156 protein-coding genes, 4 tRNA genes, 1 other RNA gene, 2 pseudogenes and 1 CRISPR repeat array are annotated in these 230,686 nt (G+C 61.7%); of the genes and pseudogenes, 67 read left to right on the forward strand and 96 right to left on the reverse strand.

Going from position 1 to position 230,686, the window contains the following annotated elements:
* Positions 1-192: 192 nt before the first annotated feature.
* A complete protein-coding gene (locus tag FFA61_RS07485; RefSeq protein WP_005963378.1) occupies positions 193-1,401 on the reverse strand; it encodes a hypothetical protein in 1,209 nt (402 codons plus the stop codon).
* 120 nt (positions 1,402-1,521) lie between these two features.
* On the opposite strand from FFA61_RS07485, the gene FFA61_RS07490 reads away from it, so the two are divergent.
* The 4 genes from FFA61_RS07490 to FFA61_RS07505 all read left to right on the forward strand — a co-directional run bounded on the left by FFA61_RS07490 (position 1,522) and on the right by FFA61_RS07505 (position 7,606).
* The gene (locus tag FFA61_RS07490; protein ID WP_005963377.1) at positions 1,522-4,719 is read left to right on the forward strand and encodes an FAD-binding and (Fe-S)-binding domain-containing protein; all 3,198 of its coding nucleotides are present in this window, start codon (positions 1,522-1,524) and stop codon (positions 4,717-4,719) included.
* 330 nt (positions 4,720-5,049) lie between these two features.
* Positions 5,050-6,000, forward strand: a complete 951-nt coding sequence (locus FFA61_RS07495) for an ABC transporter ATP-binding protein (protein ID WP_005963375.1) — start codon at positions 5,050-5,052, stop codon at positions 5,998-6,000.
* Positions 5,997-6,845, forward strand: a complete 849-nt coding sequence (locus FFA61_RS07500; RefSeq protein WP_083879465.1) for an ABC transporter permease — start codon at positions 5,997-5,999, stop codon at positions 6,843-6,845. Before FFA61_RS07495 ends, FFA61_RS07500 begins: the two co-directional genes overlap by 4 nt.
* A gap of 5 nt (positions 6,846-6,850) precedes the next feature.
* Positions 6,851-7,606 carry an ABC transporter permease gene (locus tag FFA61_RS07505; RefSeq protein ID WP_005963371.1) on the forward strand — a complete coding sequence of 252 codons (756 nt, stop codon included), beginning with the start codon at positions 6,851-6,853 and terminating at the stop codon, positions 7,604-7,606.
* Between the two features lie 402 nt (positions 7,607-8,008).
* Here FFA61_RS07505 and FFA61_RS07510 read toward each other — a convergent pair whose 3' ends face one another.
* The 14 genes from FFA61_RS07510 to FFA61_RS07575 all read right to left on the reverse strand — a co-directional run bounded on the left by FFA61_RS07510 (position 8,009) and on the right by FFA61_RS07575 (position 23,587).
* A complete protein-coding gene (locus FFA61_RS07510) occupies positions 8,009-9,613 on the reverse strand; it encodes an SLC13 family permease (protein WP_005963368.1) in 1,605 nt (534 codons plus the stop codon).
* Positions 9,614-9,720: 107 nt separating this feature from the next.
* A complete protein-coding gene (locus tag FFA61_RS07515) occupies positions 9,721-10,920 on the reverse strand; it encodes an FAD:protein FMN transferase (protein ID WP_051057822.1) in 1,200 nt (399 codons plus the stop codon).
* Complete coding sequence (locus FFA61_RS07520; RefSeq protein WP_005963364.1) at positions 10,920-11,462, reverse strand: FMN-binding protein; 543 nt, start codon at positions 11,460-11,462, stop codon at positions 10,920-10,922. The genes FFA61_RS07515 and FFA61_RS07520 overlap by 1 nt, the downstream gene beginning before the upstream one ends.
* Positions 11,459-12,202, reverse strand: a complete 744-nt coding sequence (locus FFA61_RS07525) for an ABC transporter ATP-binding protein (RefSeq protein ID WP_005963362.1) — start codon at positions 12,200-12,202, stop codon at positions 11,459-11,461. The genes FFA61_RS07520 and FFA61_RS07525 overlap by 4 nt, the downstream gene beginning before the upstream one ends.
* 10 nt (positions 12,203-12,212) lie before the next feature.
* Complete coding sequence (locus FFA61_RS07530) at positions 12,213-13,451, reverse strand: ABC transporter permease (protein ID WP_040313621.1); 1,239 nt, start codon at positions 13,449-13,451, stop codon at positions 12,213-12,215.
* A gap of 2 nt (positions 13,452-13,453) precedes the next feature.
* Positions 13,454-14,713 (reverse strand): ABC transporter permease, encoded by a 1,260-nt coding sequence (locus FFA61_RS07535; protein WP_005963358.1) that lies wholly within the window; start codon positions 14,711-14,713, stop codon positions 13,454-13,456.
* Between the two features lie 58 nt (positions 14,714-14,771).
* A complete protein-coding gene (locus tag FFA61_RS07540; RefSeq protein ID WP_341271100.1) occupies positions 14,772-16,022 on the reverse strand; it encodes a Fe-S-containing protein in 1,251 nt (416 codons plus the stop codon).
* A gap of 261 nt (positions 16,023-16,283) precedes the next feature.
* Entirely contained in the window at positions 16,284-16,910 is a 627-nt protein-coding gene (locus tag FFA61_RS07545) for an iron transporter (RefSeq protein WP_005963354.1), read from the reverse strand.
* Positions 16,911-16,951: 41 nt separating this feature from the next.
* The gene (locus tag FFA61_RS07550) at positions 16,952-18,562 is read right to left on the reverse strand and encodes an FTR1 family iron permease (protein ID WP_005963352.1); all 1,611 of its coding nucleotides are present in this window, start codon (positions 18,560-18,562) and stop codon (positions 16,952-16,954) included.
* Between the two features lie 489 nt (positions 18,563-19,051).
* On the reverse strand, positions 19,052-19,744 hold the full coding sequence (locus FFA61_RS07555; protein ID WP_005963350.1) for an ABC transporter ATP-binding protein: 693 nt from the start codon (positions 19,742-19,744) through the stop codon (positions 19,052-19,054).
* A 1-nt stretch (position 19,745) separates the two neighbouring features.
* Complete coding sequence (locus FFA61_RS07560; protein ID WP_242600879.1) at positions 19,746-20,942, reverse strand: ABC transporter permease; 1,197 nt, start codon at positions 20,940-20,942, stop codon at positions 19,746-19,748.
* 49 nt (positions 20,943-20,991) lie between these two features.
* Positions 20,992-22,185 carry an ABC transporter permease gene (locus FFA61_RS07565; protein ID WP_005963346.1) on the reverse strand — a complete coding sequence of 398 codons (1,194 nt, stop codon included), beginning with the start codon at positions 22,183-22,185 and terminating at the stop codon, positions 20,992-20,994.
* The gene (locus FFA61_RS07570; RefSeq protein WP_005963345.1) at positions 22,182-23,039 is read right to left on the reverse strand and encodes a DUF6273 domain-containing protein; all 858 of its coding nucleotides are present in this window, start codon (positions 23,037-23,039) and stop codon (positions 22,182-22,184) included. The genes FFA61_RS07565 and FFA61_RS07570 overlap by 4 nt, the downstream gene beginning before the upstream one ends.
* Before the next feature lie 41 nt (positions 23,040-23,080).
* Entirely contained in the window at positions 23,081-23,587 is a 507-nt protein-coding gene (locus tag FFA61_RS07575; protein WP_005963344.1) for a DUF4418 family protein, read from the reverse strand.
* A 276-nt stretch (positions 23,588-23,863) separates the two neighbouring features.
* Between FFA61_RS07575 and FFA61_RS07580 the strand changes: the two genes are divergently transcribed.
* Positions 23,864-25,522 (forward strand): L-lactate permease, encoded by a 1,659-nt coding sequence (locus FFA61_RS07580; RefSeq protein ID WP_005963342.1) that lies wholly within the window; start codon positions 23,864-23,866, stop codon positions 25,520-25,522.
* A 587-nt stretch (positions 25,523-26,109) separates the two neighbouring features.
* Here the strand turns inward: FFA61_RS07580 and ppdK are convergent.
* Together ppdK and FFA61_RS09320 are read right to left on the reverse strand one after the other, a co-directional pair.
* Positions 26,110-28,818, reverse strand: a complete 2,709-nt coding sequence (ppdK, locus tag FFA61_RS07585) for a pyruvate, phosphate dikinase (RefSeq protein WP_005963340.1) — start codon at positions 28,816-28,818, stop codon at positions 26,110-26,112.
* Between the two features lie 587 nt (positions 28,819-29,405).
* Positions 29,406-31,175: an SPFH domain-containing protein gene (locus tag FFA61_RS09320; protein ID WP_005963338.1), complete on the reverse strand. Its 1,770-nt coding sequence runs from the start codon at positions 31,173-31,175 to the stop codon at positions 29,406-29,408.
* 199 nt (positions 31,176-31,374) lie between these two features.
* On the opposite strand from FFA61_RS09320, the gene FFA61_RS07595 reads away from it, so the two are divergent.
* The 3 genes from FFA61_RS07595 to FFA61_RS07605 all read left to right on the forward strand — a co-directional run bounded on the left by FFA61_RS07595 (position 31,375) and on the right by FFA61_RS07605 (position 34,726).
* Entirely contained in the window at positions 31,375-32,568 is a 1,194-nt protein-coding gene (locus FFA61_RS07595) for a TFIIB-type zinc ribbon-containing protein (RefSeq protein ID WP_138588776.1), read from the forward strand.
* 13 nt (positions 32,569-32,581) lie between these two features.
* Positions 32,582-33,436: a TPM domain-containing protein gene (locus FFA61_RS07600; protein ID WP_005963330.1), complete on the forward strand. Its 855-nt coding sequence runs from the start codon at positions 32,582-32,584 to the stop codon at positions 33,434-33,436.
* A gap of 90 nt (positions 33,437-33,526) precedes the next feature.
* A complete protein-coding gene (locus FFA61_RS07605; protein ID WP_005963328.1) occupies positions 33,527-34,726 on the forward strand; it encodes a DUF4428 domain-containing protein in 1,200 nt (399 codons plus the stop codon).
* 298 nt (positions 34,727-35,024) lie between these two features.
* Here the strand turns inward: FFA61_RS07605 and FFA61_RS07610 are convergent, their stop codons facing one another.
* The 4 genes from FFA61_RS07610 to FFA61_RS07625 form a co-directional block, all read right to left on the reverse strand.
* A complete protein-coding gene (locus FFA61_RS07610; RefSeq protein WP_005963326.1) occupies positions 35,025-36,734 on the reverse strand; it encodes a sensor histidine kinase in 1,710 nt (569 codons plus the stop codon).
* A complete protein-coding gene (locus FFA61_RS07615) occupies positions 36,728-38,332 on the reverse strand; it encodes a hypothetical protein (protein WP_040313618.1) in 1,605 nt (534 codons plus the stop codon). Before FFA61_RS07615 ends, FFA61_RS07610 begins: the two co-directional genes overlap by 7 nt.
* A complete protein-coding gene (locus FFA61_RS07620; RefSeq protein WP_005963322.1) occupies positions 38,329-39,138 on the reverse strand; it encodes a response regulator transcription factor in 810 nt (269 codons plus the stop codon). Before FFA61_RS07620 ends, FFA61_RS07615 begins: the two co-directional genes overlap by 4 nt.
* Positions 39,139-39,244: 106 nt before the next feature.
* A complete protein-coding gene (locus tag FFA61_RS07625) occupies positions 39,245-41,716 on the reverse strand; it encodes an ATP-dependent Clp protease ATP-binding subunit (RefSeq protein ID WP_005963320.1) in 2,472 nt (823 codons plus the stop codon).
* A 276-nt stretch (positions 41,717-41,992) separates the two neighbouring features.
* Here FFA61_RS07625 and FFA61_RS07630 point away from each other — a divergent pair, with 276 nt between their 5' ends.
* From FFA61_RS07630 to FFA61_RS07685, 12 genes are all read left to right on the forward strand, one after another.
* Positions 41,993-42,781, forward strand: a complete 789-nt coding sequence (locus FFA61_RS07630) for a DUF4037 domain-containing protein (RefSeq protein WP_051057821.1) — start codon at positions 41,993-41,995, stop codon at positions 42,779-42,781.
* A 768-nt stretch (positions 42,782-43,549) separates the two neighbouring features.
* Entirely contained in the window at positions 43,550-44,377 is an 828-nt protein-coding gene (locus tag FFA61_RS09210) for a PASTA domain-containing protein (protein ID WP_040313617.1), read from the forward strand.
* Positions 44,374-46,812, forward strand: a complete 2,439-nt coding sequence (locus FFA61_RS07640; RefSeq protein WP_005963314.1) for a GDSL-type esterase/lipase family protein — start codon at positions 44,374-44,376, stop codon at positions 46,810-46,812. Before FFA61_RS09210 ends, FFA61_RS07640 begins: the two co-directional genes overlap by 4 nt.
* A gap of 113 nt (positions 46,813-46,925) precedes the next feature.
* Complete coding sequence (locus FFA61_RS07645) at positions 46,926-47,273, forward strand: hypothetical protein (protein WP_005963312.1); 348 nt, start codon at positions 46,926-46,928, stop codon at positions 47,271-47,273.
* Positions 47,270-48,265, forward strand: coding sequence for a hypothetical protein (locus tag FFA61_RS07650; RefSeq protein WP_005963310.1), 996 nt, complete (start codon positions 47,270-47,272; stop codon positions 48,263-48,265). The genes FFA61_RS07645 and FFA61_RS07650 overlap by 4 nt, the downstream gene beginning before the upstream one ends.
* On the forward strand, positions 48,262-50,073 hold the full coding sequence (locus FFA61_RS07655) for a hypothetical protein (RefSeq protein WP_005963309.1): 1,812 nt from the start codon (positions 48,262-48,264) through the stop codon (positions 50,071-50,073). Before FFA61_RS07650 ends, FFA61_RS07655 begins: the two co-directional genes overlap by 4 nt.
* Complete coding sequence (locus FFA61_RS07660; RefSeq protein WP_005963308.1) at positions 50,066-50,683, forward strand: hypothetical protein; 618 nt, start codon at positions 50,066-50,068, stop codon at positions 50,681-50,683. Before FFA61_RS07655 ends, FFA61_RS07660 begins: the two co-directional genes overlap by 8 nt.
* A 322-nt stretch (positions 50,684-51,005) precedes the next feature.
* The gene (locus tag FFA61_RS07665; RefSeq protein ID WP_040314018.1) at positions 51,006-52,112 is read left to right on the forward strand and encodes a S8 family peptidase; all 1,107 of its coding nucleotides are present in this window, start codon (positions 51,006-51,008) and stop codon (positions 52,110-52,112) included.
* A gap of 209 nt (positions 52,113-52,321) precedes the next feature.
* Positions 52,322-53,488 carry a S8 family peptidase gene (locus FFA61_RS07670; RefSeq protein WP_175406561.1) on the forward strand — a complete coding sequence of 389 codons (1,167 nt, stop codon included), beginning with the start codon at positions 52,322-52,324 and terminating at the stop codon, positions 53,486-53,488.
* 346 nt (positions 53,489-53,834) lie between these two features.
* Positions 53,835-55,010, forward strand: a complete 1,176-nt coding sequence (locus FFA61_RS07675) for a S8 family peptidase (protein ID WP_175406562.1) — start codon at positions 53,835-53,837, stop codon at positions 55,008-55,010.
* Between the two features lie 102 nt (positions 55,011-55,112).
* Entirely contained in the window at positions 55,113-55,613 is a 501-nt protein-coding gene (locus FFA61_RS07680; RefSeq protein WP_005963306.1) for a hypothetical protein, read from the forward strand.
* A gap of 43 nt (positions 55,614-55,656) precedes the next feature.
* A complete protein-coding gene (locus FFA61_RS07685; protein WP_005963305.1) occupies positions 55,657-57,081 on the forward strand; it encodes a hypothetical protein in 1,425 nt (474 codons plus the stop codon).
* 117 nt (positions 57,082-57,198) lie between these two features.
* Here FFA61_RS07685 and FFA61_RS07690 read toward each other — a convergent pair whose 3' ends face one another.
* The 4 genes from FFA61_RS07690 to eccCa form a co-directional block, all read right to left on the reverse strand.
* Positions 57,199-58,512 (reverse strand): FHA domain-containing protein, encoded by a 1,314-nt coding sequence (locus tag FFA61_RS07690; protein ID WP_005963304.1) that lies wholly within the window; start codon positions 58,510-58,512, stop codon positions 57,199-57,201.
* Positions 58,513-58,527: 15 nt separating this feature from the next.
* Entirely contained in the window at positions 58,528-59,385 is an 858-nt protein-coding gene (locus tag FFA61_RS07695) for a PP2C family protein-serine/threonine phosphatase (RefSeq protein ID WP_005963303.1), read from the reverse strand.
* A 78-nt stretch (positions 59,386-59,463) separates the two neighbouring features.
* Positions 59,464-60,012, reverse strand: a complete 549-nt coding sequence (locus tag FFA61_RS07700; protein WP_051057820.1) for a GA module-containing protein — start codon at positions 60,010-60,012, stop codon at positions 59,464-59,466.
* A gap of 115 nt (positions 60,013-60,127) precedes the next feature.
* Positions 60,128-64,162, reverse strand: a complete 4,035-nt coding sequence (eccCa, locus tag FFA61_RS07705; RefSeq protein WP_005963301.1) for a type VII secretion protein EccCa — start codon at positions 64,160-64,162, stop codon at positions 60,128-60,130.
* 263 nt (positions 64,163-64,425) lie between these two features.
* Between eccCa and FFA61_RS07710 the strand changes: the two genes are divergently transcribed.
* Complete coding sequence (locus FFA61_RS07710) at positions 64,426-65,766, forward strand: hypothetical protein (protein WP_040313616.1); 1,341 nt, start codon at positions 64,426-64,428, stop codon at positions 65,764-65,766.
* Positions 65,763-67,154 (forward strand): RDD family protein, encoded by a 1,392-nt coding sequence (locus FFA61_RS07715; protein WP_005963299.1) that lies wholly within the window; start codon positions 65,763-65,765, stop codon positions 67,152-67,154. The genes FFA61_RS07710 and FFA61_RS07715 overlap by 4 nt, the downstream gene beginning before the upstream one ends.
* A 304-nt stretch (positions 67,155-67,458) precedes the next feature.
* On the opposite strand, the gene FFA61_RS07720 is transcribed toward FFA61_RS07715, so the two are convergent.
* From FFA61_RS07720 to FFA61_RS07755, 8 genes are all read right to left on the reverse strand, one after another.
* Positions 67,459-67,743, reverse strand: a complete 285-nt coding sequence (locus FFA61_RS07720) for a WXG100 family type VII secretion target (protein WP_005963298.1) — start codon at positions 67,741-67,743, stop codon at positions 67,459-67,461.
* A gap of 31 nt (positions 67,744-67,774) precedes the next feature.
* Positions 67,775-68,086, reverse strand: a complete 312-nt coding sequence (locus FFA61_RS07725) for a WXG100 family type VII secretion target (protein WP_040313614.1) — start codon at positions 68,084-68,086, stop codon at positions 67,775-67,777.
* A 63-nt stretch (positions 68,087-68,149) separates the two neighbouring features.
* The gene (locus FFA61_RS07730) at positions 68,150-68,341 is read right to left on the reverse strand and encodes a hypothetical protein (RefSeq protein WP_131247240.1); all 192 of its coding nucleotides are present in this window, start codon (positions 68,339-68,341) and stop codon (positions 68,150-68,152) included.
* A 9-nt stretch (positions 68,342-68,350) separates the two neighbouring features.
* Positions 68,351-68,680, reverse strand: coding sequence for a hypothetical protein (locus FFA61_RS07735; protein WP_005963296.1), 330 nt, complete (start codon positions 68,678-68,680; stop codon positions 68,351-68,353).
* Complete coding sequence (locus FFA61_RS07740; protein WP_005963295.1) at positions 68,677-68,994, reverse strand: hypothetical protein; 318 nt, start codon at positions 68,992-68,994, stop codon at positions 68,677-68,679. Before FFA61_RS07740 ends, FFA61_RS07735 begins: the two co-directional genes overlap by 4 nt.
* The gene (locus tag FFA61_RS07745; RefSeq protein ID WP_005963294.1) at positions 68,991-69,722 is read right to left on the reverse strand and encodes a hypothetical protein; all 732 of its coding nucleotides are present in this window, start codon (positions 69,720-69,722) and stop codon (positions 68,991-68,993) included. Before FFA61_RS07745 ends, FFA61_RS07740 begins: the two co-directional genes overlap by 4 nt.
* A gap of 21 nt (positions 69,723-69,743) precedes the next feature.
* A complete protein-coding gene (locus FFA61_RS07750; RefSeq protein WP_005963293.1) occupies positions 69,744-70,046 on the reverse strand; it encodes a hypothetical protein in 303 nt (100 codons plus the stop codon).
* Positions 70,047-70,048: 2 nt separating this feature from the next.
* Positions 70,049-70,783: a hypothetical protein gene (locus FFA61_RS07755; RefSeq protein ID WP_005963292.1), complete on the reverse strand. Its 735-nt coding sequence runs from the start codon at positions 70,781-70,783 to the stop codon at positions 70,049-70,051.
* Positions 70,784-71,009: 226 nt separating this feature from the next.
* Here FFA61_RS07755 and eccD point away from each other — a divergent pair, with 226 nt between their 5' ends.
* The 3 genes from eccD to FFA61_RS07770 are packed head-to-tail and all read left to right on the forward strand — an operon-like array spanning position 71,010 to position 75,201.
* A complete protein-coding gene (gene eccD, locus FFA61_RS07760) occupies positions 71,010-72,311 on the forward strand; it encodes a type VII secretion integral membrane protein EccD (RefSeq protein ID WP_175406563.1) in 1,302 nt (433 codons plus the stop codon).
* The gene (eccB, locus tag FFA61_RS07765; protein WP_005963290.1) at positions 72,311-73,771 is read left to right on the forward strand and encodes a type VII secretion protein EccB; all 1,461 of its coding nucleotides are present in this window, start codon (positions 72,311-72,313) and stop codon (positions 73,769-73,771) included. The genes eccD and eccB overlap by 1 nt, the downstream gene beginning before the upstream one ends.
* Entirely contained in the window at positions 73,768-75,201 is a 1,434-nt protein-coding gene (locus tag FFA61_RS07770) for a S8 family serine peptidase (RefSeq protein WP_005963289.1), read from the forward strand. Before eccB ends, FFA61_RS07770 begins: the two co-directional genes overlap by 4 nt.
* A gap of 208 nt (positions 75,202-75,409) precedes the next feature.
* On the opposite strand, the gene FFA61_RS07775 is transcribed toward FFA61_RS07770, so the two are convergent.
* The 9 genes from FFA61_RS07775 to FFA61_RS09435 all read right to left on the reverse strand — a co-directional run bounded on the left by FFA61_RS07775 (position 75,410) and on the right by FFA61_RS09435 (position 91,791).
* On the reverse strand, positions 75,410-77,011 hold the full coding sequence (locus tag FFA61_RS07775) for a serine/threonine-protein kinase (protein ID WP_005963287.1): 1,602 nt from the start codon (positions 77,009-77,011) through the stop codon (positions 75,410-75,412).
* The gene (locus FFA61_RS07780; RefSeq protein WP_244920176.1) at positions 77,008-79,680 is read right to left on the reverse strand and encodes a transglutaminase-like domain-containing protein; all 2,673 of its coding nucleotides are present in this window, start codon (positions 79,678-79,680) and stop codon (positions 77,008-77,010) included. Before FFA61_RS07780 ends, FFA61_RS07775 begins: the two co-directional genes overlap by 4 nt.
* Positions 79,677-80,888, reverse strand: a complete 1,212-nt coding sequence (locus FFA61_RS07785; protein ID WP_005963283.1) for a DUF58 domain-containing protein — start codon at positions 80,886-80,888, stop codon at positions 79,677-79,679. The genes FFA61_RS07780 and FFA61_RS07785 overlap by 4 nt, the downstream gene beginning before the upstream one ends.
* Positions 80,889-80,929: 41 nt before the next feature.
* Positions 80,930-81,895: an AAA family ATPase gene (locus tag FFA61_RS07790; protein ID WP_005963281.1), complete on the reverse strand. Its 966-nt coding sequence runs from the start codon at positions 81,893-81,895 to the stop codon at positions 80,930-80,932.
* An 84-nt stretch (positions 81,896-81,979) separates the two neighbouring features.
* Positions 81,980-87,703 (reverse strand): Ig-like domain-containing protein, encoded by a 5,724-nt coding sequence (locus tag FFA61_RS07795; RefSeq protein WP_005963279.1) that lies wholly within the window; start codon positions 87,701-87,703, stop codon positions 81,980-81,982.
* A gap of 379 nt (positions 87,704-88,082) precedes the next feature.
* Positions 88,083-88,508: a D-aminoacyl-tRNA deacylase gene (gene dtd / locus FFA61_RS07800; protein ID WP_005963277.1), complete on the reverse strand. Its 426-nt coding sequence runs from the start codon at positions 88,506-88,508 to the stop codon at positions 88,083-88,085.
* Positions 88,508-89,671 (reverse strand): CAF17-like 4Fe-4S cluster assembly/insertion protein YgfZ, encoded by a 1,164-nt coding sequence (ygfZ, locus tag FFA61_RS07805; protein ID WP_040313999.1) that lies wholly within the window; start codon positions 89,669-89,671, stop codon positions 88,508-88,510. Before ygfZ ends, dtd begins: the two co-directional genes overlap by 1 nt.
* Positions 89,672-89,958: 287 nt before the next feature.
* On the reverse strand, positions 89,959-90,609 hold the full coding sequence (locus FFA61_RS07810; protein ID WP_005963273.1) for a heme-binding beta-barrel domain-containing protein: 651 nt from the start codon (positions 90,607-90,609) through the stop codon (positions 89,959-89,961).
* Positions 90,610-90,819: 210 nt separating this feature from the next.
* Positions 90,820-91,791, reverse strand: coding sequence for a hypothetical protein (locus FFA61_RS09435; protein WP_242600876.1), 972 nt, complete (start codon positions 91,789-91,791; stop codon positions 90,820-90,822).
* A 1,392-nt stretch (positions 91,792-93,183) separates the two neighbouring features.
* Between FFA61_RS09435 and FFA61_RS07820 the strand changes: the two genes are divergently transcribed.
* Positions 93,184-93,477, forward strand: coding sequence for a hypothetical protein (locus FFA61_RS07820; protein WP_131247235.1), 294 nt, complete (start codon positions 93,184-93,186; stop codon positions 93,475-93,477).
* Positions 93,478-93,772: 295 nt separating this feature from the next.
* On the opposite strand, the gene FFA61_RS07825 is transcribed toward FFA61_RS07820, so the two are convergent.
* The 14 genes from FFA61_RS07825 to rlmB form a co-directional block, all read right to left on the reverse strand.
* Positions 93,773-95,053: an adenylosuccinate synthase gene (locus FFA61_RS07825; RefSeq protein ID WP_005963267.1), complete on the reverse strand. Its 1,281-nt coding sequence runs from the start codon at positions 95,051-95,053 to the stop codon at positions 93,773-93,775.
* A 477-nt stretch (positions 95,054-95,530) separates the two neighbouring features.
* A complete protein-coding gene (locus tag FFA61_RS07830; protein ID WP_005963265.1) occupies positions 95,531-96,793 on the reverse strand; it encodes an ATP-binding protein in 1,263 nt (420 codons plus the stop codon).
* A gap of 261 nt (positions 96,794-97,054) precedes the next feature.
* Positions 97,055-97,279, reverse strand: a complete 225-nt coding sequence (locus tag FFA61_RS07835; RefSeq protein WP_005963263.1) for a type II toxin-antitoxin system antitoxin — start codon at positions 97,277-97,279, stop codon at positions 97,055-97,057.
* A gap of 69 nt (positions 97,280-97,348) precedes the next feature.
* The gene (locus tag FFA61_RS07840; RefSeq protein WP_051057818.1) at positions 97,349-98,311 is read right to left on the reverse strand and encodes an SPFH domain-containing protein; all 963 of its coding nucleotides are present in this window, start codon (positions 98,309-98,311) and stop codon (positions 97,349-97,351) included.
* A 387-nt stretch (positions 98,312-98,698) separates the two neighbouring features.
* Positions 98,699-99,163: a hypothetical protein gene (locus tag FFA61_RS07845; protein ID WP_131247234.1), complete on the reverse strand. Its 465-nt coding sequence runs from the start codon at positions 99,161-99,163 to the stop codon at positions 98,699-98,701.
* A gap of 582 nt (positions 99,164-99,745) precedes the next feature.
* Positions 99,746-103,617: a CRISPR direct-repeat array (repeat unit 28 nt; unit sequence GGCTCATCCCCGCTCACGCGGGGAGCAC).
* An 18-nt stretch (positions 103,618-103,635) separates the two neighbouring features.
* A complete protein-coding gene (gene cas2e / locus FFA61_RS07850) occupies positions 103,636-104,040 on the reverse strand; it encodes a type I-E CRISPR-associated endoribonuclease Cas2e (protein WP_040313612.1) in 405 nt (134 codons plus the stop codon).
* 6 nt (positions 104,041-104,046) lie between these two features.
* Positions 104,047-105,000: a type I-E CRISPR-associated endonuclease Cas1e gene (cas1e, locus tag FFA61_RS07855; protein ID WP_005963245.1), complete on the reverse strand. Its 954-nt coding sequence runs from the start codon at positions 104,998-105,000 to the stop codon at positions 104,047-104,049.
* Complete coding sequence (gene cas6e / locus FFA61_RS07860; protein ID WP_083879462.1) at positions 104,997-105,755, reverse strand: type I-E CRISPR-associated protein Cas6/Cse3/CasE; 759 nt, start codon at positions 105,753-105,755, stop codon at positions 104,997-104,999. The genes cas1e and cas6e overlap by 4 nt, the downstream gene beginning before the upstream one ends.
* The gene (gene cas5e / locus FFA61_RS07865) at positions 105,755-106,480 is read right to left on the reverse strand and encodes a type I-E CRISPR-associated protein Cas5/CasD (protein WP_005963243.1); all 726 of its coding nucleotides are present in this window, start codon (positions 106,478-106,480) and stop codon (positions 105,755-105,757) included. The genes cas6e and cas5e overlap by 1 nt, the downstream gene beginning before the upstream one ends.
* On the reverse strand, positions 106,477-107,601 hold the full coding sequence (cas7e, locus tag FFA61_RS07870) for a type I-E CRISPR-associated protein Cas7/Cse4/CasC (protein ID WP_005963242.1): 1,125 nt from the start codon (positions 107,599-107,601) through the stop codon (positions 106,477-106,479). The genes cas5e and cas7e overlap by 4 nt, the downstream gene beginning before the upstream one ends.
* Positions 107,602-107,615: 14 nt before the next feature.
* Positions 107,616-108,305: a type I-E CRISPR-associated protein Cse2/CasB gene (gene casB, locus FFA61_RS07875; protein WP_005963240.1), complete on the reverse strand. Its 690-nt coding sequence runs from the start codon at positions 108,303-108,305 to the stop codon at positions 107,616-107,618.
* On the reverse strand, positions 108,302-109,966 hold the full coding sequence (gene casA / locus FFA61_RS07880; RefSeq protein ID WP_005963238.1) for a type I-E CRISPR-associated protein Cse1/CasA: 1,665 nt from the start codon (positions 109,964-109,966) through the stop codon (positions 108,302-108,304). The genes casB and casA overlap by 4 nt, the downstream gene beginning before the upstream one ends.
* Entirely contained in the window at positions 109,966-112,797 is a 2,832-nt protein-coding gene (locus FFA61_RS07885) for a CRISPR-associated helicase/endonuclease Cas3 (protein ID WP_005963237.1), read from the reverse strand. The genes casA and FFA61_RS07885 overlap by 1 nt, the downstream gene beginning before the upstream one ends.
* A 639-nt stretch (positions 112,798-113,436) precedes the next feature.
* Positions 113,437-114,414, reverse strand: coding sequence for a 23S rRNA (guanosine(2251)-2'-O)-methyltransferase RlmB (rlmB, locus tag FFA61_RS07890; RefSeq protein WP_005963235.1), 978 nt, complete (start codon positions 114,412-114,414; stop codon positions 113,437-113,439).
* A gap of 498 nt (positions 114,415-114,912) precedes the next feature.
* Here rlmB and FFA61_RS07895 point away from each other — a divergent pair, with 498 nt between their 5' ends.
* A complete protein-coding gene (locus FFA61_RS07895) occupies positions 114,913-116,079 on the forward strand; it encodes an IS1249 family transposase (protein ID WP_131247423.1) in 1,167 nt (388 codons plus the stop codon).
* Between the two features lie 247 nt (positions 116,080-116,326).
* Here FFA61_RS07895 and cysS read toward each other — a convergent pair whose 3' ends face one another.
* Positions 116,327-117,778 (reverse strand): cysteine--tRNA ligase, encoded by a 1,452-nt coding sequence (cysS, locus tag FFA61_RS07900; RefSeq protein ID WP_040313991.1) that lies wholly within the window; start codon positions 117,776-117,778, stop codon positions 116,327-116,329.
* 636 nt (positions 117,779-118,414) lie between these two features.
* On the opposite strand from cysS, the gene FFA61_RS07905 reads away from it, so the two are divergent.
* The 5 genes from FFA61_RS07905 to FFA61_RS07925 all read left to right on the forward strand — a co-directional run bounded on the left by FFA61_RS07905 (position 118,415) and on the right by FFA61_RS07925 (position 130,815).
* On the forward strand, positions 118,415-119,260 hold the full coding sequence (locus tag FFA61_RS07905) for a DUF4132 domain-containing protein (RefSeq protein ID WP_005963224.1): 846 nt from the start codon (positions 118,415-118,417) through the stop codon (positions 119,258-119,260).
* 80 nt (positions 119,261-119,340) lie between these two features.
* A complete protein-coding gene (locus FFA61_RS07910; RefSeq protein WP_005963221.1) occupies positions 119,341-123,867 on the forward strand; it encodes a hypothetical protein in 4,527 nt (1,508 codons plus the stop codon).
* Between the two features lie 232 nt (positions 123,868-124,099).
* Entirely contained in the window at positions 124,100-125,233 is a 1,134-nt protein-coding gene (locus tag FFA61_RS07915) for an ATP-binding protein (protein WP_005963219.1), read from the forward strand.
* Positions 125,234-125,281: 48 nt separating this feature from the next.
* Complete coding sequence (locus FFA61_RS07920; protein ID WP_217495738.1) at positions 125,282-128,803, forward strand: DUF5682 family protein; 3,522 nt, start codon at positions 125,282-125,284, stop codon at positions 128,801-128,803.
* Positions 128,800-130,815: a hypothetical protein gene (locus FFA61_RS07925; RefSeq protein ID WP_005963215.1), complete on the forward strand. Its 2,016-nt coding sequence runs from the start codon at positions 128,800-128,802 to the stop codon at positions 130,813-130,815. The genes FFA61_RS07920 and FFA61_RS07925 overlap by 4 nt, the downstream gene beginning before the upstream one ends.
* A gap of 487 nt (positions 130,816-131,302) precedes the next feature.
* On the opposite strand, the gene FFA61_RS07930 is transcribed toward FFA61_RS07925, so the two are convergent.
* Positions 131,303-132,886 carry a threonine synthase gene (locus FFA61_RS07930; RefSeq protein WP_005963213.1) on the reverse strand — a complete coding sequence of 528 codons (1,584 nt, stop codon included), beginning with the start codon at positions 132,884-132,886 and terminating at the stop codon, positions 131,303-131,305.
* A 607-nt stretch (positions 132,887-133,493) separates the two neighbouring features.
* Between FFA61_RS07930 and ispF the strand changes: the two genes are divergently transcribed.
* The gene (gene ispF, locus FFA61_RS07935; RefSeq protein ID WP_040313990.1) at positions 133,494-134,078 is read left to right on the forward strand and encodes a 2-C-methyl-D-erythritol 2,4-cyclodiphosphate synthase; all 585 of its coding nucleotides are present in this window, start codon (positions 133,494-133,496) and stop codon (positions 134,076-134,078) included.
* 154 nt (positions 134,079-134,232) lie between these two features.
* Complete coding sequence (locus tag FFA61_RS07940; RefSeq protein ID WP_005963209.1) at positions 134,233-135,045, forward strand: class I SAM-dependent methyltransferase; 813 nt, start codon at positions 134,233-134,235, stop codon at positions 135,043-135,045.
* Between the two features lie 252 nt (positions 135,046-135,297).
* Here the strand turns inward: FFA61_RS07940 and FFA61_RS07945 are convergent, their stop codons facing one another.
* The 5 genes from FFA61_RS07945 to FFA61_RS07965 all read right to left on the reverse strand — a co-directional run bounded on the left by FFA61_RS07945 (position 135,298) and on the right by FFA61_RS07965 (position 139,805).
* The gene (locus FFA61_RS07945; protein WP_005963207.1) at positions 135,298-136,662 is read right to left on the reverse strand and encodes an MFS transporter; all 1,365 of its coding nucleotides are present in this window, start codon (positions 136,660-136,662) and stop codon (positions 135,298-135,300) included.
* A 342-nt stretch (positions 136,663-137,004) separates the two neighbouring features.
* Entirely contained in the window at positions 137,005-137,967 is a 963-nt protein-coding gene (locus FFA61_RS09440) for an IspD/TarI family cytidylyltransferase (RefSeq protein WP_005963205.1), read from the reverse strand.
* Positions 137,964-138,476: a CarD family transcriptional regulator gene (locus FFA61_RS07955; RefSeq protein ID WP_005963204.1), complete on the reverse strand. Its 513-nt coding sequence runs from the start codon at positions 138,474-138,476 to the stop codon at positions 137,964-137,966. Before FFA61_RS07955 ends, FFA61_RS09440 begins: the two co-directional genes overlap by 4 nt.
* Before the next feature lie 194 nt (positions 138,477-138,670).
* Positions 138,671-139,405, reverse strand: a complete 735-nt coding sequence (locus FFA61_RS07960; protein WP_040313604.1) for a phosphoglyceromutase — start codon at positions 139,403-139,405, stop codon at positions 138,671-138,673.
* A gap of 67 nt (positions 139,406-139,472) precedes the next feature.
* On the reverse strand, positions 139,473-139,805 hold the full coding sequence (locus FFA61_RS07965; RefSeq protein ID WP_005963199.1) for a histone-like nucleoid-structuring protein Lsr2: 333 nt from the start codon (positions 139,803-139,805) through the stop codon (positions 139,473-139,475).
* Between the two features lie 1,459 nt (positions 139,806-141,264).
* Between FFA61_RS07965 and FFA61_RS07970 the strand changes: the two are divergent.
* Positions 141,265-142,224, forward strand: a pseudogene (locus tag FFA61_RS07970) (chloride channel protein).
* A 252-nt stretch (positions 142,225-142,476) separates the two neighbouring features.
* On the opposite strand, the gene hemH reads toward FFA61_RS07970, so the two are convergent.
* Positions 142,477-143,556 (reverse strand): ferrochelatase, encoded by a 1,080-nt coding sequence (hemH, locus tag FFA61_RS07975; protein ID WP_005963189.1) that lies wholly within the window; start codon positions 143,554-143,556, stop codon positions 142,477-142,479.
* A gap of 200 nt (positions 143,557-143,756) precedes the next feature.
* Positions 143,757-143,832 (reverse strand) — tRNA-Thr (locus FFA61_RS07980).
* Between the two features lie 91 nt (positions 143,833-143,923).
* On the opposite strand from FFA61_RS07980, the gene FFA61_RS07985 reads away from it, so the two are divergent.
* Positions 143,924-144,220 carry a hypothetical protein gene (locus FFA61_RS07985; protein ID WP_005963187.1) on the forward strand — a complete coding sequence of 99 codons (297 nt, stop codon included), beginning with the start codon at positions 143,924-143,926 and terminating at the stop codon, positions 144,218-144,220.
* Between the two features lie 69 nt (positions 144,221-144,289).
* On the opposite strand, the gene FFA61_RS07990 is transcribed toward FFA61_RS07985, so the two are convergent.
* From FFA61_RS07990 to FFA61_RS08015, 5 genes and pseudogenes are all read right to left on the reverse strand, one after another.
* A complete protein-coding gene (locus tag FFA61_RS07990; RefSeq protein ID WP_005963185.1) occupies positions 144,290-145,951 on the reverse strand; it encodes an alpha/beta hydrolase in 1,662 nt (553 codons plus the stop codon).
* Between the two features lie 161 nt (positions 145,952-146,112).
* Positions 146,113-147,321, reverse strand: a complete 1,209-nt coding sequence (locus FFA61_RS07995) for a DNA polymerase III subunit delta' (protein ID WP_005963184.1) — start codon at positions 147,319-147,321, stop codon at positions 146,113-146,115.
* A complete protein-coding gene (gene tmk / locus FFA61_RS08000; RefSeq protein WP_005963183.1) occupies positions 147,318-148,319 on the reverse strand; it encodes a dTMP kinase in 1,002 nt (333 codons plus the stop codon). The genes FFA61_RS07995 and tmk overlap by 4 nt, the downstream gene beginning before the upstream one ends.
* A gap of 412 nt (positions 148,320-148,731) precedes the next feature.
* Complete coding sequence (gene topA / locus FFA61_RS08005; RefSeq protein ID WP_005963182.1) at positions 148,732-151,452, reverse strand: type I DNA topoisomerase; 2,721 nt, start codon at positions 151,450-151,452, stop codon at positions 148,732-148,734.
* A gap of 862 nt (positions 151,453-152,314) precedes the next feature.
* Positions 152,315-154,104: pseudogene (locus FFA61_RS08015) on the reverse strand (DUF7059 domain-containing protein).
* 263 nt (positions 154,105-154,367) lie between these two features.
* On the opposite strand from FFA61_RS08015, the gene FFA61_RS08020 reads away from it, so the two are divergent.
* Together FFA61_RS08020 and FFA61_RS08025 are read left to right on the forward strand one after the other, a co-directional pair.
* Positions 154,368-155,339, forward strand: a complete 972-nt coding sequence (locus FFA61_RS08020) for a DUF808 domain-containing protein (protein ID WP_005963176.1) — start codon at positions 154,368-154,370, stop codon at positions 155,337-155,339.
* 490 nt (positions 155,340-155,829) lie between these two features.
* Positions 155,830-156,453 carry a superoxide dismutase gene (locus tag FFA61_RS08025; protein ID WP_005963174.1) on the forward strand — a complete coding sequence of 208 codons (624 nt, stop codon included), beginning with the start codon at positions 155,830-155,832 and terminating at the stop codon, positions 156,451-156,453.
* Positions 156,454-157,122: 669 nt separating this feature from the next.
* Here the strand turns inward: FFA61_RS08025 and ptsP are convergent.
* Positions 157,123-158,808 (reverse strand): phosphoenolpyruvate--protein phosphotransferase, encoded by a 1,686-nt coding sequence (ptsP, locus tag FFA61_RS08030; RefSeq protein ID WP_005963172.1) that lies wholly within the window; start codon positions 158,806-158,808, stop codon positions 157,123-157,125.
* Between the two features lie 2 nt (positions 158,809-158,810).
* Entirely contained in the window at positions 158,811-159,077 is a 267-nt protein-coding gene (locus FFA61_RS08035; protein ID WP_005963170.1) for an HPr family phosphocarrier protein, read from the reverse strand.
* A gap of 310 nt (positions 159,078-159,387) precedes the next feature.
* Between FFA61_RS08035 and FFA61_RS08040 the strand changes: the two genes are divergently transcribed.
* On the forward strand, positions 159,388-160,407 hold the full coding sequence (locus FFA61_RS08040) for a LacI family DNA-binding transcriptional regulator (RefSeq protein WP_005963169.1): 1,020 nt from the start codon (positions 159,388-159,390) through the stop codon (positions 160,405-160,407).
* A 211-nt stretch (positions 160,408-160,618) separates the two neighbouring features.
* Here FFA61_RS08040 and FFA61_RS08045 read toward each other — a convergent pair whose 3' ends face one another.
* The 5 genes from FFA61_RS08045 to FFA61_RS08065 all read right to left on the reverse strand — a co-directional run bounded on the left by FFA61_RS08045 (position 160,619) and on the right by FFA61_RS08065 (position 171,164).
* Positions 160,619-162,676, reverse strand: a complete 2,058-nt coding sequence (locus FFA61_RS08045; RefSeq protein WP_005963167.1) for a sucrose-specific PTS transporter subunit IIBC — start codon at positions 162,674-162,676, stop codon at positions 160,619-160,621.
* Positions 162,677-162,909: 233 nt separating this feature from the next.
* Complete coding sequence (locus FFA61_RS08050; protein WP_005963165.1) at positions 162,910-164,481, reverse strand: glycoside hydrolase family 32 protein; 1,572 nt, start codon at positions 164,479-164,481, stop codon at positions 162,910-162,912.
* Positions 164,482-164,692: 211 nt separating this feature from the next.
* Entirely contained in the window at positions 164,693-165,808 is a 1,116-nt protein-coding gene (locus FFA61_RS08055) for an IS1249 family transposase (RefSeq protein ID WP_040314467.1), read from the reverse strand.
* 391 nt (positions 165,809-166,199) lie between these two features.
* Positions 166,200-166,289, reverse strand: a tRNA-Ser gene (locus FFA61_RS08060).
* A gap of 195 nt (positions 166,290-166,484) precedes the next feature.
* Positions 166,485-171,164 carry an acyl-CoA dehydratase activase-related protein gene (locus FFA61_RS08065; RefSeq protein ID WP_131247232.1) on the reverse strand — a complete coding sequence of 1,560 codons (4,680 nt, stop codon included), beginning with the start codon at positions 171,162-171,164 and terminating at the stop codon, positions 166,485-166,487.
* 205 nt (positions 171,165-171,369) lie between these two features.
* On the opposite strand from FFA61_RS08065, the gene FFA61_RS08070 reads away from it, so the two are divergent.
* Complete coding sequence (locus FFA61_RS08070; protein ID WP_005963159.1) at positions 171,370-172,206, forward strand: TetR/AcrR family transcriptional regulator; 837 nt, start codon at positions 171,370-171,372, stop codon at positions 172,204-172,206.
* Between the two features lie 216 nt (positions 172,207-172,422).
* On the opposite strand, the gene modB is transcribed toward FFA61_RS08070, so the two are convergent.
* Both modB and modA read right to left on the reverse strand, forming a co-directional pair.
* Complete coding sequence (gene modB, locus FFA61_RS08075) at positions 172,423-174,495, reverse strand: molybdate ABC transporter permease subunit (protein ID WP_005963157.1); 2,073 nt, start codon at positions 174,493-174,495, stop codon at positions 172,423-172,425.
* On the reverse strand, positions 174,492-175,298 hold the full coding sequence (gene modA / locus FFA61_RS08080) for a molybdate ABC transporter substrate-binding protein (RefSeq protein WP_040313602.1): 807 nt from the start codon (positions 175,296-175,298) through the stop codon (positions 174,492-174,494). Before modA ends, modB begins: the two co-directional genes overlap by 4 nt.
* 281 nt (positions 175,299-175,579) lie before the next feature.
* On the opposite strand from modA, the gene FFA61_RS08085 reads away from it, so the two are divergent.
* The 11 genes from FFA61_RS08085 to FFA61_RS08135 all read left to right on the forward strand — a co-directional run bounded on the left by FFA61_RS08085 (position 175,580) and on the right by FFA61_RS08135 (position 195,981).
* Positions 175,580-176,092, forward strand: coding sequence for a molybdopterin-binding protein (locus tag FFA61_RS08085; RefSeq protein ID WP_005963151.1), 513 nt, complete (start codon positions 175,580-175,582; stop codon positions 176,090-176,092).
* A gap of 6 nt (positions 176,093-176,098) precedes the next feature.
* Positions 176,099-176,890, forward strand: coding sequence for a TetR/AcrR family transcriptional regulator (locus FFA61_RS08090; protein ID WP_005963149.1), 792 nt, complete (start codon positions 176,099-176,101; stop codon positions 176,888-176,890).
* A gap of 111 nt (positions 176,891-177,001) precedes the next feature.
* A complete protein-coding gene (locus FFA61_RS08095) occupies positions 177,002-178,063 on the forward strand; it encodes a DNA adenine methylase (RefSeq protein WP_005963147.1) in 1,062 nt (353 codons plus the stop codon).
* Positions 178,064-178,077: 14 nt separating this feature from the next.
* A complete protein-coding gene (locus tag FFA61_RS08100) occupies positions 178,078-178,950 on the forward strand; it encodes a hypothetical protein (RefSeq protein ID WP_005963146.1) in 873 nt (290 codons plus the stop codon).
* Between the two features lie 308 nt (positions 178,951-179,258).
* Positions 179,259-180,014: a biotin--[acetyl-CoA-carboxylase] ligase gene (locus FFA61_RS08105; protein ID WP_005963145.1), complete on the forward strand. Its 756-nt coding sequence runs from the start codon at positions 179,259-179,261 to the stop codon at positions 180,012-180,014.
* The gene (locus tag FFA61_RS08110; RefSeq protein WP_005963144.1) at positions 180,011-181,942 is read left to right on the forward strand and encodes an ATP-binding protein; all 1,932 of its coding nucleotides are present in this window, start codon (positions 180,011-180,013) and stop codon (positions 181,940-181,942) included. Before FFA61_RS08105 ends, FFA61_RS08110 begins: the two co-directional genes overlap by 4 nt.
* A 143-nt stretch (positions 181,943-182,085) precedes the next feature.
* Positions 182,086-183,681: an acyl-CoA carboxylase subunit beta gene (locus tag FFA61_RS08115; RefSeq protein ID WP_040313966.1), complete on the forward strand. Its 1,596-nt coding sequence runs from the start codon at positions 182,086-182,088 to the stop codon at positions 183,679-183,681.
* Between the two features lie 52 nt (positions 183,682-183,733).
* On the forward strand, positions 183,734-192,919 hold the full coding sequence (locus FFA61_RS08120) for a type I polyketide synthase (RefSeq protein ID WP_005963142.1): 9,186 nt from the start codon (positions 183,734-183,736) through the stop codon (positions 192,917-192,919).
* Complete coding sequence (locus tag FFA61_RS08125) at positions 192,916-193,569, forward strand: holo-ACP synthase (protein ID WP_005963140.1); 654 nt, start codon at positions 192,916-192,918, stop codon at positions 193,567-193,569. The genes FFA61_RS08120 and FFA61_RS08125 overlap by 4 nt, the downstream gene beginning before the upstream one ends.
* A gap of 187 nt (positions 193,570-193,756) precedes the next feature.
* Positions 193,757-194,386, forward strand: coding sequence for a biotin transporter BioY (locus FFA61_RS08130; protein ID WP_005963136.1), 630 nt, complete (start codon positions 193,757-193,759; stop codon positions 194,384-194,386).
* 350 nt (positions 194,387-194,736) lie between these two features.
* The gene (locus FFA61_RS08135; RefSeq protein ID WP_051057851.1) at positions 194,737-195,981 is read left to right on the forward strand and encodes an MFS transporter; all 1,245 of its coding nucleotides are present in this window, start codon (positions 194,737-194,739) and stop codon (positions 195,979-195,981) included.
* A 150-nt stretch (positions 195,982-196,131) separates the two neighbouring features.
* On the opposite strand, the gene mobA is transcribed toward FFA61_RS08135, so the two are convergent.
* A complete protein-coding gene (gene mobA / locus FFA61_RS08140) occupies positions 196,132-196,851 on the reverse strand; it encodes a molybdenum cofactor guanylyltransferase (RefSeq protein ID WP_005963132.1) in 720 nt (239 codons plus the stop codon).
* A 58-nt stretch (positions 196,852-196,909) separates the two neighbouring features.
* On the opposite strand from mobA, the gene moaA reads away from it, so the two are divergent.
* From moaA to moaC, 11 genes are all read left to right on the forward strand, one after another.
* A complete protein-coding gene (gene moaA / locus FFA61_RS08145; RefSeq protein ID WP_005963130.1) occupies positions 196,910-197,971 on the forward strand; it encodes a GTP 3',8-cyclase MoaA in 1,062 nt (353 codons plus the stop codon).
* A 207-nt stretch (positions 197,972-198,178) separates the two neighbouring features.
* Positions 198,179-199,522, forward strand: coding sequence for an MFS transporter (locus FFA61_RS08150; protein WP_005963128.1), 1,344 nt, complete (start codon positions 198,179-198,181; stop codon positions 199,520-199,522).
* A 66-nt stretch (positions 199,523-199,588) separates the two neighbouring features.
* Positions 199,589-203,350 carry a nitrate reductase subunit alpha gene (locus FFA61_RS08155; protein ID WP_005963125.1) on the forward strand — a complete coding sequence of 1,254 codons (3,762 nt, stop codon included), beginning with the start codon at positions 199,589-199,591 and terminating at the stop codon, positions 203,348-203,350.
* A complete protein-coding gene (gene narH / locus FFA61_RS08160; protein WP_005963123.1) occupies positions 203,350-204,885 on the forward strand; it encodes a nitrate reductase subunit beta in 1,536 nt (511 codons plus the stop codon). The genes FFA61_RS08155 and narH overlap by 1 nt, the downstream gene beginning before the upstream one ends.
* Entirely contained in the window at positions 204,882-205,562 is a 681-nt protein-coding gene (gene narJ / locus FFA61_RS08165; RefSeq protein ID WP_005963121.1) for a nitrate reductase molybdenum cofactor assembly chaperone, read from the forward strand. The genes narH and narJ overlap by 4 nt, the downstream gene beginning before the upstream one ends.
* Positions 205,563-205,576: 14 nt before the next feature.
* Entirely contained in the window at positions 205,577-206,350 is a 774-nt protein-coding gene (gene narI, locus FFA61_RS08170; RefSeq protein ID WP_131247308.1) for a respiratory nitrate reductase subunit gamma, read from the forward strand.
* Positions 206,351-206,549: 199 nt separating this feature from the next.
* Entirely contained in the window at positions 206,550-207,533 is a 984-nt protein-coding gene (locus FFA61_RS08175; RefSeq protein WP_005963118.1) for a MarR family transcriptional regulator, read from the forward strand.
* A gap of 9 nt (positions 207,534-207,542) precedes the next feature.
* Positions 207,543-207,965, forward strand: a complete 423-nt coding sequence (locus FFA61_RS08180; protein ID WP_005963116.1) for a molybdenum cofactor biosynthesis protein MoaE — start codon at positions 207,543-207,545, stop codon at positions 207,963-207,965.
* 44 nt (positions 207,966-208,009) lie between these two features.
* Positions 208,010-208,750 carry a HesA/MoeB/ThiF family protein gene (locus FFA61_RS08185; protein WP_005963114.1) on the forward strand — a complete coding sequence of 247 codons (741 nt, stop codon included), beginning with the start codon at positions 208,010-208,012 and terminating at the stop codon, positions 208,748-208,750.
* A gap of 50 nt (positions 208,751-208,800) precedes the next feature.
* The gene (locus FFA61_RS08190) at positions 208,801-210,195 is read left to right on the forward strand and encodes a molybdopterin molybdotransferase MoeA (RefSeq protein WP_005963112.1); all 1,395 of its coding nucleotides are present in this window, start codon (positions 208,801-208,803) and stop codon (positions 210,193-210,195) included.
* Between the two features lie 216 nt (positions 210,196-210,411).
* Positions 210,412-210,894, forward strand: a complete 483-nt coding sequence (gene moaC / locus FFA61_RS08195; RefSeq protein ID WP_005963110.1) for a cyclic pyranopterin monophosphate synthase MoaC — start codon at positions 210,412-210,414, stop codon at positions 210,892-210,894.
* A gap of 227 nt (positions 210,895-211,121) precedes the next feature.
* Here moaC and FFA61_RS08200 read toward each other — a convergent pair whose 3' ends face one another.
* Together FFA61_RS08200 and tadA are read right to left on the reverse strand one after the other, a co-directional pair.
* On the reverse strand, positions 211,122-211,634 hold the full coding sequence (locus tag FFA61_RS08200; RefSeq protein WP_005963108.1) for a MogA/MoaB family molybdenum cofactor biosynthesis protein: 513 nt from the start codon (positions 211,632-211,634) through the stop codon (positions 211,122-211,124).
* Between the two features lie 102 nt (positions 211,635-211,736).
* Positions 211,737-212,795 carry a tRNA adenosine(34) deaminase TadA gene (gene tadA / locus FFA61_RS09445; RefSeq protein WP_242600897.1) on the reverse strand — a complete coding sequence of 353 codons (1,059 nt, stop codon included), beginning with the start codon at positions 212,793-212,795 and terminating at the stop codon, positions 211,737-211,739.
* A 174-nt stretch (positions 212,796-212,969) separates the two neighbouring features.
* On the opposite strand from tadA, the gene upp reads away from it, so the two are divergent.
* Positions 212,970-213,608 carry a uracil phosphoribosyltransferase gene (gene upp, locus FFA61_RS08210; protein ID WP_005963104.1) on the forward strand — a complete coding sequence of 213 codons (639 nt, stop codon included), beginning with the start codon at positions 212,970-212,972 and terminating at the stop codon, positions 213,606-213,608.
* 285 nt (positions 213,609-213,893) lie between these two features.
* Here the strand turns inward: upp and FFA61_RS08215 are convergent, their stop codons facing one another.
* From FFA61_RS08215 to FFA61_RS08245, 7 genes are all read right to left on the reverse strand, one after another.
* Positions 213,894-214,343, reverse strand: a complete 450-nt coding sequence (locus tag FFA61_RS08215) for a GNAT family acetyltransferase (RefSeq protein ID WP_040313597.1) — start codon at positions 214,341-214,343, stop codon at positions 213,894-213,896.
* Between the two features lie 443 nt (positions 214,344-214,786).
* A complete protein-coding gene (locus FFA61_RS08220; RefSeq protein WP_005963101.1) occupies positions 214,787-215,857 on the reverse strand; it encodes a sulfurtransferase in 1,071 nt (356 codons plus the stop codon).
* Positions 215,858-216,257: 400 nt separating this feature from the next.
* Complete coding sequence (locus tag FFA61_RS08225) at positions 216,258-217,097, reverse strand: MetQ/NlpA family ABC transporter substrate-binding protein (RefSeq protein ID WP_005963100.1); 840 nt, start codon at positions 217,095-217,097, stop codon at positions 216,258-216,260.
* Between the two features lie 192 nt (positions 217,098-217,289).
* Positions 217,290-218,030 (reverse strand): methionine ABC transporter permease, encoded by a 741-nt coding sequence (locus FFA61_RS08230; RefSeq protein WP_005963099.1) that lies wholly within the window; start codon positions 218,028-218,030, stop codon positions 217,290-217,292.
* Positions 218,027-219,019, reverse strand: coding sequence for a methionine ABC transporter ATP-binding protein (locus FFA61_RS08235; RefSeq protein ID WP_005963098.1), 993 nt, complete (start codon positions 219,017-219,019; stop codon positions 218,027-218,029). The genes FFA61_RS08230 and FFA61_RS08235 overlap by 4 nt, the downstream gene beginning before the upstream one ends.
* A gap of 214 nt (positions 219,020-219,233) precedes the next feature.
* Positions 219,234-219,812: a fluoride efflux transporter FluC gene (locus FFA61_RS09450; RefSeq protein WP_005963097.1), complete on the reverse strand. Its 579-nt coding sequence runs from the start codon at positions 219,810-219,812 to the stop codon at positions 219,234-219,236.
* Positions 219,809-220,375 carry a FluC/FEX family fluoride channel gene (locus FFA61_RS08245; RefSeq protein ID WP_051057815.1) on the reverse strand — a complete coding sequence of 189 codons (567 nt, stop codon included), beginning with the start codon at positions 220,373-220,375 and terminating at the stop codon, positions 219,809-219,811. The genes FFA61_RS09450 and FFA61_RS08245 overlap by 4 nt, the downstream gene beginning before the upstream one ends.
* A gap of 648 nt (positions 220,376-221,023) precedes the next feature.
* Here FFA61_RS08245 and FFA61_RS08250 point away from each other — a divergent pair.
* From FFA61_RS08250 to FFA61_RS08260, 3 genes are all read left to right on the forward strand, one after another.
* Positions 221,024-221,332, forward strand: a complete 309-nt coding sequence (locus FFA61_RS08250; protein ID WP_005963093.1) for an MTH1187 family thiamine-binding protein — start codon at positions 221,024-221,026, stop codon at positions 221,330-221,332.
* Positions 221,333-221,685: 353 nt separating this feature from the next.
* On the forward strand, positions 221,686-222,612 hold the full coding sequence (gluQRS, locus tag FFA61_RS08255; RefSeq protein WP_005963091.1) for a tRNA glutamyl-Q(34) synthetase GluQRS: 927 nt from the start codon (positions 221,686-221,688) through the stop codon (positions 222,610-222,612).
* Positions 222,613-223,199: 587 nt separating this feature from the next.
* A complete protein-coding gene (locus FFA61_RS08260) occupies positions 223,200-223,571 on the forward strand; it encodes a hypothetical protein (protein WP_005963089.1) in 372 nt (123 codons plus the stop codon).
* Between the two features lie 135 nt (positions 223,572-223,706).
* Here FFA61_RS08260 and FFA61_RS08265 read toward each other — a convergent pair whose 3' ends face one another.
* From FFA61_RS08265 to FFA61_RS08275, 3 genes are all read right to left on the reverse strand, one after another.
* Positions 223,707-224,522, reverse strand: coding sequence for a hypothetical protein (locus FFA61_RS08265; protein WP_131247229.1), 816 nt, complete (start codon positions 224,520-224,522; stop codon positions 223,707-223,709).
* Positions 224,515-224,727 carry a hypothetical protein gene (locus FFA61_RS08270; RefSeq protein ID WP_131247227.1) on the reverse strand — a complete coding sequence of 71 codons (213 nt, stop codon included), beginning with the start codon at positions 224,725-224,727 and terminating at the stop codon, positions 224,515-224,517. Before FFA61_RS08270 ends, FFA61_RS08265 begins: the two co-directional genes overlap by 8 nt.
* Before the next feature lie 274 nt (positions 224,728-225,001).
* Positions 225,002-225,074: transfer RNA gene (locus tag FFA61_RS08275), tRNA-Arg, on the reverse strand.
* A gap of 586 nt (positions 225,075-225,660) precedes the next feature.
* On the opposite strand from FFA61_RS08275, the gene FFA61_RS08280 reads away from it, so the two are divergent.
* Complete coding sequence (locus tag FFA61_RS08280) at positions 225,661-226,827, forward strand: IS1249 family transposase (RefSeq protein WP_131247423.1); 1,167 nt, start codon at positions 225,661-225,663, stop codon at positions 226,825-226,827.
* 111 nt (positions 226,828-226,938) lie between these two features.
* On the opposite strand, the gene ffs is transcribed toward FFA61_RS08280, so the two are convergent.
* The 4 genes from ffs to FFA61_RS08300 form a co-directional block, all read right to left on the reverse strand.
* An RNA gene (ffs, locus tag FFA61_RS08285) (signal recognition particle sRNA small type) lies at positions 226,939-227,034 on the reverse strand.
* Between the two features lie 92 nt (positions 227,035-227,126).
* Positions 227,127-228,242, reverse strand: a complete 1,116-nt coding sequence (locus FFA61_RS08290; protein WP_040314467.1) for an IS1249 family transposase — start codon at positions 228,240-228,242, stop codon at positions 227,127-227,129.
* A gap of 312 nt (positions 228,243-228,554) precedes the next feature.
* A tRNA-Ser gene (locus FFA61_RS08295) sits at positions 228,555-228,639 on the reverse strand.
* A 717-nt stretch (positions 228,640-229,356) separates the two neighbouring features.
* Positions 229,357-230,133, reverse strand: a complete 777-nt coding sequence (locus FFA61_RS08300; protein ID WP_005963083.1) for a glutamine amidotransferase-related protein — start codon at positions 230,131-230,133, stop codon at positions 229,357-229,359.
* Positions 230,134-230,686: the final 553 nt, after the last annotated feature.

A 230,686-nucleotide genomic window follows, 5' to 3' on the forward strand; every position in this document is an offset into this window, starting at 1 on the left:
AGGTCGAGAGCAGGGCTCTGAACAGTGGGGCAAAAGCTCACAGCGAAGCCGACGGAACAGAGGGACGGAGGCTCAGCTCTAAACAGAGTGACAGAGGCTCACGCTGAAGCTGAGGGAACAGACCGAAGCTCACGGAACAAAGGAGCGAAGGCTCAGCTCTGAACAGAGAGGTCAAAGCTCACGCAGAGAGGCTCAGGCCTTCGAAGCGTGGCGCCCGCGCGAACGTCCCGAAGTGCGCGAATACTCGCGGATCATTTCACGGTTGACCTCGTCAATGCTCTCACCAAGGGTCGGGCCCGAAGAACCCGCGACCCGCAGGTGGTCCCACGCATCCGCGAGCCTGGGGAAACGGGCTTCGAGCTCTTCAGGGGAAGCCCATGTCCCGAGCTGGGAACAGATCCGCCCCTCGGAGTCGAGGATCAAATCATCAGGGGCAGCGCAATCCTCATGCGCAGCCAAGGGCACCGACTCGCCGATAAGGGTGGCGAGAACCTTAAGGCCATCGGAATCCCGATTCAGCAAGGGCACACCGTTTTGGCGCGCAGCAAGGAACTCGGCGGCTTCCTGCGCTGGAGCGTTACGGGTCGCCCCATGTGAAGCATGTTCAACGCCAGGGACTGCGCTCGCTTCCTGCCAGGGGGTCTCCCCACTCATATTCGCCCCAGACTCTTCGATGGGCACCTCAGTGAACTCCTCTTCTGGGAGGACGCCCTCAAGGCGCAGCCTCCCCGTGTAAGTGCCATCCTCAGATTCGAGATGAGCCTCGTCCTCGTCATATGGAGGAGGGGGCAGGACGGCGGCGATAGTGGACTGGCCTGCGGGCAGTTGCGGAGCGTGCCCGTACATACGTGGGCCGACCGCGTTCACCTCAAGGAAAACGCGGCCGTTCGACATGCGACGCAAACTGATTTCGTGAACTTCAACGCCAGAACTCGCGAGCACATCAAGGGCCGGGCGCACCTGCGGATCAATCGCTCCGACGACCATGACGAGGCGAGGGCCCGCACCGGAGGCGGGAGGCATCGAGTCGCGGAACTCAAGCCAGCCATTCTTAAAAGCCTCAACGCCTCCCTCGTATTCATGGGCCAAATCCGCCCAGGACAGGGCCGCAGCATCGGCGAGACGAGACAAGGAACTGATGAGCGTGTCGGAGTCGAGTTTCGCAACAACCTCCACGGAGACGACCTGACCACTGACATCCAGAGCCGTCAGACGCGGGGAGTCACCCTCGACGGGCAGTCGCGACAATTCCCTCCACGTGATCGGGAAAAGCGGGCGTGCAACGATTTCGAAGACTTGCGAGCAGATCGCGTCAACGAGGTCTGGTGTGAGCCCGGAGGTGACGGTGTGCCCGAACTGTGCAGGGACCAGTCGTCCGCCGTCGAACTCGAACAGAGGCACCTCGTCTTCCCCTCTCCTTCGTCTTTGTGAACACCTATTATCTCATGGACGAGGGCGGGGTCCACCCCATAATTCGAGCGTCCCGGTCTTCTTCTTGCCCGGAAGTGTCAGAATCGGTCCATGAGCGTTGAATTCGACGGCGGCGATCTTCGAGCCAGGAGCCTCACCCCCGAAGACCCCTCTCCCCTCAATGGGACGGCAACCCTGCAGGCCGACGCTCCCGCAGACCCCTTCTCGGAACCCAAGATCGCAGCCTTCCTCAACGCCCTCGTCGAGGCGATCGAAGGGGAGGTCGACGCCACCACGGGCACGCGCGCCCGCTTTTCGACCGACGCCGGCCTGTACCGCATCCCCCCACTCGCCCTCGTCTTCCCCGCAAGCGTCGACGATGTTCTCGCAGCCCTCGATCTTGCGCGCGAATACGAGATCCCCGTGACCAGCCGAGGCGGAGGCACCTCCTGCGCGGGCAATGCGATCGGACCGGGAATCGTCCTCGACTTCACGCGCCACCTCAACAAGGTTGTGTCCATCGATCCGCAGGCGCGCACCGCTGTCGTTGAGCCCGGCTGCATTGAGGCGAGCCTGCAGGAGGCAGCCGCCCCATTCGGCCTGAGATTCGGCCCTGACCCTTCGAGCCAAAACCGCGCGAGCATTGGCGGCATGGTCGGCAACAACGCCTGCGGCCCGCATGCGACCGCCTGGGGGCGCACTGCCGATAACATCGTGGCTCTCGACTGCGTTGACGGCCTGGGGCGGCGCTTCACTGCGAGACTCGAACACGACTCCTCCTTGCCCGAGGTGCCCGGCCTCGCTGAACTCATTGACTCGAATCTGGGGATCATCCGCACTGAGCTGGGCACTTTCGGGCGCCAAGTGTCGGGCTACTCCCTCGAACACCTCACCCCGGAGAAACACCGGAATCTCGCGGCGATGCTCGTCGGCACTGAGGGCACACTCGTCACGATCCTTCAGATCACCGTCCGCCTCGTCGACTTGCCGAAAGCCCCCGTCCTCGTCGCCCTTGGATACCCGGACATGATCGCCGCAGCCGATGATGTCCCCACGGTGCTCGAACATCATCCGCTCGCGGTTGAAGGATTGGATTCGAGGCTCGTGGATGTCGTCCGTCGTCATAATGGCCCCGGTGCGGTCCCTGAGCTGCCCTCCGGTCAGGGCTGGATGTTGTGCGAGGTGGGCGGCACAGATCTGGAGGACTCATTGACGAGGGCGAGGGCCCTGGTCGCTTCGGCGCACACGGATGCGGCTGCGATCTACCCACCCGGAGCCGACGCCCTCAGGTTGTGGCGGATCCGCGCGGACGGTGCGGGCCTTGGGGGTCGAACTCCTTTCAATCCTGACACTGGAAAAGGCAATGAGCAGGCCTGGCCGGGTTTCGAGGACGCAGCGGTCCCTCCGGCGCAGCTCGGCGCCTATCTGCGCGACTTCACGGCGCTGATGAAGGAGTTCGACATTGACGGGCTCTTATACGGGCATTTCGGGGATGGGTGCGTGCACGTGCGCCTCGATATGCCCCTCGAAACAGATGAGGGGGTCGCACATTCGCGTCGTTTCTTGGAGCGGGCCGCCCAGTGCTGCGCTTCCCACGCCGGTTCCGTGTCGGGTGAGCACGGGGATGGGCGGGCTCGCAGCGAACTCTTGCGTTTCATGTACTCGCCCGCCATGCTCGACCTTTTCGCCCAGGTGAAGGGCCTTTTCGATCCGGAGAATCTTTTGAATCCGGGGGTCCTCACTGCTCCAATGAGTGCCCCTCAAGCGGCGGCGCGAGCTGGGACGATCCGCCCGGGCACAAAGCTGGGCGCGGATGTGGAGGATGTGGATCCTCAACCGGGGGTTGACCTCCTTGATCATTTCTTGCGCCGCCCCGCCTCTCGGCGTCTTCGCGCCGATGGGGGTTTTGCTTTCCGTGAGGATCACGGGGACTTCGCGACCGCGGTTCATCGCTGCACCGGTGTCGGCAAGTGTCGCGCCGGAGTACTCGGGGCTTTCATGTGTCCAAGTTGGGAGGCCACCAAGGATGAGAAGGATGTGACTCGAGGGCGCGCCCGCACCCTCCAAGACGCAGCGAATGGGCAGCTCATCGCCTCAATCGACTCTCCTGAGGTCCTGGAGGCTCTCGATTTGTGCCTCGCCTGCAAGGCCTGTTCTTCAGATTGCCCGGCGGGCGTTGACATGGCGAAGTACCGTTCTGAGGTTTTCTTCCGCAGATATCGGGGGCGCCTTCGTCCTCTCTCGCATTACACGCTCGGCTGGCTTCCTCGGTGGACTCGTTTGAGCGCCTCAATCCCCGGTGCTGCCGCCCTCGCGAATGCGCTCTTGGGTGTCGATGCGCTGCGTCGCCTCGTCTTTTCCTTCATCGGCTTGGATTCTCGCCGCCCAATGCCCGCCCTGCAGTCGGGGACTTTCTCGAAGTGGGCGAGGGCGCGCGGCCTGTCCTCCTCTTCTCCCTCCACTCAGGAGGCTTCGACTGCGCCGACCCAGACCTCTGTTGCTTCCGCTTCTCAGGGTGGGCAGGCTTCGACCTCGTCACCTGAAAAGTCGATGCGCGGCGCTGGTGGGCCTCGCGATCCAAGGGGGCGGCGTTATGTCCTCGTGTGGGCGGATTCCTTCTCGCAGACTCTTGACGACACGGGTGCCCGCTCGATCGTTGAACTCTTGGAGGCGAATGGTTTTGCCGTCATCGTCGCCCCGGACGTGTGCTGTGGTCTGACGTGGATCACGACCGGGCAGTTGAGTGGCGCGAAGAAGAAGCTCTCGGCCTTGCTTGATGCTCTGGCGCCTTTCGCGGCGAATGGGATTCCGATCCTCGGTGTCGAACCCTCGTGCACTGCGGTCCTCAGAGATGATGTGCTCGATCTTCTGCCTGAGGATCCGCGTTCCTCGCTACTGGCCAGGGGCACTTTCACGCTCTCGGAATTGCTGGCGACGGTGCCCGATGAGGATCTGAATCTTCCCGATCTTTCCGGTGTTGAAATCGTGGCACAGCCGCACTGCCACCATTATTCGGTCATGGGATGGTCGGCGGATCGTGCTCTCCTCGACCGTCTGGGGGCGACAGTCACGCAACTCTCGGGTTGTTGCGGCTTGGCCGGAAACTTCGGCATGGAGAAGGGCCATTACGAGGTGTCCGTGAAGGTTGCGGAGAAGTCTTTGTTGCCCACCCTCGCTGAGCATCCTGGGGCTGTGTATTTGGCTGATGGATTCTCCTGCCGCACTCAGGCCGCGCAGCTTGCCGAGCGGGGCGGCATGCACCTGGCGACGCTGCTCCTGCACGGCGGGAAAACTCAGCCGGGGAGGTGAACAGGATTGAGACTTGGCTGTTCGATGCCGGGCTTCGAGAGGAAGGGGTCCTTGGGCTTTGAGGGGAAGGGGCTTCCCTGAGCTTTGCCCTGCGGACGCCGAGCTTCGACTTCGGCTTCGGCTTTAGCTTTAGCTTTAGCTTTAGCTTTGAGGGGAAGGTACTCCTTTGAACTTCGCTCCTCGAGGCTCAGCATTCTTCCTCGCGCTGCCATCAAGGACCGCTGTTCCTCCGAATCCACCGCTCCTCATACCTCGGTATGAGTCTGTGATGAAGCAGAATCATTCCTCGGCACGATGTGGATGCGCCCAGCACAACGGCATCATCGTGCCATGACGTACTCCACCGTGATTCCACACAAGGGCACCTCGACTTCGTCCTGCGCTGATGCCGTCATCACCCACAATCTCAGCAAATGCTTTGATGACCACACGGTCGTCGATTCCCTCGATCTTCGCATCCCCACCGGATGCGTCTACGGATTCCTGGGCCCCAACGGTTCAGGTAAATCGACGACAATGAAGATGATCCTCGGTTTGCTCCTGCCCACTTCCGGTGAGGTTCACCTTTTCGGACAGCGCGCCGATGAAAGGACTCGAGCCCGGCTCATGCCCCGCATTGGCTCGATGATCGAAACTCCTCCAGGTTATGGCCACCTCACCGGAATGGAGAATATGCGGATCGTCCAAAAGATGCTCCGCCTAAGCGATCAGCAAATCAATGACGCCCTCACCCTTGTTGGTCTCAGCGCATACAAGGATCGACTCCAACGCCAGTATTCCCTTGGCATGAAACAACGCCTCGGCATTGCAATAGCGCTCGCCCGCCAGCCCCAACTCCTCGTCCTCGACGAGCCGACAAACGGCCTGGACCCAGCCGGAATCGAAGAGATCCGCGAGCTCCTCATCCACCTGGCAGACGAGGGCGTCACCGTCATGGTGTCCAGTCACCTCCTCGACGAGGTCGACAAGATGGCTTCAGTCATTGGGATCTTGTCCGAAGGAAAACTCGTCTTCCAGGGAAGCCGGGAAAAGCTCTTCTCCCGATCCGTTCCCGATGTCATCATTTCGACGCCCCAAGCTGCCCGGGCGCACGCCCTCGGCTTCCCTGGGAGCGCAACTCCACGAAGCCTCATAGTTCCCGGATGCCGCGAAGAGGATGTTGCTCGTCTCATCGTGGAGCTCGTCCGGGCTGATATTCCGATTTATGAAGTCAGCCGGGCACCCCAACGTCTCGAGGACGTTTTCATGGATCTCACTGCTCTCAATGGCGGTCAACAATGAGCCCCATTCCCCTGTCCTCATCACGGATGGAAGAAAACGGAATGCCAGGGGCGCAGGCGGACGAATGGAAACCCCTCAGCCTCGCTGCGCTCGTGAGAATTGAATTGTCAAAGATGCGACGCTTGCATACCCCGGTGATTCTCCTCGTTCTCGTCATCGTCATCGTCCTTTTTGAAGGGGGCACCTTGTATAGCGCAAGCTCCCAGGCAATCGCCTCCGACCCCTCAAAATTGCCGTGGGCACACGAACTTATCAGCGTCGCATTGACTAATGCCCTCCTTCATCCGATTCTTGTCGCCGTCATCTCCTCCCGGCAGGTGGATATGGAGAACACCGGAGAAGGGTGGATGCTCAATGCCACAGCGGGAACGAGGCCAGGACGACTCATGCGCGTCAAACTCATCGTTCTCGCCCTGATCCTCTTATTCGCCTGCACCCTCCAGCTCGGAGCGATCCTTGTGCTCGGACTGCATTCGGGGATCACTGTCCCCTTCGATGCGCTTCCCTGGATTGGCTATTTCCTCATGCTCTGGGCTGTGGACTTAGTCCTCACAGCCGGTCATGTTCTTCTTTCTGCTCGTTTCGAGAACCAACTCATCAGCATGGGAACCGGCTTATTGGGGGCTTTCGCAGGAATCTATCTATTTCTCGCCCCTATGAAGCTCGCTCGCTGGCTGCCGTGGGGATACTTCGCCGTCATCAATCCGACATGTCTGGTTGGTGAGGCAGGAGACGTGCGAGTCGAATACTGCGAGCCGGGCACTGCTTGGCTCATGGGGCTCCTCGTCCTCGTCGCAGTCATTTTCGCGGTGCTCACGCGCCGTGCGGATACGATCAAGGGGTAAATGTCATGGTCCGCGCAGAGCTTCTCAAACTCCGTCGCTCAATGGTGTGGGTATTCGTCCCACTCTTGTCATTGCTCGCCGTCATTTCCGGGGGCGTCAATTATTGGATGAATAGGGACGTGCTCACCAAGGGGTGGGCGTCCTTGATCGGTCAGACGACCCTCTTCTACGGCATGCTCTTTTACGCGGTGGGAATTGGTCTCATTGCCTCCGCCGTATGGCGTCCAGAGCACCGCTCTTCCTCATGGAATGTGGCATTGACCTGTGGGATTTCACCTCTGAAACTGGTTCTCACCAAGGCCTTCGTCATCATGATTCCGACATCGGCCCTCCATATGTGCTTCATCATCTACACCTGGATATTTGGGATCACTGTCGGCCTGGGAGTGGGCGTTCCCTCATTCTTCATCGCTTCGTTCGTTCTCATCATCGTCCTTTCCATACCGCTCGTACTTTTCCAATCGCTGCTCTCGATGCTGATGAAGTCCTTCGCGGGTCCAGCTGCGCTCGCCATGGGAGCGTCGATCCTCGGTTTTCTTTTCACCCTCTTGCCGGGAAGGATCACCCAAGGACTTTCCTTCGCACTCCCGCACGCCTTGTGTACGCGGGGGATTCTTCTCGGCTCATCTGCGGTGAGTAGTTCTGGGGCGATCGAGGGGCAAACTGTTGCGACTCTCATCCTTGCCGGGCTGATCGACATTCTGGTCATGCTCGCTGTGACAGTTTTCGTCGTGCGCCGTCGGACAATCGAGAGACGATAAAGGCGCAACACGACTCCGGTAGTAGTGAAGTCGAGCCAGCAGCTACTCAACTTGGGACTGGTCATCAATGTGCATTTCGCGCGCACGAAGCACGTCGACCTGCTCTGCGTAGGTCTTGAACTGTTTCGCTCGCGTCACTCCCGCGGGCGCCTTTTCGAGTACAAAGGGCCCTGGACTCCCACCGAAGATGGGGAGCGGAACCGATCGTGTTGACTTCATGCTAGCTCAGCGTCGAGAGGGAACAGCCCCGACCTCGTCGATAGGGAAAAGACGAGGACGGGGCTGTCGTTGAAACGCTCGGCTGCGCCGAATGAGCCTGCTCCGAATGGCCCTGCACCAAGAGCCGAATGGGCCTTCGCTAAGAGAGCCTTCGGCGAGAAGCTCGGCCGAGCGTGTCGCGTTTTAGAGGGTGAGGCCGAAGACGGGGACTCCGATGAGCAGGACGACGACCGTGATGAGAACGACGCCGGCAATGTTGAGCCACAGGCCCGTCTTCGCCATGTCTCCGATCTTGATGTAGCCCGAACCGTAGGCGACCGCGTTGGGCGGGGTCGCGACGGGGAGCATGAAGGCGAATGTCGCCGCCAGCGCCACGGGCACGACGAGCAGGAGGACGTTCATCGGATTCTCGGCGGTCACGCCAATTCCCATTGCAACGCCACCCATGATCGGCAGGAAGGCCGCAGCGGTTGCCGTATTGGAGGTGAGTTCCGTCAAGAAGATGATGAGCGTCGCGACTGCAGCAACGATGACGAGGATCGGCAAGGTTCCCAGTCCCTTCGCTTGCTCGCCGATCCACAAGGACAGGCCGAGCTTGGAGAACATCGCGGAAAGGGAGAGGCCGCCGCCGAAGAGGAGAAGCACATCCCAGGGCAGATCATTCGCCGTCTTCCAGTCGAGGAGTCGCTTGCCGCTCTTGACATCCGTGGGGATGAGGAAGAGGAGGGCGGCGGCGATCATTGCGATCAGAGAGTCGGAGATATTGAGTGCCGAGCCGGTGACATCGAGGAGGATCGGCACGAAGACCCAGGAGAAGGCGGCGAGGACGAAGATGACCGCGACCATGATTTCTCCTCGGCTCATTCTTCCGAGTTCTTTCCACTGCTGGAGGATCAATTCGCGTCCGCCGGGAATGTCGTCGACTTCGGGCTTGAACATGACGAAGACCATGAGCCACCAGGCGAAGAAGAGGAAGACGAGGGCGAGGGGCGCGCCGACGAGCATCCACTGGCCGAAACCAATGTTGATGTCGTGGTTTTCAGCGAGGTAGGCGACGAGGAGCGCATTGGGCGGGGTGCCGATGATCGTTGCGACCGAACCGATGGATGCCGAGTAGGCGATACCGAGCATGAGGGCGGTGGCGAAGCGCTTCACCTTGTCCATGCCTCCGACGAGGCCCGCAACGAGGGTGAGGACGGACATGCCGATCGGGAGCATGACGACTGCGGTCGCGGTGTTCGAGACCCACATCGACAAGAAGCCGGTGGCGATCATGAATCCGAGGATGAGTTGGCGCGGCTTCGTGCCGACGAGGAGGACCACGCCGAGGGCGATCCTGCGATGCAGATTCCATTTCTGCATTGCCAGGGCGAGCATGAAGCCACCCATGAACAGGAAGATCGTGTCGGAAGCGTAGGGGGCTGCGACATCTTTGAATTTCGCGACCTGGAAGGCCGGGAAGATGACGAGCGGCAGGAGGGCGGTGGCGGCCAGGGGGATCGCTTCGGTCATCCACCAGATCCCGAGGAGGACTGCGGCGAAGACGACGACTCGCAGGCCGAGGTCGGTGTAGGGGGTGAAGTCCTTTCCGGCTTTCTCTGCGGCGGCTTGGGCGACGGCGTTGACTTGCTCGACTCCGCTCTTGGGGAAGATGTAGAAGGCAAGGATCGCGAGGGCGAGGCCGAGGAAGATACCGATGAATGAGCGCATCCATGCGCTCTTGTCGGGTGCCTCTTCTTTTTCAGCGCGGGCAACCGAGGTCGATTCATGTGTGATAGGAACACTCATATAGTCTCTGTACTCCTGTGAACAGCTGTGAAGTGTCGATGCGACACCTCACAATAAAGGGACCTTGGTCCCAGTTCTAGAGTTTTTCGAGAGTGTTGTCCTAATCGTTATCTTTCAAGCGAAGAAACTCCTGCGGATTCTTCTTTGGGGATCCACCCCGCTGCGGGGGACGAGATCGTCTCCTCCCCCACGACAACCCACTCCCATTCGCTGCTCACTCCCCGTCGATGTGCCCACTCGCGCAGTTTCTCCTCATCAATGCACTCCACGCCGCCGACGATCAGAGCCGTTGACAGGGCTTCTGCCATCACCCCCGATTCACACATCACCGTCGCCTGGCGAAGGCGAGGGGCTGCGGGGGAGCCCGTCCTCGGATCGAGAATATGGTGGCCCCAGATGCGCGGGTCACGAAGCAGCGCCCCGCTGCGCTCCTCGCTCACGTGATCCTCTCTGCGCGCCTCGGCTCCCTGGCCCGTCTCACGCCCCTGGCGCACCTCGGCTCCCTGGCCCGCCTCGCTCGCTTGGCCCGCCCGAGGCGCCAGAAGACGCGGCCCGCAGGCCCCTGAAGTGGACAGAGCCCCGCCCTTGAGCATCACTCTTCCGATCCACTCGTTCTCTGCCCCATCGGGGTCTCGCAGGCCCACCCGCCACTCGCCACCATCCGCTCGATGCCCGTGCACCGCAATTGAGGAAGTGCCCATCGACACGAGGACCCCCTCGGCCCCCAAACGCACCGCAGCATCGCGCAGCTCGTCCGCGCCAGCTCCCTTCGCGATCCCCCCAAGGTCAATCGGGCCTCGTCGAAAGGCAGGTAGGCTCTTCGCCCGCCCTCGTCTCAGCCTCCAGCGTCCGGCGTCATCCCTTTCGATTCCGGGTTCTGCCGCCCAGGCGCGCACGCTCGCGAGCACCTCCTCGGAAGGTGGCGAAGGCAAAGGCCTTCCTTCGACAAGGGCGCGCCTCCAGCCCTTGACATCCCAGAGTTCACCCAACTGGCCGATCAGGGGGTTGAAAGCGCCACCGCACGCCTCTGACAGGGCGAGCGCGTCTTGAAGGAGAGCATCGCTTCTTTCATCGACCTCGCACCAGGAGTCACCCTCGTTGATCCGTGAAACATCGGAGTCGGGACGGAAAACCGACCAGAGGGACTCAAGTTCGGCGAGCAGGGCGCAGCACTGAGAGGTGATCTCCCTCAGGTCTCCCCCGTGTCCGATGATGTCGACGCGCGTGCCCATTGCGGGCAGGGAAAGACGCCAGGGCGCCGTCCTCCCCGGCTCGGGCACACCGACTTCAACGATGGGCCCACCCACTACTGTCCGGTCCCGCCCAAATCCTTGTCGAGCTCAGAACCTCCGACTTTCGTGGAGTCCTCCAAGCCGGGAATCTCAATGCCATCGACTCCCGAAGCTTCCACTCCTTGGGCGGCACTAATCGCGCGAATCGCGGCCTGCATGAATTGACTGTGGGCGACTGTCGCACCGGAGATAACATCAACCTTGGTGGGGTCGTCCTTATCGGTGAGTTCTTGAGAGTAGCGGGCAAAGGAGTCAACGGCCCTTTGGGCGCGTGCGTAATACTCCTCGTTGAAGACTTGACCGGAGGAGTCCTTCCCGTAGTCTCTTCCCTTGTCCGAACCGTCGGCCTGTTTCGTCTCGTAGATCGTGTTCGTGATGTCACCGTTTTCAACGACGATCGTGATAACGCCAATCGCCCCCTGGTCATCCGGGTTCGACTGGCCTTTCCACACCCCGTCCTTCATCGGCAGGCTCATGTCGATGTCATAGGTGGGCTGGCATGCGGCGAGCAGCATCGCACCAAGACCAAGGGCTGCGGCTCCAATCTGTCTTTTCATGCGAGGCTCACCTTGTCCTTCCCGGCGCCAATCGGGCGGCTTCCCTTTTCGAGGTCGTGATCGTGCCAGGTTTCTTTGAGGACCCGCCCGTGGTCGAGGGCGATCTCTCGCTGGCCCTGGCTGGCGACGAGGGCGTCGTGGGTGACGACCATAAGGGTCGTGCCTTCCTTGTGGAGCTGTCCGAAGAGGTCAAGGACGATCCCCTCATTCGTTTCATCGAGGTTACCGGTCGGCTCGTCGGCGAGGATGAGCTTCGGGTAGTTGATGAGGGCGCGAGCCACGCACACTCTCTGTTGTTCTCCGCCGGAGAGCTGTCGGGGCAGGTGGGTCGCACGGTCGGCGAGTCCAACACGGTCAAGGGCCTCCATGGCCTCTTTCTCATCGGGCATCGAGTGGTAGTACTGGGCGACCATGATGTTCTCCAGGGCCGTGAGGTGCCCGATGAGGTGGAACTGCTGGAAAACCAGGCCGATCGTGGAGCGGCGGATCTCGGTGAGCTCATCGCCGGTGAGGTCGGAGATGTCGTGCCCGTCGAGGAGGACCTTTCCCTTTGAGGGGGTGTCCATGCAGCCGACAATGTTCATGAGGGTCGTCTTGCCTGAACCTGAGGGGCCGACGATTGAGACCCATTGCCCACTCGGGACCTGCAAGGACACGTTGTCGAGGGCGTGCAGTTCACCGTAGATCTTGGAGACCCCTTCGAGGTCGAGCAGGGGCGGGGCGGTCTTCTCTTCAGTCATGCTGGTTCCTTCATTCTCCGCGCAGGACGAGGGCGGGGTCGACGGCGGCGGCGCGACGCACCGGGGGCAGACAGGCGAGGACGGCGATCGCGAGGGACGCGAGGACCGTGATGAGGGCGATGAGTGGGGACAAGGAGAAGCTCCTGTGGAAGACGTTGAGGCTGATGGCCACAGCGAGACCATATCCGAGGGCGACTCCGAGGACTCCTCCGATGAGCCCGAGGAGCAGGCTTTCACCGATGAACTCCATGGTGATGGAGCGCGAGGAGGCGCCGAGTGCTTTACGAAGCCCGATCTCGGTGCGCCTCTCGGCGACGATGGCGACCATTGTCGTCGATACGCCGATCATGGTGAGGGCGAGGACGATGCCGGTGATGATGGCGAGCAGGGAGCGCAGCATGCCGAGAACGCCGGAGTCTGATGTGGTGAGGCGTTTGACGGCCTGGGCGTTGACTGCAGGGACGCGCGTTTCAATGGTGTCGGCGAGGGCGTGGAGGGCTCCCGCTTCGATGGCGATGGAGTATTCGGCAATTGAGGGCGTGAAGCTGGCACCTGTGAAGGCGGACATGTCGGGCGCCGCCATGTACATGTAGGAGTCTTCGTTGCCTCCGGTTTTCAAGATCCCGGCGACGGTGAGTTCCAGGTTTGCCGTGGAAGAAGCTCCGGTGGAGGATGTCGCTCCCCCCGCCTGCTGTGTTTCGCTCAGAGCCGGTGTTGACTGTGCCCCTTGGGATTCGCCCTCCGTCGAGTGTGCGCCCGTATTATCGCGCAGCGCAGCCACCTGGATCCGGTCTCCCGGGTGTGCTCCGATCGTGTCGGCGATTTCTTCTCCGATGAGGACTTCATTGGGCTGGGCGGGCCATCCTCCCTCGACGTACCAGGAGGGATTCATCGCACGAACCGCTTGCAGGTCTGTCCCTGCGGAAACGAAAGGTTGATCGTTGACGAGCAGGGTCCGGTATTCGAAGACCGCTGAGCCGACGAGGGTCCCCGGGGTGATCAATTCCGAGATGCTTTCGAGGGATTCCTCGCTCAAGGATGTAGCGTCCTCAGCGGGAGAAACGACGAGATTCGCCCCGTAGGAGCGCACTTCCCTTGCCATCTGCGCGGGAACGTCGATTGCGATTGTTGCCAGGCCCGACAGGGTGGTCGCGCCAATAGCGACGGCGAGGACGGCGATGAGGACGCGGGAGCGCCTGCGCAGGATCGAGGAGGCGACCATCCTCCAAAACATTGTGCGACGACTCATGTTCACCTTCCGTGGAGGACTTCAGCAGCGTTGAGCCGCAGCAGGTAGCGGATCGCCGGGATCGAGGCTCCGAGGACGACGAGGAGGACCAGCAGGATGACTAGGGCGAGGGCGACCGGCGCGAAGGCGATCGGGGAGGCGAAGACCATGTGGCCGATGATCTGGGCCAGGCCAAGCCCTGCAGCGTATCCGAGTCCGCCGCCGAGCAGGCCGACGATCGTGATCTCGGTGAGGAAGAGGGCGATGATCGAGCGGTTCTTCGCGCCGACGGCTTTCATCAAACCGATCTCCGCTGATCGTTCCATGACGTTCGCGGTGACGAGGTTCGCGATGGCGAGGGCGGAGGCGATGAGGGAGAGGATCGTGACGAGAACCATGAGGAGCTGCGTCTTCGCGAGGATCGTTCCTTCAGATTCGGCGACTTGCCGGACTGGCCTGGCAACCGAATCGGTCATGACTTCTTCGATCTGGTAGGCGATGGAGGAGACGTAGGCCGTGCAGTACCAGGTTTCACGCTCCGAAACGGACAGGGATTGTGGGTTCTTCGCGGCTTTACGCGCGAGGTCATTATCGGGAGTGGTCAAGGCCGAGACCTCAACTGAGCCGACGACTCCTGATTGTCCGAGGAGAGTCTGGGCGGTTTCCAGGGGAGCGTAGATACCCGAGTCGGCCTCGTCGCCCGATTCGTAGATCCCCTTCACCCTGAGCTCGACGCTGCTTCCACCTCGACTCAGGGTGAGGGTGTCGCCGGGCTTGAGGGAGTTGCGGGCCGCGTAGTCGGCTCCGAGCATGACTCCTGTGGGCTCAGCGTCTGTCGCCCACTCGCCCTCGATCGTCCACCATCCGCGCAGTTTGTCGAGCCCTGTGTCCAGGCTCTCCCCCGTCGCGAGGTCGAGGTGGTGGGCGAACCATGTGCCTGTGAGCGTGAGTTGCGTTCCTGTCGAGTCTGTGACTTCCACGGGCAGCAGGGGCGCGAAGTCGAGGATGTTATAGGTCCAGAAGATCGTTTTGATATTGCCGAGTTCGTCTTCGCGCAGGTGTGCTTGTTCGGGGCTCTCAGCCCCGTAGAGGTCGTTAAGGACCGCGGCACCTCGAGGGCGGACGACGATATTCGCGCCATAAGACTTGAGTTCTTGGTTGACTTTATCGCCGACGTCGAACATGACGGAGAGCATGGATGTGGCGACTGCGGTTCCAAGGGCGATGGTCACGGCGATAAGCAGATGCCGATTGCCCCGGCGCAACAGCGCCCCTTTGAGCATTCTTATGAACACGTCGTCTCGCCCTTCGTTCCTGCGCTCACAGTGTGGTTTTCTCTGTTCATGCGAAGATGTCCGCGTTCGCTTCCAACACTGACAGTGGCACGCTCAGCGTCCCGTTGGATACCTCGTATTCGATGGGAATGGGGTTGCATCCGCCTTTGAAGCCGATGGTGGCGATGTTCATGGCGACCTCGCAGAGTTTGCAGATAATCTTCCCGTCCTTCTCGTAGTAGCCGCTCGCCCCGCAGATCTCGCAGGCGTCGAGGCCAACGCCGAAGGAGGAGCCCGCCTTTTGGATCACGATGAAACGGACTTCCACCCCGGAGGAGGTGGTGTAGGCGAAGCGGTGGAGGTGCCCGTCGGAAATGTCGGCGACGTTGATGACCGCGCTCTCGTTGTGGACGGAGTAGGACTCGGGTTCGGAGAGCTCAACCTCCGCAGAGCCGATAAGTACTCCGAGGGTGATGAGCAGGGCTCCGGCCAGGTATCCACCGGCCGCTGCGCCCGCGATGAGCTTCCACAGGCGCGCCCGGGCCTTCTTGAGGCGCTCTTGAGCGGGGTTGGCTCCTTCGAGGGGCATGAGGCGCCCCTCGTTCCACACGAGGAAAGCGAGGACGAGGAGGGCGCTCATTGCTACGATCGAGAAGACCGCCTCGTGGTTGATGAGCCACGATAAGACTTCGAATGCCTCATTCGACATGGAGATGACCCTTTGGGCCTGGAGGATGCGCACGATGAGCATGAGGTGCGTGAGCGCAAGCACCACGAGGATCCAGTTCATCACCCAGCGGCGTCGCGAAAGGCTGAGAAGTTTGAAGGCGAGGGCACCGAGCAGAGCCGCGACCACCCATCCGAGGACGTAGCCGACGAAGATGAGGACCATCTGGGTTGAGAAGAGTTCACTGCCCGCGGGGAAAATCATGACGGCCTGAGCCATTGCCTGCGGTGCGCTGCGGAAGACCGCGAGGGCGAGGTATGCACCGATGATGAGGCGGAGTGCGGATTCGAGGCTGGCGGAGGGGTGTTCTTTTCGGCTCATGAGGCCGCGGAGGACCATGACTCCGATGGCGAGGCCGATCGCGAGGGGCAGGGTCCACAGGGCGATGCTTTGCCGGTTGACGGCTTTAGGGAAGAGGGTGTTGACGAGGGTGAGGATGAATGAGCTGATGATGCCCGTTCCCAGGCCGATGAGAATCACCCGTGTGCTGGCATTGCGCCCGCTGCGTCCTCGTCCTCGGCTCGGTATGAAGGGGAGGACTGCTCCTATGGCGAGTGCCGTGAGCAGCAAGATGAGGGTGACAGTCCCCATTTGCACGATCACCGTTCAGTTTCCCCTTCATGGTCGTGTGTTGAACGCGCACGTGAGCTGTGGCGTGTGTCGTGGTTGAAGCGCCTTTTCTCAGAGATCATATTTCCCGCAGTGCATTGAGCGTCGGAGGCGTCAGTGTGCGTTGAACGCGTGAGTGCGAGAGTACTGAGTGGGCGGCCTCAAGCGCTCGAGTCGAATCCGTTGGTCTTTTCCGGGCAAGCCAGTGGGCCGGAGAGACCTCCGGCCCACTGATCCGGTTGATCACCATTCGACGGCGCTGGGATCCCACTTCCAGTCCTTGAACTCCGCCGTGATCGGCTCGGTCCAGAAGCGTCCCTTCACACCGGTGGTCTCGTCGGTGTGGAGGAGCCAGCCGTTCTCCTCGGGCGAGTGCACGATGAACTGCACCGTGTAGGTGCCCGCGTCGAGCTTGGGGAGGTTGAGACCGTAGTGCGGGCCGTCGGAGGCGTTCATCGGCATGAAGGTGCCTTCAAGGACGGCCTTGCCGTCGGCGCCGAGGATCTTGTACTCGACGGTCAGGCCGGGGATGAAGTCGCCGACGCCGTAGCCGAGGTCGTTGCCCTCGAGCGCGGAGATATCGGCTTCGATGTGCATTGACGCATCTTTGGCGGGAGTCTGAATCTGCGGCTCCATGTCGACGGGCTGGAAGTAGACGCCCGAGATCTTCAGGGGGCCGGAGAACACGTCATCGCCGAGGGGGAACTCGTCGAAGCCTGCGTCTTCACCGGGGGCGGTGCCTTCTTCGGAAGTGGACTCCGTGACAGAGGGGGCGGGCTTCGAGGAGTCGGAGGAGGAGCAGGCGGCAAGGCCAGTCATCAGGGCGAGGGCTGCAACAGCCGCGCCGATACGGGTGAGTGAGCGCTTCATGAATCTATCTCCATGTCGATGTCGGATGGGATGTCGGTTCGTCATTTTGCGGCGAGGGCGCCGCTGCGGCGCTTCCTGCCCCACAGATAGAGACCGACGATTACAACGAGAACCAGTGCCTGGCCGGAGAGGTTCTCCACTCGGGGGTAGATCCCCAAGAGGTCAATGGTCGGGAAGCCTTGAAGGTACGTCAGCGGCAAGACGTCGGCTTCCTGGAGTTCTTTGATCCCAGATCCCGTGAAGGTCACGGCCATGAGGGCCAAGAGGATTGAGGTCACGGTGAAGAAGGGGCGCAAAGGGATGCGCAGGGCTGCGAATTGGATGAGCAGGTAGACGACGAGGAGGATGAGGACTCCCACGCCCAGTCCGATCCACACGTGCGTGAGGGAGTCTTGGGCATTCGAGATGATCGGCACGTAGAAGAGGATCGTCTCTGCTCCTTCACGCAAGACCGCGAGGAAGGCGATGAAGGTCAGGCCCAGGAGTGATCCCCTCGTCAAAGAAGCATCCGTCTGGTCCTTGATGTAGCGGTCCCAAGCTTCATTGCTGGATTTGGAAACCATCCAGTTCGACACCCAGATGAGCATGGCGACCGCGAAGAGTGCTGCGAGGCCTTCGAGGAGTTCCTGGTTCGCGCCTGCGAGGTTCGCGAAAGCGGAGAAGAGGAAGGCAAGGAGCACGGAGGCGACGAGGGCGAGGACGACGCCGATCCACACGACCTTCGCCTTGTCCTTGTGTCCGGCTTTGGTGAGGTAGGCGAGGATAGCGGCAACGACGAGGATCGCTTCCATGCCTTCACGCAAGATGACGAGTAGGGAGGGAAGGAAGCCGGAGAGCCAGGGGCTGGTCGCTGAGCTCGCACTGGTGTATCCGTCGAGACTGTTGGCGTCTTCGCGCAGGTAGTTCTTCAATGCGCTCGTGTGTTGGGCGACTCCCGCATCGTCATGTTCGTTCATGGTCCTCTTCACGAGGGAGAACTCCATCTCCACCGTGGAGACCCTTTCACCGGAGATACGGGCCATGACCTGCTTTTCAAAGCCGAGGGTCTCATAGCGCCGGTAGTAGGCGGTGTTCACCAGATCCTTACCGGCCTCGATATCACCGGCAAGGTAGGCGGCCTGCGCATCATCGAGGATCTGAGCCATTTCCTTGGCGACCTGTCCCCAAGGGCCGGGACTGTAGTCATCGGATGCGCCATCCGAGGAGCCTTTGCCGTCGAGGGTGGCGGCGTCTTCGCGCAGGTAGTTCTTCAATGCGCTCGTGTGTTGGGCGACTCCCGCATCGTCATGTTCGTTCATGGCCCTCTTCACCAGGGAGAACTCCATCTCCACCGTAGAGACCCTCTCACCGGAGATACGGGCCATGACCTGCTTTTCAAAGCCGAGAGTCTCATAGCGCCGGTAGTAGGCCGTGTTCACCAGATCCTTACCGGCCTCAATATCACCGGCGAGGTAGGCGGTCTGAGCATCATCGAGGATTTGGCTCATTTCTTCGGCAACTTGCTCCCAGGAGTCGGCGTCAGCGGCGCGGGCGGGAGCAGGCAGGAGGATGAGGGCAAGGAGTGCGAGGACGACACAGGCTTGTATCCAGGTGGTGATTCGCCAGGTGGTGTTCCGCTGTGAGTGCTCCTTCGAGGCTGTCTTCGCTGCCACCCGTTGTTCCCCTTCGTGTCTTGAGCCGCATGGGGCGGCTCTTTGCGTGTACGACGCATGGGATGCGCCGAGCAACGCTTAGTCTAACCAGAATTGCATAAGGTGCCAATTACCTATTTAAGGCTTGCCTCATTAAGGCTGGTGAAAGAGGATGTGAATGCTCGAGCAAGGTTTCTTCCGAGCCTTGAACACCGCGCCTTGGCTGGAGCATTCTCAGGGGTTCACTCAGATTGACACCCCAACTCAAGTCAGCACGGTGTGAGAGCTCAGGCAGCCACCGGCCCTGACTCAGGGTGCACCACACTTTGCCCAGTCCAGACACTGACAGACACGCCCCTTTCCTCGCCGACGCCCCCTTACACGGGCTCCAGCACGCGCTCTCAATGCACCCTTCCCCTGGTCAGCCCTCCCGGCCCTTGCCCGGGCAGACAAGGTCCCCCTGATCTAGAGGCCAACACGCGCCCTCGATGCGCCTCCCTCTGCCCGAGTTCAGTCCTTCTCCTGCCGCCCCCCGTCCTCGCGCAAACATCCCTTGACCATATGAAGCACCCGATCGGCAAAGCGCGTCGCCTCCTCCTCGTGGGTCGCAACCACGACCGCCCTACCTTCGTCCGCCGCACGGCGCAGCATCTCAAGCACCATCACAGCGTTCTCTTCATCAAGGCCCGCAGTCGGCTCATCGGCAAGGACCACTTTCGGGTCCATCATCAGTGCCCGCGCCACCCCCATGCGCCGCAATTCCCCGCCCGATAACTCGCTCGGGGACGCATCCGCAAGCGCCGACATGCCCACCGCTTCAAGGAGCTCCAAGCCCCGCTCAGGTCCCACCGCCCCTTTCGTGGAAAGGACAGCAGGCAAAATGACGTTCTCCACGACGCTCAAGGAGCGAAGGGCCGCATGTCCTTGAGGAACCAGGCCGATCTTCTCATTGCGCAGACTCGACAGCTCCACCTCGGACAGGGAATACAGGTCCTCGCCATCGAGGAGGACCCGGCCCGCCGTAGGCGCGAGAACTCCGGCAAGCATTGACACCAAGGTGCTCTTACCGCTTCCCGAACGCCCCTTGAGGAGCACCAGCTCACCGCATTCGACCTGCAGGTCCACCGGCTCAACCGCAGTGAAGACCGCGCCCGCCGCACGGCGAGTGAATTCCTTCGTCAATCCTTGGGCACTGATCGTCATCTCATTCCCCTTCCTTGAGTACAAGGGCCGCGTCCATCCTGTTCACACGCATCATCGACACCCACGAAGCCAACACCGCCGCAAGGAGGACCGCCGCGAGCGATTCCACGGCCAGCAGACCCATCTGGGGAGGCGAGGGCAGGATGAAGCCAATGCCGATGAGTTGAGTGACCAGGGTGCGAAAAGCTGCGAGCACCCCGCCGGCAAGAACAATCCCCGCTAGCCCGCCGACAAGGTCAATCAGGAGCGCCTCATGTACGACGAGGCGCCCCAACTGGGATCGACTCGCCCCCAGGGCTTTGAGGAGCGCGAACTCTTGGGCCCGCTCATGAAGCATCATCGTGAAAACGAGGACGGTCATGCCCGCTCCGAGCAGCCACACGAGGCCAATGAAGATACTGATGGTGCTAGAAACCCGATCAAGGGCGGTGGCGATCCCCTTCACCATGTTCTTCGCCGTTGCGACGTTCACCCCCTCGACCTGTGCGCGGATCTGCTCTGCGACCGCTTCAATATCGGCGCCAGGCTCAACGGCGACCATCACGGAAGAGACCACCGCATCGGGGTCCAGATCTGGATACTTGTTGAGTTCCTTATCCACGGAAGCCTGGAGAAGGACCTTCGCCGTGTCAAAGTTCGCATAAACAGCATTGTCCAGAGTCGAACCGGTCGGATCGAATTGGCCGACGACCCGCAGGTTCTCACCGTAGATCCTAAAACTCCCCTCAGGGGGGACGGCGACATTGGCGCCAACAACGACATCCATCAGGCCGATGTCCGCTCCCCCAACGGAGTCGGCAATCCAGGGTTGGACGACGAAATCCGTTGAAGGGTCGAAAGCGACGACCTGGTAGCGGCCCGAACAGCAGCTCGACCTCGCCGATGCGAGGAAGATCTGCCCGGAAACTGCCTTCACCCCATCAATCGCCCCGACCTTTTGAACCGTGCTCTTGTCCATGTAGAAGTAGCCCGGCTCGGCCTCAATGAGGAAGCTCTGAGGATTGAACTCGTTCGCCGCGTCACTTGGGGTGACGACAATATCCGCCCCCAGGCGTGCTTCCACAGTATCGAGACCCCGGTGGATGCCATGAATGAGGACACTTCCCCCGAAAGTTGCGACCGCCATGAGTACGGCGAAGGCGAAGAGGAACGCACTGCGAGCCCCATAAGCTCGCAGATTGCGTCCGGGCAGCTTCATCAAGGACAGCAAAGAATCCCCTCTTTCATGAGCGCATCAACAGCTTTCACTAACGCATCAACAACATCGAATCATTGTCGGCGCGCATCACCTTCGACTGCGACCAGCGCGCGCTCGCCCACCCGGTGAATACGGTGATCGCACCTGCGAGTCCCGCCGAGGCGAGGATGCTCGAAGCGTCAAGGAATTCTCGATGCAGGAAGCTAAGGGATCCGAAGACGACGAAACAGGCGGCGAGCGCAACCCCTCCGAGAGCACCGATCAGGTGAATGAGGAGGGTCTCTCGCATGAAGAGGCGTGCAATGACGCGATTCGAGGCGCCGATGATTCTCCAGACACTCATCTCTCGGCGCCGCTCATTCATCATGAGGGATTGAGCAACGCCGAGTGCGCCGAGAAGGAGGAGCCAGGTCACTGCGGTGACGACTCCGATCGCCCCGGATTGTTTCGTAAGGGAAGAGGATGTGGAGACGAGGCCGACATCGGAGTGGAGGGCCTCGACCCTTCGAACGTACAGGTTGATCCAATTCGTCACGGATTCCACTCGTTTCCCATCCGAGATTCTCAGCAGGGCCACCGAGTAGTCCCGCTTGGGATCCATGGAGGAATAGGTGTTGATCCCCATGGCCGAGGCGTCATCAATCACCTGTTGGAGGGACGTGAAAGGCACGAATACGGCGTTGTCGTACTCGGATCCGCTGCGCTCAAGTCTGGAGTCGACCCGCCATTCTTTATTGAAAACGAAGGTTGTCCCAGCCTGCGTGACCGGGACATCAGCGCCGACTGCGACCGCGTCACTTGGGATCAGATGACGGGGGCCCTTGTCCAGCCAGGGGGCGACAACGAAGTCCGAAGCTGGGTCGAAGCCAACGATCCAGCGGGCCTCACCCTCGCCACTCGCGTCCGATAAGTAGAGCTGGTAGGCGATGCGCTCGATCTCTTCATTGTCTTTGAGGCGCGCGAGGCTTGCACGTTCCTTGTGGTAGAGGACCGGGGTGCCGAGCATCTGCACACAGCTCTTGTCGAGGCTGCGAAATCCTGCCGAAGGGTAGACGAGGATATCTGCCCCGAGCCGGTCGCGCGCGAGCTCAAGTTCACCTTTCACCGATTGGACGAGAAGGAGCCCCATCATTGCGCTCAGAGCCTGAGCGAGGACGAGGACGAGGAGGATCGTTGAACGCAGCGGGTGGGCGCGAAGACTTTTGAAGGGAATGGCGCGAAGGGACAGGGGACCTCTGTTCATTGCTCTTCTCCCGCCGGATTCGTGTCGAGCCAGAGCGCAGGTCGTACCCCGTAGATCACGTCGACATTCGCCCCGGACACATGAGCTGCGCCTTTCCGGTCGATGAATTGCGCGGTGAAGTCATAGGTGCCGGGTGAGCGCAGCCACCAGTCGGCGTGCCCGTCCTCGTCGAGAGGTAACGCATCATCCGCAGCCTTCGCGCTCAGGAGGGCTTTGCCGACGAGTTCATGCTCAAGGGGGTCGGCGATGTAGATCGCGGCCTCGGTTTCGCTCAATGCGAAGACTCGGTCTTTCGTTGCGGGCCCACCCGTGGTGCCGGTTTTTGTTTGCGCGGCGTTTGGCACTTCGACCGCGGGGATGAGGGATCGTTCCAGGTCGGTGAAGGCCGTGTTGAGGAACTCCATGTTCATCCATTGACGCAGATCGGAGTCTTGCCAAGTGATCGGCTCGAAGGGGACGGGGTGGTAGGGGCGAGCCTCAAGGCTGTCGAGGCTGAGAAGAAGGAGGCGTCCGTCGAGCTTGTCGAGGACGATCCAGCGGATCGGCTCCGGGCCGTTGCTGTCCTTACCGTCTTGTTCATAGGAGCCGAAGTCGACAAGGCTCCCTTTGGTGGCAACACGGTAGGGAAGGGCCGGGTTGGCGTTGAGCATCGCGCGCAAGTGTTCTTCCGCCTCCGCGTATCCTCCGAGCGCTGCGAAGGCCTCGTAGGCGCGCTCGTCTTCACCGGATTGTTCGAGGCGGAGAGCCTCCTGGTAGGACACCGCCATTCGGTGCTCGCGCCAGATGAGGAAAGCACCTACGACAATGAGGGCGAGAACGATAGTTGCAGCGAGTGCGCGCCTCGTCTTCCTCATTCGGGGCGCGCTTGCACGCTTCGGGACTCGCACATCATCACCTAGGCGCGAATCTCTTTCTTCGTATCCCGCGCGTTTGTATCCGTGCTGGCCGTTCCAGCTTCGACTGTGTCCACTTGAGCGGCTTCCGCCTGGGGTGCGCCCGTCTTCTTCATCTTCAGCGAATCGACAAGAGCACCGATTCCTGTGGCGGCGATGAGGACCGTCATCACCCGTGTGAAGGGCTGGAAGACCGTGTAGCAGCGCATTGTCTTCATCATGCACATGGGGCAGATGCCACCGGGAATGAAGAAGACGAAGAGGGAGGCGATGACGGCGAGGGCCTGCAGCGCAATCCTCGTGGGCTTGTTCTTGATCGCAGCGGAGGCACCGAAGAGGGCGACAAGGCCGATACCCCCTGCGACGACCGTGTTTTGACACTGGTGGCAGTTCATCCAGGTGCCGTCCTCACGACGGGCACAGGCGGAGAAGACTGTGGCCGCTCCGACGCTGAGGGCGAGACTGAGGAGGGCGGGGGCCAGAGGGACGGCCAGTTTTGTCTTTGACATGAGAGGACTTGCGCTCCTGTGGACGGGCTTCTATTCAGGCTGACCAGATATAGTTAAGTCTCGCCTTACCTAATTGTCAAAATCTCATGGCGCGGTTCCTCGAAAGACTTGGGATCACTCGGGCTGGAATGCGAAAATACTCCTCGGAGGGCCGAGCGCAGCTTTGTCAGGCATTGACGCCGACGAGCACACCCATTCGATTCGTTCACCCGATGAGGACGGGATCGGACCACCGCTCCCCGCCCGCTTCGCTGACACCGACACGAGGAGATCTCAGTGCTCACAACCGCGTTTACACCATCGACCACAGCCATTGCAGGCTCTCTTCCCCTCACCGCTATAGCGGCACTCCTCCCCCTCGCGGTCTTCTTCATCATGCTCGGCGTCTTCAAGATCGCCACCCACTGGTGCGCCATCGGCTCCCTCGCCATTGCGATCGTCATCGCAGCCTTCGGCTTCCACATGCCCCTCGGACTCGCCGCACTCTCAGCGGCGCAGGGCGCTGCTTTCGGCCTGCTTGTCATCTGCTACATCGTCGTTGCCGCGGTATGGCTCTACAACCTTTCCGAGGTCTCCGGGCGCGGCGATGATGTTCGCGCCGTCTTCTCCGCTGTCGGCAAGGGCGATATCCGCATTCAGGCGCTCCTCATCGCGACCGCGTTCTGCGCGCTCATGGAAGGCCTTGCGGGCTTCGGTGCTCCGGTCGCCATCACCTGCGCGATGCTCCTTGCCCTCGGATTGAAACCCCTCAAAGCCGCCCTCGTCACCATGGTTGCGAACTCCCTGCACGTCGCATTCGGCGCAATGGCGATCCCGATGATCACCACCGCCAAACTCGGCGGCTCTGAGGCCACCCTCCTGACCCAGACCGGCTCTCGCATCACCCCGCTCTTCCTCATCTGGCTCCCCTTCGTGCTCCTCGCAATGCTCGACGGCAAGCGCGGCGTCAAGCAGCTCTGGCCCGTTGCCCTCACCGCCGGTATCGGCATGGCAGTCGGCCACTTCGTCACCGCACACTTCATTTCCTACGAGCTCACCGCCGTCGTCGGTGCCCTCCTCGCCTTCGTTCTCATCGCAGGCCTGCTCAGCTTCTGGTCGCCGACCACTCCCGAGGAAGAGCGTTCCGCCGTGGTCACGGAGAAACTCGGAGCTGGACGTATCACCCTGGCTCTTCTCCCCTACTGGTTCGTCGTCATCGTCTTCGCCGTTGCGAAGCTGTGGAAGTTCGGCGTCGATGTTCCCGCAGCACTGAAGACGACTGATCTCAAGATCCCCTGGCCCGGACTCGACGGAAACCTGCTCACCGCCTCAGGAGAAGTGTCGAAGGAGACGATCCTGTCGATTTCCACGCTCGCTTCGCCCGGCACGATGCTCGTCTTCGCTTCGCTCGTCGTCACCATCGTCTACTCGTTGAGCGACTCGAACGGGCGCTTCCCCTTCTCCATCAGCAAGGGCATCGCGACCCTCGGCTCGACCGTTATGGGACTGAAGATGGCGATCCTGACAATCAGCGCCGTCATGGCCCTCGCCTACGCGATGAACTTCTCCGGTCAGACCGTCGCGATCGGCACCGCCCTCGCCGGGACCGGCGCCGCCTTCGCATTCTTCGCCCCGATCCTGGGCTGGATCGGCACAGCGGTCACCGGATCGGCGACCTCCGCGGGCGCCCTGTTCGCGAGCCTGCATTCGACCGTCGCCGCCCAGACGGGGTTGAGCCCGCAGCTCCTGCTCGCCGTCAATGAGATCGGTGGCGGCATCGGCAAGATTATCAGCCCGCAGAACCTCGCGATCGCGGCGACGGCCGTCAAGGAGGAGGGTCTTGAGCCCGAGCTGCTCCGCAAGGCAGCCCCCTACTCGGTGGGCTTGCTCCTGCTGCTGTCCATCATCACGGTTCTGGCGTCCATGGGGATCCTCGGTTTCCTCATCGCTAGCTGAGCGGAGCCGCCGACCTAGGCGGGGCGCTACCTTATTGAGAGCGCTGTTTTGGCGGGCGTACCGCCTGAGCGGACCGCCTGGGTGGGTGCATGAGCTAGTCTGGCGCGCTGACCTCGGCGGACGCGGAACCCGGTCGGGCACGCCGCCTGATTCGAACCTTCACTTCGAAAGGAACACACGAATCCACATCGCCACGGGAGGGGTGTCGAGTCAGTGCTCGACACCCCTCCCATCCTCATGTGGTCGCGCCCGGCATCAAGAGCGCCTTCGGGTCCGTCCAATCACCCCTCCCATCCTCATGTGTTAGTGCCACGTGTGCTCGTACCAGGTGCCACCTCAATCCGCACCGGCCTTATCGTCAATTCCAGCTTTTCCGGCACAAACATGCTCCATATGACAGGAGTAGGACGGAAAACCTGGAGCCCAGGGCACACACCCCCGCCAGACACTCCACTCACACGAGACCACTAGGACACACCCTCTCAGCTCGCGTCCACACCCCAAACCCCGTCCACACCCCGAACACGCAAAGGCGGTGCCCCCGCCCTCGTTCGAGGGCAGGGGCACCGGCGTTTCAGAGCGAAGACTCAGGACTCTTCGGTGAGGACCGCGGCGCGGCCAGCCTCGAGGCGGGCCACCGGCACGCGGAACGGCGAGCAGGACACGTAGTCCACACCGACCTCGTGGAAGAAGTGAATCGACGCAGGATCACCGCCGTGTTCGCCACAAACGCCGAGCTTGATCCCCGGCTTAGTCGAACGAGCACGGGTGACACCCTCACGAACAAGGGTGCCGACACCGTGAACGTCAATCGACTCGAAGGGCGAGACGCCGAAGATTCCAGCCTCAAGGTACTGCGGGAAGAACACGCCCTCAACGTCGTCACGCGAGAAGCCCCAGACCGTCTGCGTCAGGTCGTTCGTCCCGAAGGAGAAGAAGTCAGCTTCCTCAGCGAGGTCCTCAGCGGTCATGGCCGCGCGGGGCAGTTCGATCATCGCGCCGATCGTCACACCCGACAGGTTGACGCCGCGCGCCTCCTGCACTTCAGCGATGATCGCTTCGCCCTCTTCACGGATGAGCTGGAGCTCGCGGACCGAGCCGACGAGGGGAACCATGATCTCCGGCTTCGGGTCAAGGCCCTTAGCGACGAGGTCGGCGGCGGCCTCGCACAGGGCGCGCATCTGCAGGGCGAAGAGACCGGGCAGGTAGATGCCGAGACGGACACCGCGCAGGCCGAGCATCGGGTTCTGCTCGTGGAAGCGACGAACCTCCATGAGCATGCGCTCATCGGCCGGATCCACCTCGCCGGTGGCCTTGGCGACTGCGACCTTGATTTCAAGCTCGGACAGGGCCGGCATGAACTCGTGGAGCGGCGGGTCAATGAGGCGGACCGTCATGGACTTGCCATCCATGACCTCGAGCATTTCGAGGAAGTCCTGCCTTTGCAGCTTCTCAAGTTCAGCGAAAGCAGCTGTGCGCTCATCCGAGCCGGGAGCGGAGAGGATCGCGCGCTCAACGAGGGGACGACGCGAACCGAGGAACATGTGCTCAGTACGGCACAGGCCGATTCCTTCGGCACCGAATTCGATGGAGCGGCGTGAATCAGCCGGGGTGTCGGCGTTCGCGCGGACACGCAGGCGACGGACCTTGTCGGCGTGGGTGAGGATAAAGTCAACGGCCTTGACGAGCTCTCGGGTTCCTTCGTCGGCGCCCGCCGCAGCGAGGCCCGCCTCAAGACCCTCCGCCAGGTAGGTGGTGACAGGAGAATCAGTCACAGGAACATCACCGGAGAAGATCTCACCAGTCTGGCCGTCAATGGCGATCGTGTCATCGGAGGTGAAGACACGCCCATCGATCGTGACGGTGCGGGCTTCAGCGTTGATCTCGAGTGCTTCGGCGCCGCACACGCAGGTCTTGCCCATGCCTCGGGCGACGACGGCGGCGTGAGAGGTCTTGCCGCCGCGGGCGGTGAGGACGCCCTCGGCGACAACCATGCCGGGCAGGTCATCAGGGTTCGTTTCACGGCGAACGAGGACGCACTTGACACCCTTGGCGGAGAAAGCCTCGGCCTGCGCGTTGTCGAAGGCGATCTTGCCGACGGCGGCACCCGGGGAGGCGGCCATGCCTCGGGCGACGAATTCCTTGGAGGCCTTCTGGTCGAACTGGGGGAACATGAGCTGCGTGAGCTGGTCGCCGGTGACGCGAGCCAGGGCCTCGTCCCGGGTGATGAGCTTTTCTTCGACGAGCTGGATGGCGATACGGAAAGCAGCGGCTGCGGTGCGCTTGCCGACGCGGGTCTGGAGCATCCAGAGTTTGCCGCGTTCGATCGTGAACTCAATGTCGCACATATCGCGGTAGTGCGTCTCGAGCTTACGCATGATGCCGCGAAGCTTGTCGTAGGAGGCCTTGTCGATGTCTTCGAGGTCGGCGAGGGAGAGGGTGTTGCGGATACCTGCGACGACGTCTTCGCCCTGCGCGTTCTCCAGGTAGTCGCCGTACACGCCCGAGTGGCCCGAGGAGGGGTCGCGGGTGAAGCAGACGCCCGTTCCCGAGCCTTCACCCATGTTGCCGAAGACCATGGTGCAGATGTTGACGGCGGTGCCGAGGTCGTGGGGGATGCGCTCGCGGCGGCGGTAGATGCGGGCGCGTTCGGTGTTCCATGAGCGGAAGACCGCTTCAATGGCCATGTCCATCTGGGCGCGCGGGTCTTGGGGGAAGTCCATGCCTTTTTGTTCGGACACGATCTTCTTGAAGGTGACGACGAGGCCCTTGAGATCTTCGGCGGTGAGTTCGGTGTCGCCCGTGACGCCGCGTTCTGCTTTCAAGGAGTCGAGGGCGTCGGAGAAGAGGTCGCCGTCGATGTCGAGGACGGTCTTGCCGAACATCTGGATGAGGCGGCGGTAGGAGTCCCAGGCGAAGCGCTCGTTGCCGGAGATTTTCGCGAGGCCGAGGACCGACTGATCGTTGAGACCGATGTTGAGGACTGTTTCCATCATGCCGGGCATGGAGAATTTCGCGCCGGAGCGGACGGAAACGAGGAGCGGGTTGTCGGGGTCGCCGAGGGTGCGCTCCATTTGGTCTTCGACCCCACGCAGTGCGGCGGTGACCTCGGTGGCGAGGGATTCTGGGACGAGTGAGTCTTTGAGGTAGGCGCGGCATGCCTCGGTCGTGATGGTGAATCCGGGGGGAACAGGAAGGCCGAGCTTCGTCATTTCGGCGAGGTTTGCTCCCTTACCTCCGAGCAGGTCCTTCATGGACTTGTCGCCCTCGGAGAAGTCGTACACGTACTTGACCATTGAGGTCCTCAACTTCCGTAGTCGCGTGGGTCGGCCCTCCATCGGACCGCTAGGCGAAGGATAGCAAGAAAGGGACCTAAGTCACCACGCCCATGCGAAGCTGCGTTTTGACATATGTTCCAGTCGCGTTGTTTCAGGGTGCCGACGAGGCCGAGGTGGGTGCCGTCGTACAGGGGTGTATCGGCACGGCTTGCGTCTTTGCGTCTTTGCGTGTCACTCGAGTTTGAGGAGGGGCTGAGTCCGCGCAGCCCCGCACGAGGGGGCGGCGGGTCGAGATCCCAAGGAAGCGCCTGAGCCAGTGCCGCAAAGCCCCGTACAGGGGCGGCGGGAGGTGGAAGGAGAGGGCGGTGGGGAAGCAGAGGTAAACGAGACAAGACAGCCCCCACACAAAAGACGAAGGGCGGCTGGAGGGGGGAGGGAGACGAGGCAAGCGAGGCACTCACAAGGGGCGCGTCGCCTGCGCTTGCAGCACCCGCGAAGCAATAGTGCCCGAGCCAGAGGGACGAGAGAACTCAGCCCCACACAAGGGGCGGCGCGCCCCGGAATCGGGGCGCGCCGCCTTCGAAGGTCTCTGAGCTAAAGGCCTTTTACTGCTGGCTCTCTGGAGCTCCGTTCGTGGGAGGCGTGTTCTCCGGCGGAACCTGAGTGTTCACTTGGGGCTGCTCAGGAACTGCTTGCCCTTGCTGAGGCTGCCCCTGGGTCGGCATCTGCTGTTGGGGCTGGCCCCACCCCTGCGGCTGGCCCTGGGGTGGCACCTGCTGCTGCGGCTGGCCCCATCCCTGCTGGGGCTGGCCCTGCGCAGGCATTTGCTGTTGCGCCTGGCCCCATGCCTGCTGGGGCTGACCCCACCCCTGCTGAGGCTGACCCCACCCCTGCTGAGGCTGGCCCTGGGTCGGCATCTGCTGTTGGGGCTGGCCCCACCCCTGCTGAGGCTGGCCCTGCGCAGGCATCTGCTGCTGAGGCTGGCCCCATCCTTGCTGAGGCTGAGCTTGGGGAGCCTGCCCCTGAGGTTCTTGTCCCTGCGCTTGCTGCTCGGGCTGCTGAGGCATCTGCTGTTGGGGTTGACCCCATCCTTGCTGAGGCTGAGCTTGGGGAGCCTGCCCCTGAGGACCCTGACCCCATCCCTGCTGCGCCTGGCCCCAACCCTGAGGCTGACCCCAAGCCTGCTGGGGCTGACCCCAGCCCTGGGGAGGCATCTGCTGTTGGGGCTGGCCCCACCCCTGCTGAGGCTGGCCCCAGCCCTGGGGCGGCATCTGCTGTTGTTGCTGCCACTGCTGCTGCATCTGCGCCTGATTCGACTGCGATGCGGCTCCCATGAAGTTGCCGGATGCGGACATTCCCATGCCCATACCCATGAAGGCCATGCCCGCGCCGGCCTCGTTCGAGCCTGCAGCCTCCATACCGCGAGCAACCGCACCTTGGACGTAGCCTTCACGAACCGAAGGATCGGAGAGCATCGCGCCCTGGTTCCGCATGTCGATGAGCTTGCGGGATTCGTCATCGTAGGAGATCGAGGCGATACCGACGGACTGGATCTCCATGCCGCGTCCGCGCAGCCAATCCTCGTCGAGAGTGTCACGCATGTACTTCGACAGCTCGCGCATCTTCGAGGCGACCTGGGAGATGCGGATGCCGTCAACGCTCATCTGGTTGATCGAGGTTTGAAGAGCCTCAAGGAACTCCGACATGTACTGTTCTTTGACTTCGTCGAAGTGCACGCGCACGGCATCACGGGGGATGACCTGCTGGTAGAAGAGGATCGGATCGGTGATCCTGATGGAGAAAGTGCCGTGGCAGCGCAAGAAGAGCTCGGCGTTGTAGAAGGTGTCGAAGTAGTTGAGGGCGCTCGGGGTTCCGAACTTGATGCCCTTGATCTCCTGGAGGTTGACGTAGAAGATCTGCTGCTTCTGGGGGCTCGTCCCACCGAACTTGAAGCGTTCCCAGGTGTCGAGGAGGCTCCCCTTGAGATCACCGGTGAAGATCGTCGGCTGACCCGTGTTATCAAGGGTGTAGACGCCGGGTACGGCGGTGAAGTCCGTGATTCGTCCGCCGTCGGTAACCATCATGGCTTGAGCATCGTAGACGTGGATGCGCGAGCCTTGAGTGACGAGGTCGTCTGTGCCCTTGCGGTTCTTGTTCCGTTCGTCTCCGGCGCGCAGTTTCACGCCTTTGGTAAAGACAATGCCCTCACCCATGTCATTGGCTTCGAATGCATCCTGCCACTGGTCACCAAGCGAGCTCCCGATGGCACCGCCGGCCGCCTGGGCGACCCCGGAGCCCGTAATCATCTGAATCAGTCCCACAAAGAACCCCTCCATCTGCTGGTCGAAGGCGTGGCGAGCACCGACAGCGCTCACATCGTGTCCACCATCATCCCAAAGGACACGGCGATACAGAACACCCAAAAGGGTGATTCCCCCACCCTCGTTCCACCCCCGAGGGTCTGCTCTTTTCTTGTAGCTCCCCCTTAGGGTGGCAGTGGTAATCCAGCGCCACCCTTGGAGGCGCAGTTTCTTCAGGCGTCAAATGCGCCCTCGGATGAGAAGGGGACGGATCGTGAGCGAGATCCAGTACAAGTGCCCATCATGCTCGGCTCCCATCGAATACAGCCCCACCAAAGCCAAAATGGCTTGCGAATATTGCGGCTCCACCTTCGAGGTCGCTGAGGTCGAGCAGTTCAATGCCCAGTTGCTCTCCCCCGCGCCAGGAGCTGGCCCCTCCCCCGTTCCAGGAGTTAGCGTGCCCGGTGCCGCTGCGGGCACCCCCGACGCTTCAGGGCCTGCGACACCATTGCCGGGCAGCGCACAAGCGGGCGAGCAGTGGAAGTCCTCTTCGCCGACTTACATCGACGAGTCGGAGATCGCCTCCATGACGACCTTCGTCTGCAACTCCTGCGGCGCTGAGATCGTCGCAGATCCGACAACGATCTCGACGCGCTGCGGTTTTTGCAATAACACCTTCGTCGCTTCCAGTCGCATCCGCGAAACACGGATCCCCGACTTCATCATCCCCTTCGCCCTCGACAAGAAGGGAATGCTCGCTGCTTTTGAAAGGGCGACTACGGGCAAATTTCTCCTTCCCAAGGAGTTTCGCGACACTCATACACTTTCTGAGGCGACAGGCGCATACATCCCCTACTGGTATCACGATGGCACGGCCTCGGGGACGATCACCTACAGGGCGACGAATACGCGCTCCTGGTCCGATTCCGAATACGACTACACAGAGACCGATGTGTACGAGGTGAGCCGTTCCGCCTCCGCCACATTCCGCGGCATTCCCGTGTGCGCAACGACGAAGCTCGAACCCACGCGCGCCGAGGGTGCTGAACCCTTCAACCTTGTCGATTCCAAGAGCTTCGCCACCCCTTACCTCTCCGGCTACGCCGCATCCTCCTACGACATCGACGCGAAGGCGACGATTGATCGTGCTGATGATCGCGCGAAGAAGACACTGTCGGAGCTCATACGAGGGACGGTCACCGGTTATTCCTCCGTCCAGCAAAAGTCTGAGCAACTCTTCGTTCAACGTGATGCCGTCTGGTATGCGCTGCTGCCGGTCTGGCTCATCGTGATCGGCTATGAGGGCAAGCAGTATCCTTTCGCGATCAATGGGCAAACCGGCGAGGTCGTTGGTTCCTTCCCCATTTCTCAAAAGAAGCTGCGCGCCCTGCACATCGGTTTCTTCACGCCGTTCCTCGCCTTGTTCGCGGTGATCGGCTGGTACCTCATGTATCTGCTCGCGAACTGAAAGGAGGAGGACAATGCACCGCACCAGTCAACACCCGTACTCTCAGACCATGCTTACGCGCGGCCTCCGCCTCGGAGCTTTTTTCGCCCTCGTCCTTATGGCGGCGATCATGCTGGCGCCGATGGCGACGGCATCAACCCGTCATGTCGTTGACGATGTCAACTACATCTCCCCAGAGCTCGAGCAGAGCCTCGAAACTGAGATCTCCCGGATCTCTACACGCTACGGGCAAGACATCGTGCTCCTTTACGCGAACCTCGAGTCCGGTAAGTCGCCAATGGAAATGGCTGACGACTACTTCGATTACAACGGTTACGGCTTGGGGCCCGATCGCTCCGGGGTTCTCCTCCTCGTCTCTCCTTCTACACGCGACTGGTGGGTTTCGACGCGAGGTGATTCCATTCAGACTTTCACCGATCAAGGCATCGAAGCACTCGGCACGGTCCTTAAGCGCGATCTTTCCGAGGACAATTGGGAGGGCGCGGCGAAGAGCTTCGTCGAGCAAACGGAACGCTACATGAAGGCCGCTGAAGAGGGGCACCCGATCACTTCCCCTCCGAAGACTCTGAAGGATTGGCTTTTGCACTCGGCGGGGGCACTGGTCGTCGGTGTCGGCGGAGGTGTTCTGGCGAGCCGGGCAGCAGTCAAAGCGCTCTTCGTGTCGAAGATGACGAACGAGGGGCTTGAGCCCACGGCTCATTCCTACGTCTCGGATAGGGGTTTCGCCGTCACCGGCGGAGACGACGTTTTCATTACGACGAACGTTTCACGGACCAAACGCCCTGAACCTTCGTCTTCCGGGGGTTCTTCCTCTACCCATACCTCGTCGAGTGGTGCCACTCATGGGGGCGGGGGTGGCAAGTTCTGAGCCCAAAGGTTCACCCTCGTCTGCGACGCGAAGCGCGCTAGGGGCGGCGCATCATTCAATAGGAAAAACCGATGAGCCAAGGAGGCAGGCATGGGACTGTTCAGCACAAAGACGTGCGAACTGTGCGGTGACAAGGCTGGAATGCTCACCAAACTCAAACTCTCGGAAGGGTACTTGTGCGGTTCGTGCAAGAAGAAAGTCTCGGGGTTCTCCTCGGGATGGTCCTCGAAGACAGTGGAGGACGTGAAAACTCACCTCGGAGCCCGCGAGGCGAATAAGGCGGTCTTCGCCACCTTCTCCCCCGATAGGGTCGTCGGCGTCGATTCTCTCCTGCAGGTTGACACGCGCCAGGGCCTTTTCGTTTTCGGTTTCGGACGAGACTGGTCGGAGGGCAATCCCACGGTCTTCCCCGTGTCTTCGCTCGTGTCTGTTCGTATTGTGCCGGCCTTCGATGTCTTCTCCGATGATGCCGACGAGGACGGGATCCCTGACCGCTTCGACTCGACTCCCGGCACCGAGACTGTGAGCGGGCTTGGTGCTGGAGTGGGCGCGGCTTCTGGTACGGGTGTCACCATGGGGAATGCGGTCTTCGATGCAACAGCCTTGCAGAACCTCGTCGCTTCGACGGGTATGGCGGGCGTGGTCGAGATCGGCTCTTCAGCCCGTGATGAGAACGGCTTCCCCCGCGAGGTCCGTTCTTTCGAGTTGGCTTTTACTCTGTCTGATCCTTTCGTTCACGAGGTTCGCTGGCACTCGAACAGTGTTGAGGGTCGAATGCCTGCAGCGATTGAGACTTTCAACAGGTGCGTTGAAGTCGTCACTCTCGTTCAGCAGCTCAAGGGCATGCCCGTGATGGGTCAGATGCCGGGGGTCATGCCCGCTCAAATGCCCGGTGCTTATCCGCCCCAAGGCGGCTATCCCGCTCAGTCCGGATTCCCCGTTCAAGGAGGCTACGCGGCACAGCCCGCCTTCCCGGCACAGCCTGGTTACCCTGCCCAGCCTGGTTACCCTGCCCAGCCTGGTTACCCTCAGTGTGCGCCCGGCCAAGGGTTCCCAGCTCCGCAACCCGGCGCCTATCCCGCTCAGGGTGCGTATCCCGCTCAAGGAGGCTACCCCGCGCAGCCCGGTGCGTATCCCGCTCAAGGCGGATACCCTGCTCAGCCCGGATACCCTCAAGGCGCGCCTGCACAAGGGCAATACCCACAGGGCTCACCTGATCAAACGGGGTTCCCGATGAACGGACAGCCGGGCCAGTTCCCGCAACAGACACCCCCGAACCAGCAATTCTGAAGCTCATTCAGTGCTCCTTCACCAGGCCCCACCCGGCAGCTTCCCGCCTAGTGGGGTCTGCTTTTGGCGGCTCTATCAGCCATTTCCCTAGCCGCAGGATTCCGATTGAGCAGGTTGCCATCCGCCGCGCTTCCCGCCGGGTGAGGTCTGCGCCGCTTACCGCTCCCCCATACCTGCCCCCGCTTCAGGCCCCTCCCCTCTCTTGTGGTCACGGCGAGCGGGTTTTTCCGCATGAGGTCCCAGGCGAGCTCGTCCCCCTGCTGTTGTCCTCTTTGCTCTAAAGGCTGTGCAGGCGCAACTAGGGAAGGGGGCGTGGGATGCACACGCGCACAACAAAGGACGTGTCGGCGTGAACCCTCATCCATCCGCCAAGGGCTTCAACGCGTGTGCGCATCCCCGCCAGCCCGGTTTTCTCAACAACATCAACCGCATCCGTAATGGGATTAGCGATCGTCATCGTCCACGCGGACTGCGACTGGGAAAAACGCACGGTGATGTGCTCTGCCTCGGCGTGGAGGACGGCATTAACCACTGCCTGGGAAAGAACTGACATGAGGACGGAGGCGACGTCCTCGTCCTCGGGGAAAGGCCCGGATACTTCGCACCGGGTTCCCATGAGTGCACAGCCCGACACGATCATCCCGAGTCGCGCAGCCGTCGGCGTTGAGGTGTCGGCACGCAAATCCTCACCAAGACTCGTGAGCATCTGGGACAGGGCGCGGGTGCGTTGAACCTCCCCCACTCCTTCGGCGAGGAAGTGGCGGACGAAAGTGAGACGTTGTGCGAGGACATCATGAAGACGCAGACGCGTCCCCACAATGTCCTGTTGAGCGACGAGGGCGCCCGCTTCCTCGATTGACTCCCTGAGTCCTCGAGTCGCCTCCTCCAATTCGGCATTCTCATCGACGAGTTGACGAGCGAGAGCGTAGTCCTCGCTGAGGTCCTCCCCCCAGAGTTGAAGGCGCATCGACTCCGGAGCGTCGTCGTTTTCCTTGTAGCGCAGCTGCCAGACGGATTCACCCATTCGGATGAAGAGGTGTTGGGGTGTTCCTTCGAGGCTGCGATGCATGATCGCGTTGAGTTCGTCCTCCTCGGCGCGCACGCAGAGGGCCTGCCAGATCTGATTCAGTGGCTGAGCAGTGTTGAGCCCTAAGGCGATGAGGAGATGGTGCATGGGGGCGTTCGTCATTGCCACAGGGCCCTTCACTCCGCCCAGTGCGAGAAGGCCCGGGAACTCCTCGAAGGCGCGTTTGAAGGTGAGTTCGCTCGTTTCTTTCAAGGAGATGATGGAAGAAGCAAAGAGGAGGATCGACAAGGCTGCGAGGACTGCGGTTCCCCCTAAGATCAGTGTCCTCACCAGTGTCTCTTGGCCGGGCAGGGGTGTTCCGCTTGCCAGGTCTTCGCCCCACCCGATTGTTGCGAGAGCTCCCAGGAAAAGGAGCGTATCCACTCCGATTTTTTCGCGGATTCCCCGGGGGTTGGCCGCCACAACGGCAGGGGTGAGGATGCGTCTGAGTTGCCGAGGCAAGTCTTTCGTTTCACGCCCTGCGCCGATGCTTCCGCTCCCCCGCCGACTCGTCTCCCACGGTCCAAGGCCCCTGCCGCGCTTTTCCTTCACACCGGTTTCCACGCGCCCATGAGGCGGCACAAATTCCCTGCCACACGCCTTCTTTGCGCCTGCGCCGACACTCCCACGCGCCCGCCGCTTCCTCGTCCAGACCACAACTCCCAGATCGAGGAGGAGGGGAATGACGGCACTCAGTCCGAGCAGGCGCATGTACTGTGCACCCGCATCACCACTGCCCCTGATAACAGCGCCGTGCCCCCAGGCGATTGTGAGCGTGAGGGAGCATTCGACGAGGAGGAGGACCAGCGGAGTTACGAGGGCGAGCCCCTTCTCCCTCAAGCCAGTGGCAAGGACGCTGAACATTGACATGAGGGCGCATGCCAGTGTGACGAGTTCGAGGAGCATCCACCAGCTGTGCCCAATTGCGGTAAGGCTCAGCATCCGTCCTCCTGGGCGAGGCGCGCCGCACCGATATTCGCTTCGTCGTCTTCACCGACTCGTAATCGGATGCGGACCCTGTCGTCCTCGATGGTGATCGCAGCCGAGGGGAATACTCCTGTGATGTCCTCCAGGCATTCGAGGGGCATGGGCCCTTCGGTTTCGAGCATGACGAGGAAGTCAAGGCCGCCCTCGTCGATGCCCACTCGGATGAGGATCTCCGCCCCGTCCCTTTCGGCGCAGCACCACAAGACCCGATGTGCGAAGTCCATTCCCGCGAGCGCGACTTCGCTGCGCACCCATCCGCTGTCCCAGCGGCCGAGGGGGACGAGGGCGCACAGGTGGGTGTCGGCGGACAGGTTCTCACACATTCGTGTCAGGGCTTTTTCCACGTCCGGAAGTCGGCTCCCGTGGCGTGTGTCTTCGGCTTGAACAGTTCCGAGCAGCAGGGGTCCGACGTATTTGATGTAGGCGAGATCGACGCTGATCATCCGCAAAATGCGGGCTCTTCTTGTGGCCGTGGCCTGTGGGAGTTCCTCGCCGAGTACGCGAACCCTGTCGATCATGGGGTCGGCGATTGCGTCGAAGGCGTTGAGGATGCTCGTCCTGCGGGCGAGTTCTTTGCGCACTTCGGGGTTTGCGTGTTGGCGGGCGAGGGTGTCGTGCGAGCGGATGAGTCGTGTGCGTGTGCGGTCGAGTCTGGCTTGTAGTTGGGCGATCTCGCAGTGGTCGATGTACCACAGGAGTGTGCCGGAGGGGATTTCGTGTTCACAGGCGCGCATGTGTGCCAGGTTCTTCGGCCTCGTGTTGTGGTGTCTTCGGGTGTTGTCACCTTGAGTGGAGGCGAGGACCCGCCTGTTTTCGTCGAGGATCTGGGCGGGTAGGCAGGAGTGGGTGAAGGCTGTGCGGTAGTTGCGCGCGGTGGGGATCTTCCCGCTGCGGATGCTCGCTTCAGCGGCGGCGAGGACGAGGATGAGGGCGAAGAGCGTCATTTCGCAAGAGACGCATGTCGAAGCCGCCCAGGAAACGAAAGGGCCTTGAACGGCAGCGCCCTGAGCGATGGCTCCCAAGGCGACAGCGCCCAAGACAAGGGCTGCCCGGACGAGCGCTCCCAAGGAGGGGGCTGTCAGGGCGGGGGTCAGGGAACCGAAGCGGAGAAGTGACCCGACCCCAGTAGCGCCCCTTTCCCATCGTGGCCGCTTCAGCGGGTTCGTCTCCTGAACGGCACAAACGAGGGCGAGCATGACAATCGGGGTCATCAGGATCGGCACGTAGCTGGCAAGGCGCAGGGCAAGTTCAAGCTGTGCACTCGCGTCGAGCCTGAGCATGTCGAGGATCGTCCAGTCGAGGAGCACAATCCCCTGTGTGATGAGGAGGGATCGTGGGCGAGGGTCGGTGATCCTCCAGTAGGCGCTCATTGTCCACGTGACGATGATGAGTGCGAGGAGGGTATGAGCGAGGAGAAGAGTGCGCGCCCAGGTGCCAGGCTCGTCCGCCGTCGTGTTCTCAGCGAATTCCCCGGGGGTGAACATCACCAGGATCGGGATCGCGAAGCTGAGAGCGATGACGAGGGCGAGCATGCCCCAGTGGCGCGTGTTCACGGCGCCGTACCCTCGCCTTGGGCCTCGTCCTCGCATCTGACCCCGCCTGAGGACATGACCCCATCCGCGCTTCTGGCCCCGCCCGTGTATCTGGCCCCGCCTGAGGATCTGACCCCACCCGAGGCTCTGACCCCACCCTCGCATGTGGCCCCGTCCTCGTCTGTGGTGTCTGCACCGTCAACGACGATGAATCCTGAAGAGATGGCGTAGAGGGCGAGGCGGGTAATGGAGCGGAATCCGGTTTTTGTCAGGATGGAGGAAATATTCGACTTGATGGTGTTTTCGGATAGTCCGAATTTTTCGGCGATCTCGGCCCGTGTGCGTCCAGCGCAAGTTTCTCGCAAGACCGCGATCTCACGGTCGGAGAGCTCGTTGTAGCCGAGGAAGGGCGTTGTTGAACGCGCCGGATAGGTGGAGTAGCCCTCCGCTGTTGAGAGGAGCACCGCTGTCAGTTCCGTGGAGGAGACGTCTTTGTAGATGAAGGATGCGGCTCCGGCGGCGCGCGCCTGTTCGGGGAAGGAGAAGTCGGGCATCGCGGTCATGAGGACGACTCGGGTGGCGGGCACGGCGGTGGTGACTTCCCTGCAGGCTGCAAGGCCCGAGGCTCCGCCGTCGGTGCACACATCCATGAGGAGGAGGTCTGGGCGCAGTCGCAGGCACGCTTCAACCGCGTCGAGAGCGGAGGTGAGGCCTCCGACGACGCGCAAGGATTCGTGTGCGTTGATCGTTCGGACGAGTGAGTCGAGGAGGAGCATCTGGTCCTCGACGATGAGGACGCTTCGCGCCTGTGAGGGTTCGGGGTCCATCGTCGCCCTCTCGGATGTTCGTGGTCGTGGATGTGGTGGAGTGGGGCCCGTTGTGACCGGTGAGGGGGCGCTTCAGCGAAGAAGCCGCCCCCTCAGCGGATGCGCATCATTGCTGAGCGCTGAAAGTGAACTTCCGTTCCTTGCCTTCGCCTTCGACGCCGACAAGGACGAGCTGGCCGGGCTGAATCTCGCCGAAGAGGATCCTCTCGGAGAGGGCGTCTTCGATCTCTCTTTGGATCGCGCGACGCAGGGGACGCGCACCCAGGACCGGGTCGAAGCCCAGATCGGCGAGGAGTTCGCGTGCTTCGTCACTGAGCTGCAGGCGCATGTCCTGCGCCTCCATGCGCTTGGCGAGCCTCGCGATCATGAGGTCGACGATCTGCTTGATCTCGTCCTTGCCCAGCGGCGGGAAGACGATCGTGTCGTCCACTCGGTTGAGGAACTCGGGGCGGAAGTGCTGTTTGAGTTCCTCGTTGACCTTCGACTTCATCCGCGCGTAGTCGTGCGTCAGATTGTCCGCCGACTGGAAGCCCGTGAGAACTCCCTTGTTGATGTCGCGCGTGCCGAGGTTCGTCGTCATGATGATGACGGTGTTCTTGAAGTCAACCTTTCGGCCCTGCGAATCGGTGAGGCGTCCCTCTTCGAGGATCTGGAGGAGGGAGTTGAAGATATCCGGGTGGGCCTTTTCGACCTCGTCGAAGAGGACGACCGAGAAGGGCTTGCGGCGGACCTTCTCGGTGAGTTGGCCGCCCTCGTCGTAGCCCACGTAGCCGGGAGGCGCGCCGAAGAGGCGTGAGGCGGTGTGCTTTTCTGAGAACTCGGACATGTCGAGCTGGATGAGGGCGTCCTCGTCTCCGAAAAGGAACTCAGCGAGAGCCTTCGCGAGTTCCGTCTTTCCGACACCGGTCGGGCCCGCGAAGATGAAGGAGCCGCCGGGACGATTCGGGTCTTTCAGGCCACTTCTGGTGCGGCGGATCGACTGGGAGAGGGCTTTGACGGCCTCGTCTTGACCGATGACGCGCTTGTGCAGCTCAGCTTCCATGTTGAGAAGCTTCGTCGTTTCGGTCTGGGTGAGTTTGAAGACGGGGATACCCGTCGACATGGCGAGAACCTCGGCGATTTCCTCTTCGCCGACTTCAGCGATCTCATCGGACTCGGTCCCCTTCCACGCCGCTTCCTTCGCTTTGCGGGTCTCTCCGAGTTTCGTTTCCTCGTCGCGCAGGGCCGCTGCTTTCTCAAAGTCCTGATCGTCGATCGCGGATTCCTTGTTGCGACGCACTTCGGCGATCTTCTCGTCGAGTTCGCGCAACTCCGGCGGAGCGGTCATTCGGCGGATGCGCAGGCGGGCGCCCGCTTCGTCGACGAGGTCGATGGCCTTGTCCGGGAGGAAACGGTCGGAGATGTAGCGGTCGGCGAGTTCGGCGGCCGCAGTGATCGCCTGATCGGTGATGATGACCCTGTGGTGGGCTTCGTAGCGGTCGCGCAGTCCCTTGAGGATTTCGACGGTTTCCTCGACGGAGGGTTCGTCCACTTTGACCGGTTGGAAACGACGCTCGAGGGCGGCGTCCTTTTCGATGTATTTGCGGTATTCGTCATTCGTTGTCGCGCCGATGGTCTGGAGTTCACCTCTGGCGAGCATGGGTTTGAGCATTTGGGCGGCGTCGATTGAGCCTTCTGCTGCGCCCGCACCGACGAGGGTGTGGATCTCGTCGATGAAGAGGATGATGTCTCCGCGCGTGCGGATCTCTTTGAGGACCTTCTTCAGGCGTTCTTCGAAGTCGCCACGGTAGCGCGAGCCCGCCACGAGGGAGCCCATGTCGAGGCTGTAGATCTGCCTGTCTTTGATCGTCTCGGGAACATCCCCGTTCACGATCGCCTGGGCGAGGCCCTCGACGACGGCGGTCTTGCCGACACCGGGCTCGCCGATGAGGACAGGATTGTTCTTCGTACGGCGCGAAAGGACTTGCATGACGCGTTCCATTTCGGTTCGGCGCCCGATCACGGGGTCGAGTTTGTTTTCGCGTGCAGCCTGGGTGAGATTACGACCGAATTGTTCGAGGATCGCCGAGTTTTGACGTTCGGGTCCGCCTGTGCCGCCAACTCCGGCGCCGACGGATTCTCTGCCTTCGCCTTCGCCGCGCTGGTAGCCCGAGAGGAGCTGGATGACGGTCTCACGGACTTGGCTCAGGTCGGCACCGAGTTTGGTCAGAACTTGGGCGGCAACGCCCTCGCCCTCTTTGAGCAGGCCGAGGAGGAGGTGCTCAGTCCCAATGTAGTTGTGGCCGAGTTGGAGGGCTTCACGCAAGGAAAGTTCGAAGACGCGCTTCGCCCGTGGAGTGAAGGGGATGTGGCCCTCGACGGCTTTCTCGCCCTCACCGATAATCTCGATGACGCAGGTGCGGACCGCATCGCCTTTGACCTCCGTCATTTCGAGGGCTTTCGCGGCGACTCCTTCACCCTCGGTGATGAGGCCGAGGAGGAGGTGCTCGGTCCCGATGTAGTTGTGCTTGAGGCCGCGCGCCTCATCTTGGGCGAGGACGACGACCCGCCTGGCGCGGTCGGTGAACCGTTCGAACATGTCACTTCCTTACTTGGGGCCCGCGTGCGAGCGCACACCGGATCCAATGAACCTCCTCCACCCTATGGGCTTGTGCTTGAGCTGTGCGCGTAAGTTCGCCCAGGGCGTGAGGGGTCTGGTTCTGCTTGGAGTGTCAGCTAATGCGAAGGCGCTTCTCGCCCCGGCTGCGAAGACGGTCGTGCCGTGCTCGCTTTCCTCTGATGCCGCCCAAGCACATCGCATCCGGGCGCCGCATCTGTCATGACCGATGCGGCGGATTGTGCCTACAGTGTGCGCATGGACTTCACAGATGCCGACACGGCTCTCGCCGACGCGCTCATGCGCGTACCTGGGATCCGTGCGGTTGCCATCGGAGGCTCGCGGGCGTCCGGAATGGCGGATGCCGCGTCGGATACCGACATGTATGCGTTTTTTGAGGGCGCTCCCCCTCAGCGTGAGGAGCGTGCCCGTCTCCTCGCCGATATCGCAGATTCGGGCTTCATCGCGTCCTCAGACGCATTCGGCCCCGAGGATCACCTGTCGATCGGTCATCGCGACGTCGAAGTCGTCTACCTCGATCTATCCGAGCTTCGTCATCAGATCGACATCGCCTCGACGACGGGCTTGATGAGCGATGGGTTCACAACGTGCTTCCTCTATACGGTCGCAACATGCGTCACGGTTGACGATGACGGGAGCCTCCGCGATCTCAAAGAGCGGGTCTCGACCTATCCCGCCGCCACTCGTCGCCGTATTCTCATAGAATCGCCCGAACTCCTGGCAACGTTCCTTTCACAGATGACCATGGCTTATCAGCGAGGGGACTACGAGATGGTCGCGCACCGGCGCGCCTCCATTCAAGCGACCTATTTCAACATGATCTTCGCTCTCAATCACAGGTATCACCCCGGGGAGAAGCGCCTCCTCGAGCATGCGGGCCGACTGGAAGCACTCCCCAGGGATTTCACGAGGCGCTGGAGAGAACTGCAGCTCGCGAGTGTTGACGCCCCCGAGATCACCACGCGGACCGCGGGGCTCGTCGACGAACTTCTCGCCCTTGTCCACACGATGGAAGACAAGGTTTAGCCCCTCACGCGTCGACGAGCACTGTGAAGGGCGTCCCCAAGCGGATACTCCCTCTGAGTCATAACAGCGACTTCTTCCCACTTATCACCGCCTCTATCAAACCCGGGGCGCAACAATCCGTCGTTAGGCAAGATTCCCCTCGATACGCCAAACCTGCTGGTCTTGACATGCACGTCGTTGTGCCAACCGTGGAACGCTTCGACGAATCGTCTCGGCCTCGAGGGTAAGTGCTCAAGCTGTGCTCCGTCGCTTCGTCGAAGGCGTGATGGTGGGCGCGATCGTCACGAGAAAGTGCTCCCGCACGACCGTCGAATATCTCCCGTGGACGATGCCAACTTCGCCCTTTCCGAAAGACGGTCCTGTAATCTGATCGTGCCCTTCGACACATTGTTCACAGGACTCACAATGTCGCATCCCGGTACCAGCACCGACGTCCCTGAGCCGTCGTCACAATCTCTGTCTGCACACCGAGCGGAGAGCACCGCCGAACCGCTCCAGATAGACACGAGCCATACGATCAGAGCCTCGCGGATTGCAAACCCTGATCCCGCAGGCAACAACACACCGAACGCTCCAGAGACGACACTGGGAAAAGCGCAACGCGCATCTGGGATGCCAAGCGTCCCCAGGGGGCGCCTACTCGCGGCCTCGGGAATATTGGTTCTCCTGCTGGGAGTCTTCGGCGCCGGAGGCGTCGCCGGATGGTTAGTGCACGACCGTATCCAGGCCGACCGAGCCCAGTCGATGCCGCCCGTAATTGAGATTCCCATGATCTCGGACAGCATCTCCAAAGTCGTACCCGACGTAAGAGGTCTGAGCCTCAATGAGGCTACCCAGGCCCTAGCCGACCTCAACATCACACCGGATACCATCACCACTGAAGAGGTTCCCTGGGCAGGAACTCCCGGCTTGGTCGTCGCACAGGATCCCGTTGTCGGTTCGGCCTTCGACGGTTCGCTGCACCTCAGCATCTCTGCTGCAGCAACAGTGCCTGATCTGCTCGGCAAGACGCAGTCCGATGCGATGGATTCCCTCCTAGCTCTCGGCGTCCAGCCCCAGATTGAACGGAGGTTCGACCCATCAGCGAAGACGGGAACAGTCATCGCGCTGTCTCAAGAGCCCGGCGCTCCGCTGGCCGATGACCTTACCATCACCGTCGCAGACGTCGGCTCCTCGATCCTCCTAAGCACCTTGAAGAATGCGAATTCATCCGGGGACTGTTCCAACACGAAAGGCAGTGTCAACGGAACGTCCTACGACAACGCCCTCGCCTGTGCTTCGGGTCGCAACAGCGAAGAACGCGTCACAGCTTGGATCCTCGGACGCCACGGCAGTCGATTCACCGCTGTCCTCGGCGTGCTCGACACCGATCCCGCAGATTCCCGCGTTTCGGTCCGGGTGCTCGCCGACGGCGTCGAAGTACAAAAGGCTGAAGCCACCTACGGTGCGCCCACGACAATCGATGTCGATGTCAGCTCGACCCTCCGGCTCGAGGTCGCAGTGGCTTCCCCGACGAACACGCGTGCCGTACTCGCTAATGCCCTGATCAAAGGCACAACCGACCAGATCGATCTCCTGGAAGCGTCGAACCGATGAGACAGCGACGGTTATGGCGCAGCCTCATCACTTCGACATTCGTCACCTTCTGCCTGACTGCTACGATCCTGCCGACCCTGGCGGCCCCTCAATCGGGAAACACTCCGAGTGAGGCGACAACCTTCGAGGATGCGCCACTGGCGATTCTGTTCGATGTGTCTGGATCCATGAACGAGGCCGACAGCAACGGAGTGAATAAACTCAGCGCTGCAAAGACGAGCATGACCACGATGCTGCGCGAGCAGAGCGGCACTCGAACCAGACTCGGACTGTGGACCTATCCCGGGACCCTGACCGATAACCAGGGCTGTCAACCCGGCACCTGGATTCCCGGACTCAGCCCCACCCAAACCCCTGACCCGACCGATCTGGACGCAACGATTCGCACATTGAGCGCAAACGGAGGGACACCGACCGGACCCGCCCTTTCCGCGCTCATCGACAACCTCAAGAGGGAGGGCTTCACCGCTGCAACGATCATTTTGGTCTCTGACGGAGAATCGAACTGTGGCGTTCCCCCGTGCGAGATTGCACAACAAGCTGGTGCCGAAGGGTTCAAGCTCCACGTTCCCACTGTTGGTTTCGACATCTCCGAACAGGGGCGCAGGGAGCTTGAATGCATCGCGAACGCAACAGGCTCGACCTACCACGACGCGGAGGATGCCGAGAAACTCATCACGGAACTTGAGAAGTATCAGCCGAAGGACCTCAGATTAGAGGTAAACGCCCCAGCGATGATCCTGCCCGGCGCGAATGCGCAGATCATTGCCACAATTCATAACCCCTCCCCTGCTCCGGTCGTGGGCGCAAAAGCAATCCTTGCGCTGGACCGGGGCGGCTCGCAACGCAGCTTCACCACCGTCTTAGCTCCCCAACGCCCTCTTGCCGCTATCCCCGCAGGTGGATCGGTGACGGTGAAATGGATCGCCACATCGGCCACCAATGCCCGGGGTGCAGCATCGTGGAAAATCGCGGTCGGCTCTCCCGAAGCGGGAGCTGCCCTAGCCACAGGCACGATCAACTTCGCCGAAAACGATTTGACTATGAATGATGCCGGCCCCCTGCTGAAGAATCTCCACGGACCGGTCGTCGTTCTCGGAGATTCCTACTCCTCCGGCGAAGGCACCGGCTCGTACATCACGAACAACAAGTGTCACCGTTCCACTTTGGCCTATGGGGCGGTCCTGGGAGGGCAGACCACTGACATTATTGCCTGTTCAGGAGCCACCAGCGCTGACATACGAAACAGAAACCAGAACGACACCGAACTCCCCCAGGTACAGGCTCTGAGTGCGCTGACCACGCCGCCGGGCATCGTTTTCATGACAATCGGTGGCAACGACATCGGCTTCGCAGACATTGTGTTGAACTGCCTCGTAAATGACTGCGCGTCAAACATGGGAGCCCAAAGGCGCAAGCTTTCGGAGATCACTCTGATGTCAGAGAGTCTGGAGGATACTCTTCGGCAAGTCGTGGAAGCCGCGAACACTCCCGAGTGGGTCGCCAAAAGAGGCGCTGTGGCGCCCCTTATCGTGTCGCCCTATCCGGACTTGCTATGGCAAACGGGTAGAGGCACATGCGCTTCGAATACCCCTGTATCGAACTATGGTTTCTCGACAGAAGAAATGACGTACGGCCGCAGCGTCCTCATGACTCTCAACCGCCAGCTCGAGACAGCGGTCGACAAGCTCGCTTCTGTCGGCTACCCCATCGTCTACGCCGATTCGGTACTCGACTTCCCCCAGCCAAGCCACACCATCTGCGACTCAGATTCATACTTCGTCCAGCTTGACATCGGCAACGTACTGAACCAGGCGTGGAAACTTCAGCTGAGGGAACTGGCTCACCCCAATGCCCGCGGTCATAGGGCTTGGGCCAACGAACTCATCTCATGGTCGCAGACGGACCGAGCCTCAAATACTTCCAGCACCATGCCGGATCGTCCCTCCCGGATTAGTCTCAGGGGCATCATCAGGCTTTTCGAGAATTTGATCTCCAGGTCGGTCTCCGTCAAAGGCGAACTGCAACCACCGACAGGGGACGGCTCGGCTCAACCAGGAGCAACCCATCAACGCATCGACGTCCGCAATGCCGACACCATTCAACTCGATCTCAGAGGTGCACGCCCTGGCAGTGTCATCACCATCGTCGTCCACTCCGCCCCGACCGCACTGGGCACGATCCCGGTCGACGAAGACGGGGTTGCCCACGGCCAAGTGACGATACCCCACGACCTGCCTGCAGGCTCACACACGCTCGTGGTTTCGGGCCTGAATGACAATTTCGAACAAGTACTATTCGAAACTCCGCTGAAAGTTAGCACTTCGCTGAGCCTTCCACTCATAGCGGGAGTAGCGTCACTACTTTTCTCGACGATCGGGATCGCACTCGCATTACTCGGACGTTCGCAACTGCGCAAGGCTCACGCCACATGACCACCAAGGTGAGGGCGAGCGGTTCGCGGCTCGTCTCAACATCGAGGTGATGAGTGGCACTGACTATTATCGGTGGCAAGGACGCACATGGCTTAAGGGACTGAGGGGAGTTTATGGCGGACAGGATTGAGTTTGATCGTGATGCCGTCGGCGTCAGCGCGAAAGCAGACTGGGAGGACGCCGACACCTTCGCGAAGATCGGCAGCTTCATGTCGTCAATGCCTTCAGGCGACGGAGTGGCCGTCGCCCTTCCCTCAGGATCGAACGTCGGCACGTCTTCGCTCAAGTCCGCCCTCAATGAATACCAATCGACGATGCGCAGAGTCGTCCTCGAATACTCCGACGCCTGCGCGATCCTTGGTTCGGGGCAGGAGGAGATGATCTCCGACATGGATCGGACGGAATACCAGCACGTCTCCAATCTCGACGCCCTCGCGGCGCGCATGGGAGGTTGCGAATGAGCGCCGAAGACGTCATGCCCCTGCCCGCGGACATCGGTACCGCAGCGGAGGAACTTGTCGGCGACTACGAGTCCGTCGCGAAAGCGATCTCTGGTACGCAAGTCGCCGGTTTCCAATCGGAAAGCGTCCCCGGGTGGATCGGCGACTCGGCCGATGCTTACACGGATTCGATCCGCACCCTCGGCGAACACACCCGCAACCTCGCTGAGTCCTTCGCCCCCGCGCTCAACGCCATCAGGGACTGGGCAAGCGCTATCGCCACGGCCATCACCACGACTGTTCCGGATCTGTGGGCAGAATACGATACGGCACAGGCGACGTACGAGTCGGCAATCGCCGACATCGACGCCGAGCGGTCCCGACGAGGGGGCACCGACGATCCGATGACGCCGAGCGAAGAGAGCTCGAGGAAGAACACCGCCCTCACCACCCGTGACGATGCCCAGGCCGAGATCGTCAGGAGGTACACCACCGCGATGGAGACCCTCGACGGCGAAGCCGAAACTGCGGCGGCGGCGATCATGAGTACCCAATCCTCGATCATCGGCACCGCGTCCCCGACTAGCCGCACAGAGATCGGCGCCGCCCTCTTCAACGATATCCCCCTAGTCGACGGCCAAGCCGAGTGGGAGTATGCGCAGCAGATCGCCCCCGAGGCCGCTTCAATTCTCAAATCCATTCCTCCGACCCCCAGTCAGGTCGACGAATTCCTCACGAAGTATGGGGACCTATGTGACAATCCCTTCTTCGCTCAGGCGCTCTCCGAACTCGTCCCCCCGGCACAACTGACCCAGTTCATGTTGAGCGCGGAGAACTACCGCGGTCAATTGGTCAACGCCGACGGCAATCTCGACACGGCGTACGACGAAACCTTGAACAAGCTCCAATCCGCGATCGGCTCGGTCGTCGTGCTATCGACTGGCGGTATCAATGCCGACCCCGCGATGCAGGGGGTATCAGATGCTTACTCGGCGCATCGGCCGGCCTCATGACGAATGACGGTTCCTCCGTGGATTCGCTCATCGACACCCGGCTTGACCAGTGGAAGACATTCGGCAACTCGCGCTATTCAGTCACTGGACAGCCCCTCGGCGACGATGTCCCCTACATGGGCGGCGGATGGGGCGATCACTACGGATACGAGTACCTTGCCACGATGCTCGGCAACGCCGCCGAATCGAATCCGAACCTCGCGCTCGGACCCCAGTTCTTCGAGGGCGAGAATTCGATCGCCCATGACATCGTCGCTTTCGATCACAAGCACGGAGACGAGATCGCCGCCACAGGCGGCTACGGCAATTGGGGCGCCTCTCAGAACGTCTTCGGCGGCAAGCGCACCCTGTGCGACCCCGTCGAGTCGATGCTGCGGCTCATGGATGATCCTCAGGTGATTGCCGAAGGTGCCTCTCAGGTGCCCCCCGTCGATTCCTTCGCTGAGGAGCCCCACCTCTCACTGAGGAACAGAGCGCGTTATGACGCCGTTCAGCAGTTCCTCACCGACTCGACGACCTTCGCCATCGATCCGGCGCACGAGGCGACCAGGATCCCGCCGCTCACCGAGTCCGGCCCGATGAACATGACGCGTTACCTGACGAGTTATCGTGGCGGCGACTATTACACCGGTACCCTCGACCAGGGCGCGGCTCTGGGCTCCGTCCTTACGGACGCCGCCAATGCCGGGCAACCCCCCGCCGTCGGGACAGCGGAATACGACCACTGGCTCGAGCGCAGCAAACGCTCGGCCACCATCGCCGCCAATTTCATTCAGGGGTACCAGGAGGGCCTCAACATCTCAGGCGACTCCTATCAAGGGGCGGATACCTTCGGAAATACGCACGCCGCCCTACGTCATGCAGCCGGTGACATCCTTTCGAGTCACGTCAACAGCCTCTCCGCGTCATTGGAGGGACACGAGTTGCCCGGGGGAGCTTTCCGGATCAATTCCCCACAAGGCGAGTCCGGATACGAGTTCCGACTGAGCAGGAATTTGGTCGATCAGATCCGAGGTAAGGGCGGCGGCGGTAACGGCTTGTTCACCGACCTCGCCTTCGATCAGCCGTTCGACATCAACAACACTCCTGATGATCTCAATGATGACGAGAGCCTCTATGGCGGGCCCACCGCACTCGCCAAGCTGCTCCATGCCTCGGTCGCGGGGCAGCAAATCGACCTGACGACGGCCGCGGCCACAGGGGATTTCTCGTCCATGACCGCAGTCCAGGACCGGTGGGCTCCGGTGTTGGACGCTATCACCGCGGCACCCGGTCAGGCGCGGATCGAGACATCGACCGTCTTGGATGCGACGAATAGACAACTCAAGTCCCTTGCTGCATCGGGGCTCGGTGCTCTCCCCCTCGGAGGGGGCATCAACAGTCTCGACGGCTTCTCGAAGTGGGTCATCAACCAGGGCAAGTCGGGGGCAGTCAACTCTTTCCTCGACAACGTGTTCTTCACGAACAATGTCTCGGTCGCCGAAGCCGGACAGTTGAGCGCGCATCAGGCACTCGAAGTCACGCAACAAGCGGCGATCTACAGGGCCATCGCCGCCAGCGGCTCGTACGGGAATCCGCCAGTCGATCCGGCGCTCTTCTGCGATGCACACCGGGGGCTGGAGAGCTTCATGGCGGACGGCGAGGTCATCCCCTATGATGCGATGACTGCCGATCAGCAGTCGGCCTTCCAGCAGTACGTCGTCGGCTCAGACGGGCTCGGCTCCCAGACCGCGGGTGTCTTCACTCATTCCGGCGAAGCGCTCAACACCGCCAGAACCGAGCGCGAGGAGGCTCTGAAGGATGAGTGAGAACATGTGGAGGCTGGTGGCCCGCTACGCGGCCATAGTTCTTGTCACGGTGCCCCTTCTGGGCGGATGCGCATTCCTTGGGGACGCTTTCTCATCACCCCAATCCTCGCCCGAGGAGTGGAACGTAAGGGAGACTCCTGACACTATGACAGCCACCCCGCCTGAGGGGTGGATCATCCTCGATCCCGAAGCTGGTGAGAGCTACTGGAGTTTCGCGATCGCGAGGGCAGCACCGGCTTGGGAGAACGTTCCCGGCGTTATCGCCTACAACGTGTCTCCAAAATGGATTTGCGGCCTATACCACCAACTGCCCACCGCAAAGTTCGATCTCGAGGCCATCTCCAGGCAGACGAAGAAAGACCGCGAGACCACCGGCACTGTGAAGGACGCGCATCTTCTCGAACCCCGACTGATCGGCGGCTCCTCGGCGAGGGGTTTCGAGGGGATCTTCACTTTCAACGACGGCGTCGATTACCCGGCTCAATGCTGGAAGGTGTGGCGAGAGGACGGACTGTGGACGATCTTCGTCGTCGGCGACCCCGGCACCTCGACGGTCCCTTCCGAACTCATTGACGTGCTCGACACCGTCGAATGGACTCCGGCGCCCTAAAGGAACTCCTCCCCTCCTCCGCCGAGGCATTAGCCCGATAGCCTCGTCCTCTCCTCGGAGTCACGAGCTGAACACACAGCTGGATTGAGACAAGAATCCTCCTCTACCGCCGAAAACAGCGAGATTGTCACCTTACAGCGCGATGACTCTTGATCAATACCGTGGTGGGATTCTCAGCGGTCGTGTGGTCCTGCGTTTGCATGGTCTGAGTATCGATAGTGTCTGGCTTTCGATAGCATGAGGCCTTGGATGAGGTGTGTCGCCTAGAAGGGGAAGAGCACATATGAGTCGGCGTTCTTTTTCACGGGTTCTTCTCCCCTTGGTGGCACTCGTTGCTGTCGTGAGTGTCTCCTTCGCGCCTCCTGCCAGGGCTGAAGACACAATCACGACCCAGCCCTACGATGCTCTTTTCACTCTCAAAGAGCGCGACAAGCTCGGCCTCTCCGGCAAGGGCATCACTATCGCCCTCATTGACGGGCCGGTCGATACGTCCGCGCCGGAACTGCAAGGCGCCAACATCACCACCGTCACCCCCTGCCCCTACACACCCACCCCAGATTCAATCTCCCACGGGACGGCAATGGCCTCCCTCCTGGCCTCACCCGACTACGGAATCGCCCCCGGAGCCACAATCCTCCACTACGCCATCCCCCTCGGCGATGAAGATTCGACTCAGGAAGATCCCGGGTGCTCCACCGACCTCGGTCTGATCCTGACACGTGCACTCAACGACGGCGCCAACATCATCTCCTACCCCGTCATAGGCTCATCAACGATCACGCTGCGCGATGAGTTGATACGGGCCGATTTGGATGGAGCGATTGTCGTCGCAAGCATGGGCGATGACAATCAAGAAGATGATGCCCGATCCTTGGCTTCGGCGAACCTCACCGTCGGTGTAGCGGCGGCAAACATTCAGGGGAAACGAAGGGACTACTCCAACTACGGGAAGGGAACAACCGTTTCTCTCTACGCAGGCCCCGTCAGCACACGCGACTATGCGACGGGACAGATCAACCACGAAACCGCAGGAACATCGGTCGCAACTGCTTTGACATCTGGCTACCTGGCTTTGGCGATGGAGAAGTGGCCTGAAGCGACGAACAGGCAAATCCTCCAATCCCTCGTCCGCACCGCATCCCGCAGCGACGGAATCAAATGGGACCAATGGTACGGCTACGGGATCACCAACTACATTGCCCTCCTGGTCGAAGACCCTAGGGGACGCCCCAATGAAAACCTCCTCCTGCACAAGAACGACGACTGGGCGCCCAACGAGGACCTCTACAACGACTACATCGACGGCCTGCTCGACCCAGGAGACGAAGTAATCACCGATCCCAATTACATCTACCGAGGCACAAACTCAAACCTCGTCAGCGTCACACCCCAAAACACCGCCTACGGCACATCCCCCCGATACCACTAAGACCACAACACACCACCCCCAAACACACACCAACGAATACCACAACCGTAAACAGAGGGAGCGCAGCGGTCGTGTGCTCCTGCGTGAGCACGGTCTCAGCAGGCGGGTCGCCTGTTCGATAGTATGAGGCCTTGGATGAGGCGTGTCGCCCAGGAGGGGGAAGAGCACATATGAGTCGGCGTTCGTTTTCACGGGTTCTTCTCCCCTTGGTGGCACTCGTTGCTGTCGTGAGTGTCTCCTTCGCGCCTCCTGCCAGGGCTGAAGACACGATCACGACCCAGCCCTATGTTGATCTTTTAAACCTTGGAGCACTCAAAGAACTCGGCATCTCAGGCAAAGGCATCACCATCGCCCTCATCGACGGGCCGGTCGACACTTCCGCACCAGAACTGCAAGGCGCCGACATCACCACCGTCACCCCCTGCCCCTACACACCCACCCCAGACTCCATCTCCCATGGGACGGCAATGGCCTCCCTCCTCGTCTCACCCGACTACGGAATCGCCCCCGGAGCCACAATCATCAACTACGCCACCCCTCTCCGTGGTGAAGATTTAACTCAAGAAGATCGGAGATGCGCTACCGGTTTCACTCGTATGATGACACTCGCACTCAATGACGGCGCCGACATTATCTCCTACTCAGTAGGCGGAAACTCAAGTGGGGCCATGGCCCCAACCTTAACGAAAGCCGATTTAGACGGAGCCATTGTCGTCGCAGCCATGGGCAACAACAATCAAGAAGACTACGTCGAGTCCTATGCCTCGTCGAATCTGACTGTCGGTGTTGCCGCAACAGACATTCACGGCAATCGAGCCGACTATTCCAACTACGGAAAAGGAACCACCGCTGCCCTCTATGGGGGCCCGGTCAGTACCCGCGATTACCCAAGTGGAAGAATTTACCACGAGACTAAAGGAACATCGGTCGCAACCGCTTTGACATCTGGTTACCTGGCTTTGGCGATGGAGAAGTGGCCTGAAGCGACGAACAGGCAAATCCTCCAATCTCTCGTCCGCACAGCTGTCCGCGGTGACGGAGTCGAATGGGACCCCGGGTACGGCTACGGACTGGCCAACCTCCGTGGCCTACTCACCGAAGACCCCACAAACCTGCCCGACGAAAACCCCCTCCTACACAAGAACACCGAATGGCTACCCAGCGAGGAGTACTACAACGACTACATCGACGGCCTCCTCGACCCAGGAGACGAAGTAATCACCGATCCCCACTACATCTACCGAGGCTCAAACTCTAGCCGAGCCAGCCTCACACCCGAAAAGACCGCCTACGGCACATCCCCCCGCTACCACCGAGCCCCCAACACACCACCCACACCACCACCAAACAGACACCACCACACACCACAAAAATAGACACACGACACAAGCACACAACAGGGGAGCGCAGCGCTCGCCTGCTCGGCAATGCATGCGTCTCCTACCCAACACAAGCGCGAAACAGGGGGAGGGCTGGCGCGAACGTACCCCTTTGTGCAGAAGGGGTATCGGTATTGACCACAATGGGCGTTCTCAGACACCAAGCGACCACCGGTACGACAGGCGAGAGAATCGCAGCGGTCGCATGGTCCTGCGTAAACATGGTCTGAGTGTCGAGAGTGTCTGCTGTTCGATAGCATGGGGCCTTGGATGAGGCGTGTCGCCCAGGAGGGGAAGAGCACATATGAGTCGGCGTTCGTTTTCACGGGGTCTTGTCCCCCTGATGGCACTTGTTGCTCTTGTGAGCGTCTCCTTCGCGCCTCCTGCCAGGGCTGAAGACACGATCACGACCCAGCCCTATGTTGATCTTTTAAACCTTGGAGCGCTCAAAGAACTCGGCATCTCAGGCAAAGGCATCACCATCGCCCTCATCGACGGGCCGGTCGACACTTCCGCACCAGAACTGCAAGGCGCCGACATCACCACCGTCACCCCCTGCCCCTACACACCCACCCCAGACTCCATCTCCCATGGGACGGCAATGGCCTCCCTCCTCGTCTCACCCGACTACGGAATCGCCCCCGGAGCCACAATCATCAACTACGCCACCCCTCTCCGTGGTGAAGATTTAACTCAAGAAGATCGGAGATGCGCTACCGGTTTCACTCGTATGATGACACTCGCACTCAATGACGGCGCCGACATTATCTCCTACTCAGTAGGCGGAAACTCAAGTGGGGCCATGGCCCCAACCTTAACGAAAGCCGATTTAGACGGAGCCATTGTCGTCGCAGCCATGGGCAACAACAATCAAGAAGACTACGTCGAGTCCTATGCCTCGTCGAATCTGACTGTCGGTGTTGCCGCAACAGACATTCACGGCAATCGAGCCGACTATTCCAACTACGGAAAAGGAACCACCGCTGCCCTCTATGGGGGCCCGGTCAGTACCCGCGATTACCCAAGTGGAAGAATTTACCACGAGACTAAAGGAACATCGGTCGCAACCGCTTTGACATCTGGTTACCTGGCTTTGGCGATGGAGAAGTGGCCTGAAGCGACGAACAGGCAAATCCTCCAATCTCTCGTCCGCACAGCTGTCCGCGGTGACGGAGTCGAATGGGACCCCGGGTACGGCTACGGACTGGCCAACCTCCGTGGCCTACTCACCGAAGACCCCACAAACCTGCCCGACGAAAACCCCCTCCTACACAAGAACGATGAGTGGGTACCCAGCGAGGAGTACTACAACGACTACATCGACGGCCTCCTCGACCCCGTCGACCACTGGATCCAAGATCCCAACTACACTTACCGAGGCTCAGACTCGGGAGTCGTCCGTACCACATCCCATAAGACCGCTTATGGTACATCCCCCCGCTACCACCGAGACCCACACACACCACCCACACCACCCACACCACCCCCAAACAGACACCACCACACACCACAAAAATAGACACACGACACAAGCACAAATACTCCGCCACGAAGCGCAACTTCTCTTCCCCAACTAGTCCCCGAATCTTGGAGATGCACACCAGCGTCCTAAAGGAACACTATGGGCACCGAAAGCACATTCAATACTGAGAGCATTATCGCTGCGGCCAATACGCTTGATACAGAAGGCTCCCCGGCTGTCTCCACGGCCACGGACAGCTCCACCGACGTCCTGCTCAAGCAAAACCCTGAAAAGTGGGGGATAGAAGCCGGGCCGAGTGATTTCTCCTCGAAATATTCCCTCTACCTTTCGAATCTTGAAAGGGAGATGGCGACCATGCGCGATCAACTCGACTCTTTCATCGCATCAGTGCGAGCAAGCGCAGTGGCGGTCCAAAACAATGAGAGCTCCGTCACCGAAGCAGTCGAGCAGATTGTCAGAAATCTCGAGGAGCAGCCCGATGAGCCGACGCGGCCCTATGGTCACAGTGCAGACTCTGAAAACGATGCCCCTCAACCGTCAGGAACTGTTTCACCCCAGTCCGCATCAACGCCGTCCCCTTCCACACCACTTCCTTCCGATTACTCGAGCACAGGAATGCACGATCCCACCCGGAAATAGTCCAGGTTCTTCTCTTCTTCCCTTGCAGCATGGAGGCTGATTTATGAGTGACGCATACGCTCGGCTCCTCGCCCTTGACCAGCTCAAGACCGACGACTCTGCCGAGATCGACTCGATTGACACTATTCGGCGTTCAATCTGCGAATGTGAAAACGCTCTGGCCACATTCAGATCGACTGCACAGATGTCGGGAGAGACCGCAGATGCCATCGCTGAATGGCTCGACGAGTATTCCATCAAACTCCAGGGGGTAAAAGAAACACTCGAAGAGAACCTTGCGATGCACAATATGGCGCGCAGCGCCATGGCGCGGGCCCGCGAACGTCGAATCAATGAGGCCGAAGGGATCCTCATGTCCGCCTCGGAATACAATGAATGGGCCCGCCAGCCCTATGTCACGATCAATGGTGAGTGCCATACGGGAGCAAGCTACGCTAAGGCCCTTCAAGACAAACTCCGCACTGAGCGGAATGATATTGCCAGGAGCATCCTGGAGGAGATGAACTCTGCAGTCAGTGAGCAAGCCACTGAAATGGAGAAATCAACAGATCCCTTCACACCGGGGCACGAATCCAACTCCGCCGATGCCGAAGGTTCCACGGGAACACGCTCCGGCACCTTCGGCGCAAACACTGCCACCGCACACTCAGTAGCCTCCTCCGCATCCTTCAACACAAACTCCCTGGCAGCTGCAACAATCGGAGGAGCCGTCCTCACGACCCGAGCAACCACACCCCTCAGCGGAGGAACCGCCCCCAACTGGAAACGACCCCCCGCCGGCCAGCCCGGCTCACCCAGTAACCCCATTAACGACCCCGAACAACTCGCACACCACGACCTGCTCCACACCCCCGTCAACCAAAGAATGACCCCCGACGGCCCCACCGCAGGCTACCTACCGCGCGACCCACAAGCCCTCATCGACCTTCGACGCCAAAGCTCAACAGCCGAATGGCTAAACTCCACAGGCCCAGGCTCTGACCACCACCGACACTCCACCGCCGCCCTCGGAGGCATGCTCGGACTCGGCACAAGTGCAGGAATCGGCGCAGCAGCACGGTCATCCGTCTCCGGTGTCTCCTCCCTCGTCACCACAACTCCAGGCGCCTCCGCGCTCACCTCACAAGTCGGAGGAACCGGAATGCTGTCCATGCAACAAGCCGCAGCCTCAACAAACCTCAACGGAGCACACTCCCCCGCCACGAACCCGCGCACCGGAAACGCACACACAGCTTCACAGCAAGCCCAATCAAGCCGCGACAGGCTCGGACGCCCCTCCATCCTTCCCAGCGACACAGGGCGAAACGAGCGCAGCGAAAAGAAACGCTCCTTTGGCCTCATCGGATACGAGGTCATGCGAATCGACGAGGAAACACCCTCACCCGACTCCCCCACACACAAAGCTCAAGAACACGGCTCCGCCCACGAACTCACACCCCTGTCATCACAAGAATCAGACCGATGGTGACGGTCGATCACTAAGAGCCAGAAAACCTACTGACACCCCCAATACAAGGGCCTGCCTCAATACAAGGGTGGGCGCAGACACTCAAACACGTGCCTGCGCCCACCCAGGAAGAATCAGTCATCGAACCCTAAACTCAATCGTCGTTCCCTCACCAACATCAATCAGATCGCCATCGGACAGAGAAAACATCACCATAGGGGTCACTTCTTCAAAAGAACCATCCCCGTGCCGCAGCAGAGTCCCATTAGCCGATCCCATATCCATGAGCGACCACACCCCCGGAGCAGTCACCATCACAGCACAATGCGAACGTGAAATCTCAGTCGCCGGACTCAACACGCGCAAGGTCCTCGCCGCAGGACGGCCAGAAATCGCCCGCGGATCAGGATCACGGCCAATCACAACATCACGAGTGACTTCCGTGGGAGCAGTGCCACCATAAAGAAGGAAAGCCGTCGGCCCGAGCGAGGAATTACCCTCGACACGCCGCAACACTGTCGCCTCCGCGTCATTCGCCGCTCCCATCTGCGCGAGCATCTCAGGAGTCATTGTCGCCTCAAAGGCCTCAGGATTCACGACCGACTCAGCCGGGGACGCGGGTCCAAGCACCGGCGCAAGCTGAGATGCAGGGGAGGGCTCTTGCACCGGCTCGGGTTGAAGCACAGGCAGGGGCTCAGGCGCAGATTCAACTAGAGGCGCAAGCTCGGGCACCGACTCGGGTTGAGGCACGGGCGTGGGCTCAAGCTCAGCCTCAGACCCAAGCCCAGGCTCCGCACCGGGAATCGGATCAGGAGCCCAAAGGAAACCCCCGGGCGTAGAAAACGGCCCGGCCTCTTCAACTCCCCCACTGGCCGACGCAACCACAGGAAGGGCGGCATCCACAGGAGAAAGAGCCTGGTCTTCACGCTCAGCAGACAGCGGACTCCCCTCATCCGAGGAAGCAAGCGCCACAGCGGAAGCAGGTCCGAGAACCTGAGGCAAGGGAAGCCGCTCACACTCATCGAAGCCCCGACCAATCCTCACCCAGGCAGCATCCATCCGATCCTCGGCCACCACTGCCCACGACTCGCCCGAAGCGCAATCGGAGGAAGCGCCTATAGAGACCTCCAGCATCTGCCACTGCCCAGGATCCACCGCCCACGCCCAAATCGGCGCCGACCAAGCCTGCAGCTCCTGAGTGCCAGAAGAAAGGCCGCGCACCCACGCGCCACCGAGCACAGTAAGAAACGGCTGCACTCCAGAAAGGTCGAAGAAAACAATACTGCGACCGAAATGCACCATCTGTGAAAGCCACTGGCCAATGTCAACGCGCCCCCACACAACATCAGCAGCAGAATCAGCCAGATCCCGTTCAACACAGCACATTCCCAGCGGCCCGCAGACCACAATGGCACCTGTACCCCGGGCAGAAAAACGCCCAAGCTGAAGCATCACTTCTCCTATTTCTTAATTTACGCCACGACGCACAGTCGTCGTTGACGCCGGGCGCACCGCCTGAATCTGACGAGAATGCACCTCACAAGCATCACCGGCCCGCGACGCACGCAAGGCATGAACGACAACAGCAGTCGCATTATCACGAGTGCCGGAAGTGATCGCTGCATCAACCAACTCATTCGCGATCTGTTGAGGTTCCCCACCCGAACGGACAATCTGCACGATCATCTCATCGTCAAGGACACCATGAACCCCATCAGAGCACATCAACGCATAATCCCCCTGGAAAAGAGGCACAAGCGCATAATCCGCATCCGGTACAACAGCCATCCCCGCCCCCAAAGCGCGAGTTACGACATTCGAAGGAGGGAATACGAGCTCCTCACCCGTCAACTCCGCCAAGTCGCGAGCCTCTTGAACAGCGGAATGATCACGAGTCACTTGACGGATGGAATCCCCACCCACAATGTAGGTGCGCGAATCCCCAATATTAAAACTCAACCAAAACGGCCCCCGCTCCGTGTCAAGAACGAGAACACCCGTCAAGGTTGAACCGGGAGCCGCCATCGGATCCTCCGGATCAGCCAGAGCAGCAACCGCCTGAGCCGCCTGGCGAACACCCTCGCTCAGATCCACAAGATCCGCGCGCCGCCCCCCAAGAGCATCCGCACTCAAACGATCCTCCAGGACGCGCACAGCGGTCGAGGACGCCAAGGCCCCTCCCACATGACCGCCCATCCCATCGGCAACAGCGAAAAGCGGAGGCGAAGCCAGCCAAGAATCCTCATTCCGGGAACGCACCGGCCCGACATCAGTGGCAGCGCCCCAGCGGGTGAGCAGCACCGAACCGAGCCGAGACAGATCCACCCCTTGCCCTCCTCATCACACCGTCAACTCATGCGCCACATCGCGTGAGTGCAACACCACAGGCCACACACGCCACACTCATTTCTTGACCAAGAGATCGCGATAGTTCTCCGCATCATCAGACTCCACACCATTCGTATTGATCGTGAAACGATAACGCTCAGGTGCCCCATGCTCGATCACATAGGAGACATCCCACTCGGAGTAGTACTCGCAGGTCTCATCCGTACACAAATGCATCGTCCGATCACCGAGACGCCAATGAGTCGCATTCGACATCAAAGCGTGGAACTTCTCATTCGTGGCGGTGACCGTCCCGTCCTCGTTCAGCATGAAATCTGAATCACTCATCTCACCAAGCAGGTCAAAAGGACGCATAGGAGTGCCGACCACGTTGGAGACGCGCGTAGCCTCCTCGACGATCTCCTTCATCTCATCTTCATTCTGCGCAGCTTCGATCCTCATCTTGTAATCGGATTTGAGGCCATCGCCGATGTAGCTCAGAGCATCAATCTCCTTGGAATGCTTCGAAGCGTAGTACGTCGAACAGCCCGTCAGCCCCGTCGACAAAAGGACCACGCCAACAGCAGCAGATGCGCACAAGCGCAAAAAACGCGAAGAGAACACGCTGAACTCCCTCATGAATACGACACCCCAAGGCTAAGCGAGCGAGTGGACAGCAGACAAGACGATCCCCCACCCCGCACGGTTCAAAGCGCTGGCTCAGGTAGTGAACCCCGAATCAGGTACTCGGCTCCGTCCACACAAGCTGCGCCCGTAAAAGCCCCGCATCACGCGAAACAACTTGAGCACGTCCCGCAATGGACTTCACCGGCTTGACGCGACCAAGGACCGTCCCCTCATCGGGACTTCCCGACAAGAGTATTCCCGTCGCACCCAGCTCACCCATCGACTGCAACACCGGTTCAAAAGCCGCACGTGAAGCTCCGCCCATGCGGCGAGCCACAATCACATGCAAACCAATATCCTGCGCTTGGGCCATTAAAGGCTGCAAAGCTGCAAGCGGATTGCCCGAAGCCGTCGCCACCAGATCATAATCATCAACGAGAACCCAAGCCTCCGCTCCAGTCCACCACGAACGATTACGCAACTGATCGGTCGTCACCTGATCACCGGGCAGACGAGTGCCAAGGTATCTGGCCAAATCACGCAACTGCTGATCGGCCTCGTTCTTCGTCGTCATATAGCCGGCCAAGAAATCCTCGGGGACCTCCCCGAGGAGAGTGCGACGCAAATCGACGAGGAAAAGCTGCGCCTCCTTCGGCGAATTCGTCCGCATCACCTCTTGAGCGATGCTCCGCAAGAAATTCGTCTTCCCCGACTTTGAATCACCGAAAAGATACAGGTGCGACTGCGAACGCGGGTTGAAAACGAGAGGACCCAAACGGCTCTCTTCCACCCCCAACACCAAAGGCTTCGCCGTAGAAGGACCCGGATCCTTCACAGGAAGCGCCAAAAGCTCACCCACCGTCACCTTCGAAGGAAGCAGACGCAATTTCGGCCCAGGACCCATCGGCGCAGCCGAACGAATCCTCTCAATAGCCGCGCTCACACCATCAGACAAATCCACCGAAGCATGAACCCCATCAGCACGAGGTAAAGCGACAAGGACATGATGCGCCTCCACATCAAGCCCGCGCCCAGGGCGCTCCTCAGGGATCGAAGTCTGAATCTTCCGGTCAATCTGAGAATCCGAGGCATCCCCCAAACGCAATTCCAACCTCGAACCGATAAGATCACGGACCTGCTGGCGCAAATCCATCCAACGAGCCGCCGAAGCCACCAGGTGAACACCGAAAGTCAAAGCACGAGCAAGCATCTCCTGAACACGCAGATCCATGCCCTCGAAATCAGACTTCAAAGTCCCCCAACCATCGACGACGACAAACACATCTCCATAACCATCGTCGAAACGCCCCTGCGCCCGCCCCCGCCGATACGCCTCAATCGAATCGATCCGATTCTCCCGGAAATACTTCTCACGATCCGCGATAATGCCCTCCAACTCCGAGAGCATGCGATTAATCGTCTCCTCACGGTCGCGCGTGACAACCGCAGCCACATGCGCAGCCCCCTCGAAAGGCGTGAATGTTCCACCACCGAAATCCAAGATGTAGAACTGCACCTCCTGAGGAGTGTGCGTCAGCGACAACGCCATCACGATGGAACGCAAAGCAGTCGATTTGCCGCTCAACGGTCCCCCCACCACCGCCATATGACCATTCGCCCCAGAGAAGTCAAACTCGAGGAGCTCACGGCGCTGCTCAAGAGGCAAATCGACAACACCCACAGGCACCCGCAAACGCCCCTTCGCGCGCCATTCCTTCGACACATAGCCCAAACGAGGATCAACCCCAAGATCCGGCATCAAAGAATCCATCGTGTCGGGCACATCGAGGGGCGGGAGCCACACCTGATGAGCCTCGATGCCTGTGCTCGCCATACGCGCAACCGCGATATCCAGCTCAGTCATGTCCTCCCACTGCTCATCACCGGGCAGAACCACAGCATCGCCTCGAGGATCGTCCGCAGGATTCTCTTCCCGTTGAAGCACAGGAGCCACCGTGAAAGGAAGGACCTTGATCGCCTGAGCTTGACGGCCCACAGCCCCACCACGAGAAGAAGACAGCTTACGAGCAGGCGGAGGAGTCGCGACATACGAGGCGCGGAAGCGGATCATCTGATCCGTACCCGGCTTCAAATAGCCGACCCCCGGGAAGGCGGGCAGCTCATAGGCGTCCGTAACCCCCAAAACCTCACGCGACTCCGAAGCGGAGAAAGTCCTCAGGCCGATTCGATACGACAAATGCGAATCCAAACCCCGCAAACGCCCAGACTCCAGACGCTGCGAAGCGAGAAGCAAATGGATCGACATCGAACGCCCCAGTCGGCCGATCGCGACGAAAAGATCAATGAACTCCGGCTTCGCGGTCAACAACTCAGAGAACTCGTCCAGAATGATGAAAAGGGCAGGCAGAGGCTCCCCCTGATGCTTGCCGGCAAGGCGATCGGCCTCGTAATCCGAGACATTCGCATAGTTACCCGCCTGACGTAAAACCTCTTGACGCCGCACCATTTCGCCGCGCAACGCATCCTGCATCCGGTCAACAAGAGACAACTCCGACTCAAGATTGGAGATCATCGCGGAAACATGAGGAAGCTCAGACATTCCCGCGAAAGTCGCACCCCCCTTGAAATCGACGAGGACGAAGTTGAGCTGTTCAGGCGAATGAGTAAGCGCCATCGCCAAAACGATCGTGCGTAAAACCTCCGACTTGCCCGAACCCGTGGCACCGATCAGGAGTCCATGGGGACCCATGCCCTGCTGAGCAGCCTCCTTAATATCAATGAAGACCGGAATACCCTCCGGTGTCACCCCAAAGGGGACGCGCAAACGCTCACGGCCCTCACGGCGAAGCCACTGACGCTGCGGATCGAAATCACGGATGTCACCAATATCGAGCAACTCCATCAGATCCTGCTGGCGTTTGGGATCAGAACGACCCACCGGCGACTCGGCCTCGGGACGTTCCTCCTCCGAGTAGCGGGTCATACGACGGGCAATAGCCTCGGCCTGAAGAATCCCCATAGAGTCAGCAACACCCACAATCGGATTACGATCCATGAGGATGACCTCCATGGCCCCTGACTCATCTCCAACACCCACCGGATGGATAATCAAACGAAGTGTTGAACGAGATGTCATCGGCCCCCAGGTGTCACTTAAGGTGGCAAGAGTGACCCCGATGCCACCTTCAATGGAGCCGAGCCGAGAATTAGCCGCAGGAGTCTTCCCATCGCAAATCAAGAGCAGATGAGGCCACGGCGAAGCCTCGTCTCGGGAGCGGAATGCGGGACGAGTCGAGATTTCCTCACCGACAAGATCCTCCAACTCCGCGAAATCCGTTGTCACCATGCGCGCAGGGCCAAGAGCATCACAGAGAGCTAAGGACCTCGCATGAGGCAACCACTTGACCCACTCCCATTCACTGAGCCTGTCAGGAGTCGTTAACACGGCGATCCTCAGAGCATTCGGCGGAATGAAAGTCGTCAAATGAGCGATCATCGCGCGAAGCTGAGCGCTCGTCTGCTCACGCGCCCCGCAAATCTCAACATGACTGAACTCGCCGAGCATGACACCGAAAGGCATATCGTCGACCGTCGAATGCGCAGCGAGGAAACGAGACATCGCCGAATGACACACCACATCAGGGTCAGCCAAAGGGGGTAGCTCCGGCTCAACCAACTCCATTGAAAGATCTTGAGTCGAAGACCCCAAACGAACACTCAGCAGTTGCTCAGAACCGACCTCCCGCTCCCACAGGCGAGTCCCCTCAGCAGCGATCAGGACCAAAGCATTCGGATCCGGCAAATGCCAATTAATGTAGCGCCGCTGACGCGAGGCGACAGCTCGAACCGTTTGACGCATCTCAGACAAATACGCCAAATACTCGCGACGAAGCCCATTGACTTTCGCGCGGTGCCCCGACACCTGCCGATAAATATTGAAAGCAACCATCGACAGCATGGCGATCACCATCGCACCGGCCATGAACAGCATCCGAGTGTTCTGCCCCTGGGACATCGCCATGAAAACCATGACGCCCATCGAGCCCATCATCGGAATGACAGTGGCGAGGATCGACCCCATGCCCGTCGGCTCAGCTCGATCCGGAGGAGCCTGCACAGGGATCTGACCGGACGGCAATTCAGGTGCGCCCGTCTGCTCAACGTCCTCTGCACTGATTTGATCCATGAAGCCCCCTCTTGATGGATCTGCGCACCACCATATGCCCGCCTCATACTATCGTCGGAGTGCAGGTGTCACCGCCCGCATCCAGGAGCAGGCTTCACCAGCGCCGGAATTCAGATGTCACCACCCGCATCCAGGGGGTAGAGGGGACGCCCTCGCAGTCCACCGACCCCCACGAGAGAATAAAGGACCGACCCAAGGACCATTGGGACCGACCTTCGAAGACCCTTAAGACCAACCCCCCGACGAACATAAGGAAGGCGCAGATGGTGCAGTCGCTTGCCAGCACAACGGTTATCGACCAAACCGGTGCCCACGACTACACCGTCCCAGCAGGGACCACCATCGCCGGACTCATGGCGACAATCACAGTCGATCTGAGCGACCCCTCCCTCAATGTGACAACCGCAGACGGAAGAAAACTGGACGGCGGAGCCGTCATTGGCCACGACCTGCCCTCCGGGAGCGTCATCGCCCTCTCACGGCAAACAGAATCACGCAAAATCGCCGCCCAAGTAGCCCGACTCAACGAACTCCCCTGGTTCCCCTCAGCACTGGCATCCACCCTCCTCCTCTCCTTCCTCATCATCGCTGAAGGCTCCGTCCTCGTAGCTCCACTCATCGGCTTGTGGGAACCACCCACAGCCCTGCGCTGGCTCACTGCGATCCTCAGTGCCCTGATCTGCGCCGCAGCCATCAGCCTCGAGCGCGTGCGCACTCACGCCTGGTTCGTCCTGGCACTATCGCTATTCTTCGGCCTCACAGCCACAGCAGCGATCCCAGCCGAAACCGAATTCGCGGCAAGTGCAACGCAGCTGGCCATCGCCTGGTGGGCACTACTCGCCAGCCTGAGCGCCTGGGTGATCTACGACTTCGTCCTCGGAGCGCTGACCTCCGGAATCTGGGCCGGAATCGTCGCCGTCTCAACAATCACCAGCTACTACGAAATCAGCTTCACCACACTCGCACCCCTCATCGTCGCCATCGCCGTTCTCCTGACAACACTCACCCCCTCCTTAGCGATCCGCATTCCAGAAACACAACTCCTCGACATGCCGCTGGTCACGACAATGGTCGGACGCCTTAGAGGACCCGAACCCGCCGCGCCCTCGGATATCACCATGCCGCGCGTTCAGCGGACCATCAACGAGGGCAAAGCCCGAACACAGACCCTTCTCATCGCATGCACAGTGCTCATCCTGATCTCCGCTCCCTCCCTGGCCACGCTGATGGACCACCAGACCTGGGAGGGGCGCGCCACCATTGGAGTCATCGCGTGCTCCTCACTCCTCTTGCTCATTACAGGCCGCAATCGGCGTGAACACAGCGCACGAATCATTCCTCAGATCGGGGCACTCGGGCTGATCATTTCCGCACTCACCGCCTCTTTAGTGACACAAACCATCGGAACGCATATCAGCGCCCTCATCCTGCTGCTTCTGGGCTGCGCGTACATTGCCGTCGCCCTCATCGGCACCGTGCGAGAACCCTCAGCCCTCATCGGCTGGATCCTCGACGTCTGTGAATCCCTAAGCCTCATCCTTCTCCTGCCCGCAGCCGTGTACGCAGCGGGAGTCTTCACTCTCATTCGACAGGTGGCCTCATGACCGCGTTCACTCCGCACTCGTCTTCCTCGCCGCGCTCGGCTCGGCCACCCCACTCCACTCCCTCGGCTGGTGCGCGCTCAGCAGCAGACGTCCCCTCGGTGTCGGCGATAGCGGCTCAAACACAACGCCCCTCAAACGACCCCACAGACTTCGCTCCAGCACGACCAGGAGCCAGGCTCACTGCCTTCATCATCGACTTCTTCCTCGTCCTCGTCATCTGCTCTGCACTGTGGATATGGCGTCCATCCCTCATCCTCGTCGTCATCATGTCCCTTCAACTGAGCATCGTGGGCGCACTCATCCTTTCCATCACAGGACGCTCTCCCGGACTATTCATCACGAAAACCGCGCTACTCGCCCAAGACTCAACCAGAGCACCCGGCCTGGGCAAAGGCTTAGCCTATGGGCTGCTCTACTACCTCATGGCCTTAACCCTTATCGGGCTCGTGTTGTCGGCCCTCCTATGCCGTGAAGGGCGCGGATGGATGGAGCGAATCACCGGCACCCGATCAATCGACCTCACCACGCCCCTCGAACGTTCAACCGCCCCTCATCAAGCGGGCCGCACCTCGTCTCACGCCCCCGAGCAGCACAGGCCACTCCCGCAACACCCCTCCTTCAGCGCAGCCCCCAGCGGTTTTGCCGCCGTCGCCGCATCAAGAGGGTTTCAGATGTCAAAGCCTGTACCTGCTGCCCCACAAGGCCGCGCAGGTGTCGTCTCCCGGCAAGAAGACACGGCGCGAGGACAATCTGGGGGTTCCCACGGCTGGGGTCCTGCTGCCCCGGGCTGGGGTGCTGCTACCCAAAGCCAAAGTGGCTCAGCGCGGGAGCTGCCTGGCACTGCCCCAAGCCGGGCTGCTGCCACCCTCGGCCCGCTGAGCGCGGCCCACCACCCGGCACCCCCGACGTACCCGATCAGTGCAAACCCCAGCCAAGCCTCAACTTCTTCCAGTCCAGCATCCTCGACAACTGACGCGCCAATCCCGACGCAACATCCAGCCCCTCCACACACGAGCCCATCCACACCTAGTCAGCCTGTTCCAACACAAAAACCCCAAATCTGGGCAGTCCTAGATTCGGGGGGCCAAGAACTCATCGACTCCGTCCTCGTCCTCGGACGAGCGCCAAGCTCCGACGACCCCAAGGCGCGCCTCGTGACAGTCAGCGACTCCACCCGCTCCCTCTCCCGAACGCATCTTCGACTCGGCCCAAACCACAGCGGAGTCTGGGTTGAAGATGCCTTCTCCGCCAACGGCACGAAAGCTCGCACCCCCGATGGCAGCGTCACCGAGCTTCCACGCGGCCAGAAACGCTCCGTTCCCATCGGGACGATCCTCATCATGGGAGAACGTACCCTGACCATCACCGCTCACTCTGAGAAAGACTGAGCCAAGGAGCGAGGCTGGCCAAGGAACAGCCACGCCTGGCCAAGGAGCAGCACTGAGCCAAGACGAGCTCGGTTCTCCTGCGATCGTCGCGCCACGCACACACCGGCGAAAAACACCTATTCCACCTTTCCCCGGCACAACCACCTGCCACACGACAGGAACAGAACGGAAAACCTGGAACCGGAGGCGGGAACTAGTGAAAACCACCAAAACTCGATAGGCACCCCAAAACCCAACGAGCCCCGTATCCACAACGGATACGGGGCTCTAGCTCAGCGATGGAGCATATGCTCCTATCGAGTCCTCAGGAGAAACGAGCAGCATTCGCCGAATCAGTCGAGCTATACGACTGATTCGCCGATTCAACAAGGGTCGAGATCTGTGCGAGGACATCGCGCATACCGGTCATGCCCTCGGTCCACTGCTGCTTCGCAACCAGGTAAGCCTCCTGAGCATCGCCTTCCCAGTTGGATCGGAGCTGCTGAAGCTCCGCATCCATGTTGTCCAGGGTGGACTGGATAGCGGTAGCTCCACTGTTGAGGTCACTGGAAGCCGTGCTGAGCGATCCGTAGTTGACTTTGAGATCCATGAGTTCTTCCTACCTACTTCTACTACCGGGGTCAGCCCAAACGGCTCGCGAGCTTGGCGAATGTGCTCTCTTGCTCCTGATCAGCAACGTCGTAATCACGCTGAGCGGAACGCAGGTTGTCCTCAAACTGAACGAGGGCGTTATTCACCTTGTTTGCTTCCTCGTTCCAACGAGCCATGAGAGCATGGAACGCCGTGGCCGCGGGACCGGTCCAGTTGGAGCCGATAGCAGCCATCTGACTCTCAACAGCAGCAATACGCGCTTTAAGATCGTCCCGGGTCGCCGACACCGTGTCGGCGCCCTTGAGGATCGCGCCCTCGGCCGCAGAAATCTGACCTGCCATGTTGTCTCCTCCATCGTAGGGTGCGCAGTGGATGCCGATCACACCCATCGCAATTGACGGTTATTACCTTAGACAAGAGGGGCGGCCCGCGTCTACGCCCCGGATAAGATCCGGGTTCTGCGTTTGCGAAGCGATGTCCGCATGCAGGGGAGAGTCGGCGAATCGCCGATACGGGCGCCGCCCGTGGGCGGGTTCGGCCTTGTGCGAGCCGTCCGCGGCGCGCTCGTCGAAGCGAGGATGACGACGCGTTCGCATCGCCGCGCATCAACGCGGGGCGTCCGCCCCGATCCTCCGCAGATACTCGTCGACCACGGCCCGGGGGACGGGATCCCACAACTCGACGTAGCGTCGAGCTCGTTTGACGCCCCGAGAGCCCTGCGAGCACCACTCGTTGAGAAGTCCCCGATCAAGGGGGGATTCCGCGATCATCCGCTCAATGGACCCGCCGTATCGGACGGCGAAGAACTCATTGTACTGAAACTGTCGATTCGCTTTCGCACGGCGCAATTCTGCGATGGGAAAGAGAACCAACGGCGCCAGGCAGATGAGGGACGGTCCAACGATGGCGATGATGAGCATGCCTGTCTCGTTCATCGAATCTCCTCGAAGCGGGATCGTACGAGTCTGCGCGCGACGTGATCGGGGACGTCCTCGTAGTTCTGGACGTATCGGATCGCGCGCTTCTCCGCACCGGAGCCTTCTCGCCGCAGCAGCTCGTCGAGGCCCCGACGATCCACCTGATGATGAGCGAGGAATGCGAAGAAGCTATACCCGTAATGGTCCTGGAAGTAGGCGCGTTGCCGATAGGCTCGCGCTTGCTGCCGTCGGATCATCAGTGAGGCCGCGATCGCGAATACCGCCCCCACGACGACGATCACGGGAACGAGCAGAAGAAACCAATGAGTCATTCGCGGTTTCCATCCGGCCACTTGTTGCCGGCGAAGGGGGACGAACCGCCAAACAGGGTCACCGACTTGATGGAGTTGATCTGGGAGACCTGGACGCCCGCGAGCGTGGCGCTTGCGGCGATCAGGCTGACGACGACCGCCGCCCACTGGAGTGCGGTGAGTCCGGCCGCAGCCGCTCCGGCGGGCGCCCCGACGCCAGTCGCCGTCGCCGCCCCGGCAGCGGTGAGCCCGACGATGACTGTGACGGTCGCGCCGACAACGCCGGCGTAGAATATGATGAGGCCGACTCCGGTCGCAACGAGCGAGTTCGCGATCGAGCTCGCCGCCGTCGAAAGCTTTGACGCGGCCTCACCCTGGCTCGCGGTGAGCGAAGAATAACTGTCGTAGGCCTCGCCGGACCACGCGCCCTTCTTCGTCTCGAGGCCGGTGAGATCCGCCGAGATCTGAGCGAAGGGCGCCGCGACCTCGTCTCTCCACACGCCCTGAGCGGTAAAGATCTGGACGATCTCGAAGCCTTGCTCCAAATACTCCCTGATCTTCTCGAGGACGATCTCCGCGGCAGCGCGGAGAGCCCGAATCGCGATGTCGACGAGATACTGAAGCACGACGAAGGCGACGCCGAGCGCCGCTTTCGCCTGGTTCCATATTGACTGCAGGGCGGCGAGGAACTGTTCGATCCGCGCGACGGTCTTCTCGAGGGCGTCGAGGAGTCGCTGAAGATTGTTCATGGTGAAGTCCTTGAGTCAGTATCAGTATGCGTTGGCAATGTGAGCGGTAGCATCCGCTTCGTTGTCTTCGTAGGCTTGAGCGTTCAATCGGAGATCCGAAGCAATCTGGCCGAATTCCCGGCCCGCGTCCGATGCGAGTGCGTGGAGCAGAGGAACGATGTCATTGATCGCATCCTTGACGAGGACCGCGAGTGGGATATCGATGGCTCCCAGGTTCAGGGGCTGAATCGCAGAGGCCGCGCGTTGAGCAGGCGCCGTCTGTTGATCCCACAGCTCGGCGTCGGCGCGGATTGCGTCGGTGACGACTTTGATCTTGGGAGCCACGGTTATTCCTTCTTTCCGGGCAGGCTGTGCAGGGTGGACAGGAGACGCAGGATGGTCATGTCGGCGTCGTCGTTCCCTGCAGCGATCGGCGGGTCATCGGCGGTGACGACGGCATTGACGAGCCGTTGAACGAGCATCGCGGTCGGTGTGTTCTTCGCCCATTGAGGATCGACATCGATTCCGGTGACCTGCCCGCCCGCCCGTCTGACGACGATCGGATCGATGGACGTCGGCTTCGATGTTTCAGAGGAATCATCGCGGGCGAGCGACTTGATGTCATGGGCGAGACCATCGAGGGCGTCCGCCTTCTGCAGTACCTCTTCGACAAGGTCGTCAACGGAGGCCGGCGCGACGAACAACGAGGTCGCGAGCATACTGCGGGAGGCCTCTTCAATTCGTTCCCTCGTCCGATCCGCGTCGACACCCTCGACATCGTCACGATGACGCGCCGCGTAGTCCTCCGCGCCCTGGAGAAGCTCGTTTCGAGCATCGCCAATCGCCGCGGTGAGAGCGCTTCCGAGTTCGACCGGATCGAGGTCATCACGCCAGCGATAGTCGATCGACAGATCGGCGATCGACCCCGTGTTCCTGACAACGACGGCGACCATCCCGGTATCATCCCGCCCCTCGGCGGTCTCGGGCACTTCGCGCGCAGCTCCTTCAAGCACTCCGACCACGCTCTCGAGTCGAGCGATAGCTGCGATGAGATCCTCATCGAGGGGAATCGATTGAGTCATTGGATTGTTCCCTGTCGTTTCGGATCGTTACAGATCGACTATATGACAACCGCATCAACAACGGAAGGGCGACGAAACCCGTTCCGCGCTCGCGGGGGAGACGCAGCCTCGCCAAGAGTCGCCCGGGGCTCATCGGTCGCCGAGATTCTGATTTCGCCAGGAAGCCACTAGCCTATGAGCAGGAAACTCGCACCATGTGAAGGACGCGGAGGACTCGATGTCTACGATGACGCGAACAGGCACGGCCCTGATGCCAATCTCAGTGAGCTATGCCGGAGAAACCATCGACATGTCGATCCCCCAATCGGTATGCCTAGCCGAAGCCATCCCCGGGATAGTCTCAGCCTTGGGCCGACTCGACCCGAGCAGCGTCTCAGGAGGATTCGAGATCATCACCTCCGGAGGACGAAAACTCGACCAGTCGAAATCCCTACCCGACCAGAACGTCCAAGCCGGGGCGCTCCTCACCCTAGAACCCATCGGACAATCCGCCAAAGACCTGCGTTACGACGACCTCATAGAAGCAGTCGGCTCCAGCGTCGACCAAGATTCAAAGGAATGGACCCCCGCCGACTCCCTCCAACTCTCCTCCCACGCAGCCGCAGCTCTCATCCTCGTCGCAGCCCTCCTCCTCACCCTCGGACCTGAACACGGATACCTCAGTGCCGCAATCGGAATCATCGGAGCACTCCTCGTCGTCGCCGCCTCCGCAATCATCATCAGGATCCCCTCCGTCGCAGGAGCCGTATCACTACTCGCCACAGCACCCCTGCTCATGATGTCCGCCGGATTCAACCTCGTCGGAGGAGGCTGGCGGCCCATCACTTGGCTAGCCGGAGGAGTCGGCATCCTCGTCGCCGCAGCGTCCGCCCTCGTCCTCCCCTCACGCATGCGTGCCATCATGGCTGCGCCGCTCGTCGTAGGAACAACAATGGTCCTCAACGGAGTCATCGGAGCCTCCACAACGATCCCCCTTGAGAAGACCGCCTCACTCGCCCTCGCCCTCCTCCTCATCACCTCCCTCTCCGCACCCTGGCTCGCCCTCGCTCAGGTTCCCGTCAAAGTCACGGGCCCCACTTCAATGGCACCAATCGACATCTACGAAGTCCACGGAAAAGTCTCCACCTCACAAGTCTTCGTCGTCGCCGTCAAAACGGGAGTGTCCATCTCCTTGGGATTCCTCGCCCCCATGCTGCTCAACTCGCCCGAAGCGATCATTCTGCTCGGATGCTCCGGAGCCGCCCTCATGCTCACCACCCGCTCCCTACGATCACGCCTGGAAGTCCTCATCGGCGTCATCACCGGGATGCTGCTCATCCTGGGTGCCATGTTCGGCGCAGCCCGCTCCTACCCCGCAATGGTCCCCAGCATCGTCATCGCGGCCCTCACAGTCGCCGCTTGTCTCCTGGCCGCCAATGTCGTCAACGCTCGCACACGCCCATGGCTCACCCGCGCCGCCAACGCCCTGAGCATCATCGTCCTCCTGACGATCCTGCCCCTGACCACCATGGTGTGGGGAGTGATCTGATGCCCTCAAATAAGGACATTCTCGAGGCCCAGCGCTTCAACCGGCGTCGACTCATCGCCGCATTCTCATCAGGAACCCCCGGCGGGAAAGAAGTCGACGCGCCAAATAACCTGCGTCCCCTCCTCGTCGGTGCCGTCATCGCGGCGCTCATCCTCATCGTCGCCGCCGTCATGGGGCGTTTCTCCCCAACCCTGCCCCAAGGCTGGGAGAACTCAACGATGATCGTCATTAAATCAAGTGGAGCCCGCTACTACACGATTGACGGGACTTTGCGCCCCGTCACCAACATCACCTCCGCCAGGCTCCTATCTGAAGCAGGCTCCTACAAGACGAGCAGAGTCTCGGCCTCGACCATTGAAGGACTCCCCCGAGGATCCCAAGTCGGAATCACCGGCATCCCCGATGACATCCCCTCATCCTCGGCCCTCCACTCCGATGAGTGGATGTCGTGTGCGCTCGAAGGCGGAACCCACACCTGGGTCGCCGGTAAACCCGAAGGAACCTCAAACGCAGGCTTAGTCCTCGTCACCAGCGCAAATCGCCAGTACCTCATTAGTGGAGGAACCCGCTACCTGCTCGACACGACAGGCACCCTCGGTCCTGCCCGCTCCCTCGGCCTCGACCAAGTCACCCCTATCGAAGTTGAAGCCGCATGGCTCGACCTCTTCGTCAAAGGATCAGACCTGGCACCCCTCTCCATTGATGATGCCGGCCAGCCCGCCACAAACATGCCCGAGCGCCTCAAATCGGCTCGAATCGGAACCATTATTGAAGTCCGGGACGAAGCGAAGGAGAAAAGCCCCAGCCGCGCCTACATCGTCACGGGGGACGGTCGCATCGCGTCCCTGTCATCCGTCGCGCGCCGCATGTACGAGCTTTCCGACGCCTACCAGAAAGCCGGAAACCCGCTAAGCGCCACAATCGCCGATATTCAAGATCTTGGAGGGAACGAAACATTCGGCCCCGCCGACTGGCCTTCGACAATCAACATTGACGAGGTCGTCAACACCGATTCCGTTCCCTGCGCAAACCTCGTCTTGTCCGCTACCGGTGCCCGCACTGAACTGCTGTCAATGAACGCTCGGGAAGCCAGGCGCGCCGCCAGTGGCGCTGCGTCAACAACGAACGCTTCTGCAACGGAGGTGCCAACTGGTTCTCAAATAGAAGGGAAGACCGGATCTCAAACAGAAGGGAAAACGGAGCCGCTTAGCTCCGTCACCGTGCGAGGCGGCTCAGGAGCCCTCGTCCGCGCCTCTTCGGGCGGAACCCTGGGTGCCACCATGTTCATCTCCGACATCGGCAGAGCACACGGCTTAGGAGAAAACCCCGCCGACGCCATTGCCCGCCTGTCATGGACTGATAAAGATGTCGTGTCCGTTCCCTCGGCGTGGATGAAATTGGTCGAGCCCGGTGAAGATATGACCGCCGAAGCGGTGTGGACTACCGTGGGCGTCCAATGAAAAGACACAGGCGCGGCCTCGTCGCCGTGATGTTCTCGGCGATCCTCCTGTCTTCCCCGTGTGTCGCGTCTTATCCGCGCGTCACGCACGCGGCACTGGCGGACACTCCCGCTGAGGCGACAGCGAACGCTCCCGCTGGGGCGGAGGAAACCCCGGCAAAGGCGCTAATGGATGCCCCGCTTAGAGTGGAGGACACCCCGCTTGGGACGGCAACGGACGCTCCCGCTGAGGCGACAGTGAACGCTCCGACTGTGGCGTCGCAGAGAACTCCCACTGGACTGAAAGCAGATGCCCCCACCGGGCCAGCAGAGGACCCGTGCGTCGATAACCTCAACGACCACACCCTCGTCTCCCAGACTCCCTCGTTCATCGCACAACTGGGAATGAACGACGCCTGGCAATTATCCGAGGGCAACGTCCTCGTCGCCGTTGTCGATTCCGGTGTCGACGCCTCCAACCCCCACTTCCTTGAAGGCGCCGTCCTCGCCGGCACAGACTTCATTGACCACAGCGACGGACGAATCGACAATTCCGGACACGGAACCGCAGTCGCAGGCCAAATCGCGGCGAGGAAGATCGAAAACTCAGGAGTCGTCGGCATGGCGCCCCACTCGCAGATCCTGCCCGTCCGCGTCTATGAGAACATCGACTCGGAAACAGTCCAAGCAGGCCGAGGGCCCAACTCCCGAGTCACTGCGGAAGGGATTCGCTGGGCCGCAGACCGCGGCGCCGTCATCATCACCGTCCCCCTCTCCTCCTCAACGCCCTCCCCAGAATTGGAAAGCGCCGTGCGCTATGCCACGGACAAGGGCTCCCTGGTGGTCGCCTCAGCGGGCAACACTGAGACCACGGAACAATCAGAGACGAACACCATTCGCTATCCGGCCGCCTACCCTGAAGTCCTCTCCGTGACCGCCGTTGATGAGCACGGACTGCCCAGCGACCAAGTTGTGTCAGGAACACATGTCGAGGTCGCCGCCCCGGGCAGCAAAGTCCTCACGACCTACAAGAGCTACGGCGACTGCATCCTCGCCCCCGACGCTCCAAGGACCTCCTACGCCACCGGCTACGTGGCGGGCCTGGCCGCCCTCGTCGCATCCACGTACCCCGCCGAAACCGTGCCCGAATGGAAGTACCGCATCCTGGCAACTGCACTGCGCCCCAATGCAGCGAAGAAATCGGAGCGCCTCGGCTGGGGGATCATCGCCCCCTACGACGCACTCAACTTCACGAACGACGGCACCGCTGCCGGACCGGACAACCCGAAATATCCTCGCGCGCACAAAGCCGCACCACGGCTGATGCCTCGCCCAACGCCCCATAGCGACCGACGCGGAGCACATCGCCTCCTGATCCTCATCATGACAGGAGCGGGATCCTCCCTCGTTGCCGCACTCTTCCTCGCCTCGTGGTTCAAACGACGCCCTTGAGCTACGACGCTGAAGAACTCAGCGTTTCCTCCGCATTCTGCTCCCCGCGTCTTGCTCAACACACGAGCAAACAACTCCCACACCTGAGAACACCCGCACCTTGCTCAGCGCCCGCGCTCACGTCCTCGTGCACTCCACCCCGGGCTCATTCGACGACTACACGCTTCTACCTGAGCCCACGCGCCCATCGCACGCTCCTGCGTGAAACTCACTCGACGTTCACGCACTCCTCCACCACCGAGGATTGACGCCCCCGCTCACTAACCGCAACAACCTGCAAACAGTTCTCCCCCGGAACCCCCACCAAGGTCACAGTATTCGCATCAATGTTATTCAAAATCGGATCCTCACCCGGCCTCAGTGCCGTGTACACATAGTGATCCGTCTTCGCAACACGAAACCCCGGCTCCGATTGGGAATCAGAACGAGACTCTTCAGCCCCGATCCACGTCCACGTGACCCTGCCGTCCTCGACCCTCCCTGAAAGCGAGGTGACCGGGGCCGGAGGGGCATCGACCGGATCAAGAGCCTCAGTTCCCTGATCTATAGGACTTGGAGCCACAGAGACCCTCTGCCCTCCCCCGGTGAGCATCGCGACAACCAAGCCCGCAACAATCACCGCCGCCACAACAACGAGGGCACTAATCCCCCACATGGAGACCCGGCGAGGCTCCACATCCTCCTGAGCAACGTCAACTCGACCCGCAGTGGTCGCCGACCTCGGCTCTTTCCACGCATCAGCATGAGCTTCAACGCCTGAATCGAAATCAAAACTCCTCGCACGAAGCCTCGTCCGATCGGGATCAACTGAAGGAAATGAACGCAGCCGCGTGCCCTGCTCGGCCTGCGCAAACCCCCGCTCATCCGGCTGCTCAAGCGCTGCAGCCCCACCGAGTATCCCCACCGGAGGGGGCGAAGCGGCTTCAGGGCGCGGATCACGAATCTCAAGACGAGTCACAGGCCTTCCCATAAGCCTTTGAATCCCTTGGAGGGCCCGCCCGAACTCGGCAGCGCAGGGCGTTCGCTCCAAGGGATCAAGCCTCATCGCACGGAGGAGGACCTTCTCCAACTCTTCAGGCGCATCCGCGCGCCCCAGGCCGCGAATACGTCCAGAACGCACCCTCGAAGCAACGGCGACAGCAGAATTATCCCCAAAGGGATCCTCGAAAGGACTACGACCCGTCAAAAGAGTCCACGTCGTACTCGCTAAGGCCCACACATCTTGAGTCGGATGAATATGGGTCCGCTGATCCTGTTGCTCAGGTGGAGCCCACAGAACAGAGAAACCGTCAAGAACACCATCAGCGAGGACACCAATAGGAGAAGCAACCCCGAAATCAGCGAGGACGGGACGCCCATATGAGTCGAGCATGATATTCGCCGGCTTAATATCACGGTGCACGATACCCGCACGATGAAGCATCTCAACCCCACCGCTAATCTGCACCATAACGTCAAGAGCTTGGTCGATTGACATGGGGCGTGCTCGCACTTGCTCGCCCACATCAGCAACCGGACAATACTCCATCACCAAGAACGGACGCCCATCCTCAGCGGTGCCCGCGCCGTGCAAGGGAACAATCGCCGGATGGCCCGCGACCGCAGTCATCGCATTCGCTTCGCGTCGCAACTCGGCGGCACCCCGCTCATCGTTGAGGGAGCGCACAACCTTAATCGCTACATCACGAGAGGGCAGAAGCTGATGGTAGAGGTGCACGTCCGCGAATCCCCCCGAACCTAAGGGCCTGACCCATTCAAAGCCAGGCAGTTCAGGAGCAGAAGCGATTGCTGATGGCGAAATAGGCATCATCGGGACCTCTTTCCGGGCGATTGCCGCTTTCTGTGCAATTGCCTCTTTCTGGGCGAATACCGCGTCATGAAGGGAAGCAAACCCCTGCGTTTCGGATTACTGCCCTGCTCGGTGAGGCGCTTCTTCTCCGCGCGAGCGGCCCGGGCACGTCGATTCCGGGCGCGCAATGATCTGAGAGACACAGCGAAACGGATGCGTCCCAACACCCTCATTTCGCCTCTGAGATCCCGACGCAAAGCATCGACATCCTTCCAGGCCAGGAGCGCCTCCGAGCCGAATGCGGCATCTTCAGCGAAATCTGCGATATCCGCGCGCCGGGCAATGGCGACCGTCGTGGGAACCTTTTGCTCGAACAGGGTCCACCCGGGAACTGCGGTGAGCTCGCCGACCCTATCCTCCCGAGTGCCCGCGACCTCGCCCTCCCGAGTGCCAACAGCCCTGCGCTCCCGACTTCCAACCCCCTTGTACTTCCGGGAGCCTACGGCCCTCGAAGAAGCAGCGCGCTGCGACCACAGACTCGTCAACTCCCACGCCGTCTCTTGACGGGTCTGATTCACACTCACCATGATTCCCGCGTCAGTCGCCATATCGACAACCTCGTCCCACGAACCAACCAACACAGCATGAGGATCCGGGCCCCGGCGACGTGCACGACGACGCAGCGCCTTCGCCAACACGATCACCACAATCGGGCCGATGAGCACAAGAAGCACCCCTGAAACACCGGCGATCGCCTTCCAGGGAATCTCGAAGCGATCATCGTCCTCGGACTGCGTATCACGATCCGAAGTCACAGGCGGCAACTCCGTCGGCTCCTCAGGAGGCTCAGGCGGTTGCAGGACCTGAGGGCGGGGCACCGACTTCGGTTCAGGCACCTCAGTCTGTGGCTTCTGGTCGCGCGGCGGAGTCGGATCGAAAACACCCCAACCGACCCCCTCGAACTCGACCTCCACCCACATGCGCATGTCCGAGCCGTAAAAGACCACATCCCCGGAGGTCTCCTCCGAGTAGAAGCCCATCACGACCCTGGCATTGATTCCCAGGGAGTGGAGCATGAGCGCCATGAGGGTCGCGTACTGTTCATCATCGCCAATGAGCTGTTCAGCTTCGAGCATCCGCTGGAGACGGTCAGTACGGTGTCCCGGACGCGAATGGGCTGCATCCTCGTTCGAATAAAAACCATTCTCCGACAAGTAGCGTTCAATCGCGCGAACCCTCGCCAAAGGCGACTGCTCCTTCGCGGTGACCGTAGTCGCCAATTGAGCGACATCCTCAGGAACCCTCTCATCAAAACCGTGAAAGGCAAGAGCTTCAACATCAGCCAGTTGACCATCCGAAGGTTTCGGCTCGATATACGAGGTGATGGCGTAGTCCATGGAGGAGTTCGGCCCAGTCGTCAAAGCTGAATCGGACCACAAATTGGCGTGCAAGCCCTTCTGGAGCGCACGCGCGTTTTCACCGGTGAACCTCAAAGTCTGGACGGTGCCGAGTGAAGGCACCCACGGGCCAATGAGGCCCGATGTCCTCATGTGCATCTCAGCGAACACGGCGCCCTCGCCAATGGCCTGCTCGGGCAGACGAGAACCAACGGAACGAAAACCCGAGTCGGGGTGAGCATCCGCTCCGCTCATCCCGAAAGTCGTGCCATCGTAGACATCCACAACCGCGAAACGCACCCTCGCCGATTCGGGAAGCCCCGAGACTGACAGGAGTTCCTTACTCTCCAAATCCGTCGTGTAGTGGCGAAACGCCGCCAAGGGTGAAGGGTAGTCGCGAAGATCGAGCGGCGGTTCAACAAGGTCTCGCGCAACGATCCGCGAATCCCAAGGCCCCCATCCGATCGTGGTCGGCACGCCGAGCCCCACCCCGATTCCCGTCATAACCAGGGCAGAGACGAGTCTGCGTCCAAGATTGACGACGCTGCGCGAACGAGTACTCGTCGAAGAGGCCGTGGCGCTCATCGTGTTCGCCTTCGCACCTTTACCGATGATGATGTCCTCGCCAACGGTGATACGACGCCTGAGAGCCGCCACAGCCCACCACAGAAGAACCAGCGCCCACCAGATGACGACGGGCCACAGCCTCGGATGTGTTCCCGAAGGGCCAAAAGCGATGCCAATGACTCCCATGAGGATGATCGGAATAGTCCCGAGGATTGCACGCCCCCAACGCAGCGTCACAAGCCCAGCGAACGTCGACAACACGAGGCCACTGATCCAGGGGACCAGGGCGGGCCCCACATAGGAGGATGCGGGCGGAGTGAGAGTCAGCAGATCCTTCCATGACTGGACCGAACCGAGGACCAGAAGCTGGAGAGTCTGCCCCGTCGGGATCACCCCAAACAGGCACGTCGTCCCCAATGCGAGGCCACCGCCGAGCAGGAGATACGCAGCGAGCAGGGCCGCGAGGACCGAAAGCGCATCCCATCTCCAACGAGTTGCCGCCGCTGAGATGAGCAAGCCGACGAGGACGCCGACTGTGGCTGCGATGAACCCCGAATAGTCACCGAAGATCGGCCCGTGAGTGGCAATAGGGCCGAGGAAGAGGAGGAGAAGAAGGAGGAGGGTCCACCACGGTTGGCGGGCACGACCCGCGCCGCGCGTCTCGGCGCTCTTCGCGCCAGGATGCATGCTTGCTCGACGCGAGCCTCTGCTCGGGGGCACACTCATTCCATCGCCCCCCTCGCGATCAGTCGCGGCAGATCATCGAGAGACGGACAATCCAACAGCACACCCCGAGTGAGTTTGCGTCGACGCCGCGAAGCCCCGGGGCGAATCCGAATGACCAGGGTCGACACGTCCGCACCCGTCAGGCGCGCCACACGTGAAGCCTGTTCATCTGAAACATTGGGGTTCACGATGATCGTCACCGCAGACACTCCGGCGCGCTCTTCGATGCAACGCCTCACCCTGTCCTGAATATCGACCGCATCCTGGGCCTCGACCTCGGTCAAAGCATCAAGCATGCGCACCGGCGACGTGGTCGACACCCATCCGCTCGAAGTGCTCATCGACACCGCGCGGGATGCTCCCAGAGCGGCGAGGGCGAGAGAGGCGCCAGCTGAAATCGCCGTTTCGAAAGCCTCACTCGGCCAGGAGTGAGCCGCGGTATCGAGGATGATCATGTGGTGGGAGCGGCGCGTCTCTTCAAATTGGCGAACGATGAGACGACCAAGGCGAGCAGTGGACACCCAATGCACATTGCGCCGATCATCACCGGGTTCGTAATCGCGCAGAGCATGAAAAGAAACATCCGAAGAGGATAGTTTCGCTGTCGTCACGCCTTCGACATCCATCTGGAATCCCGTGGCATCGAAAGAGAGCCTCAAGGTCCGCGGGTGGACGCGAAGAATGTCGGGCCGATCCCAGATACGCACCCGGCGTAACAATCCCAAACCATCCGAGCGAACCGAGCGGGCAGGACCGATACTGATCAGGCCTCGTCGGCGAGTGATGACTGAGAACATTTCATTCCACTCGCCCCTGGGGCCCAGCGGGGGAACGAGGAAGTGTCCGACCCCGTTTCCGATGGGAAGCTCAATGACTCCCGAAGAGACGGGCCTATTGCGCGTATTGGTCACCGTGATCGCACCAACAGCGCTTTGTCCCGCAACGATGCGTTCCTTCGGCAAGTCAATCGTGATCTGGTGGGGAGTGGGCCAAATGACGAGTGCGAGGGCCAGGAGGAGAACCACCACGCAGATCGCCGCAATGAGGTACGCCTCAACCCACCCCCACTGTGCGGCGATCCACACGGCGAGGAGCCCGCTGATGAGCACGGCCCATCCTGTGGGGGTGGGAGTCTTCAACCAGGCGAGGACGAGGGCGGGCACGCGGGTCTTCCCGGCGAACGCCTCCCGGGCCTTCCCGGCGAGCATCTCACGGGTCTTGTCGAATCGAGCTGTAAGAGCCACCGGGGTCAGGCACCCACCGCCGGTGCGGGAACAGTGGTCAAGGCGCGCTTGATGACGCCCTCGGCTGTGGCCCCGGAGAAAGAAGCATCCGGGTCGACGAGGATCCGGTGCGCCCACACGGGAACAGCGAGATCCTTGACATCATCCGGCAAGACGAAGTTGCGTCCCTGGGCGGCGGCCCACACACGAATACAGCGCGCCATGCCGATTGCGCCTCTCGTGGAGACACCCAGGGTTGATGACTCATCCGCTCTGGTCGCTTCAGCCAGGGCGGCGATGTAGTCGAGAATTGCACGATCCGTGTGATTGAGGGCTGCAAGCTCAGAAAGTCGAACAACCTGGTCCGCTCTGAGCAGGGGCCTGACTCGTTGTGAACGGTCGGGCGCAGCCGCTCCGTTGAGGACATCAATCATGGCTGCGCGCGAGGGATAGCCGATTGATGTTTTCATGAGGAAACGGTCGAGCTGCGCTTCAGGCAGGGGGTACGTGCCGGCCTGTTCGATCGGGTTCTGGGTCGCGATCACCATGAAGGGAGCGGGCGCAGGGTGGCGCACACCGTCGACCGTCACCTGGGCTTCTTCCATCACTTCGAGGAGCGCCGACTGGGTCTTGGGTGAAGCACGGTTGATCTCATCGGCGAGGACGATTTCAGCGAAAATCGGGCCCCTGTGGAATCGCCAATCACCGGTTTTCTGGTCGTACATGTTGACGCCGGTGATATCGGAGGGCAGCAGGTCGGGGGTGAACTGGATTCGAGTGGTTTTCGAGTCGATGACCTTCGACATGGCGCGAGCCAAAGCGGTTTTGCCCGTACCGGGAGCATCTTCAAGGAGAAGATGCCCGCCTGCGAACATCGTCGTCAGAGCCAGACGGATCGTATGCTCCTTGTCGAGGACGGCCGTGGAGATCCCCTCCACCAGTCCTGCGAAGGTCTGGGCGAATCGGGTGGCGTCTTGAATACTGATCGTCATATCGGTCCTAGATCCTTGTCATCTTTGAAAGCATGTCACGAGTTTGCGACTGGGATTCTTCCGCTCCACAGTTATTGGCCCACATCAACCGCCAGCCCCCTGGGCGGCTACTGTCAGGGGCGCGGATGAGCTCGCACCCCACACATTCGAAATCTCCAGAACGAAAGTATGGGCTTTACCCGCTTCCAGCTCTGAAAGCGTGTAAGCGCCATTCTTGTATTCGACTGGAACCCGCGAACCATCAACAATCAGAACCGCACTTGTGACAGGCGGGCTTGCCGTTTCGATATTCCATTTGACGGTAATACTCGACGCTGAAACGAGGGGGGCCGTCAAAGTCGGAGTCTCAGGTTTCGATTCGGGGGCCACGGCTTGCGCCGTCACAGTTTCAGAAACCGAAGAATGACCCGTTGAAGCGACACCGACCTGACAGAAGGAATAGGAGACGGGGTCATTGCTGTGCGAGTTGACGGTCATCCTCGTCATGTCGAGGAGCTCGCTATTCGCGTTGCACGCCTGGCCCGCAACCGCGTAGTGGATCTGAAGGTCGCTCGAATCGTATCCACGCCCACCCCTCTTCGACAGGCCACGAACCTTGAGTTCTCCCTTCACACCCGTCGGTTCAAGCCTGAGATTGTCGGTGGCGGGCGCGAGGGGAATGGTGGACACCTTCACACTCGATATGCCGACATTGGATGTGTTGCCATGAATATTTGAGGTCTGCACCCTCACCTCATGACTGATTTCCGGCACGACACCGCCAATGACCGCCGACACCTGGTTCTTGTCAACGCTTGTCGAGATCCCCCCGACACTCACCGTGGTGTTACCCCAATCAGAATCCTCAGGACTACCCCGATTCCAGGACACCTGCACGGTCGCGCTCTGCCCGTCAGCACTCGCTTCAATCACAGTGGCCGTGACCGAGCTCGGGGTATCGGGGAAACCATAGGGGGTACCGATGGCGCCATCCGAACTTTGCGAGGGTTCCTTCGCCCTATTGTGGGCGACAACGCTGAGAGTGTAGGACTGGCCGTTCCTCAAGCCCCTCACGACGGCGCTCGTGGAGGTCACTTCCTGGGTCCTGATGCCATCCACCCCGGCAATGCTCAGCGTGTACCTCGTGATCGCAGAGCCCTCATTGTGCGGGGGAGCCCAAGAGACCACGAGTTCACGATCCCCCGCTTCAATCGTCGGCGTGGGCACTTTACCGGGGACCGCGTCAATGAGTTCGTAGTTCGACACGGCAGAAGGATCCGAATATCCGACCTCGTTATGAGCGCGAACCGTGAAAGCGTGCTCCTCACCATTACGCAAACCGGATGCCTCACACAGAGCCGTCGCACACCTGTAGCTCTGCCCCGTCGTCACATCCGTCATCTCATAGTGGTCGATCTGCGCGCCGTTATTCGCCCCAGGGGTGAAGGACACTCGGGCCCTACCGGCGCCCGCAACAGAGGCTTTGACTACTGTGGGAGGGGCAGGACGATCGCGAACAGTCAAAATGATTTTGCCCTGCACATAACGCGACGGGTCCTCCGTCGCATCAGCGACCTTATACGTCACGACCATTGACCCGCTCCTGCCCGCCTGCGGAGTGATCGTCAGAGCGTAGCGTTTGGGGTCGGGATCCAAAGTGCCCTCCCCAACTTGGAACTGCACCGAATGGATGCGCAGCCGAGTCTCTTTGAAGGGGTTGAACAGCGCGGGAGTCAAATCAACAGTCACCGCTTGTCCAGCATTAGCGGTAGTGATCTCAATATCCGTTGCACGTGCAAGCTCCGCAGTGGAAGCGACGATTTTCAGGGGAATCTGCGCCTCAACCTCACCCGAGCCATCATTGACGGTGACCGTAATGGGTTCGAGGTCGCCCTTTTGCTGTCCGGCCAGAGCCTGAACAGATAACGTGTGCCCGCTGAGCGACACGCTCGCGCCGGAGGGGCTCTTCACCAAGGAGTAGGCGAAGGATCTCGGGTCTTCGTCGTCTGGATCGTTGACCATCAAGGAAAGATCGTAGGAAACCGGGTCATCTCCCACGGCGATTCTGATGGCTGTGGGAGTCAGCGTCGGAGGATGGTTGCTCGTCGCTTTGACTCTGATGGGGATCGTCAAAACAGCTGAAAGTGCAGAGTCATCATCTGCAAGGCCGTCGCGGACTTCGAAAGAGAGAGAACTCTTCCCGACGTAATCCTTGGCGACGTGGAACTTAATCGAATGGTCTCCCACGAGTTCAATCCCGGGGTCAATGCCGACCGAACTCGTCAAGGAATTCGCATTCACGATGTGCGCGCTGCGCCCGGTGCGCACCATGACATAGTCGTTGATGTCGATATTGAGGTCTTCACCGGCACGCACTTCCAGGGGAATACGGGTCTCATCGATCACTGGGTTCGTCCGGTTGATTCCTGGGACGAAAACGACTGCGGAGGAACTCAAACCGTCCAGGTCCGTGATCGTGTAGACGACCAGCGTCCTGCTCTCAGCCGGAGTGATGAGCAGTTCGTGTCCCTCGACCGAGGCGATGGGAGAGTTCGTTGACACGCTGAGGTCGGCGAGAACACCATCCGGGTCGTCGTCGTTGTGCGTCACCGCGACACGGACCTTGCCGTTATTCGCAGGCAATTCGGAGATGGCGACAACATCGTCGCGTGCAATCGGGGCTTGCAGCGGAGCATCTCGTTTGACGTGGATCGCCAGATTACCCGTGTCCATGCCTCCCTTCCCGTCGGAGATCCGATAGGCGACCGCATAATCGCCCTCGTCCCTGGGAGAGGTGAAAGTGATGCTTGTGCCCGTAATACGAGCCCCCAAAGCCTCGCTGCTGGCGAGCAAGGACCCCTCGACCAGGGAAATCGTGTCCCCGTCTGCATCAATGTCATTCGCCAGCACACCGACCGACACTTCACGATCTGGGCGGATCGTCATGGCATCATCGACGGCGATTGGATCTTGGTTCCGAGTCGCAGGAGGCGCAATCCCCACGCGAACACGAGCCGTTGCCTGTTTACCCTTACGATCCTCAACGATGTAGGTGAAAACGTCAGTGCCCTTCACCCCCTTGGAGGGCGTGTATTCGAGCCAACTCGTTCCCAGTTCGACAGTGCCCTTCGTCGGCGACTGTTCGATTCCGACCAAGGCCACGGAGTCCCCATCCGGGTCGATGCCGTTGAGGGGCACCGGAATCCTCGTCATTTCGGATGTGACCGCCCACGCGGTCAGTGCTTTGGGTTGGGGAGCAGAGTTCGTCTGAGAATCCGCGATTACTTCAAAAGTGACCGTTGAGGAGGCCTCATTGCCCGCAGAGTCGCGCACCGTGTAGGTCACAGTGACAATCCCCGGGGTGTCTCCCGCTTCGAAACGAACAAGATCACCCGTGACGAAAGCTGAACCGACTTCCGGCCTATTCGTGGTGTCCTCAAGCGTTGTCAGCAGGGTCATCGTCAGGCCCGCAGGGGAACGGTCATTCGCCAAAACCGCTACGGAGCCGAGATCTCCCACACGCACTTTCGCACTATCAGGATTGACTTCGGGCGCTTCATTCACGTCCCTGGATCTCGTAGGAACGACCGTCACCTGCGCGCGCGCCGTGTCCTGCCCATTGGAAACGGTGTATGTGAAGGCGACTGAATCCTCCAGGCCCGAAGGCGCAGTGATACGCAAAATATGCCGGTCGATGAGAGTGACCTGCAATCCAAGGGATTCATCGACCTCAATGCTCTGAACGACGAGGACCCCGCCAGCCGGATCCGTGTCATTAGCCAAGGGGGCGACCAGGGTTGATCCTCCGGCGGGCAAGACCGCCAGATCATCTTCAGCGATGGGGGTGGCCTTCTCCTCGGCGTCAACGACATCGACTCGGATGACGCCCAGGGCTGTCGATGGCCCATCGGTCACCGTGTACGTGAACTGGTACGAGCCCGGGGCGGTGCCGGTGAAGGTGATGGTCCCCAAGTTCAGATCCGGAACCAGAGTCGTCGTCACGGGTGCGATAGATACGGCGACCAGGGACAGTGCGTCCCCATTGGGATCGGTGTCGTTGCTGATCGGATCGAGGACGAGGGGTTCTCCGACTCGTGCGACGTAGAAGTCGGCGTTGGCAGTGGGAGCAAGATTGCCGGCCTCTTGCACGTTGAGTGTGAGGACTCCGCTGGTGGTTTCACGCCCATCAGAGACTTCGATCCCGATGGTCTTCATACCGGGGCCTGCTCCGAGTTCTTTGATCGACACGGTCCCGTCTTCTGAGAACTGCACGGACAGGCCTTCAGAGGCGAGCGCTCCGGCGAGGTAGATCTGGTCGCCGTCGGGGTCGATCCAGTCGGAGAGAACGTTGTATTCGATCTGAGCTTCAGCTCCGATCTTGATGAGGGGATTGCGGACTTGTTGGGGCCCTTCATTGACGGACCAGGGATGCACTGACACCGTCACAGTCGCCGTGTCGGCGGCCTCCCCGTCCGTCGCCTCGTACACGAAAGAGGTTGTGCCCGTCTGTTGTTCATCCACGTCCGTGATCTGCAGGGCGCGACCGCCTCGGGTTGACACGACCCGACCGAAGTCGGCGGCTTCAAGGGCCCTCGCCGTTAAGACGTCGCCGTCGGCATCCGAGTCGTTGTTCAACACCGGCAAGGTGGTCGAACGCCCCGGACGGATGCCGAACTCGTCGTCGACCGCTTCAGGAGGAGTGTTCTTCTCCTGCCTTTCAGGGTCGGCGATCTCCTCACTGAGCTCAGGAGTCTCTTCCTGGGTCTTGTTCTTGACGAGTTCCTTCTCGACTTGGTCCCAGTCACTCATCAACACCATGTTCTCGTCGGGAAGCCAAACGGAACCATTGCCGATGTCGTTGAGGACGATCCGGGTGCGGTTCGTGCGAAAGACAATCTCCTCGGCCCCTTGGAGAGTTTCGACGATGCTTGATTCATTCATCGCGGCATCGTCACAGACCCGCAGGTAGGCTCCCGACACCGCCCAGGCCGCGTAGGCGCAGCGATTGTGGCGAACCGGGGCAGCTGCCTGGCCTGCGAGCTCATTGGGGGATGAGCCAAGAACTTTCGCTTGACCACCTTTGAGGGGCACTGCGAAAAGCGCGCTCGTCGTTGCCAGGAGAACATCGTCCGAAGCCGGTCCGGGCTGTTGGAGGACGACCCCTTGGGAGATCCCCTCGGCGGAGAGGTCATACAGTTTGCCATTGGGCAGAACAAGGGTGTTGCTCGTGGAGTCGAGGCCGACGGCGTGTTCTCCGACGACTGTCAGGCTGAGTTCGGCTGTGTGGGACAGTCCGGGGACTGGGGTCTGATGAGTCTCGATGACGGCGCCGGTGCGTTGAGCGGTGAAGAGTTCACCTGCGACGGCAGAAAGAGCGTAGACGGTCCCATTGATCGAGGTGGCGACAGCCCCATCTTCTAATCCGCTCTTCAGCGCTGTTTCTTGGGTGTAGGCGATCGAGGAGGGGGCTGTGGCATCGGAGAGCCACACGTTTCCTTCAGTGGGGTCGATGACGCCAATGGCTGGGCCGCCTTGCATGGCGACAGCGCTTTCAGGCAGCGAAGTCGCAGCCCCCAGGGCGACACTCGACACGTCGACCGGTGCGATGGATCGGGAGGTGAAGTCGGAGAAGGTGACGGTGTCTTCGGCTTGGCCGATGTCGAAATCTGTCGATTCCGTCAAAAAAGCGGCGTCGAGGATTCGAGCGTCATAGTTCATGTGACCGACCATGAGTTTCGACTCGTTGGTCACCCAGATGCCGCCGTCGTCCACGTTGACTTCAGTGGTTTCGATGCCTCGGGAGATGATCGCGAGGAGTGACACCACCATTGAGAAGACGATGACAATGATCGCCGGGGTCCGCTGGAGCAGGCTTCGACGAGAGCGCGAAGCAGCATGACGCGAAGCGGCACGGGGAGTCATCAATACCTCAGGTCTTCTTCCGATGGACAGCGATCCTCATGCATTGTGGCATGCTTTGCCCGAGTGACGTTGACAGGGGGCAGCCTCGCTGGCCGCTCGCCTCCTACCACCGCTCATGTCCAGCCACAGCCCCCTTCCTGCGGCTATTCATTTCCTGCCACCGCTCGTTTCCAGCTATCGAGCACTTCCTGCTGTGGCTCGTTTCCTACGCTCACTCCTTTCTTGCCGCCGCTCAGTTCCCGTCCCCACTCACTTCTGGTCTCTACCCGGGCCCCGTTTTCACCCCTCAAGCTTCAACAAGAACGGTGAAGGGCCCCGAATTGACGAGCGACACTTCCATCATCGCGCCGAAAACCCCGGTCTCCACATGAAGACCGCGAGCGCGCAGATCCTCTACGAGCGCGTTGACGAGGGGTTCGGCCTGCTCAGAGGGAGCTGCTTTCGACCAGGAGGGCCGCCGCCCCTTCCTCGTATCGCCGTACAGGGTGAACTGGCTGACGACGAGGATGGGAGCGTCGACTTCCATAACAGAACGCTCGCCTTCGAGAATGCGTAATTCGGCGATTTTGCGCGCAAGAGTCGCGACCTGTTCGCAGCCGTCATCTCGGGCGACTCCGAGGAGCACCATGAGTCCAGGCCCTGTGATCTCTCCGACGGTTGTGCCTTCAACGTCGACGCTGGCTCGGGCGACCCTTTGGATGACGGCGCGCATCAGCGGGCCCCCAAAGCGCCCAGGCCGCCGATCGGGGACACGTCGTGGCGACGCAGCTGCGGGTTGGCGAGTTCTGCTCCGGGCCGTTGCTTCGGGGAGATCGCGGACTTGCCATCAATGGGGACGATGAGTTCTTGCGCGGCGGCGATCCCATCGAGGTCGAAGACGATGTCGGCGGGCACATTGCGAGCGAGGAGGGCGAGGGCGATCGGCCCCATTTCCGCGTGGCGGGCCACTGAGGTGATGACACCGACGACGCGGCCCCGCCATTCAATGCGTGTTCCCTCGTCGGGCAGGTCCCCCCTGGAGCCGTCGAGTTGGAGGAAGACGAGCCTTCGCGGTGGGCGTCCGAGGTTGATGACGCGAGCGATGGACTCTTGGCCTCGGTAGCAGCCCTTGTTCGTGTGGACGGCGGTTCGCAGCCAATCGAGTTCAGCAGGGATGGAACGGGCGTCGGTTTCCCATCCGAGACGAGGACGCCACGAGGCGATGCGCATCGCCTCCCAGGCGAGCATTCCCGATGGGCGGCGATTCGGGTCTGCGCCGAACCATGCCCTCGTGAATTCTTCGGCCTTCTCACGGGCGACAAGGTGGAGGCGCATTCTCGAACGCAAGCCAGGGTGGGGGCCTTGGAAGTACTCGGTACCCCCTTTAACGGTCCCGGGCCAGGGATCGGCCCAGCTCAGGAGGAGGCCGTGCAGGCCCTGGGCCGTGTCCGTGTCACTGCCCGCGCTCGCGAAGAGCGTGTATTCGCGGCAGATTCTCACCTCGACTCGCAAAGCGAAGCGCATGGAGTCGAGGAATGCGGCGAGGCCCTCGGTGTCGTGGCCCTCGCAGATGAGCCAGGTCGTTTCCCCGTCGTCCGCGACTGCGGCGGCATGTTCGATATGCCCTTGGGGGTCGAGGACGAGGAGTTCTTTCGAATCGCCTGGCCCCATGCCGGTGATGATCTGGGAGGTGATGGAGGTGAGCCAGCTGTGACGGTCTGTGCCGGAAACGGCGATGATTCCCAGGTCTGCGCGGTCCACGAGGCCGCGTCCCTCTTCGAGGGCCCATTGCTCGCCCGAGGGGTCCGAGTAGTGCAGGGCGATGGGACGGGAAGGGGCGGGGCGAGGGGAATCGGTGAATTCGCAGCTGAGGACTGCGCCGGGCAGGCGCGTCATAGGGGAACGCCATTCATCCGAAGGTGCGGCGGGCGCTGGGCTTGTGGATTCGCGCTCTGCGCGTGCGTGTCCTGTGGAGGCTGGACCTGCGAGCTCAGCGCCCGTAATCGTGGGCGCCGCTGCCCCTGCGGACTCAAGGACCGCAGGATCTGGGCCTTCTGCAAGCCTTGAGTCTTCGGGCGCTGGGCTTGTCTCTTCAAGACCCTCAGCCCCAGGCCTCGTCAATATCTCGGATTCGAGGGACTCAGGCTCCGGGCTCACAGGCTCTTCAGGGATGGTGTTCACTTTCATTCACCGAGCCCGCCCTCGGCCTCAGTGTCGATCCCCTCGACCGTCTCACCGGATTCGGTCGTCGCCTGGGCGACGCGCATGAGTCGGCCGGACATCTCGACCTCGGCCTCACTGGAGGTGAGAGTGCGTTCCTGAGTCCACATGAGCTCACCGGCGACTAAGCCGTACATTCGCCCGAGGTGCTCGACCTCTTGAGCTCCCGCTCCGCGTGCAATCGCATCCGAGACCATTTGGACACGAGGACCCACACCGACTCCGGCCCACAAGACACCAAGAGCGTTCGTTGTCGCCGAGGTCGCAGTGAACTCGCGAGGCACATACTCTCCCGGCTTGGGAAGGACCCCCGAACCGGGAAGGACGGACACGTACATCGACTCTTCAAAGATCAAGTCCCCGCGAGCAATATTCGCCAATCCCGTGGCCGCATCCCACACCGGGTCGATCTGAACATCCGCTTTCGGAACGCCACGGTAGATCGAGGTTGTGAGAAGCATCTGCTCTCCGCAGATTGTTCCCGTGATCTCCTCGATGACGGCGAAGTCCTCGGCCTCGTCGAAGCCGGAGTGCATGCCCCAGCCCTTCCAGGTTCCGAGCATCCAAGCGAGAGGGGCGAGAGAAGCGGGAAGATCCGCGGGAATGACCATCATGAGCACAAGGGTAGGGCCTGAGCGTGCCCGCTGCGATCTTGCAGGCCAATCCTGATACGCGCTGAGCACGTGCGGTAAAGGGATGAGCCCGGGGCGATGTCATGGGCTGCGCACAGAGGATCGGCATCTAGCGATGCTTCTGGCGGCGAGGGGCCGCCGACCGAACGCAATGACCGGGGAGAAGAGAGAGCCCAGGGGCGGGGCTCCGACTCAGATTCCCCCGATGCGGACGATCGCGTAGATCGGAGTAGCGGCAACCAAGAACTTCGCCGCTCCTCTGGCCAGTGCACCCAGGGGTGGGCGTCGCATAATGTGATCGCCAAGGAGCCCATCGAGGACGATCACGGATAGCGCCACCGAAAGTCCCGCGATGCCTCCGAGGAGAAGGACTGCAGACAGGCGGCCGAAAACGTGGGTGACTCCCGGCAAAACGATCGGAGTGACGGAGGTCATCATTCCAACACCCCAGAAAGCGCTCGCAGCAATGACTCCCGCGAGCACTCCGGTCCCCAGGGCACCAAGGGACTGAGAACGGTAGCTCGAACCGATCTGGTCACCCCAGACGACGGCCGCAATAATGATCGCTGCAATTGGAATGATGATCTCCCATTGGTTCAAAGCGTCGAGCGCTACCCACGCAGTGCCGCTCATGATGAGCGCCTGAGCGGCGATCGCATGAGAAAGGACCAAGTAGTTCGGCATTGAGGAGTCAACAGGGGTCGCGCGTCTGGGGGGTTGAAGGTTCCCGTCCTCCAGAGTCGAAGCCGGAAGGGTGGCTGAGCACGTGGATCCTCTTCCCCTTCCTTGTGAGGGATTTCCTTGTGGGGAATCGCCTGCTCGTTCTTCACGTGAACGGTCCCGTGGAGCCGGCAAGGACATCACCGTCGCCGCGATGAGGAGACTTGAAGCGACTCCCGCCACTGGGACAACCGAACCGAGATTGTGCGTATAGGCGACCATCAGGGGAACGAAGAGGGCTGAGAGAGCGAGAACTCCGATAGTCGGCACAGGCAGTTCAATACCGGTCAGAGCATTCCATCCCAGGGCGAGGGCGAGGCCCGCGACAACGATCACTGGGGAAAAGCTCCAGGCTGCGCCGGGCAAAGCCCAGGCTGCAATTGTGAGCGCGGAGAAAAGGAGCACGCTGAGGGCCGATACTCGCATTCCCGAGTCGATCGGCATGCTCGTGCTCGTGAAGCCCTCGATTGGAGTGGATCGCCTACGGGGAGCGGAGGCGCTCTTGGCAAAGGTGCTTTCATCTTTCCGCCTCTTCCGACGCGGAGAGGTGGCCTCAGCACTGTGCGGAGTAGAGCTTTCAGTGTCGAGGGAAGCGGTGTGCTCATTGGTGGGCGGAGCATCACTCTCACTGGTGAACCCTGTGGTGGTCCCGCTGATGGGCCGTGCGGCGTGGTCACTGACGGGCGGAGTAGCACTCTGAGCGTCCCGCCAAGGAAAGCTCTTCGGATCTTGTGGAGTTGCACGTTCAGCGCTCTTGCTGGTGAGCGCCGTAGTGCCCTGAACGTCCTGCGGAGTGGCGCGCTCAGCGTGGAGTGGCGCAGTGTCCTCAGCGTCGAGCGAAGCAGCACCCTCAGCGCCTACCTGTGCCGTGCGCCGACGCACCGGAGCAAAAGGCGGCATACCCAAGCCCCTAGCCCCACCCACAGATGAAGACTTTCCAGGTGGAGCAGAAGGCGCTTCGCCCAGCAGCACGGCATCCCAGTTAGTGCGCGGAGCAGCGCTTTCAGCGCTACGCGGAGCATCTTGCTTCGCGTAGCGCGCCGTCTCGATTGACGCCTCGGCCTCGGCAGCCAGCCTCGCCCTCGTCATTTGAGCACGCGAGGGGAAAGGGTTCTTGGCCGAAGAATCCGAGCGGGTATCCATGTCCTTCATCGTCTCATGCGGATGCCCTCATTCCCCGCGCTGAGGCATCCATCAGGCAAAGGAGCGGCATTCAACACTCATGTGCCGAGCGGCACGCCACGGCCTCCTGAGCGGATCCAGCTGAACAATCAGGTCCACGTGGGATGATCCACGTTCTCCACGACCCGCGAATGGGCGTGAACGCGTATGCTTGTGCGCGCACCGAGTCGTTAAGCCCCGGGCTCCACACTTCGCCGCTACGAGCGGCCTTCGCGCCGACAGGCGCTTTCGGCTCGGTGCCCCACTTTTCTGCCACTCCCCTGGCCCTCGCCCTCGAGGCTTGAAAAGCACCTCGCCTCGCTTCACAAGCACCTCATTCTTCGCCAGACTCCTCACGGCCTTCGACCTCTTCAGTGCAACGCTCTGCGCAAAATCGTCCTCGACTGTCAGTGGAATCCCACATGGTCAGGAGCTTCGCCCCCTCTTCGACGCAGCACTCACGGGTCTGGTACAACGCTCTGTGCAAAAACGTCCTCGACTACCAGTAGCGTCGCGCATGGGCACGAGCTTCTCACTGGAGTCCCACATGGTCAGGAGTTTCATCCCTCTTCGACGCAACACTCCACACCTAAAGTGCAGCAATGACGCAATGAAGTGCGCGCTCGCCGATTTTCCCGGTGCGCGATGGCCGACTGCTACCAAGGATTGACCGATATGGATTTCATCGTTCCACTCCTCGTTTACGGGGTTCCCCTTGCAGCGATATTCGGTATCGCAACGTGGGCGGTGCATCACAACAATCCCCGCAAGGCATCGCAGCGCGACCATTACCGCAGCGCCTATGGTCTTTCCCTCGAGAGGATGCTCGCTGAAAACCCCGTCGAGCGCGCCGAAGTCCTCCAGGTCCGAGATTCCTCAAAATCCGGAGAAATGGCCGCAGTCCGCTACGTCATAAAATGGGACCCCATTCCCCTCGAAATCGCCATCCAATTCGTCCGAGCACTCTAAGGAGCACCCTAAAAACGCGACACACCATCAATACGACAGCCCAGGGGGACATGACAGTTGAAGCCCCCACGGCGGGTCACGACAGTTGAAGCCTTTACGGTGGGTCACGGCAGTCGAGGCACCTACGGTCGGGACCCACTCGCCGATCGCCTACGGCCAAGCCCTACTCGCCAGAAAAGCTATCGCCAAGGTCAGTGCCGTCGACACAGTTCGCCATCAAGGCCCGTTGCCACGGGTCGCCATCAAGACTGTGGCCAGGGCTCGCTAGTAGGGCTGTCGCTACGGCTACTCGATCTCAGATCAACGGGTACCGGACAATCGTCGCCTCACGGCCAGGGCCCACGCCGATCGACTGAATCCGGCACTTCGACAACTCCTCGAGGCGCGCGATGTACGCCTGCGCATTTGCGGGCAACTCCTCGAAAGTCCGGCAACCGCTGATGTCCTCATCCCAGCCCGGCAGCTCCTCATACACCGGAACAGCCTTCGCGAATCCAGCCTGATCGAGCGGCATCTCCTCAGCGCGCACACCATCAATCTCGTAAGCGACGCACACGGGAATCAACGGATAACCAGACAGAACATCAAGCTTCGTTAAACAAATGTCAGTGAGCCCATTGATGCGAGTCGCGTAACGGACAACAACCGCATCGAACCAGCCCGTTCTACGCGCACGCCCTGTCGTGACGCCGAATTCTCCACCCTTGATGCGCAAAGCCTCCCCGACCTCGTCGTCAAGTTCAGTCGGGAAAGGGCCCTCTCCCACTCGAGTCGTGTACGCCTTGGCGACGCCAATAACCCGGTCGATACGGGTCGGACCAACCCCGGCGCCGGTCAAAGCACCACCCGCAGTCGGGTTCGAGGAAGTAACGAAGGGGTAGGTGCCGTGGTCGATGTCGAGCATCGTCGCCTGGCCGCCCTCGAAGAGGACCGTATCTCCACGATCGAGCGCCTCATTGACCTCCAAAGACACATCGCACATCATTGGGCGGATGCGATCCGCGTAAGCGAGGAGCTCTTCGGTCACAACCTCCGGGTTGAGGGTCTCCATGCCGACAGCGGCGAAAATCTCGTTCTTCGGAGCGAGCGCCGCCTCAACCTTCTCAGCAAGGCCCTCAGGATCAAAGAGATCCTGGATGCGAATGCCAATACGGTTCATCTTGTCCGCGTAGGTCGGGCCGATCCCACGGCCAGTCGTCCCGATCTGATTCTTCCCACGGGCCCGCTCATTGGCCTGATCCATGAGGCGGTTGTAGCTCGGGATGATGTGCGCATTCGAGGAAACCTTCAGACGCGAGCAGTCCACGCCACGGGACGCCATCTCATCGATCTCCTGGAACATGACCTCAATGTCGACAACAACGCCGTTACCAATGATCGGGGTCACGCCCTCGGAGAGGATTCCCGCAGGCAAAAGGTGGAGGGCGTATTTCTCTCCATCAATGACGACGGTGTGTCCGGCGTTGTTGCCGCCGTTGAACTTCACGACATAGTCGGTGTTCTGACCGAGCTGATCGGTCGCCTTGCCCTTACCCTCGTCGCCCCACTGGGCGCCGAGCACGATGACGGCTGGCATTGGAATCTCCCGCGATTTCGATGTAGGCGCGACGATGGCCGCACCGCGGGTAAGTCTACCGGGCTCGAATCCTCAGCGTCGCCGCACGAGCAGGGCATCCTGGTTGCCCGTCGAAAGCACTGTGAGACGGCAAAAAGCGGGGTATAGACACTGCGACGCACGACAATCAGAAGCGGGGTATGAGCACTGCGAGGTGCAGCCCGGCGAAGGCTCGGCTGATAGGCCCGGTGGGCGGCGGCGACTTCCCTAAGCTGTGTCGCGAACGAGCCCCCAAGTGGAGGGTTTGACGACAAAAGGAGGGACTATATCCCCTCCAATTGCCGCGAACCCCTCCACTAACGGCCGAAGCGCACTCACTCAGAACCGAACAACAGACCACCTGTCTTCGATGAATACCCAGGCATGGTGCCGGAGATGACTGCCCGGGCACACCACCAAGGGGTCAATACCCCGAGGGAGCGCCGACGCGATGCGGAGCTACGGGCGGAGCACCGCCAGGGGAATCACCCAGACCCCATCTGTGCGCCGAATGACCGGCCCGGATGGAATGACGACGACGAGGGCGCTCGGGCTTCGCTCGATGTGGGAGGCGACTCGAAGAAGGTTTGCTGCGGCCTCGTCAACTGACAAGTGCGAGAGCTGAGCCTCGACACCGATCCAGTCTCCAGAGCGGGACTCGATGATCGCGTCGATCTCAAGGCGCCCCTTGCCATCTCGCAGGTGGAAGACTCCGCGAGCGCGGATCGATTGCGCGTAAACACGCAGTTCATGCACCACCAGTGATTCGAAGAGGATGCCGAGTGTTTCCGGGTCCGATTCGAAGCGTTCGGGAGCACCCCCGAGAAGGCTCATCGCCAATGAGACATCGGCGAGGTGGCGCTTCGGTGTCTGCACGAGGCCGGCCTTCGAACGCAAACGGGGAGACCACGCCGGTTGATCTTCGACGAGGAAGAGTCGGCAGGCGAAATCATGGAGAAGAGGAACAAACTGCTCAGAGGGCTCTCCTTGGGAGATTTCTCCGATCCTTCTTCTGACAGCCGCAAAGGTCGCAGGTTGGGCGATCAGCCCTGCGTAAGCTCTGAGGAAAGCGCCGAATCTGCGGGGATCACGTCGCATTCCCGCGACGATCGGATAATCGTGTTCTTCTATCTGCTCGATGTAAGCGGCGACTTTATCTGCGGCGTCTTGCGTATCGAGGCCGAGGAATCCTGGCCATCCCCCGGATGCCATCCAAGAGATGTAATCGGTGACGCTCGCATCGACCTCGCCCCTCACTTCAGCTGTTCCCTCGAACAGTGATGCGAGAGAAAGATTCCCTTGATTGAGTCCGCGTTCATAGAGGGACATCGTTCTCATTGTGAGTCGACGAATCCGCCCCGCCCCGGAATGGCGCAGGGAGTCTTCTTCCGGAGTTGAAGAACCAGTGAGGATGAACTGCCCCTTCTGTCCACGATCGTCGATCTCGTGACGTACGAGGTTCCAGATCTGCGGTAGCGACTGCCATTCGTCAATGAGTCGGGGAGTGTCGCCAAGGAGAATCTGCCCAGGAGCAGAGCGCAGAAGATCCATCGTGGTGCCCGCAACGTCCAAGCTGATCTGAGAGCCGCCAGCCGCGTTCACAGCATGACGCGCCGTCTCAGTCTTCCCGCAGGCTCGAGGTCCACAGATCTCGACAGCCCCCGATGCGCGCAGTCCTCGCTCCAGCTCGGCATCAACGAGGCGCGGAATGTACGACTTCATGAACTCAGACTAGCAAGATATGCGGAATTTTCCGTATCTCATATTTGGAATTTTCCATATATGACACGGGATCTTTCCGCACTGCTTGCGGGGTTCACCTTGGAGTTGCCCCTCCGCATCCTCATCCTTGCGAGGGATACCCCGCCTTCACTCTCACCCGATGGGGAATGCCCCACCTTCACTCTCACCCAGCAAGGGTGCTCGCGCCTCCTCACTCCGAGGACGAGCCCTCCCCTTGCCTTTGCGAGCCCCGCTCAACCCTCAGCCCTGCGAAGTCGCCCCGTCCTCGTCCTTGCGAGGCCTGCCGCGCCCCCGCATGGGGGCGGCTTTGGCCTCCCTCCCGGCATCTTTCAAGGCCCTGCGCAAGACGACCTCGATCTGGGCGTTCACCGAACGCAGCTCGTCGGCCGCCCACTTGGCAAGAGCCTCATGGACGGCCGGATCGAGCCGGAGCAGGACCTGCTTGCGCTCACGCTTCTCAGCCATGGCCCGCACCCCAGAATTGCGCCAGAGCCTCAACTTCCGAAGGCAGCGACATCATGATGAGTGCTCACCTCAGTACAGCGAACCGGCATTGACGACGGGTTGCGTCCTCGTATCGGAACAGAGGACCACGAGGAGATTGGAGACCATCTGGGCTTTGCGCTCGTCGTCGAGCTCAACGATGTCGTTATCCTCCAGACGTTTGAGTGCCTGGTCGACCATCGTGACCGCGCCCTCGACGATCTGCTCGCGGGCGGCGATGACGGCTCCGGCCTGCTGGCGTTGGAGCATGGCTTGGGCGATCTCGGGCGCATAGGCGAGGGAGGAGATGCGGACCTCGACGATTTCGAGGCCCGCGAGGGCGACGCGGTTGGCGACCTCTTCGGCGAGTTCTGCACTCACGAGGTCGGTGCCTCCACGAAGCGAGGTCTCACCGGGGCCGGGCTCATCGTAGGGATGGGTGGTCGCGACGTGGCGGAGGGCCGACTCGGCCTGTGCCTTGATGAACTCCTCGTACTCTTCGACGGCGAAGACGGCGCGCGCAGTGTCGGCGACCTGCCAGACGACGATCGCCGCGATGTTCACGGGGTTGCCGTCTGAATCGTTGACTTTCAGCTCGTTCGTCTCGAAGTTGTGGACCTTGACGGAGACCCTTTTGCCGTTTGTCAGTGGGGGCACGAGGACGAGGCCGGTGCGGCGGACGGTGCCGATGTATTTCCCGAAGAATTGGCGCACGGAGGTCTGTCCGGGCGAGATGACAGCGAGGGAAGTCATGAGGATGAGGACGAGCAGGAAGAGGAGGATGCCTGCGATGATGCGGGCGATTCCGCCAGGTTCTTCCGCGTCGCTCATGACCGCACCGATGATGAAGGTGTAGATGGAGTAGGCGAATCCGGCGAGGAGAAGCAGGGCTGCGGGAAAGGCTGCTGCGGAGCTGATCGACGCTGCGGGACGTTCGGCAATGTCGATTCTGGCGGTGACACTGGTGGGGTCGTTTTCCACCTCGGGATCGACGATTGGGGCCTGGGTGTTCATGGGGACCTCCTCGAAGAGCCTCGCTGGCCGCGCCGGATGCACAGCTTCAAGCAAGGCAGCTATCAACTTCAAGCAAACCGCTTATCAAAATGATATCTATTTTTTCGGAACGCGCAAGCCCTAGCTCCGCTACCCCAGGAGTCGCCCTGTCGTGGCTCGCTGCGGCTTGGCGCTTCTTGCATCGACCAGCGTCCTGAGTTGGGGCGCTTGGTTTTGGGGAACTCTTCTTCCCGGCACGTTCGTACTTCCGGCAACCACGAACTTCCGGATGCCTCGCACTTAAAGCAGCCTCGCATTTCCGGCAAGCACGCACGGGAGGTCGGGAGCCCGTTCTCCCGCGCGCATGAAACGCTGAGAGACAAGGCAGCCACAGAAGAGCTTCCCTCCTTAATGAGGGAGAGTGCCTGCGGGGAAGTTGCCTTCCGCCGCCGCCATCTTCGCCGCCAAACGAATCATGGTTCGCGCGTCCTCTTCGCTAACCCCGCTGCGTCGCTGATAACGCGCACAGGCAACATGAGCTTCGCCAGTCCACAGCATTGCGACCTCGTCACTATTGATCGGAGGCAAGCCACGGCTGATGAGCTGCCGGTATTCACGATCAGCCTCTTCGGCCTCGTCGGCTACGCGTTGCCCAGAAGCGAGAACCATCATGAAAGCGGCGACGAACGCAACAGCCTCCATCCTCCGGTAGCCCGCGTTCTTCACGAGGACGTCGACAGCCCCTTCGACATCTCCTGCTCGCACCGCGACGGCCAGTTGACCGGAAATCTGTACCCCGCCCGGCATGGCTTGGAGGCGTTGCCAACCTGAAATTGCGAGCTCGCGCGCCTCATCAACCTCTTGCGGACTCAAGGAGCGCTCCAGAGCATTCACATATTCACGCACTCGCGAATCAGCGGAAGAAACAGACGAATGCTGCTCACTCCCGCTCGTCGCGCTACGGCCTCCCGTCCGAGGGGCGGCGAAAGGACGGGTCCGCGCCTCGGTTCTGCGATTCTCTTGCACGGGCGGCTGCTCAGGGATCAGATCAACCCCATAAGTGCCTTTCAACCTCGCCCACAACGATGACATGAAAGCCCTCAACCCAGATGACACCCCCCTATTTCATCACGTTCCGAAGAAGTTGGGATTTTGCAAAACCTGCCCGTGAGAGGCTGCGGCGTTGTTAGCTGTGATACAGATGTTAACAATGGGGTCTGGTGCAGGTCCTGGTGACACATGATCTGGTCGCGCTTTGCGCAGTTGTGACGATTTTGCTCGTGCCCAAGGCTTATCTCAAAAGGCGGAGCGAAGGGCTTGTACAGGTTTTCCCGAATGGCGAGCCGGTCCCTCAGATCGCCAAGGCCTTCGCTACCAAGGGCGCAATGCAGACGGAGTCATCCCTACTCGCGCGGAAAGCACCTGTTCCTGAACATCCCGGACACCCAGCAGGCCGATTCATCCCCGCTCACGCGGGGAGCACCACCCAGCGCTATGCCGAACCTCCACACAACGCGGCTCATCCCCGCTCACGCGGGGAGCACGGCTATCAGGATGCGCGCCGAGCCCTGTATGCGGGCTCATCCCCGCTCACGCGAGGAGCACATCCAAAGCATCTTCACCGTCATCCAAGGCATCGGCTCATCCCCGCTCACGCGGGGAGCACGGCATGCTCGCCACCGTCCTCGTGTTCGTCCGGGGCTCATCCCCGCTCACGCGGGGAGCACTCCATGTATCGGGGATCGCGCGCGCATCGGGTGGGCTCATCCCCGCTCACGCGGGGAGCACACCCCATTGGCGTTGCAGAGCAGATCCGCAGACGGCTCATCCCCGCTCACGCGGGGAGCACAGTGTCAAGGTTTAGGCATTCTCATGTCCCACTGGCTCATCCCCGCTCACGCGGGGAGCACTGCCACCATAATTCAACCCCACTTTGCCAACTCGGCTCATCCCCGCTCACGCGGGGAGCACGAGCAGGGGAGGGGTGAGGGGCTGTGAGGGGCCGGCTCATCCCCGCTCACGCGGGGAGCACATCTCCGCTTGCGGTGAGATCGTCACCGAAATCGGCTCATCCCCGCTCACGCGGGGAGCACACCCGCACGAGGTGGAGCGTGCTGCCCCCTGTGGGCTCATCCCCGCTCACGCGGGAAGCACTTCATGATCGCCTGAACGATCTGTGCCTCAGCTGGCTCATCCCCGCTCACGCGGGGAGCACGCGATCGCCACAGCCGTCGGCGTCATCATGGCCGGCTCATCCCCGCTCACGCGGGGAGCACGTCCACACGGAGAAACGCCAGTCCGAAATGACCGGCTCATCCCCGCTCACGCGGGGAGCACCGCCTCCATGCCTTTGTTTTTGAGGATCTGCCAGGCTCATCCCCGCTCACGCGGGGAGCACGCCATTGATTACGCGGCGAAGTATTTCCGTGTCGGCTCATCCCCGCTCACGCGGGGAGCACCCTCAGGATTCGTGGCCGCAGGCGCTGAGGAGGAGGCTCATCCCCGCTCACGCGGGGAGCACGCCCCTACCGGCGCCCGGTTCGACCGAGACCGGGGCTCATCCCCGCTCACGCGGGGAGCACCGTTTCACGCCAGAAACTCTTGTCCCACGCTCCGGCTCATCCCCGCTCACGCGGGGAGCACTTCTTGGATCGCTTGGACCGCTCCTGCAAAAACGGCTCATCCCCGCTCACGCGGGGAGCACGATCTCAGTTTTCCCGAAGCGCATCGGCTCGGAGGCTCATCCCCGCTCACGCGGGGAGCACTGCGTCGCTGAATCCGCTTCGGCATAGTCGTTCGGCTCATCCCCGCTCACGCGGGGAGCACCGACGCGGTCTTCGAGGGGAATTGGATCGGATCGGCTCATCCCCGCTCACGCGGGGAGCACGGCGGTTTCCTCACGGATGTCACGAAACAGGCGGGCTCATCCCCGCTCACGCGGGGAGCACTGTCACCGAGTTCACGAAGCGACTACGCTTACGGACTCATCCCCGCTCACGCGGGGAGCACGTGATGTTGTCAAGAATGACTTTGAGGCCAACCGGCTCATCCCCGCTCACGCGGGGAGCACCCCGTACCCAAACGCACATGAGGCGGCGCATGAGGCTCATCCCCGCTCACGCGGGGAGCACGACTATTGCGCCGTCAGACAATTTCCTACGGGGGGCTCATCCCCGCTCACGCGGGGAGCACAGTGCGCCGGTGATCTTGTCGGCGCCGATCGCAGGCTCATCCCCGCTCACGCGGGGAGCACGGCGGTTTCCTCACGGATGTCACGAAACAGGCGGGCTCATCCCCGCTCACGCGGGGAGCACGCGCCGTCATCGACGAGGCCCGCAAACTCGCTGGGCTCATCCCCGCTCACGCGGGGAGCACTTTCGCATGGCCGCCAGCTCAGCCTGCGTGACCGGCTCATCCCCGCTCACGCGGGGAGCACCCCAGACTTTGGACGACTCGAGAAACTGCGGAGGGCTCATCCCCGCTCACGCGGGGAGCACCAACATCGATTACACTCATCGCGCGTCCTCCACGGCTCATCCCCGCTCACGCGGGGAGCACCTGCGTTGCAATCCGCTCCTGCTCCGATCCGACGGCTCATCCCCGCTCACGCGGGGAGCACCTGCAACGGCGCAATATGACGCTCGTCTGCCTGGGCTCATCCCCGCTCACGCGGGGAGCACGTAACGGAACGCGCCGGGGTTCTTCGGGTCGAGGGCTCATCCCCGCTCACGCGGGGAGCACTAACCCAGCTCGTCGCCTCTATCACCCATCGCAGGCTCATCCCCGCTCACGCGGGGAGCACGTCAAGGTCTCCGTCGTCGCGAACACGAAGCAAGGCTCATTCCCGCTCACGCGGGGAGCACGACGCGGCGCTCAGTGTATGCCTCGCTGAGGAGGGCTCATCCCCGCTCACGCGGGGAGCACAACCCCGACAACTACGCGGTCGGCGATGCTCTCGGCTCATCCCCGCTCACGCGGGGAGCACTGCCTTCTTGAGGCCAGCGATTCTCGCGAGCGTGGCTCATCCCCGCTCACGCGGGGAGCACTAAGCCCAGCGTCTGACCTGGGGGGTGAGCCAGGGCTCATCCCCGCTCACGCGGGGAGCACATCAAGAAGCCCAGGCCGCCGCCACGCTCGCGCGGCTCATCCCCGCTCACGCGGGGAGCACACGACGGCGACGCCGGTGATGGGGTACCAGATGGGCTCATCCCCGCTCACGCGGGGAGCACGTCACAGCAGACACGCGCAAAGCCAAGCGAGCCGGCTCATCCCCGCTCACGCGGGGAGCACGCCCTGTCCGCCGTCCTCGCCGCCAACCCGATCGGCTCATCCCCGCTCACGCGGGGAGCACCTGGATCGCGTCTGCTCGGGCGTCTTTCCTTGCGGCTCATCCCCGCTCACGCGGGGAGCACCTAGGCGTTTCGCCCGCCGTCCTCATTGACGGCGGCTCATCCCCGCTCACGCGGGGAGCACGGTTGGGAGTCGCACAGCCTGTGGCCTGCGACGGGCTCATCCCCGCTCACGCGGGGAGCACGGAGCCGGGGCGGGCTTCTCCTCCGTCTTCTTCGGCTCATCCCCGCTCACGCGGGGAGCACTCCCGAAGGGCCAGGATGTTGCAGTAAATCCGGGGCTCATCCCCGCTCACGCGGGGAGCACCACGCGTACAACGAAAGCGGCTGCACGCCACCCGGCTCATCCCCGCTCACGCGGGGAGCACAGAGAGTGGTTGCTGGGCGCCGCATCTGCGGCGGGCTCATCCCCGCTCACGCGGGGAGCACCGCAGGACGTGAGTCCAGGTGCCGTTCCATGTGGGCTCATCCCCGCTCACGCGGGGAGCACTCGATACATATGCCGATGTCGTCGCGGATAACAGGCTCATCCCCGCTCACGCGGGGAGCACCACGCGTACAACGAAAGCGGCTGCACGCCACCCGGCTCATCCCCGCTCACGCGGGGAGCACACTGTGATGCGCTGGAACATCTGGGACGAGGTCGGCTCATCCCCGCTCACGCGGGGAGCACCGCTTGCCAAGGGCGCGGTTGCGCACGACGCGGGGCTCATCCCCGCTCACGCGGGGAGCACCAGCGGACGACCGGCAAGGTCTCGATGCGAGACGGCTCATCCCCGCTCACGCGGGGAGCACGTGAGTTGGGCTCTCCCCTGCCGGATTCCGTAGGGCTCATCCCCGCTCACGCGGGGAGCACATGATGACGGCCCCGGCCCTGCGGTACCGGCGAGGCTCATCCCCGCTCACGCGGGGAGCACCAGCATGACCGCCCTAAACGGGCAAGTGAAGCCGGCTCATCCCCGCTCACGCGGGGAGCACACTTAATGATCTGCGATTTTAGAGCGTTTGTCGATCCGTTCTTGGGAAACCTCGCCGCGCCCGTCGTCGTTTCTCGAAATTGCTCATACCGGGACGACGGTGTCCCTCACCCCGATCTGACCGCTGTTCCGGCGCGTTCTCATCGTCATATCCACCCGGACGAACCATGAGGGTGAGGCCCTCAAAATCGGTCGGCACCCATGGATCACCCAAGGTCAGAAACGACAGTCTCTGCTCATTCGACGCATGAAAGACCATAATCGCCCGTCCACTGCCAATGTTCTCCTGGATCACTGTCCACAAACGTTCCCGCACGCGTGCGTTCAGGTTCCCGACGAAGACTCCAGGAGATATTTCAAGCAACCACCGAGTCACGTGCCCGCGCAGTGAATCAGGAACAACCGAAAGCACCACGACAACCATTGACTGTCAGTGCTCCTCGTATGAGACGCCCGCAAGCACAGGACTGCCTTGGTCGTCCCAGAGTCTCAGGTCAGCGACAGCAAGCTCTTCGTCTTGCTCCGAGTCTTCCAACATCATCGGCGCAAAGAGCTCTTTAATGTCGGCCACAGAACGTTCGAGAATCCTTGCTTCACGGATGGCATCTCGCATCCGTCTTCTAGTTTCTTCTCCGACTCCTGTATCGAGCTGTTGAGCCGCGACATCGAAAGCAACCGGAATCGATAGATCCGCCTTGTAGAGATCAGCAATGTCGTAGATGAAGGAGCGATAGTTGCCCGTGTGTATGAAACCTAAACCTGGTGAACAGCCAAGGGCGACGACAACGGCATGGATGATCCCGTACATAGCGCTATTCGCCGCAGATAAGCACCTGTTGACCACTGACCCGGACTCAAAATTGTCCGGATCGTAGTCACGGCCGTCCCATTCGACCCCAGTACGGCTTGAATTCTCCCTGTAAATCCGGCGTACTCGAGCTCCCTCTCGTCCGCGTAATTGCTGCATGCTGAGGTCGGCAACATTCTCACCATGGAAACGTTTGAGATACATCTGGCGAGCAACAGATAAGCGTACACGAGGGTCGCTGACCGCTCGCGCTTGTGCTTCAAGAAGCCGGGAGGAACGCGATGGTGGTACACCATGAGCGTAATAACGAACGCCGTTCTCACCGACCCACACAGCGGTCGCCCCACTTTCAGCGAGTAAGGAGACCGCACTATGCGTGATCCGGACGCCCGGGCCGATCATGAGAACCGATAGTGCCGCAGCAGGGACATGAGCCACACCTCTCCGGTCAGTCACGGTGATTGCGTTCGAGTCGCGATGCACGACACAGCGCTCGATGTAAAGGAAAGTCAGGCGGTCCCGGACCCGAAGAAGGTCCTTCGGGTCCGGGGGGCGAATTCCAGGAAAGCCTGTCATGCTCGCGCCAAAGACAAGAGCCCTGCACCGTACCCTTTTGCCCTGCCAATTCCGTTGACGAGAGCATGTCTCAGCAAGTCGGGATCAGTGACTCGCAGTTTGCCTTCGAACGTTGCCAACTGCAAAGCAACCACGTCTACTCTTTCATCGTGGTTACGTCGGAAACGCTCGCTGCGACGTTCGACAAGCCCAATAAAGGGAGCATCGCTTCCCACAAGTCCCCCATCTGCACTCAACGTCCGAGAGACATCCCCTCCAAATTCACTCATAAGAGGAATCTCGAAGCCATTCGGTACAGCGCGGTCGAGGAACCATTGAGTCTGCTGTGCGACGGTGACATGTGCAAGCACTTTCTTCCGGCCCCTCTCGTCCTCTTGCCCGGCACGTCGAAAGGTGGGATTAACCGTGACTCGGAACGACCACAGCTGCCCCTCTCGCAGTGAGTCCAGGAAGTCATCTGTTCTCTTGACCAAAACACTCCCATTGACCTCATATCCGGCTTGTTCAACGATGGCTGCTGGATCCGGGGCAACTGGGCTCGAAATGTAAAGAGCGATCGCAGGGCTATTCTCATTCGTAGAACGGGAGGTCTTTGGCGGACGATCAATCCTCCAGAGGACACGTCCCTCACTAGAGCTGGGAATACTCCCCGGAGGAAAGCTTGCGAGCACAGCTGCATGCATCCTCTGTGGTGAAGAAATGAGGAACTTGCACCCTCTTCGATATGGGTTCAGATACACCCGGGTCAGGTACATCAGATCACCTCCATCGGATCGTGGGAGATTCCTGCAGACAACTGTGAAGGCACCACGGGAACATACTCCGGATTGGGAAGATCGACCCTGGCCTCGTCAATGTTTCGGATTCCGTATTCCCTTCGCTCGGAAGCGAAGCTAAGAGGAACGTCCTGAATCGTCCTCGTCGAATCGATTCTGCCGGGAATGATCCCCTCATCAGCTACGACTCGTAGGCTCACAGTCTCCAGCGTCTTATATTTTCTCTGGTGAAAGCGCGCTGCCTGCCAAGGGAGTTCTGTGATTGCGGACCACATCGTCCCACTCCGGCTCTCGAGAAGGAGTGGGAGAGCCGGAGGGCATGCCCGTCTTCCAAGGAACAAGGGGAATTTTGGACGCTGAATCGCATGAAGGAGAGCATCAATCAGATTGTCTTCTCCCTCAACGAAAGCGACGAAAACACCATCGGAGATGTAGAAGCGATCAGAAAGAGGCATCGGCACACCACCCCTATGCGCCGTGTGGAAATCCCTGAGGAGTTCACCGGGTTGGTCGATACGCGCCGCGATTCTCAGACCTGCAAGGTCTTCGATTGAGTCGCTTCGGCGTCTTCCCTCAGCAGCCGCGAGAAGACCAACTATTCCGCTTTTCGTCGGAAACGCTTCCGTGCCACGCTGCGTGAATCGGCTCGATGCCCCCCATGACTGCATGGGTGCAGCGAGCCTCAAGATGAGGATCTTGCTCATCGAGCGTCCCGAATTGATTGCACAACCGTAGTGCCGAGCTCTGCCAGCGGAATCCTTTGCCCAAGCTCCGCGAAAGCCACTGCACGAGAAGTGGTCCACGAGACGAAGGAAGACAACGGCTTCATACCGCTTCCTTCCTCCAATTCACGCTCGAACGCGACGAACTGCTCGACTGCGGGCGCGACAAAACCGTCACGATCTGGACGAACTGGAGATTCGAAAGCCCCGACAAGGTTGATCGGCTGGTCGTCGCGCACCTGGATGAGAACAGCGTCCGGGAGGGTTCGATTCGCGAAGGTCGTAAGTTTTCCCGTCGGCATCGAACGCAGAAAACTCCCGATGAAGATCTCAATCGCTTGCTCTGCAACCTCAAGGGAACCGAGGTTTTCAACGAGGAGATCAACGTTAATTGTCGCATACCGGTAGAGAGTCGCAGAGGCGAATTCGATCGTACCGATCATCCCAGCGCCCTCGTCGGCATCATCATCGTTGCGCTTGGCATCATCGACCGCCGTGAAGTAGTCGAATTCAGACTCGACTTGTCCGACGCCGAGTGCGTGAGCAACTTGGCAGGCGGCATCGACGTTGAGAGAGTTCGGCTCGGCCACCATACGACCGAAGAGAGCGATGTCCACAGAGTGTTCAGTGTCAACGAGTGATTTCGGCTTCAACGCCTTAAACGCCTTCTTTACATCCTCTTCATCGGCGACAGAAATAACCGCCTCTGCGACATGTTCAACCTGTTTGGCAGACAAGAAGACGAGGAATCCCGCCTCCTTCATCTGCTGTTCAGTCTTCTTACCCTTCGGGTCGGAGATCTTGAAGCCGATTTCGGTCAGCGCAAGTTCTGCGAGTTGGGTAGCACGATCCTCAAGATCCGCCCTCTTCTCAACAATCACGTCGCGCAGCAGCTCGACGATTCGTTTCGTCCGAATGCCACGATTACCATCCGGAAGCGACTGTTCAAAGTCGAGCCTCGTCGCACGCTTGATGGCCTGTGAAGAGATGCGCATACGGCGTGCCCCACCGAAAGTCGCGGTCTTCGGAGCGCCAGTGTCATCCCGATTCGGATTGGACGGAGGCAAAGTCTGGAGAATGTGGATGTCGATGTAGCGAGCCATGGGAGTCGGTCCTTTCAGTCTTGGGGAATTGCAGATTCGGATTGAATTGGTTCAAGGTCTACGACGTTGCCTCCGGCCACGCCGTCTTCAGACAGGGGCGTACGCGCGAAGTCTCGACCCCATTGGCGTACGACTCTGGAGCGGAGTCGAGGATTCTGCCACGAGTAGAAGTCAGAAGCGAGGCGTCCGTAATCGATTTGAACGTCCGCTGATGACATGACGCTCACAAGGCCCCGAGCGTGAGTGACGAGCGCATCGAAAGTTTGAGCGGAGATCATCGCACACAAACGGCGGTAGATCGGGTGCTCTTCCGGGCAACGATTATCCGATGCTCCTGAGACCGCGACCCTTCGAGCGGAAGCACCAATCGTCGCCCCCCGCTGGCTTCGCATATGCATCGACGTGTCGTGCGATCCTTGATGCATCGCCCACAGCGTGAGCGCCGCATGAACTGCGAGCTCACCCTGGGTCGCTTCATTCCCGATCTGGTGCTCATCCCCAGACTCGAGAGTGTACGCCCACACTGAGGGCACCTCACCGACGTTCTTACCCAGAGCTGAACGCAACTGCGCCCGTCCAGCTATCGCAAAGGGATTGTGGCCTTTCAGCCGTGCGATCACCGAAAGAACACGATTCCGCACATCCTCGGGACTACCAAGATCTCTAGTGGGCACCGATATCTGCGCCCGAGACTCCTCTGTCATTCCCCCATTCCCTTCTGCGCCGTCCGCTTCGACGGCACGATCTCATTCAGCTTCTTCATGAAGTAGTTCTCCGCGATTCCCACACTGATATAAGAACCTCCCACGTCGCGTCCTCGGACTGCGGATTCAGATGCTCGACTCAGTAGTTCCTCAGACGTTCTCAGTGCGATGCGACGAAGTTCGGCGGACCAGCGTGCACGCTCGGCAAGCGGATCGGAAGAGGGGCCAATGCTGGAGAGCCACTGTCTGAAGGGATCATCGATGAGAGAGAAGAAACGCTCCTTCGCTCGGTCGCGCGCCGCGTCGCCGGCCCCATCCCCTCTTTCTCCTGAAGCCCGAGAAATGTTCGCCCCCAGATTGCCGATAACTAGAGCGACAGACTCCACGTCTCCAACAGACTGCTTGACAATGTCGCCGAGCCCGCCTTCACCCGGTTCCAGGAGCACAGAAGCCAAAGCAAGAGCATCGTGATAGATATCGTCGATAACGGCTTCATTGGAACCATAGGTCACACCGATCGCTTCCATCTGAAAACGAATCGGGTAAGCGGTCGCGACACCACGAAGATCCTCACTCGAATGGAAGCGCAAGATATCGCTTTGGAGGAACATGTCGTACTGTCCCTTATCAGCGCCCTTCACCTTCTGCGTGAAAGGCAGAGCGCCAGGTAGAGCACGCCAGAAAGCCCTCGCCGGATCATGCTTACGGGGCATGTAAGTCGCGATTCGAGCCTTCTTCGACTGCGGCATCGAGTATCTCCACAGACTCATCGGCTCGTAGAGGTGCATGTTCTGCGGATTGAGCCGATCCCCTTGAGTAAGAACGACTCCTGTCACGCCGTCTCGGCTACCGATTAGGCGCACTCGTCGAGAATGCCAGGTAAGCAATCGCGAAACCGAGTACCCATCGGGATCCGGGTTCTCGGCATAGTTGCGCCGCAGTCCCGTCTCCACGTCATTGACCTCCCAGGAGCAGGCTCCTTTCGGTCCTGTGCTGGCGGGCCCTCTCAGTCCGGAGCGTTCAAAGGGGACGAGGTTCAGTACGAGGGTCTCATCCAAGGTTTCTCCCTTGAGGATGACGAGTCCCAATTGTCCCGTCCAAGAGGGGCCAATCGGATATCCTTTCCCTCCTTTCGTCTCCGGATCATCCACTGCCCCAGAGCGGATTCCGGCAGGGTCGAAGGTCTGAGCGTGCAGAAGCCACAGTGCAGCTTCTGCTGCGGAAATGTTCCGAATCGCTTCACCGTTCCGCGTCGTGAAGAAAGGCTCACCATTGGGGACATCCGCAATGATCTTGTCCAAGGAAGAGACGGCGTCCTTCGCCGTCCGAAGGTCCGGGGCCTGCATGAAGGGGTACCTGCCTCCGAAGAGGAAGAACCTGTCGTGCCACCTATCGAGGTACTCCTGAATGGGCTCTTCAGGGACACCCCTGTCCCAAAGATCCAACCAGGATTCCACATCCGGAACATCAAGTGTGCGATAGCAGATCGCAAGCAAGAGCCTTTCAATTGCAATATTCAAAGTCGGCAGCTCACACGCGATGTCGCGAATCGCCCCCGCTTCATGAAAGACCTCCCTGATCCCCATGCTTCGCGCAGTTCCGTCGACCATGAGAACGGGAATCCACGCTTCGTCGAGAAGGTTAAAGTCGAGTTCACTCATCAGCCCTGCACCTCTAATCCTCGTTGATTCGTATACACCACTCGTCGGCCTCTAATCGTCGTTTCCAAACGTTGTGAGTGCGCGTCAACTCTGCGCATCGGAAGCACCAATTCGCCACGCAGAAGCGGATGCTCAAGGAAGCCCCACTCCCGCATACAAGGATCATCCCAGAGGGCACAGGCAACTGCGTCCACCGCATTATCAGTCTTCTCTCCCGTCTCTCGGAACTGCCAAGGGGGAAGCGACACGCTCCACGTGCGGATTCGCGAAACCATTGACGGCGAAGGCCACACGGAGACATCAATGAGGGTCGGCTCACCCTCGGCCTCTTGCCATGGGGGAGGAGTCACCGCCCCGCCGTACTCCGGATCAACAGGGATGATGAGCACCGGAATCTGATCCTCAGCATCCCTCACCGCCGGACGGGCCGCGAGCCCTGTTTTCGGGTCGCTGATCTCTCCTGTCGCTGCTTCTCCGGCAAAGTCCCGCAGCAGCGCTTCACCCGTCCACGTCGAGACCCTTGCCGGGTCAAAGGACCATACTTTCGCCTTCTCGGTTACGCTATTCGTCTCAGCCTCATCAAGACGCGATGCCTCTTTGAGAGACGGCTGCCACGAACTCGGTCCGACGGGAGTATTCGAATAGGCGAGTTGAGTGAAGGAAGCAAAGTCCCCCGCCTTTTCAAGGACGATCTCAGCATTGTGATCGTGGAGGATCGCAAGCATCCTCAAAACCCGCGACTTCCCGTACACGGCTTCCGTCCCCTGCGAGAATCCCCATGCTCCATCACCCGATTGATCGACGAGGACGAAGCACTCGGCTTCTTGAAGAGGCGCGGGCCTCGCACGGCCCGAATGACGATGTAGACGTCCGATTCTCTGCAAAACGAGATCCATCGGCGCCGGATCCGTGATCATGAGGTCGAAGTCGACATCGAGGCTCTGCTCAATCACCTGAGTCGCGACGACCACATGTTTCTTCGGCCTACGCGAAGATCCTTTTCCGAACAACGCGAGCATTTGCTCGTCTCGTTGCGCTCGATCGCACGCAAGGAACCGGGAATGCAGCAGCGTCGTGGATTCTTCCCCGAAACGTTGGAGTATTGCGTCGTAGGTCCGCTGCGCATCACCAACGGTGTTCCTGATGACTACCGCACAGCCGCCTGAAGCGAGACGGGAATCGATGAAGTCTGCAAGTCCCTCATTACCCGCTTCGAGTGGCCGAATGACCTTCCTGATCTCTTCGCCCTCGTCGCGGACTACTTCACTTCGTATGTTCGTCCCTTTGTCCTTGAGGACCGTGAGGACCGGATACCCGATGTCGCCCTCGAGTTCCTTTATCTCCCCCGGCTCCCCACCGGTTCGTCCTCGTCGATAAGCGGCGATCAGTGCTTGTCGACGCGCGGACGGCAAGGTAGCGGAAAGGAGCACAACAGGAACACCGAACGCGCCGAGCCATGCGAGTGCGGACTCCAAATAGATCTCCATATAGGCATCCGCAGCGTGCACTTCGTCGAGGATGACAACTTTTCCGAGGAGACCGAGATGGCGCATCAGCACATGCCTGGACTTCAATGCTGCGAGCAGAACCTGGTCGATCGTTCCAATGACGATGGGAGAAAGAGTTGAGCGCCAGCGGGCTGCCATCCAGCGGTTGGCGAACAGACCACTCGTCCCTTCTTCTTCGTCTAACACTTCTAGCGGCGCGGAGTCCTTTGCGAGGAGGCGGACGAACTCTTCATTGAGATCATTCTTCCCATGCGCAAGGTGGATCCCAAGTCTTTGGGGTTCATCTCCAAGGAGATTCGACAGCCAAGTCTCGGCACGCTCGAACATGGCGTTCGTCGTCGCCTGGGTCGGCAGGGCGATCATCACTCCTTGAAGGCCTCGCATCCGCACCATTCGCTCTGCAACAGAGAATGCGAGTTCAGTCTTGCCCGATCCGGGAGGAGCTTCGACAATCATCAGGTCAGGGTCTTCGGTCTCAGCAATAGCCACGGCCCTCAACTGCGCTTTTGTCGGATGTGTATCCTCACCCCACGAAAAACGACGGCGATATGAGGCCTCGATATCCACCGGGGCGCCGTCCTCGATTCGGAGCGGACGCGGCATCTGAGCACGCCCCATACCGCCCCGTACCCGTTGAATCTGAGCCGAGGGACTCATCGACTCAGCGCGACTGTCTCGAAGGAAGAGAGGAAAGAACTCCTCATTCGAGGCGAGCCAGTCCGCCATGACGATAAGAGCACCATAGGCGGAAGCGACAGCGATCGGCAGTCGCGGTAGTTCGCTCGGCTCCGAAGAGTTCAAGACGATACCTGTTCTCCTCGCCATCCATTCAATGAGTTCACGCCGCCCCTTCGACCAGGCACTCTGCTGTTGTCGCCCCTCCACAAGGCGAAGGACTCTCCTCGCCTTTTCCATTGCGGAAGGATTGGGATAACGGCCGTGGTGAACGGCGACGAGCGAAGCCCACTGCGTCGCTCTGCCGCGGTCACCACCCCCGTCCTCGATCGCATCGACGAGGGCGAAGTAGCTGAGGAAACCATGAGGGAGGCTCTTCCGATCTGGAAGATCCTTCCAATGCAGCACGTCCACTCCGAAGTCCGAAAGAAAAGAGGCGAGGGAAGGAACCTGCGATGAGAATGCCACCGAGGCTTTGCCGACATCGTGAACTCCAGCAAGGAATCGCAGCATCGACCGTGCGCGGGCCTCGTTGCCGTCCCACACGGAAGCCATGAGGCTCCGCACCTCCGGAGCGGCGTATTCATCGAAGAGAACTGCCGCAACATCGGACGCGTCCATGAGATGCTGCGCGAGCGACAGCCACATCTCTGACCCTTGTCCGCCGCTCTTGGCCCAAAAGCTCCTTGCAACTTCGGACAACGCAGCGTCAGTCAGAGACTGATCCGCAGCTCCGAACTGGACTCCGCGTCGAGGGGATGGGGGAACAATGGATGCAGTCCCCTTCTTCGATGCCGTTCTCACCACGTCGCACCTCCTCACTGAGCAGCTTGCTCGACTTTCGAATCACCTGCTCATATCTCAACACTAAAGGGAAGGTCTGTCAATAGCCCTTAATTATCCCAACTCCACTAGTGTTAGTTCAAAGAAAGAAAACCTTCAAAGCGCGAGACCAACCCCCACTCTCGTAGGGAATAAAATCCGGGCTCTTCGACGGTGTCGCAGCCAACGCCCCAACACCCCGCTCACGCGGGGAACACAAGATCCCAACACCACTAGTCGGGTCATCCCCGAATCCGGGGCCATCACAGAATATCCGGGGTTCGAACGCCCCGACTACTCTTGGCATCACAACAAGCAGGTCCGCGATCTCCACAGCCTGTGGACACTTCAAGTTTCACTCGTGCATCGACGAGTACGAATCACGTACTCCCCAAGCCGAGCCCCAATGAGAAAGCACGCTCCAGCGGTGAAGGCGTGTCTTCACCCCTCAAGCCCGCTACACCCCTATTCCCCAGCCCGAAGCGATGCGACCTCGTAGAGGGCGATCCCCGTGGCGACTGCAGCATTCAAGGATTCGACCGCCGAGGAGATCGGGATCGACACGATCTGATCGCAGGTTTCGCGCACCAAACGGGACAGCCCCGCGCCCTCGGCCCCTGTGACGACGACCAGCGGGGATGTGGCCAAAGACAGGTCGCGCAGCTCAGCGTCACCACCACCGTCGAGTCCGACGACGAAGAAACCGGCACGCTTGCAGTCCTCAAGCGCTCGCACAAGGTTGGTCGCCCTCGCCACGGGCACGCGAGCAGCCGCGCCCGCCGACACCTTCCACGCCGTCGTGTTCACTCCCGCGCTGCGACGCTCGGGGATGATGACCCCGTCCGCGCCGAAAGCGCCCGCCGAACGCAGGACCGCCCCCAGGTTATGCGGGTCCGTCACCTGGTCGAGGGCGACGAGCAGCGGCGTGCCCAGCTGCTGCAAAGAACCCACGATCAGGTCATTGACCTGCGCGTACTCATAGCCTCGCACTTCGATCGCGACACCCTGATGGACAGCCCCATCGGTCGCAACATCAAGATCGCGGCGCGTCACCTCGAACACCGGGGCCCCCAGATGTGCGGCCTGGCGGATGACCTCTTCAACACGGTCATCCTTGACATTGTCGAGGACGAAGACGCGCTCAATCGGGACGGAGGCGCGCACGGCCTCGGCGACGGGATTACGCCCGGCGATAAGCTCATGACCTGGGGCGATCTTGATGGAGCTCTTCGCACGCGCGCGGGCGATCGCGGCCTCTTGGTCTTCGCGCGCCTCACGCTGAACCTTGCGCTTATGAGCCGGATGGTAGGTGCGGTCCTCGGCCTTGGGCGTCGGGCCTTTGCCTTCGAGGCGACGGCGCGAGTGTCCGCCCGTCCCGACTTTCGCGCCCTTCTTCGAGCCTGGCTTGCGCACGGCTCCGCGGCGCCCGTCGTTTCCAGCCATCGTGTTCGTCCTTCTTCGTCGCGAGCGCCTCCCGGCGCGCCTGATCCGAATCAGCCTAGCGGGGCCCGGCGCTGATCCGGCACTCCGAAGCGGCCATTGCGGTCCGATTCACGTATGCCAAAGCCCCGGGGACATGGATAAGAAACCAGAGGCCGACCCGGGGCGATCGCTTACGAGTGTAGCAATGATTTTGTGAGAACTATCGAGGCCTCTCCCCATGTTGAAGCTCTTCGTGATGCGATCAGTGCACCCAGACTCGAAGAGTTCCTCAGCAAGTTCGAGGGAGAAGACGCGCTGCACACGGCCATTGATCTCTACAAGTGGCCAAGGAGCAACGCCGTAAAGGAAGAACGAAGATCCTCTTGCGAAGAAGACGAGGGAGCCCTTCTATCGACAACCGGGGGATACCGGCAAGGAAGTGTGGCATCGACCCGGACTTTTCGTTGATCTGACCGCGTAAAGTCGCGTTCCCCATAGGGGTGGGGCCTATATGAGCGGGTGAGTGTTGACAAGCGCCCCAAGTGCCCGATCTGCCGAGCGCCGATGAACGCGAACGGGAAAACGTCTTCTCGTACGCCCCGGTGGCGTTGCCGGAACTGCTCATTCTCGACAGTTCTCAAGCGCCCTGACGTAACTCGCCGCCACGACCTGGAAGCATTCATCAACTACGCGACCGGCAAGACCAGCCAAGCCGAACGCGACGGCACACTCACCGGCCGATCCTTCCGCCAGCGCACCTCGTGGTGTTGGCAAGTCCCACCACCCCTCCCAGTCATGGACGGCGTCATTCATGACCAGGTGTTCATTGACGGGATCTTCCTTTCCCACTCCTGGGTCATCCTCATCGCCACCGACGGGCGCACACCGTTGAACTGGGTTACCGCCGGACGAGAAAACGCTACGGCCTACACCCAGCTCCTCAGCCCACTTCCCCCACCGGGCATCATCACTACCGACGGGGCAGGCGGCGCCCTGGCAGCGATCCGCACCCTGTGGGGACCAGACCAACCGGTCCAACGCTGCCTCGTGCATGTCCACCGCAACAACACCGTGGACCTGACCCACAACCCCCACACGCCCGCCGGGAAAGCCCTCAAAGGCCTGTCCCATTCCCTCTTGCGCGTCACCACCATGGATGAAGCCGCACACTGGGCGAGCCTGCTCGCCGCCTTCCACACCGAATACGCCCACTACCTCAAAGAACGCACCTACGCGTCCCAAGACCCCGAAAAGGCAGCAGCCACAGGCAAGAAATGGTGGTACACCCACGAACGCGACAGGCGCGTGTACTACCGGCTCGAACGCCTCCTCAAGAACAAACAGCTCTTCACATTCCTCACCGACCCTGGCCGACCAAACCTCGCATCCACCACCAACCCCATCGAATCCCTCAACGCTCAAATCCGCGCCCTACTGCGCGCCCATGCAGGCTGGAACACGACTCGCCAAATCACCGCAATTCACTGGTTCCTCGCCCACCACCAACACCCCATCAACGCCGCCACAGTGCTCGCCGAATGGGACAAACACGCCAGGCAACCCCACACGATCATCCCCACAACACACAAACAACAACCCCGGCCAGACGGGCCCACACACTACGACAACGCCTACAGCCCCGACACCGGCTTCCACACCCGAAAAGGCTGGGCCGGACGCACATAACCCCCACGACACGCCCGAGCGATGCCACACTTTCCTGCCGGTAACCCACAACCGGGGGCAAGAGTTCGCGGTGAAACTGATTGCAGTGAAGAAAAACGGCCGCCCTGCAAGCAGAGCGGCCGTGCTGACGATGCCCCAGCCGAGGGCGCATCGTGCTGTGATTCTATCGACTTTTCATCTGAGAGTTAAGAGCATCACGGGACTGTGAATCCTCATCTCCTCTCGATCCTCACACAACCTTCGCTCTTCACCCCAGCCTCCAGCTCGCGCCCTCGCGGCCGTCGGCGACGGCGATCCCGGCCTGGGCGAGTCGATCCCGCAAAGCGTCCGCACGAGCCCAGTCCTTGTCGGCGCGCGCCTGAGCGCGCTCTTCAATGAGGGCACGAACCAGAGCATCCAAGGCCTCATGCTCGGCAGAACCCTCGGCCCCTCCCGCGCCAAGTCCCCCGCGCCACTGATCCGAAGCCGGATCAAGGCCGAGGACGTCAAGCATGGAACGGACGAGCACCTGCTCTCGACGGACGAGCGTCTTGTCGCCCTCGTCAATGGCCGTGTTGCCCGCCTTCATGTGCTCATGGATGACCGCGAGCGCTCCCGCGACATTGAGGTCGTCGTTCATGGCGGTGGCGAAGCCTTCGGGAAGTTCAGAGGCTGGCAGAAGGATCTCCTCGGCGCAGGCTTCACCTGCGAGGCCGATGGACCTCTCCACGAAGCCTGAGAATTTCGACCAGGCGGCTGCAGCGGCGGGAAGAGTCTCCTCGCCCCATTCGATTGCGGAGCGGTGATGCACGGTGGACAGGGCCCATCTGACCGCGACGGCAGGGAAATCCTTGGTGAGTGCGCCGATCGAGAGGACATTGCCGAGGGACTTGCTCATCTTCTCGCCCTTGGTCGTCACCCACGCGTTATGAACCCACAGGCGGGCAAAACCCCAGCCGGCGCCATGCGATTGAGCCTGCTCGTTCTCGTGGTGGGGGAAACGCAGGTCGATGCCGCCGCCGTGAATGTCGAACTCCTCACCGAGGTAGCGCCTGGCCATGGCGGAGCATTCGAGATGCCATCCGGGTCGGCCCTGACCCCAGGGGGACTCCCAGGATGCGGTTTCAGGTTCGCCGGGCTTCGTGGACTTCCACAGGGCGAAGTCCCTGGGGTCGCGTTTGCCCGCTTCGAGGGCCGCGTCGATCTGGGCCTCGTCCTCGGTGGTGCGCATATCGGCGAGGCGCTGGCGCGTCAGGGAACCGTAGTCGGGCTGGCTGTGCACCTCGAAGTAGACATTGCCGCGTCCGTCGTCGTAGGCGTGGCCGCGCTCAATGAGGCGGCGCACCAAGTCGATCTGCTCGGGGATGTGCCCGGTGGCTCGAGGCTCATAGCTCGGGGGCAGTACGCCCAGGGTCTCGTAGGCCTGAGTGAATTCGCGTTCGTAGCGGTACGCCCACGCCCACCAGGGGACCTGCGCCTGCGCGGACTTATTGAGGATCTTGTCGTCAATGTCGGTCACATTGCGCACGTAGGTGACCTCCATGCCCGAGCGGCGCAGCCACCTGACGAGGGAGTCGAAGGCGACGGCGGCCCGCAGGTGGCCGACGTGGGGCGAGCCCTGCACGGTGGCCCCGCACAAGTAAATCCCCACGTGTCCGGGAGTCACCGGGGTGAGGGGCTGGAGTCGGGCCGTTTTCGAGTCGTGCAGGTGCAGCGTCATGCCCTCGATCTTAGCGGCGCTCTTCACAGGCGGGCTCGGCCTCTCCGCCCACCCTCAGACGACCTCACCGCCTGCCCTCAGACGCGCTATCCACCCGCCCTCAGACGCGCTCTTCACAGGCGGGCCTGGCCTCTCCGCCCACCCCCAGACGCGCTCTTCACAGGCGGGCTCGGCCTCTCCGCCCACCCTCAGCCGCGCTCTCCACCCCGCCCCCAGCTGACCTCGCCGCCTGCCCTCAGCCGTACTCTCCCCTCAGCCGGGCGCATTGAGAAGATTGGAGTTCAGCGCGCGCCCCAGGCCCGCTGCACAGTCGTAACCGCCCCACACACTCGAGAGTATGTGGAACACCCGGCGCACAGGCGCGCCGAACGGCAAGATCCACGCGGAGAATCCAGCGATGCGGTACCCCTGAGACCTTGAGAGAGCAAGGTCCTTGACCGCCCCTCCCGCCGCTACATATACTCCGAAAATCCCCGCCGAACAGGCATGACATGACTTTGCTCGGGCACAATATGGCCCCCCTTCACGCAGGGCATGGCCCCTATCCGGCACAATACGACCCCTTCGCCCTGCGCGACCCGCACCGCGAAGACTCATCCATCGCACACCGCAAAGGCGCCGCGAGGAAGGACCCCGATGGAGTGGATCCCGACCGGAACCGGTCACGAACTCAGTATCGAGGACGGCAAGATCGTCGCCCGCAACGACAAAGGCAAAACTCTCAAATCTGTGCCCGCGGCCGCGAAGAAAACTCAAGTCTGGGAAGACCTCGACTCGACCCTGATCTTCCTCCACCAGCACGAGCTCGAGGTCGGGGAGGCCGTCGAACGCTGGTTCTTGCGTTCCCTTCCCGTTCCCCGAAGCCTCCTGGCTGCCGTCTGGCCCGATGAAGCATGGAGATCCTGGCTCACTGACCTCGTCATCTCCACCCCGGACGGAGAGGTCGCCGGATTCTTGCGCGCCGCACACTTAGATGCGCTCGGTGTCGTTGACCTCGACGGAGAGTCTGCACGCATCAGCGACGAGGCCGTCCTCATCCCCCACCCTGCTGCCCTCGCCGACCTCGATGAGCTGCGAGAATTTGCAGCAGAACTCGGCATTTCCCAACGCTTCGACCAGCTCTTCCGCGATGTCCACCGCGCAGACCCCGCCAAGGCCGAAGCACTCGAACTCAACACCTGGTCGGGCGGCTCCTTCAAACAACTGCGTTACGCCGCAGGACGCGCCACCGCCGCAGGCTTCAAAGTCTCCGGCGGCTACTCGACCTGTCCGGTCTATGAGGACGGCGCCCTCGTCACAGCCCGCTACTGGATCGGCGCGGACAGTCCCGAGGCCGAAACGGAAACCGGCGACCTGCACTGGGTGCGCGACGACCACGTCATTCGCATCGGCGAGGTCGGCCCCATCGCCTACTCCGAAGGCGTGCGCATGGCCGCCCACATCTACGCTGGACGCGTCATCGACGATGAATCCCGCCCCTGAGTGAGGCTCGTACCCCGAACACGATCGCCCAACCCCGCACTCCGTTTCTCCTCGTGCGCACACGCCCTGAAGGACCCCTCATGATCACCCCAGCTCGAGCCGCCGAACTCGGTGGCATCATCTCCTCAGACGCCCCCGGAACTATCCCCGCCTCGGCCCACTCCTACGCCCACCCCGCCCTTGAGGGGCGCACCGTCGTGCGCCTCACCCCCGACGCCCTCGGCGAAGTTGAGGACATCACCCTCACTTCCCTCGGCTTCACACCCGGGCAGAAGACCCCTATCGGTCGCGTGCGTCAACGCGCCATCGGCTTCCCCGCCTGGCCGATCATCCATGACCCGAAGAATGCGCGCCACGCCCTCAACCTTGTCGGCGACCTGCAGCGTGCCGCCAAAGCCGCCAAATCCAAGCCCGGAAATGCGAAGCTTCTCCTCGACGAGCTGGCGAAAATGCTCGGCGACTCCGCCCCGCATTTCCTTCCGACCTTCCTCGAAGAGGCCGCCCGCATCTTCTTGCGCCTCGACAACCGCGTCTACGCAGCCCAGTACTTCTCCAAAGCGCGCGAAGCCGAGCGCGTCCACAGCCTCAAGGTCGATGAAGACCGTAACTCCAAGGCCTTCCTCGAATTCGCTCTCGCCGGGGCCATCACCGCTAAAGAACTGACGAACGAGTCGAAAACCCTGTGCGAACGCTACGAACCCGAACGCGCCCTCGACATTTTCCTCACCCTCAACATCGACCGTGTCAAAGGCGGGATGCCGCCCTACGGCGGGCTCGCCGCAGACCTCAAGCGCCTCGCGAAAGCCGCCCACGCGGACCCTGTGGAAGTCCACGCCCGCTTCCTGCGTGCCGTCCTTTCCTCCCCGTCGCTGTCCAAAGCGCCCGCGGCCTTCTGGAGGGGCTTCAAGAAAGCACTCCCCGTTTTAGTCGCGCAAGAGCCCACGACCATGAAGGCACTCCTTGCCCTCACCCCGGGTCCTGTCCCATCCGACGAGTGGATCGACATCCTCGCCTCCGTCGGCTTGAGCGAAGACCTCGCCGCCGGGCGAGTCGACGCCCGCGAATGGGTCGAACGCTACACGCGCATGCTCCAGAGCCAGTGGAATGCCGGATACCCGCGCAAGCTCAGCCTCCTCGTCAGAAGAATGAAGAGTCTCAAGGGGCAGAGCATCACCTTGTCCAAGCGCGTCTTCGGCCTGCAACCCGAACTCCTCGACGCGCTCTTGTCCACCGGGGCGAAAGTCGAATTCGATGTGCCTCCGGGCGCCTACTCGTACTACAACCGCCTGAGCCTGTCCGACTGGGCGGAAACGCGAGATCGCCCCGACCTCGATGCCCTCGCCGAAAGCGAGCACGCGCACCTGGTGCTTGGGACAATCGGCAGGACGGCCTCAGACCATCTCGACGTCATCCTCTCCCATTCCGGTGCCCGCACGATGCTCGGACGCTGGGCGGAGTCCACGCTCGGTGAGCACCCGACCTCACAAGAAGTCCTCAGCGAAATACGACGCCTGAGCCCGCTCTTCACCCCCGCCGGTCTCGATGCGTATCCACGCCAGATCAGCGCTCTCGTCGAGCGACTCAACGCCGGAGAAATCCTCGCCGATGTTTTCCGCGACGGTTTCCTCACCGAGTACACCTGGCCTGAACTGGAAGCTGCATCCGCCGAACTCGGCACGAACACCACCTTCCACGAGGCTTTCCCCGCGATCGGTGTCGCCGCCGATGGTCACATCATCTGGGTTGACGGCGACAAGAGGATCGCCGAAGCCTCCTTCGCTCCCACTGCAACGGACAAAGCTGAATACTGGCACTATCTGCTCGCAGGCGAAGCCACGGCCTGCGCCTACCGGAAGAACTGGGAATACTTCCTCACCTGGTCGACCGACCCGGGAACCTCAACGCCGATCCGCTACTACGGCGGCTCGGACGTCCCCTTGACCCTGCCCTTCAACGATGGGCGCCTCGTCGGTGAGCGCCTCGTCCACGGAGGCGACGGCGGCGACCCCTTCGCCGACCGCGCCCTCGTTCTTCGTGAAGGCGAGCACTACTGGCGTCTCGATGACACCTTCCGGGAAATCGACCCCGCGACGGGTCAGAGGGGACGCGAATCCCTGCCCGCTTCTCTCGCCGAACTCATCGAGCCCTACCTTCGCGACGGCTGGGAACTCGAAAAGCACACGATCATCTGGTGCTCAGTCTTCCCGACGACGGCCGACTCCAGCGTTTCGACGGCCCATGGCCGACACGCGTGGCTGCGAATGAGCAGGGACGAGAAGTCGCTCTACATTGACGCCAACGGGCATCAAGTGCACCCGAAGGAACGCTGGGACCGCTTCAAAGGCCGCATGGCACGCCCCGGGGGCGGGCACTGGCTGATCAAGGGCGAGGAGCTCGTGCGCGAAGACGATTTCGCCCCCATGTTCGCCGCGGCTGACGCACGAGGGGGCACTCATCTCCTCCACAAAGTCCCCCAGGTCGGCTGGAATCAGTTCCGAGTGCGCGACGAGGCCGCAAGTGACAAGCTGCGCCACGCGACACCCTCCCAGCTCGAAAAGCTTCTCAGAGTCGTTCCGACCGCCGACAGTACGGAGGATGCTGAGGCGGTGGATCCCGGCAGGATCCTCACCGACGAGGCGCGGGCAGCGGCTGCGAGTTTCCTCGGTTCCGACTGTCATGCACTCGTCGACTCCGTCGTATGGGCAACGGCCCGCGTCAAACGAATCGTCGAAGATGGGCTTGAGCGCACAACACAAGAGGCACAGCCGACGAGGAGCTTCCCCGAATGGGAAGCCTCATGCGATGCGCTCGGTTGGGCGAATACTGAGTGGTCGTTGACGACGGATCGTGACGTTTTACATAACATGGCCCGGCGCCTTGGAGGAGCCGAGCTTGCGGTGACGGGTGTTGGGAGTGCTTTCACCCACCTCACCACCCGACCGATCGCTCTGCTGTTCTCAGTCACCCGTCCCCTCGCCTCGAAAGAGTTCGTGGGTCAGGCGGCCGCAGCATTCGGGGACCTCGTTGATGAAGGCCTGTACTCGCCCTCGTGCTGTGTTTTCGAGGTGGCGGGGATCGAAGAAGGACCATCATCCACCGAGCCCGCGCGACTCCTCACCACCCCCTCCGGCCCTGCAATCCTGATCGGCACCGGCCGTCCCTTCTGGGCTTACAACAGTAACGACAAGACGCGCTTCTTCTCCCCCTCGGGCGGTGTTCCCAAGAGTGTTGACGGCGCTCCGATCAGCCTCATCACCCGGGGCTGCGGCATTGAAGCCAAAACGATCATCGAGGCGTTCCGCGTCCTCCTCGACGAGGGCGCCCCCCAGTGGGATCCGGCGAAGGTCGCGCGCCTCGCTGAGGGGACCGGGTGGACCAGAGCAGCCGCATCCTTGTTCCTCGCGGGCCTGCCCAACATCCGCTCGGCTGAGGCGAACTTCCTCGACAAGGAGCTGCGCACCCTGCTCGGCTTGAAAGTCGCCGAAGCGAGGGAAGGCAGGGAGTTCCTCAGTGGACTCGGCACTGAGGAACTCCTGCGGCTCGTCGAGGCAGGTGCATCCGACCCCCTGCGTTTAGCGCATGAAGGGATCGACGTTGAAGCGGTCATTGCCGCCTGGTCGGGCAATGAGCAGGTTTTCCATCTTCCAGGTGCTCTTCTCGCCGCAGCGGATTCGGCTTTCCCCTGGGGCGGCGCGCGGCGACTGCGCGAACTCAGTCAGGATCCGAACAGCGTCGACCCTGATGTCTGGCTGTGGGCTGCTGCTCAGGCCGAGACCGGTAGCCGCTTCGCGCTCTGGCTCGCCCAAGTGTACGAGCAGATGAAGTCGGCGTGCCGAAGCGTGAGAGTCGAGTGGCAGGACTATGGGAGCGGCCTGCGCACCGTCTTGGGCCTGCCCGCCGTAGACGAGAACGCGCCCTCGGATCAGGTCGATTCTCTCGGCCCCTGGTCAATGACGAACGCCCCGTACCCAACCGTCTTCTATGATCCGAACAGGTCGAAAGACTTCACGGCGGATCGGCGTCTGCTCGACGCGATCGACGAGGGCGAGTACTCGCTGCAAAGGATCCGCAAGCGCCTCGATGTGGTGATTGGTGTTTATGACGAGATCGCCGACGCCCTCGTCAACGCACACCCTGGCTGCGCTTGTGACCCGCTCGTGTCCGCACCCGAGGTCGTGTCCGCTGCGGCCAAGTCCCTGGGTGTCCCCGAGGATTCGGCACGTTACTGGCTGCAGATCCTCGCCCTGATCTTCCCCAGCGACAAGAACGTCGAGTCGTGGAACTCCTGGTCGAAGAAGCAGCGTCTCGCGGCGGCAGCCCCTCTGCTGGAGGCGGGGCTGCTCGTCGAAGCGAAGCGCGCCCGTGCGGGCAGGAGCCTTTTCCTTCCGGGAGGCTGGCAGGAGGCGAGCACACCTCATAAGCCGATGGAGGTCTGGAAGGCCCCGTTCTACGATCTGACGGATGCCACGAAAGTCACTCCGCGTCATGATGTGGTTGTCCCGCTCGTGCCCTTGGGGCGCCTTTTCGAGGATGCGTGGCAGCGCTACGTGGACGGGGACGTTCCCGGATACACGGAGTTGCGCACGACCCGCTACCGCAGGCGCTGAGCAGGTGAAGATGTTCACCCTCTCCCCCACTCCCTCTCAGGGACAAAGGGGAGAGGGCGAATAGACTCGCGGCCACAGGCGAAAGCGCGACGAGCGCATAGGCTTCCCGCCACAGGCGAGAGCGCGACAAGCGAATAGACTCCCAGTCGAAGGGAAGAGCGAGCGAGGGCCGACGAGCCCATGAGGCCGCCGGACCAACCCGGCCCTGAGAAGAAGGTTTCGAGGAGGAATCATGGCGACGAGCACACCCCCCGGCGATTCCACGCCCGGAGTATCCGAGGTGAACACAGCCCAGCAGGTGCCCCCACCGGAGATGCTGTACGCCGATGAGCTCGACCTCCTCGCCCGCCAGGAGGGGCCCAAGCCTCCCGGTTGGCGCCTGACCCCTTCCGCTGTCGTCTCCTTCATCTGTGGAAACCCTCGGCTGAAAATCAGCCGCAAGTTCGTCGGCGACATCTCCCTCGTTGAGCGCTGCGTCATCACCCTGGCCGGTGAGCGCGCCCTCCTCCTCGTCGGCGAGCCCGGAACCGCGAAGTCGATGCTCTCCGAACTGCTCTCCGCAGCCATCTGCGGCACTTCAGCGCTAACCGTCCAAGGCAGTGCGGGCACGACCGAAGACCAATTGCGTTACGGCTGGAACTACGCCCAACTCCTCGCACGCGGCCCCAGTGTTGACGCCCTCGTCCCCTCCCCCGTCCTCGCCGCCATGTCAAGTGGGCGGGTCGCGCGCATTGAGGAGATCACCCGCTGCCTGCCCGAAGTCCAAGACTCTCTCGTCTCCATCCTCTCTGAACGCCGCATTGCCATTCCTGAACTCGGAGAGCATGCGATTCACGCGCGCCCCGGATTCTGTCTCATCGCGACGGCGAACCTGCGCGACCGGGGAGTGTCAGAAATGAGCGCCGCCCTCAAACGCCGCTTCAACTTCGAGGCCGTCGCCCCGATCTGCGATGCTTCGGCTGAGATCGCCCTCGTCACTGAGAAAACGAAACAGGCACTCAGCGCAGCCGGAGTGCCCGCGAAGGTCGACGAGGTCGTCGTTGAAACCCTTGTCACCGCGTTCCGTGACCTGCGCAGCGGGATCAGCCAGGAAGGATGGGCCGTCGAGAAACCCTCAACCGTCCTGTCGACGGCTGAAGCGGTCGCCATCTCCGGGTCGATCGCCCTTGCCGGGGCGTTCTTCCCGCACGCGAAGGACGGAGTGCGACTCATTCCCGGTCAACTGCTCGGGGCGGTCCGCAAGGACGATTCTGAAGATGGGGCGCGCCTGCTCGCCTACTGGGATTCGACTGTGAAACGCCGCGCGAACGAGGGACGGCACACCTGGGCGCAGCTCTGGGAGCTTCGCAGCGCTCTTGAGGACTAAGCCGAAAAGCTCGACGAATCACACAACACCGCGATGGAATCTGGGAACATGAGGAACGAGGTCGATGCGCGCGAACAGGTGTCGGCGCTCGCGGCATGCCGCGAACCTTTCCTCATCGGTGTGCGCCATCACTCCCCTGTGCTGGCCGCGAGTATCCCCGCGATGCTCGACGACTTCGCCCCCGATGTGCTCGCCATTGAACTTCCTGCTGAGGCAGATGAATGGCTCTCACAGCTGAGCAGCGCACACACTATCGCCCCGGTTGCTCTCGCATTCAGCAAAGGTGAGGATCTCAGCTTCTACCCCTTCGCGGATTTCTCGCCCGAACTCGCCGCCCTGCGCTGGGCGGCGGCGCGCGGGGTTCGGGTCTTGTGCATTGACCGGCCCATTGCGGCCCGAGAAGAAAAATCCCCTCCAGGCGAAGGTCCGGGAACAGGCGAGACACCGAGTGGGGAGACGCCAGCCGGAGCAGCCGATCATGAGATGGAGCTCGGCGCACTCCGGGAAGAAAGCGACCCCCGTGAGGAGGCCAAGGGCAGCCAGGTACCAGCCCCCGCCTCCGGCGATTCTCGGGGCCGAAAAGCCCTCGAAGCTGCGGCCCGCGCCGAAGATGGGGATTCAGCCGAATCCTGGGATCGCCTCGTCGAAGCTCGCGCACCCTCTTCAACCCCCGAGCAGATCCGCGTCGCCGCCCTCGCGCACGGATGGGCGATGCGCGTCGATGAGGCAGAAACAGACGAGGACAGCCTCGAGCGCGAACAATGGATGCGCGCCGCCCTCGCCCCCGAAATCTCTTCCGGCACCCGAGTCGCCGCACTCGTCGGAGCCTTCCACGCCCCCGCTCTTCTCCCCCTTCCACAAGACACCGCATCTTGCACCCCTGTGGCTGTGAACATTCCGCTTGGGGAACACGGCTCCTCCGAGGCTGCGACGCTCCCTGCGCGCACGCAGCACACTCCTGTGCGCTCCTGTCTCGTCGCCTACTCCTTCGACCACCTCGACTCGCGTTCCGGCTACCCATCCGGCATCCGCGACCCCGGCTGGCAACAACTCGTCTACGAATCGGGCCTCGACCCTAAGCGCCTGCGCGCCGAAGTCGCCTCCGTCATCACCTCCATCACGAGGGCACTGCGCGAAGCCGGACACCCCGCAGGCCCCGCAGAAGCCGCAGAATGTTCACGCATCGCCCTCGACCTCGCGACCCTGCGCAACCTGGCTGCCCCCTCACGGCGCGAACTCGTCGAAGCGGTCACCTCCGTCCTCGCCCAAGGGGAAATCCTCGGACGGGGCAGAGCAGTGGCCGACGCCCTCGAACGCGTCCTCATCGGCACGAGGACGGGACGAGTCGATCCTTCTGTCCCGAAATCTCCCCTGCTCGAAGCCGTGCGAGCCGAGATTGAGGCGGCGCGCCTCCCCCTTGAAGGCGCCCAGGAGCTCGACCTCGTACCCGAACGCAGCACCCTCGACCTCAAACGCTCGATCCTCATGCACCGATTGCGCGCAGGCGGAGTCGTCTACGGCCACAGCGAAGAGCGGAGCACGACCCGGGGAGCGCAAGCCCTTGCACAGACCTGGCGCGTGCAGTGGACTGCCGCCACTGAGGCGAGCATCGAACTCGCTTCCATCCGTGGGCTCACAGTCGAACAGATCGCATCAACGGCTCTGCTCACCCGGCGGGTCGAGGGCGCGGTGGACATCGTGCGACTCCTGCGCGAATCCAGCGCCTGCGCCTGCCCCGCACCCCTTGAGAGAGCACTCGAGCTCGCTACTCGCATGACCGCGAGCGTGTCCTTCGCCGAGGCCGTGTCCTTCACTCTCGCCCTGAGCGACGTGGCCCGAGAGAACATTCCCGGAGCCTCCCTCCTTGACGCGCCGCTGCGCGAAAGGGCCGCCACTGCCGCTGATCTCTTCGGCACGGCCGCCATCCGTGAAATCCGTGGCATCGAAGGCTCTGACGAGCCCGGAGACGCTGCCGCCCTCGCCGCGTTCATCACGATCGGCGCCGAACATCCGCTCTCCCTCCATGCGGCCCTCACACACCTAAGATCTGCGGGCTCGCCCCTCATGCAGGGCGCGTCTGCGGGGCTCCTCATTGACGAGGACGAGGCCGCGCTCCACATCGCCTCCTGGCTCAACGCCTCCACCCCTCAGGCCAGGCGGGTCCTGCGCCGCAGGCTCGTTGGCCTGCTCATCGCAGCGGGCTCGCGTTTTGACACGGCCCCCGCCGCCCTCGCCCTCGTTGATCGGATCAACGCCATTGATGACGCCGACTTCGTTGCGGCCCTTCCGGCCCTGCGCGGCGGCTTCGACTGTTTCGACCAGGACTCTCGCGAACGCCTCCTCGCCGACCTCGCACCGAACTTGGGGCGGGCGCGCAGCCTTGAGCTTCCTGCCGAGCAGGTCATCGCCATCACACAAGCCGACACGGGGGCGCGGAAGCGTCTGAGCGCCCTGAGTTTGGCGGATGTGTCCTTCAGCCCGGATGAAAGATGGCGACTCATCCTCGGCACGCAGCGCATGGGCCTGTCACCGCAGGGTCGGCGCATGGCTTCCGCCCTTGATGAGTTGTACGGACGGCCCGCCGCCGATGCCCTTGATGCGCGCCGACGAAACGCCTCCTATGGTCCCTCGCAGCTGGGCGTGCGCGAATGGGAAACGGAGATTGATGCGCTCTTCGGGCACGCAGAGATCGAGGAGATCTTCGGCGAGGCCGCAACCCGGGGGCGGGCTGATCTGTTGGAGCGCCTCTCCCCGCAGTCCGTGCGCCCCTCCATCGAACTGTTGACGACTGCACTGTCCCTGACCGGTTCCCTACCGGAGGCTCGCCTGGCGAAACTGCGTCCACTGGTCGCCCGACTCGTGTCCGAACTGTCGAAAGAACTTGCTGTGAGACTGCGCCCGGCACTGACGGGCCTGGCGAGGGGGCGGCCAACGCGGCGGCGCACGAGCAGTCTCGACCTGGACCGGACGCTGCGAGCGAACCTGCGCCACGTCGCACCAATTGACGGGCGCCCCCAGGTCATCCCCGTTCACCCGGTGTTCCATTCGACGCAGGCACAAGAATCCGACTGGCATCTCATCCTCACGGTCGACGTGTCCGCTTCCATGTCGGAGTCGGTCGTCTACTCCGCCCTCGTCGCCGCGATCCTCGCTCAATCCCCGTGCCTGTCAGTGGACTTCCTCGCTTTCAACACCGAGGTCATCGACTTCACGGGCCGAGTTGATGATCCCCTGGCGCTGCTCATGGAGGTTGAGGTCGGAGGCGGCACGGACATTGCCGGGGCGCTTCGCCTGGCTCGCTCACGCCTACGCGTGCCGACACGGACACTGCTCGTCCTCGTATCGGATTTTGACGAGGGAGGCCCTCTCGATGCGCTCCTCGACGAGGTCGGGGCGCTGGCGGCATCGGGGGTGACGATGCTCGGCTGTGCGGCGCTCAACGATTCAGGCACGGGCGTCTACAACGTCGGGGTTGCCTCCCGGGTTGCTGCCACGGGCATGCGGGTCGCGGCGGTGTCGCCGCTTGATCTGGCCCGTTGGGTGGGCACAGTCATTCGGGAGCACTCATGACTCGGATCGCCCCTTTGCTCCTGTCCTCCATCGTCGATGCCTTGACACCGCGAGTGCGCAAGAGAGTTGACGCCTATCTCGCCGATGGCGTGGAGGTCGGAGTTCAGACGCTTTTCGGCCAGTCGACGGTGCGGATCGCCAAGGTCGATGTGTTGTGCGACGAGGACGAGATCGTGTGCGATTGCCTGTTGGCGCCGCGCTGCGCTCATCGTGCGGTGGTCGCTTTGAGCTTGGAGCTCGCCGATGGGACTGAGACTGAGGAGGGGACTGAGGCAGAGGAGGAGCGGGGAGCTGTTTTGGATGTTCCTGCCGAGTTCGCAGCTCAGAGCGGCGATACTGCGGCTGAAAGCGGTGTTGGAGCTGCGAATGAAAACGGTGTCGGCGCTTGGGCTGAAAGCGGCCCCAACGCTGGGGTTGAAAGAGGTGTCGGCGCTGCGCCTGAAAGCAGCGAGGCTCTGAGAGGTTCAGACCCAAGAGAGTCTGCTTCCCCAGGCGCGAGTGCTGCGAAGACCCCGGGTACGAACGAGGCGAAGACACCAACTAGGGGCTGCACGAAAACTCCGGACGCGAGCCCGGCACAAGCCCCGGGAATGGAGGGACCCACGACTCCTGGAGCTAAAGCTCCCGGCACCTCGGACACGGGCTCTACGAAGACACCACGCGCAGGCAGTGCGAAAACCCCGAGTACGCGCCCGGCACAAGCCCCAGGCGCGAGTGCTCCCGTGTCCGCCGCTCAACGCGACACCATCCTCCTCGTCCTCGCTGATCTCGCACAGATCCTGCAACTCGGATCCACGCACCTGGGGGCGCTGCATCGCTCGATGCTCGCCCGCGATCTTCACAGGCTGCGCTCCGCAGGCCTCGTCACCGCAGACCGGGCGCTCACGGCGTACTACCAGAATCTCTCAGCCCCACCGAAGCTGCGGGCATCGGCATTCGCCTCCGCCCTCGTCAATCTGCATCTACTGTCCCGCCTCGGACCCGAAGAGGACGCGAGTGCGCTGCTCGGCCAAGCACGCGGAGCCTATCGCGAGGTCGGGGGGCTATCCCTAGTTCCCCTCTTCGCAGCTCCCATCATCACAGCCTCGGGTTTCGCCGGGGTCGAGGCGACTTTCGTGGATGCGTCAGGCAGAACCTGGTCTGTTGCGCGAATGCGGCCGGGGGATGCGGCGAACGTTGAAAGCGCCTACCGCGTCGAACCCGTCTGGCGTGAGTTATCTGCCCCAATCCGGCTCCTCTCTCGCCACCGCATCCTCGTCTCCGGAGCCACGGCGCGTGCCGACGGTCGCCTGGGAGCGGGCTCGAAGGTGCGAGCCTCCCTCGGCGCCGAATCAACCGGATGGGAGTCGGTTCCCGCTCCCTACGAAATCGTCGAGGGTGCGATCCTCGGCGGTGATCGCAGTGGTCTTGTCGTGGACGGGCGATTCTTGTCCCTGCTGCCCGCCGCACGCTCGCTCGGGGCGGGCCTGGCGACGGAATTATTCGGGGCGGCGCTTGGCACCCGGGTCCGCTGCCTCGTGCGCGACGAGGAGTTGCTGGGAATGCTCGTGCTTGATGGCGTCATCTACGTGCCCGATGAGCTCGGTGGCGTGTGGTGGCCGGGTCTTGACGCTGTCGATCGTTCCTGGGCGGGTGTGCTTCCCGAGGTCGATGGGGAGGGCACAGACTCGGCGGGTGCCGAGGGCGCGCTTGCCGGGGGCGATGCGGATGAGCCTGGCGGGCTTGATGCCGCAGGCGCCGACTCGGCGGGAGAGGTGTCCGGTTTTGCCCAAGTGCGCGCAGTGCTGCAGCGCTGGTGTCAGCGTGTTCTCGATGCGGGCCCTTCCGTCCTCTCCTCGCCTGTCCTTGAACGCGATACTGCCTGGGTCCGCGCAGTCGGAGCCCCTTTCGCCTCTGAGCTGCTCTCTTCCCTGAAGGATGCGACGCATGAGGGTAGTCGACGTTTCGACGGCACCTGGGAGCCGGACAGTGAGGCCCTCGCTCGCGCCTGGCTCGCCGCCTCGCAGTATTGATCCGCGAGGGAGTGGTCTCCGCAGTATTGACCCGCGCAGTAGTGGTCCTCGCGGTATTGATCCACGAGCTATTGATCCGATGCATGAAAGGCGCCCATTCGCGTGTCGCACAGCATCGCGCCCCAAGCTCACGAAGGGGCCGTGTAGTGATGGACGGCCCCGGGTTGCCGCGACGCACCATACCCTCGCGGGGGGCGTGGCGGGGGTGTCGACACTGGGCAGCTCGTGGGCCCGCCCGAGAATCCATCCGCGCCCCACTCGGACACACATCCCCCTCACTCGGGGCCGTGATTCCAGGCAGTTTCCGCGCATTAGACGCTAGGTGCATCCCACCCTCACGACGGGACGTGACTCGCCGACCGCGCCGGATGCCACGAAAAAAACAGACATCCCACCCTCACGAGGGGACGTGACCAATCCGCAGAACCTGGGGTCCACCCGGGCGCGCATCCCGCCCCCCACGCGGGGGGCGCGCAGTGCCTCGCGCTCAGGCGTCGACGCGAACTCGGGCTTCGATGAACGCTTTGAGCGCCCCGACCTCGTTCGCCAGATCGACGACGCGCTGCTGCCCGCCCTCGATCCCCTCGAACCTTTCAGGCACCGGCGGAAGATGACTTGTCGCTTCGAGGATCGTCTCAGCGAATTTCACCGGCAGAGCGGTCTCCATAACGACGAGCGGCCCCTCCAGGGAAGCGGCGAGCGAACGAGCAACATGCATGCCATCGGCAGTATGCGGGTCGAGCAGGTAGGCGTCCTCGTCCTCGGTGCGGCGAATCTCCTCGAGACGATCCGCGTGCGTGGAAGAGCCCGAGATGAAGCCGTAAGTCTCCCGCAGGCGCGCGAACTCCTCAGTGCCGGACAGGTCGAAGAAGCCCTCCTCAGTGAGCGCCCGCCCGAAAAGATCGGCGACTCGTTCGGCGTCGCGACCGAGCAGGTCGAAGATGAAGCGCTCAAAGTTCGAGGCCTTGGAGATATCCATTGAGGGCGAGGAGGTCTCGAGGGTCTGCTCGCAGGATCGCGGCCGGTACACGCCGGTGCGGAAGAACTCGTCGAGGACGTCGTTCTCGTTCGTTGCGACGACGAGGGCGCCCAGGGGCAGGCCCATTGAGCGGGCGATGTGGGCGGCGCAGACATTGCCGAAGTTGCCAGAGGGGACGACCACGTTGATGCGCTCATCCGAGGGAACGCGATCCCCCTGGGGTGAAGGATCCTGCTGGATAGCGTGCCCTGCCGCGGTGCTGCACTCCTCCTGGGTGCCGCGCTTGTCCTGGGTGGCACGATCCTCCGGCCGTGGCGCTCCTTCACCTTGTGCACCGCGCGCGCTCGTCACCCGAAGCCAGGTCGCGATGTAGTAAACGACCTGGGCGAGCAGGCGCGCCCAGTTGATCGAATTGACGGCGCCAAGATGCCACGCGGCTTTGAAGTCGGCATCCATATTGACGGCCTTGACGAGGTCCTGACAGTCATCGAAAACCCCGTCAACGGCGACATTGATGATGTTCTCGTCCATGAGGGAGAACATTTGAGCACGCTGGAAAGCAGTCATGCGCCCGGCAGGGGTCAGCATGACGACGGACAGGCCCGGGCGTCCTCGTAACGCATACTCGGCGGAGGAGCCAGTGTCCCCGGAGGTCGCTCCAACGATGGTGAGCCAGTCGCCGCGGCGCCCGAGCTCATATTCGAAGAGCTCACCGAGGAGTTGCATCGCCATGTCCTTGAACGCTGCAGTCGGCCCTTCGGACAGGTGGGCGATCCAGGTGCCCGACTCCAATCGGGTCACCGGCACGATTTCCGAGGTCGAGAACGCGGGCGTCGAGTAGGCGCGAGCAGCGATGCCGTCAAGGTCCTCGACGGGAATGTCGTCGATGAACAGGGCGAGGATTTTCGCCGCGAGAGCCGCATAGCCCTTCGTTTGGAGGATCTCTCTGAGCTCCTCAAGGTCGGAGGCACTGAGCTGCGGATACTCTTCGGGCAGGTAAAGGCCCCCATCGGGGGCGAGTCCTTCGAGGAGGATGTCGCTGAAGGGGCGGGCCTGCGTGGTGGCATCATGACGTGTCGAGATGTAGCGCACGCGCCGATCCTATCGGGGCCGAGACGCTCGGGCTCAAGCGTCCAAGAAACGTTCGCTTCCCCCGGTGCTGTATCTTTCGTATCCTCATGCCTCGCTCCAACTCCTCGCGAGGCTCTCAAGCGTCGGCCTTTCAATACCCTGCGCATCGCTCCCACTCCTCACGAGCCTCTCAAGCGCCGATCCCCCAATACCCTGCACATCGCTCCTCACCCCTACTTCCCGGCGAGGCTCTCCTTCGTATCCTTCTCTCGTCTCCTCTCGCACCTCTCGGAGCTGCGTTCCATCTTTACCCTCCGCTGTGTCCTCTTTTCTTTCTTCCCCTGCCCTTACCCCTGTCTCATCACGTCATACCTGCACTCCCTACCTTCTATTCCCCTCCTTGCCCCCTTCTATTCCCCTCTTCGCGCGCCCCCTCCCTCCTTTCACTCCCCGCACTCTTGCCCGCGTTTCTCTCCCCTCCGCAGGTGGCCTCGATGGCCCCCGCGAATACGTCAACGGGGCGCAGCTCTTCCTTCCCGTCCGCAGATGGCCTGGAGACAGCGCCTTCATGCCCTCCCGCCCCCGTCCTCGTCCCCTGTCAGAGCGCAGATCCCACTACCCTGAGCTCATGAGCGATTCAAGCAGTCCCATTCCTTTCCGCGTCGGCCAGGCAATTGACGTGCATGCCTTTGCCAAGGAGAGCGAACCCGACAAGGCCTCCTCGACAGGCCTGGAGAGCAGCGGCACCGCCCTCGACACCCCCGACGAGGAGAGCAGCCGAGCCGCCAAATCTTTGTGGCTCGCCTGTTTGGAATGGCCGGGAGAAACTCCCCTGGAAGGCCATTCGGATGGTGATGTTGCGGCGCACGCAGTGTGCGATGCGCTCCTTTCGGCGACGGGCCTGGGTGAGATGGGCACGGTTTTCGGCACCGATCGGCCGCAGTGGCGCGGAGCCTCCGGTGAACAATTTCTCCGCGAGGTCTGCCGTATGCTCAGCGAGGCCGGTTGGTGCATCGGGAATGTGTCCGTGCAGGTCATCGGGAAGAAACCTCGAATGGCGAAGCGTCTTCCCGAGGCTTGCGAGCGCATGTCGCAGATCATCGGAGCACCCGTCCAGGTGAGCGCGACGACGACGGATGGGCTTGGATTCACTGGCCGAGGCGAGGGCTTGGCGGCGTCTGCGGTGGCACTAATCGTACGGGCCGAAGCCTGAGCCGCTCGGTATAAGCGAGGGCCTGACTCACCCGGCACAGGCCAGGTCCTAGCCAAGCCGTGCGGACCGAAGCCTCACTCACCCGCCATAAGCCGAAGTCTGAATAGACAGGCTGCAAGCCGAGAAGGGGAACCTACGGCGAGCGGGCCACGACATGAACGTACACAATGATTCTGCGCGCGACGACTCTGTCGCTCCTGCGCTCTACACGCTTGCCCGCTCTTCGATCCTTAAGGACTCCATGAATAACGAACAGCTGTCCGACTCGCACACCCAGCACGACGATCATTCCCCTCATCTTGACGAGGTCGGTGCCCCGAAGCCGATGACTGGAAGCGATTCAATGTTCGCATGGGAGAAGCGCTACGCCTCCACTCAGCGCCTCTGGTCCGAAGATGTGAACGAGTTGCTACCCGAGTTCGCTGCGCCTCTGACCCCGGGGCGCGCCCTTGATATCGGCTGCGGCGAAGGAACGGATCTGCTGTACCTGCTTGAGCGCGGCTGGCAGGTCGTCGGAGTCGACTTCTCAGCCACCGCGATCGCGCGTTTCCTTGATGGAGCCCACCGAATCGGGGCGGCCGATCGGGCAACAGGGCTCGTCGGCGACGCGAGAGCCCTCCATATCGAGGGCCTCTTCGACCTCGTCACCATCTTCTTCGTGCACGGCAACAAGGATGGGAGCGGAGTCGATCTTGCTGCGCTCATCAGCGAGCAGGCGTCGCGCCTCAAGCCCGGCGGAATCATCCTCGTGAATGTGCACACGGTGAATCCGCCGTGGCACCGCAACGGAGGCCGCACTTACACAGCGGCGCAGATCCTCGATTCGCTTCGCTCGACGGGGATGCTGACGCAGGATTGGACGATTCAAGTCGCAGAAGAACGCTGGGAGGATGTGCCCGCGTCGAAGGATCATGAGGCCGGGAAACGCTCGAACGCGGTCGTGGTTCTGCGCTCACCTGACATGTGAGGCGAATGAGGGAGGGCTCTTGCCGAGAGCCTTGTCGCTCCTCCTGCACTCGCCTTGTGCTCGCCTCGCCCCCTCAGTAAAAGGAGGGGTTGGCGACGAGTGGAGGGGATATAACCCCTCCTTTTGTCGCCAACCCCTCCACTCACGAAGAAGATACGACCAGACCGCCCGCTAAACCCTCCACTCACGAAGAAATCAGGCACGGAAGACAGGCCAAGCGGCAGGCGACACCAGGCCAAGGAAGAGAAGCGCTCAGCCCTCGAGGTGGTCGAGGTGCGCTGCCTGCGCCTTGACGGGGATTGTGAGGAACAAGCCGACCAGCAGGACCAGGATGACGCCCAGGATGCCCCAGTAGGTGAAGTCCTGACCGGCCGGAGTGAAGGCCTGACCGATCTTGAGGAACACCCCGTACATGAGGGGTGCCAAGAAAGACACGGCTCGTCCGGTCGTGGCGTAGAGACCGAACACCTCGCCCTCGCGCCCCTTGGGGATGATCCGACCGAGGAAGGAACGCGATGCCGACTGGGTCGGTCCGACGAACACGCAGAGCACCAAGCCGAGCGACCAGAAGACGACCTTCCCGTAGGAGTGGAGGAAGAAGACGCCCAATCCGGAGGCGACCATGAACACCAGTGACGCCACAATGACGGCCTTCGGACCGAAACGATCATCGAGCGCTCCGAAAGCGATCGTCGCAAGCCCGGCGACGATATTCGCTGCGATTGCGAAGATCATGACGTCACCGGAGGAGAAACCGAAGGCCGTGCCCGCAAGAATCGCGCCGAAGGTGAAAACTCCGGCGAGACCGTCACGGAACACTGCGGAAGCGATGAGGAAGGCAAGAGTGTGGGGCGCTTCGCGCTTGAGGGACTTCACCGTTCCCCACAAGAGCTTGTAGGAGTCGAGGAGGGATTCGCGTTCACCGGTGTCCTCATGAATGACGGCAGGTTTGGGCGGGCGCAGGACGACCGGCAGAGCGGACAGTCCGAACCAGAAGGCGGCGATCACCATGGAGATGCGGACCGCCATCCCGTTCTCGGTCGGCACGCCGAACATGTTCGGGCCGATGAGCCCGAGGTAGAGGATCAGCAGGAGGACGATGCCGCCCACGTAGCCCGAACCCCAGCCCAGGCCCGAGACTCGGCCCATGTTCTCTTTGGTTGTGAGGTGGTTGAGCATCGCGTTGTAGTTCACGGAGGCGAACTCGAAGAAGATGTTGCCTAGGCCGAGCAGGCCGATGCCCATCCACATCGCGCCGGTTGTGCCAATCGGCGAGTCGGGTGCGACGAAGAACATGCCGAGCAGGCAGAGAAAGACGAGGGCGGAGAACCATCCGAGCCAGACACCGCCTTTGCCGCGTCGGTCAGCCCGCTGACCGGTGATCGGTGCGAGAAGGGCGATGATGATGCCGGCAACTGTCAGGCCGGTCGACAGGTGGGTGGAGGCTTCGCCACCGGGGGCGAAACGGTCTGTGCCCGTGAGGTACACCGAGAAAACGAAGGTTGTTGCGACTGCGTTGAAGGCTGCTGATCCCCAGTCCCAGAGGGCCCATTCGATGATGGGGCGGGTTAGGATCTTCGTCTTCGCAGGACCCGAAGACGCGGGTGTGGAGGACATGCTCTACTCCTAGATGAGTTCTCCGCGATTGCGGTCCCCTGGAAAGTATCACGGCCAGGCCTGCTTCCACCTCATTCACACCTTGAAAGGATCTGTGGCGTTCCCCGGAGGAGTTGCTTTCGCCGCTCTCGGCATGACGGAAGCATTTTCCCGCTTCTTGATACGACTCTTCTTCCTCTTGCCCACACGATGGATGTCTTGTGCCGTTGCTCGACGGGTCGGAAGGATTTCTTGGCTTCTCAGCGTCGGCCGGTCCACGCCCTCTCGGATAGACGGCAGCAAAGATTGCAGTGGCCGCACTCAGTCAGGGTCAGTCGACGCCCGCGGGAATGGGGAGGCTCTCTATCGGAGCGAGGAGTCGACGAGCAGCTCAGCGAGAGCCAGGTCCACTGCGGTCGTGATCTTCAATGCGAGCGCATCTCCATCGACGACGACCACGGGCTCTCCCATCGCTTCGACCAGACCAGCGTCATCGGTCGCGGCAGTCTTTTCACTATTCGCCCGTTCACCTGCACACTCGTGGGCGCGGCGCAGGGTCTGCCAGGTGAAGCCCTGGGGGGTCTGCACGGAGGCGAAACGTGAACGATCTGGAGTTGCCACAACTGGCCGCACTGAAATGACGCTAGTCTCAGTGACTTCCAAAGGGGCATGCAGCGACGCTGCCCCGGAAACTTGGGTTTGCCGGGCGGTGCCCTCCGTGCGCGAACCAACTTCCTTGAGGAGGTCGGCTTCCGTGTGCGGACCGACTTGCTCGCACGGACCAACTTCCTTGTGCAGGCCCTCTTCCGTTCTGGAGCCGACTTCCTCGCGCGGACCCGCTTGCGTGCGCGGGCCGACTTCCTTGAGGGTGTCGGTAACGGGGATCGCGGGGATGACGGCATTGTGCCCCGCTTCAACTGCCGCGACGACTCGCGCAATCATTTCAGGCGGGGTCAGGCAACGAGCCGCATCATGGACGAGGACGGGAGTGTCCTCACCAAAAGCAAGGCCGATCCGCTCGGCAAATCCGGGGAGGGCGGCAAGCCCGCATGCGACGGAGGCTTGACGAGAAGCAGGAGAGCCCGCGACGACCTCGACGGGGACGCCCCCTGAGGTTCGAGCGTTCGGGAAGAGGGCGGAGAAGAACTCAAGCTGTTCAGTAGGAGCAGTGACGATGATTCCCGCAACTCCGGCTGCGGCGAGTCCTTGAGCAGCTCGGACAAGCATGGGAACGCCGCCGACTTCGACGAGAGCCTTAGGACCGTTACAGCCGAGTCGGGTCCCCGATCCGGCTGCCGTCAAAACGGCGAAAGCCCCGGCTTTCACCCTTCGGTGGGCTCTTCTTCGACGCGACCTTCCGCGAGGACCTCATCCAGGCGTTCAGCCGCTGCGGCCTTGTCGATATTGCGAGCGAGAGCGAGTTCCGAGGTAAGGATCTGCCGAGCCTTAGTCAGCATTCGCTTCTCACCGGTGGAAAGCTTCTTTTGGTCATCACGACGGGTCAGGTCGCGAACGACTTCGGAGACCTTGACGATGTCGCCGGTGGCGATCTTCTCCTGGTTCGCCTTGTAGCGGCGTGACCAGTTCGTCGGCTCTTCAATGTAGGGAGCGCGCAGGACTGAAAGAACTTCTTCGAGGCCGTCCTCGTCCACGACGTCGCGCACTCCGACGAGATCGACGTTGTCGGCGGGCACTTGGATCGTCAGATCGCCCTGATTGACGCGCAGTGTGAGATACATGCGTTCTTCGCCGCGGATTTTGCGCGTGGAGATCTCTTCGATCGTTGCTGCCCCGTGGTGCGGGTATACGACCGTCTGACCGATTTCGAACGACATGAAAGAACTCCCGTTTTTTGCGAATAGCGATCCTCATTTTATCATTCGCACGCATTTTGGGCTTTTCATGCAGAAAAACAGCTGTGGACGAGGACGAGGCGTGCAGAGATGCGAAGGCTCCCCCGAGGAAGAATCTCGGGGGAGCCTTGCTTGCGCATGCACAAGCGACGCCGACTCACTTCAGTGTCTGAAGCTCACTTGCCCTGGTTGGCGACTGCGGCGATCTTCGCCTCCGCCTCGGGATCGAGGTAGGTGCCGCCCTTCTTGACGGGCTTGAGGGTCTCCTCGTCAAGCTCGTAGACAAGCGGAATACCGGTCGGGATGTTGACGCCGATGATGTCCTCATCGCTGATGTCGTCGAGGTACTTGACGAGCGCGCGCAGGGAGTTGCCGTGGGCGCCAATCATCACGATCTTGCCGGTCTTGATGGCCGGGACGAGAGTCGACTCCCAGTAGGGCATGAAGCGGGCGATGACGTCCTTGAGGCACTCGGAAGCGGGAACCTCTTCAAGGTAGCGAGGATCGGAGTCCTGAGAAAACTCGGTACCTGCTTCAATGGCGGGCGGAGCGATGTCGAAGGAACGACGCCAGAGCATGAACTGCTCCTCACCGTATTCGTCGCGGACCTCTTTCTTGTTCTTGCCCTGGAGAGCTCCGTAGTGGCGCTCATTGAGGCGCCAGGAGCGCTCGACCGGGATCCAGAGACGATCAGCAGCGTCGAGGGCGTAGTGCGCGGTATTGATCGCGCGACGCAGAAGAGAGGTGAAGAGCAGGTCAGGCAGGACGTCATTCTCTCGGAGGAGTTCGCCGGCATGCTTGGCCTCTTCAACACCCTTCTCACTGAGCGGCACGTCAACCCAGCCGGTGAAGAGGTTCTTCTTATTCCATTCGCTCTCGCCGTGGCGGAGCAGTACCAGTGTGTAGGTCATAACCTCATTGTTCCCTTCTGAACGCATCCGCGCCAGGGACTAGTGTCCGCTGGTGTGGCGGGTTTTCTCAGGCGTGAGCGGATTCGTAGGCTGCGACGATCTCGGCGGGGATGCGTCCGCGCTCATTCACGGCAATGCCTTGCCCCTGAGCCCATTCACGAATCAGGCCGGCTTTGGATGCGCTTGCCCCGCGTCCGCGCCCGATCTTGCCCCTCTTCGCTTGGCGTCCACCAACGCGGCGGGCAGCTTCGATCCATTTCGAGATGCTCCCGGCGAACTCCTGGATATGTTCCTCGTTGAGGTCGATTTCGTAGTTGACTCCCTCGTAGGAGAAAGAGACGGTGTCGACGGCCTCGGTACCGTCGATGTCATCAACGAGGACAATCTGCGTCTTCTTCATTCGATGATTTCCTTTTCTTCAGGCTTGAGACATGGATTAGTTTCATGTTCCAAGCACGAGCATAGCCACATTTCACCCCCTTGGAAAGGCGCTCTCAAGTATTGACCACCACACAATCACCCCTTTTTCGACCATCACTACCTGGTCCTTCAAAGTTCGAGGAAGAGGATAGCGGGGCGCATTGGGATTCCATTCGCTACTCATTCATTCTCTCGAAACGCTCGCAGCTTCTGGATTCACAACGCAAGCTCAGGAGTCAATGAAGTCCGACACGTCAACAAGAGCGCCACCTTTCGCTCTGAGGAGATCCTCGCGCCCCGCGCACAGCTGCTCTATTCACACCACCCCTTGTGGGGTAAAAGCGCTCGTCGCCTACACTCGGAGCTCAATTCTTCACATTTTCCCTTCACCCCGTGCCCCTGAAAGCCGAGAAGACAAGCCAAGGGAAGACCTCACGTTGCGGCTCCAACTCCTTCACACCCCCGACACACTCTTCAGATATGAGGAAAACCCCTCATCAAAGCGAGTTTTCCCGATTTCGCCTCAGACGGCATCCCAGACCAGGAGGCAGAGCCTGGCGCACGCTCAGCATCATGCTTGGCAGTTGCGCGGATAATCACACACACCGAAGTCCCTCAGCCAACGCCCGCTTTCAAGGCGCACCTCAAAGTCTTCGACTTTGCCCCACTGCCCCACACCCTGCAGAAAAAGGCGCGAACACTTCGAGGATTTTGCGATCATGAGCACCTCAAGCAGGAAGAGAATAGGACAAGAGGCACGGAAACTCCCACAATTCCCCACACGGACTATAGATGTCAGACAAACAAATGTCAGACAAGCTCTTCACACTCAGGAAATAACGAGGCGAGACAAGCCAAGCCCACTATGACGAGAATGACATTTTCCCAAGACGAAACCCGTCAAGGAATACGGGCCTATGAGAGACGCGCGAAGCAAAGAGGCAGATCCACTAGGAGCCGTTTCACACCACCAAAGGGATTCACCTCCCCTCAGGCACCCCTCTCGCATTGCCCCACCTTTTCTTGCACACAAGGAAATTCGGCTACCCGAAATTTCAATGCTGATTCGATTAGCTCGGTCGATTGCTCCCACGGCACCCCCTCTTCTCGCCCCCTCGCCCACAGCGAGCGCCTCTACAGTGAGAAGGGTGAGCACACGCCAGGTTTCCCCCGCTCTTCGCTTCGCCGCATCAATCATCGCGACCGGCCTCATCGCGGGACTCGTCGGACGCGCCTGCACGCTGCTGCTCCACGGAGTCGAAATGATCGTGTGGGATCGCCACGAGGACACCCTGCTTCACGCCGTCGAAGCCACCCCTGCGCTCTACCGTTTAACGATCCTGAGCCTCGCAGGTCTTATGGGCGCGGCCTCGTGGACCCTCATGTTCCGAAAATCTCGACAGCTCGTGTCGGTTTCTGCCGCCGTCTCGGGAGAACACATGCCTCCCCTCCGAGCGCTTTGGCACGCATCAACCCAGATCGTCCTCGTTGCAATGGGAGCATCGATCGGGCGCGAGGTTGCCCCACGGGAAATGAGCGCAGCCCTTTCCGCCTGGGTTTGCGACCACCTTGGTCTCAATGCCGAGGATCGTCGCACCATTGTCGCCTGCGGCGCCGGCGCAGGTTTGGCAGCGGTCTATTCAATTCCCTTGTCTGGCGCGGTGTACACCCTGGAAATCCTCCTCGCCGCAATGCGCGCGAGGACGGTCGCCCCGGCTTTTGCAACAAACGCCCTCGCGGTTCTTGTTTCAACTGGGTGGAATCGTCCCGAGCCCTTCTACACGGTGAGTGAACTCCACGTCTCAGCCTCACTCAGCTGCTGGGCGCTGCTCTTCGGCCCAATTCTGGGCTGGCTCGGTGTTGCTTTTAGGCGGTACGTTCATATCTTCGAAGATGCCAAACCATGAAACCTCAGCCTGTGGTGGACTTTGCCGCTCGCGTTCACTGGGGTCGGCATAGTCTCCATGTTCATCCCCTCAGTGCTCGGAAACGGCCAGGCCAGCGCTCAAACCCAGTTCGAGGCCGCATGGCTCGGCGGATTCGGCTTGGCAAGCGCCACCCTCGTTCTCCTTGCGAAGACCATGACAACCCTTGTGACGATCCGCGCGGGCGGATGGGGCGGAACACTCACACCCGGCCTCGCTCTCGGTGCAGGACTCGGAGCCGTCACCGGCCTCCTATGGAGCCAGATATGGCCGGGAACGAGCATCGCCGCCTTCGTTTTCATTGGCGCAGCGGTATTCCTCGGAGCCTCAATGAAAGCCCCCTTGACAGGATTGGTCCTCCTCATGGAGTTCACCCACCAAGGCAGCGAAATCCTCGTTCCAACGATTCTCGCCATCGGCGGAGCCGTTGCAGCGACCGCTTGGGCCGAACGAACGCACACTGAAGCCGAGTAAGGGGACAAGGGAGGCTCTCCACAAACGAAGAGGAAGAAGACTCGCAGCGCTTCACCCGAGCTGAATGCTCGGCACAGGGCCGCGCCTGATTCGCGCCCTTGACCCCACTCGGGGTGCAGCCGAACTCGAAGCTCTGGCTGGCCTTAAGGCTTCGGCTCTGCTCGCCGCCTTACCCCCACTGATGGCAATGTCAATCGGTGACCCTTGCGTCTCCGTCCCCTGTCACCTTGCCGCCTCGTCCTCGTACATCTCCTACTCGGTCCAGCCGGACAATAGAGCACGCGCCTGCACTTCGAGAGCATCAATCGCCCGATCGACGTCATTGCCCCAAGGGACGTAGTGGAACTCAGAGCCGCCGGCCTCCAGGAAAGTCTCCCGATTGAGCTGGTCAATCTCCTCGAGTGTTTCCAAACAATCGGATACGAAGCCGGGGCAGATCACATCAACGCGTCCAGTTCCCGCCTTAGCGAGATCCTCGACGGTGTTGATTGTCGCGGGTTTCAACCACTCAGAAGGCCCAAAAACAGATTGGAAGGTCGCAACGCACTCCTGGGCGCTGAGGCCGAGTCTTTCGCGCACAGCCTCTGTCGTTGCCAGACACTCCGAATGGTAGGGGTCTCCCGCCTTATGCATTGACACGGGAATCGAATGGTAGGACAGCAGGACGCGGTCGCCCCCCTCAAAATCTGGTCGGCCGTTTTGGCTCCAGGAGTCCTCAATCGCGCCGACGAGAGCCTCAATGTAGTGCGGATCGTTCGGGAAGGAACGAGAGAACCTGATCTGCGGGTGATCGCGATTCTCCTGCATCCAAGCACAGACGGCATCGTTCACTGAGGCAATTGTCGTCGCCGAATACTGCGGATACGCCGACAAAATGCCGATTCTGCGATGTCCGGCAGCCATCAACTCGTCCAAAACATCCCCAAGGGCGGGCTCACCGTATCGCATCGCAGGGACAACTCTGATGCCAAGTCTGTCTGTGAGCAGCTTCGCCTGCTGGGTCGTGTAATGCAGGAGAGGAGAACCCTCCTCCAACCAGACCGAGCGGTACTTCTCAGCCGATTGTGCCGGGCGCACTCGCAAGATGATGCCTTCGAGGATCGGTTTCCACACAAAGCGTGGCATTTCGATGATGCGCTGATCGGATAGGAATTCGCGCAGGTAGCGGCGGACATCCTTTGTCGTCGGTGTCTTAGGGGTTCCCAAATTCGTCAGGAGCAGTACGGGAGTATCGGCTGAAATGTCGGTGCCTTTCCCCGAAGCTTCCTTTGTCGATGCTGCCGTTGTCTCGGCGGCAGACACTTGAGATGACACTGAGGGTTGATTCGTCATGAAGTTAGGTTAACGGGAACACTACCCAAAGGGCGAAACGGAACTCTGAAGCTCACGAAAAAGGAAGGGGCGAAAGTCCCAAAGCTTCTTCTCCGCACACTGCCATTCCCCCATCGGTAGAGCCTCAGCCCGCGTCTTCACTCCTGCGCGAAAAGTTCAGCCCCTCACCGGGCTATTGCTGGTGAGGGGCTGAACCCTGATGGAGCCACCTGTGGGAATCGAACCCACGACCTATTCATTACGAGTGAATCGCTCTGCCGACTGAGCTAAGGTGGCGCGTCTGCCGTTCCCCGCAGGGCGTTCAGACAACGCTGCGAGTCTAATGGGCGCGCAGGCACATCGGCAAATGCCATGAAGTCTTGAGGGGATGGGACCCCTCACACCCATCTTCTTCCGGGGTGCGAAGAATGAGGAGATCCCCCTCCTGGCGCGCCTCCCCTCTCCCACGCCGCTCCTGCACCGCTCTCGCAACTGCCCGATGACGCCGACCCAAAACCCAGCGCCAGCCGAAACCCAGGCGCAAGTCAATGATCTCGAGCCCAAATCTCAACGCAAACCCAAACCCCAGCGCCAGCCCAAACCCAGGCGCAAGTCCAAACCTCAACGCACGCCCACGATCGCGAGCCGATGCAGCTCCGCAGCAGCCGTCATGCCTGAGCTGTAGTGCCCAGAATATGCTCTAGCCCGCACACCACATCCTTAGCGATGGGCGAACCAGAGCATCTTTCAGAGCTTATTTGGAGCAGCTGAGCCCATTTTGCGGAACAGTACCATCAAGCAGATAACCCTCAACCGCGCCGACGACGCAGGAACCAGCGTCCTTCGAATATGCGGTATGCCCCCAGCCGTCATAGGTGACAAGCACGCCCGCGTCGAGCTGACTCGCAAGCCTTTGCGCCATCACATAGGGGGTTGCCGGATCATGCGTTGTACCAACCACGACGATGGGCTGGGAACCCTTCGCGTGGATCTCTTGTCGCTGTGCATGGCTCGTGGGCCAAGTGTCGAGGCCTGCAGAGGCGTATCCCGCCCAGGTGCCGAAAACAGGCAGTTCCCTCTTCAGGAGCTCAGCGTCCCGCTCCCACTCCTCGATCGTGCCTGCGGCCTCGTAATCAAGGTTGTTGATCGCGATGAGAGCCTCCGTACCATTCGAAGAATAAGAGCCATCATCCTCTCGGTCGTTGAGAATGTCCGCAATGTAGAGCAGCTGCGAACCATCATCATCTTTCAGGGCCGAAGAGAGAGCCTGAGTGAGAACCGGATAGGTGTCCTCCGAGTACATTGTGCCGATCACTGCTCCCAGCGCGAGATTCATGGTGAGGGGACGCTTTCGGTCATAGGTGGGAAGCGGCTCCTCATCAAGGCCGAGGAGAAAGTCCTTTAGCTGTTTGAGTGCCGCACTCCGATCCCCTGTGAAGGGACAGGACTTCGAGGCCAGGCAGATGTCCATCCAATGCCCGATGGAGTCTTCAAAACCGCGCATCTGCAGATCTGACACCTCATTGACACTCATCGAAGGATCAATCGCGCCATCAAGGACCATCCGGCCCGTCTTCGCGGGGAAAAGCTCCGCATAGGTCGCACCGAGGAAGGTCCCATAGGAGTAGCCGAGGTAGTTGAAGTTCGGCTGGTCGAGCACCTCTCTGACCATATCGAAGTCTTTCGCAGCGGAAACAGTGTCGATGTGCGCGAACAGGTCACCCGATCGATGTTCACAGTGATCGGCAAGGAAAGTCAGCTCACGAGTGCTCGACTCAACGATCTCCTGGGGGGTCTCCTCCTCGCGCTTGGAGTTCACCCCAAAAAAGGAGCCGGTCGCGTTGTAGGTATCAAGCTCAGCATCGCTCAGACACTTCAGTGGAGTGGATTCGCCAACACCACGAGGATCGAGGGCGACAATGTCGTATTTTTGGACGAGGTCCTTGCCGAGGCTATCCTCAACCTGATACGTAATAGAGTTCACAGACGCACCACCGGGGCCCCCGAGGTTGAAGAAGAGGGCGGGCGCTCCCTCGCTACCTGAACGGTGGATCGCGAGGCTCAAGGTGATCTGTTCTCCCGCAGGCTCTTCCCAGTCGAGGGGCGCATACAAGCGCGCGCACTGATACTCGGAAAGAGAACTCTTCGAAGCAGAGCCACGATCTGTGATTTGATCGGCCCTGCAACTGCCCCAGTGGATATTCTGGGCGTAGAAATCCTCGGCACTTGACGCTGTCACCGGATCCGGTTCTGTGTAGTGCTCCGACTCTGCCCACGAGCGATCGGGCTTGCTTCCTCCAGCGTTCACGATGCTTTGCGCACTCCAGACGGTCACCACAAGAATCGTGGTCGCCATAAAAACAGCGAAGACCACCGCTATGACAGAGGCGATGAGAGCGGGTTTCGAGTACTTCATGGCCCCTAGACTAGGGGACTCAGACGAAGAACCGCAGGCCCGGTTCACTCCCGGTGTGGATTGAAGCGCTGAGGATAGAAAGCAGTCCGCTTACGTTCCTTCAGGCCTGCGGGCACAGGGCGCCCTCATGGCGAAAATCTGGCGGAATCTCGTGCACGCCTTCAGGCCCACGGGCGCAGAGACACTGTCATCGCTTCGAGGACGAGTTGCGCCTGACCATTGCCGAGGAGTCGGCGGCGCGCCTGCTCAATCGCGGAGACTCGCGCCATTGTCTGGCGTGGTGTTGATTCTTGGGCAAGCTCGTGCACGAGAGCCGCCAGATCCGAGTTGATGAGCTCCTGATCGGCGTTCAACTGGACCATCAAGACATCCCGGTAGATCGAGAGCAGATCCACGAGGGCCCGGTCGAGTTCATCGGTGAGCGCGCGGCGTGAGCGTCGTTTCTGCTCCTCTTCGAGTTGGCGGAGCTGCGCCCTGGCGATGCGCGTCGATTGAGCGGATTCTTCCAGGCCGAGCACGCGCAACAGTTCAGCACGCTCACGCGCATCGGTTTCTTTCGTGCGAGCGTCCGCATCAGCCTTCGCGGTTTTCCAGAGATTCTCTGCGGCGAACACCGCCTCACCGACGGAACGTACTTTCGCGGGTGCGGTGATGATGTCTCGGCGATGTCGACGGGCCTCGGGGTCCTTGGCCAGTCCACGAGCCCTCCCTATATGCGATTGGGCTGCGCGTGCAGCTTCGAGGGCGGTCGCCTCGTCCGCAATGCCCTCCTGCATGAGGAGTTTGGCGACGGCGTGAACCGAGGGGATTCTCAACACCAAGTGTCGGCATCGCGAACGAATCGTTTGGATCATGTCTTCTGAGCTTGGGGCGCACAGCAGCCACACGGTCCGTTCAGGCGGTTCTTCAATGGCTTTAAGCAGAGCGTTCGCGGCTTGCTCATTGAGACGGTCGGCGTCCTCGATGAGGATGACTCGCCAGCGCCCCTGCGAGGGTGAGGCCTGCGCTCGATTGACGAGGCCCCGAGCGGAATCCACGGAGATGATGGTCTTTTGCGTGCGCACGAAGTGCACATCGCCGTTCGTTTCGAGCATGGTCGTCCGGCATCCCGGGCATACTCCGCATCCGGGTTCCTCGCCGACGCACTGCAAAGCGGCAGCGAAGGCTTTCGCAGCATTGGAGCGCCCCGAACCGGGTGGACCCGTGATGAGCCAGGCGTGGCTCATGGCGCTACGGTCCGCGTCAATGCGCTCAGCGCCCGTTCCTTGCGCGGCGAGGATCCTCCTCGCGCTCCTCGCCGCGTCGCTAAGTTTCGCGACGGCAACTTCCTGACCGATGAGGCTCTTCCACACCGGTTGGGCCTGGTTCACAAGAGCACGTCCTCTTCTTCGCAGGCCCATAGGGTTTCCTGGCTGCCCAGAAGAGAAAGGAGAGAGGGCGCTGCACTGTCCGTGCTCGACGAGGACGCAGGCTTAGCCACAGGGGTGGGGTCGCTCGTGGCAGTGGGAGTCGACTCAAGCTTGGCCACAGGCCCGGGCTTGGGCGCAGCGCTCGACTCAGGTTCGGCGTCAGAGCCCGATGCGAGCTTGGCAGCAGGGCCATACGCAGCAGCAGTATCTGGGGCAGCGGCCCCATCCACCTCGGTCGGACAAGGCGTTTCATCGCTCATGCAGGGGGCTTCACCCATACAAGGGGTTTCACCCGTCAACGCGGATGGTGCACTATGCGGATAGCGTTCCTCCAAAACACCACGAATCTCCGAGAAGACCTCGTCGGGCGTGCCCACGGCATCAATCACGATGATCCGATCCGGCTCCGCATCAGCCAAGCGCAAGTACTCGTGCCGGACCCGCTCATGAAACTCCATGGACTCACGTTCAAGACGGTCAGGAGCGTTCGTCCGACGACGCGCCCCGACCTCGGGAGGAAGATCGAGGAGGAAAGTGAGTTCAGGGTTGAGCCCCTGGGTTGCCCACACTGAGAGCGAACGGATTTCATCGACGCCCAGAGAGCGCGCGGCCCCCTGGTAGGCGACTGAGGAATCAATGTAGCGATCCGCGAGAACAACTTCCCCACGTGCAAGGGCGGGACGAATCCTCGTCGCGACGTGATAGGCGCGATCAGCCGCATACAGCAGAGCCTCTGATCGCGGATCGACATCCTCCGGTCCGTTCTGGACGAGCCTGCGGATTTCCTTGCCAAGCTCCGTCCCACCGGGTTCACGAGTCACGCTGACCTGTCGCCCCTGTGATTCGAACCAGTCTCGAACACGTTGGATCTGAGTCGACTTGCCTGAGCCATCACCGCCTTCGAAGGTGATGAACACGCCTTCTGCCATCGCAGCCTCGTTCGCAGTCCCTCGCTCCATGCCTCATATCCTCGCATGCCCCAGGGGCATCTTCGTCCTAGCCCTCGAAAGAAGAAGATGGAGCGCCGCTTCCATCGCGCAAAAGCGAAGCGCCGCCACTTCCGCCCCGCCCCTCAAGAGGGCGAAACACCGGGGGATCGTGTCTGCACCTTGAGAGGAGACAACCCCTGATCTTTCACCTCTCCTCCGGCGCGCTGGCCCAGCCCCACAAAAAACACGACCAAGATCAGCCACAACGAACCCCCTACACAAAGACTCCGTTGCAAGCACCACTAGAACCTAGCGCCCACACCTCAAGACGCGAGCCAGCCTCGAAACCCAGGGAACGGGCGAGTCCCCCAGGACACGAACACGCCCACACCTCAAGACGCGGGTAAAGTTCGAAACTCAGAGCGTGGGCGAGCCCTGCGAGTCACTTCGTAGAAGCCTTCTTCGTACTCGTCTTCTTGCTCGCAGTCTTCTTCGCCGTAGTCTTGCGCGTCGTCCTCGTCGCTTTCTTCGGGGCCGGGCCCTTCGTTCGCTTATCCGCCAGAAGCTCGAAAGCACGCTCCTGCGTCAGATCCTCAACGCTCTCCGCACGCGGCACGGTCACATTGGTTTCACCATCAGTGACATAGGGGCCGAAACGCCCGTCCTTCACCACGACCTTCTTACCGGACACCGGATCCGCGTCGAACTCACGAAGCGGAGGCTTGGCCGCGCCACGCCCTCGTGTCTTCGGCTGCGCGTAAATCGCCAGCGCCTCATCCAAAGTGATCGACAAGAGCTGTTCTTCACTCGACAGGGTACGCGAGTCCGACCCCTTCTTCAGGTAGGGGCCGTAACGACCGTTCTGCGCGGTAATGACCTCGCCGCTCGCCGGATCGACACCGAGCTCACGAGGAAGGGACAAGAGCTCAAGGGCCTGCTCCAAGGTGACCGTCCTCAGGTCCATCGACTTGAAGAGCGATGCGGTACGCGGCTTAGGCGCTGCAGCTTTCTTCTTTCCCTTCCCATTCGTCGTGGGCTCCTCCTCTTCTGGGAGGATCTCCGTAATGTAGGGGCCAAATCGGCCGTTTTTCGCGATGAGGGTGTGCCCCGTTGCTGGATCGATGCCGAGCTCTCGTCCATCATCAGCGGCGAGGGCGAAAAGCTCCTCGATCTTCTTCGCGTCGACCTCGTCGGGCGCGACATCCTCGGGAAGATTCGCGCGTGTGCCGTCAGCCTTCTCCAGGTAGGGCCCGTATCGGCCGACCCGTACGACGACGCCCTCGCCCACCTCCTGCGAGTTCACGGCCCGCGCATCAATGTCATCGCCAAGGGATTCGACCTGGAACTTCAAGCCGTCTGCATCGCCCTCGCCATTGGCTCCGAGATAGAAGAGAGACAGGAACTCTTCACCCGACTCTTCACCTGCGGCGATACGGTCGAGGTCCGTCTCCATTGAAGCGGTGAAGTCGTAGTCGACCAGATTGGAGAGGTTCTCCTCCAAAAGACGTGTCACAGAGAAGGCGAGCCAGGTCGGCACCAGGTACTGCCCGCGGTGGACGATATAACCCCGGTCTCCAATCGTCTGGATCGTCGCCGCATAGGTGGAGGGTCGGCCGATGCCGCGCTCCTCCATCGTCTTCACGAGAGTCGCCTCCGTGTAGCGCCCAGGAGGCTGAGTCTCGTGCCCTTCGGGCTTCGCCTCGACGACATCAGCGTCTTCGCCCTCGGAAACATTCGGCAAAACCTTCTCCGAGCCCGAGTCCTTCTCCTGGTCGTATCGGCCTTTATCGCGGCCTTCCTGGTACGCCTGACGGAAACCCGGGTGGGTGATCACCGTGCCCGAAGCGGAAGAAATGACATCGTGACGCTCGCCTTCGACCGAAATCCCTGTCAGCACGCGGATCGTCGCAGTAAAGCCCAGCGCGTCCGTCATCTGTGAAGCGAGCGTGCGCTTCCAGATCAAGTCGTAGAGTGCGAGCTGCTGCTTGCTGAGCAGCGAGGAAACCTCCGCCGGGGTGCGGAAATGATCACCTGCCGGGCGGATCGCCTCATGCGCCTCCTGCGCACCCTTTGAAACATTCCCATAAAAGCGCGGCTTCTCCGGCACTGAATCGGCACCGTAGAGCTCCGCCGCTTGAGCGCGCGCCGCCTGAATCGCCTGGGAAGACAGGGCCGTCGAATCGGTTCGCATGTAGGTGATGTATCCCGACTCGTACAAGGACTGGGCCGTACGCATTGTCGAAGACGCATTCCAATGCAGCTTGCGCGAAGCCTCCTGCTGGAGCGTCGAGGTCGTGAAGGGCGCAGCCGGGCGACGACGATAGGGCTTTTGCGTCACCGATTCAATGATCGACGAGGGCGAAGCCTCCAAAGCCTGGGCGATGGAAGCGGCAAAAGCCTCATCCAGGTGGAGCACCCCCGCCTTTTCTGCCTTCTCCTTCAAAACCCCCTTCTCGGAGAAGTCCGAACCTCCGGCGACGGCGCGACCATCAACGTGGGTGACGCGCGCGTCGAAGGATTCAGCCCCGGCCTCGATGCGAGTAGAGATGGAACAGTATGAAGCGGAAACATGCGCCATGCGGTCGCGCTCGCGATCCACCACGAGGCGTGTGGCAACCGACTGGACTCGTCCAGCCGACAAGGAGGGGCGGATCTTGCGCCACAGGAGCGGTGAAACCTCATAGCCGTAGAGGCGGTCAAGGACGCGGCGGGTCTCTTGAGCATCAACCAAAGCGGTATCGAGCTCACGAGTGTTTTCCAGGGCGCGAGTGATCGCTTCCTTCGTGATCTCGTGAAAGACCATTCGCTTGACGGGGACCTTCGGTTTGAGGACTTGGAGGAGATGCCAGGCGATCGCCTCTCCTTCGCGGTCCTCATCAGTTGCGAGGAAAAGCTCGTCAGATTCCTTCAGGGCCTTCCTCAGCTCCGCGACCTTCTTCTTCTTATCCGGGTTCACCGCGTAATAGGGAGTGAAACCGTGCTCGACATCAACGGCGAATCGCCCGTAGGGGCCCTTCTTCATTTCTGTCGGGAGGTCCTTCGGCTGCGGGAGGTCACGTATATGGCCGATTGAGGCGGTGACATGGTAGTCGGGACCGAGGTATCCCTCGATAGTCGCTGCCTTCGCGGGAGACTCCACGATGACCAGCTTCGACGCCCCCATGTTCCACCCTTTCCGCGTATTACCTCCACGAGTCTGTTTTTGACCCGCAGGGTGACCTTACAACGCCGGGCCCTCGTTTCCGGCTTCGTCCACATCCGTGCGGGGTGTCGACCCATGTTGAGGTCAGATGCTCTCCTTGTCTCTCACCCCGTGTGTTGGCACTGTCATGACCGAGCTCAGCTCGCATTTGCGCTGCCTATTCTGCCAATCCCTGCCCGCACCCGTGTGACGTGGGCGCGGATTCAGGGGTTGCGGGGTGTTTCGCCAACCCCCGCCCGCACACGTGTGACCCGCGCAATCCCCACCCGCACACGTGTGAGAGGCGTCGACTCCTGGCGAGTTTGGCGTTCAGAGGAGGGGTTCACGACAAGTGGAGGGGATATAACCCCTCCACACTCCGCCGTCCCCTCCACTCGTAGCCGGACAACCAGCAACTCCGGGCAAACACCGCCAACAACACACGCATCTAGATGCCCAGCGCCCCCTGCCCCGACGCACTACTGAAACCTCAAGTTCGGCAAGGTCGCCTCCGAGAAAGAGCTCCTCTGCCTCGGAGCACTACTGAAACATACTGAAACACCTACTGAAACATCGCTCCTCGAGGATGCTCAACATTCCCGCACGCAGGAGACGACGAATGCCCGGGCGGTCGCATGGAAGCTCATATACCCACCCTCCCCGCACGCAGGAGACCGTGATGCATCCTTTTCCCTCGCCTTCGCAGGTAGAGGACTTCAATCAGTGGAGGGTTTGGCGCTCAGAGGAGGGGTTCACGACAAGTGGAGGGGATATAACCCCTCCACACTCCGCCATCCCCTCCACTAGCTGCACAAGGAGCGAGTTCAGACCAGCACGAGGCCCGTCATTGCTCCACGATCTTCAGCATTCCCGCACGGAGGAGCTCTCGCAGCGGCTCATCAACCTCCTGGGTGATCTCAGCCGCGTCACGCTCGGTCAGCAAAGCCACCGCAGCCGCGATCTGCCCGACTTCGAGCTCCCCATCGGATGCGCCCACGATCGCCGAGGTTGCCGTCCCCACTTGAATCGAACGCCCTAATCCCGCTCCCTGATGAAGGATGAGGATCATCGGGTCGGCAGAACCCGGAACATAGTGGCGTTCCTCAGTCACATCATCGGCGCGCACAAGCCTGAGCCCAGATAAATCCTCCGGCAGGCGCAGCGCATCAAGGGTTCGGCGCACGTCCTCGCCTCGAGGTCGAGCCCCCGCGAGCCCAAGGTCGAAGCGGATGACACCTTCAGCCTCGTCGCCCACATGCTTGCGCACCGCGATGAAGCCCATGCCGACACCACCAACGCCCGCAGCGTCGAAATCGGCGAGCCATGTCCGGTAGGCATGCTCTCGTAAGGCACGTTTCGACAACGCCCGCTCAGGTGAAGAATGCTCACTTGACGCTTTCTCCAGCAGGCCTCGCTCGAAGAATGCCTACTCGCGTCCCGCTCGCTCGAAGAATGCTCACTCGGGTCCCATGCCCCGACCTCGTCACTCGGGTCCGCGTCCTGCAGCCACATCTCCACGTATTGCGCGGTATCGAGAACGTCGCGCTGAACGACCCAAGCATCAACGGGAAGGCCCTCGAACCAGGATTCGAGGCGCTTCGACCACTCGGCATCGGGGTCGACGCCCTCGGGGATCTCCCAGTTGCCGATCATCTGGAGGACACCACCCCGCTTGAGGCACTCGGGCCCTTCACGCACGACCCTGCGCACGAGCTCATCGCGACGCATCCCGCCGTCGCGGTATTCGAAGAGCCCATCGCCGCGCAGGAGCTCCGGGGTGATGACGAAAGGCGGATTGGTCACGACGAGGTCGAAGGCCTCACCCGCGACAGGTTCGAAAAGAGAGCCCTCACGAACCTCAATGTCGAGCCTGTTCAAGGCTGCGTTGAAGCGCGTGTATTCGCAGGCTCTGGGCGAAAGATCCGTTGCGACAACCCTGTTAGCGTGAGTCTTCAGGTGCATCGCCTGAATACCGCAGCCGCACCCCATGTCGAGGGCAGAGTCAATCGGCTCGCGGATCGTCATTTCCAGCAGGCTTGTCGACGCGCCTCCCACACCGAGCACATGATCCGCAGGCAGTGCGCGCCCGCTTTGCATGCTCGTGCGATCCGAGGCGATCCACCAGTTGAGCTCGCAAGTTCCCCCTTCGAGGTCGCCGTCGGCATCAGTATCGACGTGAGCATCAGTATCAGAGTCGACGTAGCTGTCGGCGTGAGCATCAGTACCGGCGTCGGGCGCGATCACGACATGAGGACGCAGATCCACGAGGGCAATAAAACACCCCGCAGCCCCTAAATCCCCGCCCACTTCCTCGACGAGGGCGAGTTCCTTCGCACCTTCAATGCCGAGCGTCGGCAGCGCGGCCTCGAGCTCCTCCGCGTTCACTTCATCGCCGAGGACGAAGAGTCTGGTGAGAATTGACGCAGCATCACTGCGCCCTTCGAGTTCCACGAGCGCTGGAATCCGCTGATCGCGTGCGAGCGCGCTACGGGCTCGATCCGACAGGAGAACATCCAGTGTGTCGAGGGTCCACGAAGCGGCCTCGAAATCAGCGCGCGCCCGCACTAGAAGCGCTGGCTCAGTCTTCGGCGTGGAACGCGTCTTCGGCGCGGAACGAAGTTCAGGGGTCGTCATGGCGACAAGACTACAAAAGCGGATAAAGGATCAAGGCCTCTGGGAGGAGCAGACCACTCGCATGAAGAGCACACGCGATGGCGCGCTTTGATTGATTCGGTCTTTTGAGGACTCCGGCCTGAGCAGAGGACTCCCCACGCTGAGCAGAGCAAACCCGTCTTCGAGAAGCCCCTCCCCGTCCTCAAGAAGAGCACTCCCCTCTTCGCCTGGCATGATTAACCCTGGCGCGCAGCGCGCCCTCGCCCTCGGAAATTAGGACGGTCATGTCCGGCGGACTCATCGCTCTCCTCGACGACATCGCAACCCTCGCAAAAGCGACAGCCTCTTCCCTCGACGACATCGCTGCGGGCGCGACGAAAGCCTCCTCGAAAGCCGTGGGCGTCGTCATTGACGACACCGCCGTCACTCCTCAATACGTGGCGGGACTAGACCCGAGCCGGGAACTGCCGATCATTCAGAAGATCGCGCGAGCCTCCCTCATCAACAAGCTCGCCATCATCTTGCCGCTCGCACTACTGCTGACCTGGCTCGCACCGTGGATGCTGCCGGTCCTGCTCCTCCTCGGCGGTTCTTTCCTCTCTTTCGAGGGCGCCGAAAAGCTCCTTGTGAAGCTCCACCTCCTGCCCGAACACAGCCACGAGAATGCTCCTGCAGCGACGAGCGCGGAAGAACTTGAAAAGGGCATCGTCTCCTCCGCAAGTCGAACCGATCTGATCCTTTCCGCTGAGATCATTTTGATCTCCCTCGCGAACGTCAACGCTGATTCGAATACCGTACGAATCGGCATCATGATCGCCGTCGCCTTCTTCATGACTTTCTTCGTGTACGGCCTTGTGGCGCTCCTCGTGAAGATGGATGACTTCGGCCTTCACCTCTCCAAACGCCAAGGGCCGCTGGCTGCGCTGGGCCGTGGGATCGTCACCATCATGCCGAAGGTCTTTTCGATCATCGGCATTGTCGGCACGGTCGCAATGCTCTGGGTTGGCGGGCACATTGTCATCACTTCTGTGTCGGATCTGGGATTGAGCTTGCTGCACGAGCTCGTCGAACATGCCATGACCGCAGTCGAGAGCTTCGGCGGCGCAGCGACGTGGACGATGGAAACAGCGCTCTCGGGCGTTTTCGGCCTCGCCTGGGGTGCGCTCGTCGCTTATACCTGGCTCGGGATATCCCTTTTGATCCCCAAAAGGCACGCTCCGATCAACGAGGACGAGGGCGCGGATGCGAGCCGCTGAAGGCTGGGGCGGCTGAGGAATACCGATTGAAGGCGACTTCTTGCAAGAAGGTCCTTGTGCGCGGCTCGATTGTTTGGGGGCTGTTTGCTACGTGCTGTCCTTGTTACGGGCCCGCTTGTTTCAGGGAGGCAATGGGGGTTTTTCTACACGCCCCGTTCAGAGGCGCAAACTGTTGAAGGCATGCCAGTGCTTGAGATGCACGCTTGCGTGAGGTGCGGCCCACTAATGCCGAGTGCTGCCCGGGGAAGCTAGGAAAAACAGCGTGAGGGTAAGAGCCTGGCACGGACAAAGGCTCGCGCTTAAAAGGTCTGCACGCAAAAGGCCTGGTCAGGAGAGGCCTGCGGGGGCTGATCGCGTGCCTGCCTAGAAAAGAGCCTGAAAACGCCTTGAAAGTCACGCATCATCCCCTCGCACGTTAGGACTAAGGGCCTGTAATCTCGGTGTTGTGAGGCCCGCTGGGGCCGCCGATCGACACCATTGAGGAGTGACCATGGCCGTCTACACCCTTCCCGATCTTCCCTACGATTACGCCGCCCTCGAGCCGTACATCTCCGGCACGATCATGGAACTGCACCACGACAAGCACCACGCGAACTATGTTGGCGGTGCGAACGCTGCTTTGGAGAAGCTTGAAGCGGCCCGCGAATCCGGCGATTTCGCCGCCATTAACCTCTACGAGAAGAACCTCGCGTTCAACCTCGGCGGCCACACGAACCACACGATCTTCTGGCAGAACATGACCCCTGACGCCCAGGAGCGTCCGGAAGGTGAACTCGCAGCAGCCATTGACGAGTATTTCGGCTCCTTCGAGAAGTTCCAGGGCCAGTTCGCCGCGGCCGCCCTCGGACTTCAGGGCTCGGGCTGGGGTGTCCTCGCTTGGGATGCACTGTCCAAGCGTCTCGTGACCTTCCAGCTCACCGATCAGCAAGGCAACATCCCCGTCGCGACCGTTCCCCTCCTCATGCTCGACATGTGGGAGCACGCCTTCTACCTCGACTACCAGAACGTCAAGGCGGACTACGTTAAGGCCTGGTGGAACGTCGTGAACTGGGCCGATGTCGCCGCCCGCTTCGAGCGCGCCCGCACCCAGTACACGGGTCTCGTCCTCGCCTGATTCTTGAGCGGGTGAGCGTTCGCGCTCTATCGCTGGGCACTTAGCGGGCTTGTCCGCATGTGTCTTGGCCGCGAGTGGCCCTGCGAGTCTTGAGTGCAGGTCGGCCTGTGAGCCTTGAGTCAGGCTGGCCCGCGAAGCTTGAGTACAGGCTGGCCCGCGAGCCTTGAGCACGAACCTCACTACGAGGCTCCTACACGAGTGGAGGGTTTGACGATATGTGGAGGGGTTATATCCCCTCCACATATCGTCAAACCCTCCACTAGCTGTTACCCCTCCTGGGGAAGCATCCACAAGCCCGCTGCGAGGATTCGAAGAAAACGGGCCACCCACCGGCCTCAGCAAGGCGAGCAGCCCAGCCCTCGGCAAGGCCAGCGACCCCACCTTCAGCAAGGCGAGCAGCCCGGCCTCAACAAAACCAGCAGCCCCGCTTCGCCACGTATTGTCGGCCTCATCCCCAAAATGCCGCCTCGTAAAAAGGAATCCGCCCGGCTGGAGGACCAGCCGGGCGGAGAACGTCGAACACCTGAAAGCCTTACTCAGCTCCCTTCACCAAGCGAAGCATCACAAGGGAAACCTCGCAGGTGAAGCTCCAGGTGAACGCTCGTGCTTCCTCGAAGGAACACCTGCCTATTCGCAGCAGCTGCTCTCTTCGGCGCCGCACCTGTCTACTCAGAGTAGCGCCTGCATCGCGGGCGCGACGAGCTTGAGGACATTGTTGCGCCCCTCCTCAGGAGTCGGAGCATCGACCGCGAAGGCTGCCATCTGCTGACATGTCGCCAGATCATGCATGCGCAGGCCCGCACGCACAGCGCGAACCTTCGAAGGAGCCATCGACAGCGAAGCGACACCAAGGCCCGTGAGGACGAGGGCCAGCAGCGGATCTCCGCCTGCCTCGCCGCACACACCGACCGGCTTGCCGGTGGCACGGCCTCCTTCACACGCGAACTTGATCATCTGGAGAACCGCGGGCTGCCATGCGTTGAGCAGCGGTGCGAGTTCACCGTCCATACGGTCCGCGGCCATCGTGTACTGCGTGAGATCGTTCGTACCGATCGAAGCGAAGTCCACGACCGAGAGCATCTGGTCTGCACGGATCGCGGCAGCCGGAATCTCAATCATGATGCCAACCTTCGGCAGGCCAGCGGCGCGCGCCTTCTCGGCGAACCATTCAGCCTCTTCAAGGGTCGCCACCATCGGAGCCATGACCCACAGTTCAGCCTTCGTCTTCGCATGCGCGGCAGCGAGGGCGGCAAGCTGCGTATCGATAAGGTCCTCACGGACCTGGCACAGGCGAAGACCCCTTCGCCCAAGCGCGGGGTTCTCCTCCTCACCAAGGTTCGCGAAGGACAGAGGCTTATCAGCGCCCGCATCAAGGGTGCGCACAACAACGCGCCGCTCCCCAAAGGCCTCGAGGACCTTCGTGTAGGTGTCGGTCTGCTCCTCCAAAGAAGGCGCCTCCGCCCGATCGAGGAAGAGGAACTCCGTGCGGAACAGGCCCGCACCCTCAAGATCGACCTCGGCAGCCCTCTTCGCATCATCGACGGTGCCGATATTTGCGAGGAGCTTGACCCGGTGGCCGTCGTAAGTGGCGCCTTCACCGGAGGAACCTGCGAGAGCAAGGGCGCGACGACGTGAACGCTCTTCGAGGAGTTCAACCTCTTCAGCGGTCGGGGAGACCACGACCTCGCCGACACCGCCGTCCAGAGCGAGGAGATCCCCCTCGTTCACCTCGAGGATTCCGGCGACCTTGACGATTGCCGGGATTCCGAGCTGTGCGGCGAGGATCGCGGTGTGCGAAGTCGGACCGCCGACCTCGGTAATGATGCCCTTGACCGTTTCAGGATCAAGAGTGGCCGTCTCCGCCGGCGCAAGATCGCGTGCGACGAGGACAACGGGCTCCTCGAAGGTGGGGACACCGGGAGCGGGAAGTCCGCGGAGCTCGCAGATCGCGCGATCGCGCACGTCGTAAAGGTCCGTGGCGCGCTCGGCCATGTAGCCGCCGAGGCCGCGAAGCATCTCCGCGTACTCTTCGACTGCGGCGTGGACCGCCTGGGTCACGCCGAGCCCCTTCTTCAGCTTCTTATCGATCGCTTTAGCGAGGCCACGGTCAGCCGCGAGTTGGGCGGTTGCCTTCAGGATCGGAGCTGACTCTTCGGGAGCCTTCTTGGCCCGTTCCTTCAAGCTTGCGGACACGACTGCGAGGGCGCCGCGAACGCGCTCGCCCTCAGCTACCGGATCGGTGCAGGGGGCTTCGTTCTCATCAACGCCGGGGGCGGGGCGAACAATGGCGGCCTTCGCTGCTGCGGTTCCAGCAGAAACACCGATGCCGTGAAGAACTGCGTGTGGGCTTGCCATGCTCACTCCTTGTCGAGGTCTCGCGAGAGCAGCTCGACAAGGGAGTCGAGGACCGCACCGGCATTGTCGTCGTCGGTTGAGAGAGTGACCTCATCCCCGTGGCCAACTCCGAGGGTCATGATTTCGAGAAGTGAAGCGGCGTCTGCTTCTTCGCCGTCGAAAGCAATGGTGACGTCGACGCCGGAGTCGTCAACGGCCTCTGCAAGGAGGGCGGCGGGGCGGGCGTGGAGGCCGACAGACGAGGCAACGACGACAGTGCGGGAGATCATGAAGGTTCCTTCCAGTTGAACCCATACCACGGTGGATGGGCGACCTTGGTGTCATGCTAATCGTTTAGCACCTGTATGGGGAGGGGTATTGGGCAGACGCACGAATCTTCACTTGTTCGCCATCTCGCGACGCGGATGAGCGTTCTCCCGAGAATCAGGGGATATTCCTTCACAAAACTGTCCTGTCCTGTCTCGGGAAGTGCCCTCTCCTCTGCTTCTTCAGGGTGGTACCTGCTCAGGATCAGGCAGAACGAATTAAAGTAAGTTAACTGTTCATGTCTGTTGCCTCAGTCATTCGAAAGGAGGGTGCGTGGACCGCCGTCTTGAGCCCACTCTTGCCGATGTTGCCAAAGAGGCTGGAGTCTCTCTTACAACCGTCTCCAGAGTCCTCAACAATCGCGGTTACCTTTCGCAGGCCACAAAGGATAAGGTCGCCCGAGCGATCAAAACCTTGGGCTACCGGCCGAACCAAGTCGCCCGAGCCTTGCACGGCAAGCGGACCTACACGATCGGATTGATTGTTCCGACAGTCGCCCTTCCCTTCTTCGGCGAGATCGCCGTCGCTGTTGAGAACGCGCTCGCAGAATCCGGCTACCGAGTACTGATCTGCAACTCTCTGGGTCGCTCGGACCGCGAGCGCGACTATCTCAATCTCCTCATCGGCAACCGCGTTGACGGCATCATTTCCGGTGCTCACAACGAGGACCTCGAGGAATACCAATCGATCCGCATGCCGATCGTGACGATCGACCGTTCCTTGTCCCCTCGTATTCCGAATGTGCGCTGTGATAACGAGGCCGGGGGCAGGCTCGCAACCGAGCGACTCCTCGCAGGCGGCTCACGACGCCCAGCTCTTCTCACCTCTCGTTCTCATGGTCTGAACCTGCGTGAGCGGGGCTATCGCATCACCTGTGAAGCGGCGGGCATCGAGCCCATTGTTTTCGAGGTTCCCTTCCACACAGCTCCTGCGGATCGTCCGGCCCTCATGGCTCAGTGTTTGGATGGTGCCGTCGGGATGATCGACTCCGTGTTCGCGACGGATGATCTGGCCGCAGCGGAGGTCCTCGAGTGGGCTCGTCAGCGTGATCTTTTGGTGCCCGAGCAGCTTCGAGTGATCGGTTTTGATGGGACTGTGGCGGTGCGTCGCGCTCTTCCCACGTTGACGACGATTCGCCAGCCGATCGAAGACATGGCGCGCGAGGCCGTGCGCCTACTCTTGGGCAGAATCGATGCAGTGAACTCTGCGCCGCTCGAGGGCGGAGCGGATATCCCTGAGATCGGGGAGATCGTGGAGTTCCCCGTGGAACTCCTCGAGGGCTCGACGGCCTGAGTCACGGGGCTCGACTTTTCCAAGCTGAGGGCCCGAGGCCGCGACTTTTCCAACCCGGGGGTTCAGCCCCCTTGAGTCCTGGGCCAAGGCCCCAAGTTCGTTGATTCCACCGCCCGACTCCAGCAGCTCTACGCTCTACAGCACGGCCTCTGCGCGTCACAGGGCCCCGAACCGCTCTGGCGGTTCGGGGCCCAGCGAGTGATCCTCCGGCTCAGGCCTTCGGAGTGACCTCGACGATCACATCTCCGAAGGAGACATGACCCGAAGCAGCGGGAGTGACGGCCTCGAACTTCTTCTTGTTCGTCACAACGATCGGGGTGATCGTGTCGTAGCCAGCCTCGCGGATGACATCCCAGTCAACTTCAGCGAGGACGTCGCCGCGGCGCACCATATCGCCCTTGGCGACACGAGGCGTGAAGCCCTTGCCTTTGAGCTCAACCGTGTCCATACCGATGTGGATGAGGATCTGGACACCGGATGCGGTCTTGAGACCATAGGCGTGACCGGTCGCGAAGGCAACTGTCACCTCACCGTCAACCGGGGAGACGACCTGGCCTCCAGTGGGCGCAATCGCAATGCCCGGGCCGAGCATCCCACGAGCGAAGGACTCGTCCTTCACCTGCTCAAGAGGAACGATCTGGCCGTCGAGGGGCGCGGTGATCGAGTAATCAGTGGCATCGCCGATGATCGCGGGCTTTGGAGCGGGAGCTGCAGCAGGGGCGGGAGCAGCAGCTCCGCCAACGGCTCCGGCAGTGACCGGAACTGCAGTGGGCTCTGAAACTTGCGCCGGGACAGCACCTGCGTCTCCAGCAGCGGCGGGACGAGCCTCCATATCGGCCTTGCCACGAGTCGAACCGTAGACGAAGGTGGCGCCGAAGGAGAGCACGAAGACGATGACCTCAAGGAGGAGGTACTTCGGGATGTCAGCGGTACGGATCGACACGAAGCCGACAAAGCCTGCGGCTCCCAGGGCAGCGCCTCGAACATTGAGGAGTGCGACGCCCGCCGAGCCGATCGCCGCAGCACCCATACCGACGAAGAAGGGCCACTTGAGTCGGAGGTTGACACCGAAGATCGCGGGCTCGGTAATACCGAAGACAGCGGATGCGCCACCAGCACCAGCCAAGCCCTTGAGCTTGGCATCGCGGGTCTTCGCGAAGACCGCGAGGGCCGCAGCGCCCTGAGCGACATTCGCCATGGAGGCGATCGGGAAGATGAAGTCGCCGGGGCCGCCGTTCTGAGGCAGAAGGGGGATTTCCACTGCGGGGAAGGACTGGTGCAGACCGGTGACAACGATCGGGCTGTAGAAGAAGCCGAAGATCAAGCCGCCGAAGACTCCGAGGGTGTTGTAGGTCCAGTCGAGCCCATTGGTGAGCAGCACCGAGAGCTGACGGGTGACAGGGCCGACGAGGACGAAGGTCAAGAAGCCAGTGACCAGCATGGTGATGAGCGGAGTCAGCAGGAAGTCGGCGGTACCGGAGAGGCGCTTGTGCAGCCACTTCTCAATGGTGGACAGAATCCATGCGACGCACAGCACCGGGATGACCATCGCCTGGTAGCCGATCTTGTCGACCTCGAGGCCGAAGAGGTGCCACGTGGGGTTGGCGCCGGTAAAGGCCCAGAAGGCATCAGCAGCATCCTGATCCGTCATCGAATAGGCGGATAGCAGGGAACCTGAGACCATAGCTGCGCCCATCGCAGCACCCAGGTAAACATTGCCCCCGAACCTCTTGGTTGCAGAGAAGCCGACGAGGATGGGCAGGAAGGCGAAGGCTGCGGCTGAGACCAGGTTGATGAGGCTCGCATAGTCGGCCACAGTCGGGTACATGTCGATGATCGACTTGCCGTTGAAGAATCCGGCCTGGAGGACGTTGTTCAGAGCCATCATGAGACCACCGGCGATAAGGGCCGGCAAAACCGGGACGAAAATGTCGGCGATCATCTTGATGAAGCGGGAGAAGAGATTGCCGCCCTGCTCGGCCTCTTCCTTCGCCTCGTCCTTGGAGACCTCGCGGACACCGTGGTCGCTCACCATGCGCTGGTAGACGACGTCGACATCACCGGGGCCGACGATGATCTGGAACATTCCTCCGGCGGCGAAGGTTCCCTTCAGGTCATCCACTGCGTCGAGGGCCGCTTGGTCGACCTTGGATTCATCCGCGAGGACGAGCCTCAGACGGGTGGCGCAGTGAGCGGCGGCGTTGATATTTGATGCCCCTCCGACGGCCTTGACGACCTCGGACGCCACCTTGGCGTGATCCATTGCCATCCACGTTCCTTTCTCGGTGGACCCGGGCGCTGGGCAACGGTGTTACCAGTGCACCCCGGGCTCTATAGCAATCGTTTGACATACTACGGATGCCGGAGAAGCCCGCGCAAGGGTTTGAACATCACGATTTGACTGACTTTTCGCGCTATTCAGGGCTGAAGCAGCCCAGCGCACCCATGGCGACACCGGGACCATGACGAACCATGAAGCGTCAAGGCACCTGAGCTGCACATTCAGTCAAGACGCGCCGAAACGAAGCCCTCCAGAGCCGCATCCCCCTCTACACGGACCCGAAGGCCCGAGCTTCCAGCATTCAAGAAAGAACGGAAGGTGAAAGCCAAGCGTCCATCCCCGCAGAACACCTCCGTCAAGGAACGGTCGTGCACAATCTCGATCGAATTGGCGTCTCCCGCTTCGAGAGTCACAACCCGGCTTCCCCCGTGCGGGTAGCGCGAAGCAGAGCGGTCAACGAGCAGACGATTGGCCTCGATCCGGATTGTGAGGCCACAATCCTCGCCCATATCGAACTCGATGGCCCCGCCCTCGTCGATCGTGGCACAAGTCTTCACTCTCCACGAGCGCGAGCCGGACAGGGCTTCGATCTCCTTGAAATCGCACGCAGGCTCTGCGTTGTGAGAGGCTGAAGCGGGTTCGCAGTTGGTAGCAGATGGAACTGTCCGACAATCGAGGTCGGCCCTCGCACCTGTGGCGGAATCCTCGTCGAGCGGAAGACCGGGGAGGAAAGGCCTTTGAATCAGGCGTCCAGCGCGCAGGCTCAGGGCTCGCGGACTGGTGAGAGCATGAACCCAACCGCCCGTCGCGATGGAGGGCTGGTCGTCTTCGCTCGCATTACCTGCCCAGCCGAGGAGAAGGTTCTCTTCGTCTTGCCCATTGCAACCCCAGCCGCTGGCGCGGCGCGCGTAGGCCTGGGGGGCGTAAAACTCAAAGCCTCGGTCAACCTCTTCGAAGGAGCCGTCGGCGCTGCGGAACTCGGTTCCGACGAGTGAGCCGACGATGTACACGCAGGGGAAGATGTTCTCGAAGCCCTCGCGCTCGGGCGCAACACCCTGGGGGCAGAAGATGAGGACGTCCGAAACCTCGCCGCTTTGCTCGTCGCGCAGGCGAAGAAGGTTGGGACACTCCCACATGTAGCCGAAGGAATCGAAAGCTCCCCCGGCATCGGGGAAGGTCATTTCGCCTTCCAAATCCCAGTGACGCCGGTCGCTTGAGCGGTACAAGAGGATCGTTCCACTGAGGTCCTCACGCTGGACGCCGAGCATCATGCGATACGAACCAGCGGGATCGTCAGGATCTTGCCAAACCTGCGGATCACGGAAGTGGGCGGTGTAGCCCTCGGGCTGGTGGGCGATGATCGGGCCGACGGTCTTGTGGAAACTCTTCAGGTCACTCGTTTCGACGAGGCACTGAGTCGCTTCGCGTTCACCACTTTCGGGGTCTTTGTAATTCCCCGTGTACCAAAGTTCAACACCTCCCTCGACGCCGATCGCTGTGCCCGAATAAGCACCGTTCGCGTCCTGGTGACAATCCGGCAGAATTGCGGGCTCCAGGTAGTCCCAATGGACGAGATCGCGGGAGACTGCGTGGCCCCAGTAGACGAGTTTCTTAGGGAACTCGGGGGTGTACTGGAAGAAGGCGTGGTAGGCGTCGCCGTCGACGATGAGGCCGTTCGGATCATTGAGGCGCCCGACCGGCGGGACGACGTGGAAGATCGGGTAGTCGGCGTCTTCGCGGGTACGAGAGTCACGTTCGGCAGCGCGGGCGAGCGCTAGGAAATCCTCAGTCATGTTTGGAGCATAGCGGCCCTGTCATTCGTTTGACAGGGTTCAGGAGGATTGCATGGAGCATTGCTAGAGCGGGGAAGAGATGGGGCGTTGAAAGGCAGAGAAGAGTAAAGCTAGGGCGAGGTGTCGGATTCGCTGTGCGCGAGGGGCCGGGGCGCTGAGTGAAGAGTGGCGGCCACAAGTCGGGTTATAGGACAAAATGTGTTGGTCGGGTCTAGTCCCAGTCGGTGCGGTAGGGGCTGTGGTGGTGGAGTTCATGCCAGGCGATGGCGTCTCCCCATTGGGGGATGATGCCGGCGGCGGGGTGGTCGCGTGAGGCCTGTTGCCAGGCCTGTTCGATCTGGGTGTCGGTGGGCATGACTTTCAGGATCTGAGCGGCCGACAAGGGGTGCTCCGTGTGCATGTAGCACCACCAGAAGATCGCCTTGATCCTGCGCGTGAGCCGCATACCCCGGTGGTCGCGCAGCATTTGGCGCAGGGGCGCGTTCGTGGCTCCTTCGATCTGGTTGTTCATCGCCGGCATCGCCTGCCCCCAGGTGGGGTCGCAGAACGTGAACAACACACCCCTCGCCAGTAGCCGGTTCAGGCTGTTACGGGCGCGCACGAGCCGCTCATGCGTGTACTCCCACCCGCCATCGTCTCTGGGTGTCTTCTCGGCGAGGAACGCCTCCCACCGCTCACACCACCCCCTGTAGTCCTCCACCCACGCCTCGGCCTGCGGAAGATCCGTGACGCGAATGAGCTGCTTGCCCAGGGCGTACAGCTCTTTGGACGCAGGCAGCTTCGGACGGGTCGTTGTCGCTTCCTTCACCTTCGAAAACGCGTGAAACGTGCACCGCTGCACCCGCGAATCCGGCCAGATCTTCTTACGCGCCTTCTCGAACCCACTCCCCCCATCGGTCACCACCAGCTCCGGAGGGGCGATCCTGCTCATGAGGGCCTCCCAGGCGCGCGAGTTCTCCGTCCTGGCCACATACCAGCCCACCACATGCTCACGCGTCTGAGCGATCACCACGACCGCCTTGCGGCCCAGATGAATCCCGTCAACGAACACGACCTCGTGCACCTCATCGACCACGGGAGCGAAAGGCCAGACCTCCCACAGGTGCTGGCACCGCCGCCGAAACGACCGCCCACCCCCAGGCATATCCGCCTGACGGGCCCCGCTGAGCAACCAGGAAAGGAACTCGCCCAGGTGCTTGGCCGACGCGTCAATCTCATTCAGACCGGTGACATTGCAGGCCGTACACCTCCACCGCTGCCGTCCAGCTGACGTCTTCCCATGACGCGTCATCCGACCACCACACACAGGGCACGAAGCAGTATTCACCCCGAGAGGCAAACACACCCAACTAAAACCCGGACTTTCCCGCACCACAGAGCCGAAAAACCCCGATCAGACCAACACATTCTGTCCACCCTCATAGTTGGCCGCCACCAACTAAAACCCAGACCTTCCCGCACCAGCACAACGAAAAGTCCCAGTCAGACCAACACGAGGTGTCCTTTAACCCAAATCTTGACCTGGGTTTTCTTTCTTGGGCCAAGGCATAACGTTCGACTTGTGGACGGCGAGTATGAAAGGACGCGGCACAGGCAGAGAAGGAGCAACACAGGCAACTGAGGAGCACCAGGCAACGCGGGAGGGAGCGAGTTACTCGACGCGAGGAATAGGAAAACCCCGTGACTCCGACTTCTCGTTGGAATCGCGGGGCTAACCGTGGCGGTAGCGCTGGGATTTGAACCCAGGGTGGCTGTGACACCACACAGCATTTCGAGTGCTGCACCTTCGGCCGCTCGGACACGCTACCAGTGCGAGAAAGTATAGCTCGACTCAGACCGGCGCTGGCAACTCATCATGGCACTGTGCGATCCGTTCCACATGAGCAAGCACTAGCGAAAATGGGCGAACAGCATCAATCGGCGTCATCGATCAGTGTCTTGTGGTGTTCGATCTGGGCATCAGTGGGCATGACTTGTGAGCTGCTCTTCTAAGGAACAACTCCTCAGCGGAAGGCCACTCCCCGACGAGGAGGAATACCGGGCATACCAAGAGACACGGGCTGAGCGCGCTCAAATCCCTCCGTCCCAGACCCAGCCCCGCTGCAAGAGCGCGCGCTCTCGCCCTCGGCGCCCACAGAACTAGCGCCCACAGAACTACCACACGCAGCACTGCCACACGCAGAAGCAGCACCCGCAGCACTGCCACACGCACACGCGCCAAGAGGAAGCCCCTCAGCTCCGAAGCCCTCCTCGGACTCAAAGTCGATGCCACGCAATTCGAGCACCTCGGACTCCTCGCCGCTGTCCTTTCGGCGTTCAATCGCAGTGGAGAGCATGAGCTTGATGCGGTTGAGCTGATTAACCTCGGAAGCGCCCGGGTCGTAATCGACGGCGACGATATTCGCCTCCGGGTAGCGGGTGCGCAGAGCCCGGAACATGCCCTTGCCGACGATGTGGTTCGGCAGGCACGCGAAAGGCTGGGCGCAGATGATGTTCGGACAACCGTGCTCAATCATGTCAACCATCTCAGCCGTGAGGTACCAGCCCTCGCCGGCCTGATTGCCGAGCCTGGCGATGTCCTGGGAGCGCGCCGCCATGTCGTGAACATCCCTGGGAACCTCGAACTTCCCCTTAGTCTTCGCGAAAGCCTTGCGCATGGGGCGCTCGTACTGCTTCATCGCCCATAGCGCGATGGGCATGAGGCGATTGCCCCGGCCCTCGATGCCGAGATTCTCACGATCCCACTGCGAAGTCGCCGCCGAATTGTGGAAGAACTGCATGAGGCCGGGCAATACGGCCTCGCAGCCTTCGGCCTCGATCACATCGACGGCGTGGTTATTCGCATCCGGGTGGAACTTCACGAGGATCTCGCCGACGAGGCCGACCCTGGGCTTGCGTTCAATGTCGCGCAGTTCGAGAGCGTCGAACTCGCGCACGCATTCGGCGATGAGCTTCGAGTAGGAGAGGCGTTTGCCGAAAGTCGTGGAGCGGCCCGTCGAGAACCACTCCGTGCAGATCTCATTCCACCGCTCGTACAGTCTCATCGCTGAGCCGGGCACAGCCTCGTAAGGGCGCACGCGCAAAAGCATTGACTGAATTGCATCCCCCACGACAATCGCCTGGAGGGTCTTGTGGATCATCGGCGTGGTCATCGCGAAGCCGGGATTGTCCTCATAGCCCTGGACGGACACGGCAATGACGGGGACCTGCGGGTACCCGGCATCGCGCAGGCCCTTGCGCAGCAGGGAGGCGTAGTTCGTCGCACGGCACATGCCGCCCGTTTGTGTGATGGCGACAGCGGTCTTATCCGGGTCTGAGCGCCCTGAAACGAACTCGTCGAGGAGCTGGCCGATGACGACGATCGCCGGATAGCAGGAGTCGTTATTGACGAATTTCAGTCCCGTCTCCATCGTCTCCCGGTTCGTATGCTCAAGCAGGCGCACATTGAGCCCCGCTCGGCGCAGCACCGGCATGACGAGTCGGAACTGGATGGGCGCCATTTGCGGGGCGAGAATCTCGTAGCCTTCTTCGCGCATTTTCTCGGTGAAGACCGCGCGCTCGACGATGTGCCCTGCGGCGATTTGGGCCCGCTCTTCAGCGGCAGCTTTCTCCGAGGGGTCGACGAGGCTCGTGTCAATGGTCGCCGAAGACTCGGCGCGCTCGGCAACCGCCGCGTCGAGGGAGCGCAAACGGATTTTCGCAGCCCCCAGGTTGGAGACCTCGTCGATCTTCAACACCGTGTGGATGTCGCCGCGGCTTTCCAAGATCTCCTGGACCTGGTCGGCGGTGATGGCATCGAGGCCGCAGCCGAAGGAGTTGAGTTGGACGAGTTGGAGGTCCGGCTCGTCGCCGACTCGGGCGGCTGCCTCGTAGAGGCGCGAGTGGTAGGACCACTGGTCGCGCACGCGCAAGGGCCGTTCGAGGCGTCCATCGGCGACCGAGTCCTCGGTGAGCACTCCCATTCCCAGGCCGACAATGACCTCGGGGATCCCGTGGTTGATCTCCGGGTCGAGGTGGTAGGGCCGACCCGCAAGGACGATGCCTCTCACCCCGTGCTCGCGCATCCACGCGATTGATTCGGTGCCTTTGTCCTTGATCTCGCGTTTCACGGCGGCGTCCTCGTCCCATGCCGCATCCAGGGCGGCGCGCATCTCCTCGACGCTGATGTCGTAGCCGAACTCTTTGAACGCCTTGGACAGGTGGGCGGGAAGGTAGTCGCGATTGGCGAGGTTGACAAAGGGGCTGATGAACTTCACGCCCTCCTCTGAGAGGCGCTCCATGTTGTTACGGATGACTTCGGGATAGGTGGCGACGACCGGGCAGTTGAAGTGGTTGTCCGCGCCCTCGATCTTTTGCTCGAAATCGACGCAGGGGTAGAAGATCGTCGTGATCCCCTTGTCGAGCAGAGATTCGATGTGCCCGTGCACGAGTTTGGCCGGGTAGCAGACGTTCTCCGAGGGAATCGACTCCATGCCCGCTTCGAAGAGCTCATGGTTCGAGCGACCCGAGATCATGACGCGAAACCCCAGTTCACTGAGCATTGTGAACCAAAAGGGGTAGTTCTCGTACATGCCGAGCACGCGCGGCACTCCGATATCGCCCCGGTGGGCCTTGTCCTCAGTGAGGCGCCGGTAGCCGAAGATCCGCTTGTACTTCCAGTCATACATGTTCGGCAGCGCGGACTTCTTGGGGACCCTTTCGAGGGAGGCGCCACGCTCGCAGCGGTTGCCGGACACGTGGCGCTCCCCGTTGGAGAAGGTGGAGATCGTCATCTGGCAGTGGTTCTGGCACAAGCGGCAGGTCTTGCGGCTCGTCTCGACGGAAAAGGACTCGAGGTCCTCGATCGTCGCCAAGCAGGACTCCCCTTCGCCCTCGTCGTGCATGCGGGCAGTGAGGGCAGCCCCGTAGGCGCCCATGAGGCCGGCAATATCGGGGCGGATGACCTCGCGGCCGGTGAGAAGTTCGAAGGCGCGCAGGACGGAGTCGTTGAGGAAGGTGCCGCCTTGCACGACGACGCGCTCGCCGAGGTCGGAGGGGTCCTTGAGTTTGATGACCTTATACAGGGCGTTGCGCACAACCGAATAGGACAGGCCTGCGGAGATATCGCGGACATCCGCCCCTTCCTTTTGGGCCTGCTTGACGGAGGAGTTCATGAACACGGTGCAGCGGGTCCCCAGGTCGACGGGAGAAGTGGACTCCATCGCTGAGCTCGCGAAGGAGTGGACATCAGTGCCCATCGTCTCAGCGAATGTTTGCAGGAAGGACCCACAGCCGGAGGAGCAGGCTTCGTTGACGCTGATCGAGTCGACAGCCCGATCGCGGATGCGCAGATACTTCATGTCCTGGCCGCCGATGTCGATGACGGAGGTGACGCCGGGCGCGATGTGTTCGGCGGCCCTGAAATGCGCCATGGTCTCGATCTCGCCCTCATCCATTGTCAGGGCGGTGGCGACCAGGCCTTCTCCATATCCGGTGGCACAGCTCCTCCCGATGATGGCGCCCTCGGGCAGTTCGCTGCGCACGCGCTTGACGATGTCAACGGCGGCAGCCAGGGGGTCTCCCCCGTTGGAGGCGTAGTGGGTGAAGACGATCCGCTCCTGTTCGTCAATGAGGACCGCTTTGATGGTGGTGGAGCCTGCGTCCACGCCGAGCCAGCAGCGCCCCTTCGCCTCGTCGATGCGCGCTTTGGGGATTGTTTCCTTTGCATGGCGGGCGCGGAACTCTTCGCGTTCGGCCTCAGTGGCGAAAAGGGGACGCATTCGCGCGGATTCTGCGGCGATGGTGGCGGTGGCGAGAGTGTCGACGAGTTCGGAGACGAGCCGGGCGTCCTCGCCCCTGTCTTTCGGGTCGGGGGAGGTGAGGGCGCGGCGCTGCTCACGTTCAGCGAGGAGGGCGGCGCCGATCGCGACGTAGAGCTGCGCGTTCTCGGGAGCGACGAAAGCCTTGGCCTTCGGGAGCAGTTCTTCGTAGGCGCGGCGCAGTTCGGGCAGGAAGTGCAGGGGGCCACCGAGGAACATGACGGTGCCGCGAATGGGGCGCCCACAGGCGAGGCCGGCAATGGTTTGGGTGGCGACCGCCGCGAAGATCGAGGCTGCGAGGTCCTCGTGGGCGGCCCCCTGGTTGATAAGAGGTTGGATGTCGGATTTCGCGAAGACGCCGCAGCGTGAGGCGATCGGGTAGAGCTGCGTGTGCTTCGCTGCGAGCTCGTTGAGACCGGAAGCGTCGGTTTTGAGTAGGGTCGCCATCTGATCGATGAATGCGCCGGTACCGCCCGCGCAGGTGCCGTTCATGCGCTGCTCGGGGGTCGGGTGGAGGTAGGTGAGTTTGGCGTCTTCCCCGCCGAGTTCGATGACGACGTCGACTTCGGGGTGAAGGCGCCGGGTCGATTCCGTGCCGGCGATGACTTCCTGGACGAAGGGGATTCCCATGGCGCTCGCAGTTGCCAGGCCGCCGGAGCCGGTGATCGCGGCGTGGACTTCGAGGCCGGGGTAGGACTCGGCGATGTCGGAGAGGAGGCGGGCGAGTTCGGCGCGTACATCGGCGTTGTGGCGCCGGTAGTCGGCGAAGAGGATTGTCTCGCCGTCGAGGACGACCGCTTTGACGGTGGTCGAGCCGACGTCGATCCCGAGATAGCAGGGATGCTCGGGCGTCGGCACGTGGCGCGTGGCCTGAGGCTGTTTCATCGTTTTCCCTCCGGTATTTTCCTCACTTTGGAAACTAGGAGGATTCGAAAGAATTTCCAACATGAGGAAATTAGAATCGGCGAGCAAGGAGACCTTCCGCCTCAGGCGCTCAATCCTGCGCTTCTCACCTTCCCTCAACGAGGACGACAAGCGCGCCAAGAGTCGGGAGTGTTGAAAACCAGCCAAGGAAATACGAGACATCGACATGACGAAAATCCTTTCGGGAGCCTGGGGAACTTCCACCAAAAGGAGCCTTCGAGCAGACGCACAAGGCAATTCGAGGGGGACTCAGGAGCGCCCTGGCGAGGACGAGACCACCACCGACGCCCGCTACGCGACCGAGGCTCAGGAGGGCTCGGGGGAGGAAAAGAAGTTGAGCGGAATCGACGCGGGCCCGAAAGACGAGGAACACCCAGGAAGCGAGACCGCGCCTGCACGCCGACATCGGGGCCCCTCTGCGGCGCGCGGCGAAGTCAAGGATCGGATCCAAATCGCCGCGCGCGCAGAGTTCATCGAACACGGCTACGACGGCGCGACCATCCGAGCCATCGCCCGGCGAGCTCAGTGCGACTCCGGCCTCGTGTCCTATTACTTCGGATCGAAGCAAAAGCTGTTCCGCGCCTGCATGGATCTTCCCCTCGACCCTGCGGCCGAAGCGATCCGCCTCCTCTCAGACGGTCCCGAAGGGGCAGCACGCAGAGTCCTCAATTATGCGGTTCACCTCTACGAGGAGACCCTCACCGCTGACACATTCTTCGCCCTCATGCGCGCCCTCATGACGGACGCCGCCACGAGCCGCCGCTTCCAGACCTACATCCGCACAGAAATCATCGACACCCTCGGCATTTTCCTCGGAGCCGAAGAGGACTTCGGGGAACAGCTCGGACTGGCGCTGGGCACGATCTACGGGATCGCCTCGATGCGCTACATCGTGAAACTCGAACCCTTGGCCTCCATGCCGAGCGAACGCTTCATTGACCTGCTCGAACCGATTCTCCAAGAACGGGTCGACGCTTTCATGGGTGCGAGCGCTCCTCGCTGAACGGGAGAGACCGCTCCTCTCTGAATAGGAGAGACAGAGGCTTGACGCGTGTGCTCAGCTCCTCCACCCGACTTGCCCTCACTGAAGGATAGAGACACGGGAGCACAGAACGGGGAGAGACACAGCTGCGCTGAGCGGCAGGGGCGGGGCATCAGGCCTAAGCGATCATCCACCTCCTCGCCGAAACAGCAGGAGTCCAGAACCGGGAAAGCAGACTCAGAGGCGGGAAAGGGGAACCACCCGCACCTGTATCGCCTTAATCGCGCACCAGACCTCATCACCGATCGCTAAAGCGAGCTCAGCCCAGGCTCCAGCCGTCAGACGGGCCATAATCGCAGCACCATCAAGGTCAACCCGAACGGACAGCACTCCCTTGGAGTCCTCCACGGAGAGGACTCGACCTCTTAGGACCGTGCGCGGCGAGCCCTCTACTGCTTCACGTGAAAGGGCAACAGCATCCGGGGAGAACAGAAGAGCAACCCGAGAGCCCTCGACAATGCCTTTCAGTTCCAGGGCCCCTCTTCTCGTGGAAGTGACGCCCTCACCCGTCAATTCCAGCCCCTCAGCACAGCCAGCACAAGCGGTGAGCAGGCCCGCTTTCACATCCACGGACACCATCCCTGAAGCGGGATCAGGGATGAGGGCCTCGCCCGTGACGACATTGAGGCCCGCGAGACGAGCGGCGAAAAGCGATGTCGGCTCTGCAACAATCCGTGCAGGCTCACCCGACTCAACAATCCGACCATCCTCAATGACGAGGAGCCTCGAGGCGAGGGCGAGAGTCTCAACAAGGTCATGAGTGATAAGCAAAACGGTGATCCGCTCACCCGCGAGACGCCGGGCCACGACAGAGGCGACGCGGGCGGAGGCCTCAACATCAAGGGAGGCCGTCGGCTCATCAAGGATGAGGACATCCGGGTCGAACACGAGGGCTCGAGCGATCGCAACCCTCGCGGCCTGCCCACCGGACAAGGCATCGGCGCGCCGATCTGCGAAGCTCTCAAGGCCAACTGCGCGCAACTGCTCGAGCGCTGCCGCCTTCGCCTCCTTCTTCGGGACATGGCGCACAACAAGGGGGAAAGCCACATTGTCAAGCACGGACATCCACCCGAAGAGGCAGGGACGTTGACTGACGAGGGCGACCGCGCGTTTACGCGCCGGAACGAAAACACCCTCCCCGTTCACGAGGGTACGACCAATGTGGGCTTCGCCCTCGTCGAGGAGGATCGAACCTGAGATGACGCCCGCGAGGGTTGATTTGCCCGAACCATTGGGACCCATGACGGCGGTGATGATCCCGGCGGGCAGAACACAATCGACATCCCAGCCGCGCACTCCGATCCGTCCGCGCACCGCAACCTCAACCGGGTCGAGTCGGGCCAAAGGCCCGTCCTCGTCAACCGAAGAGGGTGAAGTGGGAGCGTCAGAAGACCCGCCGAACGCACACTCGCCCCCCACAGCGTCGAGGGAGTCCTCCTCCGCAGGGATCGGGGTGGGACGACGAACCCCGATCGTCTCCGTCACGCCCACTACGAGGGCCGCAGCGAAGAGGAGCACCACCCCCAGTGCGAGGGCGAGATCCGTATCGGATTCGCGGGCAAGGTAGATTTGCAGGGGCAGGGTCCGAGTCACACCCTGGAGGGAACCCGCAAAAGTCAGGGTCGCTCCGAACTCGCCCAGACATCGGGCGAGTGCGAGCGCTGAACCTCGTGCAAGACCGGGCACGACCTGCGGGAGAGTGATGGAGAAAAGGACACGAGTCGGAGAGGCCCCAAGAGAGGCGGCCATCTCCTCAAGCCCTTCAGGTCGGGTGCGCAGGGCCGCTTCAAGAGTGACGATGAGGAAGGGCAAGGAGACGAATACCTGCGCCATGACGACCGCGACCCAGGAAAAGGCGATCGACACTCCGAAGGATTCGAGGAAGGAACCAATAATGCCGCGACGCCCGAAAGCCGCGATGAGCGCCATGCCAGCAACGACCGGGGGCAAAGACAGCGGCAGGGCGACGAGAATCCTCACCGTGCCGACGCCCCGCCACGTCCTCGACAAAAGGATCGCGGCGGGGACACCGAAGAGGAGATCAAGTTCGAGCGCGACCAGCGCAGTCTTCACAGACAAAGCAAGAGCCGCGAGGGCAGCCTCGCTTGTCAAAAGCTCAGGCAAACGCCCCCACGGAACCCGCATCCCCATAAGGACGAGGGGCACAACAAGGTAAGCGAATGCGAGTGCCCCGAGCCCCCCGATCCATGCGGGGATCGGAGAGATGACTGGCGTGCTCTTCCTCCTCATCGAACGGCGGCTGCAGTGAATCCGGCGTCGGAGAGGACCTTTTGTCCATCGGCGGACAAGACGAGGTCAACCCATGCCTGCGCGAGCTCGCTGTGCATCGTGTTGGCTGCGACTGCGATCGGGTAGGTGTTCACAGCCTGATCCGCGCCCTGGATGTCGATGGTCTCAACCTTTGCTCCCTCGGCGAGAGCATCGGTGCGGTAGACGATGCCCGCGTCGGCTTCACCGGAGGCAACCTTGCCGCGCACATCGGTCACGGCCTGTTCCTCGGAGACCGGGTGGAGTTCGACGCCAAGAGCGGCGGTGAGCTTGCCCGTGAGTTTGCCGCAGGGAACCTCGGGGGCGCAGATCACGAGCTTGACATTGTCAAGGGAGGAGTCGAGGCCGGTGACGCCCGCAGGGTTGCCCGGAGGAGTGATGAGGGTGAGGGTGTTCTTCGCGAAGACCGAAGGCTCGGCGACGAGACCCTGCTCTTTCGCCTTGTCCATCGTCGACTCGTTCGCGGTCGCGAGGACGTCGGCACCACCATTGGCAGCCATTTGCGCAACGAGGTCCTGAGAGCCGGCGAGGTTGAGGACGACATCGACATTCGGGTGGGCGGCTTCGAAGGTCTTTTCGAGTTCGCCGAAGGTCTCAGTGAGGGAGGCTGCGGCGAAGACGTTGAGGACAACCTCCTCAGCCTTCGATTCGGCTGCGGGGGCGCTCGACTGCTCGGGGGCGGCATTGTTCGAAGAGGACTGTGCACAGCCCGCCAGTGCGAGGCCGCACGCAACGAGTGCGGAAAGGAGGGGGAGACGTCGCATGGTTTCACTCCACATCTTTATCAAGGGTTGATGGCCGCTTTATTTTAGGCGAAGGCAAAACAAAGTGCGAGCGAACTGAGACAGCGCCTTGAAACCCTCATAATCCCTCCACGTCGGAGAATATTTGAATCGTTTCTCACCCTCGCAAATCCTCCACCCTTTCAATTCCTTCCATGACACCATCGCCTCCCGGATCCCCCTCTCAGGAGGCCTCCCCCGCCCTTCCTCGATTGATACCATTTCTCCTTCAAGCATCTTCCTTTTAGTGAAAGAAGCGCATCATGCCTCAGCCAGCAGCTCTCGAAACAGCTTCTCTCCGCGCCCACTTCATCGTCTTCTCCGATAGGGTCCTCAACGGATCGAAGGAGGATCACGCCACTCCCGCCTGCGCGAAAGCTCTTGAAACCGCCGGGATCACCGACACCACGACGACAGTGGTTCCCGAACAGCGCGAGGCCCTCTACTCCGAGATCCGCTCCGCCCTCTCTTCTGGCGCGCGCCTCGTCCTCGTCCTAGGAGGTTCGGGCTTCGGAGTCGGAAATGTCGCTCCTGAAGTCGTCCGGGAAGTGATCGAGGTCGAAATCCCCGGCATCGCAGAACAGATCCGCTCCTATGGGCTAAAATCCACTCCCCTCTCGGGCCTGTCCCGTGAGGTCGTCGGCGTGACGGCCCGCGACTCCTCCGGCGCTCTCCTCGTCGCCTCGCCGGGGTCAAAGGGCGGCGCCCTCGACACCCTGGCCGTTCTCATCCCCCTCCTTCCCGCGATCTACCATCAGCTCGACGAGGAGCGCTGAGCCCCAATGGGCAACCGGATCGACACGCAAGAGCGGCTCATCGCGGCGACCCGTCACATCATCATCGAAGAGGGGATGGAGGCAACCTCCCTCGAGCATATCTGCAAGACGGCAGGCTTCACGCGAGGCGCTTTCTACTCGAATTTCGCGTCGAAGGATTCCCTCTTGGCGGCGCTCGCCGAGGACGAGTACACGGGGCTCATTGAGCGTCTTCGCCTCACGATCGATCATTGGGCCTCGAGTTCCTCCCCCGTCGAAGAGGATGGTGTCGAAGCCTCCGGCGAGCTCCTGATCGAGAACCTCCTCTTCGAGGCGCTTGACGCGATCGGCACGAACCGCGAGCTGCATCTGCTGCACACTGAGCTTCTCTTGCGTTCAATCCGGGACCCCGAGTGGGCGAAACGTTTCCTCGACATCAACCTCGAGTTCGTTGACGAGTTGGGGCGCTCGCTCGAGTGGATCCTTGAGGCCGCGGGCCGTGAACTCACCCATCCGCTTCGTGCTCTCACGCATTCGGTCATTGGCGTCGTCATGCGTGCTTCGGGTGTTGCGGCGTGGCGTGAGTCGATGCAGGCGCTCAGGCTCCAAGAAGGGACGACGAAGTTCGCTTCTTCACCAGCCGATTCGATTCCAGCCTCGTCCCTTCACCACGTTCAGGCCTCGGCTCAGAACGTGGAGCTCTCCCAGGGGCTACGGAGCGAGAGTGAGGACTCCGCCCGAGCTTCAGGGGCTCGTGAAATCCTCGAAACTGTTCTCCATCTCCTCTACGCCTCCTCTCGTCCCAGGCTGGAGCGGTGAATACGAACACGCGGGAAACACGAGCCTGCGACTGAGCAGAAAGTCCACGAAGCCGACAGCGCCCCAGGTCGGCGTCCTCACTTGCACATGCCGACACGTACAGTAGAGCCCATGACGGAAGCAGCACTCAGGATCGACTCGGGCATCGATCCCCTTGCCCAGGTTTCCGTATACCCACGCCTGCGCTACATGGGGTCGAAGTATCGGCTCCTTCCCGCTCTTGCAGATGTTTTCACCCAGCTCAATGCGTCGACTGCAATCGACCCCTTCTCCGGCTCGGGCGTCGTCTCCTACTTGCTGAAATCGCTGGGCTACTCAGTCACTTCAAGCGACTACTTGCACTTCCCCGTCACCCTCACAAGCGCCGCATGCGTCAATCAGAACGACACACTCTCCGATCAGGAGATCACCATGATCTCCTCGGGAGTCAACCGCGATCAAAGGGACTTCATCTCTCGCACATACGAGGGGCGTTTCTTCACCTCCGAAGATCTGCGCTTCCTCGACTCCGCCTGGTCCCACATCGATTGCCTGCCCTCTGCGAAGAAAGACTTGGCGATCTCGGCCCTGGTTCTTGCGGCAGCACGAAAGCAGCCACGGGGCATCTTCACGGTCACCGGCCTTCGTTATGACGATGGACGCCCCCAGCTCCACACCCCCTTGCGCGAACAGTTCATCACCTGCGCTCATGACTGGAATCGCGCTGTTTTCTCAGCACGCCCCTGTCGTTCATTCCAAAGCGACGCCCTGAGCGCAGCTGGACATGCAGATGTCGTCTACCTCGATCCCCCTTACGCTCCCCCCAGGGATGACAACGACTACATCAAGCGATATTGGTTCCTCGAAGGACTGTCTGACTATTGGCAGAACGGAACCGCCTCGATCATGGAGAACACTCGAACCCACAAACTCGAGAAGCGTCCGACGCCATTCGGCTCCAAACTGACGATCACCGCTGCTCTTGCCGAGCTCTTCGACCAATTCTCAGATTCGACACTCGTTCTGTCCTACGGGTCGAACGCCGTGCCTGATCTACGCACACTCATCAGCATCATGACGGACGTGAAAGGCTCCAAGCCAGAACTCGTAACGATCCCCCACCGCTATCACATGGGAACCCACCAAAACGCCAATCGGCGTGAGGCCGTCGAGTACATCCTCATCAGCGACTGAAGGGACGCACGACAATGGACCCCATCCCATTCGACACATATGTCTCTTCACTCAGTCGGCTCTCCACCTGGTCGGACCCAACGCACGCCACGGCACAAAGCGCCCAGATCGCAGCGGCAGTTGCTTCCCTTGAAGAATTGCCCCTGATCGACCGGGATTCTCTCAGTCAGTGGATTCACACCCACCCGAATGATGCAGGCGTCCTTGCTCTCATTGTCGGGCTGAGCAAAGAGAAACTGAAGAACCAGGTCCGCCATTGGTTCGGCGTGGGATCACCTTCCAAAGTCGCGCGCGAAAAGCCGAGAGAACTGGTCGATTTCTTTGATGAGGATTTCGATCTCATCAGGCTTGTCAACAGTCAGCTCAGAAGAACGTACACCTTCGCCGATATTCTCAACGCGAGGGCGACAACGAGGCATTCCGCCGTCCAGGCCGGTGAGTCCGGGCGCAGAGTCGAAGACCAGATCGAAGCCATTGCAGGGGATCTGTCTCTTCCCTACGAGGTGCGCACCCGTTTCGAGGGGAGAACTGGTCGCAGCGCCCCAGCCGATCTCGCAGTCCCCGGTGGCGGACGCGGCTGTGTCATCGCTGTTGCTGCAAAAGCTTTCGACTCCACAGGATCCAAGCTCACTGATGCTGTGCGTGAAATCGAAGAAATGGCGGATGCCCGAACAGGCAATCAGATCGTGCTTGCCGTCGTTGACGGCATCGGATGGAAGGGCCGTTTAGCGGATCTCCGTCGGATCTGGTCACTGTGGGAGAGCGGCGAAATAGATGGGCTTTTCACGATGAACACCCTCGAGGAGTTTTGCCAGGACCTCGACGATTACGCAAGAATCCGCATGATCAAGCGTTGCCCCCGCGGCCTTGAGGCCCCAGGCAGCTGATTTTTCCCCCCGAACCACGCGCTCTCAGGCTCGGGTCCACTCAATCCGGTCCTGCGAGCGTCCGGGCGCAGGCTTTCCGAAGACGGGCGCAGGCCCTCCGAAGAGGACACCAGCCCCTTCACAGAGGAAACCCGCGCAGCCCCTGTCGCACGGGCTTTTACGAAGAGAAGCCGCGTCTTCCGCCAGCTTGCAAGGATGAACACCACCCCCTGCGCGAGTGGTGAAAAACCACGACTTTTCAGCAAGATTTCGCCGAATATACACGAACGTATTCGCATCCACGCTCACGCTTGAGCACGCTGAGAGTCATGAGCAGTGGATCCTCGCCCGAAATCCGACGCTTCACATGCGTCGACTCCGCGCTGAGCGAGCTGGCCAGAGCAGCCCGCGAGGACACCGCTATGCCGGATTTCACGAGCGTCCTCGCTGAGCATCAGAACGCCGGACGCGGACGCAGCGGACGCGAATGGCTCGACGATTCAGGCTCCTCCCTCCTGCTCGCCACCCTCATTCGCGTCAATGATGCGGATCTTCCCTGGGCGACACTCCTCGCAGGCCTCGCCGTGTGCGACACCCTCGAAGCCCGCGGCCTCACCCCTGGCCTCAAATGGCCCAATGACGTGCTCCTTGAGGGGCGCAAAGTCTGCGGGATCCTGTGCGAACACATCGACACCATCGCCGCACACCACCGAGTCGGCGTGGGCATCGGAGTGAACATCGGCATTATTCCCGAAGGGGCGGGCCCCATTGCGGGCGCAATCCCCCTGGAAGAAGGCGAATCCGCATCCACCGTCCGCGAATCCCTTCTCTCGCACATCCTCGCCGCCCTCGACAGGCGACTCGCGCAAACTCAGAGCGAATGGCGCTCCGACTACCTCTCCCACCTGCACGGACTCGGTGAAACGACGAGCGTCCGCCTGCCCGGCTCCGAGGCGCGCACCCTCACGCCCATCGGCATCAGCGAAGACGGGGCGCTCGAAGCAGTCGACGAGTCCGGACAATCCTTCATCCTCAGCGTCGGCGACGTCGACCTTCCCACAGCCCGTCAAGGAGAACGCGCATGAGCATCTTCCGTACCCGTAGGGGTCCCAAGCCGATCCACAAGCTCCTCATCGCGAACCGCGGCGAAGTCGCGGTCAGAGTCATCCGCACCGCACGCGAACTCGGCATCACCTCAGTCGCCGTGTACTCGGACCAGGACATGCGCTCTCAAGCCTGCGACCTCGCAGACGAGGCCTACGCCCTGGGCGGCAGCGCCCCGGCGGACACCTACCTCTCGGCCAGCGCGATCCTCCAAGCTGCGAAGAAGACCGGCGCGGACGCCATCCACCCCGGCTACGGCTTCCTCTCCGAAGACCCCGAATTCGCCTCCGCAGTCCACAAAGCGGGCCTGACCTGGGTCGGCCCGAAAGCCAGCGCGATTCGGGCCCTGGGCAACAAGATCTCCGCCCGTTCGATCGCCGCCTCCTCGAAAGTCCCTGTGATCCCCGGAGGACCCCTCCCGGCGAAGGTTTCAGAAGGACTTGGCGCGACCCTTCAATTCGCCCGACGCCACGGCTACCCCGTCCTCATCAAACGCGCGGACGCGGGCGGCGGGCGCGGGATCACCCGCTTCGACAGCGACGAGGATGTCCGCAGGCATTTCCAAGGGCTCGAAGACTCCGCGCTGAAAGAATGCTTTCTAGAGAAGATGGTCCTCGGGGCCCGCCATGTGGAAACCCAGTGCGCCAGAGACACTCACCTCAACTTCCGCGTCGTCTCGACGCGGGACTGCTCGGTCCAGCGGCGCAACCAGAAAATCATCGAAGAGGCTCCCGCGCCCCACCTTCCCGTCGGCGTGGAAGAAGCCCTCGAGAACTACTCTCGCGCCCTCTTCGAAGCGATCGACTACACGGGCGTCGGCACCTGCGAGTTCCTCGTCTCCGCCGATTCGCATATCTACTTCCTCGAGGTGAATCCGCGCCTCCAAGTTGAACACACCGTCTCCGAAGAGGTCAGCGGCCTCGACCTCGTCGCCGAACAGCTCCGCATCGCTTCTGGCCAACCCCTGTCCGAGCCGACGCACTCGCGCGGCCATTCCATTGAAGTGCGCATCACCTCTGAGAACCCGGCGGATGATCTTATGCCCGCGACCGGGAGGATCCGTTCAATCACCTGGCCCGGCGGCCCCGGGGTGCGCGTCGATTCCTTCGTGCGCGCAGGAGACTCGATCGGTTCGGACTACGACTCCCTCATCGCGAAACTCATCGTCACCGGCCCGAACCGTTCCCTCGCCCTGGCTCGCCTACTGCGGGCGATCGACGAATTCACAGTCGAGGGCCTGCCGACCAGCGCGCCGATGCTCACACACATCCTCACCCACCCCGACTTCTGCGGACCCGACTCTCCGCGCGCGAAGGGCACGAATAGCTCCGCCTCCTCTCAAGACGAGGACGCGCCCGCGCATTGGAAGCGCTGGCCGAAGACGAGAAGCGACTTCGCCGTGTACACGAAGTGGTTCGAGGAACTGCGAATCCTCGACGAAGTGAAAGAAGGGCTCTGCCAAGAACCGGGGACGCGCAGCGACAGAGGCGAAGTTCCGGTCGAGGAAATGCAGTCCTTCACGATCGAGATCGATGGTCGCCGCGCAGTCCTCAAAGTGCCGAGTGGATTCTTCGCAGGCCCCAGAGGCGCGGCCACTGCGGACTCAGGCGAACAGCCCACGAGGCGCCAACTCCTGCGGGGCCGCGGCGCCCGAAAAGCCCAAGCCCACACCACATCGGGCCCCTCCCTTCGCGCCCCGATCCAGGCGACCGTCGTGCGCGTCCTCGCCTTGCCCGGCCAGAAAGTCGCAGCAGGCGACCTCGTCCTCGTCCTCGAGTCCATGAAGATGGAAAAACCGATCCTCGCCCATGAGGCCGGACAGATCGTCGACATTCACGTCAAGCCCGGGGACACCGTGAAAGCAGGAGACCTCATGGTCTCCATCAACCCCATCGAGGAGGCGCAATGAGCCCCGAGATTCCCGCGCCGAACAGCTCCCCGGCGGATGAGCCCACCCAGGCGACAGATAAGCCAGTCGAGGCCACTGTGGACACAGCCGCCCAGGCAAGCGCCCCCCAGGACGCCCAGACCGCCCAGGTCGCCCAGACCCCTATGCTTCACCCCCTCCAGGCCCCCGCATCGGACAGCGCCCCCGAAACGGTCACCGTGTCGAGGCAAAACTTCATCGAACGCAACCGCGAGATCGTCGACGCCGCTGAAGAACGTGCACGCTCGCGCCAACACCCCCACGGGCGTCGAACCGCCCGAGAACGCATCGCGGAGCTCCTCGACGAGAACAGCTTCGCCGAACTCAACCGCTTCGCAGGCGGAGACATGACGAAGGGTTCACTCGGCTCCGCCGTCATCACCGGCCTGGGCAGTATCGACGGCCGACCGGTCGCCGTCTACGCCCAGGACTTCTCCATCATGGGCGGAACACTCGGCGAAGTGGAGGGCGACAAGATCCTCCACCTCATGGACCGCGCGCTCTCCCTGCGCATCCCAATCATCGCCCTCCTCGACTCAGGCGGCGCCCGCATCCAAGAGGGCGTGACCGCCCTCGCCCAATACGGGCGGATCTTCAAAAAAACGAGCGAATGCTCAGGGGTCGTCCCGCAGATTTCCGTGATCCTCGGACCTTGCGCCGGGGGCGCCGTTTACGGGCCCGCACTCACGGACTTCATCATCATGACGCGCAAATCCTCCTACATGTTCGTCACTGGCCCCTCGGTCGTGAAGGCCGCGACCGGTGAGGAGATCGCCGCAGAAGATCTCGGAGGCGGCGACCTGCACAACTCCATCTCCGGGGTCGCTCACTTCCTCGCCGAGGACGAGGAGGAAGCCCTGGACTACGCCAGGACCCTCCTGTCCTACTTCCCCTCGAATTGTGAGGAGGAGCCACCGCTTTTCGCCTACGATCCGGCGCTGAGCGAACCCCAGAATGCAAGGCGCGTCGGAGAGCTCGTTCCCGAATCCCCCAAGCAGGCCTACGACATGGTGGAGGTCATTGAGGCGATTGCCGATAACGAGGAGTTCTTGGAGGTGCAGCCCCTTTTCGCACCCTCGGTCCTCATCGGCTTCGCAAGCTTCGAAGGCCACCCCGCCGGAGTCGTCGCCTCCCAGCCCCTCGCCGATGCGGGCACCCTCGACGTGGACGCCTCCGAGAAGGCCGCCAGGTTCGTCCAGTTCTGCGACGCCTTCGGCCTGCCGGTCGTCACCCTCGTTGATGTGCCCGGCTACCGTCCCGGCTCTGAACAGGAGCGGGCCGGAATCATCCGCCGAGGCGCGAAACTCATCACCGCCTATGCGAACGCGACCGTCCCCCTCGTGACGGTCATCATCCGTAAGGCCTTCGGAGGCGCCTATATCGTCATGGGCTCCAAGTCACTCGGCGCGGACGTCAACTTCTCCTGGCCCGCCTCGCAGATCGCAGTCATGGGTTCCGAGGGCGCGGTCGACATCGTGTTCCGCCGCCAGCTCGCCGAGGCCGGGGCGCAGGGCCGCGACGTCGCCGAGCAGCGCGCCCACTATCAGCGCCTCTACGAGCAGACCGCGGTCAACCCGAACCTCTCCCTGCACGGGGGCCAGCTCGACGGCCTCATCGAACCCGGACGGACCCGCGAAGCGATCTCGCGTTCGCTTCGAGTCCTCGCCCGCAAGCGGCGCAACATCAACTCCCCCCGAATCCACGACAACGCGCCAATGTGACGCGCGCCCCTCGACCACTCACTCCCACGATCCTCAAGGAACGGACTTCTCGATGACTTCGATTCTCAACAGCCTCGACCCCCGCTACGTGCTCCTCTTCGGAGGACAGGGCTCGGCCTGGCGACGCGCCCTCGACGAATCCCTCGCCCTGCCCCACCAGGGCGAGCAGATCCGCATGGCCTTCGACTCGGCCATGAAGCTCCTCTCCCCCATCGCCCTCGAGCTGCTCAGCGCCGCCCCCGGAGCCTCCGATCGTCTCGGTGAGATCCTTGCGGGAGGCTCAGCGGACTCGGAGTCCGATTCCGATCCGGCAGTGTCCGGCCCCGGCATCCTCCTCGCCCAGCTCGGGGCCCTCATTGACCTGGACGCCGCGGGCCTCAATCTTCACGAACGCCAACCCCAGGCGATCCTCGGCCACTCCCAGGGCCTCCTCGGCGTCAGGCTCGCAACAGCCTTCATTGACGAGGACGAGCAGGCGAGCCACGAAGTCATCGCCCTCGCAATTCTCATCGGCTCCGCCGCCCAGAAGGTGTCTGGCAGGATCGGGGCGACGCCGCGTCGTTCCACAACCCCGATGCTCGCTGTCCGAGGCTTGGATTCCGCGCTCGTCTCCTCATTGATCGAGAAGATCGACGATGTCTCAGTCGCCGTCGTCAATGGCCCCGACGCCCTCGTCCTCTCCGGCCTCCCGAAGGCCCTCGACGAAGCACGCCAGGCCCTCGAGAAGACCACGGCCGCGAAGAATAAGGAGCTGGAGGAGCGCCTCCACGGGGGTTCGCCTCTGAGCCTCTCCTTCGATGCCCTGCCCGTCGCAGCCCCCTTCCACTCCGAACTCCTCAACCCGGCCCTCGCCCTCGTCGACGAATGGGTGGAGCGCATTAACGCAGCGGGAAAGACCCTTGATGCCGCCGCGGCCCACGATCTTGCCTCCCGCATCCTCGTCCACCCGGGAGACTGGGTCGGCGAAATCAACGCTCTCCTCACAAAGGGCGCCCGAGTCCTCCTCGACCTGGGGCCCACTGCGATGGTCGGCCGTCTCAGCGCGCCCCTGCTCGCAGGCACGAGCGCGCAGGTCGTCGACGCTTCGACTCGCGCCGCCCGCACGGCCCTCGACGTGCCCGGCTCCCACCTGGATGAGCCCGTCAGTTGGGAGTCCTTCGCGCCGCGCCTCGTGCGCCTGCCCGATGGGCGCCGCCTCGTTGACACTGCCTTCACCCGCCTCACCGGCAAGTCCCCAATCCTCCTTCCTGGAATGACGCCGACGACCGTCTCCCCCGAGATCGTCGCAGCCGCCGCGAACGCCGGCCACTGGGCGGAAATGGCCGGAGGCGGCCAATACTCTGAAGAGGTCTTCACCGAGAACCGTACGGGCCTGGAAAAACTCCTCGCACCGGGCCGCACCGCGGGCTTCAACACGATGTTCTTCGACCGTTTCATGTGGAACCTCCAGTTCGGTGTCACGAAGATCGTCCCGAAGGCTCGCCGCGCGGGCTCCCCGATTGACGCGGTCACGATCGCGGCAGGCATTCCCGAAGCTGAAGAGGCACGTGAGCTCATCACCCAGCTTCGCGCCGACGGCTTCGAATACCTGTGTTTGAAGCCGGGTACAGTCGAACAGATTCACCAGGCCCTCAACATCGCCGAGGAGAACCCCGAGGTTCAGCTCATCCTCCAAGTTGAGGACGGACACTCGGGGGGACACCACTCCTGGGAGAACCTCGACGACCTCCTCCTCGCGACCTACGCACAGATCCGCGCGACCCCGAATGTTGTTCTCGCCGTCGGCGGCGGCATCGGCCGCCCCGAGGACGCAGTCTCCTACATCACGGGCGAATGGTCTCGCGCTCACGGCCGCCCGCTCATGCCAGTCGACGCGGTCCTCGTCGGCACCGCCGCAATGGCGACCCTCGAAGCGCGCACCTCCCCGCAGGTCAAGCGCCTCCTCGTTGAAACCCCCGGCGTCGACGGCGACGGCTGGGTCGGGCGCGGCAAGGTCCGCGGTGGCATGACCTCCGGCCTGTCGCACCTCGACGCGGACATGCACGAGATCGAGAACTCCTCAGCCGTTGCCTCCCGCCTGATCCATGAGCTCGGCGGCGACCTTGAGGCGATCGAGGCGCGCCGAGACGAGGTGATCGCCGCCCTCGCGAAGACCGCGAAACCCTACTTCGGTGATCTTGAGGACATGACCTACGCCCAGTGGGCGAGCCGGGTTGTCGAATTGTCCTTCCCCTACGCGGATTGGACCTGGGCCGACCGCGTCCTCGACCTCTTCCACCGCATCGAAGCTCGCCTCTCGCCCCTCGATCACGGCGAATTCGAAACCCTCTTCGCCGACGTGGACGCAATCGAAGACGCCCCGGCCGCTTTGGAGCGCCTCCTCGAGGCCTACCCGCAGGCCACGCGCGCCACGGTCGCTCCCTCCGATGCCGAATGGTTCCCCTCGCTGTGCCGCAAGCACCACAAGCCCATGCCTTTCGTTCCCGCATTGGACGTGGATCTGGCGCGCTGGTGGGGCACCGACACGCTCTGGCAGGCCCAGGACCCGCGTTTCGACGCGGACTCGGTCCGCATCATCCCCGGGCCGCGCTCCGTTGCGGGCATCACCCGCGTCGACGAGCCCGTCGGTGAACTCTTCGGCCGCTTCGAAAATGCTCTCGTCGATGCCCTCGCCGAGGCCGGGGCTCCCGAGAGCGAAGTGTGGTCGCGATTCCACGACGCCACGGACTTGGAGTCCTTCGTGCGCGAGATCCCCTTCATCCAGTGGGCGGGCACTCTCGTTGCGAATCCCGCGAAGGCGATGCCCGGGCAGACCACGATCAGCGTTGACGACAAGGGCCTGGCAAGCATCGAAGTCACCTGTGAGACCGCATGGGACGGGCTGGGAGAAGAAGCCCCCCACGCGGTGCGCCGCATCGACATCCCGATCCTCACCTCCGAGGCGTGCCGCACGGGTGGTGTGCCCGTCGTCGATATGGAGCGCCTATCCATCAGCGCCTACGACCTTCTCGCCGGTGCTGCGGGCGTTGGCACCGTGACCGTGAACGGCGACCGCATTGACGCCATGCCCGCCGTCGAAGCCGGTGAGGGTTTTGGTCTGGTCCGTGATTCCTTCACCTTGAGCGCTGACCTGGGGCCCGCGCACGGAGCCGTCACTGGCGCGGCCCTTCGCGCCGAACTTGTCCAGATCGTCCCCGATGCGCTCGTCGGCCCCTGCTGGCCCGCGATCTACACTGCGCTCGGCTCCGCGATCCACGATGGCGTGCCCGTCATTGAGGGCCTCGTCAACGCGGTCCACCTCGACCACACGATCCGTTTCGACGCCGAGCTTCCCGCTGCGGGCTCGCGAATCGAAGTCGAGGGACGCTGCGCTGAACTCTCAGAGTCCTCCGCGGGCCGTGTCGTGCGCGTCGAACTCGAACTCTTCTTCGAGGGCGTCCGCTTCGCCCGCCTCACTGAGCGCTTCGCAATCCGCGGCCGAGTCGCGTCGACCCAGCCGCCCTCGGGCGCTCCCTCGATTTCTTCGGGCATTGGGCTTGCGGACACGCCGCGTTCCTTCATCCGCCGCGCCACCATCGTCGCGCCAGCCGATATGACGGCCTTCGCGAACGTGTCCGGCGACTTCAACCCGATCCACACGTCCGCCGCTGCGGCCGGGCTTTCTGGTCTTTCCGCTCCCCTCGTGCACGGCATGTGGCTTTCGGCCTGCGCCCAGCACCTCATTGAGGCCGAGGGGGCGAGTCCTCTTGATGCTCCCGCCCGCGACTCTGTGATCCGCTCAATCCCGACTCCGCACCTCGAGATCGAAGCCTGGTCGTATCAGATGCACGGCATGGTGAACCTGCGCGACCGCGTCGAGATCACCATTGAGCGCGTCGGCCGGGCCGGTGGGCGTCTCCTCCTGGAGGCGACCTGCCGCGTGAACGGCGATGTCGTGTCGATCGGCACCGCCCTCGTTAAGGCTCCAGCAAGCGCCTACGTGTACCCGGGCCAGGGGATTCAGCGTCAGGGCATGGGGATGGAGTCGATGACCCCTGCGATCCGCGAGGTCTGGGAGCGCGCCGATCGGGCGACCCGCGAACGCCTCGGCTTCTCGATCCGCGCGATCGTGGCCGATAATCCGACGCAGATCCGCATCGGCTCGCAGGTGCTGCGCCACCCCGAGGGCGTCCTCAACCTCACGCAGTTCACCCAAGTCGCCCTCGCGACCCTCGCCTACGCGCAGACCGCCGACTTGAAGGCTCAGGGCGCCTTCGTGGAGGGCTCCTACTATGCGGGCCACTCTTTGGGCGAGTACAACGCTCTCGCCGCTTGTGCTCAGATCTTCCCCTTCGAGAAGGTCCTCGAGATCGTCTACCAGCGCGGATCCGCGATGCACAATCTCGTTGAGCGCGACGCTCAGGGCCGTTCGAACTACCGGATGGGTGCGCTGCGTCCGAACCAGTTCGGTGTCACCGACGAGGGCGTGCGCGCCTACGTCGAATCCGTGGCGGAGAAGACGGGCGAGTTCCTCCAGATCGTCAACTACAACCTGGCGGATTCGCAATACGCCGTCGCCGGCACGATCGCGGGCCTGGATGCTCTGGCCGCTGATGCGGATGAGCGCGCCGCCGAGTTCGGCGGTCGTCGCCCCTTCATGCTGATCCCCGGCATTGACGTCCCCTTCCATTCGATCAAGCTGCGCGCGGGAGTTGCACCCTTCCGTGAGCGCTTGGAGGCCCTCATCCCCGAGGACGTGGACCTTGAGGCGCTCGAGGGCCGCTACATTCCGAACCTTGTGGCCCGTCCCTTCGAGGTGAGTCGCGAGTTCGCGGAGTCGATCCTCGAGGTTGTCCCCTCCGAGTCCGTCCAGGCCCTCCTGGCCGATTGGGAGGGTGCACGAGCCGATCGGGGTCGGACTGCTCGCACGCTCCTCGTCGAGCTGCTCGCCTGGCAGTTCGCCTCCCCGGTCCGCTGGATCGAAACCCAAGATCTTTTGCTCAACGCGGATCGTCTCGGCGTGGAGCGCGTCATTGAGATCGGTTTGGGCACCTCCCCGACGCTCGCGAACCTCGCATCGAAGACCCTGTCGATGCCCGCCTACGCGGGCCGTACGGTCGAGGTCTTCAACCTGGAGCGCGATTCAGCGAGGATCCTCGCCACCGACACGGTGTCTGCTCCCGTGGACGCTGAGGCCCCGGCCCCCACGGGTGAGGCTCCGGCTCCGGCGACGGATTCTTCTCCCGACACTTCCTCCGCCCCTTCCACCCCCGCCACGGCCGAGGCTCCCGCTCCCGCAGCAGCGGGCGCGGCTCTTGAAGCGAAGGCGCAGGCTCCCGCCGCCGGTGCTGTGGATGCCGCTCAAGTCCCGGATATGCCGCTCAGCGCATCCGAGGCTGTGAAGATCCTCCTCGCGCACGGAACGAAGATCCGCGTCGAGCAGATCGACGCCTCCGACACGATCGACTCTTTGACGAATGGCGTGTCCTCGAAGCGCAACCAGCTCCTCATGGACATGGCCGCGGAATTGTCGATCCCCTCGATCGAGGGCGGAGCAGAAGCCCCGATGAGCGCCCTGATGGCCTCAATTGATCAGGCGGCGCCCACCTACGCCGCCTTCGGCCCGGTCCTCAGCGAAGCGATCTCCTCCAGGCTCCGCGTGCTGCTCGGCGGAGCGGGACTCAAGGCCGCGCATGTGTCCAAGCGCGTGACCGGCCACTGGCAGCTCGGCCAAGGGTGGGCGCAGCGTGTGAGCGCGCGTATCCTCCTTGACACTCGTGAAGGCGATTCCGTGCGCGGAGGCGCCCTCGCTTCACTGCCTCCAGCCCCGGCTTCAGCTTCCGAAGTCGACGCCCTCGTTGACGCGGCCGTGGGGGCCGAAGCCGACGCGCTCGGCATTGCGATCGCCGCTCCAGGCACCGGTGGAGGCGCTTCGGGTGAGCTCGTGGACTCTGCGGCGCTCACCGCCCTGACCGAGAGGATCCTCGGCTCTGATGGGCTCCTCGCCACCCAGGCGCGTTCCCTCCTCGCGGCACTCGGACACGAAGAGGCCGAGGCTCCTGGTGCGGGCGAAGACCTCTCCGCTCTTGCCGCCGCCGTGGACGCCGAACTCGGTGTCCGCTGGCTCGACTCGGTGCGCCCCGCTTTCACTCCTGAGCGCGCAGTCCTTTTCGATGACCGTTGGGCTCTTGCCCGCGAAGATCTCGCCAGGGCCGCCGCCGGTGAATTCGACGTGTGTACTCTGAGTCTTCACGCTTTCCGCGCCGGAGGCTCCGATCTTGCCGATTTGGCGAAGTGGTACGCGCAGCACGCCGAAGGCGAGAAGCGACTCGCCTTCGAGAACATCGCGAAGGCCGCCCTCGAAGAGGCCGATGACGAGTTCGCGGGCGATATCGCCCTCGTGACCGGTGCCGCTCCGAAGTCGATCGCCGCAGCCGTTGTCGAAAGGCTCCTCGCCGGTGGGGCGAGCGTCATCATGACGTCCTCTCGGATCAACGATGCGCGCCTCGCCTTCGCCAAGGAGCTGTACCGCGCTCATGCGTCGATCGGTGCGAAGCTGTGGCTCGTGCCCGCGAATATGGCGTCCCTGCGCGATATTGACGCCCTCACCGAGTGGATCAGCTCGGACTATTCGGAGACCTCGGGCGCGAGCTCGACCCTCGTCAAGCCCGCTCTCCTGCCGACCCTGCTCATCCCCTTCGCAGCTCCCCCCGTGTCGGGCACTCTGGGTTCAGACCCACATGGGGCGATGGCCCAAGAGCGACTCCTCTTGTGGTCGGTCGAGCGCACGATCGCGAAACTCGCGGCCCTCGACGCTTCGACGGCGATCGATCATCGTCTCCACGTCCTCTTGCCGGGCTCTCCGAACCGTGGAATCTTCGGCGGGGACGGCGCCTACGCGGAGGCGAAGGCCTCCTTCGACACGATCTGCACGAAGTGGTCGAATGAGCGCGGCTGGCCCGAGCGCGTCACCCTCGCTCATCCGCGCATCGGCTGGGTGAAGGGCACGACCCTCATGGGCGGCAATGATCTGCTCGTACCCGCAGCCGAGGCCGCGGGAGTGCACGTGTACACGAGCGAGGAAATCGCGACGAGCCTGGTGGAGCTCCTGAGCCACAAGACCCGCCAAGAAGCTGCGCTCGCCCCGGTGGATATGGATCTGACGGGCGGTCTGTCCGATGCGGGTCTGGATCTTCCGGCGCTCGCCGCCGCTGAACGTGCACGAGCAGCAGCGAACTTAGCTCCCGCGTCGAAGGATGCGAAGGCGACACTCTCCGCCCTGCCGAACCTTGTGACTCCCGTCCTCGCAGATCGACTGGAGTGGAACGAGGTCGAGGCCGGTCTGGATGAGCAGATCGTCATCGTCGGCGTCGGCGAGGTGTCCGCGTGGGGTTCGGGGCGCACGCGCCACGAAGCCGAGCACTCCAGCGCCGATGTGGAGCTGAGCGCCGCGGGCGTCCTTGAGCTCGCCTGGATGATGGGCCTGCTGCATTGGGCGGACTCGCCCGCGCCGGGCTGGTACGACTCTGAGGACAAGCCCGTCGAAGAGGCAGCGGTGTACGAGCGCTTCCACGACGAGGTCGTCGCCCGCTGCGGCATCCGCCCCCTCGACGATGATGGCTTCCTCATTGAGGGCGGCTCCGATGATGCGGCGACCGTTTTCCTCGCGAGCGACCAGGAGTTCACGGTCGATTCCCAAGAGGACGCGCAGGCTTACTTTGCCGCCGACCCGGCCCGGACGAAGGTCGTGCGCGATGAATCCTCCGGGGAGTGGAAGGTCCGCAAGCTCGCGGGCTCCGCGATCCGGGTGCCGCGCCGCGCGACCCTGAGCCGTTCGGTTGCGGGCCAGATCCCCGCGGACTTCGATCCGACGAAGTGGGGGATCCCCGCGTCCATGATCGAGGCCCTCGACCGGATCGCCGTATGGAACCTCATCACCGCCGTTGATGCTTTCGTGTCTGCGGGCTTCACCCCTATGGAACTCCTCCAGGCTGTTCACCCGGCGGATGTGTCCTCCACCCAGGGCACTGGGATTGGCGGCATGGAATCGCTGCGCAAGGTGTTTCTCTCCCGTTTCCTCGGGGAGGATCGCCCTCAGGACATCCTCCAGGAGGCTTTGCCGAATGTTGTGGCCGCGCACACGATGCAGTCCTACATCGGCGGCTACGGGCAGATGATCCACCCGGTCGGCGCCTGCGCGACCGCCGCAGTCTCCATTGAGGAAGCCTGTGACAAGATCGCGCTCGGCAAGTCCGATTTCGTGGTCGCCGGCGGCATTGATGACATCGGCGTCGAATCCCTCACGGGCTTTGGCGATATGAACGCGACCGCCGAGTCTGCAGCCCTGTACGCGCGTGGCATTTCGCCTCGTCGTTTCTCGAGGGCGGGAGACCGTCGTCGGGCGGGCTTCCTCGAGGCGGCGGGCGGTGGGACCGTCCTTTTGACGAGGGCGTCCATCGCCGCTGACATGGGCCTGCCGGTCCTCGGCGTGATCGCCTATGCGCGTTCCTTCGCCGATGGGGCGCATACTTCGATTCCCGCTCCGGGGATCGGCGCGATGGCGGCCGCGCGCGGAGGAGTCGACTCCGGCTATGCGAAGGCCCTGGCCCGCCTTGGCCTGTGCGCTGACGATGTGGCCGTCGTGTCGAAGCACGACACCTCCACGAAGGCGAACGACCCGAATGAGGCGGAGCTTCACGCGACCCTGTCGCGGGCCCTGGGCCGAACCCCGGGTAATCCGCTGCACGTCATCAGTCAGAAGACCATCACGGGTCATGCGAAGGGCGGTGCGGCGCTGTTCCAGACGGCCGGTTTGACGGAGGTGTTCCGCGACCAGCAGATCCCCGGAAATGCTGCGCTCGACTGCCTCGATCCGCAGATGCGCGAGTTCGCGCCTCTCGTGTGGCTGCGCACGCCTCTGAACCTTGAGGCGACGCCGATCCGCGCGGGGGTCCTCACCTCCCTCGGCTTCGGGCACGTGTCCGCCCTTGTTGCGCTCGCCCATCCGAGTGCTTTTGAGACGAGGCTCGCCGCTGAGCGGGGCGAGGACGCGGCCGCGGCTTGGCGCGAGACTGCGAGCAGGCGCCTTCGGGAGGGTCGTGCGCGACTCGAAGGGGCGATGATCGGGCGCGAACCCCTCTTCGAACCCATCGAGGGGCGCAGGCTCCCCGAGTCTCAGGCCCATGCGGTCGAAGAGGCGCTCCTACTCGACCCGGATGCGCGTCTGGGCGCTTCGGGCGTGTACGGGACGCGGGCGTGAGGGCTGCGCGTCTCATCCTCGGCCAAGGGACCGGGGTGGATCTCACCCCGGTCCCCGCGATCGCCGAACGCCTAGAAGCTCCGGGCACCGTGTTCGCCCGCGTGTTCACCGACCGCGAGTGGGCATATTGCCTTGGGCTTGACGCTGAACCGCTCGGAGGCGCCTCAGGCGCGGTGCGGGGTGGCTCGGGCGCAGAGGGGAGTTCCTCAGGCGGGGCGCTCGCTGCCTCGCTCCCCTTGGGAGGCACCTCGGTCCCCGTGAATGGTGCTCGCAGTATTGAGCTCCATGCGGGATCTCAGGCTCTCAGCAGGCCCGGCCCGCGCGCCCTTGAATCTCTTGGAGCCCGTTGGGCGGCGAAGGAGGCGACGATCAAGGCCTGGTCCTCGCTCATCGCTCCCAATCCCCCGACTGTGCCCGAAGAGGAGGTGAAGTGGTCGCAAATCGAGGTGGTCCACGACCCTCATCGCCGTCCGAGCCTGCGTTTCAGCGGCGATATTGCCCGCGCCCTCAAGGAATTGTCCACCGAGCTTCGGGCCGATCTTGAATGGTCCGTGTCCCTTTCGCACGAGGGCGGTTTTGCCCTTGCTTTCGTTCAGGTCCTCGCATTGGCTGATCCGTTCGGACTTGAAGATCGTTCTCCATCGTCGTGATTTCACTGATTCTTCATTCGGCTTGCGCAGATTGTGTGTCATTCGCTCACTGCGCTTGGTCGAGGCTTGATCGATGAAAGGGATACACGCACCGCTCTGCCCTGTGCATTCGTTCCCTCGTCCACCACACCTCTTTCTTTCCCGTCCATCACCTCTTGTTCGTCCCCCTTTTGAAAGACCTGTTCCAATGTCGACTTCATCTCTAACTCCCACCCCCGTCCTTGCCGACCGCTTCTTTTCTGTCCGCTCCCTTTCGCGCGATGCTGCGCTCATAGGGGGTGCGGCCCTTGGCGTTGGCCTTCTCGCACAAGTGTCGATTCCCATGTGGCCTGTGCCGATCACCGGTCAGACTCTTGGTGTCATGCTCGCAGGGGCGATCCTCGGTTCGCGTCGAGGAGCTAGCGCCATGACGCTGTACGCGACCCTTGGTCTTGCAGGCATCCCCTGGTTCTCCTCCTTCGGCGCAGGCCCGGCCTACCTGCTCATGCCCTCTTTCGGTTTCATCCTCGGTTTCATCCCGACGGCGTGGCTGATCGGTCGACTCGCTGAGCGCCGCTGGGACCGTTCCCCTCTGGCCTCCCTCGGGGCTTTCGGACTTGCCTCCGCAATCCCCTTCCTCGTGGGCGTGCCATGGATGTGGATGACCCTCTTTTTCGTCAAGGGCACCGCTTTGAGCCTGTGGGCAACCCTTTCAGCGGGATTCTTCCCCTTCATCCCGGGCGGGGTCGTCAAATGGGTCCTCGCTTCGATGATCCTCACCGGAACGTGGAAGATTCTTGGCGCGCGCAACTCGGCTAGTGAGCCGGCTCAAGGCTGAGAATCGTCGAAGACTCCACGGTTTTTGCTTTTTTCGTAGGAGTGCACCTCAGTCAACGCTCTCGAGGGGAGTGCATCCACAGATTCGGCGAAGCGCGTTCACGGATTGAGCCGGATTGGGGCACTCATAGTCCGAAAGTCCCCTTTTTCTTAAGGTGGAGGCTCAATGAGAATATTGACGAATCTCACATTCCGTGAAAATTGAGGAATTCAGGGGGATTGAACGCGCAAAAAGAAGGGCGAAAGGAGTTAGGCTCAACCGTCACCATCAAGTCCTCGACCGAAGGCAGAGCCGTGTCATCACACAGCACTTCGCATCGCGAAGCCCCGGGGGCCAATCGGGTCCTCACCATGTCCACCATCTCCTTCACCCTGATGTTTGCGGTGTGGTTGATGTTCGGTATCCTCGGCAAGCCGATCCAGAAGGAGTTCGGCCTCGACGCCGTTCAACTCTCCTGGATCAGTGCAGTCGCCGTCCTCAACGGATCCATGTGGCGCCTCCCCTCCGGTATCCTCGCCGACCGTTTCGGCGGGAAGATCGTCATGACCGTCATGATGATCCTCGGCGCCATCACCTCCATCGGCGTCTCCCTCGTCCCGACCGGCAACTACGCGATGCTCCTCGTCCTCGCCTTCTGCGTCGGCATCGTCGGTAACTCCTTCTCCTCGGGTGTCGCCTGGAACTCCGCGTGGTTCTCCGATCGTCGCAAGGGCTTCGCCCTCGGCGTCTTCGGTGCGGGCAATGTCGGAGCTTCGGTCACTAAGCTCATTGGACCGGGGATCATCGCGGCCACCGCCGGTTCCACCTACATCTTCGGCATCCAGGGCGGTTGGCGCCTCATCCCCGTCGTCTACGCGACCCTCCTCATCATCTTCGTCATCCTCCTGTGGTTCATCACTCCTGCGCAGGATCGCAAGCCCGCAGCTTCCGTCAAGCTTTCGACGATGCTCGAACCGCTCAAGGACATCCGCGTGTGGCGGTTCAGCCTCTACTACGTCATCGTTTTCGGCGCTTACGTGGCCTTCTCCGCGATCCTTCCGACGTTCTACGTTGATAATTTCGGCGTCTCCTTGGCGAGTGCGGGCCTGTTGACGGCGACCTTCATCTTCCCCGCATCCTTGCTGCGCCCCTTCGGCGGATGGGTCTCCGATAAGTGGGGAGCCCGCGTCGCGATGTACATCACCTTCGTGACGATCGGCGCCTTCTTCACGATCCTCATGCTCCCCTCGGGCGTCAACGCCGAAACCGGTCAGGCCTTCGGCCTGCCGCTCTGGCTCGTCGTCTTCATCATCTTCCTCATCGGCTGCTCAATGGGCATCGGCAAGGCTGCCGTCTACAAGCACATCCCCACCTACTTCCCCGACCATGTGGGCTCGGTGGGCGGCCTCGTCGGCATGCTCGGCGGTCTTGGCGGATTCTTCCTGCCCCCGCTGTTTGCCTACGTCCAGAAGTGGACGGGTCTGATCTCGACGCCCTTCATCCTCATGACGATCATCACCGGCGCAACCCTCATCTGGATGCACCTGGTCATCCAGAAGATGAAGCGCACGGCGCCCGAGGCCGATCACATTGAGGTCCCGCACGACGCACGCTGATCTTTCACGCATCGGGGCGCTCACCATTTTCGGACGTCCCGATGCTGCGTCGGATGCTTGTCGCCCACCCTTTGCTCTACGCATTGGGTGGGCGATTCCTATTGTGGGAGTTCGACGTTTGAGGGCAATGAGCCGCCTGTCACCGCATTCCTATTCACAGTGGGGTTGGCGCTCAGCGTTTTCGCCGTCCCCGGATTCGCCACGGCTTTTCACTTCACGAAGTGTCTTTTCACCTAAGCGTTCGCGCCACCAGGCGAGGTCTTCAGGGGTGTCGAGGTCGCGGCACTCAGCACCCGCTTCGACCTCGACGAGCTTCATGCGCGAAAGAACGGAGCGCACCGAACGGTCGTGAAGCGAAGAAGAAGAGCCCCGCCCCTTGTCAAGAGCCCGAAGAAGGGGGTTCACTCTATAGGCGCCTTGGAGGTACTGGCGAAAGACCCGGGGTTGTCCGCCGAGGATGACAGCCCCTTCAGCTTCGGGATCTGAATCGAGAGCGCGAAGAAGTCGGGGCGCAAGGCTTGCCACTCCGGGAGAATCCACTGAGAAGACGAGGAGGACTCCCCTGCTGTCTCGCTCGGTCTTCTCATCGGCGAGGAGCGTGTGAAGACCTGCTTCTAGTCCTGCCAGTGGCCCTCCTCCTGGAGGATCTTCCATTGTGCGCAGGGTGCCCGCAGGCACGGCCACGGAGTCAGGAGCGATGACGACTCTTCCCCAGGAAGTCAAAGGGGAGAGGGAATCCAGAACTCGGTCGAGCAAGCGACCCCCGAGCTCAAGGTCTGATTTGGATGCGCCTCCGAGACGTTTTCCCTTTCCGCCTGCAATAATGAGGGCTCCAATACGCGCTGCAGCGTCCGTGTCCCTCTCGCCCATGTCCCCTCTTCCTATCCGCCAGATATTCACTGGATTTTTCCCTAGTAATATAGAGGATATGACCATCCCTTCTGTCCGTATCGCGCCCCCTTCCGCCGTTAAGGAGGCGGCGCCTGCGCGACTCGTTGATCGTTTTGGTCGCATCGCCCGCGATCTGCGCATCTCCTTGACTGATCGCTGTAATCTTCGCTGCTCGTACTGCATGCCCCCCGAGGGCCTCGAATGGCTTCCCACCGAGGACACCCTCAGCGATGAAGAGGTGGTTCGCCTTGCGCGCATCGGGGTGGAGCTCCTGGGGATTCGCGATCTGCGCTTCACCGGGGGTGAGCCTCTTTTACGCCGGGGACTTGAGGACATCATCGCCCAATGCGCTGTGCTAACAACCGACGAGGGGCGTCGCCCCGATATCGCCCTGACGACGAACGCTCTCGGCCTCGATAAGCGTGCACACTCTTTGGCGAAAGCGGGCCTGGACCGCGTCAATGTCTCGCTCGACACCCTCGATCCGCAGCATTACGCGCAAATCACTCGCCGCGATCGGCTCCGTGATGTCCTCACAGGGCTTGATGCAGCCGCCAAGGCGGGATTGCGTCCGATCAAGGTCAACGCGGTCGTTCTGCGCGGCATCAACGACGCAGATCTGCCCGATCTGCTGGACTTTTGCCTCGATCGCGGGATCGAGCTGAGGATCATTGAGCAGATGCCGATCGGCCCGCCGAGCACATGGGATCGTCAAAAGATCCTCACCCGCGACGATATCCTTCACCTCCTTTCGACCCGTCATATCCTCTCCCCCCTTGACAGAGTTGACCTTCATTCGCCCACCCGCTCCTGGTCGGTGGATGGTGACCCTCAACGCCTTGTCGGCATCATCGCCTCTGTGTCAGAGCCCTTCTGCCAGGCCTGTGATCGCACTCGTCTCACGAGTGATGGGATGATCCGTTCCTGCCTGTTTTCCACTGAGGAAAAAGATTTGCGCACACTGCTTCGCTCAGGCGCTACGGATGAGCAGATTGGCGAAGCGTGGTGTGAGGCGATGTGGGTCAAGCCCCTCGCCCACGGCCTCGACACGGATGCTTTTGCTACCCCTTCGCGGACGATGTCCGCAATCGGCGGGTAATTCGCATGCCCCTTTTCGCGTAATTCGCCCCCCTCATTCCCTACTCATCCTCCACCCTCCGCACAGCCTCCTTTCAAAACAGTCTTTGACCTGCGCTTTTATCGAACATTTGCACACCCGTCGAAATTGCACGAAGCAGTTATTTTTACTGATACCCTCCCTCTAAAACCACGGACGATCCACCCTCGAACACCATCGGGAGGAACCATGAGCACAACGACCGCATCCCCACAATGGAAGGGCCGAATCCTAGAGGGATGGAATCCCGAAGAAGCAGAACACTGGAGTTCCCAGATCGCATGGAGAACCCTCGCGATCACGACCTTCTCCCTCATCCTCGGCTTTGCCGTCTGGTTCCTCCCCAACGCAATCGCCCCGAAACTCAACGACTTGGGCTTTGAACTCTCCAAGACCCAGCTCTACTGGCTCACTTCCATGCCCGGCCTGTCCTGCGCAGCCTTGCGCATGGTCTACATGTTCCTGCCCGCCACCATCGGCACCCGCAAGATGGTCTACTGGTCGTCCCTACTCTACGTCCTGCCAATGATCGGCTGGTTCTTCGCAGTTCAAAATCCCAATACCTCTTTCGCGCTCCTCCTGCTGCTCTCTTTCGCCTGCGGCATCGGAGCGGCGACCTTCTCCGGCTACATGCCCTCCACCGGTTTCTTCTTCCCCAAGCGCCTCCAGGGAACCGCCCTGGGCCTGCAAGGAGGCCTCGGCAACCTCGGCATGTCCGTCATTCAGCTCAGTGCCCCCTTCCTCATGAGCATGAGCCTCTTCGGAGTCACCTGGATCGCGCCCAAGGCCGCCGCGAATCCCCCCGTCGTCGTTAACGCTGTCATCTTCTTCATCCCCTGGTCATTGCTCGCCGCACTCCTCGCCTTCCTCTTCCTCAAAGACGTCCCCATCAAGGCGAATGTCAAAGAACAGCTCGACATCTTCGGCAATCCGAACACCTGGTACATGACCGTCTTGTACATCATGACCTTCGGTCTCTTCTCCGGTTTCGGCGCCCAAACGGCCCTCATCATCAACAACAACTTCGGCAAGCTCTCACCCTTGGCCGAATCCTTCAACCCCGATACCCTGCCCGTCGGCCTCTCCTACGCCTTCCTCGGCACCCTCATCGGCGCGGTCCTGCGCTTCGCCTGGGGGCCCCTGTGCGACAAGTTCGGTGGCGCGATCTGGACCTTTATTTCCGCCATCGGAATGGCGCTCACACTCTCATGGTGCGGCTGGGTCCTCATGACAACAGATGACCCCTCCGACTTCACGCCCTTCCTCATGGGCATGCTCGCCATGTTCTTCTTCGCAGGTGTTGGAAACGCCTCGACCTTCAAGCAAATGCCGATGATCATGCCGAAACGTCAAGCCGGAGGCGCCCAGGGCTTCACCGGCGCTGTCGCCGCCCTCGGCCCCTTCCTCGTCGGCGTCGCCCTGACCCTCATGCCCGCCCACGTCTTCTACTTCGTTGCGGCCAGCTACTGCGTTTTGTGCACCGTCTTGTGTTGGATGCGCTACGCCCGCCCCGGCGCCCCCTTCCCCGGCTGATCTCGGGGGCCCTCCCACGGCCCCACACCCCACCACAGCCCCCAGACCACAACCACAGGAGTCCCGATGACCTCCACCACTCCCTCCCCGAAGGCAACGGGCGCAGCCCTCTTCGCGATGGGCTCGTGGCTGCGACGCGGCACCGCGAGTAAAGACGCCCGCCAGCTCTTCCTCGAAGGCGGACGCGAAGCTGACGAGTTCTACCGCCAACGCCACCACTACGACAAGGTTGTCCGATCCACCCACGGCGTGAACTGCACGGGCTCATGCTCGTGGAAGGTCTACGTCAAAGACGGCGTCATCACCTGGGAATCCCAGGCAACCGACTACCCTTCGACCGGACCGAACATGCCCGACTACGAGCCTCGCGGCTGCCCGCGCGGCGCGGCCTTCTCCTGGTATGAGTACTCCCCGACCCGCATCAAATACCCCTATGCGCGCGGAGTTCTCGTCGACATGTTCCGCGAAGCGAAGGCGCGCCTCGGCGACCCGGTGCTCGCCTGGGGCGATATCGTCTCCGATCCGAAGAAAGCGAAAGCCTACAAATCCCAGCGAGGCCGCGGAGGAATGGTCCGAGTCTCCTGGGAAGAGGCTATTGAGATGATGGCCTCCGCCTACGTGTGGACCGTGAAAACCTGGGGCCCCGACCGCTGCGCGGGCTTCACCGTCATCCCCGCCATGTCGATGGTGTCCTATGGTGCGGGCGCCAGATTCCACCAGCTCATCGGTGGAACGATGCTCTCCTTCTACGACTGGTACGCCGACCTCCCCCCGGCCTCGCCCCAGGTTTTCGGCGACCAGACCGACGTCTCCGAAGCGGGCGACTGGTACAACGCGCAGTACCTCATCATGTGGGGCACGAATCTGCCGCTCACCCGCACCCCCGACGCCCACTTCATGACCGAAGCGCGCTACCACGGCCAGAAAGTCATCGTCGTCTCCCCCGACTACGCGGAGAACACGAAGTTCTCCGACGAGTGGCTGCGCGTCCACCCCGGCACCGATGCCGCTCTCGCCGAAGGCATGGCGCATGTCGTCTTCAAGGAGTTCTACGTCGACAAGCGTGAGAAGTTCTTCGCCGACTACGTGACGCGCTACTCGGACTGCCCCTTCCTCGTCAACCTCGACGAGGTCGAGGAGAAGGCACTCGAAGGCGTCGTCGGAGCCGAGGGCCTCACCTCCTCCTACGCTCCCGGCAAGTTCCTCACGGCCTCCATGATGCCCGAGGGCACGACCGAGAGGAGCGAACACAATGAGCACCGTCCCCTCGTCATCGAGGCCGATGGCACCGTGAAGGATCCGGGCGGGACCCTCGCCGACCACTACGGCGAAGAGGGGGTCGGCAAGTGGAACCTCAAACTCGAGGGCGTCGAACCGGTCTTGTCCATGATGGACACCAACGAGTGGGAACCCGTTGAGGTCCTCCTCAACCGCTTCGACCTGCCCTCCTCCCAGGGCACCGAGTCCGTGGGCGCTGGCGTCGTGCGACGCGGTGTGCCCGCCCGTCGGATCAATGGCCGTCTCGTCACAACCGTTTTCGACCTGATGCTCGCCCAGCACGCCGTCGAACGCGAAGGCCTTCCCGGACAGTGGCCCAGTGGCTACGACGACCCGAGTTGCCCGGCAACCCCCGCCTGGCAGGAAACCATCACCGGCGTTCCCGCTGCGGCATGCGAGAAGATCGGCCGCGAGTTCGCACTGAATGCCCTCGCTTCCGAGGGCCGCTCCATGATCCTCATGGGCGCGGGCACGAACCACTACTTCCACTCCGACCTCATGTACCGCGGTTTCCTCACCCTCACGACAATCTGTGCGTGTGAGGGTCGCAATGGCGGTGGCTGGGCCCACTACGTCGGCCAGGAGAAGGTCCGCCCGATCACCGGCTGGCAGCAGTACGCCCTCGCCCTCGACTGGCAGCGCCCGCCGCGTCAGATGATCTCGACCGGCTGGTACTACATGACGACGAGCCAGTGGCGCTACGACGGCGCCCGCGCCGACGCCATGGCTCATCCTCTCGGTGCCGGCAAACTCGAAGGCATGACGATCGCAGACACCCTCGTCGAGGCCGCACAGCGCGGATGGATGCCCTCCTTCCCCGCCTATGATCGTTCACCTCTCGAACTCGGACGCCAGGCGAAAGAAGCGGGAATGGCTCCCGCCGACTACGTCGCCCAAGAACTCAACGAGGGACGTTTGAAGTTCGCCGTGACGAACCCCGATTCACCTGAGAATTTCCCGCGCATCCTCGCGAACTGGAGGACGAACCTCCTGGGATCTTCCGCGAAGGGCACCGAGTTCTTCCTCAAGCACATGCTCGGTGCGGAAAACTCCGTCAACGCGGAAGAACTGCCCGAGGGCTCGCGCCCGCACTCAATCGAGTGGAGAGATGAAGCGGCCGAAGGCAAACTCGACCTCATGTGGGTCGCGGACTTCCGCAACACCTCGACCACGCTGCACTCCGATATCGTCCTTCCCGCCGCGACCTGGTATGAGAAGGAAGACCTGTCCTCGACGGATATGCATCCCTACGTCCATTCCTTCAACGCTGCGGTCAAGCCGCCGTGGGAGGCGAGAACGGACTTCGAGATTTACCGCTCCTTGGCGAAGGTGTTCTCCCGCTTCGCGAAGGATCATCTCGGCACGCAGCTCGACGTCATGTCGATCCCGCTGTTCCACGACACCCCCGACGAATACACCCTGAAGAACGGCATGGTGCCCGAACGCAAGGGCTGGCATCCGGGTGTGGACATGCCGAAGGTCATTCCGATCGAACGCGACTACACGATGATCGGCACGAAGTTCGAACGCCTCGGCCCGCTCGCGAAGAAGGCGGGGCTCGTCCAAAAGGGCGTCTCCTTCGATCCTTCTATCGAGGTCGACAAGCTCGGCGATCTCAACGGTCGCGCCCCCATGGACGGCCTGCCCGGTGAGGGCTCGGCCCTCCTGGACTCTGCGGTGAAGGCCGCTGACATGATCCTCATGTTCTCGGGCACGACGAATGGTCGCCTCGCCTACACGGGCTTCAAGGATCTTGAGAGGCGCACGGGCACCAAGATGGCCCAGCTCGCCGAAGGCGATGAGGAAAAGCGCATCACCTTCGCGGACACGACGATCCAACCCCGATCAGTCATCACCTCCCCGGAGTGGACGGGCTCAGAAACGGGTGGCCGACGCTACTCGGCCTTCTGTCAGAACATCGAACAATCTCGCCCCTGGCACACCCTCACGGGTCGCCCGCAGTTCTACATCGATCACGACTGGATCCAAAACCTCGGCGAGTCTTTGCCCGTGTTCCGTCCCCCGCTCGACATGGCGCACATGTACGGAGAGAAGCCCGTCGGCCACGTCGGCACCTCACAAGAGGGCACGGCCGAGGTCGCGGTCCGCTACCTGACGATCCACAACAAGTGGTCAATCCACTCGCAATACTTCGACAACCCCTACATGCTGACTCTCGGCAGGGCGGGCCAGACCATCTGGATGAGCCCGCAGGACGCCGAGAAGATCGGCGTGAAGGACAACGAATGGGTGGAGGCCTACAACCGCAACGGCATCGTCTCAGCCCGCGCAGTCGTTTCCCACCGTATTCCCGAGGGCACGGTGTTCATGCACCACGCCCAAGAGCGCATGGTCGGCACTCCTTTAACGGAGCGCACCGGCAAGCGCGGCGGCATCCACAATTCGCTCACGCGCATCGCGATCAAGCCGACCCACATGGCCGGCGGTTACGGCCAGATCTCCTTCGCGTTCAACTACTACGGCCCGACGGGCAACCAGCGCGACGAGGTCACCGTGATCCGCCGCCGCAATCAGGAGGTGCAGTACTGATGAAGGTCATGGCACAGATCGCGATGGTGATGAACCTCGACAAGTGCATCGGCTGTCACACCTGTTCGGTCACCTGCAAGCAGGCATGGACGAACCGCGAGGGCACCGAGTACATGTGGTTCAACAACGTCGAGACCCGTCCCGGTGTCGGCTACCCGCGCGGATGGTCCGACCAGGACAAGTGGAGGGGCGGTTGGCGTCGAACAAAGGCAGGCAAACTCGTCCTCGAACAGGGCGGCCGACTCGCGACCCTCGCGAAGATCTTCCACAATCCGACAATGCCGACCCAGGACGACTACTACGAGCCCTGGACCTACGAGTACGACAAGCTTTTGCGTACCCCCGCGAACCAGAAGTCCGTGCCCTCCGTTCCCCCGGTCTCTCAGATCACCGGCGAGGAGATGGGCACAGTCACCTGGGGTCCGAACTGGGATGATGATCTGGGCGGGTCGATGGAAACCCTCGACTCAGACCCCGTCCTCAAGCAGATGAACCTGCAGGTCTCGAAGACCATCGAAGACGCCTACATGTTCTATCTGCCGCGCATCTGCGAGCACTGCCTCAACCCGGCGTGTGTTTCGGCCTGCCCTTCTGGCGCGATGTACAAGCGCACCGAGGACGGCATCGTCCTCGTCGACCAGGACAAGTGCCGAGGCTGGCGCATGTGCGTCTCCGCCTGCCCCTACAAGAAGGTCTACTTCAACCACAAGACCGGCAAAGCTGAGAAATGCACCCTGTGCTATCCGCGCCTCGAGGCGGGCCTGCCCACGGTCTGCTCCGAAACCTGCGTAGGTCGTCTCCGCTACCTCGGGGTCCTCCTCTACGACGCGGATCGCGTCTCCGAGGCCGCGGCCACCAAGAACGAGGGCGACCTATACGAGGCTCAGCGTTCGATCCTCCTCGACCCCTTCGACCCGGAGGTCGTGGAGGCGGCGAAGGCGAACGGCGTCCCGCATTCGTGGATCGAGGCCGCCCAGCAGTCACCGGTCTACACACTCATCCACACCTATGCACTGGCTCTGCCGCTCCACCCCGAGTTCCGCACCCTGCCGATGGTCTGGTACGTGCCACCGCTGTCCCCTGTCGTTGACCAGGTGACCGCTTCCGGTTCAGACGGCGAAGACCACAAGATCTTGCTCTCTGCGATCGCGAAGATGCGTATTCCTCTCGAATACCTCGCGGGCCTGTTCACCGCCGGCAACACGAAGCCAGTCGAGTTGGCGCTGCGCCGACTCGGTGCGATGCGCTCCTACATGCGCGACATTCACAACGGTGAAGAGGGCAATGAGCAGATCGCAGCTGCCGTGGGCATGACCGGCGTGCAGCTCCAGGAGATGTACCGGATGCTCGCGATCGCGAAGTACGACGACCGCTACGTCGTGCCCACCACCTCGCCGGAGCTGCCCCGAGGGATCGCCGGACTCGAGGGTTGCCCCGTGTCCTACGATGTGGAGGCCTTCCACGGGATGTCCACCCCGAAGGGCGGCTCCACCCCCGAGGGCCGCACCATGCTCCCCCTTGAGGTGCTGAAATGAGTACCCTCATCGGCCAGCCCCGCCTCCCCAGCCCTGCGCTGGAGCCGGTGAATGACGAGCAGAAGCGTTTCGTCCGCATGGCTTGCTCGCTCCTTCTCGACTATCCAGACGAGAAGACTGCTGAGGAGCTTGCTGCGGTGCGCGCCGGGCTTGATGATCTTCCCCTCCCCATCGCCGAGCGTCTGCGTGCGTTTTGCGATGCGGCAGAGAAGATGAGCCTGCGTGAACTCGAAATCGCCTATGTGGAGACCTTTGATCAGAGGCGCCGCTGCGCCCTCGGCCTGACCTACTACACCCATGGGGACACGAGGTCGCGAGGCCAAGCAATCATCGGTTTCAAAGAGGCGCTTAAACGCTCCGGTTTCGAGGTCGAACGCGAAGAACTCCCCGATCACCTGCCTCTTCTGCTTGAGTTCGCAGCCCTTGACGATTCCGGTGTTGCTGAGAATCTTCTCGAGGCGAACCGGGAGGGCATTGAAGTGGTCCGTTCGGCCCTGCGTTCCTACGCGTCCCCTTGGGCGGAGCTCCTCGAAGCTCTCGTCCTGACTCTTCCCGAAGCGACCCCCGAGGTTGTGGCCGCCTATCAGCGACTCATCTCGCAAGGTCCCCCGACTGAACTCGTCGGGATCGGCGATCTTCACTCCACTCCTTCCCCGCTCCTCGTCTCGGAAAGGTGACTCACATGGATTTCATGAGCCGCGTGCTCGTGCTTGAAAACGGCGCCGAGGCGGGCCGGAGCGTCGGCGTGTTCGCCACGCTCGCCTGGGTTGTCCTGCCCTACCTCGCGATCGTCCTCCTGATCGTCGGCCTCATCTGGCGCTACAAGACCGACCAGTACGGCTGGACCTCCCGTTCTTCGAACTGGAACGAGTCGGCGATTCTGCGCTGGTCCTCCCCCATGTTCCACTTCGGCATCCTGTTCGTCGGACTCGGCCACGTCGGTGGTCTCCTCGTCCCGAAGGCCGTGACTGAGGCGCTGGGAGTGTCCGAGGAGATGTACCACATGGGGGCGACCGTGGGCGGCGGGATCGCGGGCCTTGTCACCGTCATTGGTCTTCTCGGCCTGCTCTACCGTCGTATCTTCGTCAAGTCAGTGCGTCTGGCGACGACCCGGATGGACATTGTCACCTACGTGCTCTTGTGTCTTCCGATCGCCCTGGGCACCATCGCGACCGTCATGCATCAGGTTCTTCCGAGCTTCTCCGGTCACGGTTACGACTACCGAGAGACGATTTCCGTGTGGTTCCGTTCGATCCTCATGATGTCCCCCAAGCCCGAGTACATGCTCGATGTGCCCCTGACCTTCCAGATGCACATCATCGCGGGCATGCTTTTGTTCTGCGTGTGGCCCTTCACGCGCCTCGTGCATGTCGCTTCTGCGCCGCTCGGCTACGTCACGCGGCCTTCAGTCGTGTACCGCTCGCGCGATGCGAAGCAGCCCGTTGGGCGCAAGCGCGGCTGGTGAACAGCACACCCGGACGATTGCTTCTCCTTCCTCGCTTTCACTGAGCCCCTTCCTCCTCCTTTTGAGGCGTCGAGACTGGTGAGCGCCCCTGGCCGGGGCGCGGGCGAGGAAGGAGAGTCGTCTCTCCTTCAGTTGTCACTCACCCCATGGCGCTGGCAGACTGAAATCCATTTCGTCCGTCCCTAGTCGAAGAGGCTCCATGACGCGTGTCACTACCCGATCATTCGCTGACACCTTGTCGACGATGGCATCGCTCACCGCCGCGCAGCACTCCCTCCTCGAGAGGATCGCCGAGCACGAAACCCCGGTGACGGTTTCGGATCTTGCTGCGGAAGCAGAACTGCACGTCTCTTCCGTCCGGGAGACCCTGGACGCCCTGATGGGAATGGGTCTCGTCTCACGCGAGCAGCTGCCCGCCCAAGGACGAGGGCGCCCCGCCCTCGGCTATTCAACGACAACACCAACGGACCCAGCGTTCCCCGCGCTCATGCTCAACCAGATGACGAGCGCAATCCTCGACGTACTGAGGGAAACCAATGACGACCCCGGAGCCATTGCCCGACTCATTGGCCGCAAGTGGGCCGATCATGCACTCGAAGCAACAGGGATCCCCGATCATTCACGTTTCACGCATCTTCCCGAGGGGTTCACTCTTTCCAGCCACATGGGCAAGATCCGCATGTTCCTCTCCGCACTGGGTTTTGCGGCTTCACCACTTCACGGGCATCCGACCTCGCTCGTGATGACGGCCTGTCCCTTCACGCATCCTGAAGATCCTGACCCGCTTGCCCTCGAATTGCGTCGAGGCCTCGTGGAACGCATCCTGGAGCGAACTGCTGTGGGCTATGCGAGCTGGACCTATGTGCCCGACGTCAAACAGCCGATGAGAGTGGTCGTCACCCTGAGTGAACGCATCACGAAAGCTGTCCGAGAAACTCCGATGCTCGTGCGATTCTTCGGCGGCGCAGCTGAAGCTGCCGAAGCAGAGGAGTTAGAGATCCCCGCATCCTCCCTGCCGACGACCCTCGGCGTGCTTCTCGGGGTGCTCGCGGATTCACGTCCCGCCCTCGCCCCGGTCCTCGAAGTCTCCACTTTCCTTCTCGACCGCAAGCCCGCCGATCGGAACACTCCTTTGCGTCCCGGTCTGCAACTCGATGTGCTCCCACCCTTTGCAGGAGGTTGATCCACCACCATGAGCGCACAGATTTGCACATCCGTCGTTGACACTCCCCTCGATCCTGTTGCCATTGAAAAGGCCGCCCGCCGCACTGATTGTGGAGCCTTCGTCTCCTTCATCGGGGTCGTCCGCAACCATGACGACGGCGAAGGAGTGCAGGGCATCGACTACTCCGCTCATCCTCAGGCCGAGGAGATCCTCCAGGACCTCGTTGAGGGCTTCGCCAGGCGTGAAGGCGTCCACCATATCGAAGCGCACCACCGAGTCGGTTCGCTGCACATTGGCGATGAGGCGATGGTGATCGTCGTTGCCGCCGAACACCGGAGCCAAGCTTTCACCACCTGCTCGGACCTCGTCGACGAAGTGAAAGTTCGCCTGCCGATCTGGAAGAAGCAGTTCCGTCTCGACGGCTCGCACGAGTGGTCGGGATTACGGTGAGCCTCCCCCCACTTCAGATTCCGCTTCTGCACCCGCCTCGGCCTGTGACTGCCTTGGAGCGGGAGCGCTACGAGAAGAATCTCCTCATTCCCGGTATCGGAGAAGCCGGGCAGGCCAGACTCCTTGCCGCCAGAGTCCTCGTCATTGGGGCGGGAGGCTTGGGTTCGCCCGTCCTCTTCTATTTGGCTGCGGCCGGAGTGGGCACAATCGGCATCGCAGATCCCGATGGCGTAGCTCCTTCGAATCTGCAGCGACAGATCATCCATTGCGAAGACTCGATTGGCAGCGCGAAGTCCCACTCCGCTGCCACTCGCCTTGCAGCCCTGAACTCTTCGATCACCGTCAAGACCTATGGGCGTATCACCCTTAAGTTTTTGCATGAGCACGGACGCGAATGGGATCTGCTCGTCGACTGCACCGATACCTTCGACTCGAAGTACCTCATCGCTGATTGGTGCAAAGAATCGGGGATCCCGCTTGTATGGGGAACGGCGGTCGCCATGAACTATCAGGTCGCCTCCTTCTGGTCCGCGCCTCCCGCCCCATACCCGCCGACGTCCCTGAGGTCTTTGCATCCGCTTCCCCCCAAGCCCGGGACCACGCCCGCGGCCTCTTCCGTCGGGATCCTCGGGCCTGTGGCCGGGGAGGCGGGAACGATCATGGCCAGTGAAGCCGTCAAGCTTATCGCAGGCTTCGGGGAGCCTCTTTTGGGCAGGGTCCTCGTCAGCGACGCTCTCAAGCGGCGCACCACGATCGTAGAATTCGCTGAACTACCAGGCGACTGAACTATCTGAACACCGTGTGCGCTCCCAGGGGGCGTCGGGAAGGGAACACCATGAGCCATCACGCCTCGCTGTCGATCGACGAGCACCGAGCCCTCGTTGAGGCCTCCTGCCCGATGCTCGACCCCGTGGAACTCCCCCTGGAAGAGTGCATTGGTGCCGTTGCAGCAGCCGATGTTCGCGCCCTCGTCCCCGTCCCCGCTTTCACGAACTCCGCGATGGATGGCTTTGCCCTTCGAGCAGCCGATCTCAAAGCTGAGGGGCCAACGATTCTTCCCGTCACAGGTGATATTCCTGCAGGAGATACGAGGGAGAACCATCTCGAGCCGGGCACCGCGTGGCGCATCATGACCGGTGCCCCCGTTCCCGAGGGCGCCGACACCGTTGTGAAAGTCGAATGGACTGACCATGAGGCCGGTGTGTCATGCCCGCCCAAGCAGGTGCAGATCCTCACGGCCCCCACTCCTGGTGCAAATGTGCGTTTCACAGGTGAAGGTGTCGACTGTGGAGACATTGTCATCCCCGCGGGCACGCCCCTGAGTGCAGGCACGATTGCCGCTGCCGCTTCCGTGGGAGTGGATCGTCTCCTCGTTCATCCGCGCCCTCGAGTCCTCGTCATCGCGACCGGCGCCGAACTCGTCGCCCCGGGCCAGCCCCTGGGCCCTGGTCGTATCCACGATTCGAATGGCCTGATGATGGCGGCACTTGCAAGCGAGGCCGGGGCGCACGTGGTGGGGACTTTCCTGTGCGGTGACGATCCCGAAGAGTTCACTCGGCTCATGGATTGCGCTCCTGAAGCCGATCTCGTCATTACCGCTGGTGGAGTCTCCCAGGGAGCTTTCGAGGTGGTGCGACGTGCTCTCGCAGATCGAGGGCGTTTCCATCATGTCGCTCAGCAGCCGGGAGGCCCGCAGGGAGTTGGGCTCCTTCCGGTGGGGGCGAGCAAGAAGCCGACGCTTGTCCTGTGTCTACCCGGCAATCCGGTGAGCGTCTTCGTGTCCTTCCACGTGTACGTCGCTGGTCTGATCGCGCGCCTCGCAGGCCGGGTGTCCGATGCGCCGGGTGCCACCGCGCTAAGGACGCTGCCCGGCATTGCAGCGAAGGGGTGGCGCTCGCCTGCGGGCAAGACTCAATTCGTGCCCGTGCGCCCGGCGGTGCGCGCATCCGCTCAGCCCAGCGAGGCTCCTGTCCCCGCTGCTGGAGAGCCTCTTCGTGCTGGAGAGACTCTTTGTGCGGGTGAGACTCTTCGTGCTGATGGTGACGCTCATCGTTGTGGTGGCGAACTGATCCTCGTTGAGCCCGTTCATATTCTCGGCTCCGGTTCGCACCTCACCGCTTCACTCGCTGTAGCCGAGTTCCTCGCGGTCATCGGCCCAGAGCACGAATCCGTCGCTGCGGGAGATACCTTCGAGCTCATTCCAATTCTCGGGCGCAATAGCCTGCACTGAAGGCTCCCCATCGAGCCCGCACACCTGGAAAGCCTGCACATCTGGAAAGCCTTGACGCTTGGGAATCTGATTATTCAGGGGCACTTCACCGCCGAGTCCCCACTCGTGTCGGCGCTGTGTTTTCTCACCACAACTTCTCCCCTTCTTCGCTGCGCTCTTCGTCTTCACCGATGAACTCCGCACAGCACAGTGAACTCATTCAAAGAAAGGCATGTGATGTCCGATATCGCCCTCACTCACCTGCGCTCTGACGGCGCCGCATACATGGTTGATGTCACCGCGAAGGCACCGAGCATCCGTCAGGCGAGCGCAATTGCGCGAGTGGACTGCTCTCCTACTGTGATGACGGCGCTTCGTACGGGAAGCGTCCCGAAGGGTGACGTGCTCGCGGTGGCGCGTGTCGCCGGTATTGCGGCCGCGAAACGAGTACCGGATCTGCTGCCCCTCGCGCACACGATCGGTGTTCACGGCTGCGAGGTCGACCTTGAGCTCGAAGACGACCATGTCGCGATCCGTTCAACTGTGCGCACTGCAGATCGGACGGGCGTGGAAATGGAGGCCCTGACCTCTGTGACGGTGTGCGCCCTCGCGCTGATCGACATGGTGAAGGGCGTTGACCGTTCCGCTCGCATCAGCGAAGCGAAGATCATCTCGAAGTCCGGTGGGCGTTCTGGAGAGTGGACCCGGCCCGAGGACTGAGTTCTTCTGAGAGGATCGGTCTCTCCTTGCGGCCCCATTGGGACTTCAGTGGGGATGCAATCGGCCTACGGGGGCTCTTATCAGGCTTGGGGTCTCTTAGCCGTGTGCGAGTGGCCCCTCGGGGATTTTTCGGGATTCTCAGTGTTGTCTTACGGGGCCATTTCAGGCGGTGAGCTGCCCGCGCCACGATGTCACTGCGCGCCTGTGGGTCTGCGCGCCTGCGCCCCTCAACGGGGGTGGTCTCCTCCGGCGAGCTGATCGAGGATGTGCGCGACGAGGGGGCCGATCACCCCGACCGCATCCTTCACCCCGCCGCTCGAACCCGGAGCGTTCACGACGAGCACTCCCCCTGGAGCGCGAGAGGTCACGCCCACGAGGCCGCGGCTCAATGCAGCCGCAGGGGCGTGGCCCTCGCCGGCCCGGCGCATCGCATCTTCAAGACCGTGGATTCGCGTGCTCAGTAGTGCTTCGGTTGCTTCAGGAGTGACATCGCGGGGAGCGAGGCCCGTTCCACCTGTCGTGAAAACAAGGCGAGCCCCCTCCTTGCTGGCGGAGACAATCGCCTCCTGGATCGCCTCGAGCTCGTCGGGGACGAGGAGGAGGCTCGCATCGATGCCGTAGTCGGCGAGCAGCCGAGCCGCGAGCGGGCCCGAGAGGTCTTCAGCCTCTCCTCGCCAACAGCGATCGGACACGGTGATGACGCAAGCGGGAATCGTCGATTGAGGGTGTGATCCTGTCATGGTCCTCCGTTCGGCAGGCTCTGTGAGCGGTCGTCATCGCCTCGGATGTGCCGTAGCGCCTCGGCTGCACTGCATTCCTGGGCGGTATGCACGATTCACGCCTCAGCGCCTACTCTCGTCACCGCGCCGCGAGCGAACCGGGATCCCCGTGGCCGCGATACGCGCCTCCCGGCTATTCGCGCTGCCTCCGCCGAAAGACTGGACTTGTCCTCGATGTGAGACGCGACGCTGCAGACGAGGAAGATCAACCTGCGTTTTGAGCGGATCATCAGCAGGAATCGATGGCGGTGGTACCCGCGTGGAAGCCAGGTCAGCGGGAATCCCGAATTCGGAGGAGTGGTCCACAAGGCTCGGTACCATAAGCGCGGACCTTGCCTGTGTTCCCCTTCCGATTGCACCTTCAGGCTTGAGTTCGCTTGGAGTTTCGGCCTCTACCTTGAGCCGGGCCTGCGTCTTCTCCTCCTTGGCCTCGAGGGTGGGCCGCATATCAGCTTCACTTTCGGGGGAGTGAAAGGCCTCCTTGTGCCCGTGAACATGCAAATCCGCAGCATCCTCGTGTGCGCTGCGCTGCACATGTGAAGGAGTCGGGGGCTCGGCCTCGTCCTTCTGTCCTAGGGCGCCATTTTGCCAAGAGGAGATAACGTCGAAACTGGGCGCGACCACCGGAGCGTCGGCCAATGCCGCACGACCTGTTGGTTCGCCGGGTGTTTCGCGGCATCCTTCAAAGAATGCCTTCAGCTGGACGGTCGCTTCGGTGCCGAGGATTCCACCGATCACCTCTACGCGATGATTCAGACGCGAATCATGCAGGACGTCGCGCAGTGAACCCGCGGCCCCAGCCTTCGGGTCCCATGCTCCGAAAACGACACGGTCGACGCGCGCGGCAATGGCAGCGCCCGCGCACATCGTGCAGGGTTCAAGAGTGACAACCAGAGTGCAGCCCACAAGGTTCCAACGATTCAGGGTGCGTCCAGCCTCCCGCAGGGCAACAATCTCCGCGTGACCGCAGGGGTCATGCTCGGCCTCGCGAACATTCCACCCCTTGCCGACAATACGGCCAAGCGAGTCAATCACGACGGCGCCAACCGGCACGTCCCCTGACTCACGAGCACGGTTGGCCAAGAACAGGGCGCGACTCATCGCTTCGCGATAACGATCCATGGATGCCACGCCTCCAAGAGTAGCCGGACTTAGGGGTTCCAGAAGCCCCTGCGCCGCCCCTTGAGTGTCCTCAATGAGCGAGGGGACTCCCCCGATAGTGGGGTGGTACTCGCCTTGTTCGTACTGTGCCCGAAGGAAGTCCTTGCCGTGCCCCGTGCGCGCTACCCTTAAAGCATGCACCTTCATGTTGCGGACCACCCGCTGATCAACCATAAGCTCACCGTCCTCCGCGATCGCCAGACCCCCTCCGCGACTTTCCGTCAGCTCGTCGACGAGCTCGTCACGCTCCTCGCATACGAGGCGACTCGTCAGGTGTCCGTCACCGAGACTGCGATCAATACTCCCGTCGCTCCGACTGTCGGCCGCAAGCTCTCCGAGCCCCGACCGATCGTTGTCCCTGTTCTTCGTGCCGGACTGGGCATGCTCGAAGGTATGACCCGTCTGCTGCCGACCGCTGAGGTCGGCTTCCTCGGTATGCGCCGTGACGATGACACCCTCGAGATCGAGACCTACGCGAATCGTCTGCCCGATGATCTTTCCGGGCGTCAGTGCTTCATTCTCGACCCGATGCTCGCCACCGGACACACCATGGTTGCGGCGACGAACTACCTTTTCGAACGCGGAGCAAAAGACGTCACCTGTGTGTGTCTTCTCGCGGCCCCCGAGGGCTTGGCTGTCCTGGAGAAGGCCGTCGGTGATCGAGGCGATGTGAACGTCGTTGTTGCCGCCGTTGACGATCACCTCAACGAGAAGTCCTACATTGTGCCCGGCCTCGGGGACGCGGGTGATCGTCTCTACGGCATCGTCGACTGAGTTCTGCGCAGAACCAGGGTTTCCGGGCGGAAGGTTTTCCGAACGGGAGGGTTTCCGGGCGGGGAAAGTTCCCGAGCAGAGGAGGTTTCCGAACAGGAAGCTGAGCGTGGTGCGAACGAGTTCTGCGCGCACGCTTGAGTTGTGCGCGCAAAGGCGAACAGATTCTTCGGAATTCGCCTGAGCAATTGTCGCGCTTTCTGAAGCTTCGGGCCCGTCCTCGATGATCGAGGGCGGGCCGCGTCTTCTTGCTTTGCCCTCTGGACACTCACTCTGAGTTCCGGGGAATCACAACCACCTCTGCATAACGGTGACGGTCGACGTCTCATAACCGAGAGCCCTGTAGAAGTCCTGAACGCCTTCATTCGTGGCCCGCACCATGAGCATCGCTTTCGGAACTCCCCGCTCATCAAGCCACTCCTCCGCGGCGCGGACGAGGGCGGATCCCAGGCCGCGCCCCTGATGCTCGGGGCGGACCGCAAGGTAGTAGATCCAGCCGCGGTGCCCCTCGTGTCCCACCATGACGGTGCCGATAAGGCCACTTGGAGCATCACCCGGAACCGGCTCCGCTCGGATGCCAAGAATTGTTGAGGAGGGGCCGCGAAGTGCGCGAAGAAAGTCTGCCTCGGGATCGTTGTAGGGGACCGTGAGCCCGCATTCGGCCCACAAGTGCGCGGCGGCGAAAACCACGGCCTCGTCAAGCTCAACGATCTCAGCCATGAACTGAGAACTCTTCACAGATACACTCCTTAGCCGCTCTTCTGTGCACCTGGCGACGCTCCATTCTGGGCCTCGCCGCATTCGCTCATACTCTTCGCCACGCCCGTAGCGCAAACGAATCTGACTCTTCACCATCCTGAGGTGCCTGCGGAGCCTGTGGGGCCCGAGTCCCGCACACCCCCGACACGACGACACCCGGAGCTCCCGCCCGATTCCGGAGCCTGGAGCTAATGAACCCCTCGATGCAGTTCTTCGTCTTCACACCCAAAAGGCTCACTCCGTACAGTTCTTCACACCCGAAGTGCTTGTTTCACAGCGCATGCCCTCAGGTTCGAAACACCGCTCGCTCCACGATCGGAGCGAATTCCCATCACGAGAGCATGCGCTTCGGCATGGCGATCCCCCACAATTGCAGGCATCCACCCCGAATGGGCTGAAACGCCCCTGTCTTGTCAATGGGATCAGACCCCAATCTCCACCTCGCGAGAAGGATCGACAATCCACTCCGACCAGGACCCCGCGTACAAGGCCGGGAGCCTCAAACCCGCGACCGCTGCCGCGAGCACGGCGTGCGAAGCCTGAATCCCCGAACCGCAGTAGACACCGACCTCGGCCTCGTCAGTCGCACCAACTGAGGCGAACATCGTGCGAAGCTTGTGAGCGGGAAGGAAGTACCCGTCCTCGTTGATGAGATTCAGGGCCGGGAAGGAGCGCGCACCCGGTATGTGACCCGCAACTGGGTCGATCGTCTCATCTTCACCGCGGAAGCGATTCGCGGGACGAGCATCAAGGAGGATCCCCTCTGAAGCGATCCGGGCTACGCCCACGGCATCAACGCTCGGGAAAAATCCGGTAGCGGCTGTGAAGGATCCGGGAATGGGGGCGACCTCTCCCGTTTCGACGGGCAGGGCTGCATCCACCCATGCCCGCCAACCGCCGTCGAGGACACGAACGTTCTCGTACCCAGCATTGCGCAGCAACCACCAGCATCGGGCCGCCGCAATCGACTTCCAATCGTCGTAGATCACCACCGGCCTGCCCTTGCGAAGCCCTGCTGCGCGCATCGCCTCCTCGAAGACATCATGGGAGGGCAGAGGGTGGCGGCCCGTCACGCCGAGGATGTGCGGGGCGGCCAGAGCCTCGTCCATCGAGATGTAGCAGGCCGAGGGGATATGCCCCTCGAGGTACTGGAGGTGCCCATCGATCGGCGAGCCTGGACCCGGGTAGCGGACATCGAGGATGAGAACCTGCTCGGCCACGTCGCGAGCGATCGTGTGCCCGGATTCATTCGGGATAAGAGGCCGGGAGGCCGGATCACGGACGATCCTGTGTTCGGCCTCGTCGGCAGTCAAAGGGGCACCGAGAGGCTCGGGAGAGCTATGCAAGCCTGGAGCAGAAGAGGAGCGGTCCGGGGCTGAGTGGTCGGAGGAGTCCGCTGTTGTGTCGTGATCTGGGCTGCTTGGAGTCAGGGCATCGAAGCTCTCGAGGAGGGAGGCCAGCTCAGCGGCGCTGATTAACGGGGAATTCGTCATGGCGCAACCGTATCGAAGCTGTGGAGTCGCCAGGTGAGTGTCCGGGAAAGGAAGCTTCTGCTGCACATGCCCTGGGAATCTCGCCTCACACAAGTGGAGGGGATAACGACTTGTGGAGGGATATAACCCCTCCACTTGCCGCCAAACCCTCCACTTTGCGACCAGGAATCCCCCGCTAAATGAGCGTGAGGCCCGCCACAAAGAGCGGGCCCCACGGGGTATCCATTCAGTTGAGCCTCTGGTCAGCTGAGGCTTTGGTCAGCTGAGGCTTTGGTCAGGTAAGACTCTCGTCATTGAAGATCCTGGCCGCCGGTGATCGTCAAAGCAAGACGTCCACCCTCCTCGGCCATCACTCGGGGCGAGAGAGAGTCTCTTAACCGATCAAAAGCCCCTCGGCCGATCAGAAAGCCGGGATGACGGAATCGTCGGACCAGGTCTGTTCGATGTACTGCTTGACCTGGTCGGAGTGAAGCAGATCCTCAAGCTTCTTGACGGCATCGAGCTTGTTCGTGTTATTCGCCCAGGCGAGGATGTTCACGGCAGGGTTGTTCTCAGGGGATTCGACGACGATCGCATCCTTCGGGCTCAGACCACCTTCCTGTGCGAAGTTGCCGTTGATGACGGCGACGTCCACATCGGCGAGGGAACGCACGAGCTGCGGGCCCTGGACCTCTTTGAACTCGAACTTCTTCACCTTGGTGACCGTGTGGACATTGGCGTCGGAACCATCGGTCGGCAGGGTGACGAGCCCCTGCTCGGCAAGAAGGGCAAGTGCACGGGACTGATTGGTGACGTCGTCAATAATGCCGATGGTCGCCCCCTCGGGAAGCTGATCGAGGGACTTGAGCTTCTCGGAGTAGACGGCAAGAGGCTCAAGGTGAATGCCCTTGCCCGCGGTGAACTCGTAGCCGTTTTCTTCGGCCTGCTGCTCGAGGTAGGGGACGGTCTGGAAGAAGTTTGCGTCCAGATCACCGGACTTGAGGGCCTCGTTCGGCTGGATGTAGTCGGTGTATTCGACAATGTCGAGGTCAATGCCCGCCTCGGCGGCGAGGTTTTCGTCAACGTACTTGAGGATCTTCGCGTGCGGTGAAGGGGAGGCACCGACCTTCAAGGTGACGATGCCCGAAGCGTCCGCTCCGTTCGTGGAGTCCGCCTTGTCGGCGCTCGAAGAGCAGGCCGAAAGGCCGAGGGCGAGAGCTGCGGCCGCGGAAGCGGCGAGGATTTGACGGAAGTTGCGCATGATGGGTCTCTTTCGTTATGTCGCGACTGATCCGGGGAGTACCTATCGGCCTGTTCCCAGTTCTTCGGCGAAGCTGTGTATGCGGGCATGGTAGCCCGCTTTGCGGGTCGGGGGCATTCGCCCTCGTCCATGGGTGAGTGTCGGAAGAAGATAGTCGTGCTGGGCCAGGATCTCACCCGGCTGGCGGTCGCCTCAGCGGTGGTCCACCAGCCGGGAAATCATGTCTCCGAACATCTGGACGATCTGAACGATGACAATGATCGCGAGAACCGTGACGATCATGACGTCATCTTGGAAACGGTTGTAGCCGTAGTTCATGGCCATCTGCCCGAGGCCACCGCCGCCAAGCGCTCCGGCAATCGCGGAATATCCGATGAGTGTGATCGCGAGTGTCGTGATCGACTGCACGAGGGCGGGGGCTGCTTCACGGACCTGGACGCCCCAGCGGATCTGCCGGTTAGAGGCGCCCATCATCTGAGCGGCCTCAATTTTGCCCGCGTCAACGGCGAGGATGTTCGATTCGACGAGGCGAGCGAAGAAGGGGACAGAGAGGATCACGAGGGGAACAACGGTCGCCTGCCACCCGAGGGTCGTGCCCACGATCAAGCGTGTCAGGGGCAAGAGCACGATCGCGCCGATGAGGAAGGGGAAGGATCGGACGACGTTGACCACGGCCGAAGCGAATTGGTAAACGCTGCGGTTCGGCGTGAGGCCCGACTTGCCGGTCTGCACGAGCAGAAGACCAAGAGGCAGGCCGATGAGGACCGTGAATACCGTCGCGAAGAACATCATCGCAAGGGTGTCGAGGGTCGCGGGAATGAACTCCTTGGTCAACGCCGGGTTATCGAGCCACTTCGGGTCGTTCTTCCCGGTAGGGACAAGCAGTGCAAGCTGGTTCGCCGCGGATGCGAGGCTGGGAAGCGTCAGGCTCATGCGGACCTCATTTCGGCGTAAATATTCTGCTCACGAAGCTTGTCGATGATCTTCTGCGCATGGTAGGAGGGCACTGAGAGTGCGAGTCTTCCGACCTGGGTGGAGCCCATGGATTCGAAGGTTCCGGCGGTAACGTCCGCGCCCATTGAAGAGGTGAGATTAAGGACGGTCGCACCAGTGGGAACACCTGGGTGCGAGGTGAAGATGACATCGAGGAGACTGGTGTCTCCGCGCAGGTCTGCCTCGTCGACGCTGGGGGCGGGAATGAGTTCGCGCGACAGGGGACTCGTCGGGTCAGCGATGACCTCCTCAATGGCGCCGGTCTGGATGATTGTTCCGTGCCCGAGGAGGGTAACGGAGTCGCAGATTTCTCGGACAACGGCCATTTCGTGGGTGATGACGAGGACGGTGACGCCTTCAGAGTCGCGGACTCGAGTGAGCAGGTCAAGGATCTGACGAGTCGAGTCGGTGTCGAGGGCGGAGGTCGGTTCGTCGCAGAGCAGGACGGCAGGATTGTCGGCGAGTGCGCGGGCGATGCCGACGCGTTGGCGCTGTCCTCCGGAGAGCTGTGAGGGGTAGGAGTTGCCGCGCCCCGCGAGACCGACGAGGGAGAGGAGTTCGGCAACTCGGGCCTTCACCTGTGCTTTCGGCACCCCAGCGAGTTTCAGCGGATAGCCGATGTTCTCAGCGGCGGTGCGACCGTCGAGAAGGTTCGCCGATTGGAAGACCATGCCAATGCGACGACGGGCTTCACGCAGCTTCTTGCCACGTAGTTGCGCAAGGTCGAGGCCGTCGACAATGATCGCCCCTTCAGTCGGATGTTCGAGGGCGGTAAGGCAGCGGATGAGGGTAGATTTTCCGGCGCCGGATTGTCCGACGATGCCGTGGATGGAGCCGCGGTCGACGTGGAGCGTGACATTGTCGAGGGCGACGACTTCGTTGCCGCCCTTGACGGAGTACACCTTACGGACTCCGTTCAGGTCGATCATGACGCCCTCCGTGTCGTGTCTTAGCGCTTCTCAGGCCGCGGTTGTGCACCCTGTTGTGGATGAGTTCAGCATAGGGGGCTCTTTTTGGGGACCCAAATCTTGTGTTACATTCCCCCACTATTCGGAATCGAATGACTGTTGATCTGCGACGATAACGCTTCATCCCAGTGAGGCGCGCGCCACTGAGAACGTGAGAAGCTCCTCGGAGATAGGGCTAGCTCGCTGAGAAGACGAACCTGCCAAGAGCAAAAGCGAAGAAGAGGGCGATAAGGGCGCCCGCCCACACACCAAGGAGCAGGGCGAAGGATGCGGCTCGTCTGCCCGAACGCCATAAGGTCCACGAGTCCATGACCGCGGTGGAAAAGGTTGTGAAGCCTGCGAGGAATCCGCTTGAAACGACGAGTCTCAGCTCCGAGTCGATCATTGGTGCGGCGATGAGGAGTCCGAGGAGGAAGGATCCGAGGACATTGACCAGGCCAATGCCGAGCATTGGAGCGAGTAGCGGTTTTCGGGGTTCTTCTTGTGGCTTTTCATCGTGGGGGTGGTGTTCTTCTCGAGTGGGTTTCTCAAGAAGGCTCTTTGGGGGATTTCCTTTCTCGCCAGGGCGTTTGGCGGGGCTGTGTTGAAGGCGTTTGGCGGGGCTGTGTTGAAGGCGTTTGGCGGGGCTGTGTTGAAGGCGTTTGTCGAAGCGGCGGGCAATGAGGCTACGCACTGCAAGGTCGAGCTTCCAGCGGGACACAGCCCCGAGAGCACCGCCGAAGGCCAGGGCGATCCAGACAAGCAGACTCGTCATTCCAAGCCCCCTGTTTCGCAAACCTCAGCGTCCTTCGAGGGGGCTTTTCTCTTCATCGTGCCGATTCTTTGCGTCTCAGCCACTCTCGCCAGCTTCTTCACAAGCCCCCAACCTCCAGCCGCTGAGATGACGCCGAGAAGAAGCAAGAGGAGAGAAGCCGCTGCGGCGCTGAGGATCGTGGTGACGTTCGGTGTCCGTATCATCGCCATTCCGCTCGCAGCGATAAGACTCCCATAGGTTGTGAAAGCTCCGGCGAGTCCTGTCGCCGCGAGGAGTCTCAGGCGCAGAAGTTGTGGAGTGAGCTCCATTTTGCGAGTGAGGAAGGCTGAAAGAGCACCGAGGAAGAATGCTCCGCCCAGGTTCGCCAAGAGCGTCGACCAGGGGAGCAGCATGAAAGAAGCAAGGACGCCTGAGTAGGGGAAGAGTTCCGCGAGCGCGTCAAGGCCTGCTCGCGCGAGCGCCCCCGCAGCGCCTCCTATGGCTACGAAAACCCACTCCGACAGGGACTTTTCCCGTGTTTTCACGCGCTTCGCTCCGGGCGAGGGGTGGGCGAAAGAGTTCACCTCGGAAGTCTACATCTGCCTTCCTGCCACCCGAGCCTCGCAAAGCCTGGGCATTACGCCTGCTGACACGCACTCTCCTTTTTCCCTCGCTATTCCTGCACTATCTGCCAGCGCCTCATCTGCTTAGTGAGTAGTCCGCTTTTCGGTCACTTTACCTTCATCGTCTCTTTTCCAATGCCTTCCCCTGCGCCCTTCCATTTGAGCAGCCCCCTTCCCGACGCCGACAAGCCCACGGGCGAAACCCCGTTCGCGATTCCATCCACACTGCCCCGTTCCCGACGCCTTCCCCTTCTGGCATTCCACCTGAGCAGCCCCCTTCCCGACGCCTTCATTCTCTGGCCTTCCACCTGAGCAGCCCCGTTCCCGACGCCTTTTCCTTCTGGCATTCCGCCCACACTGCCCGCTTGGGAACGCTCCAATTGCGGCCAGGACCCTCGAATGCTTCATGAGCAAGTCTTCATCTGCTGCTGCCCCAGACTCTTCACCACCCGCTCGCACATAGCCCTCTTCGGACCCTCGCTGTCCGCCACGAAGCCTCACCAGATGTCTTCACCCACCCGCTTGGGCATAGCCGCTCTTTGAACACCCCCGCCCACACCCCTCATTTCCGCCCCTCCGCCTTCCGGCACCCCGCTTTAGACTGAAGACATGCTCCTCGCCTTCGCCGTCGCCCCGACCACGACCTCCAGCGCCGAGGGCGCCGTCACCTCGGCTGTCGCCCGCGCCGTGAAGATCGTGCGCGAATCGGGCTTGCCCTACGAAACGACATCCATGTTCACCACTATCGAGGGCGAATGGGATGAAGTCATGTCCGTCGTGAAAGCCGCCACCGACGCGGTTGCCGAAGTGTCTCCCCGCGTCTCCCTCGTTATGAAGGCCGATATCCGCGCGGGTCGCAGCGATGAGATGCACGGCAAACTGGAACGCCTCGAGAGCGCGATCGCAGAGCTCGGTTGATCGCACGATTTTCCCCTTGCCTTGAGCATCGTCCTATGAGCATGAATCCGATTGAAAACTTTGAGCATCCAACATCCGTTTCCCCGGATGCGGCTCCCGTTGAGGTCTCCGGCTCGCCTCATGTCTTAGACAGTCACGTCTTAGCGAGCAGACAGGCCGAGTCGACTTTCTCTCCGCCCCCGGCCTCGTCACTACCGCCAGGTCACTCCTCGGTTTCATCTTTGCCACCAGGCCCGCTTTCACTCGCGGTATCCTCTCCAGCTCCGCTCTCCTCCCAAGCCCCGGCCTCTTCCCAGAATTCACTCCCAGCCTCCGCTCTGGCCTCGTCCTCGCCCTCGTCCTCGTCCGTAAGTGTGGGAACGGGCCGTTTCGCGCCCTCGCCGACAGGAGATCTCCACCTCGGGAACCTGCGAACGGCGATCCTGTCCTGGGTGTGGGCAAGACGCACAGGGCGCGCCTTCGTCCTGCGGCTGGAAGACATTGACCGCGTACGTTCGGGCAGCGCGGAACGCCAGATCGCCGATCTTCAGGCCATCGGGATCGACTGGGACGGCGAGATCCTCGTGCAATCAACCCGGCATGAGGCGCACACCGCCGCACTCGATGATCTTGCTGCGAAAGGCCTGCTCTTCGAATGCTATTGCTCCCGCAAAGACATCCGCGAAGCCGCCTCCGCTCCACACGTCCCACCAGGCCACTACCCGGGGACCTGCCTGCATCTTTCCGAGGACGAGCGCCAAGCGAAAAGGGCAGAACTTGCAGCCGCGCACCGCTTGCCCGCGCTACGCCTCCGAGCACCCGCATCGCGGTGGACCGTGTTCGACGAGCTTCACGGCGAGTACACGGGCCCGGTCGATCATTTCGTCGTGCAACGCAGCGACGGTGTGCCCGCATACAACCTCGCAGCAGTCGTCGACGATGGATTCCAGGGCGTCGACCAGGTCGTACGAGGAGACGACCTTCTCTCACAGGCCCCCGCGCAGGCGGCGTTAGCGACTCTGCTCAGGATTCCTGTTCCCGTTTACGTCCACGTCCCACTCGCGCTGGCTCCCTCGGGCGCGAGGCTCGCAAAGCGCGATGGAGCGGTGACCCTCGAGGATCTGGCTGCCCTGGGGTGGTCGCCCGCGGATGTCCTCGAATGGATCGGACGTTCTTTGGGCGTATCGGGGGCGAGGACGGCTGCAGACCTTCTCGATGCCCTCGACATGGATCGCCTGCGCGCGATGCCCTTGGATCCGTGGGTGGTCACCCCGCCCACGGGAGGACCTCAAGGTGCGTAGCTCGCTGCCCAGGCTGGAGATGTCCGTCACCCCGTCCACGGGAGGGCCTCAAAGCTCGGGATAGGTCGGAGGGCTTACCGACTCGTGCTCACCTCACCACGGGTGAGCCTGAAGAAGCGCGGAGTCTTTACCTTCGCGACGTGTTGAGTCGCCCCATTTGCGGGCGGATCTGGGCACATCTTCCGAGGTGAGGGGTTGACGTCCCCGAACTCGAGCGAGCGTTCCTAATGGAGGGGTTGACGACAAGTGGAGGGGTTATATCCCCTCCTCACGTCGTCAACCCCTCCACTCACGAAAGCCTCCACTGGGCATCGCACCCCGAGGAGCCTCCACCCCGCCACTAGAATCTAGCCACCACTGAACGCCAGAAGGTCGCCGCGCTGCGCGCCCGTTCAAAGGACGCCTCCACCACTAGAAGCCAACCCCACCACTGGGCACCAACCCCACCACTGAACGCCAGCCCCACCACTAGGCGATTGTGGGCCCCGTCCTCACGTCAAAAGCCTCCCCCGAAGGGACTTCATCAAGAGGCCACCGCGATAACGCAGTCTCCCAGGGAAAGTAACTCCTCGTGGCAGACTTACCGCATGGACTTTTTCCAGAAGCTCTTCGGCCACAAGGAGCCGACGCTGATCCTCGCCGAATCCGAGAACTGGACTTCCCTGCCCTGGACCGAGAAACTGCAAAAGGCGCTCGACAAGCGCGCAAAGAAAGAGAAATGGGCCGAAGCCCTCGGTCAAACCCACGAATTCGTCTGTCTTCTCATTGTGCATGGGAACTTCTCCAACGGGACTCTTGAGGTCAACAGTCTTGGCTCCCCGATCGCAATGCTCCCCCATGAGCTCGTTGACGACCTCCTCGAGCGCATGCGAGCCGATTCGGGGCTGAGGATGACGGCAGTGAAGGCTCGCGCGACTCGCGACGAGGACGGACGCCTTGCCGTCGAAGTGAATGTCTGATGCTGTGAATGTCTGATGCCATCGAAACGAATGTTCGAGCGCGAGCCTGAAGCAGTCATCTTCCTCGCGATCACTCCCCGGTGAAAGGGCTCCGCCACACCGTCTTAATAAAACGAAGAGAGCACCTTCATGGATTTATAATCCCGACCGCCTCACTAAGTAAGTGTCTCGCGTCCAATAGAAGACTTCTTTAAGAATCTCAAATACCGGATGTTCCCTTAAAGCCTGAATGGTACTATTGCTAACCCCCTGCTGCTCCAAAGATTCAATTACAACCATACCAATCGGCTTACTCCCATAGTCAACACGGACATAAACAGCCGATCTGGCTTTCATTGCAACACGTTTTGCAACATCTTCCTTCAAACCGCTCTGCACCGCGATTGCAACCCATTCGTCCACATCTTCAGGCCAGCCTGTGACTACTTTTGAGGAATGTTGCCAACAAGTCGCAATCAGCCCCTCTTGATCAGAATAATTACTGCGTCCTGACTTCGCCAATTCAGGGTTAAAGGAGACGCGTGAGATCTGGAGAAACTGCCCTCGCTCGTCATCATGACAATAGAGACTTATACGTACAGTCGAGTTCTTGTCCAACTCTAAAACTTTAAGCAGGAAGAGTGAAAAAGCTCGCATAGTCTCTTCGATTGTTCCGTAACTACGCTCAGCGTCACGTCTAATCTTGTCCCGAGTTTCTAGAGAATCCTGCGCTTTTTTCTTCTGCTTTTCCTGCAACCAAAGGCCGACAAGGGACAAGAGCCCGAACGGCGGGATGAGCCATTCGCGATACGGAACGTCGGTATAATACGCTAAACTCGCAATAAGCAGATTGCAGATGGCCGATAAAAGCGCGGGTAGCATCTTACAAAGACGCTTCTTTTTATCCCAAAGGGCAAAAGCCTTTTTCCTCTCATCTTCCGCCCCATACGGCCGCGACATAGCCTCATCCAACAGCCGAAAGCAGTCGACCTCGTTCGAGGAACAACTCCTCCACTTCCGGGTCGTCTATATTGCGTTCAAGTGATTTAATCGCAGCAGATCGCTTCAATAACTCATCAAAAGCCTTTTCCGCCTCATCAGAATTAAGAGCATCTATATCTGCATCAATGCGCGCAAATTGGCCCCTGCCATAGTCAAAAGGAACGACAGCTGTCACCTTAACGATAGAGCCAGTTTGTTCACAGTTCTCCTGGAGGGTCTCTCTCAGACGTCGAACCTCACCACGAAACTCAGCGGATCCGACGACTTGACCAACATACCTAACAAACACTGAGAGGTCGATCACAGTTCACCCAACCTGAGAAGCTATCGATAGTCGATCAGTGTACCAACACTATGTACAAGCGTCGATGACATTTTGCGAAACATGCCGTCCAAGAGCAGAAAAACGCAGAACCCCCACCGGTGGATCGCACCGAGGGGGGCCGCTGCGCGCTCGAAGGGACTCGAACCCCCAACCTTCTGATCCGTAGTCAGATGCTCTATCCATTGAGCTACGAGCGCATCGCCGTTTGGCTGACGCCAACTGTACGCGCCCCTGCGTCGAAAAGGCAAAACGAGAGGGGCTTTCCCACTGGAGGTTTCGATCACACTCCGACAAACAGGGTCCCACCAGGAAAGAGCACAAGCCGGATACTTGGCGCTCGCCTGTGAACACACAGCGGAGTCCAAACCCCGAATGCGTCTACAAGTCGGACACTGAGCCTCCACCTGCGGCCACAAGTCGGACACCAGACGCACACAAGTCGGACGAGACAAACTGTGACCTGGGGTGTTCTCCAAGAGCCAAGGGATACGGTTCGACTTGCGGACAGCCATACCCGAACGGAGGCGTACCTTCGAGTCACTATCCCTCGCGTTGCGTCCCATAACCCGCAAATGAGGCTTTAAGCGAAGCTTCAAACCCGGCGCGACAGGACTGTGGGCATTGATCCCGAACTCGGAACCAGAGTGACTACATGAACGTCACCGTCGCCGATACCCTCTCGATCCGGGATACCGGCAAGGAAGTGTGGCATCGACCCGGACTTTTCGTTGATCTGACCGCGTAAAGTCGCGTTCCCCATAGGGGTGGGGCCTATATGAGCGGGTGAGTGTTGACAAGCGCCCCAAGTGCCCGATCTGCCGAGCGCCGATGAACGCGAACGGGAAAACGTCTTCTCGTACGCCCCGGTGGCGTTGCCGGAACTGCTCATTCTCGACAGTTCTCAAGCGCCCTGACGTAACTCGCCGCCACGACCTGGAAGCATTCATCAACTACGCGACCGGCAAGACCAGCCAAGCCGAACGCGACGGCACACTCACCGGCCGATCCTTCCGCCAGCGCACCTCGTGGTGTTGGCAAGTCCCACCACCCCTCCCAGTCATGGACGGCGTCATTCATGACCAGGTGTTCATTGACGGGATCTTCCTTTCCCACTCCTGGGTCATCCTCATCGCCACCGACGGGCGCACACCGTTGAACTGGGTTACCGCCGGACGAGAAAACGCTACGGCCTACACCCAGCTCCTCAGCCCACTTCCCCCACCGGGCATCATCACTACCGACGGGGCAGGCGGCGCCCTGGCAGCGATCCGCACCCTGTGGGGACCAGACCAACCGGTCCAACGCTGCCTCGTGCATGTCCACCGCAACAACACCGTGGACCTGACCCACAACCCCCACACGCCCGCCGGGAAAGCCCTCAAAGGCCTGTCCCATTCCCTCTTGCGCGTCACCACCATGGATGAAGCCGCACACTGGGCGAGCCTGCTCGCCGCCTTCCACACCGAATACGCCCACTACCTCAAAGAACGCACCTACGCGTCCCAAGACCCCGAAAAGGCAGCAGCCACAGGCAAGAAATGGTGGTACACCCACGAACGCGACAGGCGCGTGTACTACCGGCTCGAACGCCTCCTCAAGAACAAACAGCTCTTCACATTCCTCACCGACCCTGGCCGACCAAACCTCGCATCCACCACCAACCCCATCGAATCCCTCAACGCTCAAATCCGCGCCCTACTGCGCGCCCATGCAGGCTGGAACACGACTCGCCAAATCACCGCAATTCACTGGTTCCTCGCCCACCACCAACACCCCATCAACGCCGCCACAGTGCTCGCCGAATGGGACAAACACGCCAGGCAACCCCACACGATCATCCCCACAACACACAAACAACAACCCCGGCCAGACGGGCCCACACACTACGACAACGCCTACAGCCCCGACACCGGCTTCCACACCCGAAAAGGCTGGGCCGGACGCACATAACCCCCACGACACGCCCGAGCGATGCCACACTTTCCTGCCGGTAACCCCTCGATCCCTAACCTTAAGAACGGACTCACGAGCGTGACTCATCACGCGAAGGATCGGGCGTATGCAAAGGATCCTCCACGCACCCGGCAGCGCACCCTTATCCTTGCTGCCTTCCGGCCCTGGGGAGGTTCGGATGATACCGTCACGTGGAGGATCGACCTTTAGTCTACATGGAGCCGCGAAGAGCGCGCGAACCGACGGGGTCACAGGACACCAAACCAGGGTTATAGGACAAAATGTGTTGGTCGGGTCTAGTCCCAGTCGGTGCGGTAGGGGCTGTGGTGGTGGAGTTCATGCCAGGCGATGGCGTCTCCCCATTGGGGGATGATGCCGGCGGCGGGGTGGTCGCGTGAGGCCTGTTGCCAGGCCTGTTCGATCTGGGTGTCGGTGGGCATGACTTTCAGGATCTGAGCGGCCGACAAGGGGTGCTCCGTGTGCATGTAGCACCACCAGAAGATCGCCTTGATCCTGCGCGTGAGCCGCATACCCCGGTGGTCGCGCAGCATTTGGCGCAGGGGCGCGTTCGTGGCTCCTTCGATCTGGTTGTTCATCGCCGGCATCGCCTGCCCCCAGGTGGGGTCGCAGAACGTGAACAACACACCCCTCGCCAGTAGCCGGTTCAGGCTGTTACGGGCGCGCACGAGCCGCTCATGCGTGTACTCCCACCCGCCATCGTCTCTGGGTGTCTTCTCGGCGAGGAACGCCTCCCACCGCTCACACCACCCCCTGTAGTCCTCCACCCACGCCTCGGCCTGCGGAAGATCCGTGACGCGAATGAGCTGCTTGCCCAGGGCGTACAGCTCTTTGGACGCAGGCAGCTTCGGACGGGTCGTTGTCGCTTCCTTCACCTTCGAAAACGCGTGAAACGTGCACCGCTGCACCCGCGAATCCGGCCAGATCTTCTTACGCGCCTTCTCGAACCCACTCCCCCCATCGGTCACCACCAGCTCCGGAGGGGCGATCCTGCTCATGAGGGCCTCCCAGGCGCGCGAGTTCTCCGTCCTGGCCACATACCAGCCCACCACATGCTCACGCGTCTGAGCGATCACCACGACCGCCTTGCGGCCCAGATGAATCCCGTCAACGAACACGACCTCGTGCACCTCATCGACCACGGGAGCGAAAGGCCAGACCTCCCACAGGTGCTGGCACCGCCGCCGAAACGACCGCCCACCCCCAGGCATATCCGCCTGACGGGCCCCGCTGAGCAACCAGGAAAGGAACTCGCCCAGGTGCTTGGCCGACGCGTCAATCTCATTCAGACCGGTGACATTGCAGGCCGTACACCTCCACCGCTGCCGTCCAGCTGACGTCTTCCCATGACGCGTCATCCGACCACCACACACAGGGCACGAAGCAGTATTCACCCCGAGAGGCAAACACACCCAACTAAAACCCGGACTTTCCCGCACCACAGAGCCGAAAAACCCCGATCAGACCAACACATTCTGTCCACCCTCATAGTTGGCCGCCACCAACTAAAACCCAGACCTTCCCGCACCAGCACAACGAAAAGTCCCAGTCAGACCAACACGAGGTGTCCTTTAACCCCCAAACCACCAAGGACCCGCCGCCCCTGTACACACATTTCTGACGCTCACCCGCTCACCCCGCAGGGGCCGAGGACACGCGAAAATAACGAAAAACCCCGGAACCTCAAGGATTCCGGGGCTATTCTGCGGAGGATGGGGGATTCGAACCCCCGAGGGCTTGCACCCAACACGCTTTCCAAGCGTGCGCCATAGGCCACTAGGCGAATCCTCCAGCTGCGCCGAAGCACCTGACCATCCTAAACGGAAAGCAGAGGAAAACACCAACCGCTCAGCCCCACCAAACCCATGAACTCGCTCACGCACCTCCGAGGCGAGGAAACAGGATTTGAGGGGAAATCGACGAGCCACCCACACGAATGTCGCGCCCTTGATCGCCCCCGAAGCCCAGGAGCAACACGCCAAGGCACACCGGCGCCATCGTTCCCCGCGCACTCAAAGATCCTTCGTACCTCACCCCCGCGCCCGGCCTGATCGCAGCCCATTCCTCCACGTACTCAAAGATCCTTCACCCTCGGCGATGACGTAGTGATCAACACCGCGCTCGTCTCCACGCATTCAATGAAGCGTCGCAAACGAGTGGAGATGAGGATGATTCCACCTCCTCCCTCCACACGCTCAGCCGATGCTTCCGGCGGTGTTCTTCACTGACGAGGACAGAGCTAAGTTCAGCTGAGCAGTCGACCTTCTGCTCACTCTCATACTTCACTGACGAGGACGGGGCCTGGACAGCACCTTCACAGGCGAAGGCCAGACGAGATGGAATCCAGGGCCTTTCTCGCGAGCATCATCAAACCCTTGGGAGTGGGTTGCCAAGAAGAAGCGGGAAAGCACAGACCTTGACTTGAAAGGACGCAAGGCGACGGCCTCGAAGAAGAGTCCGTAATGACGCAGAGTCCGCCCTGAACGAAGAGTGAGCGATCAGGCAGAGTCAGCGGTAGAGCTTGGCGAAGTTCGCCGCGACTTTACCCGCTTGATGGCGGGCCTCGCCCAGATGCGCAATGTGGGAAAGGGAGTCGAGATCATCAGTACCCGGATACCCGGCATCCTCATAACGCTCAAGCACCATTCGGATCGCGTCCGAATCAATCTCAGGATTGAACTGAGTCGCATAGAAGTCCTTCGCGAGCTTGACCATCTGCACAGGGCAGGTGATCGACTTCGCGAGAAGTACCGCACCTTCAGGCAGCTCCTCGGCGGCCTCGTTATGAGAAACGAAAGTCATGAAGGAACGAGGGAATCCGGCAAGGAGCGGCTCGTCGAAAGCGGCCTCAGTGAGGAATATTTCCGTCAGCTGTGGATACTCCGCCCACCTGCGCGTCACGGTGCCGCCCATGAGAACGGTCGCAACTTCAGCCCCATAACCCGTCGTGAGGCAGGGCGTCCCAGCTTCAACGATCTGCGCGAGGAGCCTGCACAACTCTGCTTCGGCGCGCTTTTGGCTCGGCGATTTCGTTTCGTCGGGCGTGGTCGTACCGTACACGGAGCCCGCAACGATGATCCCGGCGTAGGCGCGCACATTGATCTCAGGAAGGCCCAGCATATCCAGGCGGACTTGCTCCAACTCCTCGGGCTCAAGGCCCGTCACCTTCAAGAAAGAGGCGTACTCAGCAGCAACAGCCTCATCTTCAGGACGCGTAGAAACCAAGAGAAAGGAGTTCATATCCCAAGAATAAGTAAAGAAGGTCGCGAGGGCGAGGGTGTTCATTTAGAGGACACTCGCACTCTGGAAGCCCTGCAACCGCAGGAGCCCCGACAGATCGAGAAAGGCCACGCGCCCCCAGGAACACCCAGCCGGTCCAGGAAAGCCACGCACCGCCACGAACACCCCACTAGCCGGGGGCGCCCGCAAGCCCAGGGATACCCTGAGCTCGAGAAGTTCTTCTTCGAAAAGCTCCCCCCTGGAAGCCCCTGCGGGCCGAGGGCGCAGCGCGCGCTCCAGCTGGACCGCCTAGAAGGGGTCTGGGGTCTCCGCAGGCCGAGGGCACACCAGCAGTCCAGCGCCAGAGCGCCAGACCGCACCACCAATCCAGCGCTAGAGCGCCAGACCTCACCACCAATCCAGCGCTAGACCTCACCACCAGGCCAGCGCTAGAGCCAGAGTGCCAGTCCGCCATTGGAACGTCTCCAGGAGATGCGAGCACACACGCCACCGATTCACGAGCCCAAGCAAGTCCGATTCACGAGCCCAAGCAGACCCGAGCAGATGGGGGCCAAACAGGGACAGCGATAGGAACAGGGACGGGGGAATCCTCACAGAA

This window comes from Schaalia cardiffensis F0333 (genome assembly GCF_005886435.1).
GTDB lineage: Bacteria > Actinomycetota > Actinomycetes > Actinomycetales > Actinomycetaceae > Pauljensenia > Pauljensenia cardiffensis.

Coding starts and splice junctions, on each gene's coding strand:
- FFA61_RS07490 (WP_005963377.1), top strand. CDS start 1,522: ATGAGCGTTGAATTCGACGGCGGCGATCTTCGAGCCAGGAGCCTCACC.
- FFA61_RS07495 (WP_005963375.1), top strand. CDS start 5,050: ATGACGTACTCCACCGTGATTCCACACAAGGGCACCTCGACTTCGTCC.
- FFA61_RS07500 (WP_083879465.1), top strand. CDS start 5,997: ATGAGCCCCATTCCCCTGTCCTCATCACGGATGGAAGAAAACGGAATG.
- FFA61_RS07505 (WP_005963371.1), top strand. CDS start 6,851: ATGGTCCGCGCAGAGCTTCTCAAACTCCGTCGCTCAATGGTGTGGGTA.
- FFA61_RS07510 (WP_005963368.1), bottom strand. CDS start 9,613: ATGAGTGTTCCTATCACACATGAATCGACCTCGGTTGCCCGCGCTGAA.
- FFA61_RS07520 (WP_005963364.1), bottom strand. CDS start 11,462: ATGAAAAGACAGATTGGAGCCGCAGCCCTTGGTCTTGGTGCGATGCTG.
- FFA61_RS07525 (WP_005963362.1), bottom strand. CDS start 12,202: ATGACTGAAGAGAAGACCGCCCCGCCCCTGCTCGACCTCGAAGGGGTC.
- FFA61_RS07530 (WP_040313621.1), bottom strand. CDS start 13,451: ATGAGTCGTCGCACAATGTTTTGGAGGATGGTCGCCTCCTCGATCCTG.
- FFA61_RS07535 (WP_005963358.1), bottom strand. CDS start 14,713: ATGCTCAAAGGGGCGCTGTTGCGCCGGGGCAATCGGCATCTGCTTATC.
- FFA61_RS07540 (WP_341271100.1), bottom strand. CDS start 16,022: ATGGGGACTGTCACCCTCATCTTGCTGCTCACGGCACTCGCCATAGGA.
- FFA61_RS07545 (WP_005963354.1), bottom strand. CDS start 16,910: ATGAAGCGCTCACTCACCCGTATCGGCGCGGCTGTTGCAGCCCTCGCC.
- FFA61_RS07555 (WP_005963350.1), bottom strand. CDS start 19,744: ATGACGATCAGTGCCCAAGGATTGACGAAGGAATTCACTCGCCGTGCG.
- FFA61_RS07560 (WP_242600879.1), bottom strand. CDS start 20,942: ATGAAGCTGCCCGGACGCAATCTGCGAGCTTATGGGGCTCGCAGTGCG.
- FFA61_RS07565 (WP_005963346.1), bottom strand. CDS start 22,185: ATGAACAGAGGTCCCCTGTCCCTTCGCGCCATTCCCTTCAAAAGTCTT.
- FFA61_RS07570 (WP_005963345.1), bottom strand. CDS start 23,039: ATGAGGAAGACGAGGCGCGCACTCGCTGCAACTATCGTTCTCGCCCTC.
- FFA61_RS07575 (WP_005963344.1), bottom strand. CDS start 23,587: ATGTCAAAGACAAAACTGGCCGTCCCTCTGGCCCCCGCCCTCCTCAGT.
- ppdK (WP_005963340.1), bottom strand. CDS start 28,818: ATGGTCAAGTACGTGTACGACTTCTCCGAGGGCGACAAGTCCATGAAG.
- FFA61_RS07600 (WP_005963330.1), top strand. CDS start 32,582: ATGCACCGCACCAGTCAACACCCGTACTCTCAGACCATGCTTACGCGC.
- FFA61_RS07605 (WP_005963328.1), top strand. CDS start 33,527: ATGGGACTGTTCAGCACAAAGACGTGCGAACTGTGCGGTGACAAGGCT.
- FFA61_RS07610 (WP_005963326.1), bottom strand. CDS start 36,734: ATGCTGAGCCTTACCGCAATTGGGCACAGCTGGTGGATGCTCCTCGAA.
- FFA61_RS07620 (WP_005963322.1), bottom strand. CDS start 39,138: ATGGACCCCGAACCCTCACAGGCGCGAAGCGTCCTCATCGTCGAGGAC.
- FFA61_RS07625 (WP_005963320.1), bottom strand. CDS start 41,716: ATGTTCGAACGGTTCACCGACCGCGCCAGGCGGGTCGTCGTCCTCGCC.
- FFA61_RS07630 (WP_051057821.1), top strand. CDS start 41,993: ATGGACTTCACAGATGCCGACACGGCTCTCGCCGACGCGCTCATGCGC.
- FFA61_RS09210 (WP_040313617.1), top strand. CDS start 43,550: ATGATCTCGGACAGCATCTCCAAAGTCGTACCCGACGTAAGAGGTCTG.
- FFA61_RS07640 (WP_005963314.1), top strand. CDS start 44,374: ATGAGACAGCGACGGTTATGGCGCAGCCTCATCACTTCGACATTCGTC.
- FFA61_RS07645 (WP_005963312.1), top strand. CDS start 46,926: ATGGCGGACAGGATTGAGTTTGATCGTGATGCCGTCGGCGTCAGCGCG.
- FFA61_RS07650 (WP_005963310.1), top strand. CDS start 47,270: ATGAGCGCCGAAGACGTCATGCCCCTGCCCGCGGACATCGGTACCGCA.
- FFA61_RS07655 (WP_005963309.1), top strand. CDS start 48,262: ATGACGAATGACGGTTCCTCCGTGGATTCGCTCATCGACACCCGGCTT.
- FFA61_RS07660 (WP_005963308.1), top strand. CDS start 50,066: ATGAGTGAGAACATGTGGAGGCTGGTGGCCCGCTACGCGGCCATAGTT.
- FFA61_RS07675 (WP_175406562.1), top strand. CDS start 53,835: ATGGCACTTGTTGCTCTTGTGAGCGTCTCCTTCGCGCCTCCTGCCAGG.
- FFA61_RS07680 (WP_005963306.1), top strand. CDS start 55,113: ATGGGCACCGAAAGCACATTCAATACTGAGAGCATTATCGCTGCGGCC.
- FFA61_RS07685 (WP_005963305.1), top strand. CDS start 55,657: ATGAGTGACGCATACGCTCGGCTCCTCGCCCTTGACCAGCTCAAGACC.
- FFA61_RS07690 (WP_005963304.1), bottom strand. CDS start 58,512: ATGCTTCAGCTTGGGCGTTTTTCTGCCCGGGGTACAGGTGCCATTGTG.
- eccCa (WP_005963301.1), bottom strand. CDS start 64,162: ATGGATCAAATCAGTGCAGAGGACGTTGAGCAGACGGGCGCACCTGAA.
- FFA61_RS07710 (WP_040313616.1), top strand. CDS start 64,426: ATGGTGCAGTCGCTTGCCAGCACAACGGTTATCGACCAAACCGGTGCC.
- FFA61_RS07715 (WP_005963299.1), top strand. CDS start 65,763: ATGACCGCGTTCACTCCGCACTCGTCTTCCTCGCCGCGCTCGGCTCGG.
- FFA61_RS07720 (WP_005963298.1), bottom strand. CDS start 67,743: ATGGATCTCAAAGTCAACTACGGATCGCTCAGCACGGCTTCCAGTGAC.
- FFA61_RS07725 (WP_040313614.1), bottom strand. CDS start 68,086: ATGGCAGGTCAGATTTCTGCGGCCGAGGGCGCGATCCTCAAGGGCGCC.
- FFA61_RS07730 (WP_131247240.1), bottom strand. CDS start 68,341: ATGCGAACGCGTCGTCATCCTCGCTTCGACGAGCGCGCCGCGGACGGC.
- FFA61_RS07735 (WP_005963296.1), bottom strand. CDS start 68,680: ATGAACGAGACAGGCATGCTCATCATCGCCATCGTTGGACCGTCCCTC.
- FFA61_RS07740 (WP_005963295.1), bottom strand. CDS start 68,994: ATGACTCATTGGTTTCTTCTGCTCGTTCCCGTGATCGTCGTCGTGGGG.
- FFA61_RS07745 (WP_005963294.1), bottom strand. CDS start 69,722: ATGAACAATCTTCAGCGACTCCTCGACGCCCTCGAGAAGACCGTCGCG.
- FFA61_RS07755 (WP_005963292.1), bottom strand. CDS start 70,783: ATGACTCAATCGATTCCCCTCGATGAGGATCTCATCGCAGCTATCGCT.
- eccD (WP_175406563.1), top strand. CDS start 71,010: ATGACGCGAACAGGCACGGCCCTGATGCCAATCTCAGTGAGCTATGCC.
- eccB (WP_005963290.1), top strand. CDS start 72,311: ATGCCCTCAAATAAGGACATTCTCGAGGCCCAGCGCTTCAACCGGCGT.
- FFA61_RS07770 (WP_005963289.1), top strand. CDS start 73,768: ATGAAAAGACACAGGCGCGGCCTCGTCGCCGTGATGTTCTCGGCGATC.
- FFA61_RS07775 (WP_005963287.1), bottom strand. CDS start 77,011: ATGATGCCTATTTCGCCATCAGCAATCGCTTCTGCTCCTGAACTGCCT.
- FFA61_RS07780 (WP_244920176.1), bottom strand. CDS start 79,680: ATGAGTGTGCCCCCGAGCAGAGGCTCGCGTCGAGCAAGCATGCATCCT.
- FFA61_RS07785 (WP_005963283.1), bottom strand. CDS start 80,888: ATGCTCGCCGGGAAGGCCCGGGAGGCGTTCGCCGGGAAGACCCGCGTG.
- FFA61_RS07790 (WP_005963281.1), bottom strand. CDS start 81,895: ATGACGATCAGTATTCAAGACGCCACCCGATTCGCCCAGACCTTCGCA.
- FFA61_RS07795 (WP_005963279.1), bottom strand. CDS start 87,703: ATGGTGGTGTCACTCCTCGCGATCATCTCCCGAGGCATCGAAACCACT.
- dtd (WP_005963277.1), bottom strand. CDS start 88,508: ATGCGCGCCGTCATCCAAAGGGTCGCCCGAGCCAGCGTCGACGTTGAA.
- ygfZ (WP_040313999.1), bottom strand. CDS start 89,671: ATGACGCGCCTGCCCGGCGCAGTCCTCAGCTGCGAATTCACCGATTCC.
- FFA61_RS07810 (WP_005963273.1), bottom strand. CDS start 90,609: ATGATGGTCATTCCCGCGGATCTTCCCGCTTCTCTCGCCCCTCTCGCT.
- FFA61_RS09435 (WP_242600876.1), bottom strand. CDS start 91,791: ATGCCGATCGACTCGGGAATGCGAGTATCGGCCCTCAGCGTGCTCCTT.
- FFA61_RS07820 (WP_131247235.1), top strand. CDS start 93,184: ATGGATTTCATCGTTCCACTCCTCGTTTACGGGGTTCCCCTTGCAGCG.
- FFA61_RS07825 (WP_005963267.1), bottom strand. CDS start 95,053: ATGCCAGCCGTCATCGTGCTCGGCGCCCAGTGGGGCGACGAGGGTAAG.
- FFA61_RS07830 (WP_005963265.1), bottom strand. CDS start 96,793: ATGAAGTCGTACATTCCGCGCCTCGTTGATGCCGAGCTGGAGCGAGGA.
- FFA61_RS07835 (WP_005963263.1), bottom strand. CDS start 97,279: ATGGCTGAGAAGCGTGAGCGCAAGCAGGTCCTGCTCCGGCTCGATCCG.
- FFA61_RS07840 (WP_051057818.1), bottom strand. CDS start 98,311: ATGAACACCCAGGCCCCAATCGTCGATCCCGAGGTGGAAAACGACCCC.
- cas2e (WP_040313612.1), bottom strand. CDS start 104,040: ATGGTTGTCGTGGTGCTTTCGGTTGTTCCTGATTCACTGCGCGGGCAC.
- cas1e (WP_005963245.1), bottom strand. CDS start 105,000: ATGACAGGCTTTCCTGGAATTCGCCCCCCGGACCCGAAGGACCTTCTT.
- cas6e (WP_083879462.1), bottom strand. CDS start 105,755: ATGTACCTGACCCGGGTGTATCTGAACCCATATCGAAGAGGGTGCAAG.
- cas5e (WP_005963243.1), bottom strand. CDS start 106,480: ATGAGCAAGATCCTCATCTTGAGGCTCGCTGCACCCATGCAGTCATGG.
- cas7e (WP_005963242.1), bottom strand. CDS start 107,601: ATGGCTCGCTACATCGACATCCACATTCTCCAGACTTTGCCTCCGTCC.
- casB (WP_005963240.1), bottom strand. CDS start 108,305: ATGACAGAGGAGTCTCGGGCGCAGATATCGGTGCCCACTAGAGATCTT.
- casA (WP_005963238.1), bottom strand. CDS start 109,966: ATGAGTGAACTCGACTTTAACCTTCTCGACGAAGCGTGGATTCCCGTT.
- FFA61_RS07885 (WP_005963237.1), bottom strand. CDS start 112,797: ATGTGGCTGTCGCTCGCGCAGCATCTCATGGACGCGTCCGATGTTGCG.
- rlmB (WP_005963235.1), bottom strand. CDS start 114,414: ATGGCTGGAAACGACGGGCGCCGCGGAGCCGTGCGCAAGCCAGGCTCG.
- cysS (WP_040313991.1), bottom strand. CDS start 117,778: ATGACGCTGCACCTGCACGACTCGAAAACGGCCCGACTCCAGCCCCTC.
- FFA61_RS07905 (WP_005963224.1), top strand. CDS start 118,415: ATGGAGTGGATCCCGACCGGAACCGGTCACGAACTCAGTATCGAGGAC.
- FFA61_RS07910 (WP_005963221.1), top strand. CDS start 119,341: ATGATCACCCCAGCTCGAGCCGCCGAACTCGGTGGCATCATCTCCTCA.
- FFA61_RS07915 (WP_005963219.1), top strand. CDS start 124,100: ATGGCGACGAGCACACCCCCCGGCGATTCCACGCCCGGAGTATCCGAG.
- FFA61_RS07920 (WP_217495738.1), top strand. CDS start 125,282: ATGAGGAACGAGGTCGATGCGCGCGAACAGGTGTCGGCGCTCGCGGCA.
- FFA61_RS07925 (WP_005963215.1), top strand. CDS start 128,800: ATGACTCGGATCGCCCCTTTGCTCCTGTCCTCCATCGTCGATGCCTTG.
- ispF (WP_040313990.1), top strand. CDS start 133,494: ATGAGCGATTCAAGCAGTCCCATTCCTTTCCGCGTCGGCCAGGCAATT.
- FFA61_RS07940 (WP_005963209.1), top strand. CDS start 134,233: ATGAACGTACACAATGATTCTGCGCGCGACGACTCTGTCGCTCCTGCG.
- FFA61_RS07945 (WP_005963207.1), bottom strand. CDS start 136,662: ATGTCCTCCACACCCGCGTCTTCGGGTCCTGCGAAGACGAAGATCCTA.
- FFA61_RS07955 (WP_005963204.1), bottom strand. CDS start 138,476: ATGTCGTTCGAAATCGGTCAGACGGTCGTATACCCGCACCACGGGGCA.
- FFA61_RS07960 (WP_040313604.1), bottom strand. CDS start 139,405: ATGACCTACACACTGGTACTGCTCCGCCACGGCGAGAGCGAATGGAAT.
- FFA61_RS07965 (WP_005963199.1), bottom strand. CDS start 139,805: ATGAAGAAGACGCAGATTGTCCTCGTTGATGACATCGACGGTACCGAG.
- hemH (WP_005963189.1), bottom strand. CDS start 143,556: ATGACGAATCAACCCTCAGTGTCATCTCAAGTGTCTGCCGCCGAGACA.
- FFA61_RS07985 (WP_005963187.1), top strand. CDS start 143,924: ATGGGACCCCTCACACCCATCTTCTTCCGGGGTGCGAAGAATGAGGAG.
- FFA61_RS07990 (WP_005963185.1), bottom strand. CDS start 145,951: ATGAAGTACTCGAAACCCGCTCTCATCGCCTCTGTCATAGCGGTGGTC.
- tmk (WP_005963183.1), bottom strand. CDS start 148,319: ATGGAGCGAGGGACTGCGAACGAGGCTGCGATGGCAGAAGGCGTGTTC.
- topA (WP_005963182.1), bottom strand. CDS start 151,452: ATGGGGGCGTCGAAGCTGGTCATCGTGGAGTCTCCCGCGAAGGCAGCG.
- FFA61_RS08020 (WP_005963176.1), top strand. CDS start 154,368: ATGTCCGGCGGACTCATCGCTCTCCTCGACGACATCGCAACCCTCGCA.
- FFA61_RS08025 (WP_005963174.1), top strand. CDS start 155,830: ATGGCCGTCTACACCCTTCCCGATCTTCCCTACGATTACGCCGCCCTC.
- ptsP (WP_005963172.1), bottom strand. CDS start 158,808: ATGGCAAGCCCACACGCAGTTCTTCACGGCATCGGTGTTTCTGCTGGA.
- FFA61_RS08035 (WP_005963170.1), bottom strand. CDS start 159,077: ATGATCTCCCGCACTGTCGTCGTTGCCTCGTCTGTCGGCCTCCACGCC.
- FFA61_RS08045 (WP_005963167.1), bottom strand. CDS start 162,676: ATGGCAATGGATCACGCCAAGGTGGCGTCCGAGGTCGTCAAGGCCGTC.
- FFA61_RS08050 (WP_005963165.1), bottom strand. CDS start 164,481: ATGACTGAGGATTTCCTAGCGCTCGCCCGCGCTGCCGAACGTGACTCT.
- FFA61_RS08065 (WP_131247232.1), bottom strand. CDS start 171,164: ATGAAACAGCCTCAGGCCACGCGCCACGTGCCGACGCCCGAGCATCCC.
- FFA61_RS08070 (WP_005963159.1), top strand. CDS start 171,370: ATGACGAAAATCCTTTCGGGAGCCTGGGGAACTTCCACCAAAAGGAGC.
- modB (WP_005963157.1), bottom strand. CDS start 174,495: ATGAGGAGGAAGAGCACGCCAGTCATCTCTCCGATCCCCGCATGGATC.
- modA (WP_040313602.1), bottom strand. CDS start 175,298: ATGCGACGTCTCCCCCTCCTTTCCGCACTCGTTGCGTGCGGCCTCGCA.
- FFA61_RS08085 (WP_005963151.1), top strand. CDS start 175,580: ATGCCTCAGCCAGCAGCTCTCGAAACAGCTTCTCTCCGCGCCCACTTC.
- FFA61_RS08090 (WP_005963149.1), top strand. CDS start 176,099: ATGGGCAACCGGATCGACACGCAAGAGCGGCTCATCGCGGCGACCCGT.
- FFA61_RS08095 (WP_005963147.1), top strand. CDS start 177,002: ATGACGGAAGCAGCACTCAGGATCGACTCGGGCATCGATCCCCTTGCC.
- FFA61_RS08100 (WP_005963146.1), top strand. CDS start 178,078: ATGGACCCCATCCCATTCGACACATATGTCTCTTCACTCAGTCGGCTC.
- FFA61_RS08105 (WP_005963145.1), top strand. CDS start 179,259: ATGAGCAGTGGATCCTCGCCCGAAATCCGACGCTTCACATGCGTCGAC.
- FFA61_RS08110 (WP_005963144.1), top strand. CDS start 180,011: ATGAGCATCTTCCGTACCCGTAGGGGTCCCAAGCCGATCCACAAGCTC.
- FFA61_RS08115 (WP_040313966.1), top strand. CDS start 182,086: ATGCTTCACCCCCTCCAGGCCCCCGCATCGGACAGCGCCCCCGAAACG.
- FFA61_RS08120 (WP_005963142.1), top strand. CDS start 183,734: ATGACTTCGATTCTCAACAGCCTCGACCCCCGCTACGTGCTCCTCTTC.
- FFA61_RS08130 (WP_005963136.1), top strand. CDS start 193,757: ATGTCGACTTCATCTCTAACTCCCACCCCCGTCCTTGCCGACCGCTTC.
- FFA61_RS08135 (WP_051057851.1), top strand. CDS start 194,737: ATGTCCACCATCTCCTTCACCCTGATGTTTGCGGTGTGGTTGATGTTC.
- mobA (WP_005963132.1), bottom strand. CDS start 196,851: ATGGGCGAGAGGGACACGGACGCTGCAGCGCGTATTGGAGCCCTCATT.
- moaA (WP_005963130.1), top strand. CDS start 196,910: ATGACCATCCCTTCTGTCCGTATCGCGCCCCCTTCCGCCGTTAAGGAG.
- FFA61_RS08150 (WP_005963128.1), top strand. CDS start 198,179: ATGAGCACAACGACCGCATCCCCACAATGGAAGGGCCGAATCCTAGAG.
- FFA61_RS08155 (WP_005963125.1), top strand. CDS start 199,589: ATGACCTCCACCACTCCCTCCCCGAAGGCAACGGGCGCAGCCCTCTTC.
- narH (WP_005963123.1), top strand. CDS start 203,350: ATGAAGGTCATGGCACAGATCGCGATGGTGATGAACCTCGACAAGTGC.
- narJ (WP_005963121.1), top strand. CDS start 204,882: ATGAGTACCCTCATCGGCCAGCCCCGCCTCCCCAGCCCTGCGCTGGAG.
- narI (WP_131247308.1), top strand. CDS start 205,577: ATGAGCCGCGTGCTCGTGCTTGAAAACGGCGCCGAGGCGGGCCGGAGC.
- FFA61_RS08175 (WP_005963118.1), top strand. CDS start 206,550: ATGACGCGTGTCACTACCCGATCATTCGCTGACACCTTGTCGACGATG.
- FFA61_RS08180 (WP_005963116.1), top strand. CDS start 207,543: ATGAGCGCACAGATTTGCACATCCGTCGTTGACACTCCCCTCGATCCT.
- FFA61_RS08190 (WP_005963112.1), top strand. CDS start 208,801: ATGAGCCATCACGCCTCGCTGTCGATCGACGAGCACCGAGCCCTCGTT.
- moaC (WP_005963110.1), top strand. CDS start 210,412: ATGTCCGATATCGCCCTCACTCACCTGCGCTCTGACGGCGCCGCATAC.
- FFA61_RS08200 (WP_005963108.1), bottom strand. CDS start 211,634: ATGACAGGATCACACCCTCAATCGACGATTCCCGCTTGCGTCATCACC.
- tadA (WP_242600897.1), bottom strand. CDS start 212,795: ATGGATCGTTATCGCGAAGCGATGAGTCGCGCCCTGTTCTTGGCCAAC.
- upp (WP_005963104.1), top strand. CDS start 212,970: ATGCACCTTCATGTTGCGGACCACCCGCTGATCAACCATAAGCTCACC.
- FFA61_RS08220 (WP_005963101.1), bottom strand. CDS start 215,857: ATGACGAATTCCCCGTTAATCAGCGCCGCTGAGCTGGCCTCCCTCCTC.
- FFA61_RS08225 (WP_005963100.1), bottom strand. CDS start 217,097: ATGCGCAACTTCCGTCAAATCCTCGCCGCTTCCGCGGCCGCAGCTCTC.
- FFA61_RS08230 (WP_005963099.1), bottom strand. CDS start 218,030: ATGAGCCTGACGCTTCCCAGCCTCGCATCCGCGGCGAACCAGCTTGCA.
- FFA61_RS08235 (WP_005963098.1), bottom strand. CDS start 219,019: ATGATCGACCTGAACGGAGTCCGTAAGGTGTACTCCGTCAAGGGCGGC.
- FFA61_RS09450 (WP_005963097.1), bottom strand. CDS start 219,812: ATGACGAGTCTGCTTGTCTGGATCGCCCTGGCCTTCGGCGGTGCTCTC.
- FFA61_RS08250 (WP_005963093.1), top strand. CDS start 221,024: ATGCTCCTCGCCTTCGCCGTCGCCCCGACCACGACCTCCAGCGCCGAG.
- FFA61_RS08260 (WP_005963089.1), top strand. CDS start 223,200: ATGGACTTTTTCCAGAAGCTCTTCGGCCACAAGGAGCCGACGCTGATC.
- FFA61_RS08300 (WP_005963083.1), bottom strand. CDS start 230,133: ATGAACACCCTCGCCCTCGCGACCTTCTTTACTTATTCTTGGGATATG.